At 33.6% G+C, this 198,155-nt stretch carries 173 protein-coding genes; 92 read left to right on the plus strand and 81 right to left on the minus strand.

Annotated elements, in window-relative coordinates:
- Positions 1 to 796: 796 nt before the first annotated feature.
- The 13 genes from BLV91_RS09130 to BLV91_RS09190 form a co-directional block, all read right to left on the minus strand.
- Positions 797 to 1,513: a response regulator transcription factor gene (locus BLV91_RS09130; RefSeq protein WP_091432102.1), complete on the minus strand. Its 717-nt coding sequence runs from the start codon at positions 1,511 to 1,513 to the stop codon at positions 797 to 799.
- A gap of 2 nt (positions 1,514 to 1,515) precedes the next feature.
- Complete coding sequence (locus tag BLV91_RS09135; RefSeq protein WP_091432104.1) at positions 1,516 to 3,099, minus strand: sensor histidine kinase; 1,584 nt, start codon at positions 3,097 to 3,099, stop codon at positions 1,516 to 1,518.
- Between the two features lie 59 nt (positions 3,100 to 3,158).
- On the minus strand, positions 3,159 to 3,755 hold the full coding sequence (coaE, locus tag BLV91_RS09140) for a dephospho-CoA kinase (RefSeq protein WP_091432106.1): 597 nt from the start codon (positions 3,753 to 3,755) through the stop codon (positions 3,159 to 3,161).
- 1 nt (position 3,756) lies between these two features.
- Positions 3,757 to 4,755 (minus strand): glycosyltransferase family 2 protein, encoded by a 999-nt coding sequence (locus BLV91_RS09145; RefSeq protein ID WP_091432108.1) that lies wholly within the window; start codon positions 4,753 to 4,755, stop codon positions 3,757 to 3,759.
- A 126-nt stretch (positions 4,756 to 4,881) separates the two neighbouring features.
- Positions 4,882 to 5,691 carry an enoyl-ACP reductase FabI gene (locus BLV91_RS09150; protein WP_175513988.1) on the minus strand — a complete coding sequence of 270 codons (810 nt, stop codon included), beginning with the start codon at positions 5,689 to 5,691 and terminating at the stop codon, positions 4,882 to 4,884.
- Positions 5,692 to 5,796: 105 nt separating this feature from the next.
- Positions 5,797 to 6,987 (minus strand): enoyl-ACP reductase FabV, encoded by a 1,191-nt coding sequence (gene fabV, locus BLV91_RS09155; RefSeq protein ID WP_091432113.1) that lies wholly within the window; start codon positions 6,985 to 6,987, stop codon positions 5,797 to 5,799.
- 106 nt (positions 6,988 to 7,093) lie between these two features.
- A complete protein-coding gene (gene recN / locus BLV91_RS09160) occupies positions 7,094 to 8,746 on the minus strand; it encodes a DNA repair protein RecN (RefSeq protein ID WP_091432115.1) in 1,653 nt (550 codons plus the stop codon).
- Between the two features lie 53 nt (positions 8,747 to 8,799).
- Positions 8,800 to 9,684 (minus strand): type IX secretion system protein PorD, encoded by an 885-nt coding sequence (gene porD / locus BLV91_RS09165; RefSeq protein ID WP_091432117.1) that lies wholly within the window; start codon positions 9,682 to 9,684, stop codon positions 8,800 to 8,802.
- Entirely contained in the window at positions 9,677 to 10,888 is a 1,212-nt protein-coding gene (gene coaBC, locus BLV91_RS09170; protein WP_091432119.1) for a bifunctional phosphopantothenoylcysteine decarboxylase/phosphopantothenate--cysteine ligase CoaBC, read from the minus strand. Before coaBC ends, porD begins: the two co-directional genes overlap by 8 nt.
- Positions 10,889 to 10,894: 6 nt before the next feature.
- Complete coding sequence (locus BLV91_RS09175; RefSeq protein ID WP_007138306.1) at positions 10,895 to 11,212, minus strand: DNA-directed RNA polymerase subunit omega; 318 nt, start codon at positions 11,210 to 11,212, stop codon at positions 10,895 to 10,897.
- Positions 11,213 to 11,220: 8 nt separating this feature from the next.
- Positions 11,221 to 12,015 carry an outer membrane protein assembly factor BamD gene (locus tag BLV91_RS09180; RefSeq protein WP_091432120.1) on the minus strand — a complete coding sequence of 265 codons (795 nt, stop codon included), beginning with the start codon at positions 12,013 to 12,015 and terminating at the stop codon, positions 11,221 to 11,223.
- A gap of 138 nt (positions 12,016 to 12,153) precedes the next feature.
- A complete protein-coding gene (gene dapA, locus BLV91_RS09185; protein WP_091432122.1) occupies positions 12,154 to 13,035 on the minus strand; it encodes a 4-hydroxy-tetrahydrodipicolinate synthase in 882 nt (293 codons plus the stop codon).
- Positions 13,036 to 13,041: 6 nt separating this feature from the next.
- A complete protein-coding gene (locus BLV91_RS09190; RefSeq protein ID WP_091432124.1) occupies positions 13,042 to 13,560 on the minus strand; it encodes a DUF6913 domain-containing protein in 519 nt (172 codons plus the stop codon).
- Between the two features lie 48 nt (positions 13,561 to 13,608).
- Here BLV91_RS09190 and BLV91_RS09195 point away from each other — a divergent pair, with 48 nt between their 5' ends.
- Both BLV91_RS09195 and BLV91_RS09200 read left to right on the plus strand, forming a co-directional pair.
- Positions 13,609 to 14,388, plus strand: a complete 780-nt coding sequence (locus BLV91_RS09195; protein WP_091432126.1) for a 5'-nucleotidase C-terminal domain-containing protein — start codon at positions 13,609 to 13,611, stop codon at positions 14,386 to 14,388.
- 122 nt (positions 14,389 to 14,510) lie between these two features.
- Positions 14,511 to 15,422, plus strand: a complete 912-nt coding sequence (locus tag BLV91_RS09200; RefSeq protein ID WP_091432128.1) for a bifunctional metallophosphatase/5'-nucleotidase — start codon at positions 14,511 to 14,513, stop codon at positions 15,420 to 15,422.
- Here the strand turns inward: BLV91_RS09200 and BLV91_RS09205 are convergent.
- The 7 genes from BLV91_RS09205 to rpsF form a co-directional block, all read right to left on the minus strand.
- On the minus strand, positions 15,408 to 16,103 hold the full coding sequence (locus tag BLV91_RS09205; protein WP_091432130.1) for a hypothetical protein: 696 nt from the start codon (positions 16,101 to 16,103) through the stop codon (positions 15,408 to 15,410). The two genes, BLV91_RS09200 and BLV91_RS09205, sit on opposite strands and share 15 nt — an antisense overlap.
- Positions 16,104 to 16,118: 15 nt before the next feature.
- Positions 16,119 to 18,116: an NAD-dependent DNA ligase LigA gene (gene ligA, locus BLV91_RS09210; RefSeq protein WP_091432132.1), complete on the minus strand. Its 1,998-nt coding sequence runs from the start codon at positions 18,114 to 18,116 to the stop codon at positions 16,119 to 16,121.
- A gap of 77 nt (positions 18,117 to 18,193) precedes the next feature.
- Positions 18,194 to 18,667 (minus strand): DUF6495 family protein, encoded by a 474-nt coding sequence (locus BLV91_RS09215; protein ID WP_091432135.1) that lies wholly within the window; start codon positions 18,665 to 18,667, stop codon positions 18,194 to 18,196.
- A 187-nt stretch (positions 18,668 to 18,854) separates the two neighbouring features.
- Positions 18,855 to 22,007, minus strand: coding sequence for a TonB-dependent receptor (locus tag BLV91_RS09220; RefSeq protein ID WP_091432137.1), 3,153 nt, complete (start codon positions 22,005 to 22,007; stop codon positions 18,855 to 18,857).
- Positions 22,008 to 22,106: 99 nt separating this feature from the next.
- Positions 22,107 to 22,544 (minus strand): 50S ribosomal protein L9, encoded by a 438-nt coding sequence (rplI, locus tag BLV91_RS09225; RefSeq protein ID WP_007138296.1) that lies wholly within the window; start codon positions 22,542 to 22,544, stop codon positions 22,107 to 22,109.
- 65 nt (positions 22,545 to 22,609) lie between these two features.
- Positions 22,610 to 22,906, minus strand: coding sequence for a 30S ribosomal protein S18 (gene rpsR, locus BLV91_RS09230; protein WP_022828230.1), 297 nt, complete (start codon positions 22,904 to 22,906; stop codon positions 22,610 to 22,612).
- 3 nt (positions 22,907 to 22,909) lie between these two features.
- Positions 22,910 to 23,251, minus strand: a complete 342-nt coding sequence (rpsF, locus tag BLV91_RS09235) for a 30S ribosomal protein S6 (protein ID WP_007138294.1) — start codon at positions 23,249 to 23,251, stop codon at positions 22,910 to 22,912.
- Between the two features lie 165 nt (positions 23,252 to 23,416).
- Here rpsF and BLV91_RS09240 point away from each other — a divergent pair, with 165 nt between their 5' ends.
- Positions 23,417 to 24,112, plus strand: coding sequence for a LytR/AlgR family response regulator transcription factor (locus BLV91_RS09240; RefSeq protein ID WP_091432139.1), 696 nt, complete (start codon positions 23,417 to 23,419; stop codon positions 24,110 to 24,112).
- Positions 24,113 to 24,122: 10 nt separating this feature from the next.
- On the opposite strand, the gene priA is transcribed toward BLV91_RS09240, so the two are convergent.
- The 4 genes from priA to nadC all read right to left on the minus strand — a co-directional run bounded on the left by priA (position 24,123) and on the right by nadC (position 29,054).
- Entirely contained in the window at positions 24,123 to 26,576 is a 2,454-nt protein-coding gene (gene priA, locus BLV91_RS09245; RefSeq protein ID WP_091432141.1) for a replication restart helicase PriA, read from the minus strand.
- A 50-nt stretch (positions 26,577 to 26,626) separates the two neighbouring features.
- On the minus strand, positions 26,627 to 27,055 hold the full coding sequence (locus BLV91_RS09250) for a DUF2147 domain-containing protein (RefSeq protein ID WP_091432143.1): 429 nt from the start codon (positions 27,053 to 27,055) through the stop codon (positions 26,627 to 26,629).
- A 123-nt stretch (positions 27,056 to 27,178) separates the two neighbouring features.
- Positions 27,179 to 28,111 (minus strand): YihY/virulence factor BrkB family protein, encoded by a 933-nt coding sequence (locus BLV91_RS09255; protein WP_091432146.1) that lies wholly within the window; start codon positions 28,109 to 28,111, stop codon positions 27,179 to 27,181.
- An 85-nt stretch (positions 28,112 to 28,196) separates the two neighbouring features.
- Entirely contained in the window at positions 28,197 to 29,054 is an 858-nt protein-coding gene (gene nadC / locus BLV91_RS09260) for a carboxylating nicotinate-nucleotide diphosphorylase (RefSeq protein ID WP_091432149.1), read from the minus strand.
- 348 nt (positions 29,055 to 29,402) lie between these two features.
- Here nadC and BLV91_RS09265 point away from each other — a divergent pair, with 348 nt between their 5' ends.
- The 4 genes from BLV91_RS09265 (at position 29,403) to rlmH (ending at position 34,781) form a co-directional block, all read left to right on the plus strand.
- Positions 29,403 to 30,659, plus strand: coding sequence for a DUF2254 domain-containing protein (locus tag BLV91_RS09265; RefSeq protein WP_091432151.1), 1,257 nt, complete (start codon positions 29,403 to 29,405; stop codon positions 30,657 to 30,659).
- Between the two features lie 51 nt (positions 30,660 to 30,710).
- Entirely contained in the window at positions 30,711 to 32,669 is a 1,959-nt protein-coding gene (locus BLV91_RS09270; RefSeq protein ID WP_091432153.1) for a mechanosensitive ion channel family protein, read from the plus strand.
- Between the two features lie 213 nt (positions 32,670 to 32,882).
- On the plus strand, positions 32,883 to 34,301 hold the full coding sequence (locus BLV91_RS09275; protein ID WP_091432155.1) for an amidohydrolase family protein: 1,419 nt from the start codon (positions 32,883 to 32,885) through the stop codon (positions 34,299 to 34,301).
- Positions 34,302 to 34,307: 6 nt separating this feature from the next.
- Positions 34,308 to 34,781, plus strand: coding sequence for a 23S rRNA (pseudouridine(1915)-N(3))-methyltransferase RlmH (gene rlmH / locus BLV91_RS09280; protein WP_091432157.1), 474 nt, complete (start codon positions 34,308 to 34,310; stop codon positions 34,779 to 34,781).
- A 39-nt stretch (positions 34,782 to 34,820) separates the two neighbouring features.
- Here rlmH and BLV91_RS09285 read toward each other — a convergent pair whose 3' ends face one another.
- Together BLV91_RS09285 and folP are read right to left on the minus strand one after the other, a co-directional pair.
- On the minus strand, positions 34,821 to 35,432 hold the full coding sequence (locus tag BLV91_RS09285) for a hypothetical protein (RefSeq protein ID WP_091432159.1): 612 nt from the start codon (positions 35,430 to 35,432) through the stop codon (positions 34,821 to 34,823).
- Positions 35,432 to 36,268 (minus strand): dihydropteroate synthase, encoded by an 837-nt coding sequence (folP, locus tag BLV91_RS09290; protein ID WP_091432161.1) that lies wholly within the window; start codon positions 36,266 to 36,268, stop codon positions 35,432 to 35,434. Before folP ends, BLV91_RS09285 begins: the two co-directional genes overlap by 1 nt.
- A gap of 89 nt (positions 36,269 to 36,357) precedes the next feature.
- Here folP and BLV91_RS09295 point away from each other — a divergent pair, with 89 nt between their 5' ends.
- The 9 genes from BLV91_RS09295 (at position 36,358) to BLV91_RS09335 (ending at position 44,136) form a co-directional block, all read left to right on the plus strand.
- Positions 36,358 to 36,900 (plus strand): DUF1599 domain-containing protein, encoded by a 543-nt coding sequence (locus tag BLV91_RS09295; protein WP_091432524.1) that lies wholly within the window; start codon positions 36,358 to 36,360, stop codon positions 36,898 to 36,900.
- 14 nt (positions 36,901 to 36,914) lie between these two features.
- Positions 36,915 to 38,015: a BT_3928 family protein gene (locus tag BLV91_RS09300; protein ID WP_091432163.1), complete on the plus strand. Its 1,101-nt coding sequence runs from the start codon at positions 36,915 to 36,917 to the stop codon at positions 38,013 to 38,015.
- A gap of 64 nt (positions 38,016 to 38,079) precedes the next feature.
- Positions 38,080 to 39,156 (plus strand): ABC transporter permease, encoded by a 1,077-nt coding sequence (locus BLV91_RS09305; RefSeq protein ID WP_091432165.1) that lies wholly within the window; start codon positions 38,080 to 38,082, stop codon positions 39,154 to 39,156.
- A 210-nt stretch (positions 39,157 to 39,366) separates the two neighbouring features.
- Entirely contained in the window at positions 39,367 to 39,861 is a 495-nt protein-coding gene (locus BLV91_RS09310) for a TlpA family protein disulfide reductase (protein WP_091432167.1), read from the plus strand.
- Positions 39,862 to 39,900: 39 nt separating this feature from the next.
- Positions 39,901 to 40,653, plus strand: coding sequence for a triose-phosphate isomerase (gene tpiA / locus BLV91_RS09315; protein ID WP_091432169.1), 753 nt, complete (start codon positions 39,901 to 39,903; stop codon positions 40,651 to 40,653).
- A gap of 105 nt (positions 40,654 to 40,758) precedes the next feature.
- On the plus strand, positions 40,759 to 41,592 hold the full coding sequence (prmA, locus tag BLV91_RS09320; RefSeq protein WP_091432171.1) for a 50S ribosomal protein L11 methyltransferase: 834 nt from the start codon (positions 40,759 to 40,761) through the stop codon (positions 41,590 to 41,592).
- A gap of 217 nt (positions 41,593 to 41,809) precedes the next feature.
- Complete coding sequence (locus BLV91_RS09325) at positions 41,810 to 42,085, plus strand: ATP-dependent Clp protease adaptor ClpS (protein WP_091432173.1); 276 nt, start codon at positions 41,810 to 41,812, stop codon at positions 42,083 to 42,085.
- A gap of 99 nt (positions 42,086 to 42,184) precedes the next feature.
- Complete coding sequence (locus BLV91_RS09330) at positions 42,185 to 43,456, plus strand: sterol desaturase family protein (RefSeq protein ID WP_091432175.1); 1,272 nt, start codon at positions 42,185 to 42,187, stop codon at positions 43,454 to 43,456.
- 8 nt (positions 43,457 to 43,464) lie between these two features.
- Positions 43,465 to 44,136 carry a lysoplasmalogenase gene (locus BLV91_RS09335; RefSeq protein WP_091432178.1) on the plus strand — a complete coding sequence of 224 codons (672 nt, stop codon included), beginning with the start codon at positions 43,465 to 43,467 and terminating at the stop codon, positions 44,134 to 44,136.
- 49 nt (positions 44,137 to 44,185) lie between these two features.
- Here the strand turns inward: BLV91_RS09335 and BLV91_RS09340 are convergent, their stop codons facing one another.
- Positions 44,186 to 44,599: a DUF6691 family protein gene (locus BLV91_RS09340; RefSeq protein ID WP_091432180.1), complete on the minus strand. Its 414-nt coding sequence runs from the start codon at positions 44,597 to 44,599 to the stop codon at positions 44,186 to 44,188.
- 3 nt (positions 44,600 to 44,602) lie between these two features.
- Positions 44,603 to 45,160 (minus strand): YeeE/YedE family protein, encoded by a 558-nt coding sequence (locus BLV91_RS09345; RefSeq protein ID WP_091432183.1) that lies wholly within the window; start codon positions 45,158 to 45,160, stop codon positions 44,603 to 44,605.
- 155 nt (positions 45,161 to 45,315) lie between these two features.
- Here BLV91_RS09345 and BLV91_RS09350 point away from each other — a divergent pair, with 155 nt between their 5' ends.
- The 4 genes from BLV91_RS09350 (at position 45,316) to BLV91_RS09365 (ending at position 49,320) form a co-directional block, all read left to right on the plus strand.
- A complete protein-coding gene (locus BLV91_RS09350; RefSeq protein WP_091432527.1) occupies positions 45,316 to 45,771 on the plus strand; it encodes a 2-dehydro-3-deoxyphosphooctonate aldolase in 456 nt (151 codons plus the stop codon).
- Between the two features lie 182 nt (positions 45,772 to 45,953).
- Entirely contained in the window at positions 45,954 to 46,772 is an 819-nt protein-coding gene (gene kdsA, locus BLV91_RS09355) for a 3-deoxy-8-phosphooctulonate synthase (protein WP_091432186.1), read from the plus strand.
- Between the two features lie 265 nt (positions 46,773 to 47,037).
- Positions 47,038 to 48,138 carry a PAS domain-containing sensor histidine kinase gene (locus tag BLV91_RS09360; RefSeq protein ID WP_091432188.1) on the plus strand — a complete coding sequence of 367 codons (1,101 nt, stop codon included), beginning with the start codon at positions 47,038 to 47,040 and terminating at the stop codon, positions 48,136 to 48,138.
- Between the two features lie 93 nt (positions 48,139 to 48,231).
- Complete coding sequence (locus BLV91_RS09365; protein ID WP_091432191.1) at positions 48,232 to 49,320, plus strand: AI-2E family transporter; 1,089 nt, start codon at positions 48,232 to 48,234, stop codon at positions 49,318 to 49,320.
- 104 nt (positions 49,321 to 49,424) lie between these two features.
- Here BLV91_RS09365 and BLV91_RS09370 read toward each other — a convergent pair whose 3' ends face one another.
- The 13 genes from BLV91_RS09370 to corA all read right to left on the minus strand — a co-directional run bounded on the left by BLV91_RS09370 (position 49,425) and on the right by corA (position 72,576).
- Positions 49,425 to 50,807: a M28 family peptidase gene (locus BLV91_RS09370; protein WP_091432194.1), complete on the minus strand. Its 1,383-nt coding sequence runs from the start codon at positions 50,805 to 50,807 to the stop codon at positions 49,425 to 49,427.
- A gap of 18 nt (positions 50,808 to 50,825) precedes the next feature.
- Positions 50,826 to 52,601: a discoidin domain-containing protein gene (locus BLV91_RS09375; protein WP_091432530.1), complete on the minus strand. Its 1,776-nt coding sequence runs from the start codon at positions 52,599 to 52,601 to the stop codon at positions 50,826 to 50,828.
- 163 nt (positions 52,602 to 52,764) lie between these two features.
- A complete protein-coding gene (locus BLV91_RS09380; RefSeq protein ID WP_091432196.1) occupies positions 52,765 to 54,864 on the minus strand; it encodes a glycoside hydrolase family 97 protein in 2,100 nt (699 codons plus the stop codon).
- Positions 54,865 to 55,009: 145 nt separating this feature from the next.
- The gene (gene bglX, locus BLV91_RS09385) at positions 55,010 to 57,307 is read right to left on the minus strand and encodes a beta-glucosidase BglX (protein WP_091432534.1); all 2,298 of its coding nucleotides are present in this window, start codon (positions 57,305 to 57,307) and stop codon (positions 55,010 to 55,012) included.
- A 4-nt stretch (positions 57,308 to 57,311) separates the two neighbouring features.
- Positions 57,312 to 58,010 (minus strand): carboxylesterase family protein, encoded by a 699-nt coding sequence (locus BLV91_RS09390; RefSeq protein WP_091432537.1) that lies wholly within the window; start codon positions 58,008 to 58,010, stop codon positions 57,312 to 57,314.
- A 34-nt stretch (positions 58,011 to 58,044) separates the two neighbouring features.
- The gene (locus tag BLV91_RS09395; protein WP_091432198.1) at positions 58,045 to 59,427 is read right to left on the minus strand and encodes a glucoamylase family protein; all 1,383 of its coding nucleotides are present in this window, start codon (positions 59,425 to 59,427) and stop codon (positions 58,045 to 58,047) included.
- A 178-nt stretch (positions 59,428 to 59,605) separates the two neighbouring features.
- Entirely contained in the window at positions 59,606 to 60,424 is an 819-nt protein-coding gene (locus BLV91_RS09400; protein ID WP_091432200.1) for a LamG domain-containing protein, read from the minus strand.
- Positions 60,425 to 60,450: 26 nt separating this feature from the next.
- Positions 60,451 to 61,911 (minus strand): RagB/SusD family nutrient uptake outer membrane protein, encoded by a 1,461-nt coding sequence (locus BLV91_RS09405; RefSeq protein WP_091432202.1) that lies wholly within the window; start codon positions 61,909 to 61,911, stop codon positions 60,451 to 60,453.
- A gap of 20 nt (positions 61,912 to 61,931) precedes the next feature.
- Positions 61,932 to 64,922, minus strand: coding sequence for a SusC/RagA family TonB-linked outer membrane protein (locus BLV91_RS09410; protein ID WP_091432205.1), 2,991 nt, complete (start codon positions 64,920 to 64,922; stop codon positions 61,932 to 61,934).
- A 242-nt stretch (positions 64,923 to 65,164) separates the two neighbouring features.
- Entirely contained in the window at positions 65,165 to 67,909 is a 2,745-nt protein-coding gene (locus tag BLV91_RS09415) for a ligand-binding sensor domain-containing protein (protein WP_245709647.1), read from the minus strand.
- Positions 67,910 to 68,011: 102 nt separating this feature from the next.
- On the minus strand, positions 68,012 to 69,196 hold the full coding sequence (locus BLV91_RS09420) for an acetate/propionate family kinase (protein WP_091432208.1): 1,185 nt from the start codon (positions 69,194 to 69,196) through the stop codon (positions 68,012 to 68,014).
- A gap of 94 nt (positions 69,197 to 69,290) precedes the next feature.
- Positions 69,291 to 71,384: a phosphate acetyltransferase gene (pta, locus tag BLV91_RS09425; RefSeq protein WP_091432211.1), complete on the minus strand. Its 2,094-nt coding sequence runs from the start codon at positions 71,382 to 71,384 to the stop codon at positions 69,291 to 69,293.
- Between the two features lie 121 nt (positions 71,385 to 71,505).
- Complete coding sequence (gene corA, locus BLV91_RS09430) at positions 71,506 to 72,576, minus strand: magnesium/cobalt transporter CorA (RefSeq protein ID WP_091432213.1); 1,071 nt, start codon at positions 72,574 to 72,576, stop codon at positions 71,506 to 71,508.
- Positions 72,577 to 72,988: 412 nt separating this feature from the next.
- Here corA and BLV91_RS09435 point away from each other — a divergent pair, with 412 nt between their 5' ends.
- On the plus strand, positions 72,989 to 73,591 hold the full coding sequence (locus tag BLV91_RS09435; protein WP_091432215.1) for a hypothetical protein: 603 nt from the start codon (positions 72,989 to 72,991) through the stop codon (positions 73,589 to 73,591).
- 171 nt (positions 73,592 to 73,762) lie between these two features.
- Here BLV91_RS09435 and dnaK read toward each other — a convergent pair whose 3' ends face one another.
- The gene (gene dnaK, locus BLV91_RS09440; protein ID WP_091432218.1) at positions 73,763 to 75,646 is read right to left on the minus strand and encodes a molecular chaperone DnaK; all 1,884 of its coding nucleotides are present in this window, start codon (positions 75,644 to 75,646) and stop codon (positions 73,763 to 73,765) included.
- A gap of 438 nt (positions 75,647 to 76,084) precedes the next feature.
- On the opposite strand from dnaK, the gene BLV91_RS09445 reads away from it, so the two are divergent.
- The 5 genes from BLV91_RS09445 (at position 76,085) to BLV91_RS09465 (ending at position 81,521) form a co-directional block, all read left to right on the plus strand.
- Complete coding sequence (locus BLV91_RS09445; protein ID WP_091432221.1) at positions 76,085 to 76,474, plus strand: DUF1398 domain-containing protein; 390 nt, start codon at positions 76,085 to 76,087, stop codon at positions 76,472 to 76,474.
- Between the two features lie 182 nt (positions 76,475 to 76,656).
- Positions 76,657 to 77,409 carry a patatin-like phospholipase family protein gene (locus BLV91_RS09450; protein ID WP_262488619.1) on the plus strand — a complete coding sequence of 251 codons (753 nt, stop codon included), beginning with the start codon at positions 76,657 to 76,659 and terminating at the stop codon, positions 77,407 to 77,409.
- A gap of 426 nt (positions 77,410 to 77,835) precedes the next feature.
- The gene (locus BLV91_RS09455) at positions 77,836 to 78,573 is read left to right on the plus strand and encodes a hypothetical protein (protein WP_091432540.1); all 738 of its coding nucleotides are present in this window, start codon (positions 77,836 to 77,838) and stop codon (positions 78,571 to 78,573) included.
- A 606-nt stretch (positions 78,574 to 79,179) separates the two neighbouring features.
- Positions 79,180 to 80,787 (plus strand): hypothetical protein, encoded by a 1,608-nt coding sequence (locus BLV91_RS09460; protein ID WP_091432225.1) that lies wholly within the window; start codon positions 79,180 to 79,182, stop codon positions 80,785 to 80,787.
- Between the two features lie 230 nt (positions 80,788 to 81,017).
- Complete coding sequence (locus tag BLV91_RS09465) at positions 81,018 to 81,521, plus strand: hypothetical protein (protein WP_091432227.1); 504 nt, start codon at positions 81,018 to 81,020, stop codon at positions 81,519 to 81,521.
- A 248-nt stretch (positions 81,522 to 81,769) separates the two neighbouring features.
- Here BLV91_RS09465 and BLV91_RS09470 read toward each other — a convergent pair whose 3' ends face one another.
- The 5 genes from BLV91_RS09470 to BLV91_RS09490 all read right to left on the minus strand — a co-directional run bounded on the left by BLV91_RS09470 (position 81,770) and on the right by BLV91_RS09490 (position 88,060).
- On the minus strand, positions 81,770 to 84,388 hold the full coding sequence (locus BLV91_RS09470) for a TonB-dependent receptor (RefSeq protein ID WP_091432230.1): 2,619 nt from the start codon (positions 84,386 to 84,388) through the stop codon (positions 81,770 to 81,772).
- Between the two features lie 600 nt (positions 84,389 to 84,988).
- Positions 84,989 to 85,441, minus strand: coding sequence for a hypothetical protein (locus BLV91_RS09475; protein ID WP_091432232.1), 453 nt, complete (start codon positions 85,439 to 85,441; stop codon positions 84,989 to 84,991).
- Between the two features lie 209 nt (positions 85,442 to 85,650).
- Positions 85,651 to 86,646, minus strand: coding sequence for an NADP-dependent oxidoreductase (locus BLV91_RS09480; protein ID WP_091432543.1), 996 nt, complete (start codon positions 86,644 to 86,646; stop codon positions 85,651 to 85,653).
- A 123-nt stretch (positions 86,647 to 86,769) separates the two neighbouring features.
- A complete protein-coding gene (locus BLV91_RS09485) occupies positions 86,770 to 87,402 on the minus strand; it encodes an NAD(P)H-dependent oxidoreductase (protein WP_091432234.1) in 633 nt (210 codons plus the stop codon).
- Positions 87,403 to 87,472: 70 nt separating this feature from the next.
- The gene (locus tag BLV91_RS09490) at positions 87,473 to 88,060 is read right to left on the minus strand and encodes a TetR/AcrR family transcriptional regulator (RefSeq protein ID WP_091432237.1); all 588 of its coding nucleotides are present in this window, start codon (positions 88,058 to 88,060) and stop codon (positions 87,473 to 87,475) included.
- A gap of 327 nt (positions 88,061 to 88,387) precedes the next feature.
- On the opposite strand from BLV91_RS09490, the gene BLV91_RS09500 reads away from it, so the two are divergent.
- The 4 genes from BLV91_RS09500 to BLV91_RS09515 are packed head-to-tail and all read left to right on the plus strand — an operon-like array spanning position 88,388 to position 93,014.
- A complete protein-coding gene (locus BLV91_RS09500) occupies positions 88,388 to 89,020 on the plus strand; it encodes a TetR family transcriptional regulator (protein ID WP_091432243.1) in 633 nt (210 codons plus the stop codon).
- Positions 89,010 to 90,335, plus strand: a complete 1,326-nt coding sequence (locus BLV91_RS09505) for a TolC family protein (protein WP_091432246.1) — start codon at positions 89,010 to 89,012, stop codon at positions 90,333 to 90,335. The genes BLV91_RS09500 and BLV91_RS09505 overlap by 11 nt, the downstream gene beginning before the upstream one ends.
- Before the next feature lie 11 nt (positions 90,336 to 90,346).
- The gene (locus BLV91_RS09510) at positions 90,347 to 91,426 is read left to right on the plus strand and encodes an HlyD family secretion protein (protein WP_091432249.1); all 1,080 of its coding nucleotides are present in this window, start codon (positions 90,347 to 90,349) and stop codon (positions 91,424 to 91,426) included.
- 1 nt (position 91,427) lies between these two features.
- Entirely contained in the window at positions 91,428 to 93,014 is a 1,587-nt protein-coding gene (locus BLV91_RS09515) for an MDR family MFS transporter (protein ID WP_091432252.1), read from the plus strand.
- A gap of 63 nt (positions 93,015 to 93,077) precedes the next feature.
- Here the strand turns inward: BLV91_RS09515 and yaaA are convergent, their stop codons facing one another.
- Entirely contained in the window at positions 93,078 to 93,836 is a 759-nt protein-coding gene (gene yaaA / locus BLV91_RS09520) for a peroxide stress protein YaaA (protein WP_091432255.1), read from the minus strand.
- Positions 93,837 to 94,013: 177 nt separating this feature from the next.
- On the opposite strand from yaaA, the gene BLV91_RS09525 reads away from it, so the two are divergent.
- The 12 genes from BLV91_RS09525 to BLV91_RS09580 all read left to right on the plus strand — a co-directional run bounded on the left by BLV91_RS09525 (position 94,014) and on the right by BLV91_RS09580 (position 103,256).
- On the plus strand, positions 94,014 to 94,556 hold the full coding sequence (locus tag BLV91_RS09525; RefSeq protein WP_091432258.1) for a GNAT family N-acetyltransferase: 543 nt from the start codon (positions 94,014 to 94,016) through the stop codon (positions 94,554 to 94,556).
- A gap of 90 nt (positions 94,557 to 94,646) precedes the next feature.
- The gene (locus tag BLV91_RS09530) at positions 94,647 to 95,645 is read left to right on the plus strand and encodes an LLM class flavin-dependent oxidoreductase (RefSeq protein ID WP_091432261.1); all 999 of its coding nucleotides are present in this window, start codon (positions 94,647 to 94,649) and stop codon (positions 95,643 to 95,645) included.
- A gap of 292 nt (positions 95,646 to 95,937) precedes the next feature.
- The gene (nhaA, locus tag BLV91_RS09535) at positions 95,938 to 97,128 is read left to right on the plus strand and encodes a Na+/H+ antiporter NhaA (protein ID WP_175513987.1); all 1,191 of its coding nucleotides are present in this window, start codon (positions 95,938 to 95,940) and stop codon (positions 97,126 to 97,128) included.
- Positions 97,109 to 98,452 (plus strand): TIGR00341 family protein, encoded by a 1,344-nt coding sequence (locus tag BLV91_RS09540; protein ID WP_091432265.1) that lies wholly within the window; start codon positions 97,109 to 97,111, stop codon positions 98,450 to 98,452. Before nhaA ends, BLV91_RS09540 begins: the two co-directional genes overlap by 20 nt.
- A gap of 80 nt (positions 98,453 to 98,532) precedes the next feature.
- Complete coding sequence (locus BLV91_RS09545) at positions 98,533 to 98,748, plus strand: helix-turn-helix transcriptional regulator (protein ID WP_091432267.1); 216 nt, start codon at positions 98,533 to 98,535, stop codon at positions 98,746 to 98,748.
- Positions 98,749 to 99,160: 412 nt separating this feature from the next.
- Positions 99,161 to 100,033: a transglutaminase domain-containing protein gene (locus BLV91_RS09550; RefSeq protein WP_245709649.1), complete on the plus strand. Its 873-nt coding sequence runs from the start codon at positions 99,161 to 99,163 to the stop codon at positions 100,031 to 100,033.
- Between the two features lie 87 nt (positions 100,034 to 100,120).
- Entirely contained in the window at positions 100,121 to 100,381 is a 261-nt protein-coding gene (locus BLV91_RS09555; protein ID WP_091432270.1) for an Ada metal-binding domain-containing protein, read from the plus strand.
- Entirely contained in the window at positions 100,345 to 100,959 is a 615-nt protein-coding gene (locus tag BLV91_RS09560; protein ID WP_091432273.1) for an alpha-ketoglutarate-dependent dioxygenase AlkB family protein, read from the plus strand. Before BLV91_RS09555 ends, BLV91_RS09560 begins: the two co-directional genes overlap by 37 nt.
- Positions 100,960 to 101,055: 96 nt before the next feature.
- Positions 101,056 to 101,481 (plus strand): GNAT family N-acetyltransferase, encoded by a 426-nt coding sequence (locus BLV91_RS09565; RefSeq protein ID WP_091432276.1) that lies wholly within the window; start codon positions 101,056 to 101,058, stop codon positions 101,479 to 101,481.
- 64 nt (positions 101,482 to 101,545) lie between these two features.
- Positions 101,546 to 101,914, plus strand: coding sequence for a VOC family protein (locus BLV91_RS09570; RefSeq protein ID WP_091432279.1), 369 nt, complete (start codon positions 101,546 to 101,548; stop codon positions 101,912 to 101,914).
- A 202-nt stretch (positions 101,915 to 102,116) separates the two neighbouring features.
- Positions 102,117 to 102,377, plus strand: a complete 261-nt coding sequence (locus BLV91_RS09575) for a hypothetical protein (RefSeq protein WP_091432284.1) — start codon at positions 102,117 to 102,119, stop codon at positions 102,375 to 102,377.
- Entirely contained in the window at positions 102,378 to 103,256 is an 879-nt protein-coding gene (locus BLV91_RS09580) for a CPBP family intramembrane glutamic endopeptidase (RefSeq protein WP_091432288.1), read from the plus strand. It abuts the gene before it with no gap.
- A 119-nt stretch (positions 103,257 to 103,375) separates the two neighbouring features.
- Here the strand turns inward: BLV91_RS09580 and BLV91_RS09585 are convergent, their stop codons facing one another.
- Positions 103,376 to 104,419 (minus strand): RluA family pseudouridine synthase, encoded by a 1,044-nt coding sequence (locus BLV91_RS09585; protein WP_091432291.1) that lies wholly within the window; start codon positions 104,417 to 104,419, stop codon positions 103,376 to 103,378.
- The gene (locus BLV91_RS09590; protein ID WP_091432295.1) at positions 104,409 to 105,026 is read right to left on the minus strand and encodes a PASTA domain-containing protein; all 618 of its coding nucleotides are present in this window, start codon (positions 105,024 to 105,026) and stop codon (positions 104,409 to 104,411) included. Before BLV91_RS09590 ends, BLV91_RS09585 begins: the two co-directional genes overlap by 11 nt.
- A 232-nt stretch (positions 105,027 to 105,258) precedes the next feature.
- Between BLV91_RS09590 and BLV91_RS09595 the strand changes: the two genes are divergently transcribed.
- The 3 genes from BLV91_RS09595 (at position 105,259) to BLV91_RS09605 (ending at position 107,520) form a co-directional block, all read left to right on the plus strand.
- Positions 105,259 to 106,227 carry a D-alanine--D-alanine ligase gene (locus BLV91_RS09595; protein WP_091432298.1) on the plus strand — a complete coding sequence of 323 codons (969 nt, stop codon included), beginning with the start codon at positions 105,259 to 105,261 and terminating at the stop codon, positions 106,225 to 106,227.
- 90 nt (positions 106,228 to 106,317) lie between these two features.
- The gene (coaD, locus tag BLV91_RS09600) at positions 106,318 to 106,776 is read left to right on the plus strand and encodes a pantetheine-phosphate adenylyltransferase (protein WP_091432301.1); all 459 of its coding nucleotides are present in this window, start codon (positions 106,318 to 106,320) and stop codon (positions 106,774 to 106,776) included.
- Between the two features lie 165 nt (positions 106,777 to 106,941).
- Entirely contained in the window at positions 106,942 to 107,520 is a 579-nt protein-coding gene (locus tag BLV91_RS09605) for a PhnA domain-containing protein (protein ID WP_091432305.1), read from the plus strand.
- A 123-nt stretch (positions 107,521 to 107,643) separates the two neighbouring features.
- Here the strand turns inward: BLV91_RS09605 and BLV91_RS09610 are convergent, their stop codons facing one another.
- A complete protein-coding gene (locus tag BLV91_RS09610) occupies positions 107,644 to 108,990 on the minus strand; it encodes a DEAD/DEAH box helicase (protein WP_091432306.1) in 1,347 nt (448 codons plus the stop codon).
- Between the two features lie 148 nt (positions 108,991 to 109,138).
- Between BLV91_RS09610 and BLV91_RS09615 the strand changes: the two genes are divergently transcribed.
- A complete protein-coding gene (locus BLV91_RS09615; protein ID WP_091432309.1) occupies positions 109,139 to 110,863 on the plus strand; it encodes a M14 family metallopeptidase in 1,725 nt (574 codons plus the stop codon).
- A gap of 116 nt (positions 110,864 to 110,979) precedes the next feature.
- On the opposite strand, the gene BLV91_RS09620 is transcribed toward BLV91_RS09615, so the two are convergent.
- Positions 110,980 to 111,594 carry an NUDIX hydrolase gene (locus BLV91_RS09620; RefSeq protein WP_091432312.1) on the minus strand — a complete coding sequence of 205 codons (615 nt, stop codon included), beginning with the start codon at positions 111,592 to 111,594 and terminating at the stop codon, positions 110,980 to 110,982.
- Positions 111,595 to 111,601: 7 nt separating this feature from the next.
- Here BLV91_RS09620 and pyrE point away from each other — a divergent pair, with 7 nt between their 5' ends.
- Positions 111,602 to 112,246 (plus strand): orotate phosphoribosyltransferase, encoded by a 645-nt coding sequence (pyrE, locus tag BLV91_RS09625; RefSeq protein ID WP_091432316.1) that lies wholly within the window; start codon positions 111,602 to 111,604, stop codon positions 112,244 to 112,246.
- A 53-nt stretch (positions 112,247 to 112,299) separates the two neighbouring features.
- On the plus strand, positions 112,300 to 112,692 hold the full coding sequence (locus BLV91_RS09630) for an SRPBCC family protein (RefSeq protein ID WP_091432319.1): 393 nt from the start codon (positions 112,300 to 112,302) through the stop codon (positions 112,690 to 112,692).
- 67 nt (positions 112,693 to 112,759) lie between these two features.
- On the opposite strand, the gene BLV91_RS09635 is transcribed toward BLV91_RS09630, so the two are convergent.
- Positions 112,760 to 113,488 carry a biotin--[acetyl-CoA-carboxylase] ligase gene (locus BLV91_RS09635; RefSeq protein ID WP_091432322.1) on the minus strand — a complete coding sequence of 243 codons (729 nt, stop codon included), beginning with the start codon at positions 113,486 to 113,488 and terminating at the stop codon, positions 112,760 to 112,762.
- A 94-nt stretch (positions 113,489 to 113,582) separates the two neighbouring features.
- Here BLV91_RS09635 and rsfS point away from each other — a divergent pair, with 94 nt between their 5' ends.
- The 7 genes from rsfS to BLV91_RS09670 all read left to right on the plus strand — a co-directional run bounded on the left by rsfS (position 113,583) and on the right by BLV91_RS09670 (position 119,155).
- Positions 113,583 to 113,954 carry a ribosome silencing factor gene (rsfS, locus tag BLV91_RS09640; protein ID WP_091432325.1) on the plus strand — a complete coding sequence of 124 codons (372 nt, stop codon included), beginning with the start codon at positions 113,583 to 113,585 and terminating at the stop codon, positions 113,952 to 113,954.
- A 14-nt stretch (positions 113,955 to 113,968) separates the two neighbouring features.
- Positions 113,969 to 115,894, plus strand: a complete 1,926-nt coding sequence (gene ftsH / locus BLV91_RS09645; protein ID WP_091432329.1) for an ATP-dependent zinc metalloprotease FtsH — start codon at positions 113,969 to 113,971, stop codon at positions 115,892 to 115,894.
- Between the two features lie 114 nt (positions 115,895 to 116,008).
- Positions 116,009 to 116,611 (plus strand): lactate utilization protein B/C, encoded by a 603-nt coding sequence (locus tag BLV91_RS09650; RefSeq protein WP_091432331.1) that lies wholly within the window; start codon positions 116,009 to 116,011, stop codon positions 116,609 to 116,611.
- Position 116,612: 1 nt separating this feature from the next.
- Positions 116,613 to 117,458, plus strand: a complete 846-nt coding sequence (locus tag BLV91_RS09655; protein WP_091432334.1) for a phosphatidate cytidylyltransferase — start codon at positions 116,613 to 116,615, stop codon at positions 117,456 to 117,458.
- A complete protein-coding gene (locus tag BLV91_RS09660; RefSeq protein WP_091432338.1) occupies positions 117,448 to 118,101 on the plus strand; it encodes a phosphatidylserine decarboxylase family protein in 654 nt (217 codons plus the stop codon). The genes BLV91_RS09655 and BLV91_RS09660 overlap by 11 nt, the downstream gene beginning before the upstream one ends.
- Entirely contained in the window at positions 118,101 to 118,370 is a 270-nt protein-coding gene (locus tag BLV91_RS09665) for an acyl-CoA-binding protein (protein ID WP_091432341.1), read from the plus strand. Before BLV91_RS09660 ends, BLV91_RS09665 begins: the two co-directional genes overlap by 1 nt.
- Positions 118,371 to 118,378: 8 nt before the next feature.
- Positions 118,379 to 119,155, plus strand: coding sequence for a superoxide dismutase (locus BLV91_RS09670; protein WP_091432344.1), 777 nt, complete (start codon positions 118,379 to 118,381; stop codon positions 119,153 to 119,155).
- Positions 119,156 to 119,245: 90 nt separating this feature from the next.
- On the opposite strand, the gene BLV91_RS09675 is transcribed toward BLV91_RS09670, so the two are convergent.
- Complete coding sequence (locus BLV91_RS09675; RefSeq protein ID WP_091432346.1) at positions 119,246 to 121,114, minus strand: alpha-amylase family protein; 1,869 nt, start codon at positions 121,112 to 121,114, stop codon at positions 119,246 to 119,248.
- Between the two features lie 329 nt (positions 121,115 to 121,443).
- Between BLV91_RS09675 and BLV91_RS09680 the strand changes: the two genes are divergently transcribed.
- From BLV91_RS09680 to hemN, 6 genes are all read left to right on the plus strand, one after another.
- Complete coding sequence (locus tag BLV91_RS09680) at positions 121,444 to 123,042, plus strand: OstA-like protein (protein WP_091432350.1); 1,599 nt, start codon at positions 121,444 to 121,446, stop codon at positions 123,040 to 123,042.
- A gap of 190 nt (positions 123,043 to 123,232) precedes the next feature.
- Positions 123,233 to 124,426 (plus strand): aspartate aminotransferase family protein, encoded by a 1,194-nt coding sequence (locus BLV91_RS09685; RefSeq protein ID WP_091432353.1) that lies wholly within the window; start codon positions 123,233 to 123,235, stop codon positions 124,424 to 124,426.
- A gap of 134 nt (positions 124,427 to 124,560) precedes the next feature.
- Positions 124,561 to 125,958 carry a tetratricopeptide repeat protein gene (locus BLV91_RS09690; RefSeq protein WP_091432356.1) on the plus strand — a complete coding sequence of 466 codons (1,398 nt, stop codon included), beginning with the start codon at positions 124,561 to 124,563 and terminating at the stop codon, positions 125,956 to 125,958.
- On the plus strand, positions 125,958 to 126,713 hold the full coding sequence (locus BLV91_RS09695; RefSeq protein ID WP_091432359.1) for a shikimate dehydrogenase family protein: 756 nt from the start codon (positions 125,958 to 125,960) through the stop codon (positions 126,711 to 126,713). Before BLV91_RS09690 ends, BLV91_RS09695 begins: the two co-directional genes overlap by 1 nt.
- Before the next feature lie 393 nt (positions 126,714 to 127,106).
- Entirely contained in the window at positions 127,107 to 129,131 is a 2,025-nt protein-coding gene (locus tag BLV91_RS09700) for a DUF349 domain-containing protein (protein WP_091432362.1), read from the plus strand.
- A 142-nt stretch (positions 129,132 to 129,273) separates the two neighbouring features.
- Entirely contained in the window at positions 129,274 to 130,638 is a 1,365-nt protein-coding gene (gene hemN / locus BLV91_RS09705) for an oxygen-independent coproporphyrinogen III oxidase (RefSeq protein ID WP_091432365.1), read from the plus strand.
- Positions 130,639 to 130,803: 165 nt separating this feature from the next.
- On the opposite strand, the gene BLV91_RS09710 is transcribed toward hemN, so the two are convergent.
- From BLV91_RS09710 to BLV91_RS09750, 9 genes are all read right to left on the minus strand, one after another.
- Positions 130,804 to 131,040 (minus strand): HP1242/YdcH family protein, encoded by a 237-nt coding sequence (locus tag BLV91_RS09710; RefSeq protein ID WP_091432368.1) that lies wholly within the window; start codon positions 131,038 to 131,040, stop codon positions 130,804 to 130,806.
- A gap of 37 nt (positions 131,041 to 131,077) precedes the next feature.
- A complete protein-coding gene (locus BLV91_RS09715; protein ID WP_091432371.1) occupies positions 131,078 to 131,779 on the minus strand; it encodes a sulfite exporter TauE/SafE family protein in 702 nt (233 codons plus the stop codon).
- A gap of 74 nt (positions 131,780 to 131,853) precedes the next feature.
- The gene (locus BLV91_RS09720) at positions 131,854 to 132,303 is read right to left on the minus strand and encodes a FixH family protein (RefSeq protein WP_091432374.1); all 450 of its coding nucleotides are present in this window, start codon (positions 132,301 to 132,303) and stop codon (positions 131,854 to 131,856) included.
- Between the two features lie 44 nt (positions 132,304 to 132,347).
- Positions 132,348 to 133,766, minus strand: coding sequence for a cytochrome c oxidase accessory protein CcoG (gene ccoG / locus BLV91_RS09725; protein WP_091432377.1), 1,419 nt, complete (start codon positions 133,764 to 133,766; stop codon positions 132,348 to 132,350).
- A gap of 148 nt (positions 133,767 to 133,914) precedes the next feature.
- Positions 133,915 to 134,817 (minus strand): cbb3-type cytochrome c oxidase N-terminal domain-containing protein, encoded by a 903-nt coding sequence (locus BLV91_RS09730; protein WP_091432380.1) that lies wholly within the window; start codon positions 134,815 to 134,817, stop codon positions 133,915 to 133,917.
- Between the two features lie 24 nt (positions 134,818 to 134,841).
- Positions 134,842 to 135,012, minus strand: a complete 171-nt coding sequence (locus BLV91_RS09735) for a CcoQ/FixQ family Cbb3-type cytochrome c oxidase assembly chaperone (RefSeq protein ID WP_091432383.1) — start codon at positions 135,010 to 135,012, stop codon at positions 134,842 to 134,844.
- Between the two features lie 5 nt (positions 135,013 to 135,017).
- Entirely contained in the window at positions 135,018 to 137,207 is a 2,190-nt protein-coding gene (gene ccoN / locus BLV91_RS09740) for a cytochrome-c oxidase, cbb3-type subunit I (protein WP_091432387.1), read from the minus strand.
- A 2-nt stretch (positions 137,208 to 137,209) separates the two neighbouring features.
- Positions 137,210 to 137,401: a cbb3-type cytochrome oxidase assembly protein CcoS gene (gene ccoS / locus BLV91_RS09745; RefSeq protein WP_091432391.1), complete on the minus strand. Its 192-nt coding sequence runs from the start codon at positions 137,399 to 137,401 to the stop codon at positions 137,210 to 137,212.
- Positions 137,402 to 137,496: 95 nt separating this feature from the next.
- Positions 137,497 to 139,875, minus strand: coding sequence for a heavy metal translocating P-type ATPase (locus BLV91_RS09750; protein ID WP_091432395.1), 2,379 nt, complete (start codon positions 139,873 to 139,875; stop codon positions 137,497 to 137,499).
- A 108-nt stretch (positions 139,876 to 139,983) separates the two neighbouring features.
- Here BLV91_RS09750 and BLV91_RS09755 point away from each other — a divergent pair, with 108 nt between their 5' ends.
- Complete coding sequence (locus BLV91_RS09755; RefSeq protein ID WP_091432396.1) at positions 139,984 to 140,664, plus strand: Crp/Fnr family transcriptional regulator; 681 nt, start codon at positions 139,984 to 139,986, stop codon at positions 140,662 to 140,664.
- A 6-nt stretch (positions 140,665 to 140,670) separates the two neighbouring features.
- Here the strand turns inward: BLV91_RS09755 and BLV91_RS09760 are convergent, their stop codons facing one another.
- The 4 genes from BLV91_RS09760 to def all read right to left on the minus strand — a co-directional run bounded on the left by BLV91_RS09760 (position 140,671) and on the right by def (position 144,184).
- Positions 140,671 to 142,116, minus strand: coding sequence for an APC family permease (locus BLV91_RS09760; RefSeq protein ID WP_091432400.1), 1,446 nt, complete (start codon positions 142,114 to 142,116; stop codon positions 140,671 to 140,673).
- 54 nt (positions 142,117 to 142,170) lie between these two features.
- Entirely contained in the window at positions 142,171 to 142,944 is a 774-nt protein-coding gene (gene mazG / locus BLV91_RS09765) for a nucleoside triphosphate pyrophosphohydrolase (protein ID WP_091432403.1), read from the minus strand.
- 84 nt (positions 142,945 to 143,028) lie between these two features.
- Positions 143,029 to 143,505: a DUF5606 family protein gene (locus tag BLV91_RS09770; protein WP_091432407.1), complete on the minus strand. Its 477-nt coding sequence runs from the start codon at positions 143,503 to 143,505 to the stop codon at positions 143,029 to 143,031.
- 91 nt (positions 143,506 to 143,596) lie between these two features.
- Positions 143,597 to 144,184, minus strand: a complete 588-nt coding sequence (gene def, locus BLV91_RS09775; RefSeq protein WP_091432552.1) for a peptide deformylase — start codon at positions 144,182 to 144,184, stop codon at positions 143,597 to 143,599.
- Between the two features lie 198 nt (positions 144,185 to 144,382).
- Between def and BLV91_RS09780 the strand changes: the two genes are divergently transcribed.
- Positions 144,383 to 146,599 carry an FUSC family protein gene (locus BLV91_RS09780; RefSeq protein WP_091432410.1) on the plus strand — a complete coding sequence of 739 codons (2,217 nt, stop codon included), beginning with the start codon at positions 144,383 to 144,385 and terminating at the stop codon, positions 146,597 to 146,599.
- 49 nt (positions 146,600 to 146,648) lie between these two features.
- Here the strand turns inward: BLV91_RS09780 and BLV91_RS09785 are convergent, their stop codons facing one another.
- Positions 146,649 to 148,139, minus strand: coding sequence for a malate:quinone oxidoreductase (locus tag BLV91_RS09785; RefSeq protein WP_091432414.1), 1,491 nt, complete (start codon positions 148,137 to 148,139; stop codon positions 146,649 to 146,651).
- Between the two features lie 121 nt (positions 148,140 to 148,260).
- Entirely contained in the window at positions 148,261 to 148,677 is a 417-nt protein-coding gene (ruvX, locus tag BLV91_RS09790; protein WP_091432417.1) for a Holliday junction resolvase RuvX, read from the minus strand.
- Between the two features lie 251 nt (positions 148,678 to 148,928).
- Here ruvX and BLV91_RS09795 point away from each other — a divergent pair, with 251 nt between their 5' ends.
- From BLV91_RS09795 to BLV91_RS09805, 3 genes are all read left to right on the plus strand, one after another.
- Positions 148,929 to 149,744, plus strand: coding sequence for a 2,3,4,5-tetrahydropyridine-2,6-dicarboxylate N-succinyltransferase (locus BLV91_RS09795; protein ID WP_091432420.1), 816 nt, complete (start codon positions 148,929 to 148,931; stop codon positions 149,742 to 149,744).
- A gap of 62 nt (positions 149,745 to 149,806) precedes the next feature.
- Positions 149,807 to 150,883, plus strand: a complete 1,077-nt coding sequence (locus BLV91_RS09800) for a glycosyltransferase family 9 protein (RefSeq protein WP_245709650.1) — start codon at positions 149,807 to 149,809, stop codon at positions 150,881 to 150,883.
- Complete coding sequence (locus BLV91_RS09805) at positions 150,870 to 151,661, plus strand: glycosyltransferase family 2 protein (RefSeq protein ID WP_091432556.1); 792 nt, start codon at positions 150,870 to 150,872, stop codon at positions 151,659 to 151,661. The genes BLV91_RS09800 and BLV91_RS09805 overlap by 14 nt, the downstream gene beginning before the upstream one ends.
- On the opposite strand, the gene BLV91_RS09810 is transcribed toward BLV91_RS09805, so the two are convergent.
- Positions 151,658 to 152,428 (minus strand): PhoP regulatory network YrbL family protein, encoded by a 771-nt coding sequence (locus BLV91_RS09810; protein ID WP_245709653.1) that lies wholly within the window; start codon positions 152,426 to 152,428, stop codon positions 151,658 to 151,660. The two genes, BLV91_RS09805 and BLV91_RS09810, sit on opposite strands and share 4 nt — an antisense overlap.
- A gap of 222 nt (positions 152,429 to 152,650) precedes the next feature.
- Here BLV91_RS09810 and BLV91_RS09815 point away from each other — a divergent pair, with 222 nt between their 5' ends.
- The 7 genes from BLV91_RS09815 to BLV91_RS09845 all read left to right on the plus strand — a co-directional run bounded on the left by BLV91_RS09815 (position 152,651) and on the right by BLV91_RS09845 (position 158,525).
- Complete coding sequence (locus tag BLV91_RS09815) at positions 152,651 to 153,763, plus strand: glycosyltransferase family 4 protein (protein ID WP_091432426.1); 1,113 nt, start codon at positions 152,651 to 152,653, stop codon at positions 153,761 to 153,763.
- Positions 153,750 to 154,319 carry an L-threonylcarbamoyladenylate synthase gene (locus tag BLV91_RS09820; RefSeq protein ID WP_091432430.1) on the plus strand — a complete coding sequence of 190 codons (570 nt, stop codon included), beginning with the start codon at positions 153,750 to 153,752 and terminating at the stop codon, positions 154,317 to 154,319. The genes BLV91_RS09815 and BLV91_RS09820 overlap by 14 nt, the downstream gene beginning before the upstream one ends.
- A 59-nt stretch (positions 154,320 to 154,378) precedes the next feature.
- Positions 154,379 to 154,762, plus strand: coding sequence for a GxxExxY protein (locus BLV91_RS09825; protein ID WP_091432433.1), 384 nt, complete (start codon positions 154,379 to 154,381; stop codon positions 154,760 to 154,762).
- A gap of 30 nt (positions 154,763 to 154,792) precedes the next feature.
- A complete protein-coding gene (locus tag BLV91_RS09830; protein WP_091432436.1) occupies positions 154,793 to 156,214 on the plus strand; it encodes a CCA tRNA nucleotidyltransferase in 1,422 nt (473 codons plus the stop codon).
- Between the two features lie 49 nt (positions 156,215 to 156,263).
- Positions 156,264 to 157,286 carry a COX15/CtaA family protein gene (locus BLV91_RS09835; protein WP_091432438.1) on the plus strand — a complete coding sequence of 341 codons (1,023 nt, stop codon included), beginning with the start codon at positions 156,264 to 156,266 and terminating at the stop codon, positions 157,284 to 157,286.
- A 63-nt stretch (positions 157,287 to 157,349) separates the two neighbouring features.
- Complete coding sequence (locus BLV91_RS09840; RefSeq protein ID WP_091432443.1) at positions 157,350 to 158,123, plus strand: CDP-alcohol phosphatidyltransferase family protein; 774 nt, start codon at positions 157,350 to 157,352, stop codon at positions 158,121 to 158,123.
- Positions 158,124 to 158,342: 219 nt separating this feature from the next.
- On the plus strand, positions 158,343 to 158,525 hold the full coding sequence (locus tag BLV91_RS09845; RefSeq protein WP_091432446.1) for a CsbD family protein: 183 nt from the start codon (positions 158,343 to 158,345) through the stop codon (positions 158,523 to 158,525).
- Positions 158,526 to 158,633: 108 nt separating this feature from the next.
- Here BLV91_RS09845 and BLV91_RS09850 read toward each other — a convergent pair whose 3' ends face one another.
- The 7 genes from BLV91_RS09850 to BLV91_RS09880 all read right to left on the minus strand — a co-directional run bounded on the left by BLV91_RS09850 (position 158,634) and on the right by BLV91_RS09880 (position 164,877).
- A complete protein-coding gene (locus BLV91_RS09850; RefSeq protein WP_091432449.1) occupies positions 158,634 to 159,389 on the minus strand; it encodes a LytR/AlgR family response regulator transcription factor in 756 nt (251 codons plus the stop codon).
- Between the two features lie 83 nt (positions 159,390 to 159,472).
- Entirely contained in the window at positions 159,473 to 159,826 is a 354-nt protein-coding gene (locus tag BLV91_RS09855; RefSeq protein ID WP_091432452.1) for a 2TM domain-containing protein, read from the minus strand.
- Positions 159,827 to 159,841: 15 nt separating this feature from the next.
- Positions 159,842 to 160,165, minus strand: coding sequence for a 2TM domain-containing protein (locus tag BLV91_RS09860; protein WP_245709655.1), 324 nt, complete (start codon positions 160,163 to 160,165; stop codon positions 159,842 to 159,844).
- The gene (locus tag BLV91_RS09865; RefSeq protein WP_091432455.1) at positions 160,156 to 160,458 is read right to left on the minus strand and encodes a 2TM domain-containing protein; all 303 of its coding nucleotides are present in this window, start codon (positions 160,456 to 160,458) and stop codon (positions 160,156 to 160,158) included. Before BLV91_RS09865 ends, BLV91_RS09860 begins: the two co-directional genes overlap by 10 nt.
- Positions 160,449 to 161,786, minus strand: a complete 1,338-nt coding sequence (locus tag BLV91_RS09870) for a 2TM domain-containing protein (protein WP_245709656.1) — start codon at positions 161,784 to 161,786, stop codon at positions 160,449 to 160,451. Before BLV91_RS09870 ends, BLV91_RS09865 begins: the two co-directional genes overlap by 10 nt.
- Positions 161,787 to 161,832: 46 nt before the next feature.
- Positions 161,833 to 162,483, minus strand: a complete 651-nt coding sequence (locus BLV91_RS09875; protein WP_091432458.1) for a hypothetical protein — start codon at positions 162,481 to 162,483, stop codon at positions 161,833 to 161,835.
- Between the two features lie 234 nt (positions 162,484 to 162,717).
- A complete protein-coding gene (locus BLV91_RS09880; RefSeq protein WP_091432462.1) occupies positions 162,718 to 164,877 on the minus strand; it encodes a TonB-dependent receptor in 2,160 nt (719 codons plus the stop codon).
- A 184-nt stretch (positions 164,878 to 165,061) separates the two neighbouring features.
- On the opposite strand from BLV91_RS09880, the gene BLV91_RS09885 reads away from it, so the two are divergent.
- The 9 genes from BLV91_RS09885 to BLV91_RS09925 all read left to right on the plus strand — a co-directional run bounded on the left by BLV91_RS09885 (position 165,062) and on the right by BLV91_RS09925 (position 172,707).
- Positions 165,062 to 165,520 (plus strand): YciI family protein, encoded by a 459-nt coding sequence (locus BLV91_RS09885; protein ID WP_091432464.1) that lies wholly within the window; start codon positions 165,062 to 165,064, stop codon positions 165,518 to 165,520.
- Between the two features lie 24 nt (positions 165,521 to 165,544).
- Positions 165,545 to 166,102: a sugar O-acetyltransferase gene (locus BLV91_RS09890; RefSeq protein ID WP_091432467.1), complete on the plus strand. Its 558-nt coding sequence runs from the start codon at positions 165,545 to 165,547 to the stop codon at positions 166,100 to 166,102.
- A 4-nt stretch (positions 166,103 to 166,106) separates the two neighbouring features.
- Positions 166,107 to 166,496, plus strand: coding sequence for an SMU1112c/YaeR family gloxylase I-like metalloprotein (gene gloA2 / locus BLV91_RS09895; protein ID WP_091432469.1), 390 nt, complete (start codon positions 166,107 to 166,109; stop codon positions 166,494 to 166,496).
- A gap of 271 nt (positions 166,497 to 166,767) precedes the next feature.
- Positions 166,768 to 167,376 (plus strand): HPP family protein, encoded by a 609-nt coding sequence (locus BLV91_RS09900; protein ID WP_091432471.1) that lies wholly within the window; start codon positions 166,768 to 166,770, stop codon positions 167,374 to 167,376.
- A 99-nt stretch (positions 167,377 to 167,475) separates the two neighbouring features.
- Positions 167,476 to 168,015, plus strand: coding sequence for an IS1096 element passenger TnpR family protein (locus tag BLV91_RS09905; protein ID WP_091432474.1), 540 nt, complete (start codon positions 167,476 to 167,478; stop codon positions 168,013 to 168,015).
- A 52-nt stretch (positions 168,016 to 168,067) separates the two neighbouring features.
- Complete coding sequence (locus tag BLV91_RS09910; RefSeq protein ID WP_091432477.1) at positions 168,068 to 168,463, plus strand: four helix bundle protein; 396 nt, start codon at positions 168,068 to 168,070, stop codon at positions 168,461 to 168,463.
- A 45-nt stretch (positions 168,464 to 168,508) separates the two neighbouring features.
- Positions 168,509 to 169,567, plus strand: coding sequence for a nucleoid-associated protein (locus BLV91_RS09915; protein WP_091432480.1), 1,059 nt, complete (start codon positions 168,509 to 168,511; stop codon positions 169,565 to 169,567).
- Between the two features lie 228 nt (positions 169,568 to 169,795).
- Positions 169,796 to 170,035, plus strand: coding sequence for a hypothetical protein (locus BLV91_RS09920; protein WP_091432484.1), 240 nt, complete (start codon positions 169,796 to 169,798; stop codon positions 170,033 to 170,035).
- A 308-nt stretch (positions 170,036 to 170,343) separates the two neighbouring features.
- The gene (locus tag BLV91_RS09925; protein WP_091432487.1) at positions 170,344 to 172,707 is read left to right on the plus strand and encodes a GAF domain-containing protein; all 2,364 of its coding nucleotides are present in this window, start codon (positions 170,344 to 170,346) and stop codon (positions 172,705 to 172,707) included.
- Here BLV91_RS09925 and BLV91_RS09930 read toward each other — a convergent pair.
- Positions 172,704 to 173,894 (minus strand): Pycsar system effector family protein, encoded by a 1,191-nt coding sequence (locus BLV91_RS09930; protein ID WP_091432489.1) that lies wholly within the window; start codon positions 173,892 to 173,894, stop codon positions 172,704 to 172,706. The genes BLV91_RS09925 and BLV91_RS09930 overlap by 4 nt on opposite strands.
- Before the next feature lie 23 nt (positions 173,895 to 173,917).
- On the opposite strand from BLV91_RS09930, the gene BLV91_RS09935 reads away from it, so the two are divergent.
- Positions 173,918 to 177,646: a metallophosphoesterase gene (locus BLV91_RS09935; RefSeq protein WP_091432492.1), complete on the plus strand. Its 3,729-nt coding sequence runs from the start codon at positions 173,918 to 173,920 to the stop codon at positions 177,644 to 177,646.
- On the opposite strand, the gene BLV91_RS09940 is transcribed toward BLV91_RS09935, so the two are convergent.
- A complete protein-coding gene (locus tag BLV91_RS09940) occupies positions 177,629 to 178,504 on the minus strand; it encodes a hypothetical protein (RefSeq protein ID WP_091432568.1) in 876 nt (291 codons plus the stop codon). The two genes, BLV91_RS09935 and BLV91_RS09940, sit on opposite strands and share 18 nt — an antisense overlap.
- Positions 178,505 to 178,520: 16 nt before the next feature.
- Positions 178,521 to 179,585 (minus strand): hypothetical protein, encoded by a 1,065-nt coding sequence (locus BLV91_RS09945; RefSeq protein WP_091432494.1) that lies wholly within the window; start codon positions 179,583 to 179,585, stop codon positions 178,521 to 178,523.
- Between the two features lie 328 nt (positions 179,586 to 179,913).
- On the opposite strand from BLV91_RS09945, the gene BLV91_RS09950 reads away from it, so the two are divergent.
- The 7 genes from BLV91_RS09950 to BLV91_RS09980 all read left to right on the plus strand — a co-directional run bounded on the left by BLV91_RS09950 (position 179,914) and on the right by BLV91_RS09980 (position 193,769).
- Entirely contained in the window at positions 179,914 to 181,743 is a 1,830-nt protein-coding gene (locus BLV91_RS09950) for a PAS domain-containing sensor histidine kinase (protein ID WP_091432495.1), read from the plus strand.
- The gene (locus BLV91_RS09955; RefSeq protein ID WP_091432499.1) at positions 181,733 to 182,134 is read left to right on the plus strand and encodes a response regulator; all 402 of its coding nucleotides are present in this window, start codon (positions 181,733 to 181,735) and stop codon (positions 182,132 to 182,134) included. The genes BLV91_RS09950 and BLV91_RS09955 overlap by 11 nt, the downstream gene beginning before the upstream one ends.
- A 66-nt stretch (positions 182,135 to 182,200) precedes the next feature.
- Entirely contained in the window at positions 182,201 to 183,103 is a 903-nt protein-coding gene (locus tag BLV91_RS09960) for an ABC transporter ATP-binding protein (RefSeq protein WP_091432571.1), read from the plus strand.
- 57 nt (positions 183,104 to 183,160) lie between these two features.
- Positions 183,161 to 183,997: an ABC transporter permease gene (locus BLV91_RS09965; protein ID WP_091432502.1), complete on the plus strand. Its 837-nt coding sequence runs from the start codon at positions 183,161 to 183,163 to the stop codon at positions 183,995 to 183,997.
- 15 nt (positions 183,998 to 184,012) lie between these two features.
- A complete protein-coding gene (locus BLV91_RS09970) occupies positions 184,013 to 186,364 on the plus strand; it encodes a T9SS type B sorting domain-containing protein (RefSeq protein ID WP_091432505.1) in 2,352 nt (783 codons plus the stop codon).
- Between the two features lie 24 nt (positions 186,365 to 186,388).
- Positions 186,389 to 190,897, plus strand: coding sequence for a T9SS type B sorting domain-containing protein (locus BLV91_RS09975; RefSeq protein WP_091432508.1), 4,509 nt, complete (start codon positions 186,389 to 186,391; stop codon positions 190,895 to 190,897).
- Between the two features lie 82 nt (positions 190,898 to 190,979).
- A complete protein-coding gene (locus BLV91_RS09980; RefSeq protein WP_091432512.1) occupies positions 190,980 to 193,769 on the plus strand; it encodes a T9SS type B sorting domain-containing protein in 2,790 nt (929 codons plus the stop codon).
- Positions 193,770 to 193,863: 94 nt separating this feature from the next.
- Here BLV91_RS09980 and typA read toward each other — a convergent pair whose 3' ends face one another.
- Positions 193,864 to 195,660, minus strand: a complete 1,797-nt coding sequence (typA, locus tag BLV91_RS09985; RefSeq protein ID WP_091432515.1) for a translational GTPase TypA — start codon at positions 195,658 to 195,660, stop codon at positions 193,864 to 193,866.
- A gap of 169 nt (positions 195,661 to 195,829) precedes the next feature.
- Between typA and BLV91_RS09990 the strand changes: the two genes are divergently transcribed.
- Entirely contained in the window at positions 195,830 to 197,542 is a 1,713-nt protein-coding gene (locus BLV91_RS09990) for a PAS domain-containing protein (RefSeq protein ID WP_091432518.1), read from the plus strand.
- 2 nt (positions 197,543 to 197,544) lie between these two features.
- A complete protein-coding gene (locus BLV91_RS09995) occupies positions 197,545 to 197,967 on the plus strand; it encodes a response regulator (RefSeq protein ID WP_091432521.1) in 423 nt (140 codons plus the stop codon).
- Positions 197,968 to 198,155 lie beyond the last annotated feature (188 nt).

Below are 198,155 nucleotides of genomic sequence, written 5' to 3' on the forward strand. Positions count from 1 at the left end.
TTTCCCGTGTTTCACTTACTCAATATATTAAAGAACTTATTCGTTGTTGCGGGTGCAAAAGTACCACCTTTATTGACTAATTCAAGCTTTTTATTGATGTTTTTTTTATTTTTTCTTAACTTTAATTTTAACACGCTGAAAACCCGTGTTTTGAAAGTATTTTTTTTCTCCCGAAACTAATCGAGACTCTTAGAAGAGAAAAAGAACTTAATGGAAGTGATTTGACCATATAATGTAGTATCAGCTAATAACTATCTTTAATACGTATGATTTCTTTACTGGTTGACCTAAATTCAACTTTGACCACTACTCCCTAGCCCTGATAGTAACGGAAATCCTTATATGCCGGCGTTCGGCATTTAAGATTGCAGTGAATAGCAGGAAATAGCTCCTAATAAAAAATGAGAGTTCAACACGACATACAAGTCACAAATCAGCAGCATGACTTTTATAAAAAAATAACTAAATGTCTACCTATATATGAGCATTAAAGAAACCCATATATAGTGAGCCGTTAATCCTCCTATTCTTAAAAAGAATAAATCAAAACGAACAGTTAATCAACTTTACTCTCTAACTACATTTTTAAAATATTACCCTCAAACTAAAAAAGCCTTTGACATACCTATAGACTTATAAAACATAGAGTTCTTCCTTTTTACACTAATAAATAACTATGCTTGATTTTAGCTAACAATATGTTTAAAGATACATCCCAATAATTCGAGAAGTAGTGTAGCTTGTTTACAAATTCAACAAAAAAAAAGGCTCCGATTTCTCGAAGCCTTATGTGATTTTATTTCTCAACTTTGTTTTTAACAACTAGTCTAAATCCTTCACCGTGTATATTAAGAATTTCAACATCCTCATCTAATTTAAGATATTTTCTTAGCTTAGCGATGTAAACATCCATACTTCTAGATGTGAAATAATTGTCGTCTCTCCATATTTTAGTCAACGCCAATTCTCTTGGCATTAAATCATTTTCATGCAGAATCAACATTTTCAACAATTCATTCTCCTTTGGAGACAATTTAATAGGTTCTTCACCATTGAAAGTCAAGAATCTCAATTTTGAATTAAGATGAAACTTTCCAATATTAAATTCATGTTGTACTTGTTCCGTTTTAGTATCAGAAGATTTTCTTTGAATGATAGCTTTTATTTTCATCAGTAACACTTCAGAATCAAAAGGTTTATTCAAATAATCATCAGCACCAGCTTTATATCCTTTTAACACATCCTCTTTCATAGATTTTGCGGTAAGAAAGATGATTGGCACTTCACTATTTTTTTCTCTTATTTCCTTTGCTAATGTATATCCATCTTTATACGGCATCATGACATCTAGAATGCATAAATCGTATGTATCTTTTTTAAATTTTTCAAAGCCTTCCATACCATTTTTGGCAAGAGTAACATCAAAATCGTTAAGCATTAAATAATCTTTAAGCACCGCACCAAAATTAAGGTCGTCTTCTACTAAAAGTATTTTTTTATTTATATTTTCCATATCTAATTTATTAATGGTATTTTTATTATGAAGGTACTTCCTTTTCCCTTTTCACTTTCTACATAAACCTGACCATTATGGTCTTCTACTATTCTTTTCACATAGGCCAAACCTAAACCATGCCCTTTTACATTATGTATATTCCCTGTATGCTCTCTATAAAATTTTTCAAAAACTCTTTTTTGAGCTATTTTACTCATTCCTAAACCATTATCAGTCACCTTTATCAGAATCATGTCTTTAACGTTCTCAGTAACTACTTCAATTTCTGGAGTGTCTGGAGAATACTTTATGGCATTTTCTAAAACATTCACAATTACATTTGTAAAATGAACTTCGTTTATTAAAACTGTTGTTCTAGTAGCATCAAAATGAGTTGTTATCTTTCCTCCTCTGTCTTCCAAAATTAAGTTAACATGTTCAATCGCATCATTAATAACTTCTTCTACATCACTTGACTCTTTTTCGATATCAAGCTCTTTTTTCTCCAATTTAGAAATCCTTAAAACATTTTCAACCTGAGCATGCATTCGCTTGTTTTCATCACGAATCATCTGTAAGTATTTAAAAACCTTTTCCTTATCATCAATTATCTTTGGATTCTTAATCGCATCTAAAGCTAAGTTAATTGTAGCAATAGGTGTTTTAAACTCATGAGTCATATTATTAATGAAATCTGTCTTGATTTCAGAAATCTGACGTTGACGTATCAGCTGATTTAATGCACTTGTATAGGCCACTAAAATGATTAACGTAAAAATAATTGACAGAACTGTGATACTTACCAATTCAGATAATAAAAACTTTTTCTTGTGTGGAAAACTAACTAATAATTTATACTTTTCATTCCCCTCATTATCAGCATAAACAGGTATTGAATAGGTTAATTCCTTATCATATTTAAAATCAGCAGATTTAACGTTTGTAGCTATACCATTACTGTAAATTCCGAATTCAAATTTTGTTTTTACACCTGATTGCTCTAATTCTTTTTTGATTAATTTTTGTAGTGTCTCTTTTGAAACTCTTTCTTCCAAAGGCATTGCGGCTGCAATATCCTTATAAGATATCTCAAATTGCACTTTATCTAATACATCCAGATTTCCAGATTTTTCAATCGTCACATCAGGAAGTAAACTTTGTTGTAAATTTGACTTATCAACTGTGTTATTATTATAAACTTCAGTTACACGTTTTGAACTGAAATTTTTAAATTTATCATTATTTAATTTTTTATTAAATAATGATGATGAAATATCATAATCTTCAGAAATAATACTATTTGAGTAAACAATAGTTTTATTTGTTTTCGTGTTTCTTTGAAAGTAATAAACTTCTAATAAATCTTCTTTCTGTGGAATTTTTCCTGTACTATCTTTTATTCGATTATATTTATCGTAAAATCTATATGCTTCTTGTTTTTGAAGTTTATCAGCTACGTTTCCAATAACTTGAGTTACATGAAACTTAAACTGCTCATCATTGTTTTTAAATGAAGTATTAAACCAATACACCTGGACAAGAATTATTCCTATTAAGGATAAGCTCATCAACAAAACTAGTAATCTAAAAAAAAGTTTATTCATCGGAACAAAATTAACATTTTAACAGTATGGATGATAATCTATTAACCAAACATTAACATTTAAGAGTCCTTTTGTTTTATCTTCAAAATTTTAAGAATTTCTTCTGTTTCTTTTTTAGCAATTTCTGAATTTATGTTTTCAATTACAAAATCACTTTTTGAAATACGCTGTTCATCAGTCCATTGCGAATTAATTCTTTTCAAAACTTGTTCCCGAGTTACTCCATCCCTTTTCATTACTCGTTCAATTCTCGATTCCAATGGCGCAGATATTGTTATTATCCAGTCAAAATTTTTGTAGTTGCCGTTTTCAAATAAAATTGCAGCTTCATAAACAACTAAAGGAAAGTTTTTATGCTCTAATAACCACTCTTTAAAATTTTTTTTTACTGCAGGATGCACAATTGCATTGAGAAGTTCCAATTTAGCTGGATTGCCAAAAACAATTTCAGCAAGAGCCGCCCTATTCAAAATATCATTATCAAAAATTGAGTTCCCAAACGTTTCTTTAATGGCAGTTATTATCTCAGCTGATTGCATTATGTTTCTTGCCTCGTCATCAGCAATATAAACAGGAATCCCTAAGGATCTAAAATGATTAGCAATAGTGGTTTTACCACTTCCAATTCCGCCCGTTAAACCAATAATTTTTGTCATATCAAATTTTAAAAAACAATTCAGGAAAAGCGTCTTGAGGTTTCTGCTTCAATACAATAACCTTCAAAAATGATTCCATAAAACCAATTCCATATCCATAAAACTGCTTCCAAACAGCGATTAAAGACAAATACCCAATTTTAATACTCTTATTCTGATAGCTAGAAACTAGAAATAAGACTAAAAAATATATAAAATACAACTGCAGCAATAAGTCAAAATTAAAAACCACCAATAATAAAGCCACCGCAAATCCGCTAATAAAAACGGAAGGAAAAAAGAAAGTTAACTTATTATATTTGGGATACCAGCTATTAAGAATTGGTCTCGCTTTACCAAATTTATTAACCTGAACCGAAAATTTATCCCAATCTATCCTTCTCTTATGATATACATACGCATTTGCGAACAGTTTGGTTTCAAAACCAAGATTCCAAAGTCGGATCGATAAATCAGGATCTTCACCTGGATGGATATTCCCAAAGCCATTAGAAGCTTCATAAGCTTTTCGAGACAAACCCATATTAAAACTTCTAGGTTGAAATTTATCAATCTTTTCAGAACCACCTCTAATTCCACCAGTAGTAAGAAACGAAGTCATTGCAAAATTGATTGCCTTTTGAATATCCGAAAAACTATCAAGAGCCTTATCCGGTCCGCCAAAACAATCCACATAATTTCCCTTCAAAGCTTTGTCAACTTCGCTCAAGTATTGCGCAGGAATAATACAATCAGAATCAAATATGATAAAATAATCTCCTTTGGCTTTTTTCATTCCATAGTTCCTAGAATCACCAGGCCCTGAATTTTCCTTATAATAATAAGAAATGGATAATTTAGCTTGGTATTTATGCACTACCTCCTCACATTTTATCGAGGAGCCATCTTCTACTATTACTATCTCAAAATCTTCTTTATAATCACTTTTTGACAAACTTTCTAAAAGCTCATCTACTTCATCTGGACGGTTGTAAACTGGAACAATTAACGAAAAAAACATATTCTTATCAGAGGTATTAATTATAAAATACTGGGCAAATTTTCAACAAAGATATACTTTATCAATAAAAAAACCATCAATTAATAATTGATGGTTTTTATAAATATTTTGATATAAAAATCGCTCTTATTCAAACATTTCCATAACTTCTTGACTGACTCCCATATTTGAAAATCCCCCGTCGTGAAGCAAGTTTTGTAGTGTCACCATTTTAGTTAAATCTGAAAACATGGACACGGTATAATTTGCACAATCTAAAGCGGTTGCATTACCTAACGGAGACATTTTATCAGCAAATGCTGTAAAACCTCCAAAACCTTTCACTCCTTGACCTGCTTTTGTAGCTGTTGGCGATTGTGAAATTGTATTTACTCTCACTTTTTTATCTCTACCAAAGAAATATCCAAAACTTCGAGCTATAGATTCTAAATACGCTTTATTGTCCGCCATATCGTTATAGTCTGGAAAAACACGTTGCGCAGCCATATAAGATAGCGCCACAATACTCCCCCATTCATTCATAGCATCTTTTTTATACAATACCTGCATTACTTTGTGAAAAGAAACAGCTGATACATTCCATCCCTTTTCTGTATAATCATAATTTTGATTAGTATAATGATTCCCTTTTCGAACATTTACAGACATTCCTATAGAATGCAAAACAAAATCAATCTTACCACCCAAAACTTCTACTGCTTTGTCCACCAAAATTTCTAAATCAGCTACAGAAGTTGCATCAGCAGGAATTACTTGGGAACCCGTTTTTTGTGCTAATTCATCAATTGTCCCCATACGAATTGAGGCTGGCGCATTCGAAAGTACAAAAACACCACCTTCTTCATGAACTCTTTCCGCAGTTTTCCAGGCAATTGAATTTTCATCCAACGCTCCAAATATGATTCCTCTTTTTCCTTTTAATAAATTGTACATAATGAATTAATTTAAAGTCAATAAAAAAATGCATCTTAATTTCTAAATGAATAAAACCATTATGAAATTAAGATGCATTATATAAAATTTTAATCTGTTAAAACCAGATTATACTATACTTGAAACATTTACCATTTCATCTGCTTCTGCTTTGTAGTCTACACCTTCAACATCAAAACCAAATAAATTGTAGAAATCCTTTCTATATCCTTCTAAATCTGATATCTCAGATAAGTTTTCGGTAACCGCCTCATTCCACAACTGTGCTACTTTTTCCTGAACATCAGGGCGCATCTCTAAATCATCAATGCGAATACGTCCTTTTTCATCTGTAGCAACTTCTGCACCTGAAAACAGTCTGTCTTGATACAAACGTTGAATTTGCTCAATACATCCTTCATGAATTCCTTCTTCTTTCATTATTTTATACAATAAAGAAATATACAATGGAATAACCGGAATTGCTGAACTAGCTTGAGTAACTAATGCTTTATTTACTGAAACATACGCTTTCCCGTTAATGTCAGCTAAGCTATCAGTAATGCTAAAAGCAGTAGCTTCTAGATGATCTTTAGCTCTACCAATAGTACCTTTTCTATATACTGCCTCAGTTAATGACGGCCCAATATAAGAATAAGCAACTGTTGTAGCGCCTGGAGCCAACAAGTTTTCAGCTTTCAAAGCTTCAATCCACATTGACCAATCTTCACCTCCCATTACAGCAACCGTGTTTACGATATCCTCATCATTGCAAGGTTGTATCGAAATTTCAGAAACTTTTCCAGAATGAAAATCTACAGTCTTATTAGTAAAAACGCCTCCAATAGGTTTTAATACTGAACGATGTAAAACACCAGTAGTTGGATGCATACGCACAGGCGAAGCCAAACTATAAATGATTAAATCTACTTGTCCTAAGTCCTTTTTTACAAGGTCTAAAGTTTGTTTTTTTACTTCATTAGAAAAAGCATCTCCATTGATACTTTTTGCATATAAACCAGCTTCATGAGCTTCCTTTTCAAAAGCTGCAGAGTTATACCAACCTGGAGAAGCTGTTTTTCCTTCACTAGGAGGTTTTTCAAAAAACACACCAATAGTTGATGCATTAGATCCAAAAGCACTTGTTATTCTTGATGCTAAACCAAAACCAGTTGAAGCTCCGATAACCAATACTTTTTTGGCTCCATCGATAGCTCCTTTTGACTTGACATATTCAATTTGATTTTTAACATTTTGCGCGCATCCGTCTGGGTGAGATGTCGTGCAAATAAATCCTCTCATTCTAGGTTCTATTATCATAATATCTAAAATATATTTTTATTTTTCTTTAATGTAAAATGTAACTAAAACTGTGATTCTATCTCGTAAAATTCACTATTTTGATTGACAAATATAAGCCATTTATTTAGTTCAACAACGCTTTTGCATGATTTAAGGCCGAATCTGAGATGACTGTCCCGGATAACATTTGAGCAATTTCAACGATGCGTTCTTCATCCGATAAAAGTTTCAGCTCTGATTGTGTATCATCTCCTACCGTTGATTTAAATACTTTGAAATGTGCGTCCCCTTTTGCAGCAATCTGAGGTAAATGGGTGATAGCAAAGATTTGCATATCTTGACTCATCTCTTTCATAATCTCTCCCATTTTGATTGCTATTTCTCCAGAAACACCCGTGTCAATTTCATCAAAAATCAAAGTAGGTAATTTTGAATATCGAGCTAATATTGCCTTTACGGCTAACATAATTCTCGACATCTCACCTCCAGAAGCCACTTTTTTAAGCAAGCCAAAATCAGTTCCTTTATTAGCTGAGAATAAAAACTGCAATTCATCTTTTCCATTATTGAAATACGTTGCCGTTTTATTCACTTCAATATTAAAACGCACATTAGGCATTCCTAAGGTTTCTAATATCGTTACTAATTTTTCCGATAAAACAGGAATCGAATCAACTCTGTTGTTATGAATAGTCCCCGAAAGTATATCTAATGCAGCTGCTTTTTCTTCTATCGCATTTGCTATTTTTGAAATTTCACCTTCTAAGTTACCCAATTCCATAACTGAGTTTTCTAAATTAGTTTGGATTTCCAATAATTCCTCAACAGAAGAAACCTGATGCTTCTTTTGCAGATTATAAATCAACTGTAATTTCTGGCTGATCAAATCCAACTGTTCAGGGTCGTTAATCAGCTTATCTGAACATCTATTCAATTCGTCTGAAATATCATCAAACTCTATTGCCAAGCTTGCTGTTCTTTCTAATAAAGAACTGTAATCTGTAGAAAAGGAAGCTATTTTTTGCAACGCAACTTTAATTTCCTTCAAATTATGCAAAACACCAATTTGCTCCTCATTAGCAATAGCTAAAGATTTATCAATTGACTCTTTAATAATCTCAACATTATTCAATTTTTCGAAATCAGCCTCAAGAAGCTCTTGCTCACCTGATTTCAATTGCGCCTCAACCAACTCGTTTAACAAAAATGTATTGTACTCCTGTTCTTTGATTGATTCATTTTGTCTTTTGACCAGCGCATTCATTTTAGCCTTATCCGCTTTATAACTTTTTAAAAGTGATTGGTACTCTAAAACTACTTCGTTATTACTACAAACAGCATCTATAATTTTGAACTGAACATTTTCATCTGAAAGCTCTTGTGTTTGTTGTTGTGAATGGATATCAATCAAGAACAAACCCAGCTCTTGTAGTACTTGAAGATTCACAGGACTATCATTAATAAAAGCTCTTGATTTTCCAGAAGGAAGTATTTCTCGTCGAATGATAGTATCACCTTCATAGTCCAAATCATTAGCCTCAAAAAAAGGAGCTAGATTATATTTGGAAATTTCAAAATGAGCTTCAATGATACACTTTTCTTCTTTATTTTTTAAAGAAGTTAAGTCGGCTCTTTTCCCTAAAACTAATCCCAATGCACCTAATATTATCGATTTACCTGCGCCGGTTTCCCCTGTAATAATTGAAAAACCTTTGGAAAAATCAATGGATAATTTTTCTATTAAAGCATAGTTTTTTATCGATAGTGTGGTTATCATCTATATTTTTTTATAATGAAGATTTAAATTTGGTATTGAATTGAATGGGTAATCTAATATTTAATCAATTCCCATTTACCTGAGTTCAAAGGAGAAGTTTTATTCAAACTCTCTATTAGATCAGCTACGGTAATACTTGGACCACCAGAAAAAACGGAAAGAATTTCATCTGATTTCGCATCAAAAAATACCCGAGTCAAAAAAGCATTGGGTTTTGATGCATGTAATTTATTCAAATTCAATAAGGCAGACTTTATTTTTTCTTTAGCAGATTTCAAATCCTTGGCCATTACATCAAGGCCCGAGTGGTATTCAAATGATGTTTTACGTATTTCTGAATATGAAGGAGACATAATGTCGCTTATAAGAAAATACCTGTTTTGGTTTCCATCAATTTGACTCCAACCTTTATAGCCACTTTGTTGTGCCACATTTGAAATGTTTTGAGCCACTTCAAAATTTGCATTTCCTGATTCCAATACAAAGCTATCATCATCCATTCCCAATATCATATAACTATAAAAGGAGATAACAGAAACCAGATTTGATTCGAATGCTGTAGGGTTGAAAAGCAAATTTTCAAATTCAGTATATCTAAAACTAAAATCTTTGTCGTTGTAGTTTAAAACTGGTGAGCTATACGATGAGTTATAAATGGGTCTTGAGGATTGCACTTGAATCGTACATGAAAATTGATCTGAATTATTTGATAACACAGTGATATACATCGAACAATTTACCTTTTCATTTTGCTTGTAATTTTCCCCTGTCCAATCTGTCTTATTGACAAATTCAGTTAGCGAGTTTTCAAGAGTTTTAAAAACCTGCTGATTTGCATTAGTCAATTTATCTGAATTTACCGTAACCGTACAGTTTAGCTGTTGCGCTTGCGTAAGCCCAAAAGTCAATAGTAGGAAAAATGTAATTATCTTATTCATTAAAATGCGCTATTACTTTATTTAAGATATCATCAGCAACTGCTTCTTTCGATTTCAGTTCCATAGGTTCAATATTGAAATCCTTATCAATAAAGGTCACTTTATTGGTTGGTTCCCCAAAACCAGCTCCTTTATCTTGCAAAGAATTTAGAACTATCAAATCTAAGTTTTTTTTCTGGATTTTACCTTTTGCATTTTCAATTTCATTTTCAGTTTCCAAAGCAAACCCTATTAAAAATTGATTCTTCTTAATGATTCCCAAAGAAGCCAGGATATCTTTCGTTTTTTCGAGTTCAATCACAAAATTATCTGGGGCTTTTTTTATCTTTTGCGTAGCAACATGCTTTGGTTTATAATCCGCAACAGCTGCTGCTGCAATCGCAACATCTACTTGATCAAAATACTGGTGACAAGCGTCATACATTTCCTGACCTGAAACTACATTAATGACTTTAATCAAAGAATGATCTGCCTTAAAAATAGTAGGACCTGAAACTAATATAACTGAAGCACCAAGATTAGCAGCGCTCTTAGCAATATCAAATCCCATTTTTCCAGATGAATGATTTCCTATAAAACGAACAGGATCGATTGCTTCATAGGTAGGTCCAGCAGTAATTAGAATTTTTTTTCCTTTTAGTGGTAATCTACTTTCTAAGTCCTCTTCAAGAAAAGAAACTATATTTTCAGGTTCAGCCATTCTTCCTTCACCGGAAAGACCACTTGCTAATTCTCCGCTTTCTGCAGGAATTATGGTGTTCCCAAAATTATGCAAAGCAGTAAAACTTGCAATTGTTGAAGGATGTTTGTACATATCCAAGTCCATTGCAGGTGCAAAATAAACAGGACATTTTGCTGATAGATAAGTGGCAATAAGAAGATTGTCGCAAGTTCCATTCGCCATTTTTGACAAGGTATTTGCTGTCGCAGGCGCTATAACCATAAGGTCAGCCCACAGTCCCAACTCTACGTGATTGTTCCATTTTTCATTTTCTTCATCTTGATTGTAAAAACTGGAATGTACTGGATTTTTAGATAAAGTAGATAAGGTGAGCGGGGTTACAAAATCCTTAGAAGCAGGTGTCATTATCACTTGGACATGTGCACCTGCTTTTATGAAAAGTCGTACTAAAGACGCTGTTTTATAGGCGGCAATTCCACCAGAAATTCCTAGTAAAATATTCTTACCCCTTAAAACTGACATATAGTATTATTTAGTTGAATCTCTGTGGTATATTTTACCATCTAACCATTCTTGAACAGCTAAAGCGTGTGGCTTTGGCAATTTTTCGTAGAATTTTGAAACCTCAATTTGTTCTTTATTTTCAAAAACTTCTTCAAGACTGTCATTATATGTAGCAAATTCTTCCAGTTTTTCAGTCAATTCTTTTTTGATTTCAGAATTGATTTGGTTTGCTCTTTTAGCCATAATGGTTATCGCTTCATACACATTACCAGTAGGTTCTTCAATAACAGTTTTATTATATGTTATTGTATTTACTGGAGCATTCGTCTTTTTTAAATCCATGACTTTATTTATTTAGTAAAATTTTGTAAATCTTTTTCAACACGAGCTAACATTTCAGCTGCTTTCTCTTTATACTTAGTATCCGCATTAAACTTCACAAGGTTAGAATGAGCAGCTAATGCAACATTTAAACGTTCTTCCATTTTTCCGGGAACACTATTTATGGCTAATTGATATGCTGAATCAAACTTGTAGAACAACGCATCCTCTTTGAATGGAGTTCCCGGATAATCAGCTATGAAATTATCTAAAGCCACTAATGCCGATTTGAAATCTGATATTGTATTATATCCTTTGGCATTTTCGTAAACTTTCTTTTCAATTTTTTCGCTCAAAACTCTTACAGCTTCATTCGCTTCGCCCAAATACTCTGAATTTGGATATGTATCTATAAATACTTGTAATTTGTCGATTGCTTTAAAAGTATCTGTTTGATCTAAACTAAACACTGGTGAAAGCATTGAATAACTTTTAGCTCCTAAATAAGCAGCTTCCTGTACTTTTTCACTTTTTGGATATCCAGACACAAAACTTTCAAATTGATAACCTGCTAAGTAATATTGTTTCGTTTTGTAATACGATTGTGCAAACATGTAGAATAATTTCTCTGCTTGTGGCTTCCCTCTGTATGCCGGTGCAATTTGCTCAAAAAGACGTATTGCCTTTGTATAGTTGCCAGCATCATATAATTTAGTTCCCATTTCAAACTTTACAGCAACATCATCATTTTTTAATGCTTTTTGATATTCACTACATGAGCTAAAAAGAATCACGAAAAATAATAGAGATACAATTTTCTTCATTTTTTTTTATTTTTTTTAATCTTTTGGATTGCATACAATCCACAAAAAATCATACCACAGTTTCGGTGGCAAATTTAGTTATTAATTTAGCTACTACAAAATATTTCTTCCTTTAAAAAAAAGCAAGATTTTGCGGCCTTATTTGTCAATTTTTTTCACAAATTGATTTATTCTTTCGCGTAATGATTCATCAACGCTAACTAATGGTAAACGCACAAAATTCTCCGCTATTCCAAGGGATTGAAACACTTGTTTAATTCCTGCAGGGTTTCCTTGTTCGAAAATCATGTCAATACAATCATCTATTACGTATTGAATTTTATAGGCGGCATCGACCTTACGGTTTAAGCCTAATCGTATCATTTCAGAAAATTCTTTAGGAAAACCTTGTCCAATCACAGAAATAACACCCGCGCCACCTGCTAAAACCATAGGTAAAGCAATAATATCATCACCAGATATCACTAAAAAACCCTCTGGTTTATTTTTTATTAACTTCATCGCTTGCACGATGTCCCCAGCTGCTTCTTTAATAGCAACAATATTTTTAAAATCATTAGCCAAACGAAAAACTGTTGCCGGTAACATATTACTTGCCGTTCTTCCTGGCACGTTGTACAAAATTACTGGAATTGGAGATGCTTCGGCCACCATCTTAAAATGCTGATATATCCCTTCCTGTGTAGGCTTATTATAAAATGGGGAAACTGAAAGTATCGCAACAAAAGGCGAAAAGTCTCTCGTTTTCAACTCGGCAACAATTTTCATAGTGTCATTACCACCAACTCCAAGCACTAGTGGTAATCGACCATTATTACTTTCTATAACCGTCTTTATAACCAACTCTTTCTCGTCTTGAGTCAAAGTGGCGTTTTCTGCTGTTGTTCCTAAGATGACAAGATACTCAATTCCTCCATCGACAGAAAAATTAACGATACTTTTTAATGCTTCCGTATCAACTGAAAAATCTTCCTTAAATGGGGTTACAACTGCAACTCCAGTTCCTATTAATGATTGCATGTTAAATTATATTTTATTTAATATTTTTAAGTACCTAAATAATTCGTGAGTAAAAACTTTATAATTCTCAGCATTAGTATTGATCATCAAGTCATTTAATCTTTTATCAATTGCAGCAAAACCAACTTTGAAATGTGCTTTTGAATTATGTGTTACTACTAATAAAATAGCCTTTTCTACATCATAGTAACTGATCAACAAATCAAATTCCTTTGCGATAAAATCATTTACAGCCGCACTTTTTATTTCAGAATTCCAGTTTAACTGACTAGAACTAAAACTCGCTCTCACGGTGCTTTTGTTCTTTTTAAACTTATCCTTATAAATAATAACAGATATATCCTCTTCTAAAATACCTTTTTCAATAAGTTCGTGTATCAATAATGGAGTTTCTGAAAAATAACTTTGGTCTACAAGTAAACCAACCGTTTTAATAGGACCAGAAACTGAATTGCTTTTTACATTATGCAAACTGTTTTTTAATATTTTTTTTACCGAAAAATCTTTTATAAAACTTAAAAACATACTATTTTTACTCGTTTACAAAATTAAATTAATTAAGTCACATTATAAATGGTAAATCTAAAAAAGTATAACGATGTTTTCAAACTTTTTGTTATATTCTTAACATTGTTTTTCATTGTTTCCTGTGGGAATAAAATCCTCACAGTTACTAAAGTTGAAGGAAAGCAACTTCCAATCACCGAAAAAATAGACCAAAAGTCTGAAATAGAAAGTTTTATAAAACCTTATCGTGAACATATCGACAAAGATCTAGATAGCGTTTTAGCCTATTGCCCCGAAACATTAGATAAAACTGCTAATAATTGGCAATCGACTATTGGTAACATGATGGCCGATGTAATACTCGGTCGTGGTAATACTGTTTTTCAAGCTCGTGAAAACAAAACTATAGACATCTGTTTCCTAAATCACGGCGGTATTCGTGCTATTCTGCCAAAGGGAAATGTAACTGCTAGAAATGCCTACGAAATTATGCCTTTTGAAAACAGCCTTGTCGTTGTTTCTTTAAAAGGAGAGCAGGTCTTGGAAATTGTCAGCTACTTCATAAAAGAAAAACAGCCCCACCCACTTTCAGGAATGACATTTACAATTGACAAAAACAATCAACCAAAAAACATTTTAGTTCAAGGTAAACCCCTCGATATTAACAAAATTTATTATGTAAGTACTAATGATTATCTTGCTAATGGCGGAGATAATATGTCTTTTTTCAAGAAAGGAATCCATACTTATGATTTAGATTACAAGTTAAGAAACATACTAATTGATTATTTTAAAGAAACCGACACCATTAAGTCCATTCAAGACAATAGGATTACTGTTGAGTAAATTAAAAATGATTTAATACCAATACGCCTTTAGCCCCGATTGAAATGGAAATCCTTTTAATTTTTTCTTTAAAAATTAAAAGATTGTAATAGAAAGCGGGAAAAAGCTCCAAAAATAGACAAATGAAAAGAAGAGAATTTATAGAGAAAACAGCCGTGAGTACTGCAATGGTAGGTTTTGGTTTATCATTAAGTAGTTTCAGCAAACCTGATGTAAAACAAATTACTATTTTACACACTAATGACGTACACAGTCATATTGATCCTTTTCCTGCCGATGACCCAAGAAACCCAAATATGGGCGGTGTAGCGAGAAGAGCTTCATTAATTGAAGCGATTAGGAAAGAGAATCCTAATGTGTTACTACTGGATGCAGGAGATATTTTTCAAGGAACTCCGTATTTTAACTATTATGGAGGCGAACTTGAATTTAAATTAATGAGCATGATGCAGTATGATGCCTCCACAATAGGTAATCATGATTTTGATAATGGTGTTGACGGATTATATGCACAGATGCCATTTGCAAAATTCGAATTCCTTTCGGCCAATTATGACTTTAAAAACACCATGATGGACGGCCTGGTAAAACCTTATAAAATTTTTAATAAGAATGGTATTAAGATTGGCGTTTTTGGAATCGGGATTGAACTAGATGGCTTAGTTGACAAGAGAAATTATAAAGAAACTGTTTATAATGATCCCGTTGAAACGTCTCAAGAAATGGTTCGAATATTAAAAAAAGAGCAAAAATGCGACTTGATTATTTGTCTTTCCCATCTGGGTTATAACTATAAGAATGAACCTAATACAATTTCCGATTTAAAACTAGCCGCGCTTACTGAAGATATCGACTTAATAATAGGTGGGCATACCCATACTTTTCTTGATAAACCAACGGTTACTAAAAATCGAATAGGTGAGGAAGTCTTAGTAAACCAAGTAGGCTGCTACGGGATAAATCTAGGTCGAATTGATTTCTTCCTTGACCATAACAAAGCAAAATCATCTATGGGAAAATCAATCGTTGTCTAGACTCTCTACGGCAATCACAAACTTGTAAAAAGAGAAACAAACCATCGTGTTTAAAAACAAACTTATTGGTCTAAGACTGATTATCATAATACCTTGAAAATAAAACTTCTCAATCAATACTATAAAAGTCTGCATCAACGACATCAGTCCAAAAACGGATAACCAAATGTTTTTTTTGCTAAAACTTAACAAGTACTGAGATAATATAATTCCGCTTAGAGCAGAAATTAAGACGATTTGAGCAACTAAAATAACATAGCTTTTTACCCAAACATTTTCAGGAATAGATACCAAATACAAGAAAAACATCAAAAAAGGTATTGAAGCTAAAATTGAAGGGATAAAATCTTTGAGTTTTATTAACTTCGTTATATAGTATATCTGAATGATACGATGAAAGAATAGCGCAATTAAAGCATAAATAAGTATATTTCTATCGTCAGGAATAAAATACATTCTACCGATTAGCAAAAAAAACATATTAATAAAAAAAAGCGGATTTTTCTCCGTGGAAGAGTACCAATACAAAACCAACAGTATCATTGTATGTAACGGCTTAATAAAATATTGAATTCTAGAATCTGTAAAAATCTCGATTACAACCTCAATCAACCCTATTAAAAAAAACAATAGGATTAAGCCTATTTCAAGATTACTTTCTTTCCGAAAATCCTTCATCATTTTCCTTTATATATTTTAACTAATCAACTTCATGAACTCAGTTTCTGATAGTATTGGAATATTAAGTTTATTAGCTTTTTCTAATTTAGCTGGTCCCATATTATCACCGGCAACAACATAATCCGTTTTCGAAGATATGGAACTGCCTACTTTCCCACCGTTGTCTTCAATGGATTTTTTTAAATCATCCCTGGAAAATAGCTCAAAAACACCTGAAACTACAAATGTTTTACCAGCCAATTTAACAGTGGCGTTGGGATTTATTTTTTCAATAACTTCAAATTGGACACCATAACTTTTTAGCCTTTCGATGATAATTACATTTTCATTATTTTCGAAAAAATCAATAACGCTTTTTGCAATTCGTTCCCCTATTTCGTCTACCAAAACTAAATCCATCAAGGTCGCTTGACGCAATGCGTCAATACTCTTATAATGCTTGGCTAGTTTCTTTGCCACCGTCTCACCTACGAAACGAATTCCTAACGCATACAAAACACGCTCAAATGGAATTTCTTTAGAGTCAGCAACTCCTTTAACTAAATTTTCGGCTGATTTTTGCGCCATCCTTTCCAAAGGAAGAATTTGTTCAACTGTAAGTTCATATAGATCCGCATAATTGTGAACTAATCCATTATTGAAAAGTAACGCCACTGTTTCTCCACCAAGACCTTCTATATCCATCGCTTTTCTGGAAATAAAATGCTGGATTCGTCCAATAATCTGAGGAGGACAACCATAAAAATTAGGACAATAATGATTAGCTTCTCCTTCTCCTCTTACCAACTCTGTATGGCATTCAGGACAATGAGTAATATATTTCGTCGGTTCTGAATTCTCAGGTCGTTTACTTAAGTCTACTGCTATAATTTTAGGAATTATCTCGCCTCCTTTTTCCACAAAAACAGTATCTCCAACTCTAATATCCAGCTTTTCTATTTGATCAGCATTGTGCAAGGAAGCTCTTTTTACAATAGTCCCTGCTAATTGCACTGGTGATAAATTGGCCACTGGTGTAATTGCCCCAGTTCTTCCTACCTGGTAGCTAATCGAGTTTAATTTTGTAGAAACCTGTTCTGATTTAAATTTATAGGCCATTGCCCAACGAGGCGACTTAGCGGTAAAACCCAATTCATCTTGATAATGAAAGCTGTCTACTTTAACCACTACCCCATCCGTTTCATAAGGTAATTCATGTCGATGCACATTCCAATAATCTATAAATTGAAAAACTTCATCTAAATTACACGCTAGCTTAGCCTCTTTAGGTACTTTAAATCCCCAATTTCTAGCCGCTTTTAAACCTTCATACTGTGAATTAAATGGCAATTCATTCCCTATTAAAAAATAAAGCAAGCAATCTAATGGTCTTTTAGCCACTTCAGCGCTTTCTTTTAATTTTAAACTACCTGAAGCAGTATTTCTAGGATTAGAATAAGGCGTTTCTCCAATTTCGATTAAGTCTTGGTTCATTTTTTCGAAACCTGCAAAAGGCAAAATAATCTCTCCCCTAACAGCAAATTTAGCTGGATAATTTCCCTTTAATTGTAAAGGAATTGAACGTATCGTTTTAATATTGTTAGTAACATCATCACCTTGAAATCCATCCCCACGAGTAACGGCACGACTAAGTTTACCATTTTCATAAGTAATGCTAATGGATGCCCCGTCATATTTTAATTCACAAGTATATTCTAACGGCAGTTCTCCCAATACCTTTTGAATCCGCTTTTCCCATTCTACTAAATCCTCTTTTGAATAAGAGTTGTCAAGAGAATACATGCGGTATTCATGGGGAACTGTTTTGAAATTCTTCGTAATCGTTCCTCCCACTCTTTGAGTTGGGGAACTTTCATCATAATATTCAGGATATTGATTTTCTAAATCTTGTAGCTGCTTTAATTTCAAATCAAAATCATAATCAGATATGGTTGGATTATCCAGAACATAATAATTATAATTATGAAGATTAAGCTCTTCCCTTAGTTTTTGAATCGTATTTTGAATGTCCATAGAAAATAAAAATTGGCTATTTTAGTACTTGAAAATCGCGTACTAAAATAGCCAATTAAAAATAAATAACAACTGAATTACGATTCAATAATCGAATTTATTTGCTTGTATAGCTGACCGTCACTCAAGAAAGCACCTTGTTGTATTAATGCAAAAAGAGAACTATTACGTTCTTCAGAGAACTCTTTTTTACCTACCTTCATTTCGATGGTATCTGTAAACATATTATCACTAAGCCATTGTAATCCCTCTTTAGTTAAAAAATCAACTTCAGGAACTAATGATTTTAGAACTATAGACTGAACATGGGTATCGAAACTTTGGAAAAGAAAAATATGGCTTTTTGAAAAATGTTCTAAGTACTCCGCTCTTGTAAGTACACCTTCCCAAACTAAATCAGAAAAAACATCCAATTCTTGCTCTGCAACTTCTGGTTTTTCAGCTTTTATGGTATCCCATTCGGCTTTATCAATAGCCTGCGTAGCCAAAAATGTACTAAACTCCTGAGTTAACTCTTCAAATTGTTCTTTTGTTAATCTTGTATATTTCATGCTGATTTTAAATTTTAGAACCCCCTAAAAGAATTTATATTAATTCTTTATTTATGTGAATTCAACTTAGGTTAATTATATTCTCAATATGTAAATTCCATTGAAAATTCGACTGCAAATTTAAAATTTTTAAATAAAAAAAGCCTTCTTTTTCAAGAAGGCTTTTAAATTTATTAATTCCTTGGATCTAGAAAATATATCTAATTCCAAATTGCGCTTGCCATCTTGACAATAAACTAGCGTCGTAATTGAATGTTTTAGTTTGGGTACCACTAAAAGTATACGTTGGTATTTTTGTTGTTTGATCAACAGAAACTCCAATAGGTTGCACACTTGTAGGGTTTTGAACTAGTCCCCAATCAGAATTAAGAAGGTTTCCGATATTCAATACATCAACACTAAATTGAATTGTATTGGTTTTATCTCCTGAAACTTTGAAGTTATAGTCTTGCATTAATTTGACATCCCATTTTCCTCTCCATGGAGCTAAAGCACCATAACGCTCAGCATATTGCCCTCTTCTTCCACTCATGTACTCATCTTGACTAATGAATTTATCAAATGCCTCGCCTTGTCCAGCACCAGAAAAAATCATAGTGCTAATTTCAGTAGTTGTAGGTATATAAATTAAATCATTTCCACTTGCTCCATCATTATTAATATCTCCACCATAAGTATAGTTAAAACGACCTCCTTGTGCGTACTCGAAGAAAGTAGAAACAGTAGTAGACCATTTATCATTAGCATACTTCCATTTTTTTGAAGCTACACCTATGAAACGGTTTTTATCACCGTATTTAGAATTAGATAAAGTCGCATCATTTACATTTCCTAAAGCAGGATTAAAAGCAAATGCGTCACCAGCAATTTCTGCCTCTATAGAGTTTACATCTAATGATTTTAAATAGTTGTAACCTAAACTCGCAAACAAACCATTATCAAAATTCTTTTGTATTTTAATCGAAGTGTTAAATGCACTTCCTTTATTTGTGTTAGTCATTACATAACCATTTGTAGGAGCTGGAAAACCATAATCATTCCAAGTTCCTTGGTCATTAGTACCATAAATAGCTCTGTTATCAGCACCAGCTAATTGACTTGTTGGTTTTTTTAACCCCCAATTTTGAACTTGAACTCCATTTATATCCTTATTATACGATGCATCAACCGTCACAATATAGTTATTATCAAATTTGTGATCGTATCCTAAACTTGTTCTCCAAACCTGTGGAAATTTAAACTCTGGATCCACTACTTGGTAGAAAAAAGGATCTGAACCACCTACTTGATTTCCAATCCAAACAAAAGGAAGTCTTCCAGTAAAGATTCCTGTTCCTCCACGAAGTTGTTTTGTTTTATCTCCTGTGATATCCCAGTTAAAACCAGCTCGAGGTGACCATAGTATATTATTGTTTGGCATTCTTGTAGAGTCAAAATTAACTACACTACCATCTTTAGGATTGTAATAGTCAATATTTGGTACATACCCTTCTGAATTTTGAGTATCAATAAATTTTTGCGCTAAGTCTGAAGTATTAAAGTACAATGGCTTATCAGCTCTTAATCCGTAGATTAATTTAAAGTTGTCATTGATATTCCATTCATCCTGAACATATAATGCTAATTGACCAACATTTAATTCTGATAGGTTCCAACCTCCGTCTACACCGTCAGCTAAAGCATTTTTAGTATTAAAGGTGTTTTGTGCATCTGCAATTGCTTGAGCATAATAGCCATTTGCAATTTTAGTATCAAATCCAGCTAAGTCAGTACTGCCAAAAACATCAAATCCATAACCTTTAAGATTAAATGAGTTTTTGAACATGAATTTTTCGAATGAAACACCAGCTGTATAGGCGTGATTTCCCTTTACAATATTTAAATTATCAGTAATTTGAATTACTTTTTGATCTAGTTTATTATTAATAGAGAACGGCTCATGCCCTGCAATAATATAAGGAGAACCATCTTTGGTGATATTTATTACAGGAGCTGGTGCAGAAAATGGTCTTCTGTAATCATCAAAATGAGTATAACCAGCTTGTAATTTATTAGTTACTACTTCACTGAATTTTGAGTTTAACTCAACTAAGAACGAACTAATTTTATTATTTATTTGGTACCCAGAATTAGCGAATTGTAATGTAGTAGCATCTGGACCTCTACGAAGAATTGCTGTAGGGTGTGCAGGCTTATCTTTTGAAGCATCAAGGAAATTATAAATCACAGCCAATTTATGATTGTCATTTATATTCCAGTCAAATTTAATAATACCTTTATTAGAATCAGAATTATGTGTAAACCCTTGGTAAGCACCAGTATCGTAACCTAACTTCCCTAATTCAGTCGAAACATGCATTAAGTCAGTAGCTAAAACTCTAGATTCATTTACGTCTGTTGTTCCATTTCCGTCGTTTGCAACAAAGTTCGAACCTGAATCGCTTCTTTTATCGACTTCAAAATTAGCAAAAAAGAATAATTTGTTTTTTACAATTGGACCTCCAATACTTACACCTGCTTGAGTTTGTTCTAATGCAGGTACAAATATTTTCTCGCCTCTTACCTTACTACCAGTTAAGTCTTGATTTCTAAAGAAAGCATAAGCAGTTCCATGAAATTCATTCGTACCTGATTTTGTTACCGCATTTACAGAAGCACCAGTAAACCCTGATAATGTAACATCATAAGGAGCAGTAGCAACCTGAATTTGGTCTATTGCATCTAAAGAAATTGGCTGAGAACCAGTTTGTCCACCTGGAGTAGCTGCATCTAATCCAAAAGGATTATTAAAAACAGCTCCATTTAATGAATAACTGTTGTATTGATCATTTCTACCACCAAAAGAACCACCACTAGCTGAAGGCTCTAAACGTGTGAAATCTTCGGCAGATCTAGAAATTGTAGGCAAAGCCGTCAATTCTCTTCTTCCAATTGTAGTTTCAGCACCTGTTCTTCCACTTTGGAAAACTTTGTTTTTTGAACTGGTAATTGTAACTTCCTTTAATTGTTGACTTTCATCCTTCAACAAAACGTCTAAATTAAAAGCTTTCCCTAATTCAAGGTACACTTCATTGAATACCTGTGTTTGAAACCCAACATAAGTCACAGTAACTTTGTATGGCCCACCAACTCTCATATTCAACATGTTGTATCTACCATCAGCATTAGATGATGCTGAATAATTAGACCCTGTTGGAGTATGAGTTGCGTAAATAGTCGCTCCTGGAAGCGATTCCGAATCTGAACCTTTTACAGTTCCTTTGATACTGGATGTTGTCGTTTGAGCCATCATTGAGGTCAGACCAAAAACAATAAACAATAAAACAATAATTTTTTTCATTTCTTTGGATATGAGTTTATATCCGCGAAATTAGACAAAAAAAAATCACCCCTAAGGGTGATTTTAATATAGTTTTAACAAATTGTTAACATACTGTTATTATTCAGCAACAATTTCGTAAGGTAATTCGATAATTACATCTCTGTGTAAACGAACGCTAGCAGCGTATTTACCAGTACGTTTAACGATACCGCTAGTGATGAATTTTCTGTCAATTACTTGACCACCTTTTGCTAAAGCATCAGCGATATCAATATTCGTGATTGAACCGAATAATTTTTCTCCACCTGCTTTTGCAGTAATTTTAATTTCGATAGCTTTTAAAGTTTCAGCTAATGCATTTGCATCTGCTACAACTTTAGCTTCTTTGTGTGCTCTTTGTTTAAGGTTTTCAGCTAATACTTTCTTTGCAGAAGAAGTAGCTAAATGTGCATGTCCTTGTGGAATTAAAAAGTTACGACCGTAACCATTTTTCACAGTAACCACATCATCTTTAAATCCTAAATTTTGAACGTCTTGTCTTAGTATAAGTTCCATGTTGTTGTCCTTTTTTATAGAAGTTAGGTTTCATCTTTCAGAAAACCAACAACTGAGTTAAAATATTATTTAAGTAAATCCGCCACGTATGGCATTAAAGCTAAGTGACGCGCTCTTTTCACAGCTACAGACACTTTTCTTTGGAATTTCAATGAAGTTCCTGTTAAACGACGAGGAAGAATTTTCCCTTGTTCGTTTACAAATTTCAATAAGAAATCAGCATCTTTATAATCAATATATTTGATACCTGATTTTTTGAAACGACAGTACTTTTTAGTTTTGTTAGTTTCTATATTTAAAGGAGTAAGATATCTGATATCTCCGTCTTTTTTTCCTGAAGCAGATTGTTGTAATGTTGCCATGATTTAAGCTTTTTGAGATTTTAATTTTGTTCTTCTTCTTTCAGCCCAAGAAATAGCATGTTTGTCTAAACTTACAGTTAAGAAACGCATAACTCTTTCGTCACGTCTAAATTCTGTTTCAAAAGCAATAAGAACTTCTGCAGCTACTTTGAATTCGAATAAGTGATAAAAACCACTTTTTTTATTTTGGATTTCGTAAGCCATTTTTTTTAGGCCCCAGTCCTCTTTCGATACCATTTCGGCTCCTCTAGTAGTAAGAAAATCTTCAAATTTGCTTACTGTTTCCTTTACCTGAACATCAGATAAAACGGGATTTAAAATGAAAACAGTTTCATAATGATTCATAAATATTTATTTATTTGTTAATTTGGGTGCAAAAATACTCAAAAAAATTTAATAACCAATATTTTTTTCCAATTAATCGTTGAACTACAAAAACTCATTATAATATTTTGTTAAATTGAAAAATTAGCAATATATTTACTATTCCAAATCTTAAATGATATTGTCATGAAACTAAACTGTGTCGTAGTCGATGATAGTTCGATACAAAGAATGATTATCGCAAAGTTAGTTAACAACCATCCAAATTTGCATTTAATAGGCGATTTTTCGAACGCTATTGAAGCTAAAAGCTGTATGTCTATACATAATGTAGACTTAATCTTTCTTGATATTGAGATGCCTGTTATTAGTGGATTTGATTTCTTAGATGGATTAAAAATAAAACCTCAAATTATTTTTATTACCTCTAAGGCAGAATATGCAATGAAAGCATTTGATTATGACGCTACTGATTATCTTCAAAAACCAATAGCAATTGATAGATTTAATTCTTCCGTAAAAAGAGCGATTGATCTATACCTTTTAAAGAAAGACACCAAAGAAGAAGAAGGAGAACATATTTTTATCAAAAGCAATTTAAAAAAATTGAAGATTTTTACTTCTAAAATCAAATGGATTGAAGCTTTTGGTGACTACGTAAGAGTTGTTACGGATGATGATAGTAATCTAGTCCTTTCAACAATGAAATCTTTTGAAAATGATTTGTCGAAAAAGAAGTTTGTAAGGGTACACAAGTCGTATATTATAAACGTCGACAAAGTGGAACGCTTCAACAGCAAATTTGCAGAAATTGGAGTTACAAAAATACCTTTAAGTAGAAATAAAAAAGAAGATCTAGTTAAAGCCTTATCATTTGCATAAAAAACTACTTTTAATAAAAATCAACATTTACCGATACCTTAATAGCTCTATATTGAGCAACCGAATCAAAACTATTCAACATTTTCTGAATAGTTTTTTTTGTACCTGCCACTGAGATATTGTGCGGAATTTTAATTATAATGATTCTTATATATTCATTTCTAATTCGGCTTATAGCTGGTTCCTCAGGACCAAGCACTGGCATATTCAAGTTTAAATTCATTACTTGATACAACCACATTGCACCTTCCTTTAACTTGTTAAAATCACGCTGTTTAAGCGTCAGTTTTATTATCCTAAAATAAGGAGGGTATTTATAGATTTGTCTGTCGTATAATTGCTCATTATACATACCTAGATAATCATTGTTTGTAACTTGTTGTATTGTATTGTGATTTGGATTATAGGTTTGAATAATTACTTTCCCTTGTTTTTCAGAACGTCCAGAACGTCCAGATACCTGCACCATCATCTGAAAACTTCTTTCAAAAGCTCTAAAATCGGGATGATACAACATATTATCTGCATTCATAATACCTACCAAACTTACATTACCAAAGTCAAGTCCTTTGGCGAGCATCTGGGTTCCTACTAAAATATCGACTTCTCTATTTTTAAAACTGTCAATTATTTTCTCAAACCCAAATTTACCACGAGTAGTATCCTGATCCATTCTCCCTATTTTATTATCAGGAAAAAGTTCCATCAATTCCTGTTGGATTTGCTCTGTACCGAAGCCTTTGGTCGTCAAATCTACACTAGAACAACTGTGACAATTTGTAGGTTTAGCGACTGAATAACCGCAATAATGGCAACGCAATTGATTTTTATGCTTATGATAAGTCAAACTCACGTCACATTGTTGACAATGTGGAACGTGCCCACAAGTCATACATTCGAGTAAAGGTGAATAGCCCCTTCTATTTTGAAACAGAATAACCTGCTCCCCTAATGATATAGCTGTAGCAATACCTTCAATTAAAGTGTCGCTAAAATGACCCTTCATTCTTTTGCGAAAATATTTATCCTTTAAATCCACTAGTTCAATTTCAGGCATCATCACTTTGCCATAACGTTCACTAATTTCAACCAAGCCATATTTATCTGATTTGGCATTAAAGTAAGTTTCAATACTTGGAGTAGCTGAGCCTAAAAGCACTTTTGCCTTATGAAAATTAGCCAAAACTATAGAAGCGTCGCGGGCATGATAACGTGGTGCAGGATCAACTTGTTTAAAAGTCTGCTCGTGCTCTTCATCAACAATTATAAATCCAAGGTTATGGAAAGGTAAAAACAAAGCCGACCTCGCTCCTATTATAATTTGTGCTTTCTCAGAGTTTTTCAACACTTGCGTCCATACTTCAACACGCTCGTTATTATTGTATTTTGAATGAAAAACAGCAACTTTATTTCCAAAATAAGCACTTAATCTTGATACTAACTGGGTTGTGAGTGCGATTTCAGGTAATAAATACAGCACTTGTTTACCACTAGCAAGATATTCTTCAATCAACCTAATATATATCTCAGTCTTACCACTTGATGTCACCCCGTGCAAAAGGCAAACTTCTTTCTCGATAAAACTATCATTAATTGCATTAAAAGCTTTTTGCTGTGCATCGCTTAATTGCAAATGATCTTCCCTTGCTTCTCTGGTAAAATTGACTCTGTCTTCTTGTATAAAATAATCTTCAAATACTTCCTTCTCTATCAAAGCTTTTAAGGTTGCCGAAGTAGAATTAGCAGCCTCTACCAACTTTTTTACGCTGATAGGCTTTTTTTCAGAAGCATTCAATTGAAAAAATGCCAATACAATTTCTTTTTGCTTGTTGGCACTTTTTAACCTTTCCAACAATTCGCCTAATCCTTCATTTGATTCATATTTAGAATGCAAACGAATGTATCTGACTAATTTAGGTTTATAGCTTTCCAACATTTCTTCCTGAAGAATCAATATATTCTTGTCGATCAATTTTTGAATGACAGGAAAAATATTCTTCTTATTTAGAATAGCTACTATTTCTTGTATTTTAAGTGAAGATTGTTGCTGTAGCGCTTGATAAATCAAATACTCGTCATCAGAAAGCAGACTTTCATCAACGAAAACATCTGTTTTTTGAGAGATTACGGTTTCGCTTTCGAGTAATAGTGCACTTGGCATAGCGCCACGGTAGACATCACCAATTGCACACATATAATAGGATGCAATCCATTGCCAATGGGCAATCTGAATTTCGGTTACAATAGGATTTTCATCAAGAATTTGATGAATTTCCTTAGCTTCATATAATGTGGGTTGATTTTGATGCGTATCAATAACTAATGCCGTATAAACTTTACTTTTTCCAAAAGGTACTGCTACACGCATTCCCTTTTTGATGTAATTATACTCGGCTTCCGAAACGCTATAAGTGAATGTTTTAGCAAGGGACAGCGGTAAAATTACTTCGGCAAAAAAAGGCATTCTCTGAGTATTGTGTGAATAGGATTAGTTTTTTGAACAACAGAAAAAAATTATTTAACTCTGTACCAGTATTGAGTCCTACCCAATATTGCGAACCCAATATATCCGCGAACTTTAAGTTTATCTTTAGATTGTAAAACGATTGTACATCTGTAATGACGACCGTTTTTAGGGTCCATGATTTCCCCTGAATTATATTCATTACCATCCTTAGAAAGTCCTTTTATAATAGTCAACCCAAGAATTGGTTTATTAGCATCTTCTCCAGAACAGTCGTTGCATAAATCCTTTTTATGATTAACGTCAAAAATCTCCATTACTCTCCCGTAAATTTTACCGGATTTCTCGTAAATCTCAACAATTGACTTAGCTTGTCCAGTTTCATCATCTATGGTTTTCCATTTACCAGTCACCCCAGTATTTTGTGCATAGAATATTGAGGATATTAGTAAAACTGCGACCGTGATTATATTTTTCATGTTTTATTTTTTTTTAGCCCTGATGGCAGCGGCATCCCACGCATTTTTTTTGCATGGATACAGCGAACAGCAGGAAATAGCTCCTAATTTTTACCAAACATAGCATAAAATTAATGAAACCATTTATATTAAACCAATTTTATTTTTCTTTTTCAAGTTGGTTACTGCTAAATTTAATTCAAAACCGAGCAGCAAAATCATACAGTTTATCCAAATGTAAAACATCACTATCAACAGCGTCCCGATGGAACCATAAAGTTGATTGTATTGAGAAAACCGCAGTACCCAAATCCCAAAGAAATAGGAAATAATTATTGTTAAAATCGTTGTAAAGACAGAACCTATAGAGATAAAAGACCTGCTTTTGTCATGTTTAGTTCCAAACTTAAAAAGTATAGAAGTGGTAACGAGAATCATTAACAACAAAAACACATATCGACCAATTACAATAAAAGAAATTTGGTCATTTAGCACATTATGAACAGCGAATTTTTGAATAAAAACTTCAAATACAACAATTATAGCTACGGTTAAAATAAGCAAAAAGCTCAAAATTATAGACATTCCTATTGCTACAAAGTACTGCTGAAAAAAACCTCTCTTTACCAAAACATGTCGTGAGGTTTCAAAACCTCCCAAAATAGCATTTAATCCGTTTGCCATTAACAAAATAGACAGTAAAAATCCAGAAGACAGCAATCCTGAATGACTATTATGCAGAATATCATCTACAATATTCTCGATGGCATAATAGGTATTTGGCGGAACACCTTCGGATACAAATTTCAAAAAATCCTGTTGAAAACCTTCTATTGGAATATAAGGAATAAGGTTAAGGATAAACAGCGCAAAGGGAAACAATGCCATAAAAAAACTGAATGCAATCGAGCCAGCTCTATTTGACAGGGCACCTTCGGCAATACCAATAACGTATAATTCCAATAAATCGTAAAGAGACAATCCTTCTAACCATTGTAATTTTATCCCTTTTAGAAAACGGGCCAAATCCCTCAAAATTGGAATTTTCGCGATTCTTTCTTCTATTTCTGCTGACATTGATTACACATTTTCATTAAGGCATCCATTTTTTTACCGCAAAGTGTATAGCTTTGCCCGTAAATTAATACAAAGATAATGTAAGTTAAATCGCTTTCAGACTTAAATCCATATTATAAATAGAATGAGTCAAGGCTCCTGATGAAATATAATTGACACCACATTCCGCATAATTACGTACTGTTTCTTCGTTGATGTTCCCAGACGATTCAGTCAAACATTTGTCACCAATTAAATCTACTGCTTCTTTTGTAGTCTCGTAATCGAAATTATCCAAAAGGATTCTATAGACGCCTTCACATGCTAAAATTTCATTGACTTCATTAATGTCTCTGGCTTCAACAATAATTTTTAAATCCCGATTTTGTTCTTGAAGATACTTTTTTGTTTTAGATATGGCCAAAGTAATTCCTCCCGCAAAATCAATGTGGTTGTCTTTAAGCATAATCATATCATATAAAGCAAAACGGTGGTTTTCGCCTCCGCCCAGTTTTACTGCCCATTTTTCAGCGACACGAAAACCAGGAGTCGTTTTTCGAGTATCTAATATTTTTGTGTTAGTTCCTTCTAGCAGTTTGACATAACTGTTGGTTTTTGTAGCTATCGCTGACATGCGTTGCATTGAGTTCAACACTAACCTTTCAGCCTTTAAAATCGATTGTGAACTTCCCGACATATGAAAAACAATATCGCCATACTTCACTGCTGCTCCATCCTCAATAAAAGTTTCAACTTGAAGTTTGGGATCCACATAATTAAAAATCATTTTAGCAAATTCCACTCCAGCAATAATCCCTTCGTCTTTGACCAAAAGTTTTGCCTTCCCCTGAGCCGAAACCGGTATACAGGCGAGAGAGCTATGATCACCATCACCTACATCTTCGCGGATAGCATTTGAAATTAAAATTTGTAACTCGTTTTGAAACTGGGCTTCGCTTATCATTTTTACATGGGTTTATCTACTGCTAAAGTAGGGTATATTTTGTGTATTTGAAAATTTGTTTCTCGTAGAATTCGGGACTTTATGATTATATTCGCTTATAAAAAAGAAAATTTTCTTAATAGAACCGAACACTTTTTCTATAAAAACCTAAATAACATATCGTTTTAGACAAATGTGTTCTTATAAAATAGTAGTGCAAAAATACAACACGAGTAAAAATATAATGAAGACACCGTGACTTTATTATTAAATTAAAAAACAAAATCTCACAGTTAGCCTAATAACTGAGGGTATTCCTTTACAACAATCTAAGAAATAAACATTAATTTAGTTCCAAACTACAATCCTATGACCCAAAATATCGTTTTTGCTTTGAATCGCCTGAAAGAAAAACTTTGGCTCAGACCATTAATTTTTTGTGTACTATCCGTTTTTGGAGCACTACTTGCCAGCATAGCTGATAATAATAGACATCTTAACGAAATAGTTCCACAAATTAAAACAGAATCACTTGAACAGCTGTTAAGTACCATTTCGGGAAGTATGTTAGTGATTGCAATTTTTGCGGTAGGTTCCATGATATCTGCATTTTCGGCAGCAAGTAATACAGCCACTCCACGTTCGTTTAAACTAATTACAGCTGATGATGTTTCGCAAAATGCGCTTTCCGTTTTCATAGGATCTTTTATCTACAGTATTGTAGCAATGGTTGCATTAAATAATGGTTATTACGGCAAAGCGGGACACTTCATATTATTTTTATTCACCTTGCTCTTTTTTGCTTTAGTAATCCTGACTTTTTTGCGTTGGGTTGAGCGTATATCAAAGCTTGGGAGAATGGGACATACTATCAAGTTAGTTGAAGATGCCACTACCAATGCACTTAAAATCCGGCTTGAATTTCCAACCTTAAACGGAATTGCTATAAACTCCAATCAAGAAAAAGGCTTAGCCATATATAGCGATACTACAGCCTATGTGCAACAAATAAATATTTCCAGATTACAAAAAATTGCTGAAACACTTGATGCAATCATAACGGTAAATGCAATTCCTGGGAGCTTTGCAACATTAGATAAACCGTTATTTTATATTCTGTTTAAGAGTACAGTTTCGGAAAAACTAGATTATAAAGAACTAAAAAAAGCCTTTACAATGGGCGATATGCGCTATTTTGACGAAGATCCCCGTTTTGGACTGATAACATTGAGTGAGATTGCCAGTAGAGCTTTATCACCTGCAGTCAATGATCCTGGAACGGCTATACAAATCATTGGCAGCTACGTTCGTCTGTTTTCATTATGGGATAAAATCTCTGCAGATAAAAATCCTAAAAAAGATATTTATGATCGTATAGCCGTCCCTAAGATTAGTATTGATGATTTATTTATAGATGCTTTTAGACCTATTTCCAGAGACGGCGCAGGAAACATTGAAGTAATGATACGTCTACAAAAAGCATTCAATTCCATTTCAAGAATTGATAATATTGATTTAAAAAAAGCCTGTTTACTGCATTCTCAAGAAGGCTTTGAAAGAGCCAAACAAGAAATGAAATACGAAATGGATCTCGAAGTATTAAAAGAACAATGTTTATTTGCATAACAACTCATAGATTAAAAGCACTAGTTTCAATTACCCTAACTGAATTTATCGATGACAGAAAATCACAATCATTTCCAAAATAAAAAAAGTTGTCTTACGCTAAATTGTGGCAAACAATTTCCTATTTCCGCTGCGGTAAAAATGCTTGCTATCAGTTTTTTTACACTGCTTTTTTCGACCGTGTCATTTGCTCAGGACGATGCCAATAATAAAAAGAATGACTCGGTTAACACTTCGCTAATACAAACATTTAATAAAAAGCTTAGCCTAATTGAAGGACAGCGGATTACTGATTCTATTAAGCGAGTAGCACTTGAGCAGCAACTTTTGTCATTAAAAACAACTGACAATCTCAAGAAGGATGAATTGCAAAAACAATTGCAAGCATTAAATGAGAAAGAATCACTGCGTCTGGCTGAGAAGAAAGCACAAATTCATGCTATGAGGCTTACAGCCAAAGGGTATCCTGTAACAGGTTTTTTTAAAGATACCTTGTTTAATGTATATAGTAAACTAGGGAGCTTTTCTGCAAAAGACAGAGCCGATGCGATTAGTACTCGAATAAAAAAACTTTCCGATTATTACAGCTTTAAAGCTGATTCCTTAAAAATTACAGAATCTGAAACCACAGTCGACTTAGTTTATGGAGAAAGTATCATTATCAGCGTTTCAGAAAATGACGCTCTGTGGAATAACTCAACTAAAGAAGCTCTTGCTGAAAAATACAAAATTTTGATTGCTAACGCTGTAACAAACTATAGGAATGAAACCAGTTTATCGACACTAGCAAAAGAGATTGGTTTAGCTCTGCTTGTTTTGGTTATAATGGGCGCTTTAATTGCATATGTGAGGAAGCTTTTTCTTTGGACTGCCAATAAAATAAAAGACCAGGAAGGCAAACGCATTCACGGAATAAAAATCAGGAATTTCACTCTGTTCGATGCCAGTCAACAAGTAAATGCATTACTAAATGTGAATACAATCTTGAAGTGGGTTTTCATATTACTATTAGTATATATTGCGCTACCTATTCTGTTTGGCATATTTCCTTGGACAAAGGATTTTGCCGGGACTCTTTTTGGCTACATCTTAAATCCACTTAAAAAAATTATAATTGGATTTTGGAATTACTTGCCTAACCTTATTACAATTCTGGTTATCATTTTCGTTTTCCGTTATGTATTAAAGGGAATTCGATTCCTGAAAGACGAAATCGAAAAGGGAAATTTAGAATTGTCTGGCTTTTACCCTGATTGGGCTAACCCGACATATCAAATCATTCGGGTAATTGTCTTTGCATTTATGGTAGTGGTGATTTTCCCTTACCTTCCCGGAAGCGATTCTCCAGTATTTCAAGGAGTTTCCGTTTTTCTGGGTTTCCTATTTACCTTTGGATCAGCAGGGTCTCTTTCTAATATTATTGCTGGTTTAATCCTTACTTATATGCGATTATTTAAAATTGGTGACCGCGTGAAAATTGGTGACGTAGTGGGTGATGTGATCGAAAAATCATTATTGGTCACCCGAATCAGAACCATTAAAAATGAAATTATTTCCATTCCTAACTCAACAGTAATGGGCAGTCATACTATAAATTATAGAAGTGATGCACCTGAAAAAGGTCTGATTATCCATTCCACCATAACCATTGGTTACGACGTGCCATGGAAGGACATGCATCAGGCGCTAATTGATGCCGCATCAAAAACAGATTTAGTTTTGCAGGAACCAAAACCTTTTGTGCTTCAAACCAGTCTGGATGACTTTTTTGTTTCTTATGAAATCAACGCTTACATTAAAGAACCCAATAAACAAGCGGTAATTTACTCTATGCTGCATCAAAACATTCAGGATATTTGCAATGAAAGAGGTATTGAAATCATGTCGCCACATTACCGAGCTGCCAGAGATGGGAACAACTCAACAATTCCAGCAAACTATTTGGGCAAGGAATATAAAGCTCCATCATTTAATGTGAACTTCAAAAGTGTTCCGCAGGATAAGCAATAAAATCTTCGAGTATGTAAGCTAAATAAGATTTAAAAATGCGACAATAGCTGCAGCGCTTTTACGTAAAATATAACGCATTATAAAAACTCGATTTTTTTTAATCTTATAATCCATTATCTTTGCCACCGTTTTAGAGTGAATTGAATGTTAAAGGATTAAGCTTGACCGTAAATCACTTACAAATACAAAACAGTTATTGACTAAACCCAACCTATGAAATTATATTTTGCACTGCTTTTTTCCGCTATATTAAATTTTGGCTACTCTCAAACTGCCAATACTTATTTTGAAAAAATTCGAAATAATGAAGCTGAACTAACAGCATTCTTTTCTCAAATGCCTAAAGGAGGTGATTTACACCACCATTACAGTGGGTCTATTTATGCTGAGCCTATTTTAGAAGATGCAATAAATGAAGATTTCTACCTGAATACTGTAACTATGCAAGTGCTTAAGGAGAAACCCTTAGATGGGAATTGGGAATTATTTTCGACATTAAAAAGTCAAGGACAATTACCGTATTACAAACAAAAAATAATGGAGAAATGGTCCGTTAAGGATTATAATAACGTTGATTATCCTTCTGACAAGCTGTTTTTCGAATCCTTTGATAAATTTAGTCCTGCAATTGTTGGTCATTTTGGAGAAGGATTACTAGAGTTAAAAAACCGAGCCATTAAGGAAAATGTAAGTTATATTGAAACGCAATTATCTACGATACCTTGTGATATTGATGTCAATGAGCTGACGGATTACAATCAAAAATTGAGGAAATTGGCCATTAACAAAGATGAAGATGGAATCAACCAAATGCTAGATTCCATATATGCTATTTTAATTCAAGAAGGAGCTCCAGCTTATGCGGAAGATTTCAATACTAACTTTGTTACTAAACTCCACAACGACCTCAAAATCGATGATGCTCGTTTTACAATGCGATACCAAAATTTTGTATTGCGATTTATGGAGCCGGTAGATTTGTTTAAAAATCTAGTTGTTGCTTTTATTTCTGCAGATAGTAGTCCACTTATGGCGGGAGTCAATATCGTTTCACCAGAAGATGGCGAAACTTCCATGAAAGATTATTGGTTACAAATGGTTATGTTCAACTATTGCCATAACCGCTACCCTACTGTTAAATATTCGATGCATGCTGGTGAACTTACATTAGGGCTAGTACAACCCGAAGATCTTACTTGGCATATTAGAGATGCTGTTTACACTGCTGGAGCATACAGAATAGGCCATGGAGTAGATCTTGCGTATGAAGAAAACCCGTATGAGCTTTTGCGTTATATGGCAAAAAACAGCATTGCAATCGAGATAAATTTAGTGAGTAATGAGTTTATTTTAAAAATAAAAGACAGCCGTCATCCATTCTCTTTATACAAAGAATTTGGAGTCCCTATAGTAATCAGCACTGATGATGCCGGAATATTGAGAACTAATATGACGGAACAATATGTCTTGTTAGCCAAAAGATACAAGAATGTATCCTACGCAAACATCAAAAAATATGTTTACAACAGTATCTTCTATAGTTTTATAAAAGATGAGGCTGTTAAAAAGCAATTATTAGTAGATCTTGACCTTCGATTTACTGCTTTTGAAGCTAATTTTCCAATAAAATAAAACAGAATGAACATCAAACTTATCGCTATTGGCAAAACCGACAATAAAGCATTGCAATCTTTAATTGACGATTACACCAAACGTTTGTCTTTTTACATCAAGTTCGATTTAGAGATCATTCCCGACATTAAGAATGTAAAAAACTTATCTGAAAGCCAGCAAAAGGAAAAAGAAGGTGAATTAATCTTGTCAAAACTAACACCTACAGACCAACTTATTTTATTGGACGAAAACGGGAAAAATTTCTCCAGTGTAGGTTTTTCAGAGGAATTACAAAAGAAAATGAATTCAGGTGTAAAGACTTTAGTTTTTGTTATTGGAGGACCTTATGGTTTTTCGGATACGGTTTATGCTAAAGCGCAAGGGAAGATTTCACTTTCACTTATGACCTTTTCACACCAAATGGTGCGTTTATTTTTTATTGAACAGTTGTATCGCGGTTTTACCATTTTGAAAAATGAACCTTATCATCACCAATAAATTTTTAGTTTAAGGTTTTCTCTGTTTAAAGTTTCTGGTTTAGAATATGAAATTTTCATTAGTTTCTAATTTGATCGAATGAAGGAAGATTATATTTTTTAAATAAGAATCAAAGGACATTTCTTTATCAAAGCACAATTGGTATAGAGTTGATTTATCAGCTTTATTTTCCAAATAGCCTTCTAGTTCTTCTTGTTTTACTATTACATTATTTACTAGAATTTCATTCTTCTTATTAAAAAAAATACTGGTTCCACTTGGCTTTTCTAATTTATAGTACACTTTCGTAAAAGGAATAAAAGCCATATTCTTACCAATACTATCAGCGTAGGAATAATAATTTTCCGCTTTTTCATTTTTATGCGCCTTTTCTTTTCGCTTCTTATCTTGCAATTTCATCACTTGTGGAATTACAATTCGCAAAGGCAAACGCTTGTCTATATTGAAAATCCAATTGGTAGTGATAATACTATTTTTCCTGTTGACTTCGGTCAAAGTATCTTTATCGTTTGTTCTAAAAAAAATATAGATTGGCGAATGGTCTTCAATATTACTAACAATAGTTTTGTCTGATTTTGGTAATAATATGTCTTCTTTATTTCCACAAGACATTAAAATAAAAAGAACAATCAAGCTTAGGTATTTCATCATTATAAATTAATTTTATTAAATAGTGTAACTGACTCCATTGCTTCTTTTACATCATGAACACGTAAAATTTTTGCTCCCTTAGTCAATGAAATTGTATTAAGAACCGTTGTTCCATTTAAAGCTTTATTCGAACTAATATTCAAAGATTTAGTAATCATTGATTTTCTAGAAACACCTACTAATAAAGGCAATTCTAGCATTTCAAATAACTCTAATTTTTTCAACACTTCATAATTTTGCTCTAGGTTTTTGGCAAAGCCAAATCCAGGATCAACTATCAAATCGTTAATACCTAAACTTCTGGCTTTATGAATTCTCTCTGAAAAATAGAAAAGCATTTCTTTGACGATATCGTCGTAATGCGTCATACTTTGCATTGTTTGCGGTGTTCCGCGCATGTGCATCATTATGTATGGCACATTATACTTTGCCACGACTTCCATCATTTTATCGTCTAACATTCCTGCCGAAATATCATTTACAATTGCTGCACCATTATCGATACAAGCAACCGCCACTTCACTTCTAAAAGTGTCAATTGAAAGCAATGCTTCGGGATAATGTTTCAAGATAGACTGAACCACAGGAACAATTCTATTAAGCTCTTCCTCCTCCCTAACGAACTCGGCACTAGGTTTACTGGAATAGCCTCCTATATCAATAAATGTAGCACCATCACTTAGCATTTTTTCTACCTGAGAAAGCATTTCACTTTCTCCAGATGGTCCAGGATTGTACCTTCCACCATCAAAAAAGGAGTTAGGGGTTACATTCAAAATTCCCATTACTTTGGGAGTTGCTAAGTCTATCAGTTGGCCTTTGCAGTTAATAGTCATTTGTTTACAATTTTAAAGACTTCAAAATTCCACATTCAAAAAAAAATATGTTATTTTTGAGAAAATTTTTAGACAAATATACACCAATAATGAAGAATACTTCTCAAGAATACGATAAGGTAATTGCGATTTGTCGTTCGCTCTTTATCAACAAAATGACAGATTATGGTAGTGCTTGGCGCATACTTAGATTGCCTTCCCTAACCGACCAAATATTCATAAAAGCACAAAGAATCAGAAGTTTACAAGAAAATGAAGTTCGAAAAGTAAACGAAGATGAAACTGGCGAATTCATAGGTATCATCAATTACTCCATCATGGCTTTAATCCAATTGGAATTAGGTGTAGCAGACCAACCAGATTTAGATGTTGAAAAAGCTACCGAATTATATGACGCCAAAATCAAACTTACCAAAGAGTTGATGGAAAATAAAAATCATGATTACGGTGAAGCTTGGCGCGAAATGCGTGTGAGTTCACTCACCGATCTGATTCTGCAAAAACTACTTCGTGTCAAACAAATTGAAGACAATAAAGGAAAAACAATCGTTTCTGAAGGCATCGACGCTAACTATCAAGATATGATCAACTATGCTATTTTCGCATTGATCTTAATGGGTTTCGGTAAATAAAAATAAAATCAAACATGAAAAATATAATTACTCAATTTTCAAGAATATTCGTTGGCTTACTATTCATAATCTCAGGATTAATAAAACTGAATGATCCAGTAGGTTTTTCTTATAAACTAGATGAATATTTCAGTGAACCTGTATTTAACATGCCTTTTCTGGTGCCATTAACTTTAGGACTTGCTTTATTTTTGGTCATTCTAGAAGTAGTATTGGGAGTAATGCTGCTCATTGGTTACAAATCAAAATTCACGATTTGGAGTTTATTATTAATGATTGTTTTTTTTACATTCCTAACCTTTTATTCTGCTTATTTTGATGTAGTTAAAGACTGTGGTTGCTTTGGTGATGCATTGCATCTTACACCTTGGCAATCCTTTACAAAGGACATTGTTTTATTATTTTTTATTCTAATTCTATTCATAAACAAAAAATTAGTAAATCCTTTATTTGCAAATGCTATCCAAAACATAATTGCTTATGCGAGTATAATTCTATGTATGTTCATGGCGGTTTGGGTACTCAATCACTTGCCAATAATTGACTTTAGAGCCTATAAAGTAGGTACTAATATTCAAAAAGGAATGGAAATTCCTGAAGGTGCTGAGAAATCAGTCGTTGAAATGATTTTCATTTACAATGTAAATGGAGTCGATACTGAGTTTACTGAAAAAGATTTAATGGCAATTCCAGAAGGTGCCACTTTTGTAGATAGAAAAGACAAAGTAATTACAGAAGGATATGTTCCTCCTATCCATGATTTCACTATGGTAAAAGAGGATTCCGATTATAAAGAAGAATTGCTACAAGAGCCTAAATTGTTAATGTTCGTCACTTACGACTTGGCTACTCCCGAAGAGGGCGGAATGACTAAGTTGGAGAAATTAAATCAAGAAGCTAAAGCCAAAGGATATAAGGTTATAGGTATGACTGCTTCATCTCCGGAATTAATTGCCAAAGCACAAAAAAAATATGGTCTTACTTTCGACTATTATTTTTGCGACGGAACTACTTTAAAAACCATTGAAAGAGCGAATCCAAGTATAGTTGTTATTGAAAAAGGAACAATTAAACAAAAAGTGCATTATAACGACATTAAAAAACTGAAGCTATAAATAAGTCGGAAAAAGGGTTTGCCATTAGGACTTCATGAAAATTAACTTTCGACTAAGATAATAAATGCTAAAATACTTTCTAAATAAAATTGGCTATGCGCTGCTTACTCTATACGGAGTGATTACGGTGATATTCTTCTTGTTCAACGTTTTGCCAGGCGATCCTGCGAGAATGATGCTAGACCAGAATGAAAATTCGGAACAATTAGCTTTGATAAAGAAAAAGTATGGTTTTGACAAACCCATTTCAACACAATATTTATATTATCTCAATGACCTTTCTCCTATTTCCATTCACAGCAATAATGAATCGGATTACACTTATTTGAGCGAGGGAAAATACAATGCAGCTCCGCTATTTAGCATCGGACATAATCAACTTGTAATCAAAACGCCCTATTTGAGGGAAAGCTTCCAGAAAAGCGGTAAAAAAGTATCTGAAATAATTGCTAACACCCTACCTAATACGGCTATATTAGCTCTTTTTGCAATTGTGATTGCCATTGTTTTTGGAATTATTTTCGGTATCATTTCGGCTTTATATAAAGATACCTGGATCGATCGGGTAATTGCGTTAGTAAGTACTCTGGGAATGAGCATACCTTCTTTTTTCAGTGCCATTTTGTTTGCATGGCTGTTTGGTTTTGTATTACAAAAATACACACACTTAAATATGACGGGAAGTTTATATGAGGTAGATGATTTTGGTGAGGGTAGTTATATACAATGGAAAAATATTGTACTGCCAGCAATTGTGCTGGGAATTCGTCCATTGGCAGTTGTCATCCAATTGATGCGAAACTCCTTATTAGAAACTTTTGGACAAGATTACATTCGTACTGCTCGAGCCAAAGGTTTATCTGAGTTTCAAATCATTAGAAAACATGCTTTAAAAAATTCCCTAAACCCAGTTGTAACTGCAATTTCTGGATGGTTTGCTTCCATGCTAGCCGGAGCGGTTTTTGTAGAATTTATTTTTGGATGGAATGGATTGGGGAAAGAAATTGTCGAAGCATTAAATAATTTGGACTTACCTGTAATTATGGGTTCTGTGCTTATAATTTCGACCACTTTTGTAGCAATAAACATTCTAGTCGACATCATTTACGCCTATTTAGATCCTAAAATCAGACTTTCTTAGTCCTCCTAATTGGAAATTTTTGATCATTTTAAAAATAAAATTATAAAAAGTAGGAGAAAAGCTCTCGATGCTGTACTTACTACAACGATTTCAATTTTCATTTCCTCACTAAAACCGGACGTTTTGTGATTTCGGACCCGCAAATCCAAAAAAAAACAATCTATAATCGTCAATCAAATTGTTTGTTTAACTTTGTTTAAAATATAAAAAATGAAAAAAATATTTGCTTTATTTATTGCATTCGCTACGTTTTCTTGTACTAATGCCAAAAAAAATAGTTTTTCAAAAGAAGCTTTGTCAGAAACATTACTGACTACTGCTGGAAGTCAAATTGCTTTTCAAGACATTTTAAAGAAGCATGAAGGAAAAACTTTAGTAATTGAGGTTTGGGCTTCTTGGTGTGGTGACTGTATCAAAGCAATGCCAAAGATGAAAGAACTACAAGCAAATAATCCTGACGTTGCCTTTGTCTTTATCTCTATGGACAAAACTGCTGACAAATGGGAAATTGGAATCGATAAGCATCAACTTGTAGGCGACCACTATATGGCAAATGACCAGATGAAAGGGGTATTTGCAAACGCCATTGACCTAGATTGGATCCCCCGATATATCATTGTAGACAAAACTGGTAAAATTGCCTTATATCGTGCGATAGAAACTGATTTTGACAAAATCAATAAGACCTTAAAAAAATTAAAATAAAGAACTAAAAACGAATAACTAAACATAACACGAACTGAAATGAGAAAGAAGATTGTAGCTGGAAACTGGAAAATGAATAAAAATGCAGAGCAAACTGAGGATTTATTAAATGAATTAATCGAGAAAATGCCAACGGAGACTGACGTACAAGTAATCGTAGCACCTACTTTTGTAAACTTGGCTTCAGCAGTAGACCATTTAGAATTTATTAATATTGATGTAGCAGCACAAAATGTACATCAAGCTGAAAGTGGCGCTTTTACAGGAGAAATCTCTGCTGACATGTTGAAAAGTGTTGGTGTTGACATAGTGATCCTTGGGCATTCAGAGCGTAGAGCTATCTTTAATGAAACTGATGCTTTGATAGCTAACAAAGTAAGTACTGCATTAGAACATGATATGACAGTGATCTTTTGTTTTGGAGAGGAGTTAAAAGACCGTCAATCAAAAAATCATTTTAATGTTGTTGAAAACCAATTGAGAGATGGCTTGTTTCATATTGAAGCAAAAGACTGGGCTTATATAGTATTGGCATACGAGCCAGTATGGGCTATAGGAACAGGTGAAACTGCATCACCTGAGCAAGTACAAGAAATGCATGAATTTATCAGAGAAACAGTTCGTAAAAATTTTGGAGCTGATATCGCTGACAATGTTTCTATACTTTACGGTGGTAGTGTAAAACCAGACAACGCTAAAGAAATCTTTTCTAACCCTGATGTAGACGGAGGTCTTATTGGCGGAGCTGCACTAAAATCAGATGATTTCATTGCAATCGTTAATGCAATTTAAAATATAAAAGCAGTTTTATAAAAAAGCGATAATTCATTTTATCGCTTTTTTTGTTTTTATATTATTCAATAAAAGAGAAAGAGTACCTTTGCAAAAAAAATAAACATGTCAAACATTTATATAGGATACCATTTTAATATTGAACCAAAGGAACTGGGATCAGAAATATTAATTGCCGAATTAGGCGAAAAAGCATTTGAAAGCTTTACAGAAACCGCAACGGGTATTTCTGCCTTTGTGCAAAAAGACTTATGGGACGAGACTATTCTTGAGGATATTCATATTTTAAATTCGGAAGAATTTAAGATTGATTATACTTTCGAAGAGATAGACCAAGTCAACTGGAATGAAGAATGGGAAAAGAATTTTGAACCTATAGATGTAGAAGGAAACTGTCACGTACGTGCTCCTTTTCATCCAAAAACTGATGCTGAATTTGACATTCTTATCGAACCAAAAATGAGCTTTGGAACGGGTCACCATGAGACAACACACATGATGATTCAACATTTATTAGAAACAGATGTTACGGGAATGAAAGCGCTTGATATGGGTTGTGGAACAGCAATTTTAGCAATTCTAACTGAAATGAAAGGCGCACAACCAATCGATGCTATTGATATTGATAACTGGTGTTATTTAAATTCAATAGAAAACGCAGAACGCAATGATTGTCATCATATTACTGTTTATGAAGGTGATGCCGAATTGTTGAAAGGAAAAAAATACGATTTGATTATTGCTAACATTAACCGCAATATTTTATTGAATGACATGCAAAGTTATGTTGATTGTTTGAACCCAAAAGGAACACTTCTTTTAAGTGGTTTTTACGAGCAAGACATCCCTTTTATTGACGCCTCTTGCACTGAAAAAGGTTTAAAATATGTTAAAAAGTTCGAAAGAAACAATTGGGTTTCATTAAAATACGTAAATTAGTACAATAAATTTTTTGGGTGATAGTAAAAACTAGCAGCCTTCAATTTTGCATAAAAATTCAATTAGCAAGGCTGCTCCAATTAAGAATAAATTCAGCAAAGAAAATTAGAATTATAAAGAGTATAACACTGTATTTAAAACCCACAAAATTTTACTTTTTGAATAATAAAAAACAAGTCAAACTATATTTTTATTTAAATCCCAAAATTATTTAAAGATGAGTACAAAAGAAAAAACAAGAGAAAAGGTCAGCTTAAAAGAAGCTCCATCGATAAATAACGAGATTATTGTTTATAACGATGATGTTAACACTTTTGACCATGTCATAAATACCCTTATGCGTGTTTGTGAACATACACCAGAACAAGCAGAGCAATGTTCTTTAATAGTACATTACAATGGAAAATGTACTGTAAAAACTGGACCTCTTGACAAATTGAAACGTCAATGCAGCCAATTGCTTGCAGCAGGATTAAGTGCTGAAATTGTTTAAAATCAAACAATAACCTCGTTTAAGAGGATTTTTTTTGACGATAATTTAAAAAACATTCTAATTTATTCTATATTTGAATAAATTAGAATGTTTTTTTTTATGGAAGAATATGGTAAAATATTAATTATCGCGATGCCTCTTTTTTTGGTATTAATTATTATTGAAAAAATTTATGGCTTATACAAAGGAGAAGACACTGTTCCTTTAATGGATGGTGTATCAAGTGTTAGTTCTGGCATCACAAATGCCGTAAAAGATGTCCTAGGTCTAAGTATCACCTTTATTTCATATGACTGGATGGTATCAAAAATAGGATTATTTACTTTAGAAGCTGATGTGCTTACATACCTTGTTGCTTTTGTCATTATCGATTTTTACGGCTATTGGAATCATCGCATAGCACATCAAGTTAATTTTTTCTGGAATAAACATGCCGTGCATCACAGCAGCGAAGAATTTAACCTTGCTTGTGCTCTCAGACAGTCCATCTCTACTTTCGTAAATCTCTTTACTTTTATATTGATTCCTGCTGCTTTAATAGGTATACCAGCCAAAGTTATCATCATAACACTACCTATTCAATTATTCTTACAGTTCTGGTACCATACAAAGCACATTAAAAAAATGGGGGTTTTAGAAAAAATATTAGTTACTCCATCCCATCATCGCGTACATCATGCGATAAATGCCGAATATATTGATAAAAACCATGGGCAGATCTTTATATTATGGGACAAATGGTTCGGTACTTTTCAAGAAGAGTTAGAAACGGTACCTCCAGTATTTGGAATCACAAGGCCTGCTAGTACCTGGAATCCTATAAAGATTAATTTTCAACATCTAGAGTTATTGATTTCTGATGCTTGGAGAGCTGAAAAATGGAAAGACAAGTTTACCATCTGGTTTAAACCAACAGGCTGGCGTCCGGAAAATTTTGAAGAAAAATACCCTGTAAATAAAATCTCCAATGTTTACAACTTTGAAAAATATGGCACTAAAAACTCGTTAAAACTAACGTATTGGTCAGTTGCACAAGTGCTGATTACCTTAATTATTGTTGCCTTTTTATTCAATAATATAGGGAACATTGGTTTACCTAATATCTTTATTTATGGTTCATTTATCTTTTTAACCATTTATAGTTATTCTGAATTAATGGATAAAAGTAGATTCTCTATTTATTGGGAAAGCTTCCGATTTTTAACCGCTATTGCTATTCTTGTTTATTTTGGAGACTGGTTTGGTCTAAATTCATTTTTCCCTTTTGCCAATTATCTAATTTTCGGATACCTCCTATTTTCGCTACTAATCAACTTCTATTTTGTTTTTTTTGAATTCAGAGAAAAAGAGGAAATACTTATTAATTCATAGAACAAAACATGAAAAAAGAATTATTATTAAAAAGCTATATTGGTATAAGCGCTGCTTACCTTTTAATTATACTTTTAGGTCAAGAACAGATTGCTTGGTTCTTAAAACCATTCTTACTACCATTTCTATTGCTAGCGGTTTATTTTAGTGGCAACTTTCCGTCAAAAAAATTCCTTTTAATTGCCTTAGCTTTTTCATGGATTGGAGATATCATTCTCCTTTTTGCAGATCAACATGAGCTGTTTTTCATAGTGGGACTAATTGCCTTTTTGATATCACATATTGTTTACATATTACTTTTTAACAAGCAGTTAAAATACAAAAACAGAAAAAACAAAGCAATATTCTGGATTGGTGTTACCTGTATAATTGTATATTTATTTACAATGATTTCTATTTTACTGCCAAGTTTAGGCGATTTAACCATACCTGTTTTTGTTTATGCCTTAGTTATTTCAACTATGTTATTATTTGCCTTAAAAGGCTTTTTAAACTGGGAAGAGCCTGGAAATTGGTATATTCTGATTGGTGCAATTGCTTTTATAAGTTCCGATAGTATTTTAGCCTTTAATAAATTTTATGCTCCTATTGTACTGAGTTCTTTTTTAATTATGATCACTTATTTAATTGCTCAATACTTAATTGTAGTTGGAATTTTAAAATTAAATAAAAAAAAATAGCATTTCCTTTTTTAAGAAAATGCTATTTATACTATTGATATTCAAACTGCTAATGAGGTAATTTATCTTTAAAGACTCCATATAGATAGGTTCCAAACAAAGCTCCAAAAAGTACAATAAGAATACTCCAGAAACCTGCTCCTAATAATATATAAATAGGCCCAGGGCAAGCACCTACTAATGCCCAACCTAGTCCGAATAGAATACCTCCAACCCAGTAACGGATTGATCCAGGTTCTTTATCTGCAATTTCAATGGGTAAACCTTTGATGTCTTTTATATTATTTCTTTTTATAATCTGAATTCCAATAATCCCAGTACCTATTGCTACCATAATTATTCCATACATATGGAAGGATTGAAACTGGAACATTTCATAAATTCGATACCAAGAAACTGCTTCCGACTTTGTTAATACAATTCCGAAAACAAAACCAACTAATAAATATTTTAATACTTTCATTTTCTAAAAAATTAATGGGAATATAAAATAAGCCATAATTAAACCACCAATAAAAAAGCCAATTACCGCTTTTAAAGAAGGGACTTGTAGATTACTCAATCCAGAAATGGCATGTCCAGAGGTACATCCACCAGCATAACGCGTTCCAAAACCAATAAGAAGACCACCTACAAGCAGTATCAGAATTCCTTTAAGAGATTGAAAAACAGCATTGCCAAACAGAGCATCAGGAACTAACTTGCCGTTTGGTGCATCTATTCCGAAATGCGCTAATTGTTCAATAGTTTTTGGGTTTATGTCAACATTTGACGGATCACTCATAAAATTAACCGCCACAAAACCACCCAACATAGCACCTGCGACAACAACTAAATTCCATCGTTGTTCTTTCCAGTCAAAGTCAAAAAAAGCAGTACGCTTCCCAGCTCCCATTATCGTACACATAGAACGCAAGTTTGATGACATTCCAAAACTTTTTCCGAAATAAATTAGGCAAAGCATAATTAATCCAATCAAAAAACCAGATACATACCAAGGCCATGTTTGAAAAACAATATCCATATTTTATTTTTTTTTTTGTAAAAGTAAGGATTCTTCATATCAAAAACAGAACAAACCAATAACAAATATTGATGCCAGTTGCGATAGCCTTCCTAGTTCTTATTATATTTGTAGTATTAATAAACAGGGGGCAATTCCTCTCTAATATCAGTTGTATGAAAAAAACAATGCTTTTTATTGCGTCAATACTCTTTTTTACTTCATGCATAAGTACGAAGTCAACTATACAAAATATTGATGACAATGCACCTCTTCCGCAGCTTAGTAAAAACAACACTTTTGTACTCACGGAATATAGTAAGGACCCAAAATATGGATATGACAAAGATTATCCTATTAATGTTTTCTATTACAGCACTAGGAATGAGACCGTCAATCAAGAACGTTTTTTAAATGCTTTGGCGGGGCCAAAAGGAGAAAAAATCACATTCTCAAAGCTAGAAAGCTGCTGCCCATTCCCTACAAAGAGAAGCGAAATGGGAGCTGGATTCCTTGATGTTTATGAAGTAAAATGGACAGGACAAAAAAAACCTATCCTATTGTATATGAACATTTATGAAAAAGGCGCTCTTAAAGTACCTATTGGTTTTAGTTTAAAGAAATTTAATTAAAAATACAGTCGCCTAGCCCTGATAGCAGCGGAATCCTTCTTGTTTTATCTTTAAAAACAAGAAGATTAAAGCGGATAGCAGGAAATAGCTCCCCATCATACTGTTATTACCTATAAAAAATATAAATTGTAAACCGTAAATGGCAAATCATAACTACCTTTGCAGCTTTAAATAATACAACTATGAACATACAAGATATTCCCCAAATTAAGTATACTGATAGCGGCAACTTCTTTTTGCTTGCTGGACCTTGCGCTATAGAAAGCGAAGAAATGGCGATGCGAATTGCTGAAAAATTAATTGGAATCACCGATAAGTTAGAAATTCCTTTCGTTTTTAAGGGTTCTTTCAAAAAAGCGAATCGCTCAAGAATCGACAGTTTTTCAGGAATTGGAGACGAAAAAGCATTAAAAATATTACGAAAAGTTTCTGAAACTTTTCATGTTCCTACTGTTACTGATATTCACACAAATGAGGATGCAGATATGGCTGCTCAATATGTGGACGTATTGCAAATTCCAGCTTTTCTAGTACGTCAAACTGATTTAGTTGTGGCTGCGGCCAATACTGGAAAAGTAGTTAACCTGAAAAAAGGACAATTCATGAGTCCAGAAAGCATGAAACATGCAGTTCAGAAGGTTTTAGACTGTAACAATCAAAATGTAATGGTTACTGATCGTGGAACTATGTTTGGATATCAAGATATGATTGTTGATTTTAGAGGAATTCCTACTATGCAACAGTACGCATCTACGGTTCTTGATGTAACCCATTCTTTGCAACAACCTAACCAAACTGCCGGTGTAACTGGTGGAAGACCTGATATGATTGAAACTATTGCCAAAGCGGGTATTGCCGTAGGTGTTGATGGAATTTTTATCGAAACTCATTTTGATCCCGCTAATGCAAAAAGCGATGGGGCAAATATGTTACATTTAGACTATTTTGAAGGTTTAATGACTAAACTTGTTGCCATTAGAAAAACGGTAAATTCATTTTAGATAATAAAATGTCACTATATATCATCTATATAAAAAGGAGACTGTCTTAAATAGATTGTCTCCTTTTTCTTTAGATTTCCACCGTAAAAAGCAAATCTTAACGATATAATAGCACTATCCGTTAGTTTTGTGGTGGTCTTTATAATTTCTAATATTTTATACTTACTTTAGTAGCATCATAAAAATTGGTTTAATTTTCTTTGAAAGAATTTAAAAATCAATGTGTAAATTAAAAGTCAATTGTCATTAATAAGATTTAAAAAAAATGATAAGAGCTGAACAAAATGTGGATCACTATAATTTGAATACTGTATATAAATTCGAAAGCTTCTTCGATTTGTCTCCTGACTTACTATGCATAGCTGGGTTCGACGGTTATTTAAAAAGAGTAAATCCTGCAGTATCGAAATTATTAGGGTATACAAATGAAGAATTAATGTCGAAACCCATTAATGAATTCGTTTACCTTGAGGATAAATCAAGTACTGATTCCGCTCGAAATGAGCTTAGAAAAAGAGTCTCCTTATTTAATTTTGAAAATAGATATGTTACAAAGAGTGGGGAAATAGTTTGGCTTTTATGGACGTCATTGCCTATCGAAAGTGACCAATTAATATATGCCATTGCCAAAAACATTACCTATAAAAAACAACTTGAAGAGCAACGTAATAAGCATTTAGCAGAACTCACAAAAATAAATAACGATTTTAAGGAGTTAACCTATACATCTGCACACGATTTAAGATCACCTGTTAATAATTTACTTTCTGTGTTTGAACTTTTGGATGTTTCTAAAATCAGTGATTCAGAGACTCTTGAGTTTATATCTATATTGAAGTCAACAACCGAAGGTTTGAAGGAAACATTAAATGAATATGTTGCCCTTTTAAATAAAAACAATGAGATCAATGAACATCTCGAGGAATTAAATTTGAATGAATCCCTAAATGAGGTATTGCTCTCGATTAACTCACTAATACAAAATTCAGAAGCTACTATTAATGTTGATTTCTCAAGTCTTGAAAAAATAAATTTTAACAAAGCTTATTTGAAAAGTATCTTTTTAAACTTAATAACCAACTCGATTAAATACGCTAAAACTGACTGCTTACCCATTATTTCTATTTACTCTAATAATAACAATGGAAACAAAGAGTTAATTATTTCAGATAACGGAATTGGTTTTGACATGGATAAGGTAAAAGATAAGATATTTGGCTTACACCAAAAATTTAGCACAAATATTGACAGTCAAGGTATAGGTCTTTATTTAGTTTATAACCATGTTACCAATCTTGGTGGTCACATAAGAGTTGAAAGTGAAATAAATAAGGGGGCTAAATTTATAATAACTTTCAAGAATTGAAATAAAACTTGGATTTGAGCTGACATTGGTTTTTTATGCAAATTAAAAAAGTGCAGGAATAGAAGGAAATAATTTTTAAAGTTCAAAATTCTTATGAAACTAATTTCGAAAAGTACAAATCCAATTTCCCCTAACGCGAACTATTCAGCGCTTGAAATACTTCAATTTATTGTCCTTCTTTCTTTTGTACTTTACTTTGGAAAAACGCTTTTTATTCCGCTTAGTTTTTCTCTGCTGATCAGTTTCATTCTGTTTCCAGTTTGTAAGTGGATGGAAAAAAAAGGAATAACCAAAACTTTAGCCATTTTGATTTCCCTTTCTTTTATGTTTATATTAGTGGGAATCCTTTTCTATTTACTTTTTACACAAATAAATGAGTTTTCCAATGAATGGGAACCGTTCAAGAAGAAACTGCTGGAAACATTAAATCAAATCAGTATCTATATTGCACAACGGTTTGAAATAAGTACGGAGGAGCAGCTAGCTTTTTTTAAAAGCTCCATTAACAACTCTGGATCGCAAGCGCTTTCATTTTTGCGAAATGCTGCATTTTTATTTTCAGAAACCTTTTTCTATCTTTTAATAATTCCTGTATTTTCAGCTCTAATACTTTTTCATCGTCAAATACTTGCCAATGTTCTCTACCGAATTTTTCCCGCTGAAAGAAAAGAAATCATCCGCGAAATTCTAACTGAAACCATACATGCTTATTATAATTTCATCAAAGGAATGTTAGTGGTTTACCTTATTGTTGGAGCTTTAAACAGTATTGGCTTAGCTATCGTTGGTGTTCCACATCCTATTCTGTTTGGATTTATCGCCTCCGTTCTCACTTTTATACCTTATATAGGAATTTTGATTTCCTCTCTATTACCCATAGCCGTTTCTTGGATTACATTCAATTCAATTTGGTATCCACTAGGTGTTATTATCGTTTTTTCTATAGTTCAAATATTGGAAGCCTATGTGATATTTCCTTTTGCGGTAGGTAGTCGTTTAAAAATTAACACGCTTGTAATAATCATAATGATTACGGCTGGCGGTATTTTATGGGGTGCTGCCGGAATGATTCTTTTTATTCCTTTTGCCAGTATCGCTAAGTTAATTGCAGATCGTACGGAAAGCCTAAAATCATTATCCATATTATTAGGAGATGGTGTCCCTCACAAAACAAAACCGTAATGTAATTTATACTACTAGATTAATTCTAGAATTGAATTCAATAAAAAAGCCACAAGAATAAATATTCTTGTGGCTTTTTTCAGCAGAAAAAATTTAAAACAGTACTACTTAGTTTCTATTCCGTTTTTATCGATTAGATACATCAAAGAAGCCATAGTTGCAGCTCCAAGTTCTAATTCTCTTTTATCAACAGCATCAAATTTATCGTTTGCAGCATGGTGATAATCAAAATAACGTTGGGAATCCGGCTTTAAACCCGCTTTTACGATCTTCTTAGAGGTCAACGGACCAATATCTGACCCACTGTGCCCTTTTACAAAACTATGGATTAAATAAGGCTCAAATACTTTTGCATAACTCGATATCTTATCAAATTGAGCGTCATCACATTCTAAAGAAAATCCTCTTGGACTAAATCCGCCTGAATCACTTTCTAAAGCGAATATGTGATTCTCTTTATTCACTAAGGATAGTTCCTCATATTTGTTTCCGCCTCTAAGTCCGTTTTCTTCATTCATAAAAAGGACCACACGAATAGTGTTTTTCGGTTTATATCCAAGATTATTAAAGATATTCACCACTTCCATACTTTGTACCACTCCTGCTCCATCATCATGTGAACCATCAGCAAGATCCCATGAATCTAAATGTCCACCTACAACCATTATATTTTCTGGATGTTCGCTTCCTTTAATTTCTCCTACAACATTATATGAAAGGACATCGTCAAATTGCTCACAAGATTGTTTGAAGTAGAATTTAACTTTTGGGTTGTTTTTAAGTGTTTTAGATAGCAATTCGGCACCATTTGTACTAATAGCAGCTGTTGGGATATATTGCGATTTAGGAAGATCACCATAGCTCTGTGCTCCAGTATGAGGAAAGTCATCCAATCTTAAGTTCATAGAACGCACTATTGTTCCTACCGCACCAAACTTAGATGCTTCTTTTGCTCCTGCATATCTTTGGTCTACAGCACCGGAATAAGCATGAAAGGATTCAATTTGCGCATTATCCATTGGTCTATTAAAAAAAACAATTTTGCCTTTAATTTTATCTTTTCCCAAAGTAACTAATTCTTCCAAACTTTGAACTTCGATCACCTCAGCGGTAAGTCCATTTTTAGAAGTAGCTACAGATCCACCTAGTGCGCAGATAGGCACATTGATTTTAGTTTTATTGTCAAGGATATAGGCAGTTTCTTTTTCGCCTCGCACCCATTTAGGCACCATTACTTCTTGAAGAAAAACGCGATCAAAACCTATACTTTCCATTTCAGCTTTTGTATACTGCACCGCTTTTTCAGCACTGGCAGAACCAGACAAACGAGAACCAATATCATTTGAAAGATGGTCTAGCCAAGAATAGCATTTTGAATTTGTCAATGCTGACTTGTAAATTTCTTTAAGAACCTGCTCGTCACTTTTTTGAGCATATATTCCTGAACTACCTATGAAAAGCAGTGCTAATAATGTTATTTTCTTCATTGTTTATTAAGGTTAGTTTTATTCTGACTTTTTAATTGTTGTTCGTGCGCTAATTCCGTTATTATTAAAAGCTTCTATTTGAAAATAGTAAGCATCAGTGCGATCTAAACCGTTAAAATAATATTCGTTCTTCCCGTACACCATTATAGAACCATACATTTTATCGGGAGATTTACCAAAATAAATAACATAGCCATCCGCCAAAGGCTCTTGCTGCCATTTGAACCAAACATTACGTCTTTCTCCTTTTTTTCTCGGTTCTGCTCGTAAAGGAACAAAATTATTTACAGTATTTGGAATTTTGCCACTTCCTTTTCCAAAAGCTCTAAAACCTGAAAGAGCAAATTTCCCTTTTGGCATTCCTCTGTTTTCAATTTTTAAATAACGAGCATTAATTGGCTTTTCTAATTCGATATAATCGTGAGGTACATCTTTGTCATTCTTGCTTTTGTCCACTGCAACTTTCCAGTCTTTATTATTATCGGAATAGTATAAGACGTATTTATGTCCAGAAGTTTTCTCTGGTTTCCCCATTAGTTCAACATCTTGATCGGCAAAGTTGATTTGGATCGCGTTAATAGTACTTTTTTCTCCCAAATCAGAAATCAACCACTCTCCTTTTGCTCCTGTTTTTGCTGACCAATAGGTTTTTATATCTTCATTTACGGCGTTATTGGCTTGATAACCTCCCAAAGTTGAAGAGACCTGCACCGGTTTGTTATAATTCAGTATCATCCAGCCAGAAAAATTATCGTTTAGATGGTTTTTATTTTGTGAAGGTAAAAAAGTAGGATAATCTCCGTATGCTGTATTTGAATATAAAATTCCGTCTTTATCAAAGCCTGCTGGCCAAATTCCGATACGTCTTTCAAAATTATTTTTGGTACCAATAACAATTGTAGACACATGCCAAAAAGCCTCTTTGTCATCTTGATAAGTTGCCCCATGCCCTGCTCCTCTTGCAAATCCTCCCGGTTTATACGAAAAAGGATTGTGCGACTGGTATTCAAAAGGACCTAACGGTTTATCACTGACATAAACACCATCACCGTAACCACTAAACTCCGTTCCTGGACCGCCATATTGCAAATAATATTTATTATTGTACTTGGTCATAAATGCTCCTTCCATAAAAGGCTGCATAAAAGTATTGTCATTATTTTCACCAAAGCGCTCCCAACCATGTTCATCATCATTTAATGCTATGAGCGGAATGACGTCACCTTCTGGCTGAAACGTTTTTCTATTTAATTTGACACCATAAAGTGGATATAAGTTACTAGAACCATAGTACTCGTAAAGTTCATCTTTCTCTTTGTCCCAGAAAATAGAAGGATCCCAAGCTGCTGCTTCTGATTTGTGAACTAATTCTTTCCAATCATCTTTAGAAGGATTTGTACTCATCCAGATTGGGAATTCCTTACCATGAGTTGAGCCTACAACTAATAACGTATCATTGACAAATGATAATGAGGGCGCACAAAGTTCATCGTAAACGTCATGCTCTGGTCTAAGAAACTTTCTGGAGATAAATTTCCAATCTAGCATATCCTTACTATGCCAATATCCCCATTGATTTGTCGAAAAAAGATAGTATTCTCCTTTAAAAAAAGTAATCACTGGATCAGCAGTCGTACGGTGTTTTCCCTGCGTTACAAAATTAGGAATTGGACAATAACCATAATCAATATTAATTGGGTTACAATAGGTTTTTTGTTGGGCTTCAGCCTGAACCGAAAGAAATAAAAAACCAATAAATAGTAATTTAAAAAAAGTAATCTTCGTGTATTTCATAATTAAACAGCGTTTTTTAACTTGAATAGCTCCCGTGGAATTTCCAATAGTCCAAAAAAAATCCCGCAAGAAGTATACTACTTGCAGGATTTAAAGGATAAGTTAGTTGTCATTAACAAATCAATAATGCAATCATAAAATACATTATTAAAACTAATAGTGACTATTTAACTGGTTCGAAACTAATTGCTGTTCCTCCTCCTGGTGCCAAGTTCAAATTGATTTTTGATTTATTCGTTACTTCTATCGTTTTGATTTTATAAGCGATAGGATTTTTTTGCCAATCGGCATTTTTTGCATCTTCATAGATGATCGCTTTATACTTTTGACCTTTAGTCAAGAAATCCAATTTGATTTCAGATTTTCTAGCGTTTTCATCAGTAATTGCACCTAGGAACCAAGATTCTGAACCTTTGGCTTTTCTAACAACTGTTAGATAATCGCCTGGCTCTGCTTCCAGGTATTTACTCTCATCCCAGTCAGCAGCAACATCTTTGATAAATTGAAAAGCATCACTATATTTCTCATAGTTTTCAGGTAAATCAGCTGCCATTTGCAATGGCGAGTACATCGTAACATACAATGCCAACTGCTTTGCTAACGTAGTATGAACCTGTTCTGTTTTAGTTTTATCGTAATAGCTCATTTTAATCTCGAAGATACCTGGCGTATAATCCATAGGTCCTCCTAATTGTCTTGTAAATGGCAATATAGTCTCATGCATTGGTGGGTTTCCCACGCTCCAAGCGTTGAATTCATTCCCACGCGCAGCTTCGGCAGCGATGTAGTTAGGATATGTTCTTCTATAACCAGTAGGTCTTGTTGATTCGTGTGAATTCAACATCAATTTATTATCGGCAAATCTTCTGGCCACAAAATTAAAGTGGTTCACCATCGCTTGTCCATCATGAAATTCGCCACGAGGAATAATTTTTCCTACATAACCAGATTTCGCTGCAGGATAATTGTACTTTTTCATCAAATCCATGGCGCGATCTAAATGGCGCTCGTAGTTTCCTACAGAACCCGATGTTTCATGGTGCATAATCATTTTGACGTTTTTGGATTTGGCGTAAGCGGAAATTTCTGCAATGTCAAAATCTGGATAGGGTGTTGAAAAATCAAAAACTTCTTCTTTCCAATTTCCAAACCAGTCTTCCCAACCTACATTCCAGCCTTCTACTAATACTCCATCAAAACCATTCTTAGCAGCAAAATCAATATACCTTTTGGTATTTTCAGTTGTTGCTCCATGCTTCCCTGACGGAATTAAATCTTGTGTCAATGAGTTCTGTGCGTTTTGAGAACCAGCAAAATCCCAAGTTGATTTCCCAACATGCATCTCCCACCAGATTCCAACATATTTCATTGGTTTGATCCAAGAAGTATCTTCAATTTTAGACGGCTCGTTTAGGTTCAAAATCATTTTTGAACTAACGATATCTCGTGCGTCATCGCTTATCATAATTGTTCTCCAAGGAGACACACAAGGTGCTTGTAAATAGGCTTTATCACCAATGGCATTAGGCACTAATTGTGAATTCAAATGGTAGTTATTCACATCAACATTAAGGTGCATTACAGGATAATTAACTACTGCTGCTTCAAAAATATTAACATACAAACCAGCCGCAGACTTCATCATTAGTGGTGATTGAACAATGTATTTACCAGGAATTGATTTGACACCAATACCATTGTTCATGTCAATTTTAGAATTATCAATTTCTGATAATTTTGTTTCATTGTACTCATATTCGTTACTATCAAAATCTCCTGGAATCCAAAAAGTTTTGTAGTTTTCAGTCAAATTGAACTGTGTAACCTCATCTGAAATAATGAAATAGTTCAGTTCAGCTTGTTTTGGAAAATCATACCTAAATGCTACACCTTCATCAAAAACTCTAAAGATGATATTCATTTTTACGTTTGTTTCCTTTTGAATAAGTGAAACTGTTAATTCATTATAATGATTAACGATTATAGCTTGCTCTCCTAAAACTGGTTTCCAAGAATCATTGAAAGTGCTGTTTTTTGAACCTTGAATACTGAAATTTACATCAAGAGCGGGTTTCTCTTTCAGTTTAATCCCCATTGCACTTTCTTGAACAACGGCTTTGTTTTTATAAGTTACTGTATACGTAGGTTGGCCGTTTGCTGTAAGTTTAAAGTCTAAACTGATTCTTTTTGAAGGTGAAACTACACTCTGCGCCTGAAGCAGGCTCAAAGTAAAAAATAGAATACCTGATAAAAAATATTTCATGTTTTTATTATTTTTTGTTTTTTAGTAGAGCTAAAATAGTAAAACCTTATTTAACAAACAGCTGCTGGAAAATAATTAGATTTTTGTTTTAAAAAACCCTTCGGTAATTAAACCGAAGGGCAAACCAAGTTAAAACAAAACCAAACTATTTATTTAACTCAAAACCAACTTTATTTTCTGTGTCAGAGCTTCCGCCAATGAAAGCTTCAAATTGTCCTGTTTCAGCAACAAATTCCAAATCAGAATTATAAAATTTCAAATCTTCAACGGAAATTTCAAATGTCACTGTTTGTTTCTCCCCTTTTTTAAGGGCTATTTTTTGAAATCCTTTTAACTCTTTTACTGGTCTTGTAACAGAACCAACTACATCTCTTAAATACAATTGAACTACTTCTTTTCCGTCATAATTTCCAGTATTCGTAACATCAACACTAACATTAATCTTGTCATTGAAATTCATCTTTTCAGAAGAAATTTTCAAATTAGAATAGCTAAATGTGGTATAACTCAATCCAAAACCAAAAGGGTATAAAGGTTCGTTTCTCTCATCGATATAGTTCGACTTAAATTTCTCAAAGTTTCCTTCTTTATTACCAAGTGGTCTTCCTGTATTTTTGTGACTGTAATAAATAGGCACTTGACCTACGCTTCTAGGAAAAGTCGTTGTCAATTTTCCAGAAGGGTTTTCGTTACCAAATAATACATCAGCTATTGCAGTTCCCGCTTCGCTACCTGCAAACCAAGTATTCAAAATTGCGGGTACCGTTTCATTCTCTTGTACTAAGACTAAAGGTCGCCCAGTAAACAATACTAATACAACTGGTTTTCCTGTTTTTAGTAATTCTTGCAATAAGTCTTTTTGCGCTTGCGGAATCTCTATATTTGTTCTGCTACTGCTTTCTCCACTCATCTCTGCAGATTCTCCAAGAGCTGCAACAATAACATCAGATTGACTCGCAATTTTTAAAGCTTCAGCTAATAATGCCTCTTTTGTTCTATCATCACGATGTAATGTTTTTCCGAACATAGTCGCTTTTTCTTCAAAAGCAGCATCATAATCTAGATTACTTCCTTTGGCGTAAAGCACATTTGCATTAGCTGCAACTTCTTTAATTCCTGCAATCAAGGAAATTGATTTATCCATGTTTGTAGCAACACTCCAAGTACCAGCCATATTTTCTTTGGCATCAGCCAAGGGTCCAATTACTGCAATAGTTCCTGACTTCTTTAATGGCAATAGTTGCTTTTCATTTTTTAGTAAGACTAGTGATTGAGCAGCTATATTTCTAGCTTCTAATCTATTTGACGTTGTAAAAACTTCCGTTTTAGCTCTTTTTACATCACAGTATTTGTATGGGTCTTGAAAAAGCCCAAGATCATATTTAGCATTTAAAATAAGACGAACCGCATTATCGATTTGTTCTACAGTCACCTTATTTTCTGCTAAAGATTTCTTCAACGTAGTCAAGAAACCTTCTCCTACCATATCCATTTCAATTCCAGCATTTAAAGCCAAGGCAGATACCGTTTGTAAATCGCCCATTCCGTGCGCCATCATCTCAGGAATACCAGTGTAATCCGTTACAACAAAGCCTTTAAAACCCCATTCTTTTCTTAGTACATCAGTCATCAACCATTTATTTCCAGTAGCAGGAATTCCGTCAATTTCATTAAACGAAGCCATCACTGAACCTGCACCTGCATCAACCGCTGCTTTGTAAGGAGGGAAATACTCGTTGTACATTTTAATTCTACTCATATCAACAGTATTGTAATCCCGTCCCGCTTCTGATGCGCCATATAAAGCAAAATGTTTTACACAGGATAAAATAGAATTGTTTTTAGAAAGATCATCTTGTTGGTAACCGTTGACCATTGCTTTTGCAATTTGGCTCCCTAAATAAGCATCTTCACCAGATCCTTCAGAAACTCTTCCCCAACGTGGGTCACGAGAAATATCAACCATTGGCGAAAATGTCCAGTTGATTCCGTCAGCACTAGCTTCTTGAGCTGCAATTTGTGCACTGCGCTCAATTAAGTTCATATCCCAAGTACAAGATAATCCAAGCGGAATAGGAAATGTAGTTTCATAACCGTGAATTACATCCATACCAAACAGCAATGGAATTTTTAGACGGCTTTTTTCAACAGCCACTTTTTGAACTTCTCTAATCTTTTGTGCCGACTTGATATTAAATAATCCACCTACTTTACCTTCTTCGATATTTTTAGCCACATTAGAACTGTTAGCAGCTCCTGTGGTGATATCTCCTGATGTAGGTAAATTTAATTGTCCTATTTTCTCATCTATTGTCATTTTTGCCATTAAATCAGCAACAAACTCTGCTTTTGGTTTAATTGCAACTGCTTTTTTTGACGCTTTTTTTTGGCTGTAGCCAAATAGAGAAAAGCATAAAAACGCTATAATTAATTTGTTATTCATTTTGTTATTTTTTTGTTTGTTGGAACATCCAATCGTAAATTTCTTTGTTATCATACACTCGAGTCCAGCTGTCATGATTCGCATCATCAAAAATGGTAAGAGAGATATTAGGATTACATTTCTTTAATCTTTTATAAATAGTTATGGAATAATCTACATTAACCACATCATCAACTAATCCGTGGAAGATCTTCGTAGGAATAGCTCCAATTTTGCAGTTTTCAATCATAGGAACACGATCTACGAATCCTGCAATAGGTACTAAAGCGGCAAACATTTCAGGATGTGCAAAAGCTAAATTCCATGCTCCCCAGCCTCCCATACTTAATCCAGTTAGATAAATTCTGTTGGGATCAATATTGTTCTCTTTTTGAATTTTTAAAATTAATTGGTACAATACTTCGGAATCCCAATATTCATTATCTGGACATTGTGGAGCCAAAACATAAGCGTCTAATGAATTTGACTTTAAATATTTAAAAGGACCATGCACTTTTACTAATTCAATATCAGTTCCTTTTTCACCAGATCCATGTAAAAAAATAATCAGTGGTTTCTTTTCTTTACTACTTTTAGGTACATGCAATGCATAATTTAGTTCGTGGGTAGCAACGATTTCCGTTTTAATTTTCCCTGTAATATCCTTTTGAGCATTGGAGCATACTGTTATTATTAAAAACAGAAAAAGAATAGTTTTTTTCATATCTAAAGTTTTTATATTTAAGGTGTAAGCTTTCTTAAAATCCATATTTCCCAGAATGAAATCCAAGCTTTATTAAGCCTTGTTTTACTTCTGGAGCGTTCATAAATAATTTCCATAGTAATCCTGTACGATAGTTTTCTAACATAACCACTTCCGGACCTTGATCGATAGCTAAATACCGCTGAGCAGTCCAATTATTATGTATACTATGTGCATCGTAAAAACCTGCTACCCCCCAAACATCAGACTTGTAATTCTCATATAGATTTCGCATAAGCGCTATTGATTCTACCGGAGTATATACAATCGAGCTAACTGCGGCTGTTGGAGAAATAACTCCTTTATCATTACTTGGCATATGTGCATCATACCCTACACTTCCGTCGTTATTTCTAGAATAAGAAGCTGTCAATCCCCAGTAATTAGCACCATATCCTTTGTAAGCAAACGGATTTTCTACACAATGCAAATAATTGATTTTTGTTTGATTTAAATTTAAATCCCAATAATTAGCATACTGATCAGTTAACTGATTCGGATCTAAACCTAGATAGGAATAATGCGCCCAGAATAAAGGTCCTCCATATTCTTGAGCACCATTATGTTTTAAAATTAGCGGTAAATCATACTTTTTATTAGAAGATACTATCGCGCCATTTCCTGCCCATCCTTCGTGGTACGCTTTTGCATCTATAGTATGTGTAGGTGAGGCCGCTGCCAATACATAAGTAATTAAGCATTCATTATAACCTTCTAATGGAAAATTCATTTGCCAATCGTAAGTAGGCGACCAATGCCAGTATAATTTATTTTGATTATTAGTATACCATTGCCAGTCCACACCTTTCCATAATTGATCAAATTTTTGACCAACCACCTTTTCTTCAGCAGTTCCTTCTTTAAGGTATTCTCTAACTGTTATCATTCCCGCCACTAAAAAAGAAGTTTCCACTAGATCTCCTCCATTATCCTTAGTACCAAAAGGAATTACTTTTCCTGTAGTTCCATCTATCCAATGTGGCCAAGCACCATGAAATCGATCAGCCTTTTCTAAGAAATCAGCAATCTTGCTCAGTCTTTGCACTCCTTCTTCTCTTGTGATATATCCACGAGACATTCCTGAGACTAAACTCATTAAACCAAAACCGGATCCCCCAGTAGTAACTATATTTTGTTCAAAAGAAGGATTGGCTGGAATGTAGCGCTCTCTTGCCATTCCAGAATCGGATTGCGCATAAGTCCAGAAATAGGCGAAAGTCTGTTTTTGTACCAACTCTATAAGCTCGTCATTAGAGATTTTTTCCGTAACAGGAACTGGATTAGTAGGTACATCCTCTGATGTTGCTTGTTGCGTTTTTGATGATGAATCACAACTTACAGCCAATATAATTAGTAGTAATACTGCAATGTTTTTCATTTTTGTAATTTAAAAATTAAGCCAAATCCGCCTATATCACAATATAAATATTGCAATTATAGGTTCGAATTAGACATATATTATTTAGTAATAAACTTCATTTAAAATTATAAGCAAGTCTATTAATCCTATGAAAAAAAAGCTTGTTATAGCATGAACTATAACAAGCTTATGTGCATTATTTTTTTTCAGTAAACAAAGTAGTTACCTCTGCATTGGTAAGTGGAGTATTGTATAATCTAAAATTATCAATAGATCCAGTCCAAGAGTTCATCCAGCCTTCGTCTGGGTTACCAGAACCACCTAATCTAAAACCATTAATTTTGCTGGTATTAAATTTTATCGGCCCATGATTAGCCCAAGTATTTGTTCCCTTTGCAACACCATCAATATAAAAAGTCATTACAGAAGAGGCTTGGTCATAAACAAAAGCTAAATGATGCCATTGATTATCAAAGATTACTGCAGTACCTGGAACACCTACCCATTCGAACCAATGATCACCAGTACCTTGTTCGTCTACAAATAATTTAATAACCGCATTAGTTGCGCTTCCCTCAAATAAACCAAACATAGATGCTTTAGCCCAGTTATCACTGGTTAAAGCAAAAGCAAATTCAGTTTGCGTTGGCACTCCATGCTTAGACCAGAAAGCAACAGTCATACTTGATGCTGTTACTGCAAAATCATTAGCAGAAGGATAAGCAATGAATTTTTTTGGAATTCCTCCTTTTATAGCCTTTCCAGAGATACCCTCTGTAGCCGTTAATGGATTATCAGTTGGAAATTTTGCTCTTATATTATCAACAGCAAATTTTAACGGATCAGTAGTTGTATCGTCAAAAGGGACATAAAACTTTAAAGGTCCTCCTACAGCATTAACATCCTGAGGATAATTTCCTAATTCAGGCCTGTCCATTTCTTGACAGCTGAACAGCACCGTTGCGGCCGCAACTGCAAAAGTGATTTTTTTAATAAAATGAATATGTATTTTCATAATTACTATTTTTTTAATAATTGAAATTAATAGTTTGGGTTTTGAATTAAAACACCTTGCGCTTGATCAATAGCAGTTTGTGGAATTGGATACAAAGCATTTTTAGGTTGGTATCCTACACCTCCCAATACTGCTGGCGCATCACCCCAACGAACTAAATCATAAAACCTTTCGTTTTCCATCCCAAATTCAACTCTTCTTTCTTGCTTGATAGTTGCTAAAGTTGCAACCACATTTGGAAGCACATTTGCACCACCTCTTGCTCTTGCTCTCACTTGATTCAAATAACCAGTTGCAGAAGCATTTCCTGTTTGAACAGCCGCTTCAGCAGCCATTAAAAGAACATCAGCATATCTAATTATTTTGATGTTTTCCCAAGTATTTTGTTTTAGTCCTAACTTAGCTCTTACACTAGCCTCGGTATATGCTTTTTTATTCCAATACATTTGATCTAATGGTGGAGCTTCTGGTAAAATTCCACTTCCATAACCACCATCATCTTGACCTGAAGTCAAAATAGTTTCTCCTTTTCTAGGATCACCTACTTCAAAAGCATTAACTAAAGCGGGAGTAGGAACATTAAAGCCCCAACCTAAATCCCAAACTCCTGAACCTCTGACTCCTTGCGAAACAAAATAATTATTTGAAAAACTTTGTCCAGTTGAAATAACCAATTGCTGAACTTCAAAAACAGATTCTTTTGAGTTATTACCATCAATGGAGAATAATGTCTTATATGATGGTTCTAAACTATATACTCCTGAAGTTATGATTTCTTGACTTTTTGCCAAAGAAGCTGCATAATTTCCTTGATATAAATACAGTTTTGCTAGCATAGCATTTGCAAAACCTTTTGTCGCTCTACCTGGAAAAGACAACCAGCTCGCTGGTAGCGTTTGGCTAGCAAACTCTAAATCCGCTTTGATGAATGCATCAACTTGCGCAACAGTAGATTTTGCTTTAACCCCATCAGAAGGAACTACAACTTTGTTTTCAATTAAAGGAACTTCGCCATAATCTCTTCTTAAATCAAAATACAAAAATGCTCTTAGTACTTTAGCTTCTGCTTTATTAATCATTGTACCATTGTCAGTCAAACCTGATTTTTCAATTGCATCGATCAAATCATTACAGGCATAAATCACCTTGTAGTGGTCATTCCAGTTGTTTCCGTTTAGAAAAGATGTTTTTGAATAATTAAAATTGTCAAACGAGTTTGCCTGTTCGGCTTGATCAGTAGGAGAACTACCTTTGGCTGCATCATCGGAACGAATACATTGAAACCAATATCTCGTCCAGTCTGAAACTGCCGAAGTTCGAAGTTGTCCATATAATCCAAATGCTTGAGCTTCGAATCCTCCAGCACTTAAATCTCCATCAACTGCTGTCCCTAAAGGCTTAGTATCTAAATCCGTACATGAAGAAAAGGATGTTAAAATAAGTATTGCAAATAATGAATACTTAATTCGTAATGAAATATATTTCATATCTTAAATTTTTAATTTTATTAAAATGTCGCACTAAAACCTATGCTTGTTATTACAGGTAAAGGATATCCTCCGTTATCAATACTAAACTCAATAGGAGATCCACCTGCCTCAGGAGTAAAACCTGAATTGTGTTTCCAAGTATGTAAATTTTGAGCATTTAAGAACAGTTTCATACTTTGAAAAGTAATGTTTTGTGCACTAAACGGTTTAAAGTTATAGGCCAATTGTACATTTCTAATTCTGATATAACTACCATCTTCTACATTATAAGTAGAATTTAATTTATTATATCCTGACGCTTCAGATAATCTTGGCTCCCAATTTGAAGTTCCAGCTCCAGTCCATCTGTCTTCTCTCGCTTCTCTATAGTTGAATTGAGCAAAAGTACTTCCGTTACCCCAGTTTCTCCATACTTCATTTCCATACACGCCTTGTAAATCAATAGCTAATGAAAATTTATCATAGTTTACGCTAGTGCTAAAACCATAAGTAAAGTCTGGTGTAGGATTTCCAATTACCTTTCTATCATCAGTAGTTATAGTTCCATCACCATTAACATCTTTATATTTAAAATCACCAGGACCATAACTACCTAAGGTACTAACAGGTGAAGATAAAACATCAGCATAAGATTGGTATATTCCCTCCACTTCATATCCGTAGAATGAACCTATAGGATTACCTGCACTTGTACGAGTTGGACCTGAAAAGATTTCATATCCAGGTTCGAAAACTGAATTAACTCTATTGTTAAGCGTAGTTAAGTTTCCGCTAATAGAATAAGAGAATTTATCTGAAATTTTTTCATCCCAAGATGTAGAAAATTCAAAACCTTTATTTTCAATTTCCCCAGCATTTGTATAGAAATTTTCATTTCCTTGTGTAACAAAAACCAATAAATCTTTGGTGGTTTTATTGTAATAAGTAGCATCAAACCTTAAACGATCTTTAAAAGTAGTTAATTCAAAACCACCTTCATAAGACGTTACTGTTTCCCATTTCAAATTGTCAGTATTTCTATAAGCCAATACAAAAGCAGGTACTAAAGTAGAACCAAATACTGCAGATGCACCGGTAGTATAATTAGGTAAATAAGGATAGTGAACCGCATTGTATTGATTACCCAATTCTCCGTAAGAACCTTTAATTTTTAACGAATTAATACCGCTGTTCTCCATGAATTTTTCTTTTCCTAATTCCCATGCAGCACCTATAGACCAGAAGTTTTGATCTCTAGTGTCTTTAGGCAATTCAGAAGAAGAATCTCTTCTAAAAGATCCATTTACGATATATTTTCCTTTGTAATTATATAAGGCACGAAATAAAGTAGAAGTAGTTGCTCTTTCCCATTGTTCAGAATTTGAAACCCTTGTAGCTTGATCTCCATAAGGAAATACATTTAAATACCACCATCTAGGATCATTTGGTATTGGCTCTCCACCTATTTTTTGATTTACAGAACCACTGATACTTTCTAAATATTCTTGAAAAGAATTGTAACCAGCTAAAAATGTTAAACTATGATCTCCAAATTTTTTATTATACGTTAATAAATAATCTTGTTGGAAATTTTGAACAGTTGTATTGTATTGTGACACGCTTGTCAAAGTTCTACCAGAATACGGTGTAACTTGATCGCTTTCAGCAGCAAACACATCAATTAACGGTACATAACTTCTTCCTTTTCTAACATCCATATCCCCTGAATATCCAATTCTAAAAGTAAAGTCCTTTAATAATTTTAATTCTCCGTATACATTACCTACAAATCTAAATTGATTATTAATCTTTGTATCAGACTCTTCATTAACTGGAATCAAAGGATTTCCAATTTGTGCCCCTCCAATTTGAACTGGCAATTGATTATAAACACCATCTGCATTGTAAGGATTAACAATAGGAGTTGCATTTAATGCCGAACCAAAGTTATTACCTACAGGTAGTTTTGATTTAATACCATTTAATCCTATTCCAAATTTTAAATTATCAGAAACCTTAATCTCGTCATTTACATTAAAGGTGATTTTTTGTAGATTTTCATTACGAATAACACCTTCTTCTTTTAAATACCCAAAGCCTAAACTTAATTTATTATTGTCAGTAGCGCTTTGAATACTTAAGTTAGTATTTTGAACTATAGCTGCTTTGTTCTCTAATTGGTTAATCCAATCTGTATCACCATTAAATAAATTGTAATAAGCATAAGGAGCAGCACCATCGTTTACTCTTTGCTCATCATACAATTCTTTAAATAGTGCTGCATTAGCCACTTTTGGTTTACCTACAATACTTTTAACTCCTGTAGAAGTGTTGAAGTTGATGCTCATTTTACCTGCTTTACCTTGCTTTGTTGAAACAAGAATAACACCATTAGCACCTCTTACCCCAAAAATCGCCAATGAAGAAGGATCTTTAAGAATTTCAATAGACTCGATGTCATTAGAATTGATATAACTAATATCAGTGCTAAAAATTCCATCGACAACATATAAAGGTTTAGTTTGATTTCTACTAACTGTCCCTCGTATACGAATATCTGGTTCCTGTCCCGGTCTACCAGAGTTTACCACAGATAATCCTGCAACCTTACCTTGTAAAGAGGCAACTGGATTAGCATTAGGTTTATCAGCTACTGTTTTACCTTCAATTTTAACAATAGAACCTGTTAAATCTCTCTTCTTTGCGCTACCGTAACCGATAACTACAATTTCATCTAATTGCATGCTCTTTGAAACTTGCATCGTTATTACCATAGGAGAAGTTTTAGCCCCTACGCTTAAAGTTTCAAAACCAATCATTGAAATTTTTAGTAACTCACCACTTTTAGCGTTGATACTAAAATTTCCGTCAAAATCAGTATCAGTATTGGTATTTGAATCAAGAGCGATAATTATTGCTCCTGGAATTCCTAGACCCTCTTTATCCAATACTTTTCCCTTTATTACTTGACCAGACATATACGCTGGAAGTAGAATGAGTGCTAAAAAGCTAAAAATATAATTTCTCATGTATTAATAATTTGTTAAAGTTAGTAGGGCCAAATTAAGCAATTACAACGTTGTAGTTATCAAAAGAGGAATACTACATAAATACATCAAAATACAGAAAACCTACCATAAATCAATGAATTAAAGCGTTTAAGTAGTCTAATGAGAAAGTCGGCTACATCTATATGATGTAGTAATGATGTATTGTAATTGTGTTAAAATTTATCGTGAAAAATAAATTAAATGTAAAAAATGAGTTGTTTTTATATTAATAATAAAAACTTAGATAGGTTGTCGTCCTGAACAAGGTTCAATTTCTTCCGTAGTCGATAACGATGAAGTTCTACACCACGGAAGGAAATATTCATCATGGGTGCAATTTCTTTCGATGTTAAATTCATTTTTAAGTAAATACAAAGCTTGATATCTTTTGAAGTAAGATTAGGAAACTTTTTGTTTAAATTGATAATAAACTCATTATGAATTTGATTTAAATTACTTTCAAAAGTTTCCCATTCATGCTTGTTAACTGCATTAATTTTAATAGCTTTTTTAATTTCGCTTTTTAATTTATTGAAGTCTGTTTCGGATTCCAAAATTCCTTGAATCTTTTCAATCATTTCGCTTTGCTTGGCTATCGAAAGTGATTTTCCAGCCACCTCTGACGATTTTGACTGCAACTCTAGCTCAAGGATGTGTTTCTCATATTCTTGGCTGTTCAATTCATTTTCGGCTTTAAGTTCAATCTCTAGAATTTTCTTTTGATGCTTCAGTTCCTCTTCCCTTAGTTCCAGTTTCTGTGCGTATCTCATTTTATTCCATTTATAATAAACGTATAAAATAGCGCCCACTAAACAGAAATACAATAAAACCATCCAAAAAGAAAAATACCATGGTTTTGATACGGTAAAACCGAAACTCGATACCTTAGTAAATTCCAAACCGTCATGGTTATAAATATTTAAAATGTGATTTCCATTATCTAAATTATTCAAAACAATCATTCCTTCTTTAATCCGAATAAAATCAGAGGATTCATCAATCTTATAAAACAAACTTGGTTTCTCGGCGCCATAAATTCCAGAAATGACGTTTATACTTAATTCAGAATTGTACTTAATTTTTGATTGGTCATCGATAAGGTTTTCATTATTAAAAGCTTCTATCCTTATTTTTTGATCTTTTTTAGCATTATTTGCCAGTTGAAGAGAGATAAATCCGTCATCTAAATTTAATAAATAGCGGTCCTTATTTTTAAATATTTTTAAATTATCATTGATAATCTTTCCTTTATAATACTTTTCTTGAATGCTACTCCAAACGAATTTATTTCCATCTGCATAGATAGGGTACAAAAGCCCCTCTTTTAATACCATGAAATGATTATTGTCAATAGCGACAATATCTGAAATGTTTCTGAAATTAGAATTAAACAATTCATTCATCTCTAATTGATTGGTAATGGAATTATAAGTGTACCAAGAATTATGAATTAAAAAGAGTATTTCAGTTCGAAACTCAAATATCTTGACTCCAAAATCATTTGCAATTTTATTACGTTGACTCACGTTTTCCACAGCAACAGTTTCATCGTTTTCATTCAACTGAATTCGATACAGTCCTCTGTAATTATCCGCCGCCCAGATTTCATTTTTTTTATTTTGAGCAATATATTTTATAGGCTTCAAAAGTCCAACTATATCCACTTTTTTAGTTAAATCATTCCCGTCATTGTAAATGGTGATTCCGCTATATGTTGCTTGCAAATAAGAATTATCTATATTACTTTTAGTAAGATTCCATCCCCCGTTTTTATCATTCAATTTAGAAAAAGTGCCATTTTCATAAATAAAAGTTCCCTCGTTATGACCAATAAGGTATTTATTGTTTATTTTACTAATATTCCAAGCCTGTCCATGCATGCTAGGAACTGATGTAAACTGCCTGTTTTCATATTTAAAAACACCATGATTAGAAGCCATTAAATATCCTTTGTCAGTAGTTGCAACTGAATATACCGAACCTAAAACTCCTGAATTATCAGAAAAAATAGATATAGCTGAATTGACTTCAATGTGTGCAATTCCATTATCGAGACCTAGCCACAAATCATTTTCTTTGTCTAAACCTATACTCAAAATAGAATTGTTCATCAATACATTATTTCGATTGATGTTTTTATAGCTATCTGTTTTTAAGTCTAAAACATAAATACCTTGGCTTGCTGTTCCTATGACTAGTTTATTATTATTTATAAACTTAGCAACATTAACATTTGCCGTTTTTAAAGTTTCATTTAAGGGGTTTTTCCAAGGACTTAAAATCCCTTTTTCTTCAATATAAACGCCATTTTTCTTAGTAAAAATGTACGTTCTATTTTTATACTTTTCAATAGAATGGATCACATTATTCTCTAAAACACCCCAACCTTTTATTTTTTCAACCTTGGAATTTTTCATTCTAAAAACTCCATTTTCCACAGAAGCGATTAAGAGTTGCTTATCAACTATAAAGCAATAGGAAATAAGAAATGGGAGTTTAACCTTCTTAATAAATTTACCATCATAAATAAATAGAATATTAAAAGATTGAAAATAAATTTTATCCTCAAATTTAAAAATCTTCCAAATTTCCTCGTTTTCATTTTCATCAAAAACTTTATTTCCTTTAGAAATGGAAACATAATTCATCTTTCCATCCTTTCGATTCCAATATCCAAATTCCTTATAGGAACCAGAATAAATTTTATCTCCATCTACCATTATCGAACGTATAATGGTTTTATTGGGTAATAAATATTTTTCCCATTTCACGCCATTGTAACGCAGTAAATAGTGGTTATTGGCAAAATACATGGCATCATCATTTCCTTGAGCCACATTCCAAATCTGGTTATCTCCCTGATAATCAGATTTACTGTAGTTCTCTACAAAAGGAAGTAACTCCTGTGCATACAATTGAATAGATATAAAAAAGAAAAAGAGTAGTGGTAATGTCTTTGATTTCAATTTGTGGGAAGGTTTTATTTCCAAATATAAACACATTTATTCAATATAAGGCATAAAAAAACCTCTCGTTCGAGAGGCTTTAGAACACAATATTATATTATTTTAATTCAAAAGTAAATTATAAACCTGATTTGCAATTTCTACTTCTTCATTCGTAGGAATCACCATGATTTTTGTTTTCGAATTTAAAGTATTGATTTCCCTTATCTCTTTTGAACGAATATCATTCTTTTCCATGTCTATTTCTATTCCGAAATAATCCATATCAGTACACACTAATTTTCTGATATAAGATGAATTTTCTCCTATTCCTGCGGTAAAAATAATTGCGTCGAGACCATTCATTGCTGCCGCATACGAACCAATATACTTCCTGATTCGATAGGCATTCATAGCAAGAGCTAACTGACAATCAATATTCCCCTTTTCAGCACTGGCTTCAATATCTCTAAGATCGCTGTATCCAGTAAGTCCGAGCATTCCACTTTCTTTAAGTAATAAATTATTTACCTCAGTGGCTGTATATCCTAATGTATTTATCAAATAAAATATAAGCGAATGATCAATATCTCCACTTCTTGTTCCCATTATCAACCCATTCGATGGAGAAAAACCCATCGTATGATCTATACTTTTCCCATCTTGAATTGCCGTCATACTACATCCATTTCCCAGGTGAATGCTAATTATTTTTGAACTTTTCTTTAAATATTCAATTGCCTTTTCAGAAACATATTTGTGACTTATTCCGTGAAAACCATAAACCCGTATTTTACTTTCTGTCAAAAGTGCATTGGGTATCGCGTATTTGTAAGCTACTACAGGAATAGTCTGATGAAAAGCGGTATCAAATACTGCTACTTGCTTCGCTGTTGCAAAAATTTCTTCGGCAACATTTATTCCAAGCAAATGCGCTGGGTTATGCAATGGTACTAAAATAGAAAGTTCTTTAATTTTTTCTTTAACGTCGCTATTGATAATGGTAGTATCTGTAAAATAACTACCTCCGTGCACCACACGATGCCCTACAGCATTAATTTCTTCAGTAGTTTTAATTACTCCAATATTATCATTCATTAACAATTCAGCAATCTTCTCTAAACCTATTTTATGATCGGCAATTGGTAAAGATTCTTCTAATTTTGTGCTATTGGTTACGTATGTAAGATTTGAAGAATCTAACCCAATTCTATCAATCATACCACTACAAATTACCTCCTTAGTAGGCATATTGATTAACTGATACTTTATAGATGAACTGCCTGAATTTATAATTATTATTTTCATTGAACTAAAATTTAAAAATTGAAAGATTGAAAAGATTGAAAGACGAAACAATTAATTTTTAAATCATTAAATTTTTCAATCTTTAAATAAAACTTTACAACCCCTGCGCTTGAATTGCGGTGATCACAACGGTATTGATAATATCATCAACAGTACAACCACGACTTAAATCATTTACGGGCTTGTTTAAACCCTGCAACATCGGTCCTATGGCTAATGCTCCAGTTTCTCTTTGTACTGCTTTATAAGTGTTGTTTCCCGTATTTAAATCAGGGAAGATAAGTACACTGGCTTGACCTGCTACTTCTGAATTTGGCATTTTACTTTGACCAATTTCCATGTCTACAGCAGCGTCATACTGAATAGGTCCTTCAATTTTTAAATCGGGGCGTTTTTTACGAACTATTTCGGTTGCTGCCCTTACTTTTTCTACCTCATCCCCTTTTCCTGAAGATCCAGAAGAGTAAGAAAGCATGGCAATTTTAGGTTCTATTCCAAAAGCCAAACTTGAATCAGCTGAAGAAATGGCAATCTCTGCCAGCTGTTCCGCGGTTGGATTCGGGTTGATGGCACAATCTCCAAAAACAGAAACTCTATCTTCTAAACACATGAAAAATATCGAAGAAACGATACAGGTATTTGGTTTCGTTTTAATAAATTGCAAAGCCGGTAAAATAGTATGTTGGGTCGTATGTGCTGCTCCAGAAACCATTCCGTCTGCATCTCCTTTATAGACCATCATTGTTCCAAAATAGGACACATCTTCCATCAAATCTTTAGCCATACCTAATGTCACATTTTTAGCTTTTCGCAACTCGTAATAGGTATTGACATAATCTTCATAATGTGCTGATTCGATTGGATTGATAATTTTCACTTTCGAAAAATCAAAAGTTATCCCCAACTCTGCCACTTTAGTTTCTATTTGTTTTTTGTTTCCAATAATTGAAATATCAACTACATCCATCGCTAATAATCTAGAGGTTGCGATTAGAATTCTATCATCATTTCCTTCCGGCAAAACGATATGTTTTCTATGTTTTTTAGCCCTTTTTACCAGATTATATTGAAACATTTTTGGTGTCATTCCCTCTGCTTCAAATGCGCTCAGCTTTTCAGATAAACTATCTAAATCAACATACTTCTCAAATGTATTTATGGAAGTCTCAATCTTTTGGGTATTATTTGCGTATATCTTAGATTTAATATTCCCTATTCTGTTAGTGATACTATAGGTTCCACCTTCAACAGAAATTATAGGTACAATACTAGTCAAACCTTCAATTAATTTTAGGATACTATCATCAGGCACTATATTTCCTGTCAATACTATTCCAGATATTGTAGGATAATTAGCAGATTCATTAGCTTGTAAAGCTCCTAAGATAATATCAGCTCTATCTCCCGGAGTAATCACAAGGGCTTTATCTTTTAGGTGCAATAGATAGTTGCGCAATTGCATGGCTCCTACACTGAAATTCCCAATTTCATTGTTTAAAAACTCGCCACCAAAGAGTACTTTAGCATCAAGCTCGTCCACAATTTCTTTAATTGTAGGGTTATTCAAACTAGAAATAATAGGAATCGCATTGACCAAAACCTCTTTTGGTAAGCTTGCCTTCAATCCATCAGTTACTACTTGTACATTCTCAGGTTGCACTTTATTAGCAATAACGGCCAATACCTCAACATCCTTAACCTTAAATGAGTCGTATGCAAGGTATAGACTGTCAATTAGTTCCTCCAGTGTTTTCCCTACTCCAGAGCCCACAATAATAGTAGGGATTCCCAGGTTTTTAGCAATCAGTACATTCATGTCTAATTCAATGACTGTTCCTTCTCCACTAAAACTGGTTCCTTCGACCAAAACAAAATCAAACTGCTCCTCTAATTTTTTATATTTCTCAATAATTAGATCCAGCACTTCACCAATTTTACCTTTATTTTTCTTTTTGATCAGTTTACTTTTCGTAATGGCAAAAGCATCCTCAAAAGAAATATCTAAACCAAAATGACCTATCACAGTTTCAATATGATTGTCTAGTTTACCATCCTCAAAATCTTCGATTATAGGTCTAAAATAACCCACTTTGGCAGTTTTACCAATAAGCATACTCATTAAACCAAGCGTTATAATGGATTTCCCACTATTGTGCTCGCTTGTTGCTATATAAATGGCTTTGTTCATTCTCTTTAGTTTTAATATTATCCCAATTCAAATTGGTTAATCTATATTAATTTGTTCTTATTCTTTATTCTCTTCTCTATATTCTCTTTTCTATACCCTTTCCTCTATATATTCTCACTTCTCAAAACCAATCTCTTCTTTTAAAATACACAATCATTCCCACTACAATTAATGCCATAATCCCAATAACGGCAAAATATCCATTTTGATATTCTAGTTCGGGCATGTGTCTGAAATTCATTCCGTAAACACCTGCAATAAATGTTAAGGGAATGAATATAGCCGAAACAATCGTTAGGGTTTTCATGATTTCATTCATCTTATGTGTTTGAGAGGAGAAAAAGAAATTGGAGGCACTCTCCAACATTCCCATATCAGAATCTATTTGTTCCAGCAACTCTAAACTTTTTTGATGCAATCGCGAAAAATAGCTGTAGGTTTCTTGTTCAATTACGATAAACTCCTCATCTTCTTTCAACATTTTAATTGCATACAAAGAATCACGCAATGGGATTATTGAACGCTTTAGGAAATTAAAATTATCCCTGTGTTTCTCAATTCGCACTAAAATTTCTGGGTCAGCACTATTCTTAGACAAATTTATCAATTCCTCAACCTTATCTTCTTCATTTTCTATGGTAACGTAAAAATTTTCAATAATAGCATCTAATAGAACATACAGTAAGAAATCTACTTTTTTAGTTCGAACGATACCTGAATGATTTCTAATTCTCTCCCTGATATGTGTGAAAAAATCACTCCTTTTTTCTTGAAAAGAAATCAAAACACCATCTTTTATCAAGAAACTGATTTGCTCTACACTGATATTATCAGAATTCTCTGTAGGCAGCATGGATTTTATATTAAAAAATAAAGTGTCCGGAAATTCCTCAAGTTTGGTTCTCCTGCTTGTATTTAAGATATCCGAAAGCAGAAAGTTATCTATTTGAAAAAAAGCGCCTATGCCTTCAATGATTTCCATTTCGTTTAAGCCATGCAAATTAAGCCAATTATTCTGCTCTCTATCAATGACTTTTTTTAAATTGGATATATCCAAATCTTCATATTCAGTAACCCTCGAGTCGTCGTACACAAACAGTTGCATTTCCGACTCAAATTTTTTGTGACGCCCCGTATATTCTAATTTGCTTGATTGTGACTTTCGCCCTTTTTTAAATTTGATTTTTCTCATCCTAAATTATATATACAGTAATATTACGAAAAACTAATAGGAATCTATTATTAGTTAACATATTTGAAAAGTCTATTTTCTAAGATTCTTTAAAATACAAAGGTAATTGCTACTGTAATTTTATTTTATGAGAAAAATCATGTTTGAAGTGATTTCTTATTCAGATCAATCTTCAGATTTAACTAAATTACAAAAGGATAAATTTTAGTTTACTATGAAATAAACCCAAATATTTAAAACTAAATTATTTACTTCTAGAATTCGAAAAGCTATATTCAAAGTAGTTTTTCATTACATTTAATCTTTGAATTAAATATAGATTTAAATACTATAAATTTTAGTTTATTACAAAACAAACCCGACAGGTTTTAAAAACCTCTAGGATTTAGAATTCCTTTAAAACATCTAAAATATGCAAACATTTCAATCTTTAGAGTATGGTAATTATTATCATATTTATAATCGAGGAATTAACGATGAAAACCTATTTAAAGAGACTAGAAATCACGAACATTTTTTAAATTTATATAGTAAACATATTGAACCTATTGCTGAAACTTATGCTTGGTGTTTATTAAAAAATCATTTTCATCTGTTAGTCAGAATTAAAACATTTGAAGAAATAATGCTTCATCAACAAGATTATGAAATAAAGAAAATAATCCCACCTCATCAATCCTTTGGAAATCTATTTAACGCCTATACAAAATCGATTAATAAAAGTTTTAATAGACATGGCTCCTTATTTGAAAGGCCATTTAAACGAAAGTTGATTGATAATGAAACCTACCTCCAAACCCTTATAAAATACATTCATTACAATCCTGTTAATCATGGCTTTTGTGAGCATCCCATACAATATCCATGGAGTTCTTATCAATCTTGTACCTCTAACAAACCAACTAAATTACAACGTACTAAAATCCTTTCTTTTTTTGGTGATTTAGAAAATTTTAAAGACTGTCATAAGCAATCAGAGTGTTTCATTACTCTAGAAAGCTACTTGGAAATATAAATTTTATCGTTAATAAAATAGCAAACCCGACAGGTTCTAAAAACCTGTCGGGTTTAAATTAAAATTTCAAAAAATAAAAACCATAAAAAAACCGAACTATCGCTAGTTCGGTTTTTTATTTCTCAAAAAAATTAATAGAGACGCACTAGAGCGCGTCTCTACCTAATATAATTATTTTACTTCTTCGTAATCTACATCTTGAACATCGTCTCCTTGAGCGTCAGCTTGTGGCTGTGCAGCATCTTGACCTTGTTCTCCTTGTGCGTACATTGCTTCAGTAGCAGTTTTCCAAGCAGCATTGATGTTATCAAGTGCAGTTTGAATAGCTGGAATGTCTTGAGATTGGTGAGCCATTCTCAATTCAGTCAATGCATATTCTACAGCAACTTTGTTTTCATCAGATAATTTTGCTCCAAGGTCTTTCAATTGAGTTTCAGTTTGGAAGATCATTCCATCTGCTTCGTTCAATTTTTCAGCTCTTTCTCTTGCAATTTTGTCAGATTCAGCGTTAGCTTCAGCATCTTGTTTCATTCTTTCGATTTCTTCAGCTGTTAATCCAGAAGAAGCTTCGATACGAATGTCATGAGATTTTCCTGTTCCTTTGTCAGTTGCAGAAACTTTGATGATACCATTAGCATCAATATCAAAAGTTACTTCAATTTGTGGAACACCTCTTGGTGCTGGTGGAATACCATCTAAATGGAAACGACCAATCGTTTTGTTGTCAGCAGCCATTGCTCTAGCTCCTTGCAATACGTGAATTTCAACTGTTGGTTGAGAATCTGCAGCAGTAGAGAATACTTGTGATTTTTTAGTTGGAATAGTAGTATTAGACTCAATAAGAGTTGTCATAACACCACCCATAGTTTCGATACCTAAAGATAAAGGTGTAACGTCAAGTAACAATACATCTTTTACATCTCCAGAAAGAACTCCACCTTGAATAGCTGCTCCAATTGCAACAACTTCATCAGGGTTAACTCCTTTAGACGCTTTTTTACCAAAGAATTTTTCAACTTCGTCAGCAATTCTTGGCATACGAGTAGAACCTCCTACAAGGATCACTTCGTCAATATCAGAAACAGATAAACCTGCATCTTTAAGTGCTTTAGCAACTGGTGCCATAGAACGTTTAACTAATGAATCAGTTAATTGCTCAAATTTAGCTCTAGATAATTTTTTAACAAGGTGTTTTGGTCCTGAAGCTGTAGCAGTTACGTAAGGTAAGTTGATTTCAGTTTCAGTAGAAGATGATAATTCAATTTTAGCTTTCTCAGCAGCTTCTTTCAAACGTTGCAATGACATAGGGTCAAGACGCAAGTCAATATCTTCTTCAGCTTTAAATTCGTCAGCTAACCAGTCAATAATTTCGTGGTCAAAATCATCTCCACCTAAGTGAGTATCTCCATTTGTAGATAATACTTCAAAAACTCCGTCTCCTAATTCAAGAACAGAGATATCAAATGTACCTCCACCTAAATCGTAAACAGCAATTTTTTGATCTTTACCTTTTTTATCAAGTCCGTAAGCAAGCGCTGCTGCTGTAGGTTCGTTGATAATACGCATTACTTTAAGACCTGCAATTTCACCAGCTTCTTTTGTAGCTTGACGTTGTGCATCATTAAAGTAAGCAGGAACAGTAATAACCGCTTCTGTAACAGTTTGACCTAAATAGTCTTCAGCTGTTTTTTTCATTTTTTGAAGTGTCATTGCTGACAATTCTTGTGCAGTGTATAAACGACCATCAATATCCACACGTGGAGTATTGTTGTCCCCTTTTACTACTTTGTAAGAAACTCTTTTTGCTTCAGCAGTAACTTCAGCAAAAGAATGACCCATAAAACGTTTAATAGAAGCAATTGTTTTGGTAGGATTTGTTACCGCTTGTCTTTTTGCAGGATCTCCTACTTTAATTTCGCCACCTTCAACAAAAGCGATGATAGATGGTGTTGTTCTTTTTCCTTCTGCATTAGGAATAACAACTGCTTCATTACCTTCCATTACAGAAACACAAGAGTTTGTCGTACCTAAATCAATTCCGATTATTTTACCCATTTTTATTTATATTTAATTATAATGTATACTTATTTTAACAACTCATGGTGCTTAAGTCAATCTTTGTGCCAATCCAAAAGGGTTCCGGAAATTGTCAGTTTATGTTAAAAATGGCGTAAAACAATATGACAAGATGACATTTTAGCGGCACTGTCATTGTATTCTAATGCTGTCATCGCTCGTGTCGGTCCCGTTTAAGTTGATCTTTTGATCTACTCTTAATTGATTTCAGGAGCTTGTTCCCGCTATCCGCTGTATCTTTATGTTCTTAAAGAAAGAACATAAAGATACAGCGGATAGCGGGGCTAGGGCTTTTGCTAAATTAATGAGTTTCTGTATAATTTAACAAAAGATAAGCAAGATAATAGAAAGTATATTTGTTTTTCAGATAACGTATATTTGCGACCCTTTCCAACAAAATAATTAAAACAATAAAACATGTTTACCCTAGAACAAATCAAAGAAGCATACGATAAAGTAAAAACAGAGGCTGATTTCGCCATTTACATTCAGGAATTAATCGACCTAGGAATAAAAGGATACGACACCTTCATTACTGATGGCCGAGTAGTTTATTATGGCGATACAAATCAAGAAGTAAGTACCGATAAGAAATACGAACAATTAGCCGTTGCTGCTACTGCAAACAAAGAGCGTTTCATCGAATCTCTTGTTATGCATGAAGGTGGTCAAACCAACTATTATACTTTTTGCCAACAGGCGTCCCAATGTGGTATAGCAAAGTGTCGTATTGATATCATCGAGATGACAAGCACCTACCTTACTCCTGAAGAAGATCCAATTGTAATAGAAAAAATACCAGTTTAATAATTAATTCATAAGCTTTAGAGTTTAGTAAATTTAAAAAATTAAAATTAGTTAAACCTATACGCCTGATTTATCAATAGTCTGATTATCATGTATTATAATGATAATCAGACTATTTTTTTTATATTCGTTAAGTAGAAATTTTAAATAATTTAGATATCGAAACGAAAGCTAAAATTGGCATTGTTTTATCAGGCGGTGGCGCCCGCGGAATAGCACATTTAGGCATTTTAAAGGCTTTAGAGGAATTCGGCATTGTTCCTTCTTTTATTTCTGGTACAAGTGCTGGTGCGATTGCTGGAGCTTTTTATGCAGCTGGCTACCCTATTCCTAAAATTGTAAGCATTTTAAAAAAAGGGCAAATATTTAATTTCTCAAATATTCTCATTAAAAAGCAAGGCTTATTTGCAATGAAAGGTTTTCAAGGCATCTATCAAGAATATTTTCCAAACAACAGCTTTGAAGATTTAAATATCCCCTTATTTGTTGCTGCGACTGATATTCTAAAGGGAGAGATTGTTTATTTTTCTTCGGGAAATCTAGCTCAAGCTCTGCAAGCTTCGGCTTGTATTCCATTAGTATTTCAGCCTGTCAATTTTAATGACACCTTGTATGTGGATGGAGGCGTAATTAACAACTTCCCTACAGAGCCATTAATTAATAAATGTGACATCATTATAGGTAGTTATGTCAACTCTATCAAAAAAGAAGTAGATCAAGTTCACATGAATAACATCCTTGATCGCTGTTTCCATTTGGCCATGAAAAGCTCAGTCCAAAATAAAACACAGAGTTGTACTTTATACATTGAACCACCAAACATGAGTCAATTCAGTATTTTTAACCTAAAAAGATCAGAAGAAATCTATGATTACGGTTATAATTACGCCCTTTCTTTAGAAAAAGAAATAAAAGACATAGTAAATACTATTTAAAACCAGCTGCAACCAAGCCGCATAGTCCTCCAACATATAGTCAAATGCCATGTGTAAGTAACTCCTGACCGTTGATAATACACCAGCTCTTCCTATACAAATTTTAAAAGAATAACATCAATTTTGTAAAACACATATTCTAAACCATTTAGCACATACAATTCACTTCACACCCCCTGTTTTCAAGTTATTCTTTAGATTTATAATACAATTCCGCATCCCCTTTTAGATTTTTTTATTATATTTAAATTTTAAAAAAAGTCTTTGTAGATAAAGAGGATCTTAGGAGTTCTAGAAAACTTTCGAGAGCAAGCAATCTTCAAAACAACTTTTTTATAAATTACCTAGTTTAACCGCTTCTACAATAAACGATGCTAAAAACAATCAATTTTAAAGTAGTTAAACGAATCAATTAAATACATGACAATGAAGAACAATACCACTTCCCCTCCCTTTGAATTAATAGCTCCAGACCCAATACCAGACTCCAGAATAAAGATTGCAGGTTTTTTACCCGACCCACAATCGCGATTAGATTCGACACAAATGAAGTACAAACCCATTTGTGATTCCAGCATACCATTCAGAGACTTGACTGACTCAGCTTCTAAACGTGAAAGTATAGCTCGACTAATCGATAAGCTTGACGCTTCTGCAAGTATTCGATATAAAAGAACCGTTGAAGATACTTATTGTAACGTTTACTCCTTTGATTACTGCTATTTTTCCAAAGTCTATCTACCTACAGTTTGGTGGACGGATGAGGCATTACAAAAAATACTTGACGGACAAGAAGTCGAAGCTATTTATGGTGAAACGGTACAAACAATTTATTCAAGTGCTATTCACGATTGGTTTTTGAAATGGGGATCTAGTTTTGGCTGGAAAAGAGTGTTTAGTGTTGATGAAATGCAAACCAAAGTAAATACTAATGGCGGAATTGGAATAATTTGTGCCAAAAGAAAACAAAGAGGACTCTCTGGACATATTGTTCCCGTGGTTCCCGAAACTGATTCTAAAAAAGCATACCGCGAAGATGGTGTGGTGAAATATCCATTACAATCACAAGCAGGAAAATTGAATTACAACTACTTTTCTAAGGTTAAAAAAGACTGGTGGAATAACGAACTATATTCTTCTTCTGTGTTTTATTATCACGACTAAATAATACGTCCATAATCCAATTAAAATAACGCAACTTAAATTCCTAAAATACACTAAGGTTTTAGCGAAAAAATACGACACCAAAACGGCATCAATTACAGATTTAAAAACAAAATACATGGCGCCATTACTGACTTAACAATCAACACACTAAACTCTTTATTTTTGTAAAAAAACATTTTTACTCTTTTAAAGATTAGCAAAAAATAAATTCCAATATTTTTCCTTTATTTTCATTCCAATATCTTGTTGGAAATAACAAAATAATACAGTACTTTTGCCGCTTGGAAAAACGAAAGAATAGCACAAATTACACTTTGACTATTCGTCTTCTTAATTCATTGATATAAAAGAAATTAAAAACAGCACGAATTTTATAATTGTATTATAAAATTTCACTTTTTATCAATCGTTCAGTCGATACAAACACCACATTTCTAAGACTGAAATTAAATTCCTGTAATTTAAAAGTAAAAAAGCATTTTAATGGTCGTGAGTAATTATTACTAATACAAAAACTGTATTTAAATAATTTACAACCTTTAGAATTTTGTACTCAAATAAAAAAAGAAAAGTCATTAACCATAAAAAAAAGAACTCGTATAAATGAAAGAAAATCAGACACAAAAATATTATTGGGGTATTGGATTAGAAAACGAAACCTACATGCAATTAGAAGAATCCTTAATAGTCTCTGGTGAATTTATACAAGAAAGAATTGGTTTTGAAAAATATAGTCTTGATTATAGAAAATGCTACAAACCGGAAAGCTTAACTCCTTTGTTAAAAAAAGCTTTTGGTTTAAATAAAGAATACAAGGTTAGCCGAATGATTAATAGTCATTCATTAGAAAAAATGGATATCAACTTCCAGCACAAAACGATTCCAGCCGTTACCCTATTAGGGAATCACGCTGACAATGCTGAAGTAAAACCTCAATCCATAGACAATCCTGAGTACTCAGGACAGTCTATCATGGAACTTTTTCTAGAGAACCAACCCTACAATATTCAAAGTATGATTACCCAAAGAGAAAAAACGATGGGTTCCGTGCATTTTGATGGTGATTCTATCGAGTTTGTAACAAAATACTTTGAAAACAGAACCATTCTTGATTCTTGTAATGAGTTAAAAGCGACCAAAAAATTATTCCTCGATAAAATCAATGAATCAGGCGTACTCAAGGAAAAACTAAATTTCCCTGATTACAACAAGGGAATTAATATGTTTATGACCAATCAGGAAAATCTTGTTTTGTTTAACAACGGTACCTATCATTTTCATATTACATTACCTACCCTTGCAGAAAATAGCAGAATTGTAGACTACGAAACTTTTGACAAAACACATGCTAACGCTATTTATTTGTTACAATGGTTTGAGCCATTTTTTATAGCTACACTAGGAAGTCCTGATATCATGGGAGTGATTAGTAACAAGTATGATTTAGATAAAAACTTTACTTTAGGTTCTATGCGTAATGCTATGTCACGATACATTGGCGTAGGCACATATAACAAATCAATGCCTAGAGGAAAAATTCTAACTTACAAAGTAGACGATTTCAGAAAACTATTGAAGTTTGAAAAAGAAGAAAACATTTGGTGGAGAGATCAAATCGAATCGGAGATGGAATATGAATTACTCCCAGAAGTTGGTCTTGATTTCAATCAGGAAAAAATGTACCAAAGCGGTTTTGAATTTAGAAGCTTTGATGAATTTCCTGCAACATATTTAAATGATGTTCTTTTTTCTATTGTTCTAATCTGTGAACACGCGTTGAATCTACCGGATATTAAATGGAGTCATGATAGTGTAGCTTGGAATAATTTAGTTTTTAAAACTCTAAAATACGGTTACGCAACTGAAATCAATAAAGAAGAAAAGGAAGAAGTATTGGACTTATTACAATTACTTAATCCCTCAGACACGAACTACATCACATTCAAAGCTGAATTTGATGCAATTGTATTACTAGATGAATTTTTCTTTAAAATTTTGGCCGTTTTACACGACAAGTACAAAGACGACAATGTATGTATAGATGCTATGTGCGGTCAAAAAACAAGTTCTCCTCCAGTATGGGACAACTTTAATAAATACCAAGCAGAGCAACATATGAAGCAAATCAGTCCGCAACTTCCTACTAAGATGAGCTATACTCGTAAAAAAAATAATAAAAAATCACAAAGCTTAGTTACAGAGGTATTTTAGTTCCTAAAAGGATTAAAACCTCAATTTTCTATAAATTGCACCATTAAATTAAAAGCAAGCGTAAACCGCTTGCTTTTAGTGTTTTAAAAACACACCGTTAGTAATAGCCTCCAACTTCTACAGCCCAATAAAACGTTAAAAAATTACTGTGGCACAGTTGTTGGAATTACAGAAAATGTATATACGAAACGCATAAAAAAATTTAATTACAATTCTAAAATATAGAAAATATGAAAACTTTAAAACTAATTGCCGCTGGAATAATTCTACTTGTATCAAGCACATCAAATGCGCAACTTTCAATAAATCTTAACATAGGAACAGCTCCTGTTTATCATAATTCAAGGAATGTAGCTGTAGGCTATTATTACATGCCTGACATTCAATCCTACTATGATGTACGAGCTAATCAGTACATTTATCTAGAAAGAGGAAACTGGAAACGCTCTAGAAATTTACCTAATCAATACAGAAGGTATGATGTAAACAATGGATATAAAGTAGCATTGAATGATTATCACGGAAACAGACCTTATACTAACTACAATAATGACAAAACAAGATATTATGTAGGTTATAGAGGAGAGAATCAAAGAACGGTTCAGTATCGAAATGATAACCGAATAGACTATAATAAAAAAGAGTCAAAATATCATAAAAATAACAGATATGCTAGTAATAGCAATCAAAAAGGACATGATAAAAATGACCACAAAAGATACGACAGACGTTAATCATCTAGATTAATAAATAGAAAGTGAGTTTCATAACGAAACTCACTTTTTTTATACCTTTAAAGCGCTGTAAACAACAAATACAAATTATTAGAACAAAAGCCTCCTAATAAAACAGCATTTCCTTTAAATATCAAATTTTAAGAAACGCATAAATTGCTACGACTAGCTGTATGGAGTCGCTTAAAAATAAGCATAAAAAAAACGGGAATAAATCCCGTTTTTTTATAATTGTATTTTAGTTCGTTTTAGAACTTAAAGTTTAATCCTGCTGAAAAAGTTGTTCCACTAAAACCAAATTGGTTTACTTCCCATGCATATTTAAAACGACCACCTAAGTCGGTAACTACATCACCTTTAGTATCTATTTCATCAGGATAAACATTGAATAAATTGTTTACCATCACATTAGCTGATATTGTACTTGTGAATTTGTAAGCAACTCCTAAGTCAGTAATAACTTTCCCTGCAAAAGTTTGATCTTTTGAGATATCAGTAGCATGCTGCCAAGTAACTTCACCAAAATAAGTATTATTGAAAATAAGACTAGCTTTGTTCAAATCATAATTAGTCCCTAACAATACTTTTGTATTAGGTCTAGCACTTAAAATTCTACCTTGTTCTTTACGGTTAAAGATGTCATATCCGTTAGCCTTCAAAATAGATGGTGTAGCAATTTGTCCATCAATTTTAGTATTAGCAATATTAGATGCTAAACTAAATGCTAGTTTTCCGTTTCCTAATTCTACATTTTTGTAGTTCAAAACAACATCAACACCTTTAGTTATAGTGTTAACAGCGTTGATAAAAAACTTCATACTTGTAATGTCATTAGCAATTAACACTTCTTCAACTGGGTTAGTTGTTGTATCATCTGCATCAAATCCAACCTCTCCTGAAAACAGAACACGGTCTTTAACTTTTATATGGTAGAAATCAAGAGATGCAGAAAAATTAGCACCTGATCTAAAAGTAATACCTGTAGATATATTTTCAGATTTCTCAGCATGTAATTGAGGAACACCTAATCCAATAACTGCTGGATCCACATTGTTAAAAGTCCCTTGATTAGAAATTGTACCACCAGAAACAAGCGTTTGAATATTACTCAAATAAATTTGGTGTAAAGCCGGTGCTCTAAATCCTGTACTGTAAGAAGCTCTTACTACAACATCACTATTCAGTTTGTAACGAGAGTTTACTTTCCAAGAGAAGTTATCTCCAAAATCTGAATAGTTCTCATATCTTAAAGATCCTCCTATTAAGAAAGCATCTGACACATCATAATCTAAGGTAGTATAAACTCCTACGTTATTACGATCTTCATTCAATGCATTTGCAGGTTGTAATCCAGGAAAAGACTGTGCTCCTCCATTTATATAAGATTCTTCTTGACCTGCTCTTGCTTCAAAACGCTCTTTTCTTAATTCTGTACCAAAACCAAAAGTTACTTTATCAAAAGTTCTGCTAAAATCAGCATTACCTACTAATTGGCTAAAAGAATATCCACCAACATTAAATGAGGTTGGACTACTTGCACCCAATGAAGGATTTAAGGTACTATCAACAGTATAATCTACTTTATTAGAACCCGCTGTTAAACTGAAATCCGAATTAAAACCTAACAATGTAGTTTTTATCCCAATAGATCCCAAATTATCAAAAATATCCGTTTTAAAAGTTGGTTGAAAACCATTGTAAGTTGTTCCAGCATCATGTAATAAATTGTTAGGATCTGAAATCCAATAAGGAGTTCTATACAAAGCAAAACTCGTTCCTTTTCTAACATTTATATCTCCAAAAGCATAAAGCGTAGTATTGTCAGAAAGAGGATATTCAGCATTCACTACTAAAGCTCCCATTTTAGAATCTGGTTGTCCGATAGTCATTCCTAGGTCTGGGTTTTTACTTAACCAATCTCCCCAGTCAGCATCGTCTGCAGCTACTCCAAACAAATCGTCTTTCCCTGGTTTCCCAGCTCTGTTCGTTTTCTTTTGATCCAAATAAGAAAGATTGAAGTTTACAAAACCTTTGTCAGCAATTTTAAATCCTGAGTTCAAATCAGCTCCAAAATTGAAACCATCTCCTTGTGAAGTCACCCCAGATGTAAGATTTACTTCTGTAAAATTAGTTTGCTTTTTAAGGATAATATTTACTACCCCTGCAATTGCATCAGATCCGTATTGAGAAGAAGCTCCATCACGAAGTACCTCAACTCTTTCGATTGCTGAAAAAGGAATACTTTTCATATCAGTTCCTACCTCACCTTTTCCGGGAGTATCATTGATATACACTAATGCACTTTGATTTTTTCTTTTTCCGTTTACCAAAACTAAGGTACGGCTTGGCCCTAATCCACGTAAATCTGCTGGGTCAAAGTGAGCAGTCGCATCAGATATAGCCTGAGTACTAGAATTAAATGAAGGGATTTTGTATGCTAACATTTTGTCAAACGTTACTTGTCCACTAGACTTAAGATCTTCAGCATACAATTTATCTATCGGAACTGCCGAATTTAATACACTACGCACTTTTGATCTATTTCCAGTAACAACAACCTCATCTAGACTGTTATTAGGGTTCAACTTAAAAACAATAGCGGTAGCAGCACTTGTTACTTCTATACTTTTATTTTGGTATCCTACGTATTTAGCAACCAATGTAACAGGAAATCCTTTTACTGTAATTGCAAAATTACCATTTCCGTCTGTGGTCACTCCTTGCGATGTTGCTTGGTCCACAACATTTGAAAAAGGCAACGCTTGTCCATTTTCATCCGTTACAGTTCCTTTCACTGTTTGGGCATTCATAACTGCAGGTCCTATTATCATAAATAGTACACCTAAAATAAATTGGTTAAATCTCATAAATAGTTTTTTGATAGTTTGATATAGCTAAGATAGCAAAACTATGTGTTTTCCTTAAAAAAACCTTAAAATATTACGTTTTTATTTGTTTTTTTAGAAATAACACATTTTGTTGTATTTTGTTAAAAAGCCCTATAAACATTGGTTTATCAAAATTAACTTTCTGCGATTATTCAAATGAACGGCAGCTTTGTATTAACAATTGACTCAAACCAAAACTATACTTTTAAACACCAACACTTTAGTGTCTAATAACCGCTAAATTGTCCGTTTACTCCCATGTATATTTAGTAATCAGCTCCATCATTATGTCGATAAAATAAAGAGGAATTTGCAGCCGTTGATACTGAAACGATACAAATTGAGATTGATAGAAATCGTTACCCAAAAACCGATTCGCTTGTTCAATTGAACAAACAGTATCTTAAAGAGCATAAAATTAACAATGGCGCTCCATAAATCGGCATCGATTTAATGTAATTTTACAGAAAAATGTAAATACTAATGATGTTTAGATAGCATTTAGTTTCCCAAGTGGGAAACTAAAAAATCAGCTATCTTTTAATCTTTCAAAAAAAAAGTTTATTTTTTCTTTAACTTTTAATATAAATCTTCAATGACATAATTAGTGTCATTAAACTGAAAGGAACTTCCTTTTTCTAAACCTCTCATGTTTGCGTAAATTGGGGCTTTAGTTGAAATTCCTACGATTGTCACTCCGTCCATTTCCACTTTTTCGCTGGAAATACCTATAAAAAAAGTCAATTGGTCTGTAACGACAGCTGCTCCTGGCTCCACAACTGAACTTTCCTTTGTCACGTCTAATGAATCTAGGAAAGCGAGTCCTTGTTGTGCAAAAGCAAGTTCATCACCTATAGCTTTTAGCAATTCATATTTACCAGCTCTGCGATCTTCACTCTGGCTGGCAGATTCTTTTTGACTAAAAGTATCTTCGTTGATTTCAGCCTCACGCTTTTTATAATTTTCAATCAACTCATTCTGTTTTTGGATACAATCTTCCAATATTCGGTTTTTATCTATTCTATTTTTCATATTATTAATATCAGGTTAACAAGTTAGAAATATATACTATTTATTTTATAAAATGCATTCATTGTGCAAACAAATCTAAATAAGTTTATATGAACCGAAACAGCTGAGAAACTGAACAGCAGTTCCTGAGGACAAATAAGCATAAACCAAAAACAGCCCTAAACAAAAATGCAGGGCTGTTTTTTTAGATTCTATTTTATAAAGAGTTATTAAATTTTAACGACCATTTTACCTTTATTCTTTCCTTCAAAGAGATCAATAAAAGCTTGTGGAATCTGATCAAAACCTTCCACCACTGTTTCTGTGTAAGTCAGCTTTCCTTCTTGTAACCATGTCGCCAATTGCTTCACAGCTTCTGGGAATTTAGTCGCGTAATTACTTACAATAAACCCTTGCATTAGCGCGCTATTTTTCACTAAAAATGGTTGTACGCTGATACTTTGGGGAATAGATGTTTCATTATAAACTGATATTGCCCCACAAATAATCATTCGAGCAAATTTATTAATATTAAAAAGAACCGCATCCGAAATTTCGCCTCCCACATTGTCAAAATAAACATCGACTCCGTCTGGACAAGCAGCAGCAATAGCTTCTGTCATATTAGTGGTTGTATTGTAATTAATGGCAGCATCAAAACCAAATTCTGATTTCAGCATTTCTACCTTTTCATCTGTTCCAGCAATACCTACAACTCGGCAACCTAAAATCTTAGCTATTTGTCCTACGATACTTCCTACTGCACCCGCAGCTCCAGAAACTACGATAGTTTCACCCTTTTGAGGTTTTCCTATTTCGGTTAAACCTAGATAAGCCGTTAATCCAGTCATCCCTAAAACACCTAAATAGGCTGATTGAGGAATGCTTGTCGTATCAACTTTAGTTAATCCCGTCCCGTTAGATTTTTGAAATTCCTTCCATTCTAACATTCCAGAAACGTAATCCCCTTTACTAAAATCAGCGTTATTGGATTCCATCACCTCAGCGATAATCCCTGAGCTTATTGGCTTATTCAATTCAAATGGCGGAACATATGATTTTGCATCACTCATTCGCCCTCTTAAATAAGGATCTACTGAAACATAGCTTGTTCTTAATAGTATTTCTCCAGATTGTATTTGCGGTTGTTCTTCGGTTATCAAAGCGAAGTCAGATAACTGTGGTTTTCCCGCTGGTCTATTATTTAATAAAATAGTATGATTCATTTTCTTTGTTTTTATATTCATTTACGATTTTCCATTATTGAAATAATTTCTTTATCGATAATCTTGTAAACTATTATCTAGTGACAAAAATGGAATTTACAACTAGATGATTTTCAACTAGTATTAGTCTATATATGTTACCAAGTCTTCTTTGCTTTTTCTAACTTTTGTCAAATTTACCAGCCAGTCTTTATCTGAGTCTCTGTAACCCAAAGCCAATATGACACAACTTCTAAGTCCTTTTTCTTTCAGGTTTAGAATTTGGTCTAATGCAGCTGGATCAAAACCTTCGATTGGCGTACTGTCAACACCTTCAAAAGCAGCGGCTGCGATAGATTGTGAAAAAGCAATGTATGCTTGTCTTGCAGCATGTTGAAAGTTTTCTTCAGCATCTTTTTGTGGGTAGCTATTCAATAACATTTGGCGGTAATTTTCCCATCCTTCATTCTCAAAACCACGAACCTCATTAGTAAGATCAAACATTTTATTAATACGCTCTGCCGTATACGTATCCCAAGCTGCAAACACAAGTAAATGCGAACAATCAGTAATCACAGATTGGTTCCATCCAATTTCTCTTATTTTTGCTTTTACTTCTGGATTGGTCACAACCATTATCTCAAAAGGTTGTAAACCACTTGAAGTAGGTGCTAGTGAAGCCGCTTCAATAATCGTGTCTATTTTGTCTTGAGATACTTTTTCACCGTTCATTGCTTTAGCAGCATAACGCCATTTTAATTTTTCTATTAATTCCATTTTTATATTTTGTTTTATTACTTATTATTTTTTCTATTCTCTCTATTATATGCTCTTTATTCTATTCTCTCTATTCTTGTTTCGCACAAATACTACCCCATGCAGCTTCAAAAGATTCTTTCAGTACTTTATCATTTAATTCGCAAAGCCCTCTATTTTGCATGTTCATTAAAAAAGCCATCGGATATATGCTATAAGCATAAAGTAAATAGTGCGAAATATCTTTTATAATCCCTTCATTTATACCGCGCAACCATAGATCAAAAAGCGGAGTCATGTGTAAAAGTCCTTCTTGCCTAGTTTTTTCGTCAATCATGGGCGTATTATCACATTGAGATAAAAAAGAAGCTTCCTCGTTATGCTCCAATTTAAAACTTGACATATTATACCAGATGCGTTCAAAACTTTTTTTTACAGTTATATTCTGTTCGTATCCTTCAAATGCCGCTGTTGCAAAAGAGACTTTTACATCTAGATACAATTGGTTAACTAAATCCTGTTTGTTTTCAAAATAGAGATAAATAGTAGCGGGAGAAACATTAGCAACCTTGGCCACTTTAGCCATAGAAGCACCTTGAATCCCTCCGTTGTTAACTAAACTAAGCGTAGCACTTAATAGTGCTGAACGTTTAATTTTACTTTTTTGAAGTTGCCCCATATTGCTATTTATTTATGATAAATCGTTTTCTTATTATTGAAGAGTACAAATTTACAAAAAAAAGAATGAACGTTCATTTATTCTATAGCAATTGGGTTTTATTTAATACTATTATCGATTACTTAAATATTGAAACTAAAAAACCGACACTGATAAACTGTAATGTTTACTTGCCCACTATTCAGTCTCAACAAAAAAAAGATCAGTATTCCCATAATTGCAACAAATAGGAACGAGTCGAACTTTATGTTAATTTTATGTTAAAATAAAAATCAAACAGTTGTTTAATTTAAACAGTTGTTTAATTTTGTGCCATAATAAATACAAATGTTAGCGGAAGAAACTTTTAACGATAAACAAATTCACATTCTACAGGTAGCGGAAACACTATTTGCTGAAAAAGGTTTTGATGGTACTTCAATTAGAAATATTTCTAAGGAAGCCAAGATCAATATCGCCATGGTATCCTATTATTTCGGCTCTAAAGAACGATTATTAGAGTCTTTAGTCATGTTTAGAACTAAAAATTTAAAAACGCTAATAGGTAATTTGGTAACAGAGAATATTGAACCTGCAGCTAAAATTAACAAACTGATTGAAATTTACATCCATCAGATCAATTCGAACAAAGGAATTTATAGAATATTACACTTTGAAGTTGCAAGTAAAAAAAGAGATACCACTTTCAAAGCTTTTAATGAACTTCGAAAAAACAATTTTAAATCACTCGAGACCATTATTAAAGATGGACAAGAAAAGGGTGTTTTTAAAAACGACATTTCAATCCCACTAGTTACGCCAACTATTTTAGGTACTTTTTTTCATTTTCATATGAATAAAGAATACTTCGTAGAACTATTAAATCTAGATACAGAGGAATTATACAACAATTACATAAAAACCAATCTGACAAAACACATTCAACAAACAATAAAAGCACTTCTGATATATGAAAGTTAGTCAATTAATGCTCTTTGGGATTTTCTTTATTGGAATTTCATCCATCGAAGCGCAACAAAAAAAGAGCTTAACACTCGATGAAGCCATCCATATGGCTTGGGAAAAAAGTAATGAAGTAAATTTGGCTAATGCCAAAGTAGCAACAAAAAAATACGAGTTGCAATCTGTAAAAAACAACAGATACCCTGATTTGAAAGTCGCGGGACAGTATCAACGTTTAACGAAAGCTTCTATTGATTTGAAACTGAACAAAACTTCAGATTCAGAGCCACTTCCAGTCGTTGATCAATTAATGCTTGGACAGGTTAATGCAAGTCTGCCACTATTTGCAGGTTTTAAAATACAAAGCAGCATTAAGGCCTATGATAATATGTATCAGGCAGAAACAGCAAGCGCTATGCAAACAAAGGAAGAAGTTGCCATGCAAGTTGTTAATTATTATGCCGGTTTATATAAAGCCCAAAAAACGGTAGAGCTATTAAAAGAGAATCAAAAAAGCGCACAACAACGTGTGGATGATTTTATTGAACTAGAAAAAAATGGAATCATTCCCAGAAATGATTTATTAAAGTCACAACTCCAAGTTTCTAAAGTGCAACTATCATTAGACAGAGCTATAAGCGAACTAAACGTTGTAAACTTTGAACTCGCCAGTCTCTTAAAAATGGATCCTAAGACCAAATTGGAAATAAGAGAAAGTGATTTTGCGAACTTTCAGATGACTAATGTTCCCACTAACGAGGAACCTGCATTAGTAAATCGTAAAGATTTAGAAGCCATTCGATTGCAAGAAAAAGCAAGTCTTGCTAATATTCAAATTGCCAAGAGTGGCTACTACCCTACTATTTCTCTTATTGGCGGATACACGGCATTAGATCTAAAAAATGTAATTACCGTTCAAAACGCGATGAATATTGGCGTTGGTGTATCTTATGACTTAAGCGGTATTCTTAAAAATGGTACGAATGTAAAAATTGCCGAAAGCAAGGCTTTGGAAATACAAAATTCTGGAGCAATGCTTACTGATTACATTAAAATACAAGTTCAGAAAGCCATTGAAGATTATGACTTAGCGTTAAAACAAGATTTAGTCTACAATCAAGCCGTTGAACAGGCATCAGAAAATTACAGAATTATAAGAGACAAGTATGATAACGGACTCTCTGACACCAATGATTTATTAGAAGCCGATGTAGAACAATTAGGTTCTAACATTAATAAAACATTGGCGAAAGCAAATGTCATCCAAAAATATTACGAGTTGCTTTCTGTGACTGGTCAACTAAACCAAACCTTCAATCTTTCAAAAATATAATCGACACCAAAATGACAAAGAAAAAAACAAACACAAAGTTTATCATTATAATAGCTTCTTTGGTGCTATTAGGTTTTGCTTATGGAACTTATAAATACATTCACTCCCTTTCTCATGAAGGTACAGATGATGCCCAGATAGAAAAAAACATGAACCCTATTATTCCTAGAGTATCTGGCTATGTAAAGAAAGTATATATCAAGGATAATGATTTTGTAAAAAAAGGAGATACTTTATTTACGATTGACAAAATGGATTACCAATTAAAAATTGATGAAGCAACTGCAAATTTAGCTGCTGCAGAAGGAAATTTTGAGGTTTCTAAAGAAGATATTAATAGTGTTTTAGCAAGTATTTCAGTGTCTGACGCCAATGTAAAATCCGCAGGAGGAAATATCGAAACCGCCAAAATCAGATTGGGTCGACTTACTAGTGATTACAACAGATACAATAATTTATACAAAAGCCATACAATTACAAAACAACAATACGAACAAGCTTTAGCTGCAAAGCAAGAAGCAGAAAGTCAAGTGCGTATTTTAGAACAACAGGAAAAAGCATCTGCTTTCCAAAAATCAGTAATTGTAGCCAAATCAAAAGCAACAGACAAACAAACGGACGTGGCAGCTGCCAATATTAAAAGAGCCAAAGCTTTACTTGATTCAGCAAAACTAAATCTAACCTACACAGCTGTAACTGCTGCTATTGACGGTCAAGTTTCTAAAATTGACATTCAACCAGGACAATTAGTACAACCAGGACAATCTCTTTTTTACATCATAAACAACAATGAGGCATGGGTTGTAGCTAATTTCAAGGAAACACAATTAAACAAAATGGTTACTGGACAAAAGGTAACTATAAAAGTAGATGCGTATCCTGATTATGATTTTAACGGTACAGTAACTTCATTTTCACCTGCAACAGGGGCTCGTTTCTCTATTTTACCTCCTGATAATGCTACTGGTAACTTCGTAAAAACGATTCAAAGATTACCCATAAAAATCAGTATTGATGCCGACAATGATGCTGAAAAAATAAAATTATTACGTCCAGGAATGAACGTGGATGTTGACGTACATATAAAATAAAATGGTACAAGGACAAGGAGAAGACGATTTAGTTGAATACGGTTTTAGACGGGTTATTATTACAATAACAGCAGTACTTTGTGCATTGCTGGAAATTGTAGATACGACTATCGTTAATGTCGCACTTACCAATATGAGAGGAAGTCTTGGGGCTACACTTACAGATGTTGCTTGGGTAATTACGGCCTATGCAATTGCTAATGTAATTGTAATACCAATGACGAGTTGGCTTTCGCAACAATTTGGGAGACGTAATTATTTTGCTGTTTCCATTATTATATTTACCGTTGCCTCTTTTTTATGTGGTAATGCAACGAATATATGGGAGCTGGTCGCATTCCGATTTATTCAAGGCCTTGGTGGTGGTGCATTATTGGTTACTGCACAAACAATCATTACAGAGAGTTATCCTATTGCTAAACGAGGAATGGCACAAGCCATCTATGGTATGGGTGTTATTGTTGGTCCTACCTTAGGTCCGCCATTAGGAGGATATTTAGTAGATCATTTTTCATGGCCCTATATCTTTTACATAAATATTCCGTTAGGTATTATCGCTACCCTTTTGACATTAAGTTTTGTTCGAAGCCCAAAATATGGTGAAAAACTAAAGGCAAATCAGGTCGACTGGATAGGAATCATCCTTTTAGCTTCGTTCATTGGTTCTTTGCAGTTTGTATTGGAACATGGTCAACAAGACGACTGGTTTAATAACAAATTAATTGTGCTACTAAGTGCAGTTTCGGTATTTGGTCTAATATTATTTATCTGGAGACAATTAACCTATAAATTCCCAATCGTAAATTTAAGTGTACTGAAAGATGGTAATTTAAGGATTGGTACCTTAATGGCTTTTATTCTAGGTTTTGGACTATATGGTTCTACTTTAATAATTCCTATTTACACACAGTCTGTTTTAGGATGGACCGCTACTGATGCTGGACTATTACTGATTCCCGGATCTATAACCACCGCCTTTATGATGCCTATTATTGGTAAATTAATTCAGAAAGGTGTTCCACAAGGATACATGATTGCTTTAGGCTTTTTAATTTTCTTTGTATTTACCCTTATGATGCGTAACAACATGACGCCAGATACTGGGACTGAGCATTTATATTGGTCATTGATTTTAAGAGGAATTGGATTAGGACTACTTTTTGTCCCCATCACCACTTTGTCACTCTCCACTTTATCTGGAAAGAATATTGGTGAAGGTGCCGCCTTTACAGGTATGATGAGACAGCTGGGAGGTTCTTTTGGAATTGCAATAATTACCACCTTTATCACGAGGTTCAATCAAGAACACCGCGTAAACTTAGTAGCGCATCTAGATGGAAGCAAATATGAGGTGCAAGAACGATTGTTGCTGTTGCAAAAAGGATTTATGTCAAAAGGGTTTACTTCAAACGAAGCATTGAATAAAGCCTACCAAGCCATCGACTATTCAGTTATGAAACAAAGCACCGTATTGTCATATATGGATATTTTTATGTATCTCGGAGTTATGTTTCTGTGCTGTATTCCAATTGTCTTTTTGATCAAAAAAGGAAAAAACAAAATTAATCCGGCAGACGCCATGCATTAATAGCCATAAAAAAATGCCGATATCATCAGTGATACCGGCATTTTTTATTTTAGGTCGAATAGATTATCTGGTAAAAACAAGATGGTTTCCCTTAGACAAGTTTGCATCAAATTGATATCCATCATAATTGAATCCTTTTAAATCGTCAATTGTTTTGGCCTTTGTATCTATAATATAACGCACCATCATTCCCCTCGCCTTTTTGGCAAAAAAACTGATGATTTTTAATTTCCCATTTTTGTAATCTTTAAAATCGGGTGTAATCACAGGAACTTTTAGCGCCTTAGTATCTATAGCCGAAAAATATTCGTTACTTGCTAAATTGACAAATAATTCTCCTTCCTTCAGCTCTTTATTGAGGCTTTTAGTAATAGTATTTTTCCAAAATTCATATAAATTTTTGCTTTCGCCAATGGGTAATTTTGTTCCCATTTCCAATCGATAGGCTTGCATTAAGTCTAAAGGTTTTAGGTATCCATACAATCCAGATAAAATTCGTAAACTATCTTGTAATGTCTCTAATTTATCTATTGGGATAGAATACGCATCTAAACCAGTGTATACATCCCCGTCAAAAGCATAAATGGCAGGACGTGCATTATCAGGAGTAAACGGTGTTGTCCAATCTTGATTGCGCTGCCAGTTTAAATCAGCCAGTTTCTCTGAAATATGCATCAGTTCCGACAAATCTTTTGGAGATTCCTTTTTCAATACTTTTTGAATCTGTCTTGATTCTTTTAAAAATATAGGTTGAGTATAAGTTGCAGTAGGTAATTCTTTTTCGAAGTTTAACGATTTGGCTGGAGAGATGACAATTTTCATAAATATTCCTATTACAGGTTCTTTTCAATAATTACCCAAAAGTACAAATTGAAAATAAGAAATAGCTATTTGTAAATTGAATAGTTCTATGGGGAAATAGAAATTAAAAATGGTTTCAATTTTAATTTATCTTAATTTTGAAGTTGAGAATAAATTCAAAATATTCTATCAAATAATATGAGTCAAATAGAAATTAGAAAAGCCTCCTTTACCGACCTACAATCAATACAAAAAATAGGTAGCAAAACTTTTACTGAAACTTTTGCAGCTGTCAATTCTGCTGAAAATATTTCCAATTACCTCGAAGAAAGCTTTAATACAGCCCAATTAACTATAGAGTTTAATAATCCGGATTCCTCTTTTTATCTGGCTACTTTAGACAATAAAACCATTGGCTACTTAAAAATAAATTTTCGAAAAGCACAAACCGAAATATTAGAAAACGAAGCAATGGAGATCCAACGCATTTATGTACTAAAAGAGTTTCATGGAAAAAAAGTAGGGCAATTCTTTATTGATGAAGTTCTAAACATAGCAAAGATAAATCCTGTCACATTTATTTGGTTAGGCGTTTGGGAAGAAAACCATAGGGCAATTGGATTCTATACTAAAAACGGCTTTGTCGCATTTGATAAACATGTTTTTACCTTGGGCGATGACAATCAAACTGATTTACTGATGAAACTAGAAATAAAAAATCAGAAACAAACCAAGCACTAAAGCAGCTAGAAAAAATAGTCGCTTAAGCATTACAAAATAAAATTTTATAAAAATTAGGGAGTAAAAAACTACCCTATAATTTTAATTCTAATGAAAAATAATTTTAATAGTATTCCATTATCCATACTGGATTTAGCCTTAGTTTTAGAAGGCAAAACTCCTGCACAATCCTTTAAAAACAGTCTTAGTCTGGCACAGGAAGCCGAAAATTTAGGATACCACCGCTTCTGGCTAGCGGAACATCATAATATGGTAAGTATTGCTAGTTCTGCCACTTCTATCTTAATAGGCCATATTGCAGGAGGCACCAGTAAAATAAGAGTAGGTTCTGGTGGAATAATGCTGCCCAACCATACCCCGCTTGTGATTGCTGAACAATTTGGTACTCTTGCCTCTTTGTATCCAGGTAGAATAGATCTAGGGCTTGGTCGTGCACCTGGCACAGATCAACATACCGCTAGAGCACTACAAAGAGATGACCAGGCTGCTTTTGAATTTCCAAAAACAGTAAGGGAATTACAGCAATACTTGTCAGAAGACAACAAAAATTCAGAGGTAAGAGCCATTCCTGGTGAAGGCTTGGATATTCCAATTTGGATATTAGGTTCAAGTACCGAGAGTGCAAAATTAGCGGCTTCATTTGGATTGCCTTATGCATTCGCCAGCCATTTCGCGCCACAGCAACTACATCAAGCACTTAAGATCTACAGAAGCAATTTCAAACCTTCAGAACATTTAAAGAAACCCTATGTGATTGCATGCGTAAATGTTACAGCAGCAGCAACTACTGATGAGGCCAAACTGATTGCTACTTCGATGGAAAAGATTTTTTTAGGTATTCTTACTAATGACAGGCATCCTCTTCAACCCGCAGATTCAAGTTTTAAAGCGAGCCCCGAAGCACAACAAGTTATGAAGCAATTTTTGACTTATTCTTTCATCGGAAACCCTTTGGAAATTAAAGAGGCGCTAACTCAGTTTGTTGATGACACTCAAATTGACGAACTAATGGTAGTTTCTCATATTTATGATCACCAAGCAAGATTAAATTCTTACAAAATTCTTAAGCGCTTGCAATCTTCCACTTAAAAAGTATCTAGGTATAAACCAGCTCATAAACTACTGTAAACAAAATATTTATAGCACGTATTTGCAATAAAATACTTTTAAATTAAGAATGATTATTGGCATTACATCAATAAAATGGACCTCATAAAACATTTTTAAAAATTTAGACAGCTTATTTTTAAAACATTATTATGCATTTCTACAATGGGATTACCTACTAATTGGCTATTTTTGTCAATCGAGCCATAATGGGTCGGCATTTATAAATAAAAGCGGAAAAATTTCCGAGTATTGGTTAAAAAATAAAGAGTACATGAAAATAAAGATGAAGAAGGCAATAAAAAAGATTTATAACAACGATTTGTTTGTTGAATTTTTTAACAATGAAAAATCCAGTGGACTTATCCTGATAGGCTGTACGATATTTTCATTATTCATGGCAAATTCAATTTTTGGGTCGCAATACCTACACACTTGGCACACGGTAATCGCTGGTCAAAGTTTAGAATATTGGATTAACGATGGTTTAATGACTATTTTCTTCTTGCTTATTGGTTTAGAATTAGAAAGAGAAATATATGAAGGTGAATTGTCTAATATAAAAGATGCGTTACTTCCTATTTTTGCCGCCTTAGGTGGAATGTTAGTTCCTGCAGGTTTATATTTACTATTAAATTATGGAACTATAGCGCAAGCTGGAGCAGGTGTTCCAATGGCTACTGACATTGCATTTGCATTGGGAATTCTATCTTTATTGGGTAGCAGAGTCCCTTTATCTTTGAAAATTTTCCTAACAGCATTAGCGGTTATTGACGATTTGGGTGCTATCATGGTTATTGCGATTTTTTACACGAAAACAATCCTTTGGACAAACTTATTTAGTGCTCTGGGTGTAATGTTAGTTCTGTTTATAATGAATAGAATGAAAGTTCGAAATTTAATTCCATACCTGATAGGTGGTGTAATTATGTGGTGGTTCATGTTACATTCAGGTATTCACGCAACTGTTACGGGGGTTCTATTGGCCTTTGTAATACCTTTTGGAAATGGAGATAAAAAATCGACTTCTTCCATTTTACAGCATTTTTTACATAAACCTGTCGGATTTTTCATTCTTCCTGTCTTTGCCTTGGCTAATACAGCAATTGTTATCAGTTCGAATATTGGGGAAACCATCGCACAACATTACAGTCTGGGAATTGCATTGGGACTTATAGTTGGAAAACCATTGGGTATTTATCTGTTTAGCTTTTTGGCTGTTTCTGCCGGATTGTGTAAACTTCCCGACGACTTAAATTGGAAAACAGTCATTGGTGTAGGATTTTTAGGTGGAATTGGGTTTACAATGTCAATATTCATAACTTTACTTGCTTTTGATGACCAAACTATAATTAGCAACGCTAAATTCATTATTTTACTTTCATCATTAATAGCAGGTACAGTAGGCTTTCTTTTTTTAAAAAATACCTTAAAAGAAGTTCCAGATGAAAACAACAATGAATAGATTACTTGACTATATCAATCTTAGCAAAGGCGAAGAAGATAAGCATAGGGTTTTAGAGGATGTAAAATCCAACATTTCATTCAGAGGTTCAAATTTATGGATTCTGGCGTGCGCTATTGTAGTAGCATCGATAGGGTTAAATGTAAATTCGACGGCGGTAATCATAGGCGCAATGCTTATATCTCCTTTAATGGGTCCCATCATAGGTGCTGGTTTCGGATTAGGGATCTATGACTTTAATTTACTCAAAAGATCCCTGAAAAACCTGTTGATAGCTACAGTTGTAGGCTTATTGGTATCTACACTTTACTTCTATGTTAGTCCTTTTAAGGAAACACAGCCTGAACTATTATCAAGGACTTCACCCAATATTTATGATATCCTTATCGCCTTTTTTGGGGGATTGGTTGGGGCTATTGCAATAACACGAGTTGAAAAAGGGAATCCCATTCCGGGGGTAGCGATTGCTACAGCCCTTATGCCTCCTCTTTGTACCGCTGGTTATGGATTAGCACTAGGTAGCTTCAAATTCTTTTTTGGAGCCATGTATTTGTATTCCATAAATTGTGTATTTATCTGTATTTCTACCTTTTTCATTGTCAAATTTTTAAAATACCCTGTCAAAAAACAACTAGATGACAAACATCAAAAACAAGTACGATACATTATTACAAGCTTAATAACAGTATTAATTTTACCGAGTATTTATTTTGCGTACCAATTGATTGAGCAGAAAAAATACCAACATCAAGTTGATATTTTCATGGAAAATGAATTTACCAATAAAGGGATTGCTATTTTATACAAGAAAACAAACTTTAATTCTAAGCCAAAAACGTTGCAGCTTGGTGTTCTTTCCAAACGATTTACTGATCCAGAAATAAAATTACTCAATCAAAAATTAACAACCTACGATATAAACGATACCAAATTAGTGGTTATGCAAGATACCACTGACCTCAAAAGTGACATTTTAAATGAAATCAATTCCAACAAGTCGGTATTGAGCAAAAAAGATGTAACTATCTTAAACTTAAAAAATGAAATTGCCAAAAACAGGTATGACAATAAAGCATTGTTAGCTGAGGTAAAAATCCTATTTCCAGAAATTGAAAATATTTCCTTATCGAATCATACTTTCGATGAAAACACAGACAGTACCAGAACAGTCCCTGTCTTAATTTACAAAAGTAGAGAAGGCATACAGAAGCCTTCAGAAGAAAAGCTGGCATTATGGCTGAAACAACGATTGGTAAAAAAAGAATTAGAAATTTTTAGAGCACCAAACACTGCTCCAAAAGCTGAGCCTACCAAAAAGAAATAGAGTTCTAACTAAGAGTAACAAGTTTCAGATTCCATAATGACAAAATACTTTCGATTTTTACTGTATCAAAAGGAAACTTCATGAATTCACAAGAAGCTACTAACTATAAACGCATTGCAGTAGCAATTGACCATATCAAACTTAATTTTAAGGAGTATCCCGACTTGGATGAAGTCGCGTCCGAAGTAAACCTAAGCCCTTTTCATTTTCAAGTCCTTTTTACAGAATGGGCTACTACTCGTATATTGCATGATTTATTTGCAAGCACCAAAAGTATGAGGCCTTACAAATATTAGGATTGCACTAAAATATTCGTGTTAATTATACTTTTTAGTAAGGAGCATTTAGGACTGTTATTCTTCCCGCTACAACAAAAAGATCTTCTACATGGGTTTCACATACGAAATCATGCGACTTAATTGAATTACAACGTCACTATCCCAATACCATCTTTGTAATATATTGGATGCATCTTCCCAAGGGAAAGCCATAAAAAAACAGGCAGCCTATATCAAGAAATAAACGCAACAAATTAGAAGTCTAATTTATCATGAGATTATCAAATTAAATTGGAGGCCTTTAAATCTTATAAAAAAGAGCGTGTTTAATCGTATATTATTGATTATCAACGTTAAATTTAGTTTTAAACAAAAATATTCCCTAGTTTACACTAAGTTTAATAGTCATGAATCCCTAATATTTTTAATTATGAACAAACCTTTAAAATGGTATTTAAGGAGACATTCTTTATTATATAAAATACGGTTTAAGTTGATTTCTAAAAAGTCAACTTTTTCTGATATGGAAGATATGTGCTATAATTACATAAACCCTAAAAATGAAATTCCGTCAATTTACTTTGAGTTAAACCAATCCATATTTACCGAAACTGACGGACATTTAACTGACCTAAAAAAAGCTGAAAAAATAGCAAATTGGCTTAGAAACAATATAAAAGGCGGCCCAGGATTAGGTAATTCCTCTGAAAGTGCGATACGTAAAATGATTAATGGGGAAGGTGGCGTTTGCAGTGATTTTGCGCAAGTATATAACAACTTTTGTGTTATCAATGATTTGAAAGTAAAAGAATGGGGCTTAAAAATTATTACTGATGAGCCTCAAACCAAAGGAGGACATTCCTTTAACGAAATCTACTCCCAAGAATTACAAAAGTGGATTCTAATTGATGTGGCTAAATGTCTCTTTTTCTATCATTCTGCCCTAAGCTTACCACTATCGGTTTCTGACCTAATTGCCCTGAAAAGGCAAAAAAAAGAAATCAAATATTGTGAATTCAACAAAGAAATTACAGCCGACCCTAAAAGAATAAAAGAGCTTTATCTTGCGATGAATTCCTTTCCTTTTCTGATTACTAATTATAGGAATAAAATCTGTGACTACTTCCTGACTAAATTAAACTTTCTCCCAGTATCACTAATTCACGGAATATTATTCTTGAGCGGAAACAGTTATGCATTTCAGTTCCCATTGGATCCCATAAATAACATTATTCAAAGACCAGTTATCCGTCTTATACCAAAAAGAAATCCAATGCAAGTCTTAGAGGAAATCGCCAAATAAAAAAATCACGTACTGGTTCCATTTTATCTTTTTATGTATAATTTATTGACATATTAAACAGTTATAAAAATCTATAGTCCATTACAAATGCTTCTCCACGATAAATTAATAGACTCCGAGACCAACACAAAAATCAAACAGAAGTTAATTGTCTTTGGTGGAAACCATAAACTTAAAATTTATGGAACCCTAAACTGCAAATCTGACAACCTGCTAAAAAGAGAAAATCGGGTATTTTTTACTTGCGAAGCCGAGGCAATTCAAAACAATTTCCGACCTTGTGGTCATTGTATGAAAAGCAAATACCAACAATGGATTTATTCAGCACAGAACCAGACGAAAATATAAACCTATTGCCTAAAGACGGGACCGTAAACTATTACGGGACTTTGATGTCGCAAGTCAAGGCTAATGAATATCTGGATGAACTACTTGAAAATATCGCCTGGCAAAATGACCAAGCAATCATTTTTGGTAAACTTATATTCACCAAACGAAAAGTAGCTTGGTACGGAGATACCAACTTCAATTATACCTACTCCAACACTACCAAGAAAGCCTTGCCTTGGACTCCAGCTCTTCTGGAACTAAAAGCACTGGCCGAAGCCACAACTGGACAAACTTTCAACTCCTGCTTACTTAATTTGTACCATGATGGTAACGAAGGTATGGCCTGGCACAGCGACGCCGAAAAAGACCTCAAAAAAAACGGTGCCATAGCTTCCATAAGCTTTGGAGCTGAACGCAAATTTGCCTTTAAACACAAAGAAACCAAAGAGACCGTTTCCCGCATATTACAAAACGGCAGCCTTCTGGTTATGAAAGACCAAACACAAACGCATTGGTTACACCGCTTACCTCCTACCAAACTAGTAACTAAACCTCGAGTAAACCTCACTTTTAGAACTATTGTTATAGGTCAGTAAAAAAAGCATATCATTAAATAAAAAATAAATACTACATTAGTACTACAATATCAGCATGTTACTATCATTTTGAAACCATTCTAAAAACAATAAAAAATGGCAGCAGTTAAAATCGCAGTTACAGATCAGGAAATCAGAATGTGTTGGGAAGCACTCTATTTATTAAGGCCCATGCTCCAGCCCACCACTTTTTTAGATCAAATAAAAGAAATGCAAAAAGAAGGATATGTCCTTTTGTATGTATTTGAGCACAACAAAGTAGTTTCAATTGCTGGCTATCGTATTTATAGCATGTTATATTGTGGTAAAATACTTTATATCGATGATTTATCAACTTTAGAATCGGCCAGAGGGAATGGTCATGCTACAACTGTTTTAAAACATCTGTATGAAGTTGCTGCAGAACAGGATTGTAAAGCCATCCATTTGGATAGTGGACATAGTAGAACTGCGGCACACAAACTGTATTTAAAAGAAGATTTCACCATCAGTGCATTTCATTTTAGCAAACCCATCAATTAAACATGTAATTGCTCGACTGCACCCAAAAGTAGCTAAGAGTTAACTGAATTTATTTTAGAAAATAATGGAACATAAAGCCAAATCAATACGTCCCTTTATAGGCGCTAAAGATTACAAACAATCTCGCAGTTTTTACCGAAATCTTAATTTTAAAGAAACGGTATTGTCCTTCAATATGTCTTATTTTGAAGCCGATGGCTTGGGTTTCTATTTACAAGATTATTACACCAAAGATTGGATTGACAACACCATGGTTTTTATGGAAGTCGATAACGTAAACCGATACTATAATGAATTGACAGCCTTAGATCTGCCTTTTAAATATGACGGTGTTAAACTTTCTCCTATTCGCTTACAACCTTGGGGAAAGGAATGTTACTTGCACGACCCATCCGGAATCCTATGGCACTTTGGAGAATTCAACACCCCATAAACTAGTATAGTAAAACACTTTAAATATTCCTGCTTCCAAATATCACCAAAAGTGGGTATTGCTATTACCAATTTAATGTTGTCTATTTACGATAGGGAAAAAAGCTTCAAAAAAATTCATATTTAGATGTCGTTTTTCTTTTAATACTATCAAGAAGTAACCAACTATAAAAACCTTTTACTTAACCCAAAACTAACCTAATATGAATAGCGAATGGATTGCAAATTATGATGACAACCTAATCACAATAACTAACAACTGGTTTTCTGGCGAAAAGCTATTTATTAATGACACCCTTCAGGATGAGCAGTTAAACTTTATAACTCCAAGTAAAATGTCGGGAATTTTGACAGATAAAAAGGGTGATAGACTGCATGTTAAAACTAATATTTCTGGATTTTTTAAGGTAAGTTGTCGACTTTTTATAAATCATAAAAAAATAGATTTAAAACAAGTCAAATAAATGAAAATTCCTTTTAATGACAAGCATCAGGGTTTATATAAAGCCGTAACCATAATTCTGCCTTATATTTTTATTGTAGGAAGCCTTCAAGTATTGGCAGCCTATTTTTCAGGTTATGATTATATGCATCGTGACACCTTTCCCCGGACCTCATTACAAACGTTTTTTTCCTCATTTGCGACGGTTATAGGCACTGTTGTAACCGTATTACTTTTTCAAAAGAAAAAAATTGATCTAAAATCATTTGGCCGTTTAGGTTTTCAAACCATATCTGTCAAAAAAGAGCTAATCCTTGGCTTATTGCTTGGATTTGTAATTATGTCAACGGGCTTTTTAAGTTTGCTTTTAATCAATGAAATAAGCATTCAATCCATTCATTTTAATTTAACTGAACTTTTGTTAAATGTTGGGCTTTTCATTTGCGTTGCTATTTCTGAAGAAATACTGTGCCGAGGATATATGTTAAGTACTCTTATGAAGTCGTATAATAAGTATGTGGCTTTGGCTATTTCTGCATTACTTTTCAGCCTATTGCACATAGCCAATGATTTTATATCAATATTAAATCTCTTTGACCTTTTCATTGCTGGAATTCTCTTGGGTATCTGCTACATTTTTACGCGAAGATTATGGTTTGCCATCGCTTTGCATTTTAGCTGGAATTTTTTTCAAGGAACTATTTTTGGCTTTAATGTCAGTGGCAACGACCATTACTCCTTATTACAAATCAACTACAGTAATCCTAGTATCTGGAATGGAGGCGGTTTTGGTTTTGAGGGCTCTGTACTCTCAATTGTGTTTCAAGTTGTCGCTATCTACCTAATATATGACCACTACAATAACAAAAGATTCAAACTCAGTCTTGCTAATTTCTTATGATAAAAACCTTTTCACAAACCAAAAAATCCCTTTTGAATCAATTAAAAGGGATTTTTTATATAATTGCTTTTCTCTAAAACTACTGTCTTCCAACTTTAAACCTTAAACTTCAAAAAAAACTATCCTTGTTCCTCTTCTGTCAAATGCGATTTAGAATAGCCTCTCCACTTCTCGATACAATCTTGAAAATCTTGTGGTAATTCTGTATCAAAACGCATCATTTCTCCCGTTGTAGGATGAACGAAACCTAATGTTTTAGCGTGTAAAGCCTGTCTTGGTAATATTTTAAAACAGTTGTCTATAAACTGCTTGTATTTAGTAAACGTGGTTCCTTTAAGAATCAAATGACCGCCATAACGCTCGTCATTAAATAAAGGATGTCCTATGTGTTTTAAATGCGCTCTAATCTGATGCGTTCTTCCCGTTTCTAGTTGGCATGAGATCAAAGTCACATATCCAAAACGCTCTAACACTTTATAATGAGTAACAGCAGGTTTTCCAATCTCAGGATCAGCAAAAACAGCCATTTGCATGCGGTCTTTCAAGTGACGCGCTAAGTTTCCTTCGATCGTTCCTTCTTCCTCGTTTACATTTCCCCAAACCAAAGCAACATATTCTCTTTCAGATGTTTTTGCTTCAAATTGTTTCGCAAGATGCGTCATCGCCGCTTCAGTTTTGGCAATTACTAATAATCCTGAAGTATCTTTGTCAATTCGGTGTACTAATCCAGGACGCTCGCTGCTGTTCATTGGCAAATTATCAAAATGATACGCCAAGGCATGCACTAAAGTTCCTGTATAATTTCCGTGACCAGGATGAACAACCATTCCAGGTTCTTTGTTTATTAGCAACAAAGTATCATCTTCAAAAACAATATTCAACGGAATATTCTCCGGTATAATATGATTTTCATACGGCGGATGCGTTAGCATCACACGTACTATATCTAACGGTTTTACTTTATAATTTGACTTCACAGTCAAATCATTCACAAAAATATTACCTTCGGTTGCTGCAGTCTGTATTTTGTTACGGGTCGCATTTTGAATCAAACCCATCAAATATTTGTCAATTCGCAAAGACGCTTGTCCTTTAGGAACTTCAAATTTAAAATGTTCGTACAATTCTTCTTCCAAGTCTATTGACTCTACATTATTGTTCATCTGGCATTTCTTCTGTTGGATATGCAATGCTATCCGTTCTTACTTCTTCTTCATAACTCATTTTCCCGTCTCCTAGCACCAAATCAATTTTGGATGCCTTCAAGACTTTATCTCCCGCTTTCATATTTCTGCCTTTATAACGCATTTCAAGCACCATGTCTTTCCCTAAATTTGGCACATAGGTTATCGTACCTTCCTCAAGACCTAATGCTCTCAATGTAGGAGCGGCTTCACGATAGGTCTTACCTACCAATTCTGGTATTTTAACTGACGAAAATCCAGAACTATTGATTTTAATGTACACCTTTCTTCCCACTTTCACCTTTTCGCCTGGCAATGGGTTTTGCTGCACTACACTATATTTAGGAAAATCACTTTTGTAATCTACACTATCCAGTATCACATAACTAAGATCTAAATCATCTAGTTTTTCCTCCACTTGCTCCTCTGTTAACTTGCTCAAATTAGGAACTGTAATCTCATTCCCATGATCAGTTGTAAAAGTCAACCAATGCATAAACAGGTATCCCAAAACGGCAATAATCAAAACGGCTAAAAATACTTGTATAAGAAAAACACGGCTGGTAAGATACTTACGTAAACTCATAAATTTAATTTTATAATTGGACAAAGATATAGCTATTTCGTTTCAAAAAAAATGATAATTTTGTTTAATGGTATTTAGTACTTTCCTGATGAATTTTAGGAGCTATTTCCCGCTATCCGCTATATCCACGCAAAAAAGCGTGGGATGTCGCTGCTATCGGGGCTAAAAAACGAATTGTTTTCATAAAACCAGTAGTTGTACTAACTCAAATATTAGACCTAAAAACTTAAAAATGAAGAACATTGCTATTATCATGGGAGGTTATTCCAGCGAATACAAAATTTCACTTATCAGCGGAAACGTTGTATATCAATCACTGGACAAAACAAAATACAATGGCTTTCGCGTCCATATTTTTAAGGAAAAATGGGTGTATGTAGATGATGCAGAAACCGAATTCCCTATCGATAAAAATGATTTTTCGACTACAGTCGACGGAAATAAAATCAAATTCGACTGTGTTTTCAATGCAATTCACGGAACTCCGGGCGAAGATGGGCTTATGCAAGCCTATTTTGAATTGCTCGAAATACCGCATACTTCCTGCGATTATTACCAAGCAGCATTGACTTTTAACAAAAGAGACCTTTTATCCGTATTGAAACCATACGGAATAAAAAGTGCTATTTCGTATTACTTAAACAAAGGAGAACATATTGATACGGCCGGAATTGTAAGTAAAGTAGGTTTGCCCTGTTTTGTAAAACCCAATAAAGCAGGTTCCAGTTTTGGAATTTCAAAAGTTAAAACCGAAGCTGAATTGCCAATTGCTATCGAAGTCGCTTATAAAGAAGACAACGAAATCATTATCGAAAGTTTTCTTGACGGTACTGAAGTTTCTGTAGGAGTAATCAATTATCAAGGAAAAACAACCGTTTTACCAATAACAGAAATTGTATCTGAAAATGATTTCTTTGACTATGAAGCTAAATATTTAGGGAAATCACAAGAAATCACACCGGCAAGAATCTCTGACGAAATGACTCAAAAAGTAGGAGCAATTGCTAAACGTGCCTATGAAATTCTACAAATGGAAGGATTTTCTCGTAGTGAATTCATAATTGTAAACGGAGAACCTTTTATGCTTGAAATGAATACAATTCCGGGTTTAACCACTGAAAGTTTGATTCCCCAACAAGCAGCCGCAGCAGGAATTTCGCTACAAGACTTGTTTACCAATGCAATAGAGTTATCTTCATAAAAAATTAAAAAGTAACGAAATCTAAAAACCTTTGAATTTTTGCGGTTTTCAACATTTAACTTGAAACTTCAAACTTGAAACTTTTAAATAATGAGAAAAGCCATATTTCCAGGATCCTTTGATCCAATAACCTTAGGTCATGAAGACATCATCAAAAGAGGAGTTTCCCTTTTTGACGAAATTGTAATTGCAATTGGTGTCAACGCCGAAAAAAAATACATGTTTTCACTCGAAGAAAGAAAACGATTCATCGAAGAAACCTTCAAAAACGAGCCGAAAGTCACAGTTATTACATATGAAGGCTTGACAATTGATTTATGCCATCGAATAAAAGCCGATTTCATCCTGCGTGGATTACGTAATCCAGCCGATTTTGAGTTTGAAAAAGCCATCGCACATACCAACAGACATTTATCTAAAATAGAAACCGTATTCTTACTAACCGCTGCAAGAACATCATATATCAGCTCTAGTATTGTGAGGGACGTTATCCGCAATGGCGGTGAATACCAGATGCTGGTTCCCAAAGCCGTAAGATTGAAGAAGTAAACACTCATCAGGTTTTTAGTATTCATACTCCTAAAGAATATAAAATACTTTATTTGCAAATAACTATAAACTGTATACTGCAATCTGAATGAAGAACACGTATTAATAAACTTGCAGAAAGTACATAATAGCCGTATTTTCGCCAAATCAAAATAAAAGCCAACAATGAGTATAGAAAGAGAATTAAGCAAACGCAGTGGATCGAAATGTGAATTATGTGCTGCAACTGAAAACCTAAAAGTATATGAAGTTTTACCTACTAAAAAAGGTGGAATCGACGAAGCGATAATGGCATGTAGCACTTGTATTGAGCAAATTGAAAATCCAGGAAATGAAGATCTAAACCATTGGAGATGTCTAAACGATAGCATGTGGAGTGAGCATACCGCTGTACAAGTGGTATCATGGAGAATGTTGAGTCGCCTTCGTTCTGCAGGTTGGCCACAAGAATTGATTGATCAAATGTATTTTGACGAAGATACATTAGCCTGGGCTCAAGCAACTGGAGAAGGTGAAGAAGATGAGAACAAAGTAATACACAGAGATGTAAATGGTGTTATTCTAGAAGTAGGAGACTCAGTAGTTTTGATAAAAGACCTGAAAGTAAAAGGATCTAGTATGGTGGCTAAACAAGGAACTTCTGTACGTAACATCAGACTGGACCATGAAAATGCCGAATATATTGAAGGAAAAGTAGATGGACAAACTATCGTAATCATCACACAATACGTGAAGAAATTGTAGTGAGTATTAAATCAGTGATTAGCATAAAAAATAAAATCGTTAACAGTAACTCTATTTTACTGTTAACGATTTTTTTATTCCTTTTCTGAACACTTTTTCAACTGACCACTGATCACTAAAAAACTACTCCTCTTCTTTCTTAATCACTTTACGGGCAACTTCAATTTTAAACTTCTTGCCTTTCATTTTCTCATCCTTGATGTTATTCAACAAGTCTTTTACTTTATTGAATTTCACAGCAGCAAAAGAGATAAAATCTTTTACTTCGATTAATCCTAAATCACCTTTTTCTAATTTCCCTTTTTGAGAAAAGAAACCTACGATATCTATCTTATTCAGTTTGTTCTTCTTTCCACCACTGATATAAATTGTTTGAAATTGCGGCGGTTTTGGCAAAGTAACAGAATCCTCAACAGTAAAAACTTTCATGCCATAATCGATATAATCCGCTTTTTTTTCACTTTCATGAGCAACGATATAAGCCGTTCCTGACGCTAGCATACGAGCTGTTCTTCCATTTCTATGCGTGAATTCATCTTCTTTAGATGGTAAATGATAATGGATAACATGGTTCATTTCTGGAATATCAAGTCCACGAGCCGCTAAATCAGTTGTAATTAAATAACTTACACTTCCATTACGAAACTGAATCAAAGCGCGTTCACGCTCATCCTGATCCATACCACCATGATAATAGGTAGCGTAAATACCTTTTTCGTTTAAAGTATCACTGATACGTTCTGCAGCATCACGATGATTACAAAAAACGATAGCTGATTCAGACTTAAGCGAACAAATCAGATTGAACAAACTTCCTATTTTATCTCTCTCTTTAGAAACAACCATCCTCATCGAAAGGTTTGTTTCCACCTCATGCTCAGGAATAAAATCTAAAATAGTTGGATTAACTACTCTAGTGTATTTTGGAATCTCAATATCAGAGGTCGCCGAAACCAACACTCTTTTATTCAGTTTAGAAAATTTCCCTATGATGAATGACATTTGCTCATGGAACCCCAATTGCAGTGATTTATCAAATTCATCCAAAATCAAAGTTTGGATTTTATCCGTTCTAAAAGTTCCTCTGTCTATATGATCAGCGATACGCCCAGGAGTACCTATTAATACGGCTGGCGGATTGCTTAAATTCTTAATTTCAGTATCGATCGAGTGTCCACCGTAGCAAACATTTACTTTGTAATCTGTACCCATTTTTTTCCACACTTGCTCAATTTGCAACCCCAATTCTCTTGAAGGAACCAGAATTAAACATTGAACAGATAGAATCTCAGGCTGCAACATTTCTAGAATTGGCAATAAAAAGGCCAATGTTTTCCCTGAACCTGTAGGAGAAAGCAGTAATACATTATTATCGTTTAGGATGGCGTCTTGCGCAACTTCCTGCATTTCGTTCAGGCTTTCGATGCCTAAATTCAAAAGTATATTATTGGAATGGTGTTTCTTATTCATTTTGCAAAAGTACTAAAAAAAGTCCTCAATGCTCAGTTTTTAGAATTCTGTCCCAGTTTTCATTTCTAGAATTACTACCCTTGAGATTGCATTTGATATTGACGTAAAAAAAATATTATATTTGACATAGCCCAAAAACAACTTATATATGAGATCTTTTACTATTGCTTTACTACTTTTTTCAACACTAATTTTTGCTCAAAAAGACACTAATTACAATACTATTTTCGAAAAAGGAAACGGCAATCAATCGGCAACATATCAGGAAACGATTGCTTACTACTCCCTTTTGTCCAAAGATTTTCCTTCGATAAAAATCCAAGAAATGGGATTGACAGATAGCGGAGAACAACTACATCTCGTACTATTTGATCCCGATAAAAATTTTAATACACAGCAAAAAAACAAAGCCGTACTACTAATCAATAATGGTATCCACCCTGGCGAGCCAGATGGAATTGACGCCACGATGCAGCTATTTAGAGATTTGGCTTTAGCCAAAGTAAAAATCCCAAAAAACACCATTATAGCAACCATTCCAGTATATAACATTGGTGGTGCCTTAAATCGGAATTCGACCACGAGAGCGAATCAGGATGGCCCTGAGCATTACGGATTCAGGGGCAATGCCAGAAATTATGATTTGAATCGTGATTTTATCAAAGCAGATACTAGAAACACCAAAAGCTTTTATGCAATTTTTCAGCAGCTGAATCCTGATGTATTTATTGACAATCATGTAAGCAATGGCGCCGATTATCAATATAAAATCACCTACATCATGACTCAGCAAAACCAGCTAGGAAATGTATTAGGTACTTATTTAGACACTAAAATGATGCCTGCAATAGTTGATGGACTAAGACTCAAAAATATAGAAAGCACCCCCTATGTAAATGCATTTAGCGAAACTCCCGACAATGGTTTTGCACAGTTTTTTGACAGCCCTAGATATTCTACAGGATACACTTCCCTATTCAACACAATTGGATTTGTTGTAGAAACTCATATGCTAAAGAAATATGCAGATCGCGTAAAAGCTACTTACGAATACATGCTGGCAACAATGGATTACACCGATGCAAACTTCAAAAAAATAAAAGAACTACGATTACAAAACGAGTTACAATACGCACCTAAGAATTCCTACACTATTAAATGGGAAATTGACACCACAAAAGTGACTCCTTTCTCATTTTTGGGATTTGAGGCGGGACATAAACCAAGTGAAGCAACGACAGGAAATAGGCTGTATTATGACAGAACCAAACCTTTCAAAAAAGACATCGCTTATCTAAAAGAATACAAGTCAGTAAAAGAAATTACGATCCCAGAAGCATACATTATTCCGAAAGCATTTTGGAACGTTATCGATCTTCTTAAAAGCAATAATTTAAACTACTCACAACTTAAAAAAGACACGCTTATTGAAGTCGAAAGTTACAAGATTAACGACTACAAAACAGGCGGCTCAGCTTTTGAAGGTCATTACATTCACAGAGACACAAAAGTGAGCGTAAACAAGACCAAGGTCGCTTTCGCAAAAGGGGATTACGTCTTTCCCACCACTCAAAAAGGGGTGAAATACCTATTAGAAACTCTAGAGCCACAAGGAGTAGACTCTTTCTTTAATTGGAATTTTTTCGATACTATGCTGCAACAAAAAGAAGGCTATTCTGAATATGTTTTTGAGGATACTGCAGCCCAATTACTAAAAGACAGCCCAAAACTTAGAAGTGAATTAGAACGAAAAAAGACAACTGATACTGCTTTTGCAAAAAGTCCCGAAGCGCAATTGGATTGGATTTACAAAAATTCGGTTTATTATGAAAAAGCACACTTGCAATATCCCGTTTACAGATTGATGCAATAAAATAATTCAGCCACCAAAAGCTTTTTTTCTTCTAATTTACCTTCTAATAGCACACAAAAAATAGGGATAACCTCATTATGAGATTATCCCTATTTTATTGTCGTAACAGTTTAAAATTACATTTTATCAGGATGAATACTTTTTTCTTCATCAAACAATAATTTAATGTTCTCGTAAGAATTTTTTAACGCCTCTGGTATCTGATCTGGGCTAAACCAAGCCACTTTTTCTATTCCTTCCTCCAATTGACCTTGAGGTATTCCTTCAAAATCAGACTGCATTTCGAACCAATGTGTTATTTTCAATTTAAAAACTCCATTGCGTTTAAAAACATGATAGGTTTTTTGCAACTTACTCGTAATACGTAATAAGTTTACGCCAGTTTCCTCTTCAACTTCACGCATTGCAGTGCCTTCAATATCCTCTCCTTTTTCGGTTCCTCCCTTAGGTAAGTCCCATTTTCCATTCCTAAAAATGAATAAAACCTCCCCTTTTTTATTGTACACCAAGCCTCCTCCAGCCTTATTGACTGGAATTTTGGTTTTCAAGGTCTTCATAATCTCCTTTTCATCAGGGTGATACAGATAGGCCTTTTGAATTTTATTTTGAAAAATTTTGACTATAAGTTGCTTTATATCAATACTTTCCAATAGAAATAATTGAAAATCTGTTTCTTTTGATATTTTATTTGTCAAAAAAAGTGGTTTGTCGTTAACAAAAACTTTATACATTTGTAGTATGATTTTTAATAAAGATACTGCCGAAAAAACAGCCGAATTGCTTTTGCAAATAAATGCAATTAAATTGAATCCAGGAAATCCTTTTACATGGGCTTCTGGATGGAAGTCACCTATTTATTGTGATAACCGCTTAATCCTCTCATTTCCACCCATAAGAAACTATGTCAGAGATGAATTTTCTAAAAATATTGAAAAACAATTTGGAAAGCCAGATGTTATCGCCGGTGTTGCCACTGGAGCGATAGGAATTGGAATGCTAGTTGCCGAAAGTTTAGGATTGCCATTCGTATATGTACGGCCAGAAGCTAAAAAACACGGCCGACTAAATCAAGTGGAAGGTTTTTTGCAAAAAGGACAAAATGTAGTTGTTGTCGAAGATTTGATAAGCACGGGAAACAGCAGCTTACTTGCTGTTGAAGCCTTACGTGCAGCTGGAGCAAATATAAAAGGAATGGCTGCCATATTCACCTACGGGTTTGATGTAGCAGATCAGAATTTTAAAAATGCAAAAGTGGATTTATATACTTTGAGTAATTACCAAAATTTATTGAATTTGGCTGTAGCCAAAAGTTATATCTCTGAAAAAGAAGAAAAAACTTTAAGAGAATGGAGCGTAAGCCCATCTACATGGGATATCGTTTAAGATCTTTTCTTTTTGACGATATAAAACAAATTGAAGTAAAAAAATAAATTTATATGAACTTAGAAAGTCCAAAAGTTGCAGTTGGGAAATCAGCGCAAGAATTATTCGATTTGTTGACAGATGTTAAAAATTTCGAAAGACTAATGCCGGAAAATATCGCTAAATTTGAAGTTATCGGTGATGATGCTTTTATTTTTGGTTTAAAGGGTATGCCCGAAATAAAATTAAAAATGAAGGAAAAAGTAGCTCCAAACAAAGTAGTTTTGGGTGCTGCCAGTGACAAACTTCCATTCACACTAATAGCTAACATTGATGCCGTTTCTGATCAGTCAAGTGCAGTTAAACTTGATTTTGAAGGTGATTTCAATCCTATGATGGCGATGATGATAAAAGGACCAATCGGTAAGTTTATCGAAACATTGGCTAACAATATGGGAAAACTATAAATCCCACATAAAAGTTAAAAAAAGTGTTTAAGACTTGAAATCGTTTCAATTCTTAAACACTTTTTTATTAGTACAGCATTTGCACTTCTTTGATACTATATTCAGAAATACTATCATCTTCTAATTGAACTTGAAGTTTTCCATAAGAAGAAACTCCCTGAATAATTCCCATGAAGTTTTGGTTTGAATTATCTTTAAAAGCCATAGGAATTCCCTTCTTGAATAGTTTATTAGTGTACTCCAACCATAAGGAAGCAGCATCACTATTCATAATGGCAATGTTTTGTTTTATTTTTTTTACAATCTCGTTAAGTATCTTCTCTTTATCAAACTGCGATTCACAAATCACAGCCAATGACGACGCTTTTGGCAAATTTTCAAAGTTTATTTGATTAACATTTATCCCCAAACCCACAATAGAATGGACAGTTCCGTCACTTTTGATGCTGTTTTCTATCAAAATGCCACCAATTTTAAAATTATATGACATAATGTCGTTTGGCCATTTAATCATTAAACTAGGAATATAAAATGTTTCCAAGGCTTCAATAACAGCAAGAGCAACGCTAATATTAAGTTTAAAAATCTGATTTACATCTGACAAAGAATCTTTAATAAAAACACTCATTGTTAGATTCTTACCCGCCTCAGAACCCCAAACGGCACCCATTTGCCCTTTCCCTTTCGTTTGATTTTCAGCAGTGACAATCGTAAAATTTTCTAGCTGTTGTTTGTTTGACAATCCTTTTAGAAATTCATTTGTCGAATCTATGGCATCGAGTTTGATTACTTTCATGCGTAATTATTTGTATAATGGAATTTAATATTATGTTAAGGTTCAAAAATAATCACAAAAAATGGTAACTTTACAAACTTATATAAAATAATTCATGGCAAAAAAGACTATAGATAATGATGCATTATTAGCAAACATTATTAAGGGAATCGAAGAAGTAAAAGGAAATGACATCGATATCCTCGACTTAAGAGAGATTGACACCGCAGTTTGCGACTATTTTGTTGTCTGCAACGGAAATTCAAACACTCAGGTTAACGCAATTGTTAACTCAATTCAAAAAACAGTTTCAAAAGAATTAAAAGACAAGCCTTGGCATGTTGAAGGTTCCGATAATGCGGAGTGGGTTCTTATGGATTATGTTAATATCGTAGTTCACGTTTTCCAAAAACAAATCAGAGAATATTACAACATTGAAAGTTTGTGGGGAGATGCAAAAATCACTACAATAGAAAACAAATACTAAAGAAAAAAACCAGAATGGCTAAAGATAATAATCCAACTCCTAATAAATTTAAAGTTAGTCCATGGCTAGTTTACACTGCCATCCTACTTATATTTTTATTTATCAGTTTCATAACTGGAAGTTCCAGTTTGCAAGAACCAGCACAATTAACTTCTTCTAAATTTAATGTCTTTTTAGAAAAGGGACAAATTGAAAGAGTAGTTGTGTACAACAAAACCGAAGCCGAAGTTTTTTTAAAACCAGAAGCTTTAAAAGCAAAAGAACATCAAAAAGTAGCGAAAGATCTTTTTGACAGACCCAACAAAGGTCCTCAGTATACTTTTGAGATTGGTAATGATGAACTTTTCCAAACCAAATTAGAAACAGCGGTTGCTGAAGGAAAATTAAAAGATTTTAATTTCTCTCAAAAAAGCAACTGGTCTGACATCTTAATTAGTTTACTACCAATAATAATTATCATTGGTGTTTGGATTTTTATCATGAGAAAAATGTCAGGTGGCGCTGGTGGCGGTGGCGGACAGATTTTCAACATTGGAAAATCTAAGGCGAAGCTTTTTGATGAGAAGACTGATGTTAAAACAACTTTTAAAGATGTTGCAGGTTTAGAAGGTGCTAAAGAAGAAATACAAGAAATTGTAGAGTTCCTAAAGAACCCAGAAAAATATACCAACCTTGGTGGAAAAATACCTAAAGGAGCTTTACTTGTAGGGCCTCCTGGAACAGGAAAAACCTTACTAGCAAAAGCAGTCGCTGGAGAAGCACAAGTACCATTTTTCTCATTATCAGGTTCTGATTTTGTTGAAATGTTTGTTGGTGTGGGTGCATCAAGAGTACGAGATTTGTTTAAACAAGCTAAAGAAAAGTCACCTGCAATCATTTTCATTGATGAAATTGACGCTGTAGGTAGAGCTAGAGGAAAAAGCAATATGTCAGGCGGTAATGACGAAAGAGAGAACACTCTTAATCAATTACTTACCGAGATGGATGGTTTTGGAACTAACTCTAATGTAATTGTATTAGCCGCTACAAACAGAGCAGATGTTCTGGATAAAGCATTAATGCGTGCAGGTCGTTTTGACAGACAAATTTTTGTAGACTTACCAGATATTCGTGAGCGTGCAGAAATCTTCAAAGTACACTTAGCTCCATTGAAAAAAGTAGAAGGCCTAGATTTAGAATTTTTAGCAAAACAAACTCCTGGATTTTCAGGGGCTGATATTGCAAATGTTTGTAATGAAGCTGCTTTAATTGCTGCTAGATACAATAAGACAGCAGTAGACAAGCAAGATTTCTTAGACGCTGTTGATAGAATCGTAGGTGGATTAGAAAAGAAAAATAAAATTGTAACGCCTGGCGAAAAAAGAGCCATTGCCATCCACGAAGCGGGTCACGCAACGGTAAGTTGGATGTTAGAACATGCAGCACCATTAATTAAAGTGACGATAGTTCCTAGAGGGCAAAGTCTAGGTGCAGCATGGTATTTGCCAGAAGAGCGCTTAATTGTGCGAACTGACCAAATGCTAGACGAAATGTGCGCAACAATGGGCGGTAGAGCAGCTGAAAAAGTAACTTTTAACAGAATTTCAACTGGAGCATTAAGCGATTTAGAAAAAGTTACCAAACAAGCTCGTGCGATGGTTACTGTTTACGGTTTAAATGACAAGATAGGAAATGTTACTTATTATGATTCAACTGGGCAAAGCGAATATAATTTCTCAAAACCTTATTCTGAAGAAACTGCTAAAATTATCGACAAAGAAATTTCATTACTAATTGAAAGTCAATACGAAAGAGCAATTAAAATTTTGGAAGAAAACAAAGATAAACTGAATCAACTTGCAGATATCCTAATTGAAAAAGAAGTTATCTTTAAAGATGATTTAGAAGCAATTTTCGGAAAAAGAACTTTTGATAAAAATCTCGAAGAGGTAGTATCATAAATAATACATCAAATTTAATTATTTTTAAAATCTTAATTCAAAATCAGCTTTTGAATTAAGATTTTTTTATCTTTGACCGTTTCCTAATTAACATATAAAGCACCTTAACAACATATGAGTCTTTTCAGAAAAATTTTTGGTTCTAGTATTTCGCCTTCAGATGAAGATAAAGAGAAAGAAAATAGTAAATATTTTACTGATACTGATATGTCTATAGATGAACAATTCATCTATAATTTCAAAAGGAATGGTGGTAAATTTTTATATTGTGAAAACATTGAAGAAGTAAAAGAACAATTCGAAAATATCCTGCAAGAAAACGACTGGTATGAAAGTAACGTATTATGTTACGAGCCTAAACTTTTCAGTATATTAGATGAAAACAAACTGAGCTACGAAAAGTCAGCAAATCCAAAATTCCTTTTTTCATATTGTGAAAATCTAATTGCGGAAGAGGGCTCTATTTTATTTTCGTCAAACCAAATAAAGCAGCTAAAACCACACGACTTGCCCGTCAACATTGTTGTTGTCGCGAGGACTAGCCAAATTCTTGCTGCTAAAAGTGATGGCCTAACTTCAATAAGAAAGAAATACGAAAGGGATTATCCTACAAACATTACTGCAATAAAATATTTTGAAAAAGCAAAGGAAGAAGACTTTACCCAATACGGTAGTTCGGCCAAAAACCTTTATTTGCTTTTGTTAGAAGATCTTTAACATGAATGAAACCCTTAAGAGATCTATTTCTGGTGCTGTTTATATTATTTTATTAATATTTTCAATACTCTTTTCAACCGAAAGCTTTTTTATACTCTTCGGTGTATTTCTTCTCATTGCAACAATTGAATTTTGTAATTTAATCGAAATTGCAAGAGTCATTCCCTTTATTGTGGCCAGTGCCACCTATCTGCTTTTTTACGAAATATCTATTGCTACAGAAGGATACTTGTATCTTTTACGATTTAGTAAAACATTTGACCAGATTGTACTTGGTTTCACTCTTATCGTATTTATAAAATGCATCCATTTTCTTTTTGACAATAAAATCGTCAAGATTGATTCCTTTTCAAAGTACGTATATCTTATTGGTTACATCATACTCCCTTTTGCCATCATGACAAAGATTCCATTTGGAGTTAGCGGTTACAACCCTAAAATCCTTATCAGCATCTTTATTCTAATATGGACAAATGACACCTTTGCCTATATCGTTGGGAAGTCTATTGGAAAAACAAAATTATTTGAAAGAATATCACCTAAGAAAACCGTTGAAGGATTTTTTGGTGGGGTATTATTTTCAGTAATTGCTAGTTATTTAGTTTCAAAATATTACATTGAGATTGCCGAAGGAAAAATCTTTATATGGATCATAATCGCCGTAATTGTTGGCGTCTTTGGAACTATAGGGGATTTAATCGAGTCAAAATTCAAACGAATTGCCGAGGTAAAAGACAGCGGAAAAATAATGCCCGGCCACGGAGGTATACTAGATCGACTAGATAGTGTTATATTTGTAGCACCAATTGTATTTTTATTTTATCAAATTTTAAATTATGTTTCATAAAGAAGGAGCCAAAACTATTTTACTAGGCGTAGCTTTTACAGCCATTGTACTTTTACTGTCTGACAGACTAATCGACATTTTTTGGCTTAAAAAAGCTTTGCAAATTAGTGCATTTTTGATCTTGATTATTATTCTGCAATTTTTCAGAAATCCAAAAAGAAAAGTACTGCTTAATGAAAATCAAATACTAGCTCCGGTAGACGGAAAAGTAGTTGTTATTGAAGAAGTATACGAAGGAGAGTTTTTTAAAGAAAAACGTTTACAGGTTTCCATTTTTATGTCGCCTATAAACGTACATGTTACCCGCTATCCAATGAGCGGAATCATAAAATTCAGCAAATACCACCCAGGTAAATTTTTGGTGGCATGGCATCCTAAAGCAAGTGAAGAAAACGAAAGAACTACAATAGTTGTTGAAAACAACACTTTTGGAGCAATTTTGTACAGACAAATTGCAGGTGCTTTAGCAAGAAGAATTGTAAACTACGCGGAAGAAGGTATGCAAGTCGTACAAGGAACAGATGCTGGTTTCATTAAATTTGGATCTAGAGTAGACCTTTTTCTACCTTTAGGAACTCCAATTAGTGTAGTGCTGAACCAAAAAGCAATTGGAGGAAAAACTATAATTGCAACAAAAGAGTAATGAATGCAAAAGACTTGGACATTAGGTTTCAAGAAGCAGTAAAAATCGCTTCCGAAATGACTCAAGCATCTTTACCACAAGATGTTCAGCTACGCCTTTATGCCTATTACAAACAAGCCACTTTTGGTACCTTAGAACCAAGACAAACTTCAACGTATCATTTAAGAGATGCTTTTAAAACCAATGCTTGGATGCAGATTAGTCATCTTTCTGCTGAAGAAGCAAAAGAACAATACATAGAAATCATCAATTCCCTAGTGGAAAAATAATACAACTAATGAAAAGATTTAATTTATTACTGACGAGCCTACTATTAATTACTATTTTAGTTTCTTGTAATAACAAAAAACTGACAGAAGTCGTAGAGGTTCCTTTACCAACTGCACAAGAGAAAGTGTCAATTGGATATCCTGATGACGTAAAGGCAAATAACGGTTCATTTCAACTGGAAAAATTACCGTATGCATATGATGCATTAGCGCCAACGGTTTCTCCTTTAACCTTACAAATGCATTATTCTAAACATTATCTGACTTATACAAATAATCTAAATAATGCTATTGCTGGAACTGAATTTGAAAATCAATCAATAGAAGACATCTTAGCCCATTTAGATATAAATAATACCGATTTAAGAAACAATGCCGGAGGTTACTACAACCATTCTCTATATTGGAAATCAATGGCTCCAAACGCAGGAGGCGCACCCAAAGACACAATAGCTTCTGCTATTTCAAGAGATTTTGGATCTTATGAAAACTTTGTGACTGCTTTTAAAAGCGAGGCTACAAAACAGTTTGCTTCTTCTTGGGTATTTTTAATTGTCGATAAATCAGGGAAATTAAAAGTGACCAGTAGCGAGAATCAAGATAACCCCTTGATGAAAAACGCATTGATTCCAGGAAAACCAATCTTAGCACTCGACTTATGGGAACATGCTTATTATTTGGGATACCAGTACAGAAGAAGAACTTATATTGAATCTTTTTTCAACGTAATCAATTGGCAAAAAGTAGGCGAAAATTACGAGGCTGCCTTGAGAAGAAAATATTAGTTTAGATATAAAAATTAAATGCTGATGCAGAACTATTATGTTTGCATCAGCATTTTTATTTAAACCTCTTTCGCCATTAGGCTAAATCATTTACAGTTGAAAAATAAATGATTCCGAAGGTGCAATCGTAATTTGTACTTTGCCCTCCCCGTTTACAACTTCTAATTGAGGTTTAGCTGTCTCATACAATTGATCCGTAATAGTATAGCTACCGTCCTTCAAATTCCATTTTTGAATTATATCAGATGGTATCTTAAGTTCGAAAGAACTAGTACTAATCCATGAAAAATTTGTAACAATAATTAGCTTTTGAGTAGTTGACCATCTTGTGTATGCATAAATCCCTGGATCAAAACCTGCCGTAGACTGACGGTTAATTGTTTGAATTTCTTCAAATTTACCCATTAATGCTGAACTACTAATAGAGAAATTAAGCAGCCTTTTATAGAAATCACGAAGTTCCTTTTCCTCTTTCGTTAGTAATCCGCCATCAAACTTACCATTATTCACCCATCGTTGATGATTTGGTACACCTATATAATCAAAAATTGAAGTTCTGGAATGCGTACCGAATCCTGCATTTTCATTAGCGGCCTCCCCTACTTCTTGCCCAAAATAAACCATTGTTGGCGATGTACTAATCGTAGTTGAAACAACCATTAAAGGTTTTCCTTTTTCAGCTGTACCTGCAAATTCAGGACTCGCTAAACGTTGTTCGTCATGGTTATCTAGAAAATGCAACATATGATGCTCGATATCTTCCATTCCTTTTTGAATGTCAGAAAGCCCATCAGGCAAAGATCTTCCCTGAATAACATCCTTTAACTTATCATAAGTTTCTACCTTGTCATATAAATAATCCATTTTCCCTAATCGAATATAATTGCGGTACTCTTGAGGATTGTACACTTCGGCCAATAAGAACGCGTCAGGATTCTTCATTTTTACGGCTGAATTCATAAAGCTCCAAAATTCATAAGGAACCATCTCAGCCATATCATATCTGAAACCGTCAACTCCTTTATCTGTCCAATACAAAGCAATATCACGGAATTTTATCCAAGAAGAAGGAACGCTTTTGCCTTTCCAAAATTCGAAATGCTCTTGGTATGATTTTGTATCATAGCCTACTGGAAGTTCTGGAAAATCCTTAGAACCGTCAGGACGAACACCGTAGTTCACTTTTACGGTTTCATACCAGTCATTTTTGTCTGGTTTTGCCATTCTAGACCCATTTCCTGTCCATTTTGCTGGAATTTCTTGAAATTTACCATCGCTAAGCGGAGTAACTTCTCCATTCAAAGGTTTTACTGTGTCTGGAACCTCAAATTGAGAATTAGGAATGTAATAGAAATTATTGTCTCTTTTATATTCAACTGTAACATCATCATCAGCACCAAAATCCCTTACGCCTTCAGGATTACTTTTCCCCTCGTACTTGCGTGCAATGTGGTTGGGCACAATATCAATCAACAATTTTAGTCCTGCATCATGAGTTCTCGCTATCAAAGCATCAAATTCTTGTAAACGATTTGCTGGATCAACCGCTAAATCTGGGTTTACATTATAATAATCTTTTACAGCATATGGTGAACCTGCTCTTCCTTTTACGATATCAGGATCGTCATTAGACACTCCAATTGCTTCATAATCCCGAATCAAAGCATGATGCGGAACTCCGGTATACCAGATATAAGTAACGCCTAAGTCTTTAATTTCCTGCAGCGCTTTATCCGTAAAATCATTAAACTTACCTACTCCATTTTCTTCAATGGTTCCCCAAGGTTTATTATTTGTGTTTGTATTCCCAAATAAACGGGTAAACACTTGGTATACCACTTCTTTCTTCTCTGTGGCAATTTCTTTCTTTTCTTCAGTCATTTTTAAATCTTTCGTTTTGCAAGCCGCAGACAGAAGTACTACGCTTATCCCTAATACAAGGGCTTTCTTTTTTATCATTCCTTTAAATATTAACAGCTAAACAACTATTCAAATTCATTTCAGCCAAAATGAATTACTTGAATAATCAGTTTTTAAATTTACTGTAATTTTTAAAACTACGCCAAATTCATTTTTCCATTAATCAAAAATGGGAATTTAAAACTTCACTACAACGAAAGAGTACCATTATTTGTTAATAACTTGTAACTCGTATAAAAACCGCATCTAAATACAATATCCATCAACTTATAAATAAATGCTAATATGGATAAGGATTGTTTCCTTTTTCATAAATTTGACAAAAAATAAATCCATTGAAGAAATCCCTGTTTTTCATCTGTTGTTGTTTGGCAATATTAAGTTCAAAACCCATTTTGGCGCAAGCAGCAAAAAAAATCGTTGTAGAGCATTCTGATTATGCAGATGTCAATCAAGTTGAGATGCCTGATGCCTTTTTACTCACGGGAAATGTACGCGTTAGTCACGATGGAGTGGTTCTTACCTGCAACAAGGCTTATTATTTTCAAAAAGAAAATTATATCAAAGCATTTGGGAATGTGCAATTAGTTCAAGGTGACACTTTATACTTAAACAGCAAGTATGCCGAGTATAACGGAAATGTAAAAAAAGCATTTGCAGCCGGAGATGCTTTTATGAGTTCACCCGATGCTACTTTGGCAACAGATACCATTAATTTTGACCGAAATGTACAAGAAGCCTATTACAGTTCGCCAGGAACTATAATCAATAAAGAAAACACTTTAAAAAGTAAGTCGGGGAAATATTATGTAGCTCAAAAAAAGTTCCAGTTCCTGACAGCAGTTACTATTACAAATCCAAACTATGTGATAAAATCAAATCATTTGGATTATTATAGTAATTCTGGTCATAGTTATCTTTTTGGTCCTTCAACAATCACAAGTAAGACCAATTATATCTATACCGAAAAAGGGTTTTATGACACTAAAAAAAACCTAGCACATTTTCTTAGGAAGTCATACATAAAATACGAAGACCGACTGATTGAAGGAGATAGTTTATATTATGATCGAAATAAAGAATTTGCTTCTGCCACCCGAAATGTAAAAATAACGGATTCCGTAAATCGCGCAATTGTTAAGGGGCATTATGCCGAAATATACAAAAAACAAGACTCGATGTTTGTTACCAAAAGAGCTGTTGCTGTAAACTTTGTTCAAAACGACTCGGTTTATATTCATGGTAAAAGGCTTATGGTTACCGGAAAGGAAAATAACCGAATTATTCGCGCCTACAACAATGTACGTTTCTACAAAACGGACATGAGCGGAAAATGTGATTCGATACATTCCAGTTCAAAAACTGCCATAACGAAACTTATTGGCAACCCAATACTGTGGAATGGCGAAAGCCAAATTACTGGAGATATAATGCACCTTATAGGGAATAACAATACTCAAAAGCTCGATTCGTTGAAAGTCCTAAACAATACCTTCCTCGTCTCAAAAGACACCTTGGGCACTGGATATAATCAGGTAAAAGGTCTCAACCTCTTTGGTAAATTTGAAGAGGGAAAACTACATGATGTGGATATTGTCAAAAATGCAGAAGTGGTCTATTTTATGCGCAACGATACGAATGAACTTATTGGAATCAACAAAAACGTAAGCAGTAAGATCAACTTAATTTTTGAAGATAGTGCCATAGAAACCATCACTTTTTATAATCAGGTTGACGGTGATATATATCCCGACAAAGACCTGCCAGAAAATGCCCGAAAACTCCGTGGCCTAGTGTGGCGAGGGGACGAAAGGATAAAGTCTAAAGACGATATTTTCTCAGATGAAGACAATGAACTCAATGACAAAATGATTGAAGCAGGAAAAAAAGAGGATGCAAAGGAAAATGTCCCGATGAAGATCAGGAAAGAAACTTTGAATTACGATAAGAAGAAAAAGACCAAGTAATCAATGGTCAGTTTCTTTTAGTGATCAGTCCCTGTTTAAATATAATTATTTATGCGGTTTGCACCATATAATAATTCAAGATTAAGGGAAGTCAGCAGCTATAAAAATGCGTCACGAAAAATAATACATTATAAAACTCAGCAAATTTAGCGGAAAAAATAGCGCTATTTGCGGTTAAATACATAAAAAAGTGAATAACGATTTCATAAAATACCAGGCACAAACTTCACCCCATCCATTGGGAATGGAAGTTTCCTACGCTATGGGTTCTTACATATACGACACAAATAATAAAAAATACTTGGATTTTGTAGCGGGAGTTTCTGCTTGTACACTTGGTCATCAGCCAGCAAGGGTAAACCAAGCCATCAAGGACCAGTTGGACAAATATTCGCATGTGATGGTTTACGGCGAATATTCACAAAGTCCTGCAGTTGAATATTGCAAACTATTAGCCTCTCTCCTACCCAAACCTTTAGACAAAACCTACTTGGTAAACTCAGGTACTGAAGCTATAGAAGGTGCTTTAAAATTAGCACGACGCGTTACTGGTCGTAGCCAATTGATTTCTTGCAACAATGCCTACCATGGAAACACGATGGGATCTATGAGTGTAATGGGATTTGAGGAACGCAAGCAGATATTTAGACCATTAATCCCTGATGTAGATTTTATCACTTTCAATAACGAAGCCGACTTAGATAAAATAACAACAAAAACGGCTGCAATCCTACTAGAAACTATTCAGGGAGGAGCTGGCTTTATACAACCAGAAAACGGTTTTCTTACAAAAGTACGAGAACGTTGCACAGAAGTTGGCGCTCTTTTAATCTTGGACGAAATCCAACCTGGTTTTGGAAGAACGGGAAAACTATTTGGTTTCCAAAACTATGATATTGTACCAGACGTTGTTGTTATGGGTAAAGGAATGGGAGGCGGAATGCCTGTTGGTGCTTTTACAGCTTCATCTGCTATGATGGACTTATTGAGTGACAACCCAAAGCTAGGTCATATCACTACATTTGGCGGTCATCCTGTCATAGCGGCAGCATGTTTGGCCACTTTGAAGGAAATTACTGAAACCCCTTTGATGTCAAGCGCTTTAGAAAAAGAAAAACTATTTAGATCTCTTTTGGTACACCCTTTGATACAAGAAGTTCGAGGAAAAGGGTTAATGCTGGCCGCAATGACAAAAAGCGCAGCAATAACAAATGAAGTGATATTGAAATGTCAAGACAAAGGACTTATTTTATTTTGGTTACTTTTTGAAGGATGTGCGATAAGAATTACGCCGCCACTTACGATTTCTGAAGAAGAAATACGAGAAGGTTGCGCAATAATGTTGGAAGTAATGAATGAAATCCTAGTGTCGATTGAAAATTAATTGGCTTAAAATAACTACAATAGATACATCAATTCCTTTTTGTTAATTAAATTGTTCACAACAATTCTAATTTTCCTCCACAGCAACAGTAAGGATGCCTAATTTTAAATAGGCCAAATTCAAAAAAATAAAGTATGCAATTAAGCAACGAAGAAGAAGACTATAACTTATCTCTTTCAAAATTTGAGTCTATGTTGAAAACCAACAAAGTTCTCTTTTTTGATTCCGAAGAATTTGAAGAAATTATACTTCATTATCTCGATATGGGTAAGGCCGCTTTGGCAAAAAAAGCACTTAAATTAGCGTTGGATCAGCACCCAAAATCAACAGGTTTGAAATTGGTTCAGGTTGAAATGCTAGTTTTTGATGACAAATTGGATATAGCCGAGAGGTTACTCAATGAGCTATATGCCATCGAACCTACGAATGAGGAAATTTTCATTCAGAAAGCAAATATTTACTCGAAAAGAGACCAGCATGAAAAGGCAGTTGAATTTCTAAAAACCGCCTTGGAATATACAGATGACTATGCCGATGTGTATAACTTAATAGGTATGGAATATCTCTTTATGGATAATCTAGAAATGGCAAAACAGAATTTCATCAAGTGTCTGGAAGAAGATTTTGATGATCAATCTGCATTGTATAATGTGGTGTATTGCTTCGAATTTTTAGATCAAAATTTAGATGCGATCGCTTATTTGAACAAATACATCGATAAAAACCCGTACAGCGAAATCGCTTGGCATCAAATGGGACGTTTGTATTATGGGGTTAAAGATTATGAGAATGCAATCCGTGCATTTGATTATGCAACGCTTATCGATGATGAATTCCTTGGTGCTTTCATGGAAAAGGCTAAAGCATTTGAACGATTAAACAAATATGACGAAGCGATTGAAAGCTATAAAAGAACCATCGAATTAGACGATGCAACTAGCTATGCTTTACTTCGAATAGGAAAATGTTACGAAAAACTGGGTAATAAAATTCAGGCAATAAAATACTATAACGATACGGTTCATGAAGATCCACTTTTAGATAAAGGTTGGATTGCTATTACCGATTTCTATGTCCGTCAAAAGGACTTTCAGAAAGCCTTGTTTTATGTAAACAAAGCTTTGGCGATAGACAATCAAAATCGTCTCTACTGGAAACGTTACGCCAGCATAAACAAACAAATGAACTTCTTTGAAGAAGCCGAATTTGGTTATAGAAAGGCAGTGGAATTTGGTGATCATAGCTTAGACACCTGGTTGTTTTGGGTAGACACCCTTCAATTTTTAGGAGAATTTGAGAGCGCGATACAAACTTTATTGCAAGCCTCTGAATATTTCCCTGAAGAAAACGAAGTGGAATACCGATTGGCTGGATTGTATTTTATGATTCAAGATAATACTAAAGCAAAATTCCATTTGAGTAATGCTTTGCGTTTAAACTTTGACAACTATATCCTTCTCGAGGATATGTTTCCAGTGGTTTGGAAAAAGAAAATGGTACAAAATTACATTGCAAAACATAAGAAAGAGTAATGACTGAGATCGCAAAAAAACGCTATGGTTTATTGGGTAAGGATATTGGATATTCTTTCTCGAAGGGGTATTTTACTGAAAAATTCAATAATGAAAACTATAGCGGTTGCAGCTATGAGAATTTCGATATACCAGAAATAGCGCAATTCACAAAAATCACAAAAGACGTTGACAACTCAGGTCTTAAAGGAATAAATGTTACCATTCCGTATAAGGAAGCAGTCATTCCTTATCTAGATAAGCTATCTAAGAAAGCGGCAAAAATTGGCGCGGTCAACACCATTACAGTTAGTAAAAAAGGGAAATTAAAAGGTTACAATACGGATTATTACGGCTTCCAAAAAGCATTAGAACCGTTGCTGCAAGCCCATCATAAAAAGGCCTTGATTCTAGGAACGGGAGGCGCTTCTAAAGGAGTTGCTTTTGCTTTAGAAGAATTGGGTATATTGTACACTTTTGTCTCAAGAGAAGCAAAGGAAAACGCAATAGATTATAGCCAGATTAACGCAACTACATTTGCTAATTACCATATCATAATTAACAGCTCCCCAGTAGGAACAAGTCCTAACGTTGATGCGTTTCCACAACTGCCTTATCAGTTTTTTACTGAAAAGCACATCGCATTTGACTTAATTTACAATCCTGCTGAAACTCAATTCCTAAAGAAAGCCAAAGAGCAAGGAGCCCAAATCAAAAACGGATTGGAGATGCTCGTTTTTCAAGCAGAGAAAGCATGGGAAATTTGGAATAAATAAAACCAAACTACAATAATAAATATCGAAGCTTCCAACCTTTCAAAAGTTGGAAGCTTTTTATTTTAAAAAATAGTCTCAAAACGAATTCTTAGGTTAACTGCCTTAGATTTAGTTCTTGCTACCACTCCCTTCAGCTGTGAATTGTAAGTTAAAAACTCATTATTTATGAAAGTCTAAATTACAACCAACTGATTTTTAGCCCTGATAGCAGCGGCATCCTTTTTTGCGTCTCCTTTTGGAGGCAAAAAAGATACAGCGAATAGCAGGAAATTGCTTCAAAAAAAACAAAATTTTAACATAAAACGGCTCTAAATAAACGATTTATTTTGTAATTCAATACTCCTTCACTATCTTTCGGATTCGATTAAAGTAGAAACCTTAAACATTTCAATAATGTTAGAAGAAAAGAATGATAACCTGCAAGAAGCAGATGGAAATTTAACGACTGATTCAATTGAATCAACTCAAGACGATTCAACAATTGCGGAAATGCCGTCAATTACAGAGACTTCAAAACCTGAAATCACTGAAGCTGAAGCCAATGACACCCCTGTTTCAACAGAAGAGGAAGCTACAGAAACTGTTGCTGCAATTGAAAATCAAAATCAAAAAGCATTAAACTCAATTGATGATTCAAATGCAGAGGAAAGCGAAGACGAAACCTTAAAGGAGCGTCATGAGATTCCGATGCAAGATTATGATACTTTATCAATGGAGGCGCTTGTGGATGAGCTAGATGCTTTAATTTCTACAGGAAAAGTAATGTCAATCAAAGAGCATGTCGAAGAGATCAAAAAAGCATTTTTAGCAAAATACAATCACTTTATCGAAGAGAAAAAAGAAGAATACCATACTGAAAACCCTGATGCAACGGAAGATTTTCAATATCACTCTCCTTTAAAAACAAAATTTGACCAAGTTTATTCTCTTTTTAGAGATAATAGAAATACCCATTTCAAGAGTTTACAAACTAACTTGAAAACTAATTTAGAAAATAGATTAGCTATTGTTGAGGAATTGAAAGAACTAATTAATCCCCAGGAAAACATCAAGGATACCTTAAAGCATTTTAATGATTTAAGAGAACGATGGAAAAATGCAGGACCAATTCCAAAAGACAAATACAATCATGTCTGGAATAACTATCATTTTCATGTAGAGAACTTCTATGATTATTTGCATCTAGACAGAGAGGCCAGAGACCTAGACTTCAAACACAATCTGGAACAAAAACAAAAAATTGTTTCCCGTGTTGAGGAATTGATTAACGAGGCTGACGTAAATAAGGCTTTCAGAGAATTACAAGACTTACACAGAATCTGGAAAGAGGACATAGGACCAGTTTCAAGAGAAAATCGCGATATTATCTGGAACCAATTTAGTGATCTTACAAAACAAATGCACGATAAGCGCGAGGTTTTGTTTGAAAAATTAAGAGGTACTGAACTTGAAAATTTAGAAAAGAAAAAAGCAATTATTGCTGATATTGAAGTTTTGGCGACGGTAAAAGTAAATGCTCATTCCCAATGGCTTCAGCAAATTGAAAAAGTGGAAGCACTAAGAACCGCGTTCTTCTCTGCAGGTAAAGTACCTTCAGATGTAAACGAGGAAACTTGGGCTGCTTTTAAAACGGCTGTTAGAAACTTTAACTCTTTTAAAAACTCTTTCTACAAAGAAATTAAAAAAGAGCAAAATGAAAACTTAGCCAAGAAAAATGCTCTTGTTGCGAAAGCACAAGAACTACAAGAAAGCACTGATTTTGCAGTGACTACTCCTATCATGAAGCGAATTCAAGATGAGTGGAAACAAATAGGTCATGTACCAAGAAAATATTCTGATAAAATCTGGAAGGAATTCAAGGAGGCTTGTAATCATTATTTTGACAAATTAAAGGAACACAAGGACGAAGACAGTGCAGAAGAAATTGCTGCCTTTGACAATAAAAAATTATACCTTGATACTTTACGTGCTTACCAATTAACTGGAGATCACAAAACAGATTTAGATGCCATAAAACTACATATCGAAACTTGGAAAAACTTCGGAAAAGTTCCTTTCCCAAGAAGACATATTGAAGGGAAGTTCAATAAAATTCTTGACGCACTTTTTGACAAATTGAGTTTGAGCAAGAAAGATACTGACATGATTCGTTTCGCTAATAGAATGGACAGTCTTTCTGAAAATAACGACTCCAGAAAACTAGAGAATGAAAAGATTTTCATCATGCGTAAAATTGAAGAGGTTCGAAATGAAATTAATCAATTGGAGAATAACATTCAGTTTTTTACCAATACACGTAATGCAAAGAAAGAAAATTCGATTGTTCTAGAGGTTAGAAAAAATATAGCTATTCATAAAGAAAGCCTTGATACTTGGAAGGAAAAGCTAAAACAACTAAGGAATCTAAAACAAGAATAATTTTTTAAACTGATACATCATAAACCTCATTCTAGCGATAGAATGAGGTTTTTTTATGCCAAAAAAACATAAGAGCATGATAATTATCATTTTAACTTTTCATAAATACAGTTAATTTTGATTATTGAAAAATCTATATCTTATGAAAAATTCGTTGATTCAAAAATACAATGTTCCTGGACCAAGATATACCAGTTATCCCACTGTGCCTTACTGGAATGAAGCCGATTTTTTATATCAAAATTGGATAGATAGCTTAAAGAAAACTTTTGTTGAAACCAATTCGAAAGAAGGCATCAGTCTCTACATTCACCTGCCATTTTGTGAAAGTCTTTGCACTTTTTGTGGTTGCAACAAGCGCATCACTAAAAATCATAGTGTAGAGCACCCCTACATTGCAGCTGTTTTAAAAGAATGGATATTATACTGTAAGATATTAGGCGAAAAGCCACAAATAAAGGAAATTCATTTAGGTGGAGGAACTCCGACTTTTTTCTCTCCAAAAAACCTGGAGGATTTAATAAATGGCATTTTTTGCTATGCCACCAAAGCCAAAGATTATGAATTCAGCTTTGAAGGTCATCCTAACAACACTACGCACGAACATTTAAAAAAACTGTACGATTTGGGTTTCAGGAGAGTTAGTTTTGGCGTTCAAGATTATTCCGAAAAAGTACAAAAAGCAATCCATCGAGAACAACCGTTTCATAATGTGGCAAAAGTCACGTTTTGGGCCAGAGAAATTGGTTATACTTCCATAGGTCATGATATTATTTTTGGACTCCCTTTCCAAGAGATAGAAGATGTCATAGACACTATAGAAAAAACAAAATCGCTCCAACCAGACCGCTTGGCTTTTTATAGCTACGCTCATGTTCCATGGATAAAAGGTAATGGTCAACGTGGCTTTAAGGACGATGATATCCCTAAAGACCTAGAGAAAAAAATGCTGTACCAGATAGGCAAAGAGTTATTGCTTGATAACGGCTATTATGAAGTAGGAATGGATCATTTTGCATTAGAAACCGATAGTCTCTACGACGCTTTTAAAAATGGTGAATTACATCGTAATTTTATGGGATATAGTTCCTCAAAAACGCAATTAATGATAGGACTAGGAGTTTCTTCCATTAGCGACAGTTGGTACAGTTTTGCACAAAACGAAAAGAATATTGAAGATTATTACCAAGTATTAGAATGGGACAAGTTACCCATTTTCAGAGGCCATTTACTTACCGATGAAGACCTAGTCATTAGAAAACACATCCTGAATATTATGTGCCAATTTGAAACTTCATGGGAAAATAAACAGGATTATTTTGAAGAAATCCCTGAAGTACTGACTCAGTTACAAGAAATGGAAAAAGATGGACTTTTATTAATTGCGAACAACTCTATTCAGGTTACAGAAAGCGGCAAACCTCACATTCGTAATATCTGTATGGCATTTGACCTGCATTTAAAACGTAAAGCCCCAGAAACCGAACTGTTTTCCATGATAATATAGTAACCTCCTTATTAAGCAAGAAAGTAATTCTCTATTAAGTTAAAAATAAATAAAAATCGCAAATTCGCAAATTAATAATACTATTGCAGTATAACTAATTTGCTAATTTGCGGTAATTTTTTTAAATCAAACAAAGGATAATGATTCAATTAGAACCAACTGTGTTTATTCGTCCTTTGTTAAAATACCGTATAATTCATCTTTGATAAACAGCAACTTAGCTTTTAACTCATGGGCATGTTCATCAGTGACTACCTCAATATCAGTATTTACACGATGAATTTCGTGTTCTAATTCGTGGTATTCGTCAAAGAGCTTTCTAAAATGGGGATCTTCAACTTTAAATTTATGAATTTTTTCCTCGTATTCAGGAAACTCGTGTAATAAATCGTGTCTTTCCATGTTGATTGAATTTATATTAAAAATAATAACAAATAAATTAATGACAATTTGGGGTTTCCTGCACAAACAAACTCATATTAGAAGGGGAAACATACGGAATCCCTAAACCTAATCCTCTTAATATAAACAGCACCCCAATTAAAACAGCTACATACGGAATGACCTTTTGAATCCTATTTCGAACAGGAACAGTCAAAAAAGAATTGATATAGATTACGCTACTCATCATAGGAACGGTTCCTAATCCAAATAAAACCATATACAATACTCCCAAGCTTTCGCTTTGCATGGCAATCGCTCCAAACAAAGCTACATAAACCATCCCACATGGCAAAATTCCATTGAGTAAACCTATGATAAACAATGATTTATAACTTTTGTTTTTAAATTGACTCCCTAACGTTGATTTGATTTTAGAAATCAATTTAAACATTGGTTTTGAAAAATTGTACTTTGAAAATATATTCTCTGGAATCAAGATTACTGCAATCATGGCGACCCCAATGAAGATGGATAGTTTTTGCTGTACTCCAGCCATAAAAAATCCTTTCCCGACCAAACCAAAAATGAGACCAATAGTCCCATAAGCAGTTAATCTACCTAGATGGTAAGTTAAAATTTGAGTTACTTTTTTTGCAGGGTTATTTCTGTCTACAGGCAACATCATAGCAATAGGACCACACATCCCTATGCAATGAAAACTGCTTATTAAACCGAAAATAAACGCTGTATATAACATTTCTTAAAGTCTGAAAGTTGAAGTGCATAAAGCCAAACGGTGTACTTTATAGTACTGAAATTGTGACTTGAGTACTAATTAATATAAAAAGTATCCTTGGTCAAATATTGTTTTCCGTCGTACTGCCATTCCATATTAATGTCCCAGCGACCGCCTACCAAATTTGATTTAGGTATGAGCAAAGATGGATTAGATAACGAAATAGGAATTTCGAAGTCTAATTTTTTGTTAGACGGTCTATAAAGGGACACTTTTCCTTTTATTTTATTTGAAGTATAAGCCTCAGGAAAAACAATCGTAATTCCTTCAGCAGTCTGCTGTATAACTGGTTTTTTAGTTAAATTCTTTGCATTCTGAACTCTTTCCATTTCTTCTCCAAAAACAGCGTCATGCTTGTAATATTCCTCGACAACTAAATCATTATCATATTTTGGATTCACTTGTACTTTGATAACAAAATATAAAATGAAACCCATAAACAATGCAATTGCTATGACGATTCCGCCTCCCCAATTGATTTTCATAATCCTATTTTTTTAGAAGTTTTTAAACTTCATTTAACATTTCATCAATCAAAACTTCGTGGACTTAAAAAACTAGTAATACTCGTTTCTATTTTTTTATTTCCATCGTAAAGTTCAATTTTGAGTTTCGTTTTTTCACTCTGTAACAAATATTGATTTATTTCTATAAATAAAGTTCCGCTATTCATCCCCTGTTTAGGTACTGTAAGCGTTTGACTACCCACGACATTTAATGTCCCTTTTATCCCCACCAATTTAAAGTGAATGTCTTTAAAATCATTATTTGTTTTATTAATAATTTTATAAGTAAAAACATTACTAATATTATCTCCTTTATGCTGATAAAGCTGACCTGGTAATCGTAAAATAGTCGCCTCAACATCCGTACGCAAGAATAATAGTCCGATAAGAATTCCAACTAATATAGCTAAGATTGCGGTGTAGCCTTTCATTCTAGCTGTGAACTTGAACGGAGCTTTTTTCTCTATTTCGTCTTCAGACGCATATCGAATCAACCCTTTAGGCAGTCCTACACTTTCCATTATCACGTCACATTCATCAATACAAGCGGTGCAGTTAACACATTCTAATTGTGTTCCATTTCGAATATCAATTCCTGTTGGGCATACATTTACGCATTGTTTACAGTCAATACAATCCCCCTTTCCGGTACTTTCTCTATCTTCCTGCTTGTTAAACTTAGCTCTACCTGTTTCTTTTTCGCCACGAACAAAGTCATAAGCAACATTTATGGATTTATTGTCCAATAGAACACCTTGTAACCTTCCGTAAGGACAAGCAATAATACAAACCTGTTCTCTAAACCAAGCAAAAATAAAATAGAAAACTCCTGTAAAAATAGATAAAGCAATTAATGTACTCATATGAGTGGCTGGCCCATCTTCAATCATCCTAATCAATTCATCACTACTAATAAGGTAGGCTAGGAAAACATTAGCAATAACAAAAGATATTAACAGGAAAATAGTCCATTTAAACCCTTTCTTTCTAATCTTTTCGGAATTCCACTCCTGTTTTGACAGCCTAATTTGTGCCCCTCTGTCTCCTTCTATCCAGTATTCAATTCTACGAAAAACCATCTCTAAGAAAATAGTTTGTGGACAAATCCAACCGCAAAATATCCTCCCAAAAATAACTGTAAACAAGATAACAAATACCACTCCTACTATCATAAACAGTACGAAAATATAAAAATCTTGCGGCCAGAATGGAAATCCGAAAATATTAAATCGGCGTTCTAATATGTTAAACATCATGAACTGATTGCCATTCACCTTTATAAAAGGATTTGCAATCAGGATAATCAATAAAAAATAACTAACCCACTTTCTATATTCATAGAATTTACCCGAAGGTTTTTTAGGGAATATGAATTTTCTGTTTCCTTCTTCATCGATGGTACCAATGGTATCTCTAAATGCTTCGTCTGGTAATTTTGACATTTTACTTGATGTTTTTAAACATATAAATCATATTTGTTTTTTTTCAAAACCTTATAAGACAAATTAGAACATATAATGTATTAATAAAAATAGGCATAAATAGAAACTTAAAATACTACTTGACACATATGCTAAATTCATTCTATGATTATTTTGCTGCAGGTTCAGCTGCGGCTTCCTCAACCCATATTTCACCGTCTGGTGCTTTTGGATCTACTGGATTACTGCCTTTTAAAGACAGAATATAACTTGCCACTTTCTGCATTTCTTTTGGTTTAAGTGTCCCCTTCCAGGCAATCATTCCTTTACCATCACGACCTCCATTAACTAGAGTATGGAAAATATTTTTAATACCACCTCCCAGAATCCAATGATCATCTGTCAAGTTTGGCCCAATTTGTCCTCCCGCATCAGCTCTGTGACACGCCGCACAATTAGTAGTAAAAATCACTTTCCCTTCTGCCAAATCAGCTGGTTCCGTTAGTAAAACAACGGTTTTCTCATCCATTAAATCTGGAGCCGTTTTCATATATTCTGCCACATCAATTTTGGCTTGCGCCATCTCTTTCTTCAATTCCATTTCCTGGTTGTCACCATCCATAACTTCAAAACGAACCAAATAAACCGCGGCAAAAACAATACAACCATAGAATAAATACACCCACCATGGAGGTAAATTATTATCTAGTTCCTTGATTCCATCGTAATCATGATCTAACAATAAGTTCTCCTCGTTTTCTATAGGTTCTGCCTTGGTCAGCAGTTTCATCATTCTTTTATACCATTCTCTATCTCGGATATCTGAAGTAGATACGTCAACCTTTCTTGCTTTTTCCTCATCGCTAAGCAATTGATAAGTTATGTTATCAACGGCGCTAATGGTAATTTCGATAGCTATCAAAAGAAATAGAAATACGAATAAAAACACCGAAACCATAGGATATTTTATAAATGCTGCTCGATCGCCTGAGTCGATAAAATATTCCATTGCACCAACGATGATGAAGAAAATTACCGGTACTCTGACATATGCTGGAATTAATTTTTTCATTTTAATTATTTTGAAATTATACTATTAATTATCGTTCAATGGCATTTGACTCAGTTCATCAATCTTTTCCTTTTTATAGGAAAAAACCCAAAATGCAAGTCCCACAAAAAAGGAGAAGAAAATTAACAGTGACAGTATTGGATATATCTCGACACCCGAAATAGTCTCCATGTTGTGTTTAATTTGTTCAAACATGACTTTTAGTTTTTAGTATTATCTTTTACTTTAATATCAGTTCCTAATCTTTGTATGTAGGCTATTAAAGCTACAATTTCTCTTTCATTCATTGGAACGAATGTTTCTCCTCTAGCTTCAGCTTTTTTCTTACTTTCATTATAACTTTTTACAAAGTCAGGATCACCTTTCAAGTTCTCTTCAATTTTCAAGGCTTGTGCTCTTAAAGTCTTAAGTCCGTTTGCAACTTCGGCATCAGAATAAGGAACCCCTAGTGTAACCATAGCTTTCATTTTTCTTTGTGTCAAAGAAATATCCATTGGTTTATTATCAAATAACCATTTGTACCCAGGCATAATTGAACCTGCAGAGATACTTTGTGGACTCCAGAAGTGATTAAAATGCCAGCTGTCATTGTATTTACCACCTTCTCTTAATAAATCTGGACCTGTACGTTTTGAACCCCAAAGGAATGGGTGATCGTAAACAAATTCACCTGCTTTAGACTGTGGTCCATAACGTTCTACTTCACTACGGAAAGGTCGAACAGATTGCGAGTGACAACCCACACATCCTTCACGAATGTATAAATCACGTCCTTCTAATTCTAATGGTGTATATGGTTTTACACTAGCAATAGTTGGAATATTAGATTTGATCATAATTGTAGGCACGATTTGAATAACACCACCAATTAATATAGCAATTGTTGCTAAAATGGTTAACTGAATAGGTTTTCTTTCTAACCATGGGTGAAATTTTTCTCCTTTAACTCTTCCTTTACTTATTCTTACTAAAGCTGGAGCTTCTGCTAATTCATCTTCAATACTAGAACCAAATCTTATGGTTTGAACAATATTATATACTAGTACTAACATTCCAATTAGATAAAGAGAACCACCAATAGCTCTCATCCAATACATTGGCATAATTTGCGTAACAGTTTCAAGGAAATTACCATATGTTAATGTTCCGTCTGGATTAAATTGTTTCCACATAGAAGCTTGCAGAAATCCCGCTACATACATTGGAAGACAATATAATATAATCCCCAACGTTCCTATCCAAAAATGGAAATTAGCTAGTTTAATAGAGAATAATTTACTTTTAGTCATTCTTGGTATTAACCAATAAATCATACCAAAAGTCATAAATCCGTTCCAAGCTAAAGTACCTACGTGAACGTGTGCAATAATCCAATCTGTATAATGCGCAATTGCATTTACATTTTTAAGAGATAGCATTGGCCCTTCAAAAGTAGCCATTCCATAACCTGTAATTGCTACAACAAAGAATTTCAAAACAGGATCAACACGTACTTTATCCCAAGCACCTCTTAAAGTTAGCAAACCATTAATCATCCCACCCCAAGAAGGAGCTAATAACATGATTGAGAATACTACTCCTAAATTTTGTGCCCAGTTAGGCAAAGCAGAATATAGTAAATGATGTGGACCAGCCCAGATATAAATAAAAATCAATGACCAAAAGTGAACAATAGACAATCGATAAGAATACACAGGACGATTAGCTGCCTTTGGAACATAATAATACATCAACCCTAAAAAAGGAGTTGTTAAGAAAAATGCAACTGCATTATGTCCATACCACCATTGCACTAAGGCATCCTGAACACCTGCGTAAACAGAATAGCTCTTCCAAAGTGAAACAGGTAATTCTAAATTATTAAAAATATGTAGAACAGCTATTGTAACAAAAGTGGCCAAATAAAACCATATCGCAACATATAAATGTCGCTCTCTTCTTTTTATCATAGTTCCAATCATGTTGATCCCCATAACCACCCAAATTATAGTTATAGCAATATCGATAGGCCATTCTAATTCAGCATACTCTTTTGAAGAGCTATACCCTAGCGGCAATGTAATTGCTGCAGCAACTATAATTAACTGCCAACCCCAGAAATGAAGATTACTTAAAAAATCACTATACATCCTTGCCTTTAGCAGTCGCTGCATCGAATAATACATACCCGCAAAAAAAGCATTACCTACAAAGGCAAAAATAACCGCATTGGTATGTAAAGGTCTAAGTCTACCATAACTTAACCACGCAATTCCGTCTGTTAGGTTAGGAAAAAGATAAAAGAAAGCTACTAATAGCCCTACTGACATTCCCACTACACCAAAAATGATGGTAGCGTAAATGAATTTCTTTACAATTTTGTTATCGTAATAAAATTGTTGCATTTCCATAATTAATTTTGTTTTTCTTCTGTTATTTGTTTTGGTTTTGGATTCTCAACTTTGAGCTCATCGTCAAAAAGCATTCTGACGGATGGCGTATAATCATCGTCATACTGACCTGTTTTCACTGCTCGTATAAAAGCAATAAAAAAGCCAATAGCGATTATTATACTGATGGAAATTAATAAATAAATGACACTCATACCTCTAATTTGTCTACGCAAAGTTAACTTGCTTCCCTTTCTAAAAATATGACATTTATCATACTTACTAATTATTTGTTAAATTTATTGTTAAATTACTTTAGGCTTTTTGCATAATAATTACTCATTACCGTTACAAAACTTACTATAGTGATGGTACTTAGCGGCATTATTATAGCTGCAACCAAAGGCATTAAATGCCCCGTGATTGCAAATGATAATCCTACAACATTATAAATCAGCGATATTGCAAAACTCATCTTGATTGTTTTCATCGCTTTTTTCGAAAGCTTTAAAAAATAATGCAATTTTTGAAATTCGTTGGCCTCCAGAATGGCGTCACAAGCAGGCGAGAAAACATTGACGTTTTCTGAAATTGATATCCCGATATTGCTTTGCGCCAATGCACCAGCATCATTCAAACCGTCTCCAACCATCATGACATTCTTTCCCTCGTCCTGTAGTTTCTTGATGAATTCAAGCTTCTGTTCTGGCTTTTGATTAAATACCAATTCAGTTCCTTTGGGTAAAATATTCTCTAAAGTCGTTTTCTCTCCGTCATTATCACCAGACAGCACTTTGATTTGGTAATCTCCTTTCAAACTCCTAAAAAGACTGTCCAGGCCTTCTCTGTATTGATTATTGAATATATATTTCCCATAATAAACTCCATCAATCTTAATATGAACTGATGTTTGCATCACAGCACTTTCTTCTACTTTTTCAACAAAAAAAGCAGAGCCAATTTTAAGATGCTTTCCATCAATAGTAGCCTGAATCCCTTTTCCGGTGATTTCTTCAAAGTCAGTAATTTTCATTCTTTTGCATTCTGGCAAAAAATCATACAGCATTCTGCTCAAGGGATGATTAGATGCCCGTAGCAAATTTTTGACAAGAATTAAGTTCTCGCCAGAAAGCGGAGTGCCTTCATAGGAAATACTTGATTTCTTGTTGGTCGTGATTGTCCCCGTTTTATCGAAAACTATCGTGTCCACTTTCGCCAATTGCTCAATGACCAAGGCGTTCTTGAGATAAAATTTCTGTTTTCCTAAAATCCGTAATACATTACCCATAGTGAAAGGAGCGGTCAACGCCAGGGCGCAAGGACAGGCAACAATTAATATCGATGTAAAAACATTAAAAGCCGTAACTGTATCAATAAAAATCCAATATGCGAATGATGCGAAAGCAATCAACAGTAAAATTGGAGTAAAATAACGACTGATCGTATCGGTGATGTTTTTGTGTTTTTGTTCCACATCTTTTTGAAAAACATCATTACTCCACAACTGTGTTAAGTAACTTTGTGACACAGAATGCAACACCTCCATATCGATAACTTTTCCTATTTGTTTTCCTCCAGCAAATATTTTATCTCCCGATTTTTTGGTTATCGGAATCGCTTCACCAGTTACAAAACTGTAGTCTATTGAAGCGCTTTCACTAATTAAAATACCATCTACGGGTATTAATTCCTGGTTTCTAATGAGTAGTCGATCTCCTTTTTGAATATCATAAACAGGAACACTCTCTTCTGAGGCATCGCTATTAATTCGGGTAATGGCTATTGGAAAATAAGATTTAAAGTCCCTTTCGAAACTCAAAAAACTATAGGTCTTGATTTGGAACATTTTTCCAAGTAGCATAAAGAAAATCAAGCCCGTTAAACTATCAAAAAAACCAGAACCGTAATCAAAAACAATATCTATGGTACTTCTAACAAACATTACAATAATCCCCAATGCGATTGGAATATCAATATTCAGCATACCTGATTTGATGCTCTTATAAGCTGAAATATAATAACCATTAGCAGAATAAAAGAACGCTGGCAATGAGATAACAAAAATCAACCATCTAAAAAAAGGCTTGTAAGTATCTAGCCAATATTCATTCACTTCAAAATATTCAGGAAAGGAAAGCAACATAATATTTCCAAAACAAAAGAAAGCTACGCCTAGTTTATAGGTTAGACTTCTATCGACATTCGCTGTTCCAGTTTCATAATTCTCCAAACTAATGTACGGCTCGTAACCAATAGAACTTAGTAAATAGACGATCGTTTTGATAGAAACCAATTCGGGATTATATGTAATTCTGACTTTCTTATTCGGGAAATTTACTTGAGAAGAGCTTATTCCTTTTTGAAGACGCTGTAAATTTTCCAGAATCCAAATACACGAACTACAATGAATGTGAGGAATACTAAGTGAAACAATAGCGGTTGTATCCTCTTGAAATTCCAATAGCTTTGAACTGATGCTCTCATTGTCTAAAAAATCATATTTACCGTGTATGTCTTGGGGAGTTGCTCCAGGGGATTTTTCGAAATCATAATAGCACGACAAATCATTCAGACTAAAAATTTCGTACACGGTTTTACATCCGTTGCAACAAAATTTCTTTTCGTCAAAAACAATCTCCTCTACTTTAATTATATCTAACCCACAATGGAAACAGTTTTGCGTATCCATAATTTTGCTCATTTTACCTATTGCAAAGGTGCTAAAGGAATGTTAATTAAAATATGATATATGTCATATAAAACCGTAATTTTACGAAACTAACAAACCTTTTTCAAGATGAGTAAATGCGAACAATGTATCGTTAGAGAATTTAGCTCCCTAAAAGCGCTAAACAAAGATGAGTTACTGAAACTAGCTGATTGTAAAACTTCACACACCATTAAAAAAGGAGAAGTGATTTTTCAAGAAGGAGAAAATGTAAATGGAATATTCTGCATTAAAAAAGGAGTATGCAAACTCACGAAATTAAGTCCAAACGGAAAGGATCATATTGTTAAGCTTGTTTCAAAAGGAGAATTGTTAGGCCAGCGTTCCCTAATAAGTGAAGAAGCGGTAAACTTAAGCGCCGTTGCACTTGATGATATGGAAGTATGTTTTATTCCTAAAACTGAGGTAATGGGTTTCTTCGACAAGAACAATCAATTTTCCATGAATGTAATGAAAAACATTTGCGGTGACCTGAAAGAAGCTGATGGCCATATGGTTGATATGGCTCAAAAATCTGTTAAGGAAAGATTAGCCGAAACACTACTTCACTTGCATAGTACTTTTGGTGTAAACGAGGATAATTCATTACAAATTCAACTTTCAAGGGATGAACTAGCTAGTATGATTGGTACTGCCACTGAAAGCTGTATTCGCTTGTTGTCTGATTTTAAAAAATTAGGAATGATTGAATTAGTAGGCAAGAAAATCACACTTAAGGACATCAGTCAGTTGAAAAGGATTGCTAAATAGTTACTATTACTTTTTATTCATAACAAAATAATAAACCGGAATTCCTAGAGCTACAATACCAAGACCCAATCCTGTATTGAAAGTATCATAAATCAATAAAGTAATGCAAATGCCCACGGTAACTACGATATAAAGCGCTGGAACAAGTGGATACCCAAAAGCTTTATAAGGTCTCTCTGTATTAGGTTCTTTTTTTCTTAATATAAATACACCAATGATTGTTAAGATATAAAACAGTAAAGAGGCAAAAGTGGCATACGTCAACAAGTCCCCAAATTTACCCGAAATTCCTAAGACACAAGCCCAAATACATTGTACCCATAGCGCTTTGGCCGGAACTTGATTTTTATTTAATTCTGTTGCTTGTTTAAAAAACAAACCATCTTTTGCCATAGCGTAAAACAATCTACCTCCTGAAAGAATTAGTCCGCTATTAGCACCAAAAGTAGACACCATAATTAGCGCTGCCATTACAAAAACACTAACATTACCCATAATCATACCTGCGGCAGCTGCTCCAACTCTATCGTTATTTGCAAACATAATTCCGCCATCAAAAACAGAAGTTGCTCCTGGCGTCCCCTGCATTGGTAGTAAGGCTAAATAAGCTATGTTAGCCAACACATAAATAATAGTTACGATTAATGTTCCTAAGAATAAACTTCTAGGAATATTCTTTTTTGGCTCTTTAATTTCTCCAGCAATAAAAGTAACATTGTTCCAGGCATCACTTGAGAATAAGGAGTTAATCATTGTCGCTGCAGCAGCTCCTAACAATGCCGTTCCAGCCAATTTTGTAACGGTTACCGTTCCGTCAGGATTAAGCACCGTTTTACTCGCGTCCCACATATTAGCAAAGTTATTTGCCAAAACGTCTGTTTTAAGTCCTACATATATCCCTAAAATGATCAAAGCAAATAAAGCGATCAACTTAGCCGAAGTCAATATTAGTTGCACTATTTTTCCGCTTTTAACCCCTTGTGTATTAATATAAGTAAGCAGAATAATACTTAAAATAGCCAATAATTTACTATTCGTAAATACAAAACCAGTTCCTATTTTGAACAGTGTATCGTCTAATACCGGAAAAAATATGGCAGCATAACTAGCAAATGTTACCGCAATTGCCGCAATAACTCCTGTCTGAATCACTGTAAAAACGGTCCATCCATAGAGAAAGGAAACTAACCTCCCATACGCACGTTGAATATAAACAAATTGTCCGCCAGCATTAGGCATCATTCCTGCTAATTCTCCATAACTCAATGCCGCTGCAACAGTTATTAAACCTGTAACTAACCAAATTACCAATAACCAAGCTGCAGAACCTATGTCCCTTGCCATGGCCGACGTTACAATAAAAATTCCGGAACCTATCATGGAACCTGCTACTAAACTAGTAGCATCAATTAATCCTAAAGAGCGTTTTAGCTCCGTTTTATTTTCCGACATAGTTATATGCTGTTGACTTGTATTTTATGTTTTTTGCTTCAAGCTAAAATGCAATTATAATTTCTTTGCTTCTTCCCAGAAAATATCCATCTCAGCAAGGGTCATATCCATTAAAGGTTTACCAAGTTCTCCAGCTTTGCTTTCTAAATATTGAAAACGCTTAATGAATTTTTTATTGGTACGTTCTAAAGCATCTTCTGGATTAATATTTAGGAAACGAGCATAATTAATCATTGAAAATAACACATCACCAAACTCGGCTTCCATTTTATCTTGATCACCAGCGGCTACCTCAACTTGTAATTCCTGTAACTCCTCTTGAACTTTATCCCAAACCTGATGTGATTCTTCCCAATCAAAACCTACACCTTTTACTTTATCCTGAATTCGGCTTGCTTTTACTAATGCAGGCAAACTCTTGGGCACACCTTCAAGAACCGATTTTCTACCTTCTTTTAGTTTTAATTTTTCCCAATTCTGTTTTACCTCTTCTTCGTCCTTTACAACAGTATCGCTATAAATATGTGGATGACGGTGAATTAGCTTATCACAGATTTCGTTGCAGACATCAGCAATATCAAAATCATTTGTTTCGCTTCCTATCTTAGCATAAAAAACAAGATGCAACATTAAATCGCCCAATTCTTTCTTTACTTCATTCAAATCATTATCCAAGATGGCGTCACCTAACTCATAGGTTTCTTCAATAGTAAGATGCCTAAGTGTTTGCATGGTTTGCTTTTTATCCCATGGACATTTCTCACGAAGATCATCCATGATATCTAGTAGTCTTTCGAAAGCCTTAAGTTGAGTTTGTCTAGTATTCATTGAAAATGGTTTTGTGTAAAAATAAGAAATCCTGAAATCTAAAAAAGTAGATCACAGGATTTCTTTATAAATTTTGAGAATAAATTATTCTACAATCTTTTTTTCTTTTTTTGGTTTTTCAGCAACTACTTCTGCTTCAGCAGGAGTTTCAGCTGCAACATTTTCTTCAGCTGCTACCTCATCAACAACAAGACCTTTAGCCTGGATCATATTGTACCAGTTTAAAATTTTCTTAATGTCTGAAGGATATACTCTTTCTTCATCGTAATCAGCTAAAATTTCTTTAAAATAAGCTGCCAATGTAGCGTTATCTGATTTATGCGAAATTGCTGGACCATTACTTTCTTTTGCAGCAATTCTTTTCATTATTTCTGCTAAAGGTTGTTCACCTTCGTAAGTATAAACTGAAATCTCAGATAACAAACTCACATTACTTTTTAAGTTTACAGTGATTTTTTTTCCATCTGCTAATGATTCCGCAACAAAACCACTACGTGTTTGTACTTTAAGTATGTATAAACCTGGTTTCCCTGAAATCGCTAATATTTTTTCTAAATTCATGCTATTTTACTTATAATTAAGAATTCTATTTGTATTATATTTTTTTGACAAAGTCCAAGAACCATACCAAGGTAAACATTTTAGAATTTATTTACCTTCCTTTTTTGGCAATAAATCTCATTCTATAATCTTGAAATGTTTTGCCTTCAGTAATGTTTTTTAACTTCTTCTGAATCAAGCGTTTTTTAAGTGATGAGATCTTATCTGTAAATAAGATTCCTTCAATATGATCGTATTCATGCTGAATAACTCTAGCTATTAATCCTTCAAAAACTTCCGTTTTCATTACAAAATCCTCTTCACAATACTCAATTGTGATTTTTGGATTTCTGTAAACGTCCTCACGAACATCTGGAATACTCAAACATCCTTCATTAAAGCACCATTCTTCACCTTCTTCTTTCAACATTTTTGCGTTGATAAAGGTTCTTTTAAAGCCTTTTAATTCTTGTTGTTTACTAGCTTCCAAATCTTCATCCTCGCTAAAGGGTGTAGTGTCGATTACAAATAAACGAAGAGCCTTTCCTACTTGTGGAGCGGCAAGACCTACTCCGTAAGCGTTATACATCGTTTCGTACATATTAGTGATCGTCTCTTTTAAGTCCGGGTGCTCTTCTGTAACATCCTCCCCTACCTTTCTCAAAACGGGATGTCCATATCCTACAATTGGTAAAATCATTGTTTTTGTATTAAGTATTATCAACCATAAATTCAGAAACTTCATTCTTTAAATACGGTTGGCAAAAATAGTAAAAATTTAGAGAATGAATAATTCCTGATTGATAAATAGTTTTTATTTATATTTTACACATAAATCAATGCTGTTTCTCATTGGGTAAATACTACAATTCTTATATTTGCGAGTAATCTATTCCCTATGATTTCTAAGATCAAGCAATTTGCAGACAGTACTTATTTCACGAATGCCCTAAAGGTAACTATATCTGCGGTCGTTCCTGTTTTATTGTTTTCTTATTTAGGCCATTTTCGAATTGGTTTTACAATCGCACTTGGTGCCTTTTTTACTTATCCCAGTGATATACCTAGTAACTTAAAACACAAGATTAATGGGATACTAGTTGCTGTTCTTATTGTTGCCAGTGTCAATTTAATTATAAACTTAATTCATCCGTATCCGCTCATCTTTTATCCGATACTGACGTTATTGATTTTTTTCTTATCCATGATTTCGGTTTATGGACAGAGGGCAACCATGGTTTCATTTTCGGCATTGCTTTCTATTTCCTTGGCATTTGCCCATTTACAAACTGGATGGGAAATAGTACAATATTCAGGTTTAATTATGTCTGGAGGTTTGTTCTACCTTTTGGTTTCACTGATTTTCTATTATGTCAGGCCGCATAGGTATGTTGAACTACAAATATCGGAGTGTATCCAACTAACTTCTAAATACTTAAAATTAAGAGGGGATCTATGGAAAGTTAATTCAGATAGAAAAGCTATCACTAAAAAACAATTGCATTTACAGGTGCAGTTGAACACAATACATGAAAACATAAGAGAAGTTCTTATCAGAAATCGAACTGTCTCCGGTTCTTCTAATCAGAATAGAAAAATGCTAATGATCTTTATCTCTTTAGTGGAAATAATGGAATTAGCGGTTTCTACCTCATTCGACCATAATAAACTACACCAGAAATTTGACAATTATCCAAAGGTTTTAAACACCTACCAAAATTTAGCCTACCACCTTGCAACCCATTTAAAACAGTTGTCCAAAAGTATCCAAGACAGAACCAAATACGTTTCTAAACACAATTTAGACAACGATTTAAAGGAATTGGAATTGGCTATTGAAGACTACGAAATAGATATGGATAAGGCTCGCGCATCTGAAGGAGTATTTATGCTAAAAACCATGTTGAATTATGCCGAAAAGCAAGTCGACACAATTAAAATTCTGGAGCGTGCATATACCTCATCTGTAATTTCAAATGATTTCAAAGGAAGGGATAAGGATTTAGAAAAATTCATATCAACACAATACTATCCTTTAAGCACGATGATTGAAAACTTTAGTTTTTCGTCTACTGTTTTCAGGCACTCTCTTCGATTAACAATTACCCTTGTAATAGGATTTATTATTAGCCAACTACTTCCTTTCCAAAATGACTATTGGATTGTACTGACTATTGTCGTTATTATGCGCCAAGGATATGGCCTGACTAAACAACGTACCTTTCATAGAATCTTCGGAACTATTCTTGGTGGCTTTATCGCTTTTGGAATTCTTTCGGTAATTCACGATTCTTCCATAATTGGAGCATTAGCTATTATTGCGATGCTTTTTGGCTTTTCATTTACACCTTCCAATTACAAAATTGGAGCTACTTTTATCACTGTTTATGTGATTTTCATTTATGGAATATTAACCCCAAATATAGAAGATGTCATACAGTATAGGGTATTAGACACCCTTGTTGGAGCAAGTTTATCGTTTTTAGCCAATTACTTTTTATGGCCTTCTTGGGAATTTTTGAATATTCCTGTTTATCTAGAAAAATCGATTGATGCGAATCGAAAATATTTGCAGCAGATATCACTACTTTATAATAAAAAAGGAGATATTTCTACCTCGTATCGTTTAGCTAGAAAAGAAGCATTCGTAGAAATTGGTAATCTAATGGCTTCTTTTCAAAGGATGATCCAAGAACCAAAATCGAAACAAAACAAACTACCTCAAGTTTACAAGTTAACCGTACTTAATCATACATTGCTGTCTTCAGCTGCCTCCTTGGGAACTTATATTCAGTCGCACAAAACTACTGAAGCATCCGAAGCATTTAACGTTGTAATTAGCAATGTAATTCAAAATTTAGAAAATGCAATGCTGCTTTTAAAAGAAGATGAAGCCGAACCAAAAGACAATAGTACTGAAGAAATAGGAAAGCGATTTACTGAGTTGAAAAATATTCGCGCCAGAGATTTAAAACAAGTAAATGGTATAGACGAAGAAGCTTATCAGTTAAAAATGCAAGAGTCACAATTGGTAATTGAGCAATTGATTTGGCTGACAAACCTGTCTGAAAACATAGTGAAAACTACTAAAATATTGATGCAGGCCCAATCCTAAACAAAAAAATCCCGAACTAATGCCGGGATTTCATCTGAATTTTACAATTCTATAATTTTAATACTGCTGTCGTATGTTTTCTTATTTCATCTGATAATGCAGCGTTTTCATTTAGCTTTTGTCCATAAGAAGGAATCATTTCTTTGAACTTTTTCTGCCATTCATCAGTTTTAGTTTCTTCTTTGAAACATCTTCCCACTAAGTCTACCATAATGGAAACAGCGGTTGACGCGCCAGGAGAAGCGCCTAGCAAAACCGCCATCGTTCCATCAGCAGTTGTGATAACTTCTGTACCAAATTCTAATATTCCACCTTCTTTTTCGTCTTTTTTAATTACTTGTACCCTTTGTCCCGCTCTTTCAATTACCCAGTCTTCTGACTTAGCATTTGGAACATATTCGCGTAAGGCGTTAATTCTATCTTCTGTTGATTGACGTACTTGATCAATCAAATATTTGGTTAATGGAATGTTTTTAATACCGGCAGAAATCATTGGTAAAATATTATCCGTGGTAATCGAAAATGGTAAATCAGAATACGAACCGTTTTTCAAAAAACGAGTTGAAAAGCCTGCAAACGGACCAAATAACAATTGTTTTTCACCGTTAATCATTCTAGAATCTATGTGAGGAACTGACATTGGCGGAGCGCCTACACTTGCTTTTCCATATACCTTAGCTTTATGCTGAGCAATAACTTCAGGGTTTATACATTTTAACCATTGTCCGCTAACCGGAAAACCACCAAAACCTTCACCTTCTGGAACATCAGCTTTTTCTAGTAATGGCAAAGAGCCACCTCCTGCACCAATAAACACAAATTTACTATATACTTTCCTTTTTTGGCCTGAAGCCAAATCAGTAATTTTTATTCTCCAAGACTTATCCTCACGTTGTTTCATTTTTTGAACTTCGTGATGGTAATGAATTGTTACGCCATCCAATGTATCTAAATAATTAAAGATACTTCTGGTCAATTCTCCAAAATTCACATCAGTCCCCATTGCCATATAAGTAGCAGCCATATTCTGTGAGGCATCTCTACCTTCCATAACTAAGGGCATCCATTCTTTCATTTGAGAAAAATCAGTGCTATATACCATATCTTTGAAAAGCTGATTTTGCTGTAAAGCATCAAATCTTTTCTTAAGATATGCAACATTTTTATCTCCCCATACAAAACTCATATGAGGAATGCTTTTTATAAAATTCTCAGGAGAAGGCACTTTCTTTTGTTCTACTAAATAAGCCCAAAATTGACGTGATACTTCAAAAGATTCAGCGATACTGATTGCTTTCTTAGGGTCAACTGATCCGTCAGCACTTTCAGGAGTATAATTAAGTTCACAGAAGGCAGAGTGTCCAGTTCCTGCATTATTCCAAGCATCAGAACTTTCAGCAGCTGCGATATCTAATCTTTCGAAAATTTCAATTTTTAAATCGGGTTGTAGTTCTTTTAGAATCAAGCCCAAAGTGGCGCTCATAATTCCGGCTCCTATAAGTACTACTTCAGTATTTGAACGAATGGTTGTGTCAGGCATAGCAATAAAATTTAAAGTGCAAAGATACTTTTTTAAAATCGCAAAAAAAACAATAAATACACCTTGAAAAGTTAGATTTTACGAAAACGTTTTCACTCTGTACATCATTAAAAATGATGCCTTAAAATGTCTTCCGATTCAAATAATCCTGAAGCATTATTGTTGCCGAAATTTCGTCAATAAGCGCTTTATTTTGACGTTGCTTTTTACTAAGTCCACTATCTATCATAGATTGAAATGCCATCTTAGAAGTAAAACGTTCGTCCATTCTAATGACTTTCATATCCGGAAAATGATTCGAAAAATGAGTTACAAACCCCTTAATTATAGAGGCACTTTCTGAGGGCTGCCCATTCATCTGTTTAGGTTCACCAATAATTACAGCTTCGACTTTTTCTTTCGAAAAATAATCTTTCAGGAAAGGAATGGCAGTTGCACTAGGAATAGTCGTCAAGCCTGAAGCTATGATTTGCATTTCATCAGTCACGGCAATACCTGTCCGTTTTTGTCCGTAATCTATAGAGAGAATTCGAGCCATGTTTTTTTATTTATTTTGCAAAGATACATAAAGAATTAACTTTCCTAATGCAATTACAGATTAGCAAACTATTGCTATTTCTTTAATTAAAGTTACTATTTGTAAACTTAAATTTTTCCCAACCCTACAGACAAACACACAAAAAAAATCATCATGTTATTTTTAGAACAAAAAAAACAAATATGTTACTATTGCGAAAACGCTTCCCTTTTCTAAAAAATCGAATTATATTTGCGTAAAAATCATCTAAAATGAATCCATTACAGACTATTATAGAACAGGCTTGGGAAAACAGAGCTTTGTTACAAGAAGAAACAACTACTAATGCAATTAGAGAAGTTATTGAATTATTAGACTCAGGAAAATTACGTGTTGCTGAACCAGTTGGGGACGGATGGCAAGTAAACGAATGGGTTAAGAAAGCAGTAGTTATGTACTTCCCTATCCAAAAAATGGAAACAGTAGAAGCTGGTATTTTCGAATACCATGATAAAATGTTGTTAAAAAGAGATTATGCCGAAAAAGGAATTCGAGTAGTTCCTGGTGCAATTGCTCGTTACGGTGCTTATATCTCAAGTGGTGTAATTATGATGCCAAGTTACGTAAACATTGGTGCATATGTTGACGAAGGAACTATGGTAGATACTTGGGCAACAGTAGGTAGTTGTGCTCAAATTGGTAAGAACGTACATTTAAGTGGTGGTGTTGGTATTGGTGGTGTTCTTGAACCTCTTCAAGCTGCTCCAGTAATCATTGAAGACGGTGCTTTTATAGGTTCTCGTTGTATCGTTGTTGAAGGAGTTCATGTTGGTAAAGAAGCAGTTCTTGGTGCTAATGTTTGTTTGACAGCATCTACAAAAATCATTGATGTTACTGGTGAAACTCCGGTTCAAATGAAAGGATTTGTTCCGGCACGTTCTGTAGTAATTCCTGGAAGTTATACTAAAAAATTCGCAGCTGGTGAATTTCAAGTTCCATGTGCATTAATCATTGGAACACGCAAACCTTCTACCGATTTAAAAACATCTTTGAATAACGCTTTACGTGAATATGACGTAGCAGTTTAAATTTATTTTACTTTAAAATATTATTGTATATTCCTCCCTTAAAAAGGGAGGTTTTTTTATTTATGAAGATACTAGTTATACAACAAAAAATGATTGGCGATGTCTTGGTTAGCAGCATTATATGCAATAACCTTAGGCTAGCCTACCCCAATGCTCAGATCGATTATTTAGTCTATGAATCGACAACTCCTGTATTAGAAGGTAATACAAGCATTGATAATATCATTCTTTTCGAAAAAAAACACATAGAAAGTAAAAAGGAGCTTCTTAATTTAGCACTCCAAATCAGAGCTGAAAAATATGATCTTTTAATCGACGCCTATTCTAAATTAGAGAGTTGGCTTCTAGTGATTCTCAGTGCTGCCAAAAGAAAAATATCATACAAAAAAAAGGGCCGTACTTTTTTATATACTGACTCCGTTCCATTTGAAGCTTTTCCAAAAACCAACTTAGGCCTAGCCATAGAAAGAAGACTGTCTTTATTAGAACCACTCAATCTCGATATTAAAATTGATCCTGTTCCCAAACTCTTTGTGACCAAAGAAGAAAATCAGCTTGCGAAAGCACTTTTTGAAAAACATCAAGTTAAAGACAATCGGAAAACGGTTATGATTAGCCTTTTAGGAAGTGAAAAGCTAAAAACCTACCCACTGGAATATATGGCAAAAATCGTGGACACTATTGCCGATAATAGCGATGTCAATATTCTTTTTAATTATTTTCCAAAGCAAATTGAAGAAGCAAGAACCATTTTTAATTATTGTACTCCTTCAACTCAAAAGAAAATATATTTTGATTTATTAGGTAATGATTTACGGGGTTTTATTGCCATTATGAATCAATGCGATTTTATAATTGGTAATGATGGAGGCGCAATTAATATGGCAAAAGCCTTAAACAAACCTTCCTTTACTATTTTTTCACCTTGGATTGAGAAAAAGATATGGGCCACTTTTGACGATGGAGTCGTGAATCAATCCGTACATCTTAATGATTACAAACCTGAATTATTCACTTTAAAAACAGAAAAAGAGCTCAAAAATAATGCGCTTGAATTGTATCAAGAATTTGAGTCTAGTTTATTTGAAGACAAATTAGTTTCCTTTTTAATTGAAAATAATTCCAATGGAAAAGGTTAAAAGCACAGAATCCGTTCCAACTGACATACATTTGAGTGCGCTAATCATTACTTACAATGAGGAGCACAATATAAAACAGCTTTTGCAGGATTTAGATTTCGCAGATGAAATTCTGGTTATCGACTCTTTTAGCACTGACAAAACCGTTGAAATAGCGCAATCGTTTAGCAATGTAAAAGTGAGCCAACATGTATTTGAGAATTATGCTCTTCAACGAAATTACGCTCTAAGTTTAGCTAAAGGGACTTGGATTTTGTTTTTAGATGCCGATGAAAGATTGACTCCGGCTCTTAAAGATGAAATTATCCAGACAATTCAAAATAAAGCGGAATTTAACTCCTATTATTTCAAGCGTACTTTTATGTTTGCCAATGAGAAATTGCATTTTAGCGGCTGGCAAACCGACAAAATCATCCGTCTTTTCAGAAAAGAAAATACTACTTACTCTCTTCAAAAAACGGTTCATGAAAAGCTTAATACTGTTGGAGATATTGGAAAATTAAATAACCGTTTAATTCATTATTCCTATACGGACTATTTTAGTTATAAAGAAAAAATGACCCGCTATGGCAAACTGAAAGCCAGTGAGGAGTTTATAAAAGGTACAAAACCCCATTTTTTCCATTTCTACCTCCGCCCTTCCTTCCAATTCATCAATCAATATCTACTGAGGTTGGGAATCCTAGACGGTAAAAAGGGAATTATAATTTGCTATTTAAATGCTTTCAGTGTTTATATCCGTTTTCAGGAATTAAAAAGAATGAAGCTAAAAAATTAAGCCTTCCAGAATTTTAATTTCTTTTTCATTTTATGCTTTTTAGCAAAAGCCGTTTGAAAATCGCTAGTTGCTTCCCACATTTTATCTAAAATCTCTGAGCTGTTTTTGGAATAAAGTTTAGCATACTCGTCACTCATTATTGTAATCATTTCCTTTTTTGGCGTAAGCCTACTTAAGTTTTTCATCCGCATTTCAAAATCCATTGTTTCATGAAAGTTCATCCTGTTTAGGTCAACAAGAAAAAATTGATATTGATTTTCAGATACTTTTTTGATTAAGGTATTCCCTGGAGAATGATCCATGAACTCAATCCCTTTTTCGTGTAGATCAAATGAAAAACGTGTGAATTGTCGCAAAATATTCTCGTGATCAGGATAATCAGGAATTTCAACAAGTTCTCTAAACGTTAATTCGGCATCAAGATGTTCACTTGCATAGTAGCTGTCTTGCAAACCAACCCAATTGAATTTTTCAAGAAAAGCAATTGGTTCTGGTGTTCCAATTCCTTTTTCTAATAGTAGGGTTGCATATTCATAGGAACGGCGCGCTTTTGATTTTCTGAAATTTTTGTAAACTACTTTATTGATCAGGTGCGGCACTTTAAACGATTTTATGTTAACTGTTTTTCCATCAAGGTCAAAAAGTTTAATAATGTTTCTATCCCCATTACCAAAAACAGTACCTAAATCAGAATTGAATTCTTTGATGAAGTTTAGTACTTCCTTTGAGTTCTGTACAGTTTTAGAAAACATTAATTTTATAATCATTACTATTATATTAGGTCTTTACTTTATGTATTTAAAAAATAAACAGTAACTATTTACAAGCCTATTTAAAAAAAAAATTCAATGAGAATCTAAAATGTTTATCAAACCATTCAATTCCATATCCTTCTTTCAAAACTATCGCTTAATTACTATCAACCCACAAAAATACACATACCATTTTAGACTTCAAATTATTATTGTAATTTCGGCAAAAAATAATAGATGACTATATTGCATGTATCGGCTGTAAAAAATTGGGGAGGTGGTGAGAATCATATTGAAAACCTATCCATTGAGTTAAGCGCTACTAATCCAGAGGTTAAAAACATTGTATTATGTGTTGAAAATGGGCTTTTTCACAATCGCCTCATTAAGTCTGACATTATTCATGAAACGGCACCTTTAGCATATAATTTGGATTTCCGATTTTCAAAGAAGATCATCCAAATATGCAAAACTAATAAAGTCGACGTTATTCACATTCACGACCCTTCAGCAATTGCTTTATGTATTATTGCAGACAAATTCTATAGTTTACCTCCATTTATCTTTAGTAAAAAAACATCTTTTCCCATCAAAAAGAAAAGATCTACCTTATATAAATACAACTATTCCAAAATTAAAAAATACCTCTGCGTTTCTAATGAAACCAAGAGAGTTACAGCTGAATCGATTAAAGACAAAAATAAGCTGATTACCATATACCACGGAACGAATTTAAAAAATAAAAGCTCTGAGACTCCTTTTTTGTTACGAGAAAAATTCAATGTAGACCCTTCTAAAAAAATAATTGGAGTCATAGGGAATCACATTAGAGCTAAACATTTTGAGACACTAATTGAGACTGTTGATTTAATCATAAATAACGAAAAAAGGAAAGACATTATCTTTGTCCAAATAGGAAACTTTACTGATAGAACACCGGAATTATTAGAGTCTGTAAAGAAAAACAACCTAGAAAATGATATTATTTTCCTAGGATATACTGCAAATGCGTCCAATTTTATTCCGCAATTTGACGCCTTGCTAGTCACTTCACAAAGCGAAGGAGTACCGCAAGTAATTTTTGAGAGTTTTTATCATAAAAAACCTGTTATAAGTACTGATGTTGGTGGTATTCCAGAAATCATTGAGGATGGAGTCAATGGGTTATTAGCCCCAAAACACAACCCACAAGTTTTAGCAGATAAAATAATTAAATTATTTGGTAATTCTGATTTGACACCGCAATTCACTTCAATTGCTTACGAAAAACTAGTAAGCCTTTACACAACAACAATAATGGCGCAAAAAACGCTAGAACAATACAAAAAAATTATCGATGGAAAATCTTAACGAAGAAGTTCACAAAGCATACGAAATTATTAAAGAAGGCGGTATAATACTATATCCTACAGACACCGTTTGGGGTGTTGGATGTGACGCAACAAATCCTGAGGCTGTAGCCAAAATTTATAAACTCAAACAGAGAGCCGAAACCCAAAGTATGATCGTTTTGATGAACGGCGATAAAATGATACACAATGTTTTCAAGGAGGTTCCAGAAGTGGCTTGGCAAATTATGGATTTGTCCGAAAACCCTACTACTATCATCTTGGATAACCCTAGAAACGTAGCAGCAAACGTAATTGCCACTGACAAAACTTTAGGAATCAGAATCGTGAAGGAACCTTTCTGCTTCAAATTAATGGAAAAGATGAAAAAACCGTTGGTTTCTACTTCGGCAAATATTTCAGGGCAACCTACTCCAAAAAGTTTCAAAGAAATCAGTCCAGAGATTATCAAAGGTGTAGACTATGTTGTAAATTTGCAGCGCGATAAAATTGCTGGAAAACCATCTACAATTATAAAATTGGGTAATGATGCTCAGGTGAAAGTGATTCGCAAGTAGTTGAAAAATACAGGTTATTATAGTATAACCGCTGATTCGCAGATTAAAATTTTTAATTTATGGAGGAATATTTATCCGCAGATGAAACTTATAAAATAATTGGAATTCTATTTGAAGTTCATAAAACGTTAGGGAAAGGTTTTTCAGAAATAGTATATAAAGATGCTTTAGAATTTGAATTTAACGAAAATAACATCCCTTATGAACGTGAAAAAGAATACTCAGTAAACTATAAAAATACCATTTTAAAGCATCAGTTTTATGCAGATTTTGTACTTTATAAGTCAATAATTTTAGAAATTAAAACTGTAGAATGTTTTAACAATAGCCATTATAATCAGTGCTTAAATTATCTAAAAGTGTCAGATAATGAACTTGCATTATTAGTAAATTTCAATTCTAATTCCCTAGAATACAAACGAATTGTTCGCACAAAAAAATAAAAAAAATCTGCGAATCTGCGGTAGAAACTTATGAATTATAAAGAAGCATTACATAACAAAATATTCCAAGTCATTTCACAAGCATCACAAGAACTTAACGTTGATAGTTATGTCATTGGTGGATTTGTGCGAGATTTGATATTAAAAAGAGATTTCAAAAAAGACATTGATATTGTTGCCGTAGGTAGCGGAATCGAGTTAGCCTTAAAAGTATCTCAATTACTTCCAAACAAACCAAAAGTTCAAGTATTCAAAACCTATGGAACAGCCATGTTGCGTTTTGAGGATACCGAAATTGAGTTTGTAGGAGCCCGAAAAGAGTCCTATCATTTTGAAAGTCGGAACCCAGTTGTAGAAAACGGGACCTTAAAAGACGATCAAGACCGTCGAGATTTCACAATCAATGCATTGGCAATTTCTTTGAATTCAAGTAGTTTTGGAGAACTTCTTGATCCATTTGATGGTCTGAAGGACATGGAGAATAAGGTATTAAAAACACCTCTTGAACCAGATATCACCTACTCTGATGATCCTTTGCGCATGATGCGAGCGATACGTTTTGCCAATCAATTGCATTTTGAAATTGAAGAAAACTCACTGCAATCCATCACGAAAAATGCAGAACGCATTAAAATCATTTCTGGAGAGCGAATTGTAGATGAACTAAACAAGATACTTTCAACAGACAAACCTTCTGTTGGATTCCTATTACTATATAAAACTGGACTTCTTGATATCCTTTTACCTGAATTGACCGCCTTAAATCAAGTAGAAGAAATCGAGGGACAAACCCATAAAAACAATTTTTACCATACACTGGAAGTTGTAGACAACATTTGCCCTAATACAGATGATGTTTGGCTTAGATGGGCCGCTTTATTACATGATATAGGGAAAGCACCAACTAAACGTTTCAACAAGAAACAGGGGTGGACTTTTCACGGACATGAATTTCTAGGCGGTAAAATGGTCAAAAAACTATTTGAACGTTTGCATATGCCATTGAACCAGAAAATGAAATTTGTTCAAAAAATGGTAATGATGAGTTCACGTCCCATTGTCCTATCACAGGATACTGTGACTGATTCAGCAGTGCGTCGTTTGGTTTTTGATGCAGGAGAAGATGTGGAAGATCTAATGACCTTATGCGAAGCGGATATCACTACTAAAAACCCGAATAAGTTCAAGAAATATCATGCTAATTTTGAAATCGTCCGCAAAAAAATTGTGGAAGTAGAAGAGCGTGATCATGTTCGTAATTTTCAACCTCCAATAACTGGTGAGGAAATTATGGGAATTTTCAACCTTCAGCCCTCAAAAGAAATAGGGATGCTTAAGGAAGCTATTAAAGAAGCAATACTAGAAGGGGAAATTCCTAATGAGTATCAGGCAGCTTATGACTTCATGTTAAAAAAAGCTACTAAAATGGGATTAAAGATTAACGCTTGTTGAATTAAGTATTAGTTGTAATTAAAATATCTTTGGGAAAATTAGTTTCAAAATGAAAAAAGAGAATAAATCCGTTATAATTTGGCTGTTATCAGGCTGTTTCTTATTGTTTTTAATGGTTATTGTTGGAGGCATTACTCGATTAACTAATTCTGGATTATCGATGACCGACTGGCATTTAGTTACCGATACATTCCCACCACTTACAGAAGCAAAATGGCAAGAAGCCTTTGACCAATACAAACAGTTTCCCGAGTATCAAAAGATAAATATTCATAATGATTTCCAACTCTCAGATTATAAGTTTATCTATTTTTGGGAATGGTTTCACCGTTTTATCGGTCGTATAATAGGTTTAGTTTTTATAGTTCCATTTGTATACTTTCTAATCAAAAAGAAATTAGACACTTCAACTATTAAAAAATGCGTTATCCTTTTAAGTATGGGTGCTTTTCAAGGCTTTTTAGGTTGGTTCATGGTAAGAAGCGGACTAATTGATAATCCAGATGTAAGTCATTTTAGATTGGCACTACATTTAACTTTTGCATTTATCACGTTTGCCTATACCTTTTGGGTAGCATTAGATTTAATCTACCCTGAAAAGAAACCAATAGAGAAATCGTTAAGAACGATCGCCCGTTACGCACTTGCTTTGTTATTACTTCAAATCATATACGGAGGCTTTGTTGCAGGACTAAATGCAGGCTTAATTCACAATCACTGGCCATTGATGAGCGACGGACAATTTATTCACGACAGTGTCTTTCAGGAACAAAAAAACATGTTATTAAGCTTTACTGAAGGAAAAAGTGGAGTTCAGTTTATTCATAGAACTCTCGCTTATATTGTTGTTGCAATAATGGCTTTACTCTACTTTAAAAGCAAAAAATTCAGCTTGGATAAAGGGCAAAAAAACGGAATTAATTCATTACTAATAATTGTGGTTTTACAGTTTGCTTTAGGTGTATTCACATTGCTATATGGAGTACCTTTATGGTTAGGATTGACTCATCAAATCAATGCTTTTTTCCTTTTATCTGCAATGACATTTACGCTACACCGATTGTCCAAATAACAACTTTTCATTATATTTACGCTTGACTATATTGTCACATTTCTTTGTTCATCATAAACAAAAATGTCTAAACTTGCACCTCAGGATAAGTTTCTTGATCTATCAGATTATGGAAGAACCCCTGGAAAATTACTTGCAAATCGATTAAAAAACACCCGATTTACACCCATTCACGTCACCCTGCTTTTTGGTCTTTGCGGTCTAATTGCTATTTACTTTATTCTCAAAAATCAATATTACCTAGCTGGTATTTTCATCGTTTTGAAATCAATTATTGATGCTGCTGATGGTGAACTAGCCAGAATAAAAAACACTCCATCCTATACCGGAAGGTACCTTGATAGTGTCTTTGACATCGTACTCAACTTTCTGTTTTTAACTGCAATTTGGTACGTCTCAACGACACCTTTTTGGATCACATTACTTGCGTTTTTTTGTATTCAATTACAAGGAACTTTATACAATTATTACTATGTGATTTTAAGAAACAGATCCGTTGGAGGAGACAAGACAAGCAAAATTTTTGAGGACAAAACACCTAAAGCATTAGCTGGCGAAACTCAGAAATCAGTTGATATTTTGCATTTGATTTACACTATCGTTTATGGAGGTTTTGACAAAATAATTCATGCACTGGACAGTGATGCTTACAAACGTAAAACGTTCCCAAATTGGTTTATGACTTTCGTTTCTTTGTATGGATTAGGATTTCAATTATTACTAATTGCGCTTATGTTATCACTGAATTACATAGAACACATCTCTTCCTTTTTTATAGGATATTCTGTCTTTATCTTTATTCTAATAGGGATTAGAAAATGGTTTTTTAAGGCTTAAAGCCAATATAGAAAAAATCTATACTACTAATCCAAATAAATGCTATCCAGCGATTTAACAATTACAACTTACAGTTTTAATTCAATCACTTTTAAAGTAATCATAAATCCTCTCTATCAATAATTTTACAACAATTTCTAAAAATAATATAACAGTTTCACCACCCTTATTTCCCAACTTTGCTATATAAATATTAATAATCATTAAAACTATATTGTTATGCCAAATTCAGAAGAGATTAAAGGAAACTGGAATGAGATGAAAGGTAAAATTAAACAAAAATTTGCCGAACTAACAGAAGACGACTTGTTATTTGAAGAAGGACAAGAAGATGAAATGTGGGGGAAACTACAACAAAAATTAGGTAAGACTAAAAAAGAGATTCAGTCTTTATTTGAATAAATAAAAGATTGTGTCTTATTAAAAACGGTTTCAAAAAACAGCTCTATTTTGTGTGTCAATTCAAACAAAATTCAGTGACTTTTGAAACCGTCTTTTCATGCTTTTTTCTCAGCCTAACCACTCTTTAAAATGAGGTACTTTTTCTCTACTAACTATAACCTCATCTTCTCCATAAGAAGGTAAAATCACTTTCAATCGAGAGTTGCTATAAAGTACAATTTCCTTAATTGCTTTCAACGGAATTATAAATTTTCGGCTAATTCTATAAAATTCTTTCGGATCTAACTCTTGTTCTAAAATTTCCAAAGTACATTCAACAAGGTAATTTCTATTGTCAAAAGTATGAATATACGTCCCCTTATTTTCACTAAAAAAACATTCAACCTCATCTGTAGAAATAACTTTTAAATGTTGTCCAATTTTTACTGTAAACCTTTTTTTATAATTTTTATCAAATGGGTTCGAAAGCATTTTCTTGATTTCTTCAAAGTCAATTTTAAGCGATTCTTTTTTTGGAATCCGTGCTTGAAATTTATCTACTGCAACTTCTAAATCTTCCTCATCAATAGGTTTCAAAAGATAATCAATACTGTTCAATTTAAATGCTCTTAAGGCATATTCATCGTAAGCCGTTGTAAAGATAATAGCGCTCTTAATTTCGACTTTTTCAAATATTTCAAATGACAAACCATCGGACAATTGTATGTCCAAAAAAATCAAATCAGGATGTTCATTTTTAGAAAACCATTCGATCGATTCTTCGACAGAATGAAGGAGAACACTAACTTCAATATTTAACTTTTCGAGTTTTCGCTGTAACAATCTTGCAGCTGGTTTTTCGTCTTCAATTATGATGGTTGTCATTATTATTTTTTATTATTACTAATTCTGTAGTTTATGTATGAAGTATAAAAATCCTCAATTGAACTTTGGTCCTAAATATTAATTTACTCCCATTTATTATCCTTGTCTTTATCCATAAATTCTTTAATTTTATTTTCTTCCCAATCAGGTCCAAAAAATATATTTCTTCCAAAAACCGACAATCCGTGCGCCATTAAGCCAATTCCCCAGAAGAAAACGGTATTCCAGGTTTGCCATTGCCAAAACACTTCGTCCCCAATCATACTCCTGTTAAAAATAGAAATCAATATAAAGGCATTTACCAGCACGTAAACCAATAAGTGAATATAGAACCCTTTAATCCTTTTTACTCTTTTATACGCCATGTCATAACGCGCATCAGGACTGTCAATGCCTGAAACAGTATTCTCGAACAATCGTCTTCTTAATCGTCCCATGTGGTTTGAATTTTATTATTTCCAATTTCCTTTTTGTTCTTTCTCTTTTTCTTTCTCCATAAACTCTTTAATTTTTTGTTCCTCCCAGTCTTTCCCTAGAAATGGCATATAATTAAAGACTTTCATTCCGTGAATAAACACACCTATCCCCCATCCGAACAGCGGCCAAAAAAACCATAAATAGCTGGGTGATGTAGCTAAATTAATCGCTAAGAGTCCGATATTAACAACTACATAAGCAGTCAAATTACCGTAAAACCCTTTAATTTCTTCCACCCGTTTTTTAGCTTTAAAATAGCGATCTTCGTTTTGATATTTATTCTCCATGACTATTTCCATGTTTGTTTATTATCTTCTTTATTTAAAATCTCTTGAATTTTCCTTTCTTCCCAGTAATCGTTAAATACATAAACTTTACAGGCATGAATCAATAAAGGAATTCCTCCACCAAGTACTGAATACCAAAACCATTGTTCTTCAGGAGTGAATTTCAGGTTAATAAAAATTATTGTAGGAGTTACGCTAAAATATATGAGCAAATGCAAATAGAATGCTTTGATTTTATTGAATCTTTTTTTAGCTTTAAAATAGCTGTCTTCGTTTTGATATTTATTCTCCATGACTATTTCCATGTTTGTTTATTATCTTCTTTATTTAAAATCTCTTGAATTTTTCTTTCTTCCCAGTTCGAGCTATATCCAAAAACCTTAAGAGCATGCATTATCAGTCCAAAACCCCAACCTCCAGCAGAGAACCAGAACCATTGATATTGAGGAGAATACCTGAGATTTATGAAAATTAAAAAAGGAATTACAATACAATACGAAATCAGGTTTCCATAAAATCCTTTCAATTCTTCCACTCTCTTTTTTGCCCTAAAATAAGCATTGTTTTCATTATAATCTGTCGTTGTTTCCATGACTGATATTTGTTTGGTCAAAATGGGTATTTTGACCGTGAATACTTTTTCATTTTGTCCTATCAAAACTTTCCTTTCGGTTATAATTCCGTATCGATTGATGATATTTTGTAATCCTACTCCTTTACGATCTTGCAGCACTTCTTTCTTTTGATAATCATTTTCAACAACCAAATAGCCGTTTTTAACAAAAATCCGAATATGCAATGGCCTTTTTTCACTTACTACATTGTGCTTAACCGTATTTTCGAGCAACAACTGTAAGGAAAGCGGAACTACTTTTGCTTCTGGATTAATTATTGACGTGGGAAGTTCATAAAACAAACTATTCTCAAAACGCATTTTAAGCAAATTCATATAGGTTTTGGCGAAAGCCAATTCCTCGTCGACTGAAACCAAATCTTTGTCTTTTTGTTCTAATACGTAGCGATATATTTTAGACAATGAAGTAGTAAATCGCTGTGCATTTTCAGGATTTTCTTCGATCAAAGAACTCAAAACATTCAAACTATTAAAGAGAAAATGAGGATCTATTTGATTCTTTAAACTCTCAAATTTAGCCGATGCAGTTCCAGCAATTATTTTCTGCTCTTTGACTTTGTTCTCATTATAGGCTTTGTAAAAATAAAGTGCATGAATTCCTAAAAGAACAACAAATGACACTATTGATGCAACAATATAATTAGAAGGTTGCTCCTCTTTCAAAAATGCACTTAAAGTATTTTCTTCAATTATTACATCTTCAAAAACCCTTAATAAGAATATTACAAATAACGAAAGAACAAATGAACTTAAAAACCCAATAACCAACCTTTTAACAGCATATCTATTGTTTTTAAAAACAGAATCTAAATACATAAAAAGTATCGCATTCACGTAATATAACGTCATCCCATAGAGCATGGTGTATAAGAAATTAACCTTTAAATGATTATCGAAAGCTACTTTCCCTCCGTTTACAACTGGTATTATTGTTAAAACAATGAATATTAAGATCGATATAAATAAAGCTCTAGGGAATTCTCTTATTAATTTATTCATTTAAGTTTAGTATTAAACATTAAAAAGTTCAATAGTGCCTCTCGGCCTATTTACAATTTTTCTGCGCTATTAATGCTCTATCCAATCCCCATTTTGGAGCGAAAGGACTTTCAGGTTTAAAAGTAGCAAAAAGTTCGATGGCTTTGTCAATTTGAGCACACATCGGCTTTGTGTCCTGTCCCCAAAATTTGGCTCCTCCAATTTCAAACTCCGCTTTTGAGAAGATTACCCTAGGATTATTTGGTGCAATTGCTTCTGCATTTGCATATAGTTCCATGGTTGGACCGGATAATTTTTGTCCGTTAGTCATTGGGTCAAAAACGATCCAGGCAGTATTTATCATGGCTTGCATCACGTACAATTCGGCATTATTTTGATCTTTTATCATTTCTACATCTAAAGCGTTTTGTGCTTTCGAAAGTAATATATTTATTTTTTCTTTATCCTTTGTACCAAAAGCGGCGGTTGTATTTACCAAAGCTACATAATAATTAGGCAACCAATTTGTTGTTTCTACTGCGGCAATTCTTTCGAATACATCAGAAGCTTCTGCGTTTTTGCCTTCTCCCCAAAGAGCAAAGGCTTTTCCCATTCCTTGTTCAAACTTGCTTGCTTTTGTTTCATTAGTTGCTACTTGGCCTTGAGCCGATAATAAAGTAATAACAAATAGTGCGAATGCGGTGATTAATTTAGTCATGATTTCTAGTTTTTAAGGTTGATTGTTTTTTGATGATTGAAACGAGTTATTAATTTATACTTCAAAAGTATCACAGAAATACTGCGGGAAAAATTTATAATTACTGAACTGTTGAATTTCAAGGATGAATCGTTTTTTAGTTAGTCGAAGGTTTGAAAATCATAAAATCAAAGATCAGATTCCTTGAGCCTTTGTGACTTTGAGACTTTGAGACTCGGAATCTTTAAACTTCTTCTATAGATTCTTCAACTGATTGTCTTTTTTGTCTTTGCTAATAGTCCAAAAGAATCCCACAAAGAAGAACCGATCAGCGGTAGGCGTAATTTCTTTTCTATTATAAAAACCGCTAGAGTCAGGAGAATTAGCATAATCATATCCAAAGACGTTTTGCGTTCCTAAAACATTCGAAACAGAGAAATACAGTATCTTTTGTTGGCTAATTAAATACGCCCAATTAAAACTTAAACTATTGTAGGCTTTCGTTTTTCCGTTCATGAATTGGGTTTCATTTGGATTATTGTAGGGACGCCCCGAACTAAATGAATTGGTAAAACCTACTTGCGAACGCCAATCAGTTATGAAATACTTCGTTACAATAGACAAAGAATGATCTGCCACAAAGCTTGGCGTTGCGGTTGTTGGATAATTTTTATAATCCCTTTCGGTATCAATATATGAGTAGGAAATCCAATATTCTAGATTTTTAATGGACTTACCATCACGCCAAAATAAATCCAAACCTTTGGCGTAAGCCGAACCTTGATTGTTGAATATCGAATTATAGGCAATCTCTTGTGTATCGTATTTAACTAAGTTGCTGTACTCTTTATAGTAGGCTTCTGCTCTAAAAGTTTGCTTGTCTTTGGCATATTGAAAATTCAAAATATAATGCGAAGCTTTTTCGCTTTCGAATTGATGGTATTTGGCATATTTGATATAATCGGCATTTGGACTTTGAGTAAAATCACCGTAAGCCAACGAGAACTGACTGTTTTTAGCCACTTTGTATGCCATAGAGAGTCGTGGCGAAATGGTAGTTTCATCAAGCAAGTCATTATTAGAAGCTCTTAAACCAATTTTAGCAGCAAACTTTTTTGAAAATAAAATATCTGCTTCTGTGTATGCTGCCGCAATATTAGAATTATAGCCATTCGTTTTTGCTGTTCCTAAATTTTCGGTGAAGCTTTCATCGAATTTTGTACTAAAATAATCTCCACCAAAAGACAACTTAAAGTAATTCGAAACGTTTTTCCTCAATTTCAATTTTAAATGTGCTGCATTTTCATCGTTAACTACATTGTCTAAATTCAGTCCGATTTTATTTTTGCTATAACCATAACTCATTCCGGTTGTGATTTGCCAATTGGCTCCGAAATTTCCTTTGTACGAAGTATTAAAATAAAAATTATCGTTTTTCAAATTCACCCTCATCTTCTCAGCTGAATTTATATTTTCCTGATTAATATCGAATTTAGAAGAATCAAAAGCAGCATACAGCTTTAGAATACCGCTATTAAAGTTATAGCGATAAACGGTTTCTCCAGACAACGATTGAAAAGGACTGTTCCAATCTACATTTTGCGGAATTGCCGCTTGATAAGGAGCCAAATTGATATAAGAAGCATTAACACTTAGTGAACTTTTTTCCCATTTTTGAGTATTTCCAAGACCAAAACCTACAGTCATTAGTGAAATATCTGTTTTATTTTGATCTGGATTATCTTCTGTATTTAAAAGCAATACGCTAGATAAAGCTTCACCATATTCTGCTGAATAACCTCCTGTAGAAAAGGCGATTCCACTAAACAGAAAGGGAGAAAACCGACCGCGTGTAGGCAAATTATTAGTAGTTGCACCATAAGGTTGCGCTACACGAATACCATCTACAAAAGTTTGTGTTTCATTAGCTTCTCCGCCACGAACAAACAAACGACCGTCCTCGCCTACACTTTGTGTTCCCGGTAAGGTTTGTAGAGCCGCAATAATATTCCCTGCTGAACCTGCTGTTGTGACGATATCTAAAGAATTTAAAACAGTAACTCTTGCTTTCTCGCCAGACTCCATTGTTCCTGCAGTAATCACAACGGCATCAAGCGCGTTAAAACTTTCCTTTAAAGTGATGGTTTTTCCATGAAAATTAGCAACATCAATTTGAGTTTTTGAAGTTTCATAAATTAAAAAACTCACTACTAAAGTCTGATTGCCTTTAGCATCTGTTTCGAATGAAAAATCTCCGGTTTCATTAGTTGTCGCTCCGTCATAACTTCCTTCGATGAAAACATTGGCACCAGAAACAGCTTTACCTTTTTGATCAACTACTTTGCCCGAAAGTGTTGTTTGGGAAAATAAAAAAGTGGTGAAGAATAAAATAATTAAAGTACTGATTGATTTCATTTGGTTTGATTTTGATACACCAAATGTATTTTGATTGTCTCTTTTTAAAAACTTAAACTAACTGAACTGTCAAATTAGAGGGATGAGTTGTAAACGATAGCAATTCCATTCACTTAACTCCACAAATATGGCCTATTTCTTTAGCATAAAAACAGTATTTTTGTGATAACTAAATCAAACGAAAATGAAAATCAGCATTGCAGTACTACTAACATTTCTATCTTTTGCGACAGTAAGAGCTCAAGAAGCCGAAGCTACATTTAATGCTTCATTGGCAAAATCATTAGGTGCTGATGACTACGGAATGAAACAATATGTTTTTTGCATCCTTAAAAAAGGGAGTAATACAACGGCCAGTAAAGAAGAACGAGCCAAATTATTTGAAGGACATATGGCCAATATTAATAAATTAGCAAAAGAAGGGAAATTAGTGGTTGCTGGTCCATTCATGGAAAACGAAAGAAATTATAGTGGCATTTTTATTTTTAATGTAACTACTGTTGATGAAGCGCTAACGCTAGTAGAAAGTGACCCAGCAGTTAAAGCAAAAATATTTGAAGTGGAGTTAACACCTTGGTACAGTAGTGCAGCATTGCAGCAAATTTCACAAATGCACGATCAAATCGCGAAAATAAAATTTTAGATTACAACTGAAATCAACTACAATATGAAAACTGAAAAACAAAAAATGATCGCGGGAGAACACTACTTGGGTGGCGACCCTGAGATAGTAAAAGATAGAAGGAGAGCAAAAAACTTAATGCACCGCTTAAATGTTACTGAATATAGAGTTACCAAAAAAGCACGCGAAATAATTAAGGAACTGATTCCAAATTCAGGAGCTAATCTTTATATAGAACCACCATTTTTTTGTGATTATGGCTATAATATTAGTTGTGGTGAGAATGTGTACTTCAATGTAAACTGCGTTGTTTTAGACTGTACCACAGTGACAATTGGTTCCAATGTGTTTTTCGCACCCAATGTTCAATTGTACACCGCCACTCACCCGCTTGAGGCAGAATTAAGAAAAACAGTTGAAAGCGCTTTACCCATAACTATAGGTGATGATTGCTGGATAGGTGGAAATTCTGTGATTTGTCCTGGGGTTACTATAGGTAGAGGATGTGTTATTGGAGCAGGATCTGTGGTTACAAAAGATATTCCTGACAATTCACTAGCAGTAGGAAATCCTGCAAAAGTGATTCGGAAACTAAATCAATAATAAAATGTTACAATTAAATAAAGTACACCATATTGCCATTATTTGTTCTGACTATAGCAGATCAAAACGTTTTTATACCGAAATTTTAGGACTTACAATACTACAAGAAATTTATCGGGAAGAACGGGATTCCTACAAACTAGATTTAGCCTTGAATGGCGACTATATTGTTGAACTTTTTTCGTTCCCTAATCCTTCTGAAAGACCTTCCCGTCCTGAAGCTTGTGGCTTACGTCATTTGGCTTTTGAAGTGAATGATATTGAGAAGACCCGTGATTTTTTAGTTCAAAAAGATATTGCTTCCGAAGAAATAAGAAAAGATGAATTTACGAGTAAACGTTTTTTCTTTATTGCAGATCCAGATGGACTTCCATTAGAATTTTATGAAATATAAACGAATTGGATCCTAAAATCATTGTACTCATAAAGCTTTCATAAAAAATCCTGTTATGGAGTCATATCAAGGTATACTCTTTTTTTAATTCTTTAAGTTTGCAGCACTTAAAAAAACCTTATAAAAAACTAAGGTTTACAATATTCCTTCAGATAAATAATACTTTTCGAATTAATAAAGATGTCTTAGTGCGATTAAGAAAAATACCGCAAAGATGATTTACCCTTATTCAGTATATTCATACGCTGCTAGTCTATCAAAATAAAAACCTATGCCGATCAAGAAAATAAAAAAAGGATATCGTAAAACAAGGTATATCCTTTATAAAGAAACATTAATTGATTTTAAAGAGCACTTTTGGGCCTTTGTTGGTTCGTTTATAGGAATTGGAAGTATCGCTTATTTTAACTCTCATAATTTCGTAGGATCAGATGCTGTTTTTCTTATTGGTTCTTTTGGTGCCTCTAGCGTGCTTATTTACGGCATAATTCAAAGTCCGTTTTCTCAACCAAGAAACCTTATTGGAGGTCATCTTATTTCAGCATTTGTAGGTGTTACAGTACAACTTTTACTACCTGATATTATTTGGTTATCATCGGCTTTGGCAGTTTCTCTTTCGATTGTTTTAATGCAAGTCACCAGAACGCTCCATCCGCCTGGAGGCACTACTGCTTTGATAGCCGTAATTAGTTCTGATAAGATTAAGGATCTTGGTTACTGGTATGTATTGAGTCCAATACTCACTGGAGTACTTATTCTTTTATTCGTTGCCTTAGTAGTCAACAATCTGACTGAAAGCCGTAGCTATCCCACTAACAACAAATACCATAAAAAGTATCATACTTTTAGAAAACGCATAACTAAAAAGCTGCAGGCTTAGCAATTATAGCACTATAGAAATCTTATTAACAAATCAAGTTTCTTAAAAAGATATCTAAAATTAAATTTTACCTTTGACCATTCAATAAAAACAACGATTATGGTTTACAAATTCAGGGTAATATTAGATGCAGAAGAAGATATTTTTAGAGATATTGCAATACTTGATGAGGATACTTTAGAGGATTTACATAACGCAATCTTCAATTCATTTGGGTTTGACGGAATGGAAGTGGCTTCATTTTACACTTGTGATGAGACGTGGAATCAAGAGGATGAGATTTCTCTTTTTGACACCGGAGATGTTCCTGGCGAACAAAAAATCATGAGCGATTATCAACTCTCAGATATTTTAGACGATAAGAACACCAAAATAATTTATGTTTATGACTTTATAAACATGTGGACATTCCTTGTTGAATTAGCAGCAGTAGAAGAACAAACTGCAGGCAACACTTATCCAGAAACTTTATTTTCTCACGGAGAAATGCCAGATGAGGCAATGGAAAAAAACTTTGAAGCTGACAATGCTGATGATTATGCAAATGACTATGAAGACGGTTTAGATGAAGATGATCTAGATATGTTTGAAGGCGACGACAGTTTTGAAGACTTTGGATTTGAGGAGAATTGGAATTAGAGTTAAGTTTTAATTGTTTAAGAGTTTAATTGTTTAAAATAGTTTTTGGGATATGGCTACAATTAAAAGGTTTGAAGATCTAGAAATTTGGCTTGAAGCTAGAAGACTATCAAACGAAATAATTTTAATCTCTAAAAACACTGATTTAAACAGAGATTTTAAACTTAAAGAACAAATTAAAGGTTCATCTGGTTCTGTGATGGACAATATTGCAGAAGGCTTTGAAAGAAATGGAAATGCTGAATTCCGACAATTTCTATCTATTGCAAAAGGCTCCGCAGGAGAATCTCGATCTCAATTATATAGAGTTTTTGATAATGAATACATAACTCAGGAGCGATTAACAGTTTTAGTTTCTGAATATGAAAAATTAAGTATCAAAATTCACAATTTTATTACATACCTAAATAAAAAAGACTTTAAGGGGACAAAGTTTATCGATTCTTAAACTTTTAAACAACTTTAAACCTTTAAACAATATTAAACCTAACTAATGATCAACTTATTTAACACGCATATTGAGACACTCTCTATTCATAGAGTAGGGAATAAAAGTCGCAATGAAGCTATTTTCTTGTCAGAGCAGCCGTTTAGTCTTCAGGATGAAATTGTGCCACTTATTAAAGAATTTTTCTTAAAACCTTTCAGAGAAAAAGAGGAAAACTATTATCAGTTTGCGCATGAAGTAGATTTGGATTATAACGACATGTATAAATTTGCTACGGAAATTTTTGAAAACCCAGCTAGTTTACACGAAGGTTCAAAAAAAATCACGCAACATTTATATGAGCAGTCCAATCACCCTCACATCAAGAATGGTGAAGTTTACGTAAGTTATTTGACTAATGTGAATATTGACAATAATGTTGTCGACGCTATTGGAATTTTTAAAAGCGAATTGCAAGCTGACTTTTTACAGTTTGAGGAAAGAGGAACACATCTAGAAATGATATTGCAACAAGGTATTAACCTTAGCAAATTAGATAAAGGATGTATCATTTTCAATCATAAAAAAGAGGAAGGTTATAAAATCCTTACTGTTGATAGTAATAGATATGATGCACGTTACTGGTTAGAGCATTTTCTTTCAGTAGATGCATTTGAAGATGAAAATTTCATCACAAAAAAATACTTAAAATTCTGTCAGAATTTTGCCAAAGATGTTGTTTTTCCAGCAGAAGACAAGAAAGAGGAAGTGATGTTTATGAACCGCTCTGTGAATTATTTTGCTAAAAATGACCAGTTCGAAGAAACCAATTTCTTGAATGAGGTTTTAGACAATCCAGACTTAATTCCAGAATTCAAAAATTACAAAGTAGATAAAGGCGAGAAATATAGTATTGAGGATGTAACCTCTTTCCCTATTGCCAATGCTGCTGTGACTGATGCTCGAAAATCAATCAAAAACATCATTAATCTAGATACACACATTCAGATTAAAATGGATTTTATCAATCCTGAAAGTGCCGAAAAGTATGTAGAAAAAGGATGGGATGAGGAAAAGCAAATGTATTATTATTTGGTTTATTTCAATAAAGAAGAGAAATCGTAACCAAAGTTACTGCAATCATTATATTCAGTCCCCATCACAATTTGTGATTGGGGATTTTTTATTTTAGTAATAGTTCGACCTTACATTAAAACCTAAAAAATGTAGTGCCAAGCAACGATTTATTTGTAAGTTTTTTATTATTTAAAAAGTTAAAAAGTGCTTTTAATCGATTATTTTGTTAATTTAATCGATTATTTTATACTTTCATCGACCCAAATCTACCATACTATGAACACTATCGAAATCAAAGAAAATTTTATTTCCAAAAAATTTATTTGCCTGCTTTTTGGACATAAAATCATCACAACGAGAACTATCACAAGTCACATTAAAGAATATAAATGTACTCATTGCGATTTAGAATTAACAGATGACGTAAAAGGGCACACCACTTTTCTTACTGCGGAACGCAAAGAAATTAATCAAGCCTTGAAAGATTTTCTTCAAAAAAAGACGCACGCGGCCTAATCGCTTCATTAAGATAATCTATCATAAATTAAATCTATAAAAAAAAGTTTTACGAACTTCCAGTTGTCCGATAAGAACAGAACTGGCCATCCTCTCACTATTTTTTTTTAAACCAGACCTGAAAGAAGAAATAAACGAACTTAAATTATGAGTTGCTCACATAGTTTTTTTTAAAAAAAAATTTGCCCCAAATTTTTAATCTCTAATTACGAATAGTAGTTAGAGATTTTTTATTTTAATATTATATCTAAATCATCGGTATATAAATTGAGTTTATCATTAAATTTGCAACTCAATAAACTTCCATTATGAACACCAATCTATTCAAAGAAAGCCCATTTAAAACCCAAATCTCTTTTCATAAATTGATTGAGTCTTTAGAAGAAATTGCTTTATCTGATATTGATTATAGATCCAATTATGCGAAAGCATTATTAAAAGAAATTGAACATTTTCCAGAGTTTAGAACTGGAATAGAAGATTTATCGATTATTGAAAACAATAAGACACTAATTAAGTATTTATTAGCGGACTTGTTTCCAACGGCATTGACAAAAAATGAAATAAAGGCAGTTACAATTCCATTTCAGAATTTGACTTTCAATTATTCGGAACGGTTTACAAGAATACTAAAAGACGCTGGCGGGGATTTCGATATGACAATTAGGGATTTTGACGAGGACCAATTTTACATTGTAAGTTGTATCCTGATTTTGAATACCTATTACAAACAGCGTTTTGAAATTAACAAGCCCTTATTTTATGATATTCCAGATGCAAACGGGATATTAAAGCATTACCGTATTCTTTATAATGCCGATTTTCTAGAAATAACTCCTACTGAAAAAGCAGTATCGCTGACTACTGAAGACTTTGATCTTTTAATTGACAACTATGATGATATCAATTTGTGGAAACAAAAATTCCCTAAGGAGAGTTGGTACCTACAAGGGTTTGGTATTGTAAGTTTATTTGACGCTACTACAGAAAGTGCTATCTCTAATTTAAAAAGCAACTTATTAAAGGCAGATAATGACCCAAATAGTAAACAAAGTACTGAAATTATTTTTAGATCCATCTTTAAAATTTCTGATTTAAAAGTAGGACTCATCATCTATAATGAAGAGGAAAACAAATTCATTAAACCTCCTTTTAATAAAAACGAAATAACAAGTTACATCCTTTTTGATCAAGAGGAAACTGTCAATTGCGAAAAAGCATTTTTTGGATGTTCTCTAAGCACACTTATCGAAGAAAAGAAACCATTCATCATTTCAAATGTAGAAAAATTCTCTACCATAGCAGGAAATGAGGAACTGGGCAAACATTTGCTAAAGCAAGATATCAAAAGTTGCATTCTTGCACCTGTACTGAAGAACAATAAGCTACTTGGAGTTATAGAACTCGTTTCCTCACAAACAAGAGTACTTAACAGTGTTAATGCTAACAATCTAGACCTTCTATTACCTTATGTAATTGACACCTTAGAGCGCTATAATATAGATTTACAAAACCAAATAGAAGCAGTAATTCAAAGAGAATATACCGCAATACATTCAAGTGTGTATTGGAAATTTAAGAATGAAGCCGAAAAATACTATAGAACTAACGACCCGAGTAAAGACTATATTTTTAAAGAAATAGTGTTCAAAGAAGTGTATCCTTTATATGGTCAAATCGATATTAAAGGTTCTTCACAGCATAGAAATAACACGGTTAAAGAGGATCTTAAAAATCAATTAAAAACCCTACTAAACATTTTTGAAAGTTTAAAATCCAATAACGCACTCTCTTTATTAGAACAACGAAAATTTGAAATGCAAAGTTATTTCAATGAGCTACAGTTAGAATTAAAAGCTGATACGGAACAGCAAATTCAAAACTACATTCAAAAAGAAATACATCCTATTCTAAAAAACTCAAAAGTAGATAGTGATTGTCAACTTTTGATTGATAATTATTTTGAAGAATTGGACCCAAAAACAGCCCTTTTTTACCACTCGAGAAAGAAGTTTGACGATGCGATGTCTATTATCAATAAAAAGATGGCTTTCATTTTAGATAAGGAACAAGTGGAAGCACAAAAGATTTTTCCGCATTATTTTGAACGTTTCAAAACGGACGGTGTGGAACATAATTTATATATTGGAGCATCTATCACTCCTACTCAAGATTTTGACACCATGTATCTTAACAATTTAAGATTGTGGCAATTGCAAACGCTATGCAAAATGGAATTAGAACACCATAGGCTAAAATCAATTTTACCTTACGAGCTCGATGTAACCTCATTAATCTTAGTATTTAGCTCTCCCCTTTCAATCCGATTTAGAATGGACGAAAAACGATTTGATGTAGATGGTACATACAATGCTCGTTATGAGGTGGTAAAAAAACGAATCGACAAAGCAAATATAAAAGGTACACAAGAAAGAATAACTCAAAAAGAGAAAATCACTATTGTCTATTCTCATAGCTATGAGGAAGCCGAATATTTGAAGTACATTAAATTTTTACAATTCAAAAAAATACTAGAACCTGCTATAGAACAATTTGACATAGAAGAATTACAAGGTGTTTCAGGCCTAAAAGCTTTGCGAATAAAGGTTGTCAACACAGAGTCTTCTGATGATAAATATACCTATCAGGAATTACTACGTGAATTAAATTAACCTTTAACTGAATAGAAAGCAAATACAAATGCAGCCACAGAAACAATGATTCCAATCATAAATATATTATAAGTAATTCTTAATAATCTGTATTTTTTCTCGAGTACTATACCCAGAAAATACAAATCTTTAATCATCGAATTATATAAGTATTCATTGTCTTTCATCATTTCATTTACAGCCCATTCATATTCTTCTAAAGGCATTTTATAGAAATTACCAAAGAACAATAAATTTACCTTTCTATCCTCAATGTCTTGTCGTGTAAAAACACCGCTAGTAACCTTGGGACGTGTTGAAAGTATCGCAAAGATTATTGAAGTTACACTAAACATCAGCATCACAAACGTAGGCATCACCAAATGTGCATTGCCAACACTATCTAATTTTGGAATAATTGATGACAATGCTATCGAAATTATAATTGCATTTACAGAAAGTAGAATATTAGCTTTACTGTCAGCAATACCACTTAATCGAGTATGATTACTTAAGGTGATTCTAAACAAGGTGTCAATCCCGCGATCTGGTTTTTTACTCTTCGATTTCTTCTTTTTATCTTTTATTATTTTTGGTATTTCCTCCAATCGTTCTTCCATGGTTTTAATTTTATTGTGGACCAAATTTATATTTATTTCTTTTAATGGTGTCCAATTAGCAATTGCATAATCAGTATAATATTTATGGCAAACTGAAAGTATTCTGTAATTCTCATTAGCCCATTCAAAGTCACTAAATATCTTTTTTTGAGTATTTACCCATTCCGTTCTTAAAAGTTCACATACCTTTAAATAATCGGAATTGGCAAAATGCGAATAGTCAGCGTCTCTTATGATTTTTTCCAGAATCGTTTTGGGGACATAATCAAACGTAGTCGCTTTTATTATACTAGATACTGTATCAATATATTCGTTAGATTTCTCCTTTTCTTTAAGAAAATCAATGACTATGGAGACACTAGAAAGTTCATGATTCTCACAACCGTATATATATCCAGTATCATGAAACCACGCTGCCACTAGTACTAATTCCTTATCAATCTGATTTAAAGCTTCCTTCTCACATAGAACCTCAACAGCATTAACCACATTCTTTGTGTGCTTAATATTATGATAGGTAAATGAATTAGAAAGTTTATCTTTGAGTAATTTACAGACAAAATCTTCGGCTTGTTCTATAAGATCCATAAAAATTTTTATACTATTAAATTATGAAATTATTTTCGGATAATCATTTTATTAAAATTAAAATACCTGGTTACCTCCTATTATGTGTATTTCTACTACAATCTTGCGCTACTCATCATGCACAATATGGGGACAAAGCTATAGCTGGAATTCCTACAAACGATATTGACACTTCAAAAATTGCCCATACTTTTTATTTAATTGGTGATGCTGGTAATAGCGACGAAGATAAAGCAAAAAAAACGCTAAATCAACTTCATGAACAATTACTGAAATCAGATAAAAATGCAACACTTCTTTTTTTAGGTGATAATATTTATCCAAAAGGGATGCCTAGTAAAGAGAATCAGGCTGGTTATAGTTTGGCAAAAACGAAACTACTAAACCAATTAGCACTTTCGAAAGGGTTTAAGGGAAAAACAATTTTTATTCCAGGAAATCATGATTGGTATAATGGCATAAAAGGTTTGAAGCGACAAGAAGAGTTCGTTACTGATTATTTAGATGATAAAAAATCATTTTCACCCAGAAAAGCTTGTCCTATTGATGATGTTAAAATAAATGAATTCACAACACTTATTACTATTGACAGTCAATGGTTTTTAGAAGATTGGGACAAGACTCCCACAATGAATGATGATTGTGACATCAAATCTCGAGAAGCCTTTTTAGAAGAGTTTGAAAGTCTTTTAAGTAAGAATAAAGATAAAACTGTAATAGTGGCATTGCATCATCCCTTGATGACTAACGGAAGCCATGGTGGTCAATTCTCATTAAAAAAACAACTTTTTCCGTTAGAACAAAAAATTCCGCTTCCAGTGATTGGTTCTTTAATTAATTTCATTCGAAAAACATCAGGAGTTAGTCCACAAGACCTTCAAAACAAACAATATAATGCTTTCGCCAAAAGAATGAAAGCGCTTTTACAGGGACAAGACAATGTGGTAGTCGTTTCAGGACACGACCACAACTTACAATACATTGAGCACGATAATATCAAACAAATAATCAGTGGAGCTGGCTCTAAGTCTGAAGCTGCCAAAGCTGTTTACCCAAATGATTTTTCTTATGGCAAAAATGGTTTTGCTACTTTGAAAGTGTACCGTAATGGAAAAACTACTGTTTCTTTTTTTGGTCAAAAGAACAATCAAAATAAACTCCTTTTTGAGAAAACAATTTTATTGGCAAAAAAAGAAGTAGCCATAGAATATCCCAATAAATTTCCTTTAACGACAAAATCCGCTGTTTATACCGCGGACATGATTCATAAAAGTAAGGTACACAACTTCTTGTTAGGAACACATTATAGACAATACTTTGGAGACCTAATTGAAGCTAAAACTGCGACTCTTGATACCTTATATGGAGGGTTAAAACCCGAAAGTGCGGGAGGAGGTCATCAGTCAAAATCATTGCGCCTTGTTGACAAAGACGGTAAGGAATATGTGATGCGTGCACTCAAAAAAAGTGTTTCACGATTTTTACAAAGTGTTGCGTTTAAAGACCAATATATTGAAAACGAGTTCAAAAACACTTTTGCAGAAGACTTTTTTTATGATTTCTACACGACATCTCATCCTTATACGCCATTAGCTGTAGGTGCTTTGGCAGACGAAATCGGAGTTTCTCATACCAACCCCCAATTGTACTACATCCCTAAGCAAAATGGCTTAGAAAAATTCAATGCTAATTTTGGAGATGAATTATATCTTGTAGAAGAAAGACCTTCAGAAAGTCAAATAAAATTAAAAAGTTTTGGAACACCAACGGACATAATAGGTACCGACGATGTTTTAGAAAAATTAATAAAAGATGAAAAATATAGTATTGATGAAAATGAGTATATAAAAGCTCGTTTATTTGACATGCTTATTGGCGATTGGGACAGGCATTACGACCAATGGCGCTGGGGTGAATACAAAGAAAATGGCAAAGTAATTTACAAACCAATTCCTAGAGATCGCGACCAGGCATTTTCAAAATACGATGGTGCCTTAATTTCTCTTTTAATGAATATTCCTGCATTGCGACACATGCAAAGTTTCAAAAAGGATATAAAAAATGTCAAATGGTTTAATCGAGAAGCCTATCCTTTAGACTTAGCATTTTTAAAAACAGCCACAAAAAAAGACTGGATTAATCAAGCAAGATACATTCAAGAAAATCTTTCGGATGAAGCTATTGATAATGCTTTTACTAATTTACCAAAAGAAGTTCAAGACCAAACTATTTCAGAAATTAGAGCAAATTTAAAATCCAGAAGGGCTAAGCTGGCTGATTATGCTTCTAATTACTATAGCGTTTTGCAAAAAACGGTTTTAATTGTTGGTACCAACAAAAAAGATAAGTTTATTATCAATCGTACCTCAAAAAACAACCTTGAAGTTGCCGTTTATCGACTAAAAAAAGACGGAGACGAATTTGTATCGAAGATTACTTATAATGATTCAGATACTAAAAACATATGGATTTACGGCTTGGATGATGACGATGAATTTGAAGTAAGTGGAGATCACAAATCAAAAATAAAGATCAAACTAATTGGTGGTCAAAACAATGATATTTACACCGTTGTAAACGGAAAAAAAATTAAGATATTAGATTTTGAGTCAAAGAAAAATACGTTTAATATAGATTCTAAAACGCAGAGAAAATTGAGCGATAATTATCAAACGAATCTTTATGATTACAGAAAACCAAAATACAATGCCTTTTCAGGCTTTCCTACAATAGGCTTTAATCCTGATGATGGGATAAAACTTGGTATAAATGCTAATTATACTATTAATCATTTCAAACAAGATCCGTATACTAGAAAACATATTTTTAATGCAAATTACTATTTTGCTACAAATGGTTTTGAGTTGCTTTATAATCTATCAGTTCCTAAACTTATTGGAGCTTGGGATTTTAATTTAGAGACACAATTTACTAGTCCTAATTTTGCTATAAATTATTTTGGATACGGAAATGAAACCTTGAGTGACGATGATAGAGATGGAATGGACTATAACCGTGTTCGAATCAGAATCTTAAAAGCAGCGCCACAATTTAAAAAAACAGGTCTGAATGGAAGTACATTAACTGTTCAATCAATATTTGAAAACATTGAAATCGATAGAACACAAGATCGTTTTATAACACTCTCAAATACCGTAAATCCAAACGTATTTGAAAGTCAACAATTTGCTGGAGCTGGCTTAAAATACAGTTATGAAAATTATGACAATCCTTCATTACCAAGCATTGGAATGGGATTCTCGATAGCTGGAAGTTGGAAAATGAACCTAACTGACAGCAAACGTAATTTCCCAACGATAGAATCAAAACTTAATTTCAATCATAAAATTGACACCGAAGGAAAACTTGTTTTGGCAACGCTAATAAAAGGAAAAGCAGTTTTAAATAATAACTTTGAATTCTACCAAGGTGCTACCTTAGGCGGAGATTATGATCTAAGAGGTTTTAGAAATGAGCGCTTTTTAGGTAAACAATCCTTTTTTCAAAGTAGCGATATACGATGGAACATAGGAAAAATAAGCGAAAGCATTGTTCCAATGACTTATGGTATTCTAGGAGGTTTTGACTATGGAAGAGTGTGGCAGGACGGAGAGGAGTCTAATAAATGGCATCAATCTTTTGGTGGAGGAATATGGCTAAATGGTCTGAATGTTATCACGGCCAGAATCACTTGTTTTAAGAGCGTAGATGACGATGCACGAATCGCATTTGGTCTAGGGTTTGGATTTTAATTTTTGGATAGAAATTTCATAGAGCTTTCCTCCTGTTTTTTTAACCTTTTCATCGGCAATCAGTAAAGTAGAATCGTCCTTAAAACAGATAGCCTCTTTCTGAGAATTATGCTGTAATTTGGTTTCGGTTTTAGTACCCGAAAGAAAATCATCAGACGAGAAATTTTCCAAAAGCCAAATTTTACTATGACTTAAAAGGACAACTTTGGTTTCGTCAGGACTTATCGCGGCACTTGTAATCGCACAAGTGGAATAATCATCGCAAGTCTTAAATTCTCCTATTAATTGTGCGTTATGCATTCCTGCACTATTCGGAACTTTATAAATAAAAACGGTTCCATCAAATCCCTTGCTTCTATTTTTTGTAAACAAATAAAAATTACCATTCCACTCAAAAAAACTTTCTACATCATATAATAATTCTTTCTTTTTTGGAGGAAACTCTTTTTGTTCTGGGTATAAAAATGAAATTTTGTACGCTGGAATAGCGTTCTCATTGTCTAATGATTTTTTATCCATTTTGTAAATACACAAATCCTGACGCTCATTTTCATTATTTCCAAAATCACCTATATATAAATTGCCTTCTTTATCTTTAGTAATATCTTCCCAATCAATGTTTTCTACATTTTTGACAGTTACTTCTTTTGCAATCATACCATTTGCGTTTAAGGCATATAGAACATTTGCATTTCCACTGTCTTCTAATGTCCATATCAAACTATCGTCAGTGGAGTACGTAATTCCTGAAACTTCTTTCAATTTTTTAGGCAAAGAATAAATCGTTGTCAATAATTCAGACGATTGTTGACAAGACAACAAAACAATTGAGGCCAACAATAATAGGTAGTTTTTCATAATCAGTATTGCGGAATTAGAATCCCGGTTTGAATAAATTGGCATTTTTGAAGTTTCTGGTAACAAACCTAAAAGCAGCCGACAAAACATTTCCCATTCGCTGGGCATTTTTAAAATTAAGATCACTTGTGTACTTATACAGATCCATTTTCAATTGTTGTACATGTTCATCTGGAGCAATCAGATCTTGTCCCATAATCTTCAATAATCTTTTAATTCGAGTTTCGGCAGAAAGAATTCTTTTTGCCAGTACAGCGCGCTCCTCATTTTTATATTGTTCAATAGAACTTTCCTGTAATTTATCCTTAACTAATTTTACCATAGGATAATTTTCTTTGAAAAATTGCGGACGATAGATTTTGAAGTTTCCTTCATAACATTGCTGATCAAAATCAATAGGACGAATTCTATACACTACTTGATCAAAATCATGAATAGGGACTATCACATAATTGTAGGCCCTCATGTCACCTAAAAGCCGAATCATACAGCGCTCATTAAACTTCACAAACTCTTTAGCTATTTGCGACTTCTCAGTGTCAGTACAATCATCCAATAGTGTTTTTATAAAAACATCACCTGGAATACCCATTATATGTTCTTCAACTAGAGTCTCTTCATACACTAAAAAATTTATTTTATCTGGAGATAAAATATGCTCCAATTCAAGTCCATATACTCTGGAAGCATCTGCTTTCTTTACATAAAAATGAGTGTAATTGTCATTCAGGATGTTTCTTACTTTTATTCGAAAAGGCTTCGAGTTTCCAAAAGTGCAATAATCGATTGAATCTACATTCAAAAATTTAATTATATCTAAATTCCCATCCGAGTGTAAAAGAGAGTAGATTTTCTTTAAAGTCAAATCTATTTCATTTCGTTCAAATTCATTATAATATACCCGAATCCACAATGTATCGACTTCCTGTTTGTCATACACATTAATAAAACCTGAAAAACGAAGCAGATCATCATAATATATAGGCACTTTAGAAATACGATCAAATCGCTTTAAATAGTCAGCAAGCGAATTATTTATAGGGTAAGTAGGTTTTTTAAATAGAATTTCACCGTCGTTCATTAGGAATATTTATTTATTACAAATTTACATCAATTAAAACGGAATGGCAATAAAACACAAACTTCTCCGCTTTTAATAAAGTCTTAACCAACATTTAAGGCCTTTACAATAACAAAACAGTCATTTCAACTCGTAAGAAAATTTCTATTCGACAATAAAAATCTTTTATTAGAACAAAAATAAAAATAACTGGTTAACAACTGTTTAACGTTGATATATTTTAATTCCCCCATAAACTTGGCTTTTTTATTACTAAATACCCCGTTACCACGATATTTATTTTAAATTTGAAAGTCCCCAAGACATATTACAGACATTACAACCTACTATGACACACAAGCATCAGATTTATATTGAGGCGGCTGAAACTGCAAAAATCGGAATATGGGAATCAAACTTAGAAACAGGTATTCTTTATTGGGATTCCGTTACAAAATGCATTCTTGAAGTACCTCAAGATTTTGTTCCAATAAAAGGGAGTGGCATTAATTTTTTTGCTGAAGGCGAAAACCAAGAAAAAATTAGAAATCTACTTCAAAAAGCAGCGGATGAAGGAATTTCTTTTATTGATAAATTTGAAATCACAACTGCGAAAAATAACACCAAATACGTTGAATGCATTTGTCGTGTCGAAGTTATTGATAATAAAGTAGTACGATTGCTGGGTACTTTTCAAGACATCACCAAAGAACAAAATCTCATCAAAAAACTGGAACTCAGCGTTGAGAAATTCTCTTCTGTTTTTTCAAGTGCTAATGATGCTATCATTATAATAAACTCCGCGACTGGAATCATTTCTGATTGTAATACTAGATCTTATGAACTTACTGGATATGGTCCTTCGGAGTTATTAGGTTTACACAATTCTGAATTGTTCCCAATTGAAAAAAGAAAAGAAATTCGCGTTTTTCTGGCTAATCAATTAAAAAAGGATGACCATTTTGTCAACGAAACCTACATAAAATCAAATAATGGTACAATAGTCCCTGTAGAGGTCGCATCAGGTAAAAAATTCATAGTTGACAAGCAAACTTTTCTTGTTTGTTTTTTCAGAGATATCAGCGAACGTAAGGACTCTGAATATAATCTAAATATGTTATCGCTTGTCGCATCTGAGACTACTGATTCAATTGTAATTGCAAATTCAAAAGGTGAAGCAGTATGGGCAAACAATGCTTATCTCAAACTAACAGGTTATAGTTTAGAAGAAACGATTGGTAAAACACCACGTTTTTTATTAAATGGTCCTGAAACTAATTTACAAACAATCCATAATATAAGGCATGCCATTGAGAATAAAAAAAATTTAAAATTCACCATTCTGAATTATAATAAATTAAAAGAAAAATTCTGGTATGAATCAAATATTACCCCCGTTTTTGATGATGCAGGCGATTGTATTAAATTTGTTTGTGTGGGTAGAGATGTAACTGCAAGGGTAGAAAAAGAGATTGAACTCAAACGAATTTTACAAGTAACCAGTGAGCAAAATAATAAATTATTTAATTTTGCACATATCGTCTCCCATAATATTCGATCACACACTAGCAATTTATTAATGGTTTTAGACGTAATCGAAAATGCTGAAGAGACGGATGAAAAACTTTCCTACTTTGAAATGTTTAAAGAAGGAACGGAGAAACTGTCGGAAACAATTGAATATTTGAACGAAATCATTACTATTCAGAAAAATACAAACATCGAAAAAAAGGATGTGTTTTTATGCGATGAAATTGAAAAAACAAAAATGGCATTGCAGTTATCCATTAAAGATAGCCAAATAGAGATTACACATTCCATTCCTGCTACCTTAACAGTAAGCGTAATACCCGCTTATTTAGATAGTATTTTACTTAATCTTTTTACAAACGCCATAAAATATAGATCCCATACAAGAAATCCATTTTTAGAAATTGGTTATGAGTTAAGTAAAAACTACACCGTTATCACATTTAAAGACAATGGACTAGGTATAGACTTAAAAAAGAACAGTCATAAAATATTCGGAATGTACAAAACCTTTCATGGTAATGATGACGCCAGAGGAATTGGTTTATGTATTACCAAAAATCAGATTGAAGCTATGAAAGGAAAAATTGAGGTAGAAAGTGAAGAAGGAATTGGATCTGTATTTAAAGTTTATATAAATGAAAAATAAAATCACCTATATTATCGATGATGATAAACTATCGATAAAATTAATGAGCATGTTAATTTCAAAAAATAAGTTTTGCGAAGAAATAATTTCATTTTTTAATCCCCAATTAGCCTTAGACGAACTGAAAAAGAATTGCAATACACCCACAAATCTCCCAGATGTTATTTTATTAGATTTGAATATGCCTATTATGGATGGTTGGCAGTTTCTTGACGAATTCATCCTTTTACCAATAGATAAAGAAATCTCCATTTTTATTGTTAGCTCTTCAATTGACCCTCATGACATTGAGATGGTAAAGAAATACGATATGGTAAAAAGCTATATAATGAAGCCTATAACTGCTACAAAACTAGAAATAGCAACAGAACTAATTGGAATACCAAACTAATTCCAAATTTGCAGTAACAATTTGCTATCTTGTTCGTCCAATAAAAAACATATAAAAACGAACATTTTGCAAACCATACTTTCAATTAAAAACCTCAACAAGCGTTATGGCAGTTTACAAGCCTTACAAAATGTTACATTCGAAATAAAAAAAGGTAACGTTTACGGCATTCTAGGTCCTAACGGTAGCGGTAAATCCACAACATTGGGAATTGTTTTGAATGTGGTGAACAAAACTTCTGGAGAATACAGTTGGTTCGATGGTAAAATGCAAACTCACGAAGCTTTACAAAAAGTGGGAGCCATTATCGAAAGACCTAATTTCTACCCTTACATGACCGCTGAACAAAACCTGAAGCTGGTCTGTAAAATTAAAAACATCAATTACACTAAAATTCAGGAGAAGCTAGAATTAGTTGGTTTAATCGAAAGAAAAGACAGCAAGTTCAGTAGTTTTTCTTTGGGAATGAAACAGCGTCTAGCCATTGCCTCTGCCCTTTTGAATGATCCTGAGATATTAATTCTGGACGAACCTACAAATGGTCTAGATCCGCAGGGAATCCATCAAATTAGGGATATTATTAAACAAATCGCAGCTCAGGGAACAACTATTTTATTGGCTTCGCACCTACTAGATGAAGTCGAGAAAGTTTGTACACATGTACTAGTTTTAAGAAAAGGTACTGTTTTATATTCTGGCACAGTGGATGGAATGTCTGCAAATGAAGGCTTCTTTGAGTTGCAAGCAGATGACAATGAGAAGTTAATCCAACTTTTAAAAACACACCCTGCAGTTGAAAATGTAAAACAGGAAGAAGGGAAAGTTTTTGTTTACCTAAAAGCTGCCTTAGAAGCTGCGCACTTGAATAAATATCTATTTGAAAACAACATCAATCTAAGTCATTTAGTAAAACGCAAACACAGTCTGGAGGAACAATTTTTAGAATTGACAAAAAACAGTGAGTCGTAATTAGGTTATTCAGTCACAGTACAATCCTAATTCACAAATCCTAATTCCAAAACAAAAATGAAACGATTACTTTCCATAGAATTACAAAAAATCTGGATGAATAAAGCCAGTCGCGTTTTAACATTAACCTATTTTATTTTACTTTCTTTTATTGCACTGATTGCATCAATCAAATTTGATATTGGCTTTTTTAAGTTACACCTGGCCGAAATGGGAATTTTTAACTTTCCGTACATCTGGCATTTTAATACGTATGTAGCCGCTTTTTTGAAATTCTTTTTGGCTATCGTAATTGTTTCAATGATGGCAAATGAATATAGTTACGGTACCTTAAAACAAAACCTTATTGATGGAATGAGCAAAAAGGAATTTATTCTTTCTAAATTCCTAACAGTGCTTGTGTTTGCTTTTGCCTCTACTGTTTACGTTTTTGTAATGAGTTTGCTATTGGGTTATAGCTTTTCTTCCTATACTGAATTGAGTATTGTCTTTTCGAATATGGAATACCTTTTGGCTTTTTTCATCAAATTAATTGGCTTTTTTTCTTTTTGTTTATTTTTAGGAATATTAGTCAAACGATCTGCTTTTGCTTTAGGCTTCCTTTTGGTTTGGAATATAATCGAAGGAGTTGCAAAAGGAATTTTAGTTTTTAAGATTTTTCCAGATAATAAAATAGCGGATTATATTACACAGTTTTTTCCACTGGAATCCATGTCAAATCTAATCATAGAACCTTTCTCCAGATTATCTGTAATCAAGACCATTGGAACCCAAATTGGAGTAGATGGTATAAAAGATTATGGAGTGCATTTTTCGTCAATCCTTATTGTATTGGTTTGGTCATTATTATTCATGTTATTCTCATACAAACTACTAAAAAATAGAGATTTATAGTATATTTACATAACAATGAAATGGATAAAAACAACATTTTGTATCCTTATTTGTTACACTAAAATAAGTGCAACTGCGCAATCTATTACAGTAAATGATAGCTATACGGCGCAAAACCTGGTAGGTTTATTGACCAACAATAGTTCTTGTGCAAATACTTCTGATCCAACAGCGTTTGGAGATACTTTTTCGGGAACCCAAAATAGTTATGGATATTTCAACGCTGGAACAAGTGCTTTTCCTTTTACGGAAGGTGTTTTACTTAGTACATGGAGCAGTGTTTATTCAAAAGGTCCTTTTATACGAGAACCAGCTTCCGGACCTAATAGTGGGACATCAAACTGGACAGGAGATGCCGATTTAGAACAAGCATTAGGAATAACCAACAGCTCGAATGCGACTGCGCTTGAATTTAATTTTACAGCAATGACCAATACGATAAGTTTCAATTATCTATTTGCTTCTAATGAATATCAAGATAATTTCCCCTGCAATTACTCAGATGGTTTTGCCTTTTTGATTAAAGAAATTGGCACAACAACTTATCAAAACTTAGCGGTTATACCTGGGACAAATACGCCAGTTTCTTCAAAAAACGTTCATCCTGCAATCCCAGAATTTAATAGTACAACTGGTCCTAAACCAGGTTGTCCTGCCATAAACGAAACTTACTTTGGAAGTTTAAATACTAGCCCAACAAATACAAGTCCTATTAACTATAGCGGACAAACAAAAGTACTGAATGCCCAAACGACTGTTGACCCTGGAAAAACATATCACGTAAAACTGGTTATTGCTGATCAAGGAGGATACTACTATGACTCTGCTATATTTATTGAAGCTGGTAGTTTTTCATCAAAAATAAATTTAGGTTCAAATCAAACAATTGCCACTAATAATCCAATTTGTTTTGGCGAAAGCTATATTATTGACACTAAGTTATCTCCAACATATTCTTATAAATGGTTTAAAAATAATTCTGCAACTCCAATCCCAGGAGAAATAAGTCCGTCTCTTACAGTTACTGACAGTGGTATATATGATGTTGAAATTGAATTGGGAAGTTTGAATTGTATCGCTACCGGTCAAATTACAATTGAGTATACTCCCGAAATTGTTTTAAACAATCAGACAATGGTCCAATGCGATGACAATGGTGATGGAATTTCAGTTTTTGATTTGACAAAAATGGATACTGCCATAAAAAATAACGATTCGAGCTTAAGTGCTGTCGTGTATTATCAAACATTATCTAATGCAAAAGCAGCAATCAATCCAATAGCAAATCCTAAGAGTTTCAATAATACTGTCGCAAATCAAATTATTTTTGCAAGAGTATCAAACAGCTATGGTTGTACTAATTATGCAGAACTTAAACTGCAAATCTCAAACAGTTCAATCGCACCACAAAACCCCATAGTAACTTGTGACGGGGACACTACCCAGGACGGTTTATATCATTTCGTTTTAAATTCTCAAGTTAGTCCGCAAGTATTACAGGGCTTACCACAAGGATTAGCAGTAGAATACTACTTAAATCCACCCGATGCTGTTCTACAAAACAATAGCTTGCCTAATATTTTTAATAATACGGTTCCCAATCAACAAATTATTTATGCCCGGATCATAAACGGAGCTGATTGTTATGACATTACTCCCATTACCTTGGCTGTAAACACCTTTAATCCTATAAATTTTCAAGAAGAGAATACTTCTCTATGCAATGGAAATGCGATAAGTTTGGCAGTAGCAACTGGTTATTCTAGCTATCTATGGAATACGGGAGAAACGACTAGGACAATAACTGCAAGTGCATCAGGTGATTATTCAGTAAAAGTAACAAATGGAAATGGATGCGAAGCCACTAAAACATTTCATATAACTCCATCAGGAATAGCAACTATTACGGGAGCTGAGATAATTGATTTTTCAGGAAATCAAAATTCAGTTTTAATAGAATATACAGGCGTTGGAAATTATGAGTTCTCAGTTGACGGTTATTATTTTCAAGATGACCCAAAATTTGAAGGTCTAGCACCTGACACCTATACAGCCTACGCAAGGGATAAGAACGGCTGCGGTTTATCAGATCCATTTGTCTTCTATGTATTAGATTATCCAAGATACTTCACGCCTAACGGTGATGGTTTTAACGATACATGGCGTATCAAAAATCTTAATTTGTTACCTCAATCTACTGTAACGATTTACGATCGATACGGAAAATTATTGAAGCAATTGAACTCCTCTACTATTGAATGGAACGGCTTATTTAACGGCTCTGCCCTGTCAGCTAATGATTATTGGTTTTCTACAACTTTTGAAGATGGAAAAATCATAAAAGGCCACTTTTCTTTAAAAAGATAATTGATATTTAACTATTTTTAGCGAATGAAACAAACTTTACTTATTTTCTTTACTTTTTTATCAATAAGCTGCTTTGCGCAGTTCAGTAAAACGCATTATATCCCGCCATTATCAGGAGCGGAATCTCAAGCTGCTCAAGAGCAGTTTTTATACATTTCAACCCCTAGTGTTACTCCAGTAAATTTCAAAATTAATCAATTAGGAGGGACAATCATTTCTGGAACAGTTTCACAAAGTACTCCTTATACATTTAATGCTGGATATGGTACTGACTCTCAACTTCATGTAAAAGAAAGTTTAATAAGTACTATTCTTACTAATAAGGGATATATTATAGAAGCAGATAATGTGATATACGTCACTGCAAGAGTTATTGCTGGAAATGCAAATCAGGCAGGAGCATTGGTGTCAAAAGGGCTGGCAGCATTAGGCACACAGTTTAGAATTGGAGCATTGATAAATACCGGCATTAGTGCAGCAGGCTCAGCTCACCTCACATTTATATCAATTTTGGCAACAGAAAATAATACACTTATAAAATTTAGCGGAATAAAAACTGGTGTTATTTTAATCAATAATAGTGGAGGTGCTAACCCTTCAAATATCATTTTAAATAGTGGGGAAAGCTATGTTTTAGCAGTAAAAGGACCAACTGATTCTAATAGAGACGGATTAATCGGGGCATTAGTAAGTTCCGATAAACCAATTGCAGTAAATTGTGGTTCCTATGCAGGAACAAATGGGGATATATCTCTAAATGTGGACCTTGGTTTTGATCAAATTGTTTCTGCCGAAAGAACTGGAAAGGAATATATACTTATAAAAAGTACGGGACAAGATTCAGTAGAAAGAGCCCTAGTTGTAGCCAACGAAAATAACACCCAAGTCTTTTTAAACGGAAGTACAACTGCCATCACGACTTTAAATGCAGGAGAATATACTGCATTAAACGGATCGGATTTTAGTGCCGCTGGCAATCTATATATAAAAACGTCACGGAATTCATTCATTTATCAAAGTGTTGGAGATAATTCTAGAATAGATCAAGCAAATCAGGAATTGTTTTTTGTCCCTCCTTTAAGTTGCGAAACACCAAAATTAATTGATAATATTCCTGATTTAAACCAAATAGGTTCAAGGACATTTACCGGCCGTGTAACAATTGTTACCGAAAGAAATGCAATTTTGACTTTTGCTATCAACGGAACACCATACTCATTATCATCTTTGCCCGCTTTTGTTGATGGGCCAAAACTAGTCACAGGAAATTCGAATTATGAAACCTATACGATAACCGGACTTTCCGGAAATGTGTCTGTTTATTCTACAGGACAATTGTACCTTGCTTCCTATGGTTCTGACGGTGCAGCAACCTATGGCGGTTTTTATTCTGGTTTTACATTCAAACCCCAAATCACTTTTGATAAAATTACCACTACACAATCTAGTTGTATTCCTAATAGTAAATTATCAGTAAGTGAAATTTCTGGATTTGATACTTTCCAATGGTATTTCAATGAAGTTGCAATTTCTGGAGCTACAACCAATAATTACTTTCCTTTAATTCCTGGCTATTATTATGTAAAAGCAACTATTGCAGCTTGCGGCACAGTACTAGAGTCTGACAAAATTCCTGTAAGCGACTGTCCTTTAGATAATGATAATGACGGAGCAAATAACAACATAGATATTGATTTAGATAATGATGGCATTATCAACTGCTCTGAATCCTTTGGAAATCTTGGAGTAAACATATCAGATCCAAATTCAGGTTCAATTTCAACAGGAAATTATTCAAATTCGTTTACCGGTACAATTTCCACTGTAAATTCACTCGCAGCTTCATCCTTTTCTTTTATTGGAAAAAATAATGGCGATTTTATTACGGAAGTCCCAAAAGGTAAAAATAACTCCATAACTTATAGCATTAATTTTGCAAAACCAATTTCTATTGCCTTGGAATACACATCAGCTGCTACTTCCACTAATTTGATGAATTCTGATGCAGAGTTTATTGCAAAATGTCCCTCTAACACCACCTTAACAGTACTAAATACAGATAATCAACTCTTGATTGACACTAATTATGACGGAATCTACGAAAGTGGCATTACACAATACTCTTCTTTTGAAATACGATTTAGATTAAATAGTACAACTCCCTTAGCGGCCGGTACAGGAACATTTAGTTTTCGTTCCTACCTTGCAAGTTCGCTTTCCATCACTCAAAAAAACTTATCTGACATAACAGTTAACAAAGCGTCTTTTTCAATTATTGCGACTTGTATTCCAAAAGACTCCGATCAAGATGGAGTTCCTGACCAATTAGATTTTGACAGTGATAATGATGGCATCCCTGATGCAATAGAGGCTCAAGGAAACACCTTCATTCCGTATACAACTGTTGATTTAAATAAGGATGGGTTAAGTGATGCCTATGGAGCTGGCATTGTTCCAGTAGATACTGATCTTGATGTCTCAATTGGTGGTGTTTCTGATTATTTAGATTTAGACAGTGATAACGACGGAATATATGATTTAGTTGAATCAGGTAGCGTAGCTATTGATCTTAATAAAGATGGCGTTATAGACGGTGCAAAAAGTACTTTTGGCACTAATGGATTATCATTTTCAATAGAAACTTCAAATGATTCTGGAATTTTAAATTATACCATAAGAGACACAGATGCTGATGGGATTAAAAACTATAGGGAAATTGACAGTGATAACGACCTTTGTAACGATGTAATTGAAGCAGGTTTCCTAGATCCTAATAATGATGGATTACTTGGTAATAATCCAATAGTAGTAAATACAACTGGTGTTGTCACCAGCGGAATGGCTTATAGTAGTCCTAATTTAAATTATATAACCGCGGCACCCATAGTAATTACAACGCAACCTAATGTTGCACCAACTTGTGAACTCGAAAATGCTAAAATAGAAATAGTGGATAATGGCGGAAATACTTATCAATGGCAAGTTTCTTCTAATGGTACATCATGGTCAAATGTAATTAATAACGCGATTTATTCTGGAGCACAGTTAAGTACTTTATCTATTACACGAGTTACAAATGCAATGAATGGATATAAATACCAAGTCCTATTAAGTAAAACAGGAAATTCGTGCGGTTTAACATCTGACGCAACTACACTTCGTATTTTAGCTTTACCAGTTATTGCTTCCCCAGTCACATTAGTACAATGTGACGATGATGGCGACGGCTTTTCTGATTTTAACTTGACTGAAAAAAATAGTTTTATTTCATCAAATTATAATAATGAAACATTTACTTATTATACAACAGAAGTAGGTGCAAACACTAAAGCTGTAGCAAATAAAATTAATAATCCGCAGGTTTACAATAGTACAAATGCAACTATCTGGATTAGAGTAGAAAATTCAAACGGATGTTTTAACGTTGCTGAATTAAATTTAGTAGTCTCCACAACTCAAATACCATCTACTTATGAACGTAGCTTTTCTGTGTGTGATGACAATCTTGATACTACAAACAATGATACAGATGGAATTTCAACATTTGATTTTAGCGGTGTAACTTCTGAAATCAAAACGCTATACCTTGGTTCAACAAATGCTTACTCTATTAGTTACTATAAAAATGAAACGGATGCTTTGGCTGAAGTCAATGAAATAACCAACACCTCTAATTATAGAAATATTGGGTACCCAAATTTGCAACAAATATGGGTTCGTGTCGAAAGTACTTTAGACAATGCATGTTATGGACTAGGTCCGCATATAACACTCACCGTTAATCCAAAACCAAGCATTAATTTAAATGAGGATCATACCGATGATAATTTAGTATGTTCTAATTTACCTACTTTTTACGTTCAACTTAACGCAGGAATAAATGACGGATCACCTACAAGCAATTACACATATATTTGGACTAAAGACAACTTAATACTTGCTGGACAAACACAACCTACACTTGATGTAAATACAATGGGAACCTATGCAGTTGAAGTGACATCTCTTGCTGGCTGCAGCCGTACCAGAACAATAAAAGTCATAGCTTCAGATATTGCTCGTATTAGTTCCATATCCATAGTAGATATTTCAGAAACAAATACAATTACCATCAACGCAACTGGCCAAGGTCACTATCAATACAGCTTAGATGCACCAACAGGACCTTTTCAAGATTCTAATTTTTTCGATAATGTATCCGCTGGTTTACACGACGTTTATATAAGAGATAAAAATGGTTGTGGAACAATCAGCCAGACCATCGCTATACTAGGACTTCCGAAGTATTTTACCCCAAACAATGACGGATATAATGATTACTGGAATGTAAAAGGAGTCAATGCTGCATTTAATTCAAATTCCATTATATTTATATATGATCGTTATGGAAAACTGATAACGCAAATAAAAACGGATAGTTCTGGATGGGATGGAAATTTCAACGGTCAGCCTTTACCTTCAGATGATTATTGGTATACCGTACAATTAGAAGACGGCAGAGAAGCTAAAGGGCATTTTAGTTTGAAGAGATAATACTCAAAATTATTTTATCATTAAATTTAACTTTTTTATGAAATTATGTTAGTAATATAAAATATTCTATCTTTATTCTATTATGAAAACAATTGCTTTTTTTGTTTTACTACTGTTTTTAATAACAACTCCCCTATTCGCTCAAAAAGAAGCTGCAATATGGTACTTTGGCTATAATGCTGGTCTAGATTTCAATTCAGGAAGCCCTATTGCATTGACCGATGGTGAGCTTAAGACAAATGAAGGTTGCGCCACAATATCAGACAAAGATGGGAAATTACTTTTTTACACTGATGGCTCTTATGTTTACAACAAAAATCATCAGATCATGGCTAACGGTACTGGCTTATTAGGAAATAATTCCAGTACACAATCAGCTATAATAGTCCCAAAGCCACGTAATCCATATGTATATTATATTTTTACCGTAGACGAACCAACGGATTTAAATACTGACGACAATCAATCAAATGACAGGGATCCTCCAAACAGTGGACTAAACTATTCTCAGGTTGACATGAGATTAAACAATGGTCTTGGTGATGTCCTTTCAACAGAAAAAAACATACATCTTGTCACTTACAATCCAAATGACAGTGAAGAACCGAAATACAAATGTTCTGAAAAAATCACGGCAGTTCAGCATGGAGATGGGATTTCTTTTTGGGTTATCACACATTTTATAGATAAGTTTTATTCTTTTAAAATAGATACTCAAGGAGTTAACAGAAACCCTGTAAGAACAACAACCGATCTTAATATTCCTATTGCCGGATATCTTGCAAATGCAATTGGGTACTTAAAAGCTTCTCCTAATGGTAAAAAAATAGCTATTGCTAATAATGCAACGAGACGAACAAATGTAGCAGGGCCAAGAAATCAAAATATAAGAAATACGGGGAATGTCTCACTTTACGATTTCAATGCTCTAACAGGAGTTGTTAGTAATGAAATTCGCCTATTAAATAACTCAAATCCTTATGGCGTGGAATTTTCATCAAAAACAAAAAAATTATATGTTACAGATAATCATTTTGACTCAACTGGAGAAACAATTACTGAAAGCGACTTAATCCAGTTTGATTTAAAGAGTTCTAATATACCATCTTCAAAAACTATAATACAAACTTCAGCTAGTTTTATATCAGGCGCTTTACAATTAGCAATTGATGAAAAGATATACCGTGCCGGATATTTTACATCAGGTTCAACACGTAGTAAGTTATCAGTAATAAGCAATCCCGAATTAGATGGAACAAACTGTAATTACATGCAAAATGCTATTGATTTAAAATCAGCTAGCGCACAACAAGGCTTACCTCCATTCATAACCTCGCTATTTCTATACTCATTCCAATATGAATTCAATTGTTTAGGAGATTCAACACATTTTTACATAAATACAGTGGAACAAATTGACTCTGTAATTTGGGATTTTGGTGATGGAACAACTTCTACCGAATTAGATGCATACCATATTTATCAAAATATTGGTGATTACACAGTTACTTTAACTAAAATAGTAAATGGAGAAACTAGAGACCCAATTGAAAAGTTGGTTACCATTTATGAAACGCCTATTATTTCTACAACACCCCACAAGCTAATACAATGTGATACGCAGGATACAAACCCTACGGACGGACTTTCTATATTTAATTTAGAACTAGCAAATGATGCAATTTGCTTAGGAAATAAAGAATATGAAGTGTTCTATTACCACAATGTAGGCGAGGCCGAAAATGATTTGAATAATACTGAATCAATTGCACCCATTTATAGAAATCAACAAGCTGACGAAATTATATATGCAAAAGTAACTCAACCAAACTCTAGTTGTTATAACATGGGATCCATAATTCTACATGCCAATGAAAATATTTCCTTACTACCTGATCCAATGCACGCATGTGATTTAGGCGAAGGATTAGCTTTATTTGACTTAGAACAGCAAAAGAACAAAATAAAAACCGAATTAAATTTGCCTTCAGATGTACGCTTATTCTTTTATTCTAATGAAGGAGATGCGGCTTTGGGCCAAAATGAACTTGAAAACCAATATACTTCAGCATCAAAAACGATATTTATTAGAGCAGAAAATGATGAAGGCTGTTATGGTACGGGTCAGTTTAACTTAATTGTAGAACCTAGCCCTAAAATCGAAAAATTTGAAGAAAGAATAATATGTGAAGGATCAAACCTCTCTATTATCTTGGATTCAGGCATCAAATTACCTGCACTCACTACTGATTACACATATCTATGGTCAACAACTCAGACTACTCCTTCAATAGAAGTAACTGAAGAAGGAGAATATACCGTTGTCGTAACAAACAAATCTGGTTGTAGCGAAACTAGAACTTGCAACGTAACTTTATCTTACCTTGCAAAAATACAAAACGTAGTCGTACACGATCTAGTACCTGCAAATTACGTCAGCATTGATGTAACTAATCCAGATGATTATAACTATATGATTCAGTTTGAGAACGGAACTACAACTGTATTTCAAAATTCTTCCCTTTTTATAAATGTTCCAGGTGGTTTCCACGAATTTATAATAGAAAACAAAGATGGCTGTGGCTTAGTAAGAAGAAGTTTTGCAGTACTTGAAGCAGCAGCATTCTTTACGCCAAATGGTGATGGAGTAAATGACTATTGGAATTTAAAAGGATTAAACAAGACTATTTATAAAAATGCTAAATTATATATTTTCGATAGATATGGAAAATTACTTAAACAATTAAATCCAGCTGGGATTGGCTGGGATGGAAATTATAATGGACATCCACTACCCTCTGATGATTATTGGTTTACCATCCAGCTTGAAGATGATAGAAAAGCAAAAGGTCATTTTAGTTTAAAAAGATAGTATTAAAAGTAAAAATAGATAGCAATCAATATTAAAAAATAAAGACATAAAAAAAGCCATTCTTTCGAATGGCTTTTTTACTATATAAATAGAATTAGATTTTAAATCTTTTTCTATCAGTTTCTGTCAAATAAATTTTTCTCAAACGAATAGATTTTGGAGTAACCTCTACATATTCATCTTTTTGAATGTACTCTAATGCTTCCTCTAATGAGAAAATGATTGGAGGAATAATCCTCGCTTTATCATCATTTCCAGAAGAACGTACGTTAGATTGCTTTTTCTCTTTAGTTACGTTTACACACATATCATCAGCACGAGAGTTTTCTCCAATTACTTGACCTTCGTAGATTTCAGTACTTGGTTCAACGAAGAATTTACCACGATCTTGTAATTTATCGATAGAATAAGGAATTGCTTTTCCTTTTTCCATAGAAATTAATGATCCTTTGTTACGTCCAGCAATTTCTCCTTTGTAAGGCTCATATCCTATAAAACGGTGCGCCATAATAGCCTCACCAGCTGTAGCAGTAAGCAATTGATTACGCAATCCAATGATTCCACGAGATGGAATGTTGAATTTTACAATCATACGCTCTCCTTTAGTTTCCATAGAAAGCATTTCACCTTTACGCATAGTAACGAATTCAACAGCTCTACCTGAAAGAGTTTCTGGTAAATCAATTGTTAATTCTTCAATAGGCTCACATTTTTTACCATCAATTTCTTTGATAATAACTTGTGGTTGACCGATTTGTAACTCATACCCTTCTCTTCTCATTGTTTCAATAAGAACAGATAAGTGAAGTACACCACGACCAAAAACCATAAACTTATCAGCAGAATCAGTTTCACCTAATTTCATCGCTAAGTTTTTCTCTAACTCTTTTGTCAAACGATCTCTAATATGACGAGAAGTTACAAATTTACCCTCTTTACCAAAGAAAGGAGAGTCATTAATTGTAAACAACATACTCATAGTAGGCTCATCGATAGCAATAGAAGCTAATGCTTCTGGATTTTCAAAGTCAGCGATAGTATCACCAATTTCAAATCCTTCTACACCAACAATTGCGCAAATATCTCCAGCAATTACTTCAAGTACTTTTTTACGTCCAAGACCTTCAAAAGTATGTAATTCTTTAATACGTGATTTTGTTACAGTACCATCTCTTTTTACTAATGAGATTGCCATTCCTTCTTTCAAAATTCCTCTTTCAAGACGACCAATAGCGATACGACCTGTAAAAGCTGAAAAGTCTAATGAAGTAATCAACATTTGAGGAGTTCCTTCTGATACTTTAGGAGCTGGTACATTTTCGATAACCATATCTAATAATGCTTCAACATTATCAGTTACGTTTTCCCAATGGTCAGACATCCAGTTATTTTTAGCAGAACCATAAACAGCTGGGAAATCCAATTGTTCTTCAGTAGCTCCTAATTCAAACATAAGGTCAAAAACTTTTTCATGAACTTCTTCAGGAGTACAGTTTTCCTTATCAACTTTATTTATAACAACGCATGGTTTTAAACCAAGGTCTAAAGCTTTTTGTAATACAAAACGCGTTTGTGGCATAGGCCCTTCAAATGCATCCACAAGTAAACAAACTCCATCAGCCATATTTAATACACGCTCTACCTCTCCACCAAAATCGGCGTGACCAGGAGTGTCAATAATGTTGATTTTTGTTCCTTTATACTGAACAGAAACATTCTTGGAAGTAATGGTAATACCTCTTTCGCGCTCTAAATCGTTGTTATCAAGGATTAGATCACCTGTGTTTTCGTTGTCACGAAATAACTGACAGTGATACATAATTTTATCAACCAAAGTTGTTTTACCGTGATCGACGTGGGCAATAATTGCAATGTTTCTAATAGATTCCATCTGTGATTTTTAATGGGTGCAAAGGTACACTTTATTTTGATATAAAAAAGATTTCTGTAATAGTTTACATATTGTTAATGTATTAGATAGCTAAATTACCCTAAATACACCTACAAAATAAGTTTCAAAGACTGCTTTATAATTAACAATATTTAATTACATTTGAGTAATGAAAAACAAACCAAATCAAATAACCATTATATACATGCTTATAGCATTGTTTACGGCTATTGTTTTTCATAAAATTTCCTTACAACAGTCTTCAATAACAAATTATCCTCTTTACAGTTTTTTAAAAGACGTTGCCTTAGTTCTTTTTACTGGAATTGTATATCGCTTTATTTTATCCAAAAATGAAAATCAAAACAAGGCAGTTCTTGAAAAGTTGCTAAAGACTAATAACGAAATAAAAGAATCCAATGAAAAATATGACATTGTTGCCAAAGCTACCAGTGACACTATATGGGATTGGAAAATACAAGAAGACAAGCTCTACTGGAATAAAGGAATAAAAGGTATTTTCGGCTATAATGAAGAGGAAGTTGGAGATAGCTCAAAATGGTGGTTTGACAACATCCATCCAGAAGACAGTATTAAAATGTCTATCAAGCTATACTCTTTCATTGAGCAAAAAACTGAAAATTGGCAAGATGAATATCGTTTTAAATGCGCTGACAACTCTTACAAGTATGTCCTTGACAGGGGGTTTCTTTTAAAAGACGAGGATGGAAAAGCTATTAGAATGATAGGGGCAATTCAGGACATAACAAAGCAAAAAGAAGAAGAATTACGTCTTAAATTATTAGAAACCGTAATTGTACAAACTAAAGACTCCATAATCATTACTGAAGCTGACTTCAACGAAAACAGACTTCCGAAAATTGTATATGTAAACCCCGCTTTTTCAGTGATGACAGGCTATGAATCCTATGAAATTATTGGAAAATCACCTGACATTCTTAAAGGACCAAATTCAGATATCAATGGAGTCAAAAAAATAGTTGACGCCATAAAAAACAAAGAAGAAAGTCTGATAGAAATGATTAGCTATAAAAAAAACAAAGAAGAGTTTTGGCTAAGGTTCTCAATGATTCCAATTTACAATTCAGATAACGAGCTATCCCATTGGGTCTCCATACAAAGAGACGTTTCTGACGAGAAAAAGCAAGAAAAGGAAAAAGAACAACTTATCAGAGAATTAACGAAAAACAATAAAGATCTAAAAGAGTTTTCTTACATCACATCACACAACCTTAGAGCTCCAATATCTAATCTGACCGGTCTTCTTAATCTTATCGAAGACATCACTATTGAAGATCCTGAGTTAAAAGAAATTCTTTTCGGCTTTAATAAATCGACCCATTTATTAAATGACACCGTCAATGACCTAACAAAAGTCATGATAATCAAAGACAATCCTTCAATCCAGAAAGAAGCTCTTTTACTTAAAGAAGTTTTTGAAAATGTTTTCAGTCAGCTTTCATTTCAAATAGAAGCATACAAACCAATCTTAAAAATTGATTTCGAAAACGTCACTGTCTTAAACGTAAATAAGACTTATATTGAAAGCATACTATTAAACCTTTTGACAAACTCTATAAAATACAGATCCGAAAGCAGAACTTTAAAAATAACAGTTACAGCTAGTCAACTTAACGATTCCATAACACTCGTATTTAAAGACAACGGGATTGGTATCGACTTAGAAAGAAATCGAGATAAAGTTTTCGGGCTGTATCAAAGATTCCACGACTACCCTGACAGCAAAGGACTGGGCCTATATCTCGTGAAATCACAGGTAGAAGCAATGGGCGGAAACATAAGTATTGACAGCGAAGTCAACAAAGGGACCACATTCACTTTAATATTCAAAAACAAATAAAAATGTTAGACCTAATTTTATGCGTCGATGACGACCCTATAACACTCATGCTATGCAAAAAAGTAATCGGGAAGACTTTGTTTTCAAATGAAATAATAACGGCGCAAAACGGAGAAAAAGCGCTTAACTACTTTGACGCAATCAAAAACTCAGACATAGATAAAAGTGACAATAAACTACCTCAGTTAATTTTTTTAGACCTAAATATGCCAGTAATGGGTGGCTGGGAATTTTTAGAACGTTTTAGTAGTTCAGAATATTCTGATTTTAGCGAAATAAAAGTAGTTATCCTTTCTTCAACAATAGACCCGGAAGACTTAGAAAAAGCTAAAAAATACCCGATGGTCATTGACTTTTTATCAAAACCCATAACGCTATCAATGCTGGATTATTTAACTGTTAAAATGCAGCCCAAAGTGGTTTAATCTATAAAGGGGGAAATAGTTTTTTTTTTTTTTAAAAGACCATAACGGATCAAGTCTAAATGTTGTGGGGAAATATATAAATAACGACTTTTGCATTTATAAAATATATCTCAATGCAAGATTCCTACAGCGAACTGATCAAGTTATTATTGCCAGAAATTATTGTTGAATATTTCGAACTTACTTCC

It is taken from the genome of Flavobacterium degerlachei (genome assembly GCF_900106645.1).
In the GTDB taxonomy this organism is placed as follows: Bacteria; Bacteroidota; Bacteroidia; order Flavobacteriales; family Flavobacteriaceae; genus Flavobacterium; species Flavobacterium degerlachei.

Coding starts and splice junctions, on each gene's coding strand:
- typA (WP_091432515.1), bottom strand. CDS start 195,660: ATGGAATCTATTAGAAACATTGCAATTATTGCCCACGTCGATCACGGT.
- porD (WP_091432117.1), bottom strand. CDS start 9,684: ATGAATAAGATAATTACATTTTTCCTACTATTGACTTTTGGGCTTACG.
- BLV91_RS09285 (WP_091432159.1), bottom strand. CDS start 35,432: ATGATGAAATACCTAAGCTTGATTGTTCTTTTTATTTTAATGTCTTGT.
- BLV91_RS09220 (WP_091432137.1), bottom strand. CDS start 22,007: ATGAAAAAAATTATTGTTTTATTGTTTATTGTTTTTGGTCTGACCTCA.
- rlmH (WP_091432157.1), top strand. CDS start 34,308: ATGAACATCAAACTTATCGCTATTGGCAAAACCGACAATAAAGCATTG.
- BLV91_RS09340 (WP_091432180.1), bottom strand. CDS start 44,599: ATGAAAGTATTAAAATATTTATTAGTTGGTTTTGTTTTCGGAATTGTA.
- BLV91_RS09525 (WP_091432258.1), top strand. CDS start 94,014: ATGAGTCAAATAGAAATTAGAAAAGCCTCCTTTACCGACCTACAATCA.
- nadC (WP_091432149.1), bottom strand. CDS start 29,054: ATGATAAGCGAAGCCCAGTTTCAAAACGAGTTACAAATTTTAATTTCA.
- tpiA (WP_091432169.1), top strand. CDS start 39,901: ATGAGAAAGAAGATTGTAGCTGGAAACTGGAAAATGAATAAAAATGCA.
- BLV91_RS09570 (WP_091432279.1), top strand. CDS start 101,546: ATGGAACATAAAGCCAAATCAATACGTCCCTTTATAGGCGCTAAAGAT.
- ccoN (WP_091432387.1), bottom strand. CDS start 137,207: ATGGAAATGCAACAATTTTATTACGATAACAAAATTGTAAAGAAATTC.
- BLV91_RS09635 (WP_091432322.1), bottom strand. CDS start 113,488: ATGAAAGTAATCAAACTCGATGCCATAGATTCGACAAATGAATTTCTA.
- BLV91_RS09770 (WP_091432407.1), bottom strand. CDS start 143,505: ATGAATTTAGAAAAAATATTAGCGATTTCAGGGAAACCAGGTTTATAC.
- BLV91_RS09575 (WP_091432284.1), top strand. CDS start 102,117: ATGAATAGCGAATGGATTGCAAATTATGATGACAACCTAATCACAATA.
- gloA2 (WP_091432469.1), top strand. CDS start 166,107: ATGTTACAATTAAATAAAGTACACCATATTGCCATTATTTGTTCTGAC.
- BLV91_RS09815 (WP_091432426.1), top strand. CDS start 152,651: ATGACTATATTGCATGTATCGGCTGTAAAAAATTGGGGAGGTGGTGAG.
- BLV91_RS09505 (WP_091432246.1), top strand. CDS start 89,010: ATGAAAGTTAGTCAATTAATGCTCTTTGGGATTTTCTTTATTGGAATT.
- BLV91_RS09515 (WP_091432252.1), top strand. CDS start 91,428: ATGGTACAAGGACAAGGAGAAGACGATTTAGTTGAATACGGTTTTAGA.
- BLV91_RS09825 (WP_091432433.1), top strand. CDS start 154,379: ATGGAGGAATATTTATCCGCAGATGAAACTTATAAAATAATTGGAATT.
- BLV91_RS09180 (WP_091432120.1), bottom strand. CDS start 12,015: ATGAAGAAAATTGTATCTCTATTATTTTTCGTGATTCTTTTTAGCTCA.
- BLV91_RS09565 (WP_091432276.1), top strand. CDS start 101,056: ATGGCAGCAGTTAAAATCGCAGTTACAGATCAGGAAATCAGAATGTGT.
- BLV91_RS09660 (WP_091432338.1), top strand. CDS start 117,448: ATGTTTCATAAAGAAGGAGCCAAAACTATTTTACTAGGCGTAGCTTTT.
- BLV91_RS09930 (WP_091432489.1), bottom strand. CDS start 173,894: ATGGATCTTATAGAACAAGCCGAAGATTTTGTCTGTAAATTACTCAAA.
- BLV91_RS09400 (WP_091432200.1), bottom strand. CDS start 60,424: ATGAAAATACATATTCATTTTATTAAAAAAATCACTTTTGCAGTTGCG.
- BLV91_RS09720 (WP_091432374.1), bottom strand. CDS start 132,303: ATGAAAATCAATTGGGGAGGCGGAATCGTCATAGCAATTGCATTGTTT.
- BLV91_RS09200 (WP_091432128.1), top strand. CDS start 14,511: ATGAAAAGAAGAGAATTTATAGAGAAAACAGCCGTGAGTACTGCAATG.
- BLV91_RS09835 (WP_091432438.1), top strand. CDS start 156,264: ATGAAAAAAGAGAATAAATCCGTTATAATTTGGCTGTTATCAGGCTGT.
- BLV91_RS09215 (WP_091432135.1), bottom strand. CDS start 18,667: ATGAAATATACAAGATTAACAAAAGAACAATTTGAAGAGTTAACTCAG.
- BLV91_RS09655 (WP_091432334.1), top strand. CDS start 116,613: ATGAATGAAACCCTTAAGAGATCTATTTCTGGTGCTGTTTATATTATT.
- BLV91_RS09585 (WP_091432291.1), bottom strand. CDS start 104,419: ATGAACAATAATGTAGAGTCAATAGACTTGGAAGAAGAATTGTACGAA.
- hemN (WP_091432365.1), top strand. CDS start 129,274: ATGAAAAATTCGTTGATTCAAAAATACAATGTTCCTGGACCAAGATAT.
- BLV91_RS09820 (WP_091432430.1), top strand. CDS start 153,750: ATGGAAAATCTTAACGAAGAAGTTCACAAAGCATACGAAATTATTAAA.
- BLV91_RS09265 (WP_091432151.1), top strand. CDS start 29,403: ATGACCCAAAATATCGTTTTTGCTTTGAATCGCCTGAAAGAAAAACTT.
- BLV91_RS09910 (WP_091432477.1), top strand. CDS start 168,068: ATGGCTACAATTAAAAGGTTTGAAGATCTAGAAATTTGGCTTGAAGCT.
- BLV91_RS09735 (WP_091432383.1), bottom strand. CDS start 135,012: ATGTTTGAACAAATTAAACACAACATGGAGACTATTTCGGGTGTCGAG.
- bglX (WP_091432534.1), bottom strand. CDS start 57,307: ATGAATAACAAATTAATTATAGCGTTTTTATGCTTTTCTCTATTTGGC.
- BLV91_RS09190 (WP_091432124.1), bottom strand. CDS start 13,560: ATGTTTTTAAGTTTTATAAAAGATTTTTCGGTAAAAAAAATATTAAAA.
- BLV91_RS09860 (WP_245709655.1), bottom strand. CDS start 160,165: ATGGAAATAGTCATGGAGAATAAATATCAAAACGAAGATCGCTATTTT.
- BLV91_RS09675 (WP_091432346.1), bottom strand. CDS start 121,114: ATGATAAAAAAGAAAGCCCTTGTATTAGGGATAAGCGTAGTACTTCTG.
- BLV91_RS09530 (WP_091432261.1), top strand. CDS start 94,647: ATGAAAAATAATTTTAATAGTATTCCATTATCCATACTGGATTTAGCC.
- BLV91_RS09580 (WP_091432288.1), top strand. CDS start 102,378: ATGAAAATTCCTTTTAATGACAAGCATCAGGGTTTATATAAAGCCGTA.
- BLV91_RS09205 (WP_091432130.1), bottom strand. CDS start 16,103: ATGATGAAGGATTTTCGGAAAGAAAGTAATCTTGAAATAGGCTTAATC.
- BLV91_RS09460 (WP_091432225.1), top strand. CDS start 79,180: ATGAAAGAAAATCAGACACAAAAATATTATTGGGGTATTGGATTAGAA.
- BLV91_RS09250 (WP_091432143.1), bottom strand. CDS start 27,055: ATGAAAAATATAATCACGGTCGCAGTTTTACTAATATCCTCAATATTC.
- folP (WP_091432161.1), bottom strand. CDS start 36,268: ATGACTATTAACTGCAAAGGCCAACTGATAGACTTAGCAACTCCCAAA.
- nhaA (WP_175513987.1), top strand. CDS start 95,938: ATGAAAATAAAGATGAAGAAGGCAATAAAAAAGATTTATAACAACGAT.
- coaE (WP_091432106.1), bottom strand. CDS start 3,755: ATGACAAAAATTATTGGTTTAACGGGCGGAATTGGAAGTGGTAAAACC.
- rpsF (WP_007138294.1), bottom strand. CDS start 23,251: ATGAATCATTATGAAACTGTTTTCATTTTAAATCCCGTTTTATCTGAT.
- BLV91_RS09145 (WP_091432108.1), bottom strand. CDS start 4,755: ATGTTTTTTTCGTTAATTGTTCCAGTTTACAACCGTCCAGATGAAGTA.
- BLV91_RS09970 (WP_091432505.1), top strand. CDS start 184,013: ATGAAATGGATAAAAACAACATTTTGTATCCTTATTTGTTACACTAAA.
- rpsR (WP_022828230.1), bottom strand. CDS start 22,906: ATGGCAACATTACAACAATCTGCTTCAGGAAAAAAAGACGGAGATATC.
- rplI (WP_007138296.1), bottom strand. CDS start 22,544: ATGGAACTTATACTAAGACAAGACGTTCAAAATTTAGGATTTAAAGAT.
- BLV91_RS09865 (WP_091432455.1), bottom strand. CDS start 160,458: ATGGAAATAGTCATGGAGAATAAATATCAAAACGAAGACAGCTATTTT.
- BLV91_RS09270 (WP_091432153.1), top strand. CDS start 30,711: ATGACAGAAAATCACAATCATTTCCAAAATAAAAAAAGTTGTCTTACG.
- BLV91_RS09945 (WP_091432494.1), bottom strand. CDS start 179,585: ATGAACGACGGTGAAATTCTATTTAAAAAACCTACTTACCCTATAAAT.
- yaaA (WP_091432255.1), bottom strand. CDS start 93,836: ATGAAAATTGTCATCTCTCCAGCCAAATCGTTAAACTTCGAAAAAGAA.
- ftsH (WP_091432329.1), top strand. CDS start 113,969: ATGGCTAAAGATAATAATCCAACTCCTAATAAATTTAAAGTTAGTCCA.
- BLV91_RS09615 (WP_091432309.1), top strand. CDS start 109,139: ATGAGATCTTTTACTATTGCTTTACTACTTTTTTCAACACTAATTTTT.
- BLV91_RS09900 (WP_091432471.1), top strand. CDS start 166,768: ATGCCGATCAAGAAAATAAAAAAAGGATATCGTAAAACAAGGTATATC.
- BLV91_RS09455 (WP_091432540.1), top strand. CDS start 77,836: ATGAAGAACAATACCACTTCCCCTCCCTTTGAATTAATAGCTCCAGAC.
- mazG (WP_091432403.1), bottom strand. CDS start 142,944: ATGAATACTAGACAAACTCAACTTAAGGCTTTCGAAAGACTACTAGAT.
- BLV91_RS09830 (WP_091432436.1), top strand. CDS start 154,793: ATGAATTATAAAGAAGCATTACATAACAAAATATTCCAAGTCATTTCA.
- BLV91_RS09405 (WP_091432202.1), bottom strand. CDS start 61,911: ATGAAATATATTTCATTACGAATTAAGTATTCATTATTTGCAATACTT.
- BLV91_RS09540 (WP_091432265.1), top strand. CDS start 97,109: ATGAAAACAACAATGAATAGATTACTTGACTATATCAATCTTAGCAAA.
- BLV91_RS09845 (WP_091432446.1), top strand. CDS start 158,343: ATGCCAAATTCAGAAGAGATTAAAGGAAACTGGAATGAGATGAAAGGT.
- coaD (WP_091432301.1), top strand. CDS start 106,318: ATGAGAAAAGCCATATTTCCAGGATCCTTTGATCCAATAACCTTAGGT.
- BLV91_RS09870 (WP_245709656.1), bottom strand. CDS start 161,786: ATGAATAAATTAATAAGAGAATTCCCTAGAGCTTTATTTATATCGATC.
- BLV91_RS09670 (WP_091432344.1), top strand. CDS start 118,379: ATGAAAAGATTTAATTTATTACTGACGAGCCTACTATTAATTACTATT.
- BLV91_RS09545 (WP_091432267.1), top strand. CDS start 98,533: ATGAATTCACAAGAAGCTACTAACTATAAACGCATTGCAGTAGCAATT.
- BLV91_RS09810 (WP_245709653.1), bottom strand. CDS start 152,428: ATGATTATAAAATTAATGTTTTCTAAAACTGTACAGAACTCAAAGGAA.
- BLV91_RS09175 (WP_007138306.1), bottom strand. CDS start 11,212: ATGGATTTAAAAAAGACGAATGCTCCAGTAAATACAATAACATATAAT.
- BLV91_RS09590 (WP_091432295.1), bottom strand. CDS start 105,026: ATGAGTTTACGTAAGTATCTTACCAGCCGTGTTTTTCTTATACAAGTA.
- BLV91_RS09375 (WP_091432530.1), bottom strand. CDS start 52,601: ATGAAATACACGAAGATTACTTTTTTTAAATTACTATTTATTGGTTTT.
- BLV91_RS09710 (WP_091432368.1), bottom strand. CDS start 131,040: ATGGAAAGACACGATTTATTACACGAGTTTCCTGAATACGAGGAAAAA.
- BLV91_RS09295 (WP_091432524.1), top strand. CDS start 36,358: ATGAAGAATACTTCTCAAGAATACGATAAGGTAATTGCGATTTGTCGT.
- BLV91_RS09510 (WP_091432249.1), top strand. CDS start 90,347: ATGACAAAGAAAAAAACAAACACAAAGTTTATCATTATAATAGCTTCT.
- BLV91_RS09335 (WP_091432178.1), top strand. CDS start 43,465: ATGAAAAAAGAATTATTATTAAAAAGCTATATTGGTATAAGCGCTGCT.
- BLV91_RS09995 (WP_091432521.1), top strand. CDS start 197,545: ATGTTAGACCTAATTTTATGCGTCGATGACGACCCTATAACACTCATG.
- BLV91_RS09780 (WP_091432410.1), top strand. CDS start 144,383: ATGATTTCTAAGATCAAGCAATTTGCAGACAGTACTTATTTCACGAAT.
- BLV91_RS09610 (WP_091432306.1), bottom strand. CDS start 108,990: ATGAATAAGAAACACCATTCCAATAATATACTTTTGAATTTAGGCATC.
- BLV91_RS09470 (WP_091432230.1), bottom strand. CDS start 84,388: ATGAGATTTAACCAATTTATTTTAGGTGTACTATTTATGATAATAGGA.
- dapA (WP_091432122.1), bottom strand. CDS start 13,035: ATGCAATCATTAATAGGAACTGGAGTTGCAGTTGTAACCCCATTTAAG.
- pta (WP_091432211.1), bottom strand. CDS start 71,384: ATGAACAAAGCCATTTATATAGCAACAAGCGAGCACAATAGTGGGAAA.
- BLV91_RS09350 (WP_091432527.1), top strand. CDS start 45,316: ATGAAAAAAACAATGCTTTTTATTGCGTCAATACTCTTTTTTACTTCA.
- BLV91_RS09785 (WP_091432414.1), bottom strand. CDS start 148,139: ATGCCTGACACAACCATTCGTTCAAATACTGAAGTAGTACTTATAGGA.
- BLV91_RS09395 (WP_091432198.1), bottom strand. CDS start 59,427: ATGAAAAACATTGCAGTATTACTACTAATTATATTGGCTGTAAGTTGT.
- ccoS (WP_091432391.1), bottom strand. CDS start 137,401: ATGAGTGTCATTTATTTATTAATTTCCATCAGTATAATAATCGCTATT.
- rsfS (WP_091432325.1), top strand. CDS start 113,583: ATGGCAAAAAAGACTATAGATAATGATGCATTATTAGCAAACATTATT.
- BLV91_RS09795 (WP_091432420.1), top strand. CDS start 148,929: ATGAATCCATTACAGACTATTATAGAACAGGCTTGGGAAAACAGAGCT.
- BLV91_RS09955 (WP_091432499.1), top strand. CDS start 181,733: ATGAAAAATAAAATCACCTATATTATCGATGATGATAAACTATCGATA.
- ligA (WP_091432132.1), bottom strand. CDS start 18,116: ATGGACATTCAAAATACGATTCAAAAACTAAGGGAAGAGCTTAATCTT.
- BLV91_RS09370 (WP_091432194.1), bottom strand. CDS start 50,807: ATGAAGAAAATAACATTATTAGCACTGCTTTTCATAGGTAGTTCAGGA.
- BLV91_RS09890 (WP_091432467.1), top strand. CDS start 165,545: ATGAAAACTGAAAAACAAAAAATGATCGCGGGAGAACACTACTTGGGT.
- recN (WP_091432115.1), bottom strand. CDS start 8,746: ATGATAACCACACTATCGATAAAAAACTATGCTTTAATAGAAAAATTA.
- BLV91_RS09555 (WP_091432270.1), top strand. CDS start 100,121: ATGCTTCTCCACGATAAATTAATAGACTCCGAGACCAACACAAAAATC.
- BLV91_RS09850 (WP_091432449.1), bottom strand. CDS start 159,389: ATGACAACCATCATAATTGAAGACGAAAAACCAGCTGCAAGATTGTTA.
- BLV91_RS09380 (WP_091432196.1), bottom strand. CDS start 54,864: ATGAAATATTTTTTATCAGGTATTCTATTTTTTACTTTGAGCCTGCTT.
- BLV91_RS09920 (WP_091432484.1), top strand. CDS start 169,796: ATGAACACTATCGAAATCAAAGAAAATTTTATTTCCAAAAAATTTATT.
- BLV91_RS09310 (WP_091432167.1), top strand. CDS start 39,367: ATGAAAAAAATATTTGCTTTATTTATTGCATTCGCTACGTTTTCTTGT.
- BLV91_RS09935 (WP_091432492.1), top strand. CDS start 173,918: ATGAAATTATTTTCGGATAATCATTTTATTAAAATTAAAATACCTGGT.
- BLV91_RS09980 (WP_091432512.1), top strand. CDS start 190,980: ATGAAAACAATTGCTTTTTTTGTTTTACTACTGTTTTTAATAACAACT.
- BLV91_RS09490 (WP_091432237.1), bottom strand. CDS start 88,060: ATGGGGCAACTTCAAAAAAGTAAAATTAAACGTTCAGCACTATTAAGT.
- BLV91_RS09255 (WP_091432146.1), bottom strand. CDS start 28,111: ATGTCAGCAGAAATAGAAGAAAGAATCGCGAAAATTCCAATTTTGAGG.
- BLV91_RS09650 (WP_091432331.1), top strand. CDS start 116,009: ATGAGTCTTTTCAGAAAAATTTTTGGTTCTAGTATTTCGCCTTCAGAT.
- BLV91_RS09330 (WP_091432175.1), top strand. CDS start 42,185: ATGGAAGAATATGGTAAAATATTAATTATCGCGATGCCTCTTTTTTTG.
- BLV91_RS09410 (WP_091432205.1), bottom strand. CDS start 64,922: ATGAGAAATTATATTTTTAGCTTTTTAGCACTCATTCTACTTCCAGCG.
- BLV91_RS09755 (WP_091432396.1), top strand. CDS start 139,984: ATGAGTAAATGCGAACAATGTATCGTTAGAGAATTTAGCTCCCTAAAA.
- BLV91_RS09885 (WP_091432464.1), top strand. CDS start 165,062: ATGAAAATCAGCATTGCAGTACTACTAACATTTCTATCTTTTGCGACA.
- BLV91_RS09435 (WP_091432215.1), top strand. CDS start 72,989: ATGCAAACATTTCAATCTTTAGAGTATGGTAATTATTATCATATTTAT.
- BLV91_RS09875 (WP_091432458.1), bottom strand. CDS start 162,483: ATGACTAAATTAATCACCGCATTCGCACTATTTGTTATTACTTTATTA.
- BLV91_RS09595 (WP_091432298.1), top strand. CDS start 105,259: ATGAAGAACATTGCTATTATCATGGGAGGTTATTCCAGCGAATACAAA.
- BLV91_RS09550 (WP_245709649.1), top strand. CDS start 99,161: ATGAACAAACCTTTAAAATGGTATTTAAGGAGACATTCTTTATTATAT.
- BLV91_RS09805 (WP_091432556.1), top strand. CDS start 150,870: ATGGAAAAGGTTAAAAGCACAGAATCCGTTCCAACTGACATACATTTG.
- BLV91_RS09990 (WP_091432518.1), top strand. CDS start 195,830: ATGAAAAACAAACCAAATCAAATAACCATTATATACATGCTTATAGCA.
- coaBC (WP_091432119.1), bottom strand. CDS start 10,888: ATGTCAGTTTTAAGGGGTAAGAATATTTTACTAGGAATTTCTGGTGGA.
- BLV91_RS09695 (WP_091432359.1), top strand. CDS start 125,958: ATGACTGAGATCGCAAAAAAACGCTATGGTTTATTGGGTAAGGATATT.
- BLV91_RS09855 (WP_091432452.1), bottom strand. CDS start 159,826: ATGGGACGATTAAGAAGACGATTGTTCGAGAATACTGTTTCAGGCATT.
- BLV91_RS09800 (WP_245709650.1), top strand. CDS start 149,807: ATGAAGATACTAGTTATACAACAAAAAATGATTGGCGATGTCTTGGTT.
- BLV91_RS09240 (WP_091432139.1), top strand. CDS start 23,417: ATGAAACTAAACTGTGTCGTAGTCGATGATAGTTCGATACAAAGAATG.
- BLV91_RS09750 (WP_091432395.1), bottom strand. CDS start 139,875: ATGGATACGCAAAACTGTTTCCATTGTGGGTTAGATATAATTAAAGTA.
- BLV91_RS09195 (WP_091432126.1), top strand. CDS start 13,609: ATGGTAAATCTAAAAAAGTATAACGATGTTTTCAAACTTTTTGTTATA.
- pyrE (WP_091432316.1), top strand. CDS start 111,602: ATGATTTTTAATAAAGATACTGCCGAAAAAACAGCCGAATTGCTTTTG.
- BLV91_RS09690 (WP_091432356.1), top strand. CDS start 124,561: ATGCAATTAAGCAACGAAGAAGAAGACTATAACTTATCTCTTTCAAAA.
- BLV91_RS09925 (WP_091432487.1), top strand. CDS start 170,344: ATGAACACCAATCTATTCAAAGAAAGCCCATTTAAAACCCAAATCTCT.
- BLV91_RS09300 (WP_091432163.1), top strand. CDS start 36,915: ATGAAAAATATAATTACTCAATTTTCAAGAATATTCGTTGGCTTACTA.
- BLV91_RS09940 (WP_091432568.1), bottom strand. CDS start 178,504: ATGAAAAACTACCTATTATTGTTGGCCTCAATTGTTTTGTTGTCTTGT.
- BLV91_RS09465 (WP_091432227.1), top strand. CDS start 81,018: ATGAAAACTTTAAAACTAATTGCCGCTGGAATAATTCTACTTGTATCA.
- BLV91_RS09965 (WP_091432502.1), top strand. CDS start 183,161: ATGAAACGATTACTTTCCATAGAATTACAAAAAATCTGGATGAATAAA.
- BLV91_RS09275 (WP_091432155.1), top strand. CDS start 32,883: ATGAAATTATATTTTGCACTGCTTTTTTCCGCTATATTAAATTTTGGC.
- ruvX (WP_091432417.1), bottom strand. CDS start 148,677: ATGGCTCGAATTCTCTCTATAGATTACGGACAAAAACGGACAGGTATT.
- fabV (WP_091432113.1), bottom strand. CDS start 6,987: ATGATAATAGAACCTAGAATGAGAGGATTTATTTGCACGACATCTCAC.
- BLV91_RS09135 (WP_091432104.1), bottom strand. CDS start 3,099: ATGAATAAACTTTTTTTTAGATTACTAGTTTTGTTGATGAGCTTATCC.
- BLV91_RS09915 (WP_091432480.1), top strand. CDS start 168,509: ATGATCAACTTATTTAACACGCATATTGAGACACTCTCTATTCATAGA.
- BLV91_RS09730 (WP_091432380.1), bottom strand. CDS start 134,817: ATGAAAAAATTAATTCCAGCATATGTCAGAGTACCGGTAATTTTCTTC.
- BLV91_RS09390 (WP_091432537.1), bottom strand. CDS start 58,010: ATGAAAAAAACTATTCTTTTTCTGTTTTTAATAATAACAGTATGCTCC.
- BLV91_RS09500 (WP_091432243.1), top strand. CDS start 88,388: ATGTTAGCGGAAGAAACTTTTAACGATAAACAAATTCACATTCTACAG.
- def (WP_091432552.1), bottom strand. CDS start 144,184: ATGATTTTACCAATTGTAGGATATGGACATCCCGTTTTGAGAAAGGTA.
- BLV91_RS09760 (WP_091432400.1), bottom strand. CDS start 142,116: ATGTCGGAAAATAAAACGGAGCTAAAACGCTCTTTAGGATTAATTGAT.
- BLV91_RS09840 (WP_091432443.1), top strand. CDS start 157,350: ATGTCTAAACTTGCACCTCAGGATAAGTTTCTTGATCTATCAGATTAT.
- BLV91_RS09360 (WP_091432188.1), top strand. CDS start 47,038: ATGATAAGAGCTGAACAAAATGTGGATCACTATAATTTGAATACTGTA.
- prmA (WP_091432171.1), top strand. CDS start 40,759: ATGTCAAACATTTATATAGGATACCATTTTAATATTGAACCAAAGGAA.
- BLV91_RS09475 (WP_091432232.1), bottom strand. CDS start 85,441: ATGAAAAATAGAATAGATAAAAACCGAATATTGGAAGATTGTATCCAA.
- ccoG (WP_091432377.1), bottom strand. CDS start 133,766: ATGTCAAAATTACCAGACGAAGCATTTAGAGATACCATTGGTACCATC.
- BLV91_RS09975 (WP_091432508.1), top strand. CDS start 186,389: ATGAAACAAACTTTACTTATTTTCTTTACTTTTTTATCAATAAGCTGC.
- BLV91_RS09700 (WP_091432362.1), top strand. CDS start 127,107: ATGTTAGAAGAAAAGAATGATAACCTGCAAGAAGCAGATGGAAATTTA.
- BLV91_RS09480 (WP_091432543.1), bottom strand. CDS start 86,646: ATGAATCATACTATTTTATTAAATAATAGACCAGCGGGAAAACCACAG.
- BLV91_RS09620 (WP_091432312.1), bottom strand. CDS start 111,594: ATGTATAAAGTTTTTGTTAACGACAAACCACTTTTTTTGACAAATAAA.
- BLV91_RS09905 (WP_091432474.1), top strand. CDS start 167,476: ATGGTTTACAAATTCAGGGTAATATTAGATGCAGAAGAAGATATTTTT.
- BLV91_RS09345 (WP_091432183.1), bottom strand. CDS start 45,160: ATGGATATTGTTTTTCAAACATGGCCTTGGTATGTATCTGGTTTTTTG.
- BLV91_RS09130 (WP_091432102.1), bottom strand. CDS start 1,513: ATGGAAAATATAAATAAAAAAATACTTTTAGTAGAAGACGACCTTAAT.
- BLV91_RS09715 (WP_091432371.1), bottom strand. CDS start 131,779: ATGTTATATACAGCGTTTATTTTCGGTTTAATAAGCAGTTTTCATTGC.
- BLV91_RS09560 (WP_091432273.1), top strand. CDS start 100,345: ATGGATTTATTCAGCACAGAACCAGACGAAAATATAAACCTATTGCCT.
- BLV91_RS09880 (WP_091432462.1), bottom strand. CDS start 164,877: ATGAAATCAATCAGTACTTTAATTATTTTATTCTTCACCACTTTTTTA.
- BLV91_RS09950 (WP_091432495.1), top strand. CDS start 179,914: ATGACACACAAGCATCAGATTTATATTGAGGCGGCTGAAACTGCAAAA.
- BLV91_RS09605 (WP_091432305.1), top strand. CDS start 106,942: ATGAGTATAGAAAGAGAATTAAGCAAACGCAGTGGATCGAAATGTGAA.
- priA (WP_091432141.1), bottom strand. CDS start 26,576: ATGCCTTTTTTTGCCGAAGTAATTTTACCGCTGTCCCTTGCTAAAACA.
- BLV91_RS09325 (WP_091432173.1), top strand. CDS start 41,810: ATGAGTACAAAAGAAAAAACAAGAGAAAAGGTCAGCTTAAAAGAAGCT.
- BLV91_RS09630 (WP_091432319.1), top strand. CDS start 112,300: ATGAACTTAGAAAGTCCAAAAGTTGCAGTTGGGAAATCAGCGCAAGAA.
- dnaK (WP_091432218.1), bottom strand. CDS start 75,646: ATGGGTAAAATAATCGGAATTGATTTAGGTACGACAAACTCTTGTGTT.
- BLV91_RS09485 (WP_091432234.1), bottom strand. CDS start 87,402: ATGGAATTAATAGAAAAATTAAAATGGCGTTATGCTGCTAAAGCAATG.
- BLV91_RS09420 (WP_091432208.1), bottom strand. CDS start 69,196: ATGAAAATAATAATTATAAATTCAGGCAGTTCATCTATAAAGTATCAG.
- BLV91_RS09365 (WP_091432191.1), top strand. CDS start 48,232: ATGAAACTAATTTCGAAAAGTACAAATCCAATTTCCCCTAACGCGAAC.
- BLV91_RS09305 (WP_091432165.1), top strand. CDS start 38,080: ATGCTAAAATACTTTCTAAATAAAATTGGCTATGCGCTGCTTACTCTA.
- kdsA (WP_091432186.1), top strand. CDS start 45,954: ATGAACATACAAGATATTCCCCAAATTAAGTATACTGATAGCGGCAAC.
- BLV91_RS09665 (WP_091432341.1), top strand. CDS start 118,101: ATGAATGCAAAAGACTTGGACATTAGGTTTCAAGAAGCAGTAAAAATC.
- BLV91_RS09445 (WP_091432221.1), top strand. CDS start 76,085: ATGTTTACCCTAGAACAAATCAAAGAAGCATACGATAAAGTAAAAACA.
- corA (WP_091432213.1), bottom strand. CDS start 72,576: ATGAGAAAAATCAAATTTAAAAAAGGGCGAAAGTCACAATCAAGCAAA.